This is a genomic window from Verminephrobacter eiseniae EF01-2, from assembly GCF_000015565.1.
Lineage (GTDB): Bacteria > Pseudomonadota > Gammaproteobacteria > Burkholderiales > Burkholderiaceae_C > Acidovorax > Acidovorax eiseniae.
In genome coordinates this window covers 1,756,708-1,982,140 of sequence record NC_008786.1, presented here as the reverse complement: position 1 = coordinate 1,982,140, position 225,433 = coordinate 1,756,708, and the positions used below count along the sequence as shown (strand labels likewise).

At 65.8% G+C, this 225,433-nt stretch carries 207 protein-coding genes, 2 tRNA genes, 1 rRNA gene and 9 pseudogenes (2 of these 219 running past the window's edge); 106 read left to right on the top strand and 113 right to left on the bottom strand.

What is annotated here, in order from left to right:
* Positions 1–1,467, bottom strand: a 16S ribosomal RNA gene (locus VEIS_RS08660); it reaches 67 nt to the left of the window's first position.
* 474 nt (positions 1,468–1,941) lie between these two features.
* Complete coding sequence (gene rpsT / locus VEIS_RS08655) at positions 1,942–2,241, bottom strand: 30S ribosomal protein S20 (RefSeq protein ID WP_011809538.1); 300 nt, start codon at positions 2,239–2,241, stop codon at positions 1,942–1,944.
* A gap of 95 nt (positions 2,242–2,336) precedes the next feature.
* Between rpsT and murJ the strand changes: the two genes are divergently transcribed.
* From murJ to ppk2, 3 genes are all read left to right on the top strand, one after another.
* Positions 2,337–3,902 (top strand): murein biosynthesis integral membrane protein MurJ, encoded by a 1,566-nt coding sequence (gene murJ, locus VEIS_RS08650; protein ID WP_011809537.1) that lies wholly within the window; start codon positions 2,337–2,339, stop codon positions 3,900–3,902.
* A gap of 75 nt (positions 3,903–3,977) precedes the next feature.
* Positions 3,978–4,829 carry a SirB1 family protein gene (locus tag VEIS_RS08645; RefSeq protein ID WP_011809536.1) on the top strand — a complete coding sequence of 284 codons (852 nt, stop codon included), beginning with the start codon at positions 3,978–3,980 and terminating at the stop codon, positions 4,827–4,829.
* 72 nt (positions 4,830–4,901) lie between these two features.
* The gene (ppk2, locus tag VEIS_RS08640; protein ID WP_011809535.1) at positions 4,902–5,831 is read left to right on the top strand and encodes a polyphosphate kinase 2; all 930 of its coding nucleotides are present in this window, start codon (positions 4,902–4,904) and stop codon (positions 5,829–5,831) included.
* A 24-nt stretch (positions 5,832–5,855) separates the two neighbouring features.
* Here ppk2 and VEIS_RS08635 read toward each other — a convergent pair whose 3' ends face one another.
* Positions 5,856–6,971, bottom strand: a complete 1,116-nt coding sequence (locus VEIS_RS08635) for an AI-2E family transporter (protein WP_083758594.1) — start codon at positions 6,969–6,971, stop codon at positions 5,856–5,858.
* Between the two features lie 73 nt (positions 6,972–7,044).
* The gene (purM, locus tag VEIS_RS08630) at positions 7,045–8,106 is read right to left on the bottom strand and encodes a phosphoribosylformylglycinamidine cyclo-ligase (protein ID WP_011809533.1); all 1,062 of its coding nucleotides are present in this window, start codon (positions 8,104–8,106) and stop codon (positions 7,045–7,047) included.
* Between the two features lie 279 nt (positions 8,107–8,385).
* On the opposite strand from purM, the gene hda reads away from it, so the two are divergent.
* Entirely contained in the window at positions 8,386–9,084 is a 699-nt protein-coding gene (hda, locus tag VEIS_RS08625; protein ID WP_041949905.1) for a DnaA regulatory inactivator Hda, read from the top strand.
* Between the two features lie 35 nt (positions 9,085–9,119).
* Here the strand turns inward: hda and VEIS_RS25865 are convergent, their stop codons facing one another.
* Positions 9,120–9,272 (bottom strand): hypothetical protein, encoded by a 153-nt coding sequence (locus VEIS_RS25865; RefSeq protein ID WP_157048448.1) that lies wholly within the window; start codon positions 9,270–9,272, stop codon positions 9,120–9,122.
* A 10-nt stretch (positions 9,273–9,282) separates the two neighbouring features.
* Here VEIS_RS25865 and VEIS_RS08620 point away from each other — a divergent pair, with 10 nt between their 5' ends.
* From VEIS_RS08620 to folK, 3 genes are read left to right on the top strand one after another with little or no spacing between them, the layout of a single operon-like run.
* Positions 9,283–9,987: an HAD family hydrolase gene (locus tag VEIS_RS08620; protein ID WP_011809531.1), complete on the top strand. Its 705-nt coding sequence runs from the start codon at positions 9,283–9,285 to the stop codon at positions 9,985–9,987.
* Entirely contained in the window at positions 9,984–11,591 is a 1,608-nt protein-coding gene (gene pcnB, locus VEIS_RS08615; RefSeq protein ID WP_011809530.1) for a polynucleotide adenylyltransferase PcnB, read from the top strand. The genes VEIS_RS08620 and pcnB overlap by 4 nt, the downstream gene beginning before the upstream one ends.
* Complete coding sequence (gene folK, locus VEIS_RS08610; protein ID WP_011809529.1) at positions 11,588–12,148, top strand: 2-amino-4-hydroxy-6-hydroxymethyldihydropteridine diphosphokinase; 561 nt, start codon at positions 11,588–11,590, stop codon at positions 12,146–12,148. Before pcnB ends, folK begins: the two co-directional genes overlap by 4 nt.
* A gap of 199 nt (positions 12,149–12,347) precedes the next feature.
* On the opposite strand, the gene VEIS_RS08605 is transcribed toward folK, so the two are convergent.
* Positions 12,348–13,343 carry a tripartite tricarboxylate transporter substrate binding protein gene (locus VEIS_RS08605; protein ID WP_041949904.1) on the bottom strand — a complete coding sequence of 332 codons (996 nt, stop codon included), beginning with the start codon at positions 13,341–13,343 and terminating at the stop codon, positions 12,348–12,350.
* A complete protein-coding gene (locus VEIS_RS08600; protein WP_011809527.1) occupies positions 13,333–14,385 on the bottom strand; it encodes a CDP-6-deoxy-delta-3,4-glucoseen reductase in 1,053 nt (350 codons plus the stop codon). Before VEIS_RS08600 ends, VEIS_RS08605 begins: the two co-directional genes overlap by 11 nt.
* A gap of 47 nt (positions 14,386–14,432) precedes the next feature.
* On the opposite strand from VEIS_RS08600, the gene VEIS_RS08595 reads away from it, so the two are divergent.
* Positions 14,433–15,509, top strand: coding sequence for an NAD-dependent epimerase/dehydratase family protein (locus VEIS_RS08595; RefSeq protein ID WP_011809526.1), 1,077 nt, complete (start codon positions 14,433–14,435; stop codon positions 15,507–15,509).
* Here the strand turns inward: VEIS_RS08595 and VEIS_RS08590 are convergent.
* Complete coding sequence (locus tag VEIS_RS08590; RefSeq protein WP_157048447.1) at positions 15,497–16,138, bottom strand: DUF4124 domain-containing protein; 642 nt, start codon at positions 16,136–16,138, stop codon at positions 15,497–15,499. The two genes, VEIS_RS08595 and VEIS_RS08590, sit on opposite strands and share 13 nt — an antisense overlap.
* On the bottom strand, positions 16,138–17,112 hold the full coding sequence (locus VEIS_RS08585; protein ID WP_041950671.1) for a chemotaxis protein: 975 nt from the start codon (positions 17,110–17,112) through the stop codon (positions 16,138–16,140). The genes VEIS_RS08590 and VEIS_RS08585 overlap by 1 nt, the downstream gene beginning before the upstream one ends.
* 159 nt (positions 17,113–17,271) lie before the next feature.
* Between VEIS_RS08585 and VEIS_RS08580 the strand changes: the two genes are divergently transcribed.
* Positions 17,272–18,462 carry an aminotransferase-like domain-containing protein gene (locus tag VEIS_RS08580; protein WP_011809523.1) on the top strand — a complete coding sequence of 397 codons (1,191 nt, stop codon included), beginning with the start codon at positions 17,272–17,274 and terminating at the stop codon, positions 18,460–18,462.
* A 90-nt stretch (positions 18,463–18,552) separates the two neighbouring features.
* Here the strand turns inward: VEIS_RS08580 and VEIS_RS08575 are convergent, their stop codons facing one another.
* The 4 genes from VEIS_RS08575 to VEIS_RS31090 form a co-directional block, all read right to left on the bottom strand.
* Complete coding sequence (locus VEIS_RS08575) at positions 18,553–19,911, bottom strand: replication-associated recombination protein A (protein WP_011809522.1); 1,359 nt, start codon at positions 19,909–19,911, stop codon at positions 18,553–18,555.
* A gap of 85 nt (positions 19,912–19,996) precedes the next feature.
* Positions 19,997–20,197 (bottom strand): hypothetical protein, encoded by a 201-nt coding sequence (locus VEIS_RS28455; protein ID WP_157048446.1) that lies wholly within the window; start codon positions 20,195–20,197, stop codon positions 19,997–19,999.
* A 146-nt stretch (positions 20,198–20,343) separates the two neighbouring features.
* The gene (gene lolA, locus VEIS_RS08570; RefSeq protein ID WP_011809521.1) at positions 20,344–20,994 is read right to left on the bottom strand and encodes an outer membrane lipoprotein chaperone LolA; all 651 of its coding nucleotides are present in this window, start codon (positions 20,992–20,994) and stop codon (positions 20,344–20,346) included.
* A 33-nt stretch (positions 20,995–21,027) separates the two neighbouring features.
* Positions 21,028–23,361, bottom strand: a complete 2,334-nt coding sequence (locus VEIS_RS31090) for a DNA translocase FtsK (protein ID WP_011809520.1) — start codon at positions 23,359–23,361, stop codon at positions 21,028–21,030.
* Between the two features lie 231 nt (positions 23,362–23,592).
* Here VEIS_RS31090 and trxB point away from each other — a divergent pair, with 231 nt between their 5' ends.
* The 4 genes from trxB to VEIS_RS08545 all read left to right on the top strand — a co-directional run bounded on the left by trxB (position 23,593) and on the right by VEIS_RS08545 (position 26,817).
* The gene (gene trxB, locus VEIS_RS08560) at positions 23,593–24,573 is read left to right on the top strand and encodes a thioredoxin-disulfide reductase (RefSeq protein ID WP_011809519.1); all 981 of its coding nucleotides are present in this window, start codon (positions 23,593–23,595) and stop codon (positions 24,571–24,573) included.
* A gap of 271 nt (positions 24,574–24,844) precedes the next feature.
* Positions 24,845–25,078, top strand: coding sequence for a 50S ribosomal protein L28 (rpmB, locus tag VEIS_RS08555; RefSeq protein ID WP_011809518.1), 234 nt, complete (start codon positions 24,845–24,847; stop codon positions 25,076–25,078).
* 20 nt (positions 25,079–25,098) lie between these two features.
* Positions 25,099–25,269, top strand: a complete 171-nt coding sequence (rpmG, locus tag VEIS_RS08550) for a 50S ribosomal protein L33 (RefSeq protein ID WP_011809517.1) — start codon at positions 25,099–25,101, stop codon at positions 25,267–25,269.
* 159 nt (positions 25,270–25,428) lie between these two features.
* A complete protein-coding gene (locus tag VEIS_RS08545; RefSeq protein WP_011809516.1) occupies positions 25,429–26,817 on the top strand; it encodes a GspE/PulE family protein in 1,389 nt (462 codons plus the stop codon).
* 319 nt (positions 26,818–27,136) lie between these two features.
* Here VEIS_RS08545 and VEIS_RS30375 read toward each other — a convergent pair whose 3' ends face one another.
* From VEIS_RS30375 to VEIS_RS08500, 10 genes are all read right to left on the bottom strand, one after another.
* Positions 27,137–27,382: a hypothetical protein gene (locus VEIS_RS30375; protein ID WP_232287883.1), complete on the bottom strand. Its 246-nt coding sequence runs from the start codon at positions 27,380–27,382 to the stop codon at positions 27,137–27,139.
* A gap of 17 nt (positions 27,383–27,399) precedes the next feature.
* The gene (gene pssA, locus VEIS_RS08540; RefSeq protein ID WP_011809514.1) at positions 27,400–28,236 is read right to left on the bottom strand and encodes a CDP-diacylglycerol--serine O-phosphatidyltransferase; all 837 of its coding nucleotides are present in this window, start codon (positions 28,234–28,236) and stop codon (positions 27,400–27,402) included.
* Positions 28,237–28,283: 47 nt separating this feature from the next.
* Positions 28,284–29,459 (bottom strand): GIY-YIG nuclease family protein, encoded by a 1,176-nt coding sequence (locus VEIS_RS08535; RefSeq protein WP_011809513.1) that lies wholly within the window; start codon positions 29,457–29,459, stop codon positions 28,284–28,286.
* Positions 29,452–31,560 carry a DEAD/DEAH box helicase gene (locus VEIS_RS08530; protein WP_011809512.1) on the bottom strand — a complete coding sequence of 703 codons (2,109 nt, stop codon included), beginning with the start codon at positions 31,558–31,560 and terminating at the stop codon, positions 29,452–29,454. The genes VEIS_RS08535 and VEIS_RS08530 overlap by 8 nt, the downstream gene beginning before the upstream one ends.
* A complete protein-coding gene (locus tag VEIS_RS08525; RefSeq protein WP_011809511.1) occupies positions 31,557–32,621 on the bottom strand; it encodes a PDDEXK nuclease domain-containing protein in 1,065 nt (354 codons plus the stop codon). Before VEIS_RS08525 ends, VEIS_RS08530 begins: the two co-directional genes overlap by 4 nt.
* A 37-nt stretch (positions 32,622–32,658) precedes the next feature.
* Positions 32,659–32,931, bottom strand: a complete 273-nt coding sequence (locus tag VEIS_RS08520) for a DNA-binding protein (protein WP_011809510.1) — start codon at positions 32,929–32,931, stop codon at positions 32,659–32,661.
* Positions 32,928–35,714 (bottom strand): class I SAM-dependent DNA methyltransferase, encoded by a 2,787-nt coding sequence (locus VEIS_RS08515; protein WP_011809509.1) that lies wholly within the window; start codon positions 35,712–35,714, stop codon positions 32,928–32,930. The genes VEIS_RS08520 and VEIS_RS08515 overlap by 4 nt, the downstream gene beginning before the upstream one ends.
* Positions 35,715–35,767: 53 nt before the next feature.
* Positions 35,768–36,784, bottom strand: a complete 1,017-nt coding sequence (ilvC, locus tag VEIS_RS08510) for a ketol-acid reductoisomerase (RefSeq protein WP_041949903.1) — start codon at positions 36,782–36,784, stop codon at positions 35,768–35,770.
* Positions 36,785–36,853: 69 nt separating this feature from the next.
* Complete coding sequence (ilvN, locus tag VEIS_RS08505) at positions 36,854–37,345, bottom strand: acetolactate synthase small subunit (protein WP_011809507.1); 492 nt, start codon at positions 37,343–37,345, stop codon at positions 36,854–36,856.
* A gap of 162 nt (positions 37,346–37,507) precedes the next feature.
* On the bottom strand, positions 37,508–39,289 hold the full coding sequence (locus VEIS_RS08500; protein ID WP_011809506.1) for an acetolactate synthase 3 catalytic subunit: 1,782 nt from the start codon (positions 39,287–39,289) through the stop codon (positions 37,508–37,510).
* Positions 39,290–39,584: 295 nt separating this feature from the next.
* Between VEIS_RS08500 and VEIS_RS08495 the strand changes: the two genes are divergently transcribed.
* From VEIS_RS08495 to VEIS_RS08470, 6 genes are read left to right on the top strand one after another with little or no spacing between them, the layout of a single operon-like run.
* Positions 39,585–40,154 (top strand): RNA polymerase sigma factor, encoded by a 570-nt coding sequence (locus VEIS_RS08495; RefSeq protein WP_011809505.1) that lies wholly within the window; start codon positions 39,585–39,587, stop codon positions 40,152–40,154.
* Positions 40,151–40,624 carry a DUF3619 family protein gene (locus VEIS_RS08490; protein WP_011809504.1) on the top strand — a complete coding sequence of 158 codons (474 nt, stop codon included), beginning with the start codon at positions 40,151–40,153 and terminating at the stop codon, positions 40,622–40,624. The genes VEIS_RS08495 and VEIS_RS08490 overlap by 4 nt, the downstream gene beginning before the upstream one ends.
* 38 nt (positions 40,625–40,662) lie before the next feature.
* Positions 40,663–41,559, top strand: a complete 897-nt coding sequence (locus VEIS_RS08485) for a DUF3106 domain-containing protein (protein ID WP_083758592.1) — start codon at positions 40,663–40,665, stop codon at positions 41,557–41,559.
* 27 nt (positions 41,560–41,586) lie between these two features.
* Positions 41,587–42,126 (top strand): RDD family protein, encoded by a 540-nt coding sequence (locus VEIS_RS08480; RefSeq protein WP_011809502.1) that lies wholly within the window; start codon positions 41,587–41,589, stop codon positions 42,124–42,126.
* Between the two features lie 4 nt (positions 42,127–42,130).
* Complete coding sequence (locus VEIS_RS08475; RefSeq protein WP_011809501.1) at positions 42,131–42,577, top strand: diacylglycerol kinase; 447 nt, start codon at positions 42,131–42,133, stop codon at positions 42,575–42,577.
* Positions 42,570–43,163: an LOG family protein gene (locus VEIS_RS08470; RefSeq protein ID WP_011809500.1), complete on the top strand. Its 594-nt coding sequence runs from the start codon at positions 42,570–42,572 to the stop codon at positions 43,161–43,163. The genes VEIS_RS08475 and VEIS_RS08470 overlap by 8 nt, the downstream gene beginning before the upstream one ends.
* Positions 43,164–43,194: 31 nt before the next feature.
* On the opposite strand, the gene VEIS_RS08465 is transcribed toward VEIS_RS08470, so the two are convergent.
* Both VEIS_RS08465 and VEIS_RS08460 read right to left on the bottom strand, forming a co-directional pair.
* Positions 43,195–43,533, bottom strand: coding sequence for a P-II family nitrogen regulator (locus VEIS_RS08465; protein ID WP_011809499.1), 339 nt, complete (start codon positions 43,531–43,533; stop codon positions 43,195–43,197).
* A 323-nt stretch (positions 43,534–43,856) separates the two neighbouring features.
* Positions 43,857–45,515: an NAD+ synthase gene (locus VEIS_RS08460; RefSeq protein WP_011809498.1), complete on the bottom strand. Its 1,659-nt coding sequence runs from the start codon at positions 45,513–45,515 to the stop codon at positions 43,857–43,859.
* 80 nt (positions 45,516–45,595) lie between these two features.
* Between VEIS_RS08460 and VEIS_RS08455 the strand changes: the two genes are divergently transcribed.
* On the top strand, positions 45,596–46,813 hold the full coding sequence (locus VEIS_RS08455) for a GNAT family N-acetyltransferase (RefSeq protein ID WP_041949902.1): 1,218 nt from the start codon (positions 45,596–45,598) through the stop codon (positions 46,811–46,813).
* Positions 46,814–46,998: 185 nt separating this feature from the next.
* Here VEIS_RS08455 and VEIS_RS08450 read toward each other — a convergent pair whose 3' ends face one another.
* From VEIS_RS08450 to VEIS_RS31550, 3 genes are all read right to left on the bottom strand, one after another.
* Entirely contained in the window at positions 46,999–48,285 is a 1,287-nt protein-coding gene (locus VEIS_RS08450; RefSeq protein WP_049773848.1) for a CaiB/BaiF CoA transferase family protein, read from the bottom strand.
* Between the two features lie 127 nt (positions 48,286–48,412).
* Entirely contained in the window at positions 48,413–49,609 is a 1,197-nt protein-coding gene (locus tag VEIS_RS08445) for an acyl-CoA dehydrogenase (protein ID WP_011809495.1), read from the bottom strand.
* Positions 49,610–49,958: 349 nt separating this feature from the next.
* A complete protein-coding gene (locus VEIS_RS31550; RefSeq protein WP_232287882.1) occupies positions 49,959–50,111 on the bottom strand; it encodes a hypothetical protein in 153 nt (50 codons plus the stop codon).
* Between the two features lie 65 nt (positions 50,112–50,176).
* Here VEIS_RS31550 and VEIS_RS08440 point away from each other — a divergent pair, with 65 nt between their 5' ends.
* A complete protein-coding gene (locus VEIS_RS08440; RefSeq protein ID WP_011809493.1) occupies positions 50,177–50,860 on the top strand; it encodes a DUF3334 family protein in 684 nt (227 codons plus the stop codon).
* Positions 50,861–50,901: 41 nt separating this feature from the next.
* Here VEIS_RS08440 and VEIS_RS08435 read toward each other — a convergent pair whose 3' ends face one another.
* Entirely contained in the window at positions 50,902–51,987 is a 1,086-nt protein-coding gene (locus tag VEIS_RS08435; RefSeq protein WP_011809492.1) for a response regulator, read from the bottom strand.
* Positions 51,984–55,571, bottom strand: coding sequence for a hybrid sensor histidine kinase/response regulator (locus tag VEIS_RS08430; protein WP_011809491.1), 3,588 nt, complete (start codon positions 55,569–55,571; stop codon positions 51,984–51,986). The genes VEIS_RS08435 and VEIS_RS08430 overlap by 4 nt, the downstream gene beginning before the upstream one ends.
* Positions 55,572–55,774: 203 nt before the next feature.
* Here VEIS_RS08430 and VEIS_RS08425 point away from each other — a divergent pair, with 203 nt between their 5' ends.
* The 10 genes and pseudogenes from VEIS_RS08425 (at position 55,775) to miaB (ending at position 63,556) form a co-directional block, all read left to right on the top strand.
* Positions 55,775–56,077 carry an urease subunit gamma gene (locus tag VEIS_RS08425; protein ID WP_011809490.1) on the top strand — a complete coding sequence of 101 codons (303 nt, stop codon included), beginning with the start codon at positions 55,775–55,777 and terminating at the stop codon, positions 56,075–56,077.
* A gap of 106 nt (positions 56,078–56,183) precedes the next feature.
* Positions 56,184–56,780 (top strand): HupE/UreJ family protein, encoded by a 597-nt coding sequence (locus tag VEIS_RS08420; protein ID WP_041949901.1) that lies wholly within the window; start codon positions 56,184–56,186, stop codon positions 56,778–56,780.
* Between the two features lie 21 nt (positions 56,781–56,801).
* On the top strand, positions 56,802–57,107 hold the full coding sequence (locus VEIS_RS08415; protein ID WP_011809488.1) for an urease subunit beta: 306 nt from the start codon (positions 56,802–56,804) through the stop codon (positions 57,105–57,107).
* Between the two features lie 116 nt (positions 57,108–57,223).
* Entirely contained in the window at positions 57,224–58,996 is a 1,773-nt protein-coding gene (ureC, locus tag VEIS_RS08410) for an urease subunit alpha (RefSeq protein WP_011809487.1), read from the top strand.
* Between the two features lie 8 nt (positions 58,997–59,004).
* Positions 59,005–59,508, top strand: a pseudogene (gene ureE / locus VEIS_RS08405) (urease accessory protein UreE); the annotation flags it as partial.
* Positions 59,509–59,526: 18 nt separating this feature from the next.
* Complete coding sequence (locus tag VEIS_RS08400) at positions 59,527–60,393, top strand: urease accessory protein UreF (protein WP_011809485.1); 867 nt, start codon at positions 59,527–59,529, stop codon at positions 60,391–60,393.
* The gene (gene ureG, locus VEIS_RS08395) at positions 60,390–61,067 is read left to right on the top strand and encodes an urease accessory protein UreG (RefSeq protein WP_011809484.1); all 678 of its coding nucleotides are present in this window, start codon (positions 60,390–60,392) and stop codon (positions 61,065–61,067) included. The genes VEIS_RS08400 and ureG overlap by 4 nt, the downstream gene beginning before the upstream one ends.
* 185 nt (positions 61,068–61,252) lie before the next feature.
* Positions 61,253–61,342: transfer RNA gene (locus VEIS_RS08390), tRNA-Ser, on the top strand.
* A 349-nt stretch (positions 61,343–61,691) separates the two neighbouring features.
* A complete protein-coding gene (locus tag VEIS_RS08385) occupies positions 61,692–62,132 on the top strand; it encodes a hypothetical protein (RefSeq protein ID WP_083758733.1) in 441 nt (146 codons plus the stop codon).
* Positions 62,133–62,203: 71 nt separating this feature from the next.
* Entirely contained in the window at positions 62,204–63,556 is a 1,353-nt protein-coding gene (gene miaB / locus VEIS_RS08380; protein WP_011809483.1) for a tRNA (N6-isopentenyl adenosine(37)-C2)-methylthiotransferase MiaB, read from the top strand.
* Positions 63,557–63,572: 16 nt separating this feature from the next.
* Here the strand turns inward: miaB and VEIS_RS08375 are convergent, their stop codons facing one another.
* On the bottom strand, positions 63,573–64,097 hold the full coding sequence (locus tag VEIS_RS08375) for a gamma carbonic anhydrase family protein (protein WP_011809482.1): 525 nt from the start codon (positions 64,095–64,097) through the stop codon (positions 63,573–63,575).
* Here VEIS_RS08375 and VEIS_RS27625 point away from each other — a divergent pair.
* Together VEIS_RS27625 and VEIS_RS08365 are read left to right on the top strand one after the other, a co-directional pair.
* The gene (locus VEIS_RS27625) at positions 64,096–64,320 is read left to right on the top strand and encodes a hypothetical protein (protein WP_232287881.1); all 225 of its coding nucleotides are present in this window, start codon (positions 64,096–64,098) and stop codon (positions 64,318–64,320) included. The two genes, VEIS_RS08375 and VEIS_RS27625, sit on opposite strands and share 2 nt — an antisense overlap.
* Before the next feature lie 204 nt (positions 64,321–64,524).
* Positions 64,525–65,805 (top strand): EAL and HDOD domain-containing protein, encoded by a 1,281-nt coding sequence (locus VEIS_RS08365; protein WP_041949899.1) that lies wholly within the window; start codon positions 64,525–64,527, stop codon positions 65,803–65,805.
* A gap of 47 nt (positions 65,806–65,852) precedes the next feature.
* On the opposite strand, the gene VEIS_RS08360 is transcribed toward VEIS_RS08365, so the two are convergent.
* Entirely contained in the window at positions 65,853–66,815 is a 963-nt protein-coding gene (locus VEIS_RS08360; RefSeq protein ID WP_011809480.1) for a Bug family tripartite tricarboxylate transporter substrate binding protein, read from the bottom strand.
* Between the two features lie 66 nt (positions 66,816–66,881).
* Here VEIS_RS08360 and VEIS_RS25850 point away from each other — a divergent pair, with 66 nt between their 5' ends.
* Complete coding sequence (locus VEIS_RS25850; RefSeq protein WP_157048445.1) at positions 66,882–67,226, top strand: hypothetical protein; 345 nt, start codon at positions 66,882–66,884, stop codon at positions 67,224–67,226.
* Here VEIS_RS25850 and xerD read toward each other — a convergent pair.
* Positions 67,171–68,082: a site-specific tyrosine recombinase XerD gene (xerD, locus tag VEIS_RS08355; RefSeq protein WP_011809478.1), complete on the bottom strand. Its 912-nt coding sequence runs from the start codon at positions 68,080–68,082 to the stop codon at positions 67,171–67,173. The genes VEIS_RS25850 and xerD overlap by 56 nt on opposite strands.
* A 72-nt stretch (positions 68,083–68,154) precedes the next feature.
* On the bottom strand, positions 68,155–69,117 hold the full coding sequence (locus VEIS_RS08350) for a tripartite tricarboxylate transporter substrate binding protein BugE (protein ID WP_011809477.1): 963 nt from the start codon (positions 69,115–69,117) through the stop codon (positions 68,155–68,157).
* A 202-nt stretch (positions 69,118–69,319) separates the two neighbouring features.
* On the opposite strand from VEIS_RS08350, the gene VEIS_RS08345 reads away from it, so the two are divergent.
* A complete protein-coding gene (locus VEIS_RS08345) occupies positions 69,320–70,225 on the top strand; it encodes an AEC family transporter (RefSeq protein WP_011809476.1) in 906 nt (301 codons plus the stop codon).
* Positions 70,226–70,323: 98 nt separating this feature from the next.
* Here the strand turns inward: VEIS_RS08345 and queG are convergent, their stop codons facing one another.
* On the bottom strand, positions 70,324–71,370 hold the full coding sequence (queG, locus tag VEIS_RS08340) for a tRNA epoxyqueuosine(34) reductase QueG (protein ID WP_011809475.1): 1,047 nt from the start codon (positions 71,368–71,370) through the stop codon (positions 70,324–70,326).
* 12 nt (positions 71,371–71,382) lie between these two features.
* On the opposite strand from queG, the gene tsaE reads away from it, so the two are divergent.
* The 3 genes from tsaE (at position 71,383) to apbC (ending at position 74,604) form a co-directional block, all read left to right on the top strand.
* Positions 71,383–71,904 carry a tRNA (adenosine(37)-N6)-threonylcarbamoyltransferase complex ATPase subunit type 1 TsaE gene (gene tsaE / locus VEIS_RS08335; protein ID WP_011809474.1) on the top strand — a complete coding sequence of 174 codons (522 nt, stop codon included), beginning with the start codon at positions 71,383–71,385 and terminating at the stop codon, positions 71,902–71,904.
* A gap of 4 nt (positions 71,905–71,908) precedes the next feature.
* On the top strand, positions 71,909–73,399 hold the full coding sequence (locus tag VEIS_RS08330) for an N-acetylmuramoyl-L-alanine amidase (RefSeq protein ID WP_041949897.1): 1,491 nt from the start codon (positions 71,909–71,911) through the stop codon (positions 73,397–73,399).
* A 113-nt stretch (positions 73,400–73,512) separates the two neighbouring features.
* Positions 73,513–74,604, top strand: a complete 1,092-nt coding sequence (apbC, locus tag VEIS_RS08325) for an iron-sulfur cluster carrier protein ApbC (protein ID WP_011809472.1) — start codon at positions 73,513–73,515, stop codon at positions 74,602–74,604.
* Positions 74,605–74,774: 170 nt separating this feature from the next.
* On the opposite strand, the gene VEIS_RS08320 is transcribed toward apbC, so the two are convergent.
* The 7 genes from VEIS_RS08320 to VEIS_RS08295 all read right to left on the bottom strand — a co-directional run bounded on the left by VEIS_RS08320 (position 74,775) and on the right by VEIS_RS08295 (position 80,902).
* Entirely contained in the window at positions 74,775–75,863 is a 1,089-nt protein-coding gene (locus tag VEIS_RS08320; protein ID WP_011809471.1) for a C45 family autoproteolytic acyltransferase/hydolase, read from the bottom strand.
* The gene (gene glnQ / locus VEIS_RS08315) at positions 75,860–76,588 is read right to left on the bottom strand and encodes a glutamine ABC transporter ATP-binding protein GlnQ (RefSeq protein ID WP_011809470.1); all 729 of its coding nucleotides are present in this window, start codon (positions 76,586–76,588) and stop codon (positions 75,860–75,862) included. The genes VEIS_RS08320 and glnQ overlap by 4 nt, the downstream gene beginning before the upstream one ends.
* A complete protein-coding gene (gene glnP / locus VEIS_RS08310; protein ID WP_041950664.1) occupies positions 76,585–77,241 on the bottom strand; it encodes a glutamine ABC transporter permease GlnP in 657 nt (218 codons plus the stop codon). Before glnP ends, glnQ begins: the two co-directional genes overlap by 4 nt.
* Before the next feature lie 126 nt (positions 77,242–77,367).
* A complete protein-coding gene (glnH, locus tag VEIS_RS08305) occupies positions 77,368–78,126 on the bottom strand; it encodes a glutamine ABC transporter substrate-binding protein GlnH (RefSeq protein ID WP_011809468.1) in 759 nt (252 codons plus the stop codon).
* A 204-nt stretch (positions 78,127–78,330) separates the two neighbouring features.
* Positions 78,331–79,674 carry an aspartate aminotransferase family protein gene (locus tag VEIS_RS08300; RefSeq protein WP_011809467.1) on the bottom strand — a complete coding sequence of 448 codons (1,344 nt, stop codon included), beginning with the start codon at positions 79,672–79,674 and terminating at the stop codon, positions 78,331–78,333.
* Between the two features lie 231 nt (positions 79,675–79,905).
* Positions 79,906–80,037 carry a hypothetical protein gene (locus VEIS_RS31085; protein WP_265259622.1) on the bottom strand — a complete coding sequence of 44 codons (132 nt, stop codon included), beginning with the start codon at positions 80,035–80,037 and terminating at the stop codon, positions 79,906–79,908.
* Positions 80,024–80,902 (bottom strand): NAD(P)-dependent oxidoreductase, encoded by an 879-nt coding sequence (locus VEIS_RS08295; RefSeq protein ID WP_041950663.1) that lies wholly within the window; start codon positions 80,900–80,902, stop codon positions 80,024–80,026. Before VEIS_RS08295 ends, VEIS_RS31085 begins: the two co-directional genes overlap by 14 nt.
* A 338-nt stretch (positions 80,903–81,240) precedes the next feature.
* Here VEIS_RS08295 and VEIS_RS08290 point away from each other — a divergent pair, with 338 nt between their 5' ends.
* The 6 genes from VEIS_RS08290 to VEIS_RS08275 all read left to right on the top strand — a co-directional run bounded on the left by VEIS_RS08290 (position 81,241) and on the right by VEIS_RS08275 (position 89,848).
* Positions 81,241–82,134 (top strand): PPK2 family polyphosphate kinase, encoded by an 894-nt coding sequence (locus tag VEIS_RS08290; RefSeq protein ID WP_011809465.1) that lies wholly within the window; start codon positions 81,241–81,243, stop codon positions 82,132–82,134.
* Between the two features lie 196 nt (positions 82,135–82,330).
* On the top strand, positions 82,331–83,632 hold the full coding sequence (locus VEIS_RS08285; RefSeq protein WP_011809464.1) for a Glu/Leu/Phe/Val family dehydrogenase: 1,302 nt from the start codon (positions 82,331–82,333) through the stop codon (positions 83,630–83,632).
* A gap of 174 nt (positions 83,633–83,806) precedes the next feature.
* Positions 83,807–83,959 carry a hypothetical protein gene (locus VEIS_RS28445; protein WP_157048444.1) on the top strand — a complete coding sequence of 51 codons (153 nt, stop codon included), beginning with the start codon at positions 83,807–83,809 and terminating at the stop codon, positions 83,957–83,959.
* 265 nt (positions 83,960–84,224) lie between these two features.
* The gene (locus tag VEIS_RS08280) at positions 84,225–88,220 is read left to right on the top strand and encodes a pilus assembly protein (RefSeq protein WP_232287880.1); all 3,996 of its coding nucleotides are present in this window, start codon (positions 84,225–84,227) and stop codon (positions 88,218–88,220) included.
* A gap of 78 nt (positions 88,221–88,298) precedes the next feature.
* Complete coding sequence (locus VEIS_RS25835; RefSeq protein WP_011809461.1) at positions 88,299–88,616, top strand: hypothetical protein; 318 nt, start codon at positions 88,299–88,301, stop codon at positions 88,614–88,616.
* A gap of 110 nt (positions 88,617–88,726) precedes the next feature.
* On the top strand, positions 88,727–89,848 hold the full coding sequence (locus tag VEIS_RS08275) for an extracellular solute-binding protein (protein ID WP_011809460.1): 1,122 nt from the start codon (positions 88,727–88,729) through the stop codon (positions 89,846–89,848).
* A 318-nt stretch (positions 89,849–90,166) separates the two neighbouring features.
* Here the strand turns inward: VEIS_RS08275 and VEIS_RS08270 are convergent, their stop codons facing one another.
* On the bottom strand, positions 90,167–92,548 hold the full coding sequence (locus tag VEIS_RS08270) for a UvrD-helicase domain-containing protein (protein ID WP_011809458.1): 2,382 nt from the start codon (positions 92,546–92,548) through the stop codon (positions 90,167–90,169).
* Positions 92,549–92,625: 77 nt separating this feature from the next.
* On the opposite strand from VEIS_RS08270, the gene VEIS_RS08265 reads away from it, so the two are divergent.
* Both VEIS_RS08265 and VEIS_RS08260 read left to right on the top strand, forming a co-directional pair.
* A complete protein-coding gene (locus VEIS_RS08265; protein WP_011809457.1) occupies positions 92,626–93,594 on the top strand; it encodes a GMP reductase in 969 nt (322 codons plus the stop codon).
* 371 nt (positions 93,595–93,965) lie between these two features.
* On the top strand, positions 93,966–94,475 hold the full coding sequence (locus VEIS_RS08260; RefSeq protein WP_011809456.1) for a PACE efflux transporter: 510 nt from the start codon (positions 93,966–93,968) through the stop codon (positions 94,473–94,475).
* Here the strand turns inward: VEIS_RS08260 and VEIS_RS31545 are convergent.
* From VEIS_RS31545 to VEIS_RS08235, 6 genes and pseudogenes are all read right to left on the bottom strand, one after another.
* Positions 94,451–94,555 (bottom strand): annotated as a pseudogene (locus tag VEIS_RS31545) (DNA-binding response regulator); the annotation flags it as partial. The gene VEIS_RS08260 and the pseudogene VEIS_RS31545 overlap by 25 nt on opposite strands.
* 83 nt (positions 94,556–94,638) lie before the next feature.
* A complete protein-coding gene (locus VEIS_RS08255; RefSeq protein ID WP_011809455.1) occupies positions 94,639–95,349 on the bottom strand; it encodes an NYN domain-containing protein in 711 nt (236 codons plus the stop codon).
* Positions 95,350–95,548: 199 nt separating this feature from the next.
* Positions 95,549–96,463, bottom strand: coding sequence for an NAD(P)-dependent oxidoreductase (locus VEIS_RS08250; RefSeq protein WP_011809454.1), 915 nt, complete (start codon positions 96,461–96,463; stop codon positions 95,549–95,551).
* Between the two features lie 3 nt (positions 96,464–96,466).
* Positions 96,467–97,603: a PilT/PilU family type 4a pilus ATPase gene (locus tag VEIS_RS08245; protein ID WP_011809453.1), complete on the bottom strand. Its 1,137-nt coding sequence runs from the start codon at positions 97,601–97,603 to the stop codon at positions 96,467–96,469.
* A 342-nt stretch (positions 97,604–97,945) separates the two neighbouring features.
* A complete protein-coding gene (locus tag VEIS_RS08240) occupies positions 97,946–98,584 on the bottom strand; it encodes a Crp/Fnr family transcriptional regulator (protein WP_011809451.1) in 639 nt (212 codons plus the stop codon).
* A gap of 88 nt (positions 98,585–98,672) precedes the next feature.
* Positions 98,673–99,716 carry a type IV pilus twitching motility protein PilT gene (locus tag VEIS_RS08235; protein ID WP_011809450.1) on the bottom strand — a complete coding sequence of 348 codons (1,044 nt, stop codon included), beginning with the start codon at positions 99,714–99,716 and terminating at the stop codon, positions 98,673–98,675.
* 67 nt (positions 99,717–99,783) lie between these two features.
* On the opposite strand from VEIS_RS08235, the gene VEIS_RS08230 reads away from it, so the two are divergent.
* Positions 99,784–100,503 carry a YggS family pyridoxal phosphate-dependent enzyme gene (locus VEIS_RS08230; protein ID WP_011809449.1) on the top strand — a complete coding sequence of 240 codons (720 nt, stop codon included), beginning with the start codon at positions 99,784–99,786 and terminating at the stop codon, positions 100,501–100,503.
* On the opposite strand, the gene ltaE is transcribed toward VEIS_RS08230, so the two are convergent.
* The 3 genes from ltaE to VEIS_RS08215 form a co-directional block, all read right to left on the bottom strand.
* Positions 100,504–101,574 carry a low-specificity L-threonine aldolase gene (ltaE, locus tag VEIS_RS08225; RefSeq protein ID WP_011809448.1) on the bottom strand — a complete coding sequence of 357 codons (1,071 nt, stop codon included), beginning with the start codon at positions 101,572–101,574 and terminating at the stop codon, positions 100,504–100,506.
* Positions 101,575–101,721: 147 nt separating this feature from the next.
* Positions 101,722–102,990 (bottom strand): branched-chain amino acid ABC transporter substrate-binding protein, encoded by a 1,269-nt coding sequence (locus VEIS_RS08220; RefSeq protein ID WP_011809447.1) that lies wholly within the window; start codon positions 102,988–102,990, stop codon positions 101,722–101,724.
* Positions 102,991–103,020: 30 nt separating this feature from the next.
* Positions 103,021–103,707: a TetR/AcrR family transcriptional regulator gene (locus VEIS_RS08215; protein ID WP_011809446.1), complete on the bottom strand. Its 687-nt coding sequence runs from the start codon at positions 103,705–103,707 to the stop codon at positions 103,021–103,023.
* Positions 103,708–103,818: 111 nt separating this feature from the next.
* Between VEIS_RS08215 and VEIS_RS08210 the strand changes: the two genes are divergently transcribed.
* Both VEIS_RS08210 and VEIS_RS08205 read left to right on the top strand, forming a co-directional pair.
* Positions 103,819–105,426, top strand: a complete 1,608-nt coding sequence (locus tag VEIS_RS08210; protein WP_011809445.1) for an AMP-binding protein — start codon at positions 103,819–103,821, stop codon at positions 105,424–105,426.
* A 97-nt stretch (positions 105,427–105,523) separates the two neighbouring features.
* Positions 105,524–108,817, top strand: a complete 3,294-nt coding sequence (locus tag VEIS_RS08205; protein WP_011809444.1) for an acetyl-CoA carboxylase family protein — start codon at positions 105,524–105,526, stop codon at positions 108,815–108,817.
* 189 nt (positions 108,818–109,006) lie between these two features.
* Here VEIS_RS08205 and VEIS_RS08200 read toward each other — a convergent pair whose 3' ends face one another.
* From VEIS_RS08200 to VEIS_RS08170, 7 genes are read right to left on the bottom strand one after another with little or no spacing between them, the layout of a single operon-like run.
* Entirely contained in the window at positions 109,007–109,882 is an 876-nt protein-coding gene (locus tag VEIS_RS08200; RefSeq protein ID WP_083758589.1) for a DeoR/GlpR family DNA-binding transcription regulator, read from the bottom strand.
* Between the two features lie 54 nt (positions 109,883–109,936).
* Entirely contained in the window at positions 109,937–111,391 is a 1,455-nt protein-coding gene (locus VEIS_RS08195; RefSeq protein WP_011809442.1) for a glycerol kinase, read from the bottom strand.
* Between the two features lie 39 nt (positions 111,392–111,430).
* On the bottom strand, positions 111,431–112,669 hold the full coding sequence (locus VEIS_RS08190) for an NAD(P)/FAD-dependent oxidoreductase (RefSeq protein WP_011809441.1): 1,239 nt from the start codon (positions 112,667–112,669) through the stop codon (positions 111,431–111,433).
* Positions 112,662–114,056 carry an NAD(P)/FAD-dependent oxidoreductase gene (locus tag VEIS_RS08185; RefSeq protein ID WP_011809440.1) on the bottom strand — a complete coding sequence of 465 codons (1,395 nt, stop codon included), beginning with the start codon at positions 114,054–114,056 and terminating at the stop codon, positions 112,662–112,664. The genes VEIS_RS08190 and VEIS_RS08185 overlap by 8 nt, the downstream gene beginning before the upstream one ends.
* Positions 114,049–115,017: an ABC transporter permease gene (locus tag VEIS_RS08180; protein WP_011809439.1), complete on the bottom strand. Its 969-nt coding sequence runs from the start codon at positions 115,015–115,017 to the stop codon at positions 114,049–114,051. Before VEIS_RS08180 ends, VEIS_RS08185 begins: the two co-directional genes overlap by 8 nt.
* The gene (locus tag VEIS_RS24705; protein WP_011809438.1) at positions 115,010–117,559 is read right to left on the bottom strand and encodes an ATP-binding cassette domain-containing protein; all 2,550 of its coding nucleotides are present in this window, start codon (positions 117,557–117,559) and stop codon (positions 115,010–115,012) included. The genes VEIS_RS08180 and VEIS_RS24705 overlap by 8 nt, the downstream gene beginning before the upstream one ends.
* Before the next feature lie 20 nt (positions 117,560–117,579).
* A complete protein-coding gene (locus VEIS_RS08170) occupies positions 117,580–118,623 on the bottom strand; it encodes a sugar ABC transporter substrate-binding protein (RefSeq protein WP_011809437.1) in 1,044 nt (347 codons plus the stop codon).
* Between the two features lie 250 nt (positions 118,624–118,873).
* On the opposite strand from VEIS_RS08170, the gene VEIS_RS08165 reads away from it, so the two are divergent.
* From VEIS_RS08165 to VEIS_RS08150, 4 genes are all read left to right on the top strand, one after another.
* Positions 118,874–119,194: a hypothetical protein gene (locus VEIS_RS08165; RefSeq protein ID WP_011809436.1), complete on the top strand. Its 321-nt coding sequence runs from the start codon at positions 118,874–118,876 to the stop codon at positions 119,192–119,194.
* 59 nt (positions 119,195–119,253) lie between these two features.
* A complete protein-coding gene (locus VEIS_RS08160; RefSeq protein ID WP_011809435.1) occupies positions 119,254–121,515 on the top strand; it encodes a N,N-dimethylformamidase beta subunit family domain-containing protein in 2,262 nt (753 codons plus the stop codon).
* Between the two features lie 106 nt (positions 121,516–121,621).
* Positions 121,622–122,446, top strand: coding sequence for a tRNA (guanosine(46)-N7)-methyltransferase TrmB (trmB, locus tag VEIS_RS08155; protein ID WP_011809434.1), 825 nt, complete (start codon positions 121,622–121,624; stop codon positions 122,444–122,446).
* A 29-nt stretch (positions 122,447–122,475) separates the two neighbouring features.
* Complete coding sequence (locus VEIS_RS08150; protein ID WP_041950658.1) at positions 122,476–123,525, top strand: GGDEF domain-containing protein; 1,050 nt, start codon at positions 122,476–122,478, stop codon at positions 123,523–123,525.
* Positions 123,526–123,639: 114 nt separating this feature from the next.
* On the opposite strand, the gene alaS is transcribed toward VEIS_RS08150, so the two are convergent.
* The 7 genes and pseudogenes from alaS to VEIS_RS08115 all read right to left on the bottom strand — a co-directional run bounded on the left by alaS (position 123,640) and on the right by VEIS_RS08115 (position 132,346).
* On the bottom strand, positions 123,640–126,258 hold the full coding sequence (alaS, locus tag VEIS_RS08145; protein WP_011809432.1) for an alanine--tRNA ligase: 2,619 nt from the start codon (positions 126,256–126,258) through the stop codon (positions 123,640–123,642).
* A gap of 247 nt (positions 126,259–126,505) precedes the next feature.
* Entirely contained in the window at positions 126,506–127,510 is a 1,005-nt protein-coding gene (locus VEIS_RS08140) for a P1 family peptidase (protein ID WP_011809431.1), read from the bottom strand.
* On the bottom strand, positions 127,507–128,031 hold the full coding sequence (locus VEIS_RS08135; RefSeq protein WP_011809430.1) for a DUF411 domain-containing protein: 525 nt from the start codon (positions 128,029–128,031) through the stop codon (positions 127,507–127,509). The genes VEIS_RS08140 and VEIS_RS08135 overlap by 4 nt, the downstream gene beginning before the upstream one ends.
* A 27-nt stretch (positions 128,032–128,058) precedes the next feature.
* Positions 128,059–128,553 carry a cupredoxin domain-containing protein gene (locus VEIS_RS08130; protein ID WP_011809429.1) on the bottom strand — a complete coding sequence of 165 codons (495 nt, stop codon included), beginning with the start codon at positions 128,551–128,553 and terminating at the stop codon, positions 128,059–128,061.
* Between the two features lie 193 nt (positions 128,554–128,746).
* Positions 128,747–129,406, bottom strand: a complete 660-nt coding sequence (locus VEIS_RS08125) for a cation transporter (protein ID WP_011809428.1) — start codon at positions 129,404–129,406, stop codon at positions 128,747–128,749.
* A 375-nt stretch (positions 129,407–129,781) separates the two neighbouring features.
* A pseudogene (locus tag VEIS_RS08120) lies at positions 129,782–130,345 on the bottom strand (lytic transglycosylase domain-containing protein); the annotation flags it as partial.
* Positions 130,346–130,360: 15 nt separating this feature from the next.
* A complete protein-coding gene (locus VEIS_RS08115; protein ID WP_011809427.1) occupies positions 130,361–132,346 on the bottom strand; it encodes a DNA topoisomerase IV subunit B in 1,986 nt (661 codons plus the stop codon).
* Between the two features lie 165 nt (positions 132,347–132,511).
* Between VEIS_RS08115 and VEIS_RS08110 the strand changes: the two genes are divergently transcribed.
* The 3 genes from VEIS_RS08110 to VEIS_RS08105 all read left to right on the top strand — a co-directional run bounded on the left by VEIS_RS08110 (position 132,512) and on the right by VEIS_RS08105 (position 134,770).
* Positions 132,512–133,729 (top strand): MFS transporter, encoded by a 1,218-nt coding sequence (locus tag VEIS_RS08110; protein ID WP_041950656.1) that lies wholly within the window; start codon positions 132,512–132,514, stop codon positions 133,727–133,729.
* A 123-nt stretch (positions 133,730–133,852) separates the two neighbouring features.
* The gene (locus VEIS_RS28440; protein ID WP_157048443.1) at positions 133,853–134,002 is read left to right on the top strand and encodes a hypothetical protein; all 150 of its coding nucleotides are present in this window, start codon (positions 133,853–133,855) and stop codon (positions 134,000–134,002) included.
* Positions 134,003–134,191: 189 nt separating this feature from the next.
* Complete coding sequence (locus VEIS_RS08105; RefSeq protein ID WP_011809424.1) at positions 134,192–134,770, top strand: class I SAM-dependent methyltransferase; 579 nt, start codon at positions 134,192–134,194, stop codon at positions 134,768–134,770.
* 29 nt (positions 134,771–134,799) lie between these two features.
* Here VEIS_RS08105 and VEIS_RS08100 read toward each other — a convergent pair whose 3' ends face one another.
* From VEIS_RS08100 to VEIS_RS08090, 3 genes are all read right to left on the bottom strand, one after another.
* A complete protein-coding gene (locus VEIS_RS08100; protein ID WP_011809423.1) occupies positions 134,800–135,564 on the bottom strand; it encodes an enoyl-CoA hydratase in 765 nt (254 codons plus the stop codon).
* 349 nt (positions 135,565–135,913) lie between these two features.
* Positions 135,914–137,848: an MFS transporter gene (locus tag VEIS_RS08095; protein WP_011809422.1), complete on the bottom strand. Its 1,935-nt coding sequence runs from the start codon at positions 137,846–137,848 to the stop codon at positions 135,914–135,916.
* Between the two features lie 176 nt (positions 137,849–138,024).
* Positions 138,025–138,888, bottom strand: coding sequence for a hypothetical protein (locus VEIS_RS08090; protein ID WP_011809421.1), 864 nt, complete (start codon positions 138,886–138,888; stop codon positions 138,025–138,027).
* A gap of 117 nt (positions 138,889–139,005) precedes the next feature.
* On the opposite strand from VEIS_RS08090, the pseudogene VEIS_RS31540 reads away from it, so the two are divergent.
* A pseudogene (locus tag VEIS_RS31540) lies at positions 139,006–139,778 on the top strand (helix-turn-helix domain-containing protein).
* A 24-nt stretch (positions 139,779–139,802) separates the two neighbouring features.
* Positions 139,803–139,982, top strand: a complete 180-nt coding sequence (locus VEIS_RS08075) for a hypothetical protein (RefSeq protein ID WP_041949895.1) — start codon at positions 139,803–139,805, stop codon at positions 139,980–139,982.
* Between the two features lie 120 nt (positions 139,983–140,102).
* On the opposite strand, the gene VEIS_RS08070 is transcribed toward VEIS_RS08075, so the two are convergent.
* Together VEIS_RS08070 and VEIS_RS28430 are read right to left on the bottom strand one after the other, a co-directional pair.
* Entirely contained in the window at positions 140,103–140,486 is a 384-nt protein-coding gene (locus tag VEIS_RS08070; RefSeq protein ID WP_041949894.1) for an Hsp20/alpha crystallin family protein, read from the bottom strand.
* A 122-nt stretch (positions 140,487–140,608) separates the two neighbouring features.
* Positions 140,609–140,815: a hypothetical protein gene (locus tag VEIS_RS28430; protein WP_157048442.1), complete on the bottom strand. Its 207-nt coding sequence runs from the start codon at positions 140,813–140,815 to the stop codon at positions 140,609–140,611.
* 74 nt (positions 140,816–140,889) lie between these two features.
* Between VEIS_RS28430 and VEIS_RS08065 the strand changes: the two genes are divergently transcribed.
* Positions 140,890–142,104 carry a DesA family fatty acid desaturase gene (locus VEIS_RS08065; RefSeq protein WP_011809419.1) on the top strand — a complete coding sequence of 405 codons (1,215 nt, stop codon included), beginning with the start codon at positions 140,890–140,892 and terminating at the stop codon, positions 142,102–142,104.
* Positions 142,105–142,170: 66 nt separating this feature from the next.
* Here VEIS_RS08065 and radC read toward each other — a convergent pair whose 3' ends face one another.
* Positions 142,171–142,884 carry a RadC family protein gene (radC, locus tag VEIS_RS08060; protein ID WP_011809418.1) on the bottom strand — a complete coding sequence of 238 codons (714 nt, stop codon included), beginning with the start codon at positions 142,882–142,884 and terminating at the stop codon, positions 142,171–142,173.
* A gap of 57 nt (positions 142,885–142,941) precedes the next feature.
* On the opposite strand from radC, the gene VEIS_RS08055 reads away from it, so the two are divergent.
* From VEIS_RS08055 to VEIS_RS08045, 3 genes are all read left to right on the top strand, one after another.
* Positions 142,942–143,406 (top strand): FKBP-type peptidyl-prolyl cis-trans isomerase, encoded by a 465-nt coding sequence (locus VEIS_RS08055; protein ID WP_011809417.1) that lies wholly within the window; start codon positions 142,942–142,944, stop codon positions 143,404–143,406.
* Entirely contained in the window at positions 143,406–144,401 is a 996-nt protein-coding gene (gene ispH / locus VEIS_RS08050) for a 4-hydroxy-3-methylbut-2-enyl diphosphate reductase (protein ID WP_011809416.1), read from the top strand. The genes VEIS_RS08055 and ispH overlap by 1 nt, the downstream gene beginning before the upstream one ends.
* A gap of 116 nt (positions 144,402–144,517) precedes the next feature.
* Entirely contained in the window at positions 144,518–144,727 is a 210-nt protein-coding gene (locus tag VEIS_RS08045) for a hypothetical protein (RefSeq protein ID WP_011809415.1), read from the top strand.
* An 8-nt stretch (positions 144,728–144,735) separates the two neighbouring features.
* Here VEIS_RS08045 and asd read toward each other — a convergent pair whose 3' ends face one another.
* Positions 144,736–145,596 carry an archaetidylserine decarboxylase gene (asd, locus tag VEIS_RS08040; protein ID WP_011809414.1) on the bottom strand — a complete coding sequence of 287 codons (861 nt, stop codon included), beginning with the start codon at positions 145,594–145,596 and terminating at the stop codon, positions 144,736–144,738.
* 256 nt (positions 145,597–145,852) lie between these two features.
* Between asd and VEIS_RS30360 the strand changes: the two genes are divergently transcribed.
* From VEIS_RS30360 to VEIS_RS08025, 3 genes are all read left to right on the top strand, one after another.
* Entirely contained in the window at positions 145,853–146,698 is an 846-nt protein-coding gene (locus VEIS_RS30360; RefSeq protein WP_011809413.1) for a cysteine hydrolase family protein, read from the top strand.
* Positions 146,695–147,072 carry an oxalurate catabolism protein HpxZ gene (hpxZ, locus tag VEIS_RS08030; RefSeq protein ID WP_011809412.1) on the top strand — a complete coding sequence of 126 codons (378 nt, stop codon included), beginning with the start codon at positions 146,695–146,697 and terminating at the stop codon, positions 147,070–147,072. The genes VEIS_RS30360 and hpxZ overlap by 4 nt, the downstream gene beginning before the upstream one ends.
* Positions 147,073–147,173: 101 nt before the next feature.
* Positions 147,174–148,472 carry a Y-family DNA polymerase gene (locus VEIS_RS08025; RefSeq protein WP_011809411.1) on the top strand — a complete coding sequence of 433 codons (1,299 nt, stop codon included), beginning with the start codon at positions 147,174–147,176 and terminating at the stop codon, positions 148,470–148,472.
* A 42-nt stretch (positions 148,473–148,514) separates the two neighbouring features.
* On the opposite strand, the gene VEIS_RS08020 is transcribed toward VEIS_RS08025, so the two are convergent.
* Positions 148,515–150,839, bottom strand: coding sequence for an NADP-dependent malic enzyme (locus VEIS_RS08020; protein ID WP_011809410.1), 2,325 nt, complete (start codon positions 150,837–150,839; stop codon positions 148,515–148,517).
* A 733-nt stretch (positions 150,840–151,572) separates the two neighbouring features.
* Between VEIS_RS08020 and VEIS_RS08010 the strand changes: the two genes are divergently transcribed.
* From VEIS_RS08010 to VEIS_RS07990, 5 genes are all read left to right on the top strand, one after another.
* The gene (locus tag VEIS_RS08010) at positions 151,573–153,306 is read left to right on the top strand and encodes a type I secretion system permease/ATPase (protein WP_232287879.1); all 1,734 of its coding nucleotides are present in this window, start codon (positions 151,573–151,575) and stop codon (positions 153,304–153,306) included.
* Positions 153,307–155,076, top strand: a complete 1,770-nt coding sequence (locus tag VEIS_RS08005; protein ID WP_011809408.1) for a type I secretion system permease/ATPase — start codon at positions 153,307–153,309, stop codon at positions 155,074–155,076.
* 64 nt (positions 155,077–155,140) lie between these two features.
* A complete protein-coding gene (locus VEIS_RS08000) occupies positions 155,141–156,502 on the top strand; it encodes an HlyD family type I secretion periplasmic adaptor subunit (protein WP_011809407.1) in 1,362 nt (453 codons plus the stop codon).
* 3 nt (positions 156,503–156,505) lie between these two features.
* Entirely contained in the window at positions 156,506–157,846 is a 1,341-nt protein-coding gene (locus tag VEIS_RS07995) for a TolC family outer membrane protein (protein ID WP_011809406.1), read from the top strand.
* Positions 157,847–157,938: 92 nt separating this feature from the next.
* Positions 157,939–158,577, top strand: a complete 639-nt coding sequence (locus tag VEIS_RS07990; protein ID WP_011809405.1) for a LysE family translocator — start codon at positions 157,939–157,941, stop codon at positions 158,575–158,577.
* Positions 158,578–158,736: 159 nt separating this feature from the next.
* On the opposite strand, the gene VEIS_RS07985 is transcribed toward VEIS_RS07990, so the two are convergent.
* The gene (locus tag VEIS_RS07985) at positions 158,737–158,925 is read right to left on the bottom strand and encodes a hypothetical protein (RefSeq protein WP_041949891.1); all 189 of its coding nucleotides are present in this window, start codon (positions 158,923–158,925) and stop codon (positions 158,737–158,739) included.
* A 93-nt stretch (positions 158,926–159,018) separates the two neighbouring features.
* Between VEIS_RS07985 and VEIS_RS31535 the strand changes: the two are divergent.
* Positions 159,019–159,510, top strand: a pseudogene (locus VEIS_RS31535) (Fic family protein); the annotation flags it as partial.
* Here the strand turns inward: VEIS_RS31535 and VEIS_RS07980 are convergent.
* From VEIS_RS07980 to minC, 7 genes and pseudogenes are all read right to left on the bottom strand, one after another.
* Positions 159,458–159,959: pseudogene (locus VEIS_RS07980) on the bottom strand ((2Fe-2S)-binding protein). The pseudogenes VEIS_RS31535 and VEIS_RS07980 sit on opposite strands and share 53 nt — an antisense overlap.
* A gap of 73 nt (positions 159,960–160,032) precedes the next feature.
* Positions 160,033–160,221 carry a 4-oxalocrotonate tautomerase gene (locus VEIS_RS07975; RefSeq protein ID WP_011809402.1) on the bottom strand — a complete coding sequence of 63 codons (189 nt, stop codon included), beginning with the start codon at positions 160,219–160,221 and terminating at the stop codon, positions 160,033–160,035.
* Between the two features lie 28 nt (positions 160,222–160,249).
* On the bottom strand, positions 160,250–160,456 hold the full coding sequence (locus tag VEIS_RS07970) for a cysteine-rich CWC family protein (protein WP_011809401.1): 207 nt from the start codon (positions 160,454–160,456) through the stop codon (positions 160,250–160,252).
* An 82-nt stretch (positions 160,457–160,538) separates the two neighbouring features.
* Positions 160,539–162,767 carry a malate synthase G gene (locus tag VEIS_RS07965; protein WP_011809400.1) on the bottom strand — a complete coding sequence of 743 codons (2,229 nt, stop codon included), beginning with the start codon at positions 162,765–162,767 and terminating at the stop codon, positions 160,539–160,541.
* Positions 162,768–163,022: 255 nt separating this feature from the next.
* A complete protein-coding gene (minE, locus tag VEIS_RS07960) occupies positions 163,023–163,289 on the bottom strand; it encodes a cell division topological specificity factor MinE (protein ID WP_011809399.1) in 267 nt (88 codons plus the stop codon).
* 3 nt (positions 163,290–163,292) lie between these two features.
* Complete coding sequence (gene minD, locus VEIS_RS07955; RefSeq protein ID WP_011809398.1) at positions 163,293–164,111, bottom strand: septum site-determining protein MinD; 819 nt, start codon at positions 164,109–164,111, stop codon at positions 163,293–163,295.
* 66 nt (positions 164,112–164,177) lie between these two features.
* A complete protein-coding gene (gene minC / locus VEIS_RS07950; protein ID WP_011809397.1) occupies positions 164,178–164,933 on the bottom strand; it encodes a septum site-determining protein MinC in 756 nt (251 codons plus the stop codon).
* Between the two features lie 246 nt (positions 164,934–165,179).
* Here minC and gspF point away from each other — a divergent pair, with 246 nt between their 5' ends.
* The 3 genes from gspF to VEIS_RS30355 all read left to right on the top strand — a co-directional run bounded on the left by gspF (position 165,180) and on the right by VEIS_RS30355 (position 167,868).
* The gene (gspF, locus tag VEIS_RS07945) at positions 165,180–166,418 is read left to right on the top strand and encodes a type II secretion system inner membrane protein GspF (RefSeq protein ID WP_011809396.1); all 1,239 of its coding nucleotides are present in this window, start codon (positions 165,180–165,182) and stop codon (positions 166,416–166,418) included.
* Between the two features lie 2 nt (positions 166,419–166,420).
* Positions 166,421–167,359: a 5'-nucleotidase gene (locus VEIS_RS07940; RefSeq protein WP_011809395.1), complete on the top strand. Its 939-nt coding sequence runs from the start codon at positions 166,421–166,423 to the stop codon at positions 167,357–167,359.
* 110 nt (positions 167,360–167,469) lie between these two features.
* The gene (locus tag VEIS_RS30355; protein WP_041950651.1) at positions 167,470–167,868 is read left to right on the top strand and encodes an EF-hand domain-containing protein; all 399 of its coding nucleotides are present in this window, start codon (positions 167,470–167,472) and stop codon (positions 167,866–167,868) included.
* A 4-nt stretch (positions 167,869–167,872) separates the two neighbouring features.
* On the opposite strand, the gene VEIS_RS07930 is transcribed toward VEIS_RS30355, so the two are convergent.
* Positions 167,873–168,316, bottom strand: a complete 444-nt coding sequence (locus tag VEIS_RS07930) for a hypothetical protein (RefSeq protein ID WP_011809393.1) — start codon at positions 168,314–168,316, stop codon at positions 167,873–167,875.
* 136 nt (positions 168,317–168,452) lie between these two features.
* On the opposite strand from VEIS_RS07930, the pseudogene VEIS_RS31530 reads away from it, so the two are divergent.
* The 6 genes and pseudogenes from VEIS_RS31530 to VEIS_RS07905 all read left to right on the top strand — a co-directional run.
* Positions 168,453–168,580: pseudogene (locus VEIS_RS31530) on the top strand (LysR family transcriptional regulator); the annotation flags it as partial.
* Between the two features lie 218 nt (positions 168,581–168,798).
* Positions 168,799–169,221 carry a universal stress protein gene (locus tag VEIS_RS07925; protein ID WP_011809392.1) on the top strand — a complete coding sequence of 141 codons (423 nt, stop codon included), beginning with the start codon at positions 168,799–168,801 and terminating at the stop codon, positions 169,219–169,221.
* Between the two features lie 58 nt (positions 169,222–169,279).
* Complete coding sequence (locus VEIS_RS07920) at positions 169,280–170,191, top strand: 3',5'-nucleoside bisphosphate phosphatase (RefSeq protein WP_011809391.1); 912 nt, start codon at positions 169,280–169,282, stop codon at positions 170,189–170,191.
* Positions 170,192–170,220: 29 nt separating this feature from the next.
* On the top strand, positions 170,221–170,856 hold the full coding sequence (locus VEIS_RS07915) for an L-threonylcarbamoyladenylate synthase (RefSeq protein WP_011809390.1): 636 nt from the start codon (positions 170,221–170,223) through the stop codon (positions 170,854–170,856).
* Positions 170,857–170,900: 44 nt separating this feature from the next.
* Complete coding sequence (locus tag VEIS_RS07910; RefSeq protein ID WP_011809389.1) at positions 170,901–171,584, top strand: site-2 protease family protein; 684 nt, start codon at positions 170,901–170,903, stop codon at positions 171,582–171,584.
* Positions 171,585–171,610: 26 nt separating this feature from the next.
* Complete coding sequence (locus VEIS_RS07905) at positions 171,611–172,969, top strand: tryptophan--tRNA ligase (protein ID WP_041949890.1); 1,359 nt, start codon at positions 171,611–171,613, stop codon at positions 172,967–172,969.
* Here the strand turns inward: VEIS_RS07905 and mnmH are convergent.
* The 4 genes from mnmH to VEIS_RS07885 are packed head-to-tail and all read right to left on the bottom strand — an operon-like array spanning position 172,945 to position 177,842.
* Positions 172,945–174,042 (bottom strand): tRNA 2-selenouridine(34) synthase MnmH, encoded by a 1,098-nt coding sequence (gene mnmH, locus VEIS_RS07900; protein ID WP_011809387.1) that lies wholly within the window; start codon positions 174,040–174,042, stop codon positions 172,945–172,947. The genes VEIS_RS07905 and mnmH overlap by 25 nt on opposite strands.
* Complete coding sequence (gene selD, locus VEIS_RS07895; protein ID WP_011809386.1) at positions 174,042–175,127, bottom strand: selenide, water dikinase SelD; 1,086 nt, start codon at positions 175,125–175,127, stop codon at positions 174,042–174,044. The genes mnmH and selD overlap by 1 nt, the downstream gene beginning before the upstream one ends.
* A 42-nt stretch (positions 175,128–175,169) precedes the next feature.
* The gene (locus VEIS_RS07890) at positions 175,170–177,020 is read right to left on the bottom strand and encodes a GspE/PulE family protein (protein WP_011809385.1); all 1,851 of its coding nucleotides are present in this window, start codon (positions 177,018–177,020) and stop codon (positions 175,170–175,172) included.
* Between the two features lie 21 nt (positions 177,021–177,041).
* The gene (locus VEIS_RS07885; RefSeq protein WP_011809384.1) at positions 177,042–177,842 is read right to left on the bottom strand and encodes an exodeoxyribonuclease III; all 801 of its coding nucleotides are present in this window, start codon (positions 177,840–177,842) and stop codon (positions 177,042–177,044) included.
* A gap of 10 nt (positions 177,843–177,852) precedes the next feature.
* On the opposite strand from VEIS_RS07885, the gene pyrE reads away from it, so the two are divergent.
* Both pyrE and VEIS_RS07875 read left to right on the top strand, forming a co-directional pair.
* On the top strand, positions 177,853–178,551 hold the full coding sequence (gene pyrE / locus VEIS_RS07880) for an orotate phosphoribosyltransferase (RefSeq protein ID WP_011809383.1): 699 nt from the start codon (positions 177,853–177,855) through the stop codon (positions 178,549–178,551).
* Positions 178,552–178,556: 5 nt separating this feature from the next.
* Positions 178,557–179,246, top strand: a complete 690-nt coding sequence (locus VEIS_RS07875; protein ID WP_011809382.1) for a phage tail tape measure protein — start codon at positions 178,557–178,559, stop codon at positions 179,244–179,246.
* Between the two features lie 52 nt (positions 179,247–179,298).
* Here the strand turns inward: VEIS_RS07875 and gatB are convergent, their stop codons facing one another.
* The 6 genes from gatB to gatC are packed head-to-tail and all read right to left on the bottom strand — an operon-like array spanning position 179,299 to position 185,891.
* Entirely contained in the window at positions 179,299–180,747 is a 1,449-nt protein-coding gene (gene gatB, locus VEIS_RS07870; protein ID WP_011809381.1) for an Asp-tRNA(Asn)/Glu-tRNA(Gln) amidotransferase subunit GatB, read from the bottom strand.
* Positions 180,744–182,264 carry a P-loop ATPase, Sll1717 family gene (locus VEIS_RS07865; protein WP_011809380.1) on the bottom strand — a complete coding sequence of 507 codons (1,521 nt, stop codon included), beginning with the start codon at positions 182,262–182,264 and terminating at the stop codon, positions 180,744–180,746. Before VEIS_RS07865 ends, gatB begins: the two co-directional genes overlap by 4 nt.
* A 2-nt stretch (positions 182,265–182,266) precedes the next feature.
* Positions 182,267–183,664, bottom strand: a complete 1,398-nt coding sequence (locus tag VEIS_RS07860) for a KGGVGR-motif variant AAA ATPase (protein ID WP_011809379.1) — start codon at positions 183,662–183,664, stop codon at positions 182,267–182,269.
* Positions 183,661–184,065 (bottom strand): hypothetical protein, encoded by a 405-nt coding sequence (locus tag VEIS_RS28415; protein ID WP_011809378.1) that lies wholly within the window; start codon positions 184,063–184,065, stop codon positions 183,661–183,663. Before VEIS_RS28415 ends, VEIS_RS07860 begins: the two co-directional genes overlap by 4 nt.
* 8 nt (positions 184,066–184,073) lie before the next feature.
* On the bottom strand, positions 184,074–185,576 hold the full coding sequence (gene gatA / locus VEIS_RS07850) for an Asp-tRNA(Asn)/Glu-tRNA(Gln) amidotransferase subunit GatA (RefSeq protein ID WP_011809377.1): 1,503 nt from the start codon (positions 185,574–185,576) through the stop codon (positions 184,074–184,076).
* Between the two features lie 15 nt (positions 185,577–185,591).
* Positions 185,592–185,891, bottom strand: a complete 300-nt coding sequence (gene gatC / locus VEIS_RS07845; RefSeq protein WP_011809376.1) for an Asp-tRNA(Asn)/Glu-tRNA(Gln) amidotransferase subunit GatC — start codon at positions 185,889–185,891, stop codon at positions 185,592–185,594.
* 230 nt (positions 185,892–186,121) lie between these two features.
* Here gatC and VEIS_RS07840 point away from each other — a divergent pair, with 230 nt between their 5' ends.
* Genes VEIS_RS07840 through mrdA form a run of 4 tightly spaced genes read left to right on the top strand, consistent with a single transcriptional unit; the run spans position 186,122 to position 190,647 of the window.
* Positions 186,122–187,165, top strand: coding sequence for a rod shape-determining protein (locus VEIS_RS07840; protein WP_011809375.1), 1,044 nt, complete (start codon positions 186,122–186,124; stop codon positions 187,163–187,165).
* Positions 187,166–187,187: 22 nt separating this feature from the next.
* Positions 187,188–188,123 carry a rod shape-determining protein MreC gene (mreC, locus tag VEIS_RS07835; RefSeq protein WP_011809374.1) on the top strand — a complete coding sequence of 312 codons (936 nt, stop codon included), beginning with the start codon at positions 187,188–187,190 and terminating at the stop codon, positions 188,121–188,123.
* 28 nt (positions 188,124–188,151) lie between these two features.
* Positions 188,152–188,670 (top strand): rod shape-determining protein MreD, encoded by a 519-nt coding sequence (gene mreD / locus VEIS_RS07830; protein WP_011809373.1) that lies wholly within the window; start codon positions 188,152–188,154, stop codon positions 188,668–188,670.
* 24 nt (positions 188,671–188,694) lie between these two features.
* Positions 188,695–190,647, top strand: a complete 1,953-nt coding sequence (mrdA, locus tag VEIS_RS07825; protein ID WP_011809372.1) for a penicillin-binding protein 2 — start codon at positions 188,695–188,697, stop codon at positions 190,645–190,647.
* Positions 190,648–190,656: 9 nt separating this feature from the next.
* Here mrdA and VEIS_RS07820 read toward each other — a convergent pair whose 3' ends face one another.
* The 10 genes from VEIS_RS07820 to VEIS_RS07775 all read right to left on the bottom strand — a co-directional run bounded on the left by VEIS_RS07820 (position 190,657) and on the right by VEIS_RS07775 (position 200,803).
* Positions 190,657–191,550: a DMT family transporter gene (locus VEIS_RS07820; protein ID WP_011809371.1), complete on the bottom strand. Its 894-nt coding sequence runs from the start codon at positions 191,548–191,550 to the stop codon at positions 190,657–190,659.
* A gap of 60 nt (positions 191,551–191,610) precedes the next feature.
* A complete protein-coding gene (locus VEIS_RS07815) occupies positions 191,611–192,912 on the bottom strand; it encodes a DcaP family trimeric outer membrane transporter (RefSeq protein WP_011809370.1) in 1,302 nt (433 codons plus the stop codon).
* A 64-nt stretch (positions 192,913–192,976) separates the two neighbouring features.
* The gene (locus VEIS_RS07810; protein ID WP_011809369.1) at positions 192,977–193,720 is read right to left on the bottom strand and encodes an amino acid ABC transporter ATP-binding protein; all 744 of its coding nucleotides are present in this window, start codon (positions 193,718–193,720) and stop codon (positions 192,977–192,979) included.
* Entirely contained in the window at positions 193,717–194,499 is a 783-nt protein-coding gene (locus tag VEIS_RS07805; RefSeq protein ID WP_011809368.1) for an amino acid ABC transporter permease, read from the bottom strand. Before VEIS_RS07805 ends, VEIS_RS07810 begins: the two co-directional genes overlap by 4 nt.
* A 21-nt stretch (positions 194,500–194,520) precedes the next feature.
* Positions 194,521–195,297, bottom strand: coding sequence for a substrate-binding periplasmic protein (locus VEIS_RS07800; protein ID WP_011809367.1), 777 nt, complete (start codon positions 195,295–195,297; stop codon positions 194,521–194,523).
* Positions 195,298–196,022: 725 nt separating this feature from the next.
* On the bottom strand, positions 196,023–196,400 hold the full coding sequence (locus VEIS_RS07795) for a c-type cytochrome (RefSeq protein ID WP_011809366.1): 378 nt from the start codon (positions 196,398–196,400) through the stop codon (positions 196,023–196,025).
* The gene (gene sorU, locus VEIS_RS07790; RefSeq protein WP_041950647.1) at positions 196,397–196,729 is read right to left on the bottom strand and encodes a SorU family sulfite dehydrogenase c-type cytochrome subunit; all 333 of its coding nucleotides are present in this window, start codon (positions 196,727–196,729) and stop codon (positions 196,397–196,399) included. The genes VEIS_RS07795 and sorU overlap by 4 nt, the downstream gene beginning before the upstream one ends.
* Before the next feature lie 244 nt (positions 196,730–196,973).
* Positions 196,974–198,203, bottom strand: a complete 1,230-nt coding sequence (sorT, locus tag VEIS_RS07785) for a SorT family sulfite dehydrogenase catalytic subunit (protein ID WP_011809365.1) — start codon at positions 198,201–198,203, stop codon at positions 196,974–196,976.
* Between the two features lie 102 nt (positions 198,204–198,305).
* Positions 198,306–200,066 carry a GMC family oxidoreductase gene (locus VEIS_RS07780; RefSeq protein WP_011809364.1) on the bottom strand — a complete coding sequence of 587 codons (1,761 nt, stop codon included), beginning with the start codon at positions 200,064–200,066 and terminating at the stop codon, positions 198,306–198,308.
* A gap of 8 nt (positions 200,067–200,074) precedes the next feature.
* Positions 200,075–200,803, bottom strand: a complete 729-nt coding sequence (locus VEIS_RS07775; RefSeq protein ID WP_011809363.1) for a gluconate 2-dehydrogenase subunit 3 family protein — start codon at positions 200,801–200,803, stop codon at positions 200,075–200,077.
* 358 nt (positions 200,804–201,161) lie between these two features.
* Between VEIS_RS07775 and VEIS_RS07770 the strand changes: the two genes are divergently transcribed.
* From VEIS_RS07770 to VEIS_RS25810, 9 genes and pseudogenes are all read left to right on the top strand, one after another.
* Positions 201,162–201,887 carry an IclR family transcriptional regulator gene (locus tag VEIS_RS07770; protein ID WP_011809362.1) on the top strand — a complete coding sequence of 242 codons (726 nt, stop codon included), beginning with the start codon at positions 201,162–201,164 and terminating at the stop codon, positions 201,885–201,887.
* Between the two features lie 57 nt (positions 201,888–201,944).
* Positions 201,945–202,043 (top strand): annotated as a pseudogene (locus tag VEIS_RS30350) (IS5/IS1182 family transposase); the annotation flags it as partial.
* A 340-nt stretch (positions 202,044–202,383) separates the two neighbouring features.
* Positions 202,384–202,827 (top strand): MauE/DoxX family redox-associated membrane protein, encoded by a 444-nt coding sequence (locus tag VEIS_RS07765; RefSeq protein WP_011809361.1) that lies wholly within the window; start codon positions 202,384–202,386, stop codon positions 202,825–202,827.
* 55 nt (positions 202,828–202,882) lie between these two features.
* Positions 202,883–203,317 carry a carboxymuconolactone decarboxylase family protein gene (locus VEIS_RS07760; RefSeq protein WP_011809360.1) on the top strand — a complete coding sequence of 145 codons (435 nt, stop codon included), beginning with the start codon at positions 202,883–202,885 and terminating at the stop codon, positions 203,315–203,317.
* Between the two features lie 54 nt (positions 203,318–203,371).
* Positions 203,372–204,139 carry an AMP-binding protein gene (locus VEIS_RS07755; RefSeq protein ID WP_011809359.1) on the top strand — a complete coding sequence of 256 codons (768 nt, stop codon included), beginning with the start codon at positions 203,372–203,374 and terminating at the stop codon, positions 204,137–204,139.
* A gap of 10 nt (positions 204,140–204,149) precedes the next feature.
* Positions 204,150–205,331, top strand: coding sequence for an MFS transporter (locus VEIS_RS07750; protein ID WP_041950644.1), 1,182 nt, complete (start codon positions 204,150–204,152; stop codon positions 205,329–205,331).
* Positions 205,328–205,885, top strand: coding sequence for an anthranilate synthase component II (locus VEIS_RS07745; protein ID WP_011809357.1), 558 nt, complete (start codon positions 205,328–205,330; stop codon positions 205,883–205,885). Before VEIS_RS07750 ends, VEIS_RS07745 begins: the two co-directional genes overlap by 4 nt.
* Before the next feature lie 37 nt (positions 205,886–205,922).
* Positions 205,923–206,357, top strand: a complete 435-nt coding sequence (locus VEIS_RS07740; protein ID WP_011809356.1) for an acyl-CoA thioesterase — start codon at positions 205,923–205,925, stop codon at positions 206,355–206,357.
* Positions 206,354–206,746, top strand: coding sequence for a RidA family protein (locus tag VEIS_RS25810; RefSeq protein WP_011809355.1), 393 nt, complete (start codon positions 206,354–206,356; stop codon positions 206,744–206,746). Before VEIS_RS07740 ends, VEIS_RS25810 begins: the two co-directional genes overlap by 4 nt.
* A gap of 27 nt (positions 206,747–206,773) precedes the next feature.
* Here VEIS_RS25810 and pdxR read toward each other — a convergent pair whose 3' ends face one another.
* The gene (gene pdxR, locus VEIS_RS25805; protein ID WP_011809354.1) at positions 206,774–208,231 is read right to left on the bottom strand and encodes a MocR-like pyridoxine biosynthesis transcription factor PdxR; all 1,458 of its coding nucleotides are present in this window, start codon (positions 208,229–208,231) and stop codon (positions 206,774–206,776) included.
* Positions 208,232–208,259: 28 nt separating this feature from the next.
* Positions 208,260–208,778 (bottom strand): helix-turn-helix domain-containing protein, encoded by a 519-nt coding sequence (locus VEIS_RS28405; RefSeq protein WP_157048441.1) that lies wholly within the window; start codon positions 208,776–208,778, stop codon positions 208,260–208,262.
* Positions 208,779–209,997: 1,219 nt separating this feature from the next.
* Between VEIS_RS28405 and VEIS_RS07730 the strand changes: the two genes are divergently transcribed.
* The 8 genes from VEIS_RS07730 to VEIS_RS07695 all read left to right on the top strand — a co-directional run bounded on the left by VEIS_RS07730 (position 209,998) and on the right by VEIS_RS07695 (position 218,108).
* Positions 209,998–211,365, top strand: a complete 1,368-nt coding sequence (locus tag VEIS_RS07730) for an MmgE/PrpD family protein (RefSeq protein WP_041949886.1) — start codon at positions 209,998–210,000, stop codon at positions 211,363–211,365.
* Complete coding sequence (locus VEIS_RS07725; RefSeq protein WP_011809350.1) at positions 211,362–211,862, top strand: MaoC family dehydratase; 501 nt, start codon at positions 211,362–211,364, stop codon at positions 211,860–211,862. The genes VEIS_RS07730 and VEIS_RS07725 overlap by 4 nt, the downstream gene beginning before the upstream one ends.
* 2 nt (positions 211,863–211,864) lie before the next feature.
* Positions 211,865–213,103, top strand: a complete 1,239-nt coding sequence (locus tag VEIS_RS07720; protein ID WP_011809349.1) for an acyl-CoA dehydrogenase family protein — start codon at positions 211,865–211,867, stop codon at positions 213,101–213,103.
* Complete coding sequence (locus tag VEIS_RS07715) at positions 213,100–213,588, top strand: MaoC family dehydratase (protein ID WP_011809348.1); 489 nt, start codon at positions 213,100–213,102, stop codon at positions 213,586–213,588. Before VEIS_RS07720 ends, VEIS_RS07715 begins: the two co-directional genes overlap by 4 nt.
* Entirely contained in the window at positions 213,585–214,826 is a 1,242-nt protein-coding gene (locus VEIS_RS07710) for a CaiB/BaiF CoA transferase family protein (RefSeq protein ID WP_011809347.1), read from the top strand. Before VEIS_RS07715 ends, VEIS_RS07710 begins: the two co-directional genes overlap by 4 nt.
* 39 nt (positions 214,827–214,865) lie before the next feature.
* A complete protein-coding gene (locus VEIS_RS07705) occupies positions 214,866–215,777 on the top strand; it encodes an HpcH/HpaI aldolase/citrate lyase family protein (RefSeq protein ID WP_011809346.1) in 912 nt (303 codons plus the stop codon).
* A gap of 121 nt (positions 215,778–215,898) precedes the next feature.
* On the top strand, positions 215,899–216,924 hold the full coding sequence (locus tag VEIS_RS07700) for a Bug family tripartite tricarboxylate transporter substrate binding protein (RefSeq protein WP_011809345.1): 1,026 nt from the start codon (positions 215,899–215,901) through the stop codon (positions 216,922–216,924).
* 164 nt (positions 216,925–217,088) lie between these two features.
* The gene (locus VEIS_RS07695; RefSeq protein ID WP_049774047.1) at positions 217,089–218,108 is read left to right on the top strand and encodes a Bug family tripartite tricarboxylate transporter substrate binding protein; all 1,020 of its coding nucleotides are present in this window, start codon (positions 217,089–217,091) and stop codon (positions 218,106–218,108) included.
* Between the two features lie 180 nt (positions 218,109–218,288).
* Here the strand turns inward: VEIS_RS07695 and VEIS_RS07690 are convergent, their stop codons facing one another.
* From VEIS_RS07690 to VEIS_RS07680, 3 genes are all read right to left on the bottom strand, one after another.
* Positions 218,289–218,501 carry a DUF2788 domain-containing protein gene (locus tag VEIS_RS07690; RefSeq protein WP_011809343.1) on the bottom strand — a complete coding sequence of 71 codons (213 nt, stop codon included), beginning with the start codon at positions 218,499–218,501 and terminating at the stop codon, positions 218,289–218,291.
* Positions 218,498–219,343, bottom strand: coding sequence for a DUF2189 domain-containing protein (locus VEIS_RS07685; RefSeq protein ID WP_011809342.1), 846 nt, complete (start codon positions 219,341–219,343; stop codon positions 218,498–218,500). Before VEIS_RS07685 ends, VEIS_RS07690 begins: the two co-directional genes overlap by 4 nt.
* 72 nt (positions 219,344–219,415) lie before the next feature.
* The gene (locus VEIS_RS07680) at positions 219,416–220,156 is read right to left on the bottom strand and encodes an HAD family hydrolase (RefSeq protein WP_049773845.1); all 741 of its coding nucleotides are present in this window, start codon (positions 220,154–220,156) and stop codon (positions 219,416–219,418) included.
* Between the two features lie 79 nt (positions 220,157–220,235).
* On the opposite strand from VEIS_RS07680, the gene hemH reads away from it, so the two are divergent.
* The 3 genes and pseudogenes from hemH to VEIS_RS30345 all read left to right on the top strand — a co-directional run.
* The gene (gene hemH, locus VEIS_RS07675) at positions 220,236–221,351 is read left to right on the top strand and encodes a ferrochelatase (RefSeq protein WP_041949885.1); all 1,116 of its coding nucleotides are present in this window, start codon (positions 220,236–220,238) and stop codon (positions 221,349–221,351) included.
* A gap of 131 nt (positions 221,352–221,482) precedes the next feature.
* Positions 221,483–221,558, top strand: a tRNA-Lys gene (locus VEIS_RS07670).
* Positions 221,559–221,826: 268 nt separating this feature from the next.
* Positions 221,827–222,038: pseudogene (locus VEIS_RS30345) on the top strand (DUF3489 domain-containing protein); the annotation flags it as partial.
* A gap of 17 nt (positions 222,039–222,055) precedes the next feature.
* Here VEIS_RS30345 and VEIS_RS07660 read toward each other — a convergent pair.
* The 5 genes in view from VEIS_RS07660 to VEIS_RS07640 are tightly spaced (at most 15 nt apart) and all read right to left on the bottom strand, a layout consistent with a single transcriptional unit that may run on beyond the window.
* Entirely contained in the window at positions 222,056–222,727 is a 672-nt protein-coding gene (locus VEIS_RS07660) for a hypothetical protein (RefSeq protein ID WP_011809338.1), read from the bottom strand.
* Positions 222,714–223,676 (bottom strand): ComEC/Rec2 family competence protein, encoded by a 963-nt coding sequence (locus VEIS_RS07655; protein WP_011809337.1) that lies wholly within the window; start codon positions 223,674–223,676, stop codon positions 222,714–222,716. Before VEIS_RS07655 ends, VEIS_RS07660 begins: the two co-directional genes overlap by 14 nt.
* A 12-nt stretch (positions 223,677–223,688) precedes the next feature.
* Positions 223,689–224,507 (bottom strand): ComEC/Rec2 family competence protein, encoded by an 819-nt coding sequence (locus tag VEIS_RS07650; protein ID WP_011809336.1) that lies wholly within the window; start codon positions 224,505–224,507, stop codon positions 223,689–223,691.
* A gap of 15 nt (positions 224,508–224,522) precedes the next feature.
* A complete protein-coding gene (locus VEIS_RS07645) occupies positions 224,523–224,834 on the bottom strand; it encodes a M48 metallopeptidase family protein (protein WP_011809335.1) in 312 nt (103 codons plus the stop codon).
* Positions 224,831–225,433 carry the end of a type I restriction endonuclease subunit R gene (locus tag VEIS_RS07640; RefSeq protein ID WP_011809334.1) on the bottom strand. Its footprint extends 2,346 nt past the window's final position, so the window shows 603 of its 2,949 coding nt (coding positions 2,347–2,949); its start codon lies off the right edge, out of view; it ends in the stop codon at positions 224,831–224,833. Before VEIS_RS07640 ends, VEIS_RS07645 begins: the two co-directional genes overlap by 4 nt.

Genomic DNA, 225,433 nt, shown 5'->3' with positions numbered 1-225,433 from the left:
CCTGCCGTGGTAGTCGCCCTCCTTGCGGTTAGGCTAACTACTTCTGGCAGAACCCGCTCCCATGGTGTGACGGGCGGTGTGTACAAGACCCGGGAACGTATTCACCGCGGCGTTCTGATCCGCGATTACTAGCGATTCCGACTTCACGCAGTCGAGTTGCAGACTGCGATCCGGACTACGACCGGCTTTTTGGGATTGGCTCCCCCTCGCGGGTTGGCTTGCCCTCTGTACCGGCCATTGTATGACGTGTGTAGCCCCACCTATAAGGGCCATGAGGACTTGACGTCATCCCCACCTTCCTCCGGTTTGTCACCGGCAGTCTCATCAGAGTGCCCAACTCAATGCGGCAACTGATGACAAGGGTTGCGCTCGTTGCGGGACTTAACCCAACATCTCACGACACGAGCTGACGACAGCCATGCAGCACCTGTGTTACGGTTCTCTTTCGAGCACTTCTGCATCTCTGCAGCTTTCCGTACATGTCAAAGGTGGGTAAGGTTTTTCGCGTTGCGTCGAATTAAACCACATCATCCACCGCTTGTGCGGGTCCCCGTCAATTCCTTTGAGTTTCAACCTTGCGGCCGTACTCCCCAGGCGGTCAACTTCACGCGTTGGCTTCGTTACTGAGTCAGTCAAGACCCAACAACCAGTTGACATCGTTTAGGGCGTGGACTACCAGGGTATCTAATCCTGTTTGCTCCCCACGCTTTCGTGCATGAGCGTCAGTACTGGCCCAGGGGATTGCCTTCGCCATCGGTGTTCCTCCGCATATCTACGCATTTCACTGCTACACGCGGAATTCCATCCCCCTCTGCCGTACTCCAGTCATGCAGTCACATATGCAGTTCCCAGGTTGAGCCCGGGGATTTCACATCTGTCTTGCATGTCCGCCTGCGCACGCTTTACGCCCAGTAATTCCGATTAACGCTCGCACCCTACGTATTACCGCGGCTGCTGGCACGTAGTTAGCCGGTGCTTATTCTTACGGTACCGTCAGCAACCCCGGTTGTTCACCAGGGCCTTTTCGTTCCGTACAAAAGCAGTTTACAACCCGAGGGCCTTCATCCTGCACGCGGCATGGCTGGATCAGGCTTGCGCCCATTGTCCAAAATTCCCCACTGCTGCCTCCCGTAGGAGTCTGGGCCGTGTCTCAGTCCCAGTGTGGCTGGTCGTCCTCTCAGACCAGCTACAGATCGTCGGCTTGGTAGGCTTTTATCCCACCAACTACCTAATCTGCCATCGGCCGCTCCGTCCGCGCAAGGCCTTTCGGTCCCCTGCTTTCATCCTCGGATCTTATGCGGTATTAGCAGAGCTTTCGCTCCGTTATCCCCCTCGATCGGGCACGTTCCGATGTCTTACTCACCCGTTCGCCACTCGTCAGCGCCCTAAGGCCTGCTACCGTTCGACTTGCATGTGTAAGGCATGCCGCCAGCGTTCAATCTGAGCCAGGATCAAACTCTTCAGTTCGATCTCTTTTGCTTGAGCTCGGCTCTATTGCCGAATTCCCCCAGGCTTGTTCCACCCAGGGCTTTCCGGCTCTTTCCGAGCGTTCGTCTGTCACAGCACTGCCCCAGGCTTGCTCCCGCCCAGGACTCAGCACTCGCCTTCGAACGCCCACGCTTATCGGCTGTGTTTTGTTAAAGATCGCTACTTCATCCCCGCTCGCCACCGGCTACGATCAGCCAAGCCCGCTACTTTAGCACAGCTTTCTTGCGAAAACCAGCCCACCTCCCACTTTTTTTCCAGACTCCCCCCTCCTCGTCCCCTTCCTGGCTCTCGATCACGCACCGGCCCGGTTTGCCCGGGCTTCTGCCAGGGGCGGTGACTGTAGCATGGTTGCAAACGAAAAGACCGCCCGAGGGCGGTCTTTTCGTTTGCTGGCAGCGCACCCGTTACAAACGGCGAACGGCGGCTGCCGTTCGGGCTGCGGCCTGATGCGGGTCAGGCGGCCAAAGCCAGGGCTTTGACCTTGGCGGACAGGCGGCTCTTGTCACGAGCGGCCTTGTTTTTGTGGAAGATGCCTTTGTCAGCCACGGTGTCGACCACGGCTTGCATCTTCGCGAACTGTTCGGTGGCCTTGGTCTTGTCGCCGGCCAAGACGGCTTTTTCGACGTTCTTGACGGCGGTGCGGTATTTGGAACGCAGGGAGGTGTTTGCCGCGTTGATCTTGATGTCCTGACGGACGCGCTTGCGGCCCGACGCCAGGCGCGGGTTTTTCTTCTTGGGTTTGGCAGATGCCATGGTTGATGTTCCTTCGGGTCTGTGGATGATGCCAGCAAAGCCGAAGATTGTAGCCCGAAGCACTGGCTGCAAGCGCATGCCATACACTTGCGCCGGTGTCATTGCTCAAAGCCGCCTCTACTGTCTCTTTGCTGACCCTGGCCTCGCGTGTGACGGGATTGGCACAAAATCTGCTCGTGGCGTCGATGTTCGGGGCCAACGCCCTGACCGATGCCTTCAATGTCGCTTTCCGGATTCCGAATCTGTTTCGCCGGTTGTTTGCCGAAGGGGCGTTCAGCCAGGCCTTTGTGCCAGTGCTGGGCGCCTGCAAGGCGCAGCAGGGCGAGGAGGCCACCCAGCGGTTGATCGCTGCGGTGGCCACCGCGCTGGCCTGGGTGCTGTTGCTCAGTTGCGTTCTGGGGGTGCTGGGGGCTCCGGTGCTGGTCTGGGCATTGGCCAGCGGTTTGCGCCAGAGTGGCCAGGCCTATGACGCGGCCGTGCTGATGACGCGCTGGATGTTTCCTTACATTGGCTTCATGTCGATGGTGGCGCTGTCGGCCGGCATTCTCAATACGTGGAAGCATTTCGCCGTGCCTGCGGTCTCGCCGGTGCTGCTGAATCTCAGCTTGATCGGCGCTGCTTGGTTGGGCGCGCCGCAATTGGCCGCGCGGGGCATGGAGCCGATTTTTGCGCTGGCCGGCGGGGTGATGTTGGGGGGGCTGTTGCAGTTGGCCGTGCAGGTGCCGGTGTTGGTGCGCCTGGGTCTGATGCCGCGCATCGGTGTGACCTGGGGCGCTGTGCGCGCGGCCTGGGCCGAGCCGGGTGTGCGCCGCGTGCTGGTGCTCATGGGGCCGATGGTGCTGGGCGTGGGGGTGGCGCAGATCTCGCTGATGATCAACACGCGGATTGCGTCTTACCTGACTCCCGGCAGCGTGACATGGCTGTTCTATGCGGATCGGCTGATGGAGTTTCCCACTGCGCTATTGGGCGTGGCCCTGGGGGTGGTGCTGACACCGCAACTGACGGCGGCCAAGGCGGCCGGCGATGGCCAAGCATATTCCGCCATGCTGGACTGGGGCCTGCGCATCGTCGTGCTGCTGACCGTGCCTTGCGCCGTGGCCTTGCTCACGTTTTCCACCCCGCTGGTGGCCACGCTGTTTCACCACGGCAAACTGGTTGGCAGTGATGTGGGGCAGATCGCGGTGGCGCTGTCGGGCTATGGCACGGGCTTGCTCGGGCTGGTGGCGATCAAGGTGCTGGCGCCCGGTTACTACGCCAGCCAGGATATGGGCACGCCGGTCAGGATCGCATTGGCGGTGCTGGTCATCACGCAACTGCTCAATCTGGCCCTGGTGCCCCTGCTGGCGCATGCGGGCCTGGCTTTGTCGATTGCTCTGGGGGCGCTGATCAACGCGCTGTGGCTGCTGGCGGGATTGCTGCGGCGCGGCAGCTATCGACCCGGGCCAGGCTGGGGCAGGTTTGCGCTGCAGGTGCTGGCCGCCAGTGCGCTGCTGGCCTTGCTGCTGGTGTGGGGGGCGCAGCATTTCGACTGGATCGGGATGCAAGGCCGGGTTCTGCAGCGTGTCGGGTGGCTGGCCGCGCTGCTGGCCGCCGCTGCCTTGCTGTACTTTGGCGCGCTATGGGCCGCTGGCCTGAATCTGCGCCAGATGTTGCGGCGCTGATGTGTTCTGGGGCCGGCCCCGAAGCGGTTTTTGCCGTTGCTTGACGCAACCGGGTGGGGCACTTACAAACCCGTGATGTCCTTGCGCTATCGCCTGCCCACTTCGCTGGAGTACTTTGCATCGCTGGTGCAAAGCGATGCGCATTTTCCGCTGCTGGAGGCTGCGGCCAGCCTGGCCCAGGATGAGTACCCGGAGTTGGACATGCAGCAGTTGCTGAGCGAGATGGACCAACTGCTGGCCCGCATCCAACGCCGACTGCCAACCGATGCGCCGGCATTGCAGCGCTTGCACATGCTCAACCAGTTCTTTTTTGGCGACCTGGGTTTTGCCGGCAATATCAACAACTACTACGACCCCGAGAACAGCTATCTGAATGCGGTGCTGCGCACCCGCCGGGGGATTCCGATTTCGCTCGCCGTGCTTTGGCTGGAACTGGCCCAGGGCTTGGACTTGCAGGCGCGGGGGGTTGCGTTTCCGGGGCATTTCATGGTCAAGGTGCGCTTGCCCAAGGGCCAGGTGGTGCTGGACCCGATTTCGGGCCAATCCCTGAGCCGCGAAGCCTTGACCGAGCGGCTGGAGCCGTACCAGCGGCGCATCGGTCTGGTCGATGACTACGACATGCCGCTGGGCCTTTACCTGCAGGCGGCCAGCCCGCGCGAGATCATTGCGCGCATGTTGCGCAACCTCAAGGAGGTGCACCGCATGCAGCGCGATTGGCAGGGTTTGATCGCGGTGCTCGATCGGTTGGTCGTGCTGCTGCCCGATGCCTGGGAGGAGCGCCGCGACCGGGGTCTGGCCCACGCCGAGCGCGGCAACCGGGCGCAGGCCGTGGCGGATCTGCAAACCTATCTGGCCCATGCCGAGGACGGGCCGGACGCAGCCCTGATGGCCGATCGGCTCCATGCCTTGCGCGGTGACAACGGTTGAGCCAAGTCACGGCATTTTCGTTGACGGGCGCTACCATGGCGCTTGCATTTTTTGCCTCTTCGGATCGCTCCCATGTCCCTGCACAACACCTCTGAGCACGACAGCATCGACACCCGGGCGCTGATGCAGCGCATCGCCAACGACCTGCTCGACAGCTATGACGAAGAACTGGAGTTGGAGATCGAAGACCGCCATGTCGATGGCGCTGGCGCCCCCATGCCCGCCGACAGAGCGGCGCGCCAGCAGTATTTCAGGGAACTGTTCCGGTTGCAGGGCGAGTTGGTCAAGTTGCAGGACTGGGTGCAGCACAACCGCCAGAAACTGGTGATTCTTTTCGAGGGGCGTGACGCTGCGGGCAAGGGCGGTGTGATCAAGCGCATCACCCAGCGCCTGAACCCGCGCGTGGCCCGGGTGGCCGCACTGCCGGCACCCAACGACCGTGAGCGGACCCAGTGGTACTTTCAGCGCTACGTGGCACATCTGCCGGCGGCCGGCGAGATGGTGCTGTTCGACCGCAGTTGGTACAACCGCGCAGGCGTCGAGCGGGTGATGGGCTTTTGCACCGACGAGGAGTACGAGGAGTTCTTTCGCAGCGTGCCCGAGTTCGAAAAGATGCTGGTGCGGTCGGGCATCAGGCTCGTCAAATACTGGTTTTCCATCACCGACGAAGAGCAGCATCTGCGCTTTCTGGGCCGCATCCACGACCCGCTCAAGCAATGGAAGCTCAGCCCCATGGACCTGGAAAGCCGCGTGCGCTGGGAGGCTTACACCAAGGCCAAGGAGATCATGCTCGACCGCACCCATATTCCCGAGGCGCCATGGTGGGTGGTGCAGGCGGTGGACAAGAAAAAAGCGCGGCTCAATTGCATTGCGCACCTGCTGTCACAACTGCCGTACCAGGAACTGCCGCGCCCGGCGGTGCTGCTGCCCGCGCGGGTGCGCCATCCGGAGTACCTGCGGCACCCGTTGCCGGCTGACATGTACGTGCCCGAGATCTATTGAGGTGCCGTCCGCTGGCGCCAGACGCTACACCAGCCGCGCCGCCAGCAGTTCTTTTTTCAGGTAGGCGTAAAACAGCGGCGCGGCCACCAGCCCGGCAGGCCCGAACACGGCCTCGGCGACAAACATCACGCTGAGCAGTTCCCAGACGCTCATTTGCGTGCGGCGACCGACCACCTTGGCGTTGATCACGTACTCGGCCTTGTGGATCAGGATCAGAAAGACCAGGCAGGCCGCCGCCGCCAACGGCGACACCGACAGCCCGACGATGGTGATGACCACGTTGCACACCAGATTGCCCACGATGGGCACCAGCGCGGCCACGAAAGTGAACGTGATCAGTACCGTGGTGTAGGGCAGGCGCAGGCCCCACAGGGGCAGCATGAACAGCAGGAACAGGGCCGTGAGCACGGTGTTGAACGATGCGATCCAGAACTGGGCCGCCACGATCTGGTCGAAGGACTCGCCAAACAGGGTGATGCGCAGTCTGAGTTGCCTGGTCAGCGGGCCATGCTCTTGCTGGTCCAGCGGAGCGCGCGCCAGCACCGGCGGGCGCACGGCGGCCAGCGCACCGATCAGCAGGCCGACGTAGGCAAACAGCACCCCGGCGAGCCAGGCCCGCCCCGCCATCGCCAGCGCTCCAGCCTTGGCGCCCAGGTAGCTGGCGATGATGCGCTGGATGTCGGCAACGCCTTCGGGCAGGTGTGCGGCCATGTCGGCGGGCAGCTTCAGACGCAGTTCCAGCACCGTGCGCGCCATGTAGTGCAGCAGTTCCTGGTACTGCTGCGGTGCGTTCACGATGTAGCCGCGCGAATGCGTCAGGCCCGCCGCCAACAGCGCCAGCGGCAGCAGCATCACCAGGCCCGCAGCGATCATCGGCGCCGCCCGCAGACCGGTGGGCGACGGGCGCTGGCGCTGCACGCGGCCCAGCGCCTGGACAAACCAGCGCGTGAGCATGCGCGTCAGCAGAAAGCCCAGGCACACGCACAGCAGGCCGGGCAGCAAACCGCGCCACATGACCAGCAGCAGCACCGCCGCCATCAGCAGATAGCTGGCCATCACGCTGCCTCGGGTTCGCGTGCACACTGCCGGTGTGGCAGGCTCGGGCTGCGTTGCAGCCGGGGGGGCGGGGTGCTGCACCATGGGCGAGGACAGGGAACGTGGAAAGGCGGTGCGCAGAATCTCAAACCATCATCGAATCAGCATCAGGCCGGCATCAGGTCACCACCACGGCAGCGCCGTCGCCGCGCGGCAGCACCTGGCCGATCTGATACACCTGCTCGCCCGCTGCGCGCAGCGTGGCCGCCGTGGCGCAGGCAGCGGCGGCGTCCACCAGCAGCACCATGCCGATGCCGTTGTTGAAAGTGCGGTTCATCTCGGTATCGTCGATGCCCGCAGTCTGTTGCAGCCAGGCAAACAGCTCGCTGCGGGGCCAACTGCCCCGGTTCAGGTGGACGGCGCAACCCTCGGGCAGCACGCGGGGGATGTTCTCCAGCAGGCCGCCGCCGGTGATATGGGCCAGGGCTTTGATGCCACCGGGCGCGGCCGTATCTGCCCCATGCGGGTGGGCCGCCAGCGCGGCCAGCAGGTTCTTGGCGTACAGGCGCGTGGGTTCCATGATCGCTTGCCGGAAGGGCTTGCCGTCGAGCGTGGCGGGGGCGTTGGCACCTGCGCGCGCTATGCATTGGCGCACCAGGCTGAAGCCGTTGGCGTGCAGACCGTGGCTGGCCAGGCCCAGCACCTTGTCGCCGGGCTGCACGTCCTGGCCGGTGAGGATGCGGGATTTTTCGACCACCCCCACGGCAAAGCCGGCCAGGTCATACTCGCCGGCGGGGTACATGCCGGGCATTTCAGCGGTTTCGCCGCCGATCAGCGCGCAGCCGCACAGCTCGCAGCCCCGGGCAATGCCGCCGATCACGGTCGCAGCCGTTGCCACGTCGAGCTTGCCGCAGGCGAAGTAGTCGAGGAAGAACAACGGCTCGGCGCCCTGCACCAGCACATCGTTCACGCTCATGGCCACCAGGTCGATGCCCACGCTGTCGTGCATGTTCCATTCAAATGCCAGCTTCAGCTTGGTGCCCACGCCGTCGGTGCCGGAGACCAGCACCGGCTGCCGGTAGCGCCGGGGCAGCTCGAACAGCGCGCCGAAGCCGCCGATGCCCGCCAGCACGCCTTCGCGCAGGGTTTTTTTGGCCAGGGGTTTGATGCGTTCGACCAAGGCGTCGCCGGCGGCGATGTCGACGCCGGCGTCTTTGTAGGAGAGGGGGGTGGCGCTCATGGAGGATGCTGATAGGCCCGCATTGCGGGCTGGAATCGGGTGATTTTAAGGGCCATGCGGCACCTTGCACGCCGGCCCGGAGCCAGAGCAGGCCCCAAGTGTTGCTGCGCGAGACTAAAATCGCTCCCCATTGCCGCCGATGTCTGCCGCCGATGCCTTGTCGTTGTTGCCGTGCCCTGCCACAGTCACCTGCGGCCAGACGCCTTCCCATTCGCCTGTGATGCTGCCGCTGATTCTTTTCCCGTTCCCCGCACCGCCCCTGTCGCCCGGATTTCACGCATGAAGCAACTGGTGCTGGATATCGGCTTGGCCACAGTGCCGACATTGGACCGTTTTTTTGCCGGACCGAACGGGGCCGCGCTGCAACACCTGCGCCTGGCGCTGGGCGCTGGGCGCCACGCGGCCACCCGCTCGCCGGTGCCCTCTTACCTGTGGGGCGAGCCGGGCAGCGGCAAGACGCATCTGCTGCAGGCGGTGTGCCAGAGCCTGCGCGAGCAGGGCGCGAGCGTGGGCTGGCTGGACCCGGCGCTGTCCGCGCCGCCGGATTTCGACGAAAACTGGACCGCCGTGGTGCTGGACGATGTGCAGTCGTATGACAGCGCCCGGCAGGCCCTGGCCTTCAACTGGTTTGTCAACGCCATCAGCCCCGCCAGCGGCGCGCAGCGCTGGGTGCTGGCCGCTGGCAGCCTGCCGCCGGCCGATCTGCCGCTACGCGAGGACCTGCGCAGCCGCCTGGGCTGGGGCCATGTGTTCCAACTGCAACTGCTCGGCGAGGCCGAGCGCCGCTCGGTGCTGCGCCAGGAGGCCGACGCGCGCGGCGTGTTTCTCGGCGATGAGGTGATGGACTACATGCTGCGCCGCTTCGCGCGCGATCTGGGCAGCCTGATGCAACTGCTCGAACGGCTCGATGCCTTTGCGCTGAGCACCCGGCGCGCCATCACCATCCCGCTGCTCAAGACCATGCTGGAGCAGCCCTGATGCGTCACCCCCGATGGCTGGTGTCGCGTCACCGATCAGATGTCAGATGTCGCAGGCTGCGCGCAGCCATCGGAGCGCAGCGCAAGGCGCATCACGCAGCCCATACCGAGCTGTATTGGCAAGCGATGCAACGCCGCGCTGCGCTTCGATGGCCAGCGCAGACCGACAGATGATCGGTGACGCGACACGAGGATTGGCATGACTGCGAATACCCCCTCCCCCCGCTTGCGGCTGACGCTGTTCGACCTCGACCACACGCTGCTGCCCATTGATTCGGACCACGCCTGGGGCGCGTTCACGACCCGCATCGGCTGGACCGACCCGGTGGAGTTCGAGCGCCGCAACGACGCTTTCTATGCCGATTACCAGGCCGGCACGCTCGACGTGCACGACTACGTGCGCTTTGCCACCGCAGCGCTGCGCCGGCACGGGCCCGAGGCGGCCGCGGCCGCCCAGGCGCAATTCATGCGCGAGGTCATCAGCCCGGCGCTCCGGCCCCAGGCGCTGGCGCTGGTGCAACGGCACCAGCGGGCGGGCGACGAGGTGCTGATCGTCACCGCCACCAACGACTTCGTGACCCGGCCCATTGCCTTGGCGCTGGGCGTGGGCGCCGACGGGCTGCTGGCCACACAGTTGGCGCGCGACGCCAGCGGCTGGTACAGCGGCGAGATCGACGGCTGGCCCTGCATGCGCGCGGGCAAACTGCGGCGCATGGAACAATGGCTGGCCGCCCGGCAACTGGCCTGGGAGGATGTCGAAAGCCGCTGCTACAGCGATTCGATGAACGACCTGCCCCTGCTGGAAAAGGTCGACCACCCCGTCGCCACCAACCCCGAGCCGCGCCTGCGGGCGCTGGCGCGCGCGCGGGGCTGGCGCATACTCGACCTGTTTGGCACACCATGATCAAGAAGTTCATCGACAAACTGCTGGGCAAAGCGATGCCTGGCAGCACCGGCGGCAAGCCGCATTTCGGCCGGCGCGAAGAGGTACCGGCATCGGTCCATGGCATCGATCCCGAACTGGTCGACCGCCGCGCCGCCGATGTGGTGGCCACGCTCAAGCAGGCCGGTTTTGCCGCCTATATCGTCGGCGGCGCCGTGCGCGACCTGCTGCTGGGCCTGCGCCCGAAGGACTTCGACGTGGCCACCGATGCCACGCCCGAGCAGGTCAAGAGCCTGTTTCGCCGCGCTTTCATCATCGGCCGGCGCTTTCGCATCGTGCATGTGGTGCATGGCCGGGGCCGCGAGCATGAGGTGATCGAGGTCTCCACCTTCCGCGCCTACCTGGACAACGCCGCCGCCGGCCAGGTCAGCGGCAACGAAAAGACCAGCAAGGCGCAACTGTCGGGCATGCAGCATGCGGTCGATGCCAGTGGCCGGGTGTTGCGCGACAACGTCTGGGGCCCGCAGGACGAAGACGCCACGCGCCGCGACTTCACCATCAACGCCATGTACTACGACCCGGTGAGCCAGATCGTGGTCGACTACCACAAGGGCCTGCAGGACGCCCGCAAGAAGACGCTGCGCATGATCGGCGAGCCGACGCTGCGCTACCGCGAAGACCCGGTGCGCATCATCCGCGCAGTGCGCTTTGCGGCCAAGCTCAGCGCGCTGGGCTTTGCCATCGACGCCAAGACAGCCGCCCCGCTGAGGCAGTCGCAGGCCCTGCTGGCCGATGTGCCGCAAAGCCGCATGTTCGATGAAATGCTCAAGCTGCTGCAAACCGGCCACGCCATCGCCACCATAGAGCAGTTGCGCAAGCTGGGCCTGACCCAGGGCATCTACCCGCTGCTGGACCTGATCGTGCAGCGCGCCGACACCGCCTTTGTCAAGGCCGCCCTGCTCGACACCGACCGCCGCGTGAGCCAGGACAAGCCCGTGGCGCCCAGCTTCTTGCTCGCCTGCGTGCTCTGGCAAGACGTGCGCGACGGCTGGACCGAGCGCCTGAACCAGCGCCAGTACCCGCTGCCCGCGCTGCAAGACGCGATCGACGAAGTGTTCGACCAGCGCATCGGCGATGTGTCCGGCCGTGGCAAGCTGGCCGCCGACATGCGCGAGATCTGGGTGATGCAGCCGCGTTTCGACAAGCGCCTGGGCCGCACGCCGTGCAGCATGGTGGCGCAGCCGCGCTTTCGGGCCGGCTTCGACTTTTTGCGCCTGCGTGCCGATGTGGGCGAGGTCGAGGAAGCCCTGGCCGAGTGGTGGCAGGACTTCCAGGCGGCCGACGACGAACGCCGCGAAGACCTGATGGACCAGGCCCGCGAAGAGCACAGGACACGCCAGAAAGCCCCGCCCGAGCGCACGCCCCGAGCGCGCGCCCCATCCGCCCCCGCCCCATCCGCCGCGCTGGCGCGCAAAGCGCCATCGGCCGAAACGACCGCAGACCCGGACGCCGCGCCCGGCGCGCCGGCGTCAGAAGGCGACGCCCCCAAAAAGCGCCGCCGCCGTCGCCGCAAGCCCGGTGCGGCCGGGGGTGACGATGGTGCGCCGCTCGCCATCGGGGCATGAGCCGCCCGCAGCGCTTCGCGCTGCCCACCGTGCCACGCGAAGCGCCGCCGGCAGAGCCGGTGTTCATCGGCCTGGGCGCCAACCTGGGCCAGCGGGCGGAGCATTTGCGCGCCGCGCTGGCGGCCATGGATGCGCTGCCCGGCACGCGCGTGCAGCGGGTCTCGCCGTTGTACGCCAGCGCACCGGTGGATGCAGACGGGCCCGATTACCTGAATGCCGTCGCCGAACTGGGCACCGCCCTTGCGCCTGAAGCGTTGCTGGCGGCGTTGCAGTCGATCGAGCAGGCCGCAGGCCGCCAGCGCCCCTACCGCCATGCGCCGCGCCCGCTGGATCTGGACATTCTGTGGTTTGGCGACCGGGTGATCGCCACGCCGGGCCTGGCCGTGCCCCACCCGCGCATGGCCGGGCGCGCCTTTGTGCTGCGGCCACTGGCCGATCTGGTGCCGCAGCGCATCGCCCCGGCCGCCCTGCAAGCCGTGGCCGGGCAGGCGATTGCGCGCGTGCAAGGCCCGGATTGGGCGGCCGGCAGTTTTTCGATCGAGCCATCGAAAATATAGCTTCCTGCGCCTGATCCGCCTGCACCATCGGTCTGTTGCATGATGATTTTCCAGGGCCGATGGAACGGGCACGGGCACGGGCAACGCCAGGGACGCGGCGCAACCGGCTTTGCCGGGCCGCTGGCGGCGCTTTCCCGAGGCGTTGCGCCGCAGGCGACGACACCGGGAGGTGTCAGCCCCCTTCGGCCCGGGCCAGCCATCAATCCACCTTGGCGCCCGAGTCCTGCACCAGTTGCCGGTACTTGGCGCGTTCGCTGGCCATGAAGCTGTCGAACTGCCGGGGTGTGGAGGCCACCGGCTCGGCCAGCAGGGCGGCAAAGCGGGCCCGGGTCTGCGGCGCGTCCAGCGCCGCCACAAAAGCCTGGTGGAGCCGGTCGATCACCGGCCGGGGCGTGGCGGCAGGCGCGACCAGACCCCACCAGGTGTCGATGGCAAAGCCGGCATAGGTGTCGGCCAGCGGCGGCACGCCCGGCAGTGCCGGGCTGGCCTCCAGCGAGGTCACGGCCAGGGCCTTGAGTTTGCCGGCGCGGATGTTCGGCGCTGCGGCGGCCAGGTTGTCGATGTTGAAGTCGACCTCGCCGGCCAGCAGGGCCAACTGGGCGGGGCTGGCGCCGCGATAGGGAATGTGCAGCGCAAAGATGCCGGCGCGCTGCTTGAACATCTCGCCGGCCAGATGGCCGGCGCTGCCATTGCCGCCGCTGCCGTAGTTGAGCCGGGCGGGGTGGGCTTTGGCGTAGGCCACCAGGTCGGCCAGGCGGTGGATGCCGAACTGCTCGGCGCGGGCCACGTTCATCACCAGCACATTGGGCACGCGCACCAGTTGCGTGATGCCCGCGAAGTCCTTGGCCGCGTCATAGGGCAGGCGGGCATACAGCCAGGGGTTCACGGCGTGGGTGGCCGTGGCGGCAATGCCTATCGTCAGGCCGTCGGGTGCGGCCCGGGCAATGGCGTCGGCGCCGATGTTGCCGCCCGCGCCGCCCTTGTTGTCGATGAGCACGGTTCCCAGCGTGTCGCGCACGCGCTCGGCCAGCACCCGCGCCGTCACGTCGATGGGGCCACCGGCTGCGTAGGGAACGATCAGGCGGATCGGCGGGCCAGGGTCTTGCGCCGGCACGCGCGCGGCCGCAGCCACGGCGGCGCCGGCGATCAGCAGATGTCGGCGTTGCCTGCTGCGCGGTGTGGATTCAGTCGCCATGTTTGTCGGCCTCGGAGGTGAAAGCGTCGGCATGAAACTCCTGCGGCGGCAGGCCGCGTTGCGCGCTGTAGGCGGCGCGGGCCGCATCGACCATGACGGGCGCGCCGCAGGCATAGACCTGGTGGCCCGAGAGGTCGGCAAAGTCGTCCAACACCGCCTGGTGCACAAAGCCGGTGCGGCCGCTCCAGCCGTCCTCGGGCAGGGCATCGGAGAGCACCGGCACGCAGCTCAGATGGGGCATCTCGGCCACGCGGGCCTGCACCCAGTCGTACAGGTACAGGTCGGACGGGCGGCGCCCGCCCCAGTACAGCACGGCGCGCCGGGTGCTGCCGGTGAATTGCAAATGCTCGATGATGGCCTTGATCGGGGCAAAGCCGGTGCCCGAGGCCAGCAGCACGATGGGTTTGTCGCAATCCTCGCGCAGGAAGAAGCTGCCGAACGGGCCTTCGACGCGCAGGATGTCCTTTTCCTTGAGCGCGCCGAAGACATGGTCCGTGAACTTGCCGCCGGCCATGTGGCGGATATGCAGTTCCACGCCGGGCGCATCGGTCTGCGTGTGCGGCGCGTTGGCCATCGAGTAGGCGCGGCGCGCGCCATCGCGCAAGATGAATTCCAGGTACTGGCCCGCGTGGTAGCGCAAGCTGTCGGCTGCCGGCAGTTGCAGGCGCAGCAGCATCACGTCGGGCGACTTCTTGTGCAGCGCGGCCACGCGCACCGGCATCTTCCTGACCGGGTAGGCGCTTTCGTCGGTGACCTGGCGCGCCAGGAGCACCACATCGGTCAGCGGCTGCGCGCAGCAGGTCAGCACCAGGCCGGCGGCTTCTTCATCGGCCGTCAGCGCCTTGGACTGGTGCGTGCCATGGTGCACGGTGCCGCTGAGTTTTTGGCATTTGCATGAACCGCAGGCCCCATCCTTGCAGCCATAGGGCAGGCCCACGCCGCTGCGGATGGCGGCGGCCAAAATGGCTTCGCCGGGGTTGGCGCCGAAGGCGCGGCCGCTGGGTTGCACGGTGATCTGCAATGCGGCGGCGGCGCTGGTCATGGGGTGGGTATCCTCGGGGCAGATGCCATTCCTGAAAAGTCCCGATTGTGCCTTCAAACCAACCCCCTCTCGGCGCCCTGCCGGCGCGCTTTCGCCGTCAACGCCTGCTGATCGTCGGCTGCGGCGACATCGGTCAACGGGTGCTGCGCCGGCTGCAAACCGGCCCGGGCGCCGGGCGCATGCAGGTCTTGGCGCTGACCTCCAGCGTGGCCCGGGTGGCGCGGCTGCGCGCGCTCGGCGCCCGGCCCCTGCTGGGCAACCTCGACGCTGCGGCCAGCTTGCGGCGGCTCGCGGGCCTGGCCACCAGGGTGCTGCATCTGGCACCGCCATCACCGCCATCGCCGCTGTCGGGGCAAGGGGCAGGGGGCGATCCGGGCAGCGGTGCCCACCGGCGCGACCCGCGCACAGAGGCCCACCGGTGCGACCGCACCGTGGCACTGGCCCGGGTGCTGCGCCAGCGCAGCCTGCCGCAGGCGCTGGTCTACGCATCGACCAGCGGCGTCTACGGCGACTGCCAGGGCGCGCTGGTGCCCGAGACGCGCCGCCTGGCGCCGGCCACGCCGCGCGCGCAGCGCCGGGCGAGCGCCGAACGGGTTTTGCGCGAACTCGGGCGTGCCGGCCTGCGCGTCAGCCTGCTGCGCATTCCGGGCATTTATGCCGCTGACCGCGCGGCGGACACGGTGCAGGACCGGTTGCGCCGTGCCATCCCGGTGCTGCGCCCCGAGGACGATGTGTTCACCAGCCATATCCACGCCGACGATCTGGCGCGCGCCTGCATCGCCGCCCTGTGGCGTAGCCGGCCGCAGCGCGCCTACAACGTGAGTGACCTGACCCCGATGAAGATGGGCGACTACTTCGACCTGGCCGCCGGCCTGTATGGCCTGCCGCGCCCCCCGCGCCTGCCGCGCAGCGCGGCGCAACAGCAGTTGTCGCCGCTGCGGCTGAGCTTCATGAGCGAATCACGCCGGCTGGACAACCAGCGCCTGCTGCGCGAACTGGGCCTGCGGCTGCTGTACCCCGGTGTCGCCGAGGGCCTGGCGGCGGGCCGACGCACGGACGGTATCGCCGATGCCAGCAACCGCCCCGGCGCCACCGGGGACCTGCGCGCGGGTCAATGCGGGTAGCTGCGGCCCTGGCGGTCGTAGCAGCGAAACACATTGCACTGCGTCATTTGCTTGCGCGGCGGGGCCGGGTCCACAGGGGTCGGGTTCTGCCGGGGCGACAGCACCACCGGCGGTATGAGCATGGGCCGGGCCGCGCGGGCCTTTTCCAGATCCGCATAAGCCTTGGGGCCCAGGCAGTCCAGATCCATCTGCCGCTGGGCGGCGCCGAGGCGCACGTTTTGCTCGTAGGTGTCGCCGCTGGTACCACTGCGCACCGTCTCCTCCAGATGGCGGCGCGAACGCGCGCATTCGGGCGAGCGGGCATGGTCGGGCGGTTCGACTGCCTTGGGCGGCCTGGACGCCAACTGCTCGCGCTCACCTTGCGTGTCACGCCGCGCCTGCTGGCGCGCCAGCGCCTCGGCCGCCTGCGCGCGCTCCTGTTGAATCTCCTCGGGCGTTCGGCGCGGCTGCACTTGGTGCACGCGGGCGTCGCTGGCGCAGGCGCCGTCGGTGTACGTCACCTTGCCGGTGCCCGCATCGGTGCAGCGCAACACCTGCGCCCGGGCGTCCGGGGTGAGCCAGATACCGGCGCAGATGCAGGCGCCAAACCATGCGCCGAAGCAGGCGCCGAGTGCTCGGGGCTGGATCATCATGGGTTGCCGGGCTGGGGCAAGACCCGCCGGATGGTTTCGGCCAAGTCTTCGGCCGCGAACTTGGCCACATAGCCATTGGCGCCGACGCTGCGCACATGGTCCTCATTGGCCGAGCCCGACAGCGACGAATGGATGACCACCGGCAGGCCATCGAAGCGGGCGTCCTGCTTGATGTTGCGCGTCAGCGTAAAGCCATCCATCTCGGGCATTTCCAGGTCGGTCAGCACCATCGCAACGCGGTCCAGAACGGTCTTGCCTTCGGCCTTTGCGCTCTGGGCGATGGCGTTGAGCCGGTCCCAGGCCGCCTGGCCGGATTTGAGTATTTCGTAAGGCGCCTGCAACACCTTGAGCTCCTGCTCGATCAGCGAGCGCGCGACGAACGAATCGTCTGCCGCCAAGATGATGGCGCCGGGCTTGAGCGCCAGTTTGGCGCCCACTTTTTCCGCAGTGACCTGATGGTCGTCCGAGGGCGAGACCATCTGCAAGATGGCCTCCACATCCAACACCTGGGCCAGGCGGGACTCATCGGTGTTGCCGTCCAGGCGGGCGATGCTGGTGACCAGTTTGCCGGCGGCGCCACTGGTCTGCGCGGACAGGACCTGCTTCCAGTCGAGCCGGGCGATGTCCTCCACCGACTCCACGGCGAACGCCTGCGTGGTGCGCGCGTACTCGGTCACCAGCATGATGTTCAGCCCGGTCTGTGGTTTGCAGCCCACGATGGCCGGCAGATCGAACACCGGAATCACCTGCCCGCGCAGGTTGACCACCCCCAGCGCATGCGCCGCCGTGCCGGCAATCGGCGTGATGCCGGGCATGGCCACGATCTCGCGGATCTTGAATACGTTGATGCCGAACAATTCAGACTTGCCCAAGGCATTGTCGATGCCCAGGCGAAACAGCAGCAGCTCGAACTGGTTGGTGCTGGTGAGGTGGGTGCGCGCGTCGATGTCCTGCTGCACTGCTGCTGTCATGGCCTGCTCCTGTGCGGTGCGCCGGCAGGCGCTTTCGGATTCTAGGAGCAACGCCCGGGCCGTGCGTGAATTTTCATGCGGCTCGTTCGCTACGAGCCGCCCGGGCGACAGGCCAATTGGTGACAATGGGCAATCCTTTGCCACCGCCTTGCCCGCACCATGCCATTTGCCCACCGCCTGAACAACGTAGAAACCTCCGCCATCCGCGAGCTTTTCAAACTGCTGGGCAAGCCCGGCATCATCAGCCTGGCCGGCGGCTTTCCGGACAGCGCCCTGTTCGACATCGAGGGCATCCGCGCGGCCAGCCAGCAGGCGCTGCAAGAGGACCCCGGCGCGGCCCTGCAGTACGGCGCCACCGAGGGCTACCAGCCGCTGCGCGAGCAACTGGCCGCCTTCATGGCCGGCAAGGCCGCCCTGGACATCCGCCCCGAGGACCTGATCGTCACCACCGGCAGCCAGCAGGCGCTGGACCTGCTGGGCAAGACGCTGATCGACCCCGGCGACAAAGTCATCGTCGAAGGCCCCACCTTCCTGGCCACCATCCAATGCTTTCGCCTGTACGGCGCCGATCTGATCGGCGCGCCGACAGACGCCAACGGCGTCGACACCGGGGCGCTGGAAAAGCTCATCGCCGAGCACCGGCCCAAGCTCGTGTACCTGATCCCCACCTTCGGCAACCCCAGCGGCGCCACGCTCAGCCTTGCGCGCCGCCGGCAGGTGCTGGAGATGGCCGTCCGGCACCAGACCCTGATCGTCGAAGACGACCCCTATGGCGAGCTGTATTTCAATGCCCCGCCACCGCCCAGCCTGCTGAGCCTGTCGGCCACCGTGCCCGGCAGCCGCGCGCTGCTGGTGCATTGCGGCAGCCTGAGCAAGGTGCTCGCGCCCGGCCTGCGCCTGGGCTGGATGCTGGCCATGCCCGAACTGCTGGCCAAAGCCACGATGTGCAAACAGTTCAGCGACGCGCACACCAGCACCTTCGCCCAGGCCACGGCGGCCCGCTACCTCGCGGCCGGCCGCATGCCTGCCACGCTGGCCCGGGTGCGCAAGGTCTACGCCGGGCGCGCCCAGGCCATGGTCGACGCGCTGCGCGGCGAGATCGGCGCGGCCATCGAATTCGTGCCCCCCCAGGGCGGCCTGTTCGTCTGGGCGCGCCTGACCGGGGCCGATGGCAGGCAGGCCGACGGCAACGCGCTGGCCCGGCGCGCGATTGAAAAAGGCGTGGCCTTCGTGCCCGGCGCGCCATTTTTTTGCGCCCACCCGGACCAGGCCACGCTGCGCTTGTCGTTCGCCACGGTGGACGAGCAGCAGATTCGCGCAGGCGTGGCCCGCTTGGCGCAGGCGCTCTGAGCGCATGGGCCCGGGCCTCGGCCCACCGGAGTACCTTCACCTTCGGCTGCGGCGCGAGCGCCTTCGGGCGGCCGGGCGGCGCCCACTGGACTACCCTCCTGCGAGCGCGCCGCCAGCGTCGAGGCCACCCGCGCCAGCGCCACCCGCCGCCGCATTGCGCGCGCGCAACTCGCGCAGTTTCTGCGCAATCCTGATCTCCAGACCGCGCTCGACCGGCAGGTAGAAACCGGGCTCGGGCATGTCCTCGGGCAGATAGCGCTCGCCCGCAGCAAAGCCATCTTGCTCATCGTGCGCGTAGCGATAGCCCCGGCCAGCCCCTAGCGTTTTCAGCAGCGCCGTCGGCGCATTGCGCAAATGCATCGGCACGGGGCGTGTGCCGTCTCGTTCGACCCAGGCGCGCGCGGCCTTGTAAGCCGTGTAGACCGCGTTCGACTTGGGCGCCACGGCCAGGTACAGCACGCATTCGGCCAGCGCCAACTCGCCCTCGGGGCTGCCCAGGCGCTCGTAGACCTCGCTGGCATCGAGCGCCAGGCGCAGCGCGCGCGGATCGGCCAGGCCCACATCCTCGGTGGCCATGCGCACCAGGCGCCGCGCCATGTAGCGCGGGTCGGCCCCGCCGTCGAGCATGCGCACCAGCCAGTACAGCGCAGCATCCGGGTCCGAGCCGCGCACCGACTTGTGCAGCGCGCTGATCGTGTCGTAGAACTGCTCGCCGCCCTTGTCGTAGCGGCGCAGGCGCTCGCCCAGCACCTTGAGCAGCCAGGCATCGGTGATCTCGGCCAGCCGCTGCCCGGCCGCTGCCATGGCCAGGGTCTCCAGCGTATTGAGCAGGCGCCGGGCATCGCCATCGGCGTAGGCCACCAAGCGCTCGACGGCCGCATCTTCAATGGCAGGCAGCGCATGCTGCGCCTGCGCCAGCGCCACGATCTGCTGCAAATCCTGCGCCGACAGCGGTTGCAGCACATACACCGTGGCGCGCGAAAGCAACGCCGAATTGACCTCGAACGACGGGTTCTCCGTGGTGGCGCCGATGAAGGTGAACAGCCCGCTTTCGACATGCGGCAGGAACGCATCCTGCTGGCTCTTGTTGAAGCGATGCACCTCGTCGACAAACACGATGGTGCGCTGCTGCATCAGTCCATCGCGCGCGGCCTCGGCGCGCTCGACCGCCGCGCGGATGTCCTTGACCCCGCCGAGCACGGCGCTGATGCTGATGAACTGCGCATCGAACGCATCGGCCATCAGGCGCGCAATGGTGGTTTTGCCGACACCCGGCGGCCCCCAGAGGATGCAGCTATGGGGGCGCCCCGACTCGAACGCCAGCCGCAGCGGCATGCCCGGGCCCAGCACATGCTGCTGGCCAACCACGGCGCCCAGGGTGTGCGGGCGCAGCCGCTCGGCCAACGGCTGGTGCTGGCCAGGGGAAGGGGTCGGTGTGGCGGTTGTCATCGAGGCTCCCGGGGGTACTCAAGCAAGTGCTGATGCCGATTGTTCACCACCGCCGGTGGCCGGGCGCGCGCGCCCTCCTGGCGGCTCAGGCAAGGCCCATCGAGCGCTTGTTCGCAGCACCGGTGACAGTGGCAAACAAGCGTAAAAGCGCTGGCAGAAAAAGGCCCGGCAGGTGCACATTCAATGGCATTGCACGAACGATTTTGCCACCCGGTGAGACCCCGGCGGCGGGCCGTTCGATGCCGATGGCAAGGCGGACGGCGCCATCACCGGGGCGCCGGCGCATAGGCCGCCGTCCATCGTCGGGCAAGCGCCCGATGCGGGGCCGGACGACGGGTTCTGGTTCTGAGCCGCCGATCCCGCCCTATCGCCCTATCGCCCTATCGCCCTATCGCCATACCGCCATGCCCCTTGCGGTCGCGCACGGCTCGCTCATTGCGCGATGACATCCGCCCCGGCGGGGGGGTTGAACTGGAAGGTATTGGCCGGCAGCGCCACATTCGTCTGCAGGCCCGTGAAGCGGATCACGGAGCGCTGGCCAAAGTTGTCCAGGATGTCGAGCACCGCCAGTTGCTCGCCGGCAAAGCCTACGCGCACGCTTTTGATCTGGCCGTCCCGGTTTTTCGGGCTGGCCTGCACCCATTGCAGGCCCTCTTGGTCGGGCAGGGCCTGGAGCGTGAACTCGGCCTGCAGCGCCGGCAGGTCGGGCGCCGAGGCCAGCAGGGCCGCCGGCGTGCTGCCCAGCGCCTGGGCCTGCGCCCGCCGGGTGACCTGGTTCAGGTCTGCGTCGTAGAGCCACAGGGTCTGGCCGTCGGCGACGATGGTTTGCTCAAAGGGTTTTTGGTAGACGAACTTGAAGCGCCCCGGGCGCTGGAACTCGAAGCGGCCGCCAGACAGCTTGGCGCGCGCCGTTTGTCCATCCTTGGGCGGCGCGGTCACGCTCTGGCTGAATTCGGCCCGGCCGGTCTGTGTGTGCTGCAGGAATGCCTCCAGGCTTTTCAGTCCGTCGGCGCTGGCGCCCATGGCGCTGCCGGCCATCACGATGGTGATGGCGCTGGCGATGATGGTGGCGATCTTTTTCACCGCAAACTCTCCTGGGGAGGGTGGATGGCCCGCTCACTCATTGTCATTGCGCGCGGGCACCAGCACTTCGCGCTGGCCGCCGCTGGCCAGGCTGCTGACCAACCCGGCTTTTTCCATGTCTTCGAGCAGGCGAGCCGAGCGGTTGTAGCCAATGCGCAGCTTGCGCTGCACATACGAGATGCTGGCCTTGCGGTCCTTGAGCACCACTTCGACGGCTTGGTCGTACATCGGGTCTTTTTCGCCGCCGCCCCCGCTTGCGCCGCCGTCCGCCGACAAATCCGCATCCGCGTCTGCGCTGCCACCTTCGAGCACGCCGTCGATGTAGTCCGGCGCCCCTTGCTCCTTGAGGTAGCTGACGACGCGGTGCACTTCTGCGTCCGACACGAAGGCGCCATGCGCCCGGATCGGCTGGCCCGTGCCGCTGGCCATGTAGAGCATGTCCCCCATGCCCAGCAAGGCTTCGGCGCCCATCTGGTCGAGGATGGTGCGGCTGTCGATCTTGCTGCTGACCTGAAAGGCGATGCGCGTGGGGATGTTGGCCTTGATCAGGCCGGTGATCACATCCACGCTCGGGCGCTGCGTGGCCAAGATCAGGTGGATGCCGGCAGCGCGCGCCTTTTGGGCCAGGCGCGCGATCAACTCCTCGATCTTTTTGCCCACGACCATCATCAAATCGGCCAGTTCGTCGATCACCACCACGATATGCGGCAGGCGTTGCAGCGGTTCGGGGTCTTCGGGCGTGAGGCTGAACGGGTTGTAGACGGACTGCGAGCGCGCCTTGGCCTCGTCGATCTTCAGGTTGTAGCCCGCCAGGTTGCGCACACCCAGCCGGCTCATGAGCTGGTAGCGGCGCTCCATCTCGGCCACGCACCAGTTCAGGCCGTGGGCCGCCTGTTTCATGTCGGTGACCACTGGCGCCAGCAGGTGCGGAATGCCTTCGTAGACCGACATTTCCAGCATCTTGGGGTCGATCATCAACAGCCGCACATCGCGCGCCTCGGCCTTGTACAGCAGCGACAGGATCATCGCGTTGATCCCCACCGACTTGCCCGAACCGGTGGTGCCGGCCACCAGCACATGGGGCATGCGGGCCAGGTCGGCCACCACCGGGTTGCCCACGATGTCCTTGCCCAGGCCCATGGTGAGCAGGCTCTTGGCCTCGTGGTAGGCCTGCGAGCCGAGAATCTCGGACAGGCGGATCGACTGGCGCTTGGCATTGGGCAATTCCAGCGCCATGTAGTTCTTGCCCGGGATGGTTTCCACCACGCGGATCGACACCAGACTCAGCGAGCGCGCCAGATCCTTGGCCAGGCCCACGATCTGCGCGCCCTTGACGCCGGTGGCCGGCTCGATCTCGTAGCGCGTGATCACCGGGCCGGGCATGGCCGCCACCACCCGCACCTCGACACCGAAGTCCTTGAGCTTTTTCTCGATCAGGCGGCTGGTCATCTCCAGCGTCTCCGGGGCCACGCTTTCTTGGCGCTGCAACGGGCCGTCGAGCAAATCCACCAAGGGCAGCCGGTTGTCGGGCATGTCGGTGAACAGGGGTTTTTGGCGCTCCTTGGCCACGCGCACGCTTTGCGGCACCGCCGCCGGCGCCAATTCGATGATCGGCACCGGCGGGGAATGCTGCTCCCCGATCCCGCTGCGCTCTTCGAGCACCACTTCGCGCTCGAGTGCCGCCTTGCGGCCCACGGCCTCATCCCTGGCCGCCTCGCGCCGGGCCAGGCGCGACAACACCAGGGCCTCGATGCGCTCGCCCAGACGCTGCGCCAGATGGCCCCAGGAGAAGCGAAACACCAAAGCGGCCCCCAGCACCATCAGCACGAGCGCCAGCAGCGCGGAGCCGGTGAACCCCAGCCATTGCACGCTGGCAGGCCCGATGTGGTAGCCCAGCACGCCGCCGGCATGGCCCCCTGGCAAAAAGCTCTCCCAGCGGTACAGGCGCGACCACTCCAGCGCGGTGCTGGCCGCCATCAGCAGCACCAGCCCGAGCCAGAAGATGGCCCGGCGGCGCCACGCCCGGGCCGCCACGGCGCCGTGCATCCAGCGCGCCAGCGACGCCAGCCAGGCGCTCAGGCCCGCCGCGACACACCACCACACCGAAAAGCCCAGTGCGAAGTAGCTGCCATCGGCCAGCCAGGCGCCCAGGCGCCCGACCCAGTTGGCCACGCCGAGGGTGGCGCTGGCGCCCGAGGTGGACCAGGCCGGGTCCTGCGCCGAGTAGCTGACCAGCGCCAGCAGCCAGACCACCAGGGCCAGCAGGCCCGACAACAGGCCGATCTCATGGCCAAAACGGGCCGCGCCCGTGCGCTGCGGCGACTTGGCCGCAGCCGATGCGTTCAAGGTATTGAGGCTATAGGTCATAAGCGTGGCGGGCGAGCTTACCCGATGCAGCCGTGGCGCTCGCCCGGGCGTCATCGGCAAAACCGCAGACAGCTTCTTACAATCGCCGGGATTGAAAAGGGCGCGGCCCGCAGCAATGTCCGCACCGAGACCCGGGATGCCCGCGATGCCCGCGCGACCCATGCCCGATCCCCGCCCTCCGCTCCCCCGGATTTTCCAACAGCGCCGCCGGCGCAAGACACAGGCCGATACATGTCCACCCCTACCGCCACCGCCGCAGCCACCACCCGACACGCGCAAGTCCTGATCCTCGGCTCAGGCCCGGCGGGCTACACGGCAGCGGTCTATGCCGCCCGCGCCAACCTGAACCCGGTGCTGATCACCGGCCTGGCCCAGGGCGGCCAGTTGATGACCACCACCGATGTGGACAACTGGCCCGCCGATGCCGATGGCGTGCAAGGCCCGGACCTGATGCAGCGCTTTTTGCAGCACGCCGAGCGCTTCAAAACGCAGGTCATCTTTGACCACATCCACCGGGCCGACCTCGGCCAGCGCCCATTCACCCTCAGCGGCGACAGCGGCACTTACACCTGCGACGCGCTGATCCTGGCCACCGGCGCATCGGCCAAGTACCTGGGCCTGCCTTCGGAGCAAGCCTTCATGGGCAAGGGCGTGTCCGGCTGCGCCACCTGCGACGGCTTTTTCTACCGCGGGCAGGATGTCTGCGTGGTCGGCGGCGGCAACACGGCCGTGCAAGAGGCACTGTATCTGTCGAACATCGCGCGCAAGGTCACGCTGGTGCACCGCCGCGACCGATTCAAGGCCGAGCCGATCCTGGTGGACCAGATCGGCCAGAAGGTCGCAGCGGGCAAGATCGAACTGCGGCTGCTGCACACGCTGGACGAAGTGCTGGGCGACCACAGCGGCGTGACCGGCGTGCGCATCAAAAGCACCCGGGACGGCAGCACGCAGAGCATTGCGCTGCAAGGCTGCTTCATCGCCATCGGGCACAGCCCGAACACCGACCTCTTCCAGGGCCAGTTGGCCATGGACAACGGCTACCTCATCACCCAGGGCGGCCTCAACGGCATGGCCACGCAAACCAGCGTGCCAGGCGTGTTTGCCGCCGGCGACGTGCAAGACCATGTGTACCGCCAGGCCATCACCAGCGCCGGCACCGGCTGCATGGCGGCACTGGACGCGCAGCGCTTTCTGGAGCAGGCCCGGAATTGATCGACCAGCGGGCCGCCCCGGCTACAATCTGCGGCTTTGCTGAATCGGGCCTGCCATTGCGAAAGCCGTGCAGCCCCCATTGCGGAGTCCGGAGTCCATCGGGGCCGTTGGGCAGATTTGGCAAATCGGGTTACCGCCACCCTTTTGGCGAGGTGAGGCCGCGCGCCGACCCATGCTTTGCCGGGAGTCTGTCCCGAAGGCATGAACAGGCGCCCGCAGGTGCCGACAGACACCCGCCAACGGCCGTTGAAAAAAGTATCGGAGTGTCCTCATGGCACGCGTGTGCGACGTTACGGGCAAGAAGCCCATGGTCGGGAACAATGTTTCCCACGCCAACAACAAAACCCGGCGCCGGTTCCTGCCGAACCTGCAATACCGCCGTTTCTGGGTCGAGACCGAAAACCGCTGGGTCCGGCTGCGCGTGTCCAGCGCCGCGCTGCGCCTGATCGACAAGAACGGCATCGACGCCGTGCTCGCAGACCTGCGCGCACGCGGCCAAGCCTGAAGCACCCAAGGAGAAGCACCATGGCAAGCAAAGGCGGACGCGACAAAATCAAGCTGGAATCGACGGCAGGAACCGGCCACTTCTACACCACGACCAAAAACAAGAAAACCATGCCCGAGAAAATGGCCATCACGCGCTTTGACCCCAAGGCGCGCAAGCATGTGCAATACAAGGAAATGAAGCTCAAGTGATGGGGCCTGACTGCCTTGCCCCGGCCGCCCGGCATCCCGCCCGGCGGCTTTTTTTGGGCGCCGGGCGCCGCCCATGCCGCCGGCAGGCCAACGCGCCGGGGGCGTCCTGACGCCGGGGCCAGACCCCGCATTCCAGCCCGACAGCGATTTTCAGCCCCCATGCGCCATCCCCTGCCCTACGCCTTCGCCCGCATGGCCCAGCTCCTGCTGGAGGACGACGGCCAGCAACTGGTGCTGTGGCATGGCCCCAGCCCGGATCCGGGCGCGCTCTCGGAAGTGCTGCGCAAACATGCGGTGCAGCAACTGCTGGCGCTGGACGCGCCGGCACTGGCCCAGCGCATCAGCGCCGCATATTCGCACAGCGAATCGAGCGCGGCCACGGTGGTCAGCGAGGTGCAAAGCGATGCCGACCTCTCGCGCATGATGCAGGAACTGCCGGCGGTGGCAGACCTGCTCGAATCGGCGGGCGACGCGCCCATCATCCGCATGCTCAACGCCCTGCTCACGCAGGCCGCGCGCGACGGCGCCAGCGACATCCATATCGAGCCTTATGAGCGGCATTCGAGCGTGCGCTTTCGCGTCGACGGCTCTTTGCGCGAAGTGGTGCAGCCCAACCGCGCGCTGCACGCGGCGCTGATCTCGCGGCTGAAGATCATGGCCGACTTGGACATTTCCGAAAAACGCCTGCCGCAGGACGGGCGCATCAGCCTGCGCCTGGGCACCAGGGCCATCGACGTGCGCGTATCGACCCTGCCCAGCGCCCATGGCGAACGCGCCGTGCTGCGCCTGCTCGACAAGAGCGAGAGCAAGCTCAGCCTGGAGGCCGTGGGCATGCAGGGCCAGACGCTGCGCCGCTTCGAAGGGCTGATCGGCCAGCCGCACGGCATCATCCTGGTGACCGGCCCGACGGGCTCGGGCAAAACCACCACGCTGTATGCGGCGCTCGGGCGGCTGGACGCGATGCGCAACAACATCATGACGGTGGAAGACCCGATCGAGTACGAACTGCCCGGCGTCGGCCAGACCCAGGTCAACAGCAAGATCGATCTCAGCTTCGCCAAGGCCCTGCGCGCCATCCTGCGCCAGGACCCGGACATCATCATGATCGGCGAGATCCGCGACTTCGAGACCGCGCAGATCGCCATCCAGGCATCGCTGACCGGCCATCTGGTGCTGGCCACGCTGCACACCAACGATGCGGCCAGCGCCGTCACGCGCCTGACCGACATGGGCGTGGAGCCGTTCCTGCTGTCCTCGTCGCTGCTGGGCGTGCTGGCCCAGCGGCTGGTGCGCAAGTATTGCAGCCACTGCCACGGCAACGGCTGCGGGCAGTGCGGCCAGACCGGCTACACGGGCCGCACCGGATTGTTCGAGCTGCTGGTGACGACCGACGCCATCCGGGCACAGATCCACAACCGAGCCGCCGAAGCCGACATCCGCGCAGCCGCCCTGCAAGCGGGCATGGCGCTGATGCGCGACGATGGCGAGCGCTTGATCGCCGCCGGCATCACCAGCCGCGAAGAAGTGCTGCGCGTGACGCGCGATTGAGGTGAGCGCAGGCCCGAGCGGCACAGCCGCAGCCGCGCCTCGACCTGCGCAGCGGGAGCGCCATGGCGCCTGCGCCGCGCATGGCCATCGGCACCGGGCTGACAGATCGATCCCGAGCGACCCGGCCGCTGCCGCCCGCGCTGCCGCGACGATCAGGCAACCCGGCGCCAGCACCCGGGCGCACGGCAGTGTCGCCGTGATGTCGATCGGGTTCGTGGTGCGCGCAAAGCCGGGCTCGCGCCCGCTACTGTCTGCGCTCCGCCTTCACGAACGATTTGGAAATGGAATCAGATCGACGCCCAGCCGCGCTAGTGTCGCGTCACGGATCAGATGTCGTAGGCTGCGCGCAGCCATCGGAGCGCAGCGCAAGGCGCATCGCGCAGCCCATACCGAGCTGTATTGGCAAGCGATGCAACGCCGCGATGCGCTTCGATGGCCAGCGCAGACCGACAGATGATCGGTGACGCGACACTAGCCACTCGGGCGGTGCACCGGCTGGCGCCGGCAGTCCGTTCCACGCAATGGTCTCGCGGCCCGGCAGACCGGATTGGGCCACGGTGGGCATGGGCAGACCGGGCGCCATCACTTGTGCAGCCCACGCTCGTCCGGCTCATCGGTCGAGATGCTGATCACGCTGCTGTGCTGGCCCTTGGCCTTGCGCCAGGCATACACGCCGTAGCCGCTCAGGCCATAGATCACGAACAAGCCGAACAGCACGATCGGCGGGTGGATATTGATCGCGGCAATGCCCAGCGCAATCAGCACGATGGCGGCAAACGGAACGCTCTTTTTCATCTGCACATCCTTGAAGCTATAGAACGGCACATTGGTCACCATGGTCAGCCCCGCATACAGCGTGAAGGCGAACATGATCCAGTTGATCTGCGCCCAGGTCAGCCAGATGTCCTGGCCCGGACGCACACCCAGTTCGGTCATGAGCCAAATGAAGCCCGCCACCAAGGCCGCCGCAGCGGGCGAGGGCAGGCCCTGGAAATAGCGCTTGTCGACCACCCCGGTATTCACGTTGAAGCGCGCCAGACGCAGCGCGGTGCAGGCACAGTAGACAAAAGCGGCAATCCAGCCCCAGCGGCCCAGGCCATGCAGCGACCATTCATAGGCAATCAGGGCCGGGGCAGCGCCGAAGGAGACCATGTCCGAGAGCGAATCCATTTGCTCGCCAAAAGCACTTTGCGTGTTGGTCAGGCGCGCCACGCGCCCATCGAGGCTGTCGAGCACCATGGCACAGAAAACGCCTATCGCCGCCATGTCGAAGCGCTCGTCCATGGCCATCACGATGGCATAAAAACCACCGAACAAGGCCGCCAGCGTGAACAGGTTGGGCAGGATGTAAATGCCCTTGCGGCGCTTGCGCACCAGCACTTCGCCAGGGCTTTCATGGAGTTCATTGCCGTCATGCATCAAACAGGTCTCCAGCGTTGGTTGTCATGCGCGAGTCGCCATTGAATTCATGGTCGTGCCAGGAATCGGGCGGATTGGGGGTCATAGACTACCTCTGTGATCGATTCATCCTGAATACGCCGAACAGCCTCGTCGATCACATGCAACGGCACCAAAAACCATTCCCTCGGCTTGACCGGATGCCCCAAGCGGTCTTCGATGGTCAAATCGAGTTGGGCTGCGCCAAACAAGCGGTGGAAAATGTTTTCCAGCCTGGTGCGGTTCAGGTTATGCAGTTTGTAGGTGGCGACGACTTCCACCTCGGCCGAAAGATAGGTGGCATCCTTTTCTGCCCCCGCAATGCGGGTTTCCATTTTGCCGCCCGTCACGCCGATTTTGTGAATCAGTTCGCGGTGTTCTGCAACGAATGGATGCCTGGACAGACTGCGCAGCACATAAACGAACCCGGATTCAATGTCGTCAGGCTCTGACATAGCGCCAAAAAGTGGCCCCGTATCCGGGTCGCTCAGGCGGCGGCCGGTGCTGTCCTTGTAGAGCGCCCGCTGTAGCGAACGGCGCAGCAAATTGCTTTCCGTGCCATTGGCGTAAATGAGGCGCAGGCGTGCGTCACTCGCGCCATTCGGGGCCTTGATGCTGCCGCCAACCTCGGCCACATAAGCGAGTTGCCCACCGATGATGAAGTAATTACCATCGGCAATGCTGGTATCGCGCCCGAAGCGCAGCGTTTTGCGAATGCCGGTTTTCAGTTCTCGCTCCGCCTGCTCGAACCCCGGTCGGAACCTCTCAAAATCTGCACATGGGGTGCGGTCGGCAATTTCCCCCGCCGCGCGCTTTGCAGTGCTGGAACGGACATGGCGCAGCATGGTGATGTCGTCCTGGTCGGCAGAGTCGTCAGCCACGCCCAACGCGGCCAGCAAGCTGTCTTCATCCATGCCAGCGGCAGGTGCGGCGCCAGACAACAGGCCATGGCTATCCAGTTCAGCCAGCAAGGTGCGCGCTTCAGGCAGCTTGCGTAACTGCTCCAGACGCACGGCATACAGGCGCTCAAAGATGTCGCGCCCCTGCCCATGCACCGGAGCGCGGCCATGCGCCTGATGAAATCGGAGAATGTCCTCAAAGCCCGCGATGATGCGTTCCTCGCGCGGGGTTCGGCTGGAGGCTTTGGGCGCGGGGATTTCTACCCCTAGCGCAGCCAGCAACTCGTCATCGTCCATATCAGCCATTGCCGGATTTTCCCTTCTCCTGAGCCGCCTTGGCCTGTGCACAGTAACGCGCCAGCGCAGCGACACCTTCGGCCATGCGCTTTTCCCACGCATCGGCTGCATGGATGTCTGGCCGGCGGCCACGCTCGTTCTTGAACTGCAAGGCGCGCTCTGCCAGTTCACGGGCTTCATTTTCGGGAATATTGATCTTCTTGGCGGCAATGCTGGCTTGTACCTGGCGCAGCAATTTTTCGTTCATCGTTTTCGCCAGCACCGCATAGGCGGCATCGAATGGATTGATGCGGTCGATCAGGTCAATATCCAGGTCGCGCACGTTGACGAACTTGCGCACCCCATCCAGCAACGCCGTGCTGCCTTGCGCGCTGCCGTTGGCATCGGCCTGGGCCAATAGCAACTTGGCCTGCTGCGTGACGTTCATGGCGGCGATGGCGTGTTGTCGAATGGCCTCCTGGTCAGGCGCGCTCAGTTCGGGATAACGCTCGCGCACGATTTTCCCCATGCGCAGTTGCGTGAGTTCTTCGGGCAGGGTGTTTTCCCTGTCGAACAGGCCGCGCTCCAGCACGGTTTTATCCTGCAAGAAACTGGTGACGACTTCGTTCAAGTCCTCCTTGCAGATGCGCGTGGCCTCCGGGCTTTGCGGTGTTGCCAGCCCATTGATTTCCACATGAATCTGGCCGGTATCCTGGTTCACGCCAAGATTATGACCACCGGCCTCGTAGCCTTCTTCGCCGTAATCGAAGCCCGTCTTGGGGCCGCTGTTCTTTGGTGCAAACTCATAGCGCGGGGCCAGCACCTGTTCCATCAGCAGGCTGGCAGAAATGGCCTTGATCATGTCGTTGACCGCCTCGGCCACAGAGGATTGTTCGGCCGCAGGTTCGGCAATCAGATTGGTAAAGCGGGCGCGCTCCTTGCCGACGGCATCACGGGTGGCGCGGCCAATGATTTGCACAATTTCGGTCAGGCTGCTGCGGTAGCCGATGGTCAGCGCGTGTTCGCACCAGATCCAATCGAAGCCCTCCTTCGCCATGCCAAGCGCAATGATGACATCCACATGGTCGCGCTTGTCCTTCTGGGCCGGGTCTTTCAGCGCCATCAGCACACGCGAGCGCTTCGCCTGATCGCTGTCATCCACCAAATCTGCAACCTTCAACATGCGCCCAGCGCTGGTTTGCACCCGATGGAAGCCGGTGGCAGGGTCCATACCCTTCCAATCGCCCAGCGCGGACATGATCTCATTGACTTCGCGCTCCTTGTCTTGCAAGCTCGCGCGCGAATTGACGTTGGGGATGTGGACGATGGTTTTCAATGCCGGGTCCAGCACCTTGGCAACGGCATCGACATACCGGCCCGCATAGAAGAAATAGCCAATATCCAGCGATTTGAGCCAGCTATAACCATTGAGTTGCTCGTAGTAGGTGTAAGTGATGGTTTCAAATCTGGCTTCATCAGTGGGGCCCAGCACAGCCGCGCTGTCGCCACGGAAATAGGAACCGGTCATGGCCACCAAATGCACCTTGTCGCGGGCGATGAACGCACCCAGTTGACTGCCCAGTTTGTTGTCCGGGTTGCTGGAGACATGGTGAAACTCATCGACGGCAATCAGGCGCTCGTCAAAAGCCTGAACGCCCAACTCCTCCACCGCAAACCGGAAGGTGGCATGGGTGCAAACCAACACCTGGTCAGCGCTTTCCAGAAAGCTGCGCACCGCGCCCACCTTGGACTTGGCCACACGCGGTTCGTCCACGCCAGGGATGTTGCACAGATTCCATTGCGGGGCTACCTGCCAGTCCCAGTAAAAGCCATGCTGACGCAGTGGCGCATCGGCAAAGCTGCCGCCAATGGAACGCTCAGGCACCACGATGATGGCTTGCCGCAAGCCCTGGTTGTTGAGCTTGTCCAGCGCAATGAACATCAACGCACGCGACTTGCCCGAGGCCGGCGGCGATTTGATCAGCAAATACTGCTCGCCGCGCTTGGCATAAGCACGCTCTTGCATGGGGCGCATTCCCAGCGCGTTGGCCTTGCTGGAAGCGCCCGTGCATGCCGTGGTGATGGACACCGACGGCACGGTGCAGGCGGGGTTGTCGACAGGGCTATTCATTCGGCTTCTTCCCCCGTGGATGTGTTTTCATCACCCGCCAGTTCGCGCTCGATTTGTTCTATGCTGGGCAAGCTGGTTTGCAACTCGGCAGGCAGGGACGCGAGCAGTTTGTATTCGGCAATCCCCATAGGCTGGGTCTTGTCGCCCAGGGCATATTCGGCGACCACCTTGTTTTTGCTCTTGCAGAGCAAGAGGCCGATGCTTGGATTGTCGTGTTCGCTTTTCACCTGGCGATCCACTGCCGTCAGATAAAAGCCAAGCTGCCCCAGATGCTCGGGCTTGAACTTGCCGCCCTTGATTTCGATCACCACATAGCAGCGCAGTTTGAGGTGGTAGAACAGCAGGTCGATAAAAAACTCGTCGCCGCCCACATCCAGCAGCACCTGCCGCCCGACGAACGCAAAGCCCGCGCCCAGTTCCAGCAAAAATTCGGTGACATGTTTCACCAAGGCGTGCTCGATCTCCCTCTCCTGCGCATCGTCGCTCAGGCCCAAAAAGTCGAAACGGTACGGGTCTTTCAGCGACTCGCGGGCCAGATCTGATTGCGGTTTGGGCAGACTGGCATCGAAGTTGGTGACCGCCGTGCCGTTGCGCTCCAGCAGACGGGTTTCGATCTGCATCACCAGAATATTGCGCGACCAGTTGTGCTGGATGGCTTTAGCTGTGTACCAGCGGCGCTCTGCCTGCGTGTTTAATCTGTCCAGCAAGACCAGATTGTGACCCCAAGGCAATTGTGCAGCAGCCTGTTGCACAAATTCCGCATCCGGCCACGCCTCGGCAAACGCGCGCATGTACTTGAGATTGCGCGGCGAAAACCCTTTCATATCGGGAAAGGCGGCGCGCAAATCCTGCGCCAACCGCTCGATCACCTTGGCACCCCAGCCCTGCGCAGCCTGCCGCGCCAGAATGTCGCGCCCGATTTGCCAGTACAACAACACCAGTTCACGGTTGACCGCCAGCGTGGCGCGCTGCTGGGCGGTGTGGATACGGCCTTTGAGATCGGCCAGCCAGTCGGCATAGCCTTCGGGCGGCTGGGTCAGGCTGATGGGGTTATCGCTCATGCGTGCCTTGTCGAATTCGTCATGGGCTTGGGATTGGTCATTTTGACATACGGATCAAACTGTGCAGATGGTAAACCTGCGTGCGGTAGTTCTTGCCATCGGCGGCAGTTGTCAAGGATTCCTTGACAACTGAATCCGGGTTCAGTTCTCCGTCTGCAAAGATGTTTTTTGCGTGGAGGTTGACATTTTGCTTGGTGGCCTGGATCAATTCAGCGATTTCCAGTTGGTTCAGCCAGATGCTATCGGCTTCCACCCTGAGGTTGATTCGGGTTCTGCCATCCTCGGAGGTGTACATGATCAAGCTGCTCATGCTTTATTTTCCTTTGCTGGCATCCTGGGTTTGGATTTTGCTGCGGTCATTTTGGTGTACAGATCAAACAACTTCTCCAATCGCTCGGAGTCGTTTTTGAAGCGACGCCCGATATAGATGCGCTCCAGCACCTCGTCGTTATGTTCGTGGGCGTGGCGCAGATTCTCTGGCATCTTGTCGGGGTCGTACAGATCGGCGATGGTGGCGGGGAAGTGCACCTCGCGTGCCAGCAGGATATCCTCGGCGCAACGGGTCAGGTCGGTCTTGTTCTGCTCGGTTAGCAACGGGACGGGGAAGGTGTTCCAGCCGAGGGTGTTGGAGTAGCGATATCGGGTCTCAAGCCTGCCGCAGACGGTCGCAATCCATATCAGGTGAAGGCGTGAGGCGATCAGCGCCATGTTCCAAAGGGGGGCGTCGTACATACCAAAACTTAGATTTGTAATAACTACCGACTCTCCCAATAAACCACAAGGCAAATACTTACGCTCCTCCGATGAAATACTTGGAACCACGATAGTGTGTTGCAAGCCTGTAGTCATTTCCCTGAATTGATGCGGTCGGGCTGCCATTTTGTTGGCGCCTTTGTCTCGACTCGCCAGTCGCACTGCTCGCACGCCTTCAATGCGTTGCCGAATCGACCTGATGCCTCTCGCCTCATCCAGGTCGCGGTCTTCAATCCACAAACAGTATCGTGCCAAGCCACGGATGAACTCTGCTGAACCATAGATACGGCGAATAAGACGAGCCTGTTGTTCTGATGTAAGCCCCAATGCCGTTACCTCATCGCCAGATAGCAACAGATGACCACCATCGACAGGCTTATTCCCATAGCTCATATCATGCAAATCAGCAAGGGCTTCTTGTTGACTGGTGACAGTGATGCTTTCTCCGGTTGTGAGGTAAGGCGTGATATTGCCCGCATCCCTTATTAGCGTCTCACCACTATCGCCCAAATCAAAAAGGTAGCGTTTCTTCGATTTCGCTTGGGAAAGCCCAATGATGGCAACGGTTACGCCGGCATTATGGCTGGCAAGATTGGTCCATTTGAATGAGGTGTGCGCAAAACGAATGACAGAACCTGTTGCGAGAATCGTTGGCCAAAGTATGGGTGCAATGCTGCCTTGGCATATTGAGTTGGTGCTCACGAATGCAGCATCTGCCGTTGTGTGCTGAGCATACTCGGCAGCTTTCATGAACCAGCCAGCAACGTAGTCGAGGGATTTCCAGTTTCGGGTGTAATGATCAAATATGGCTTTGAGATCGTTCTTTTGCTCCTTCGATTGCCATGTGCTTCCCAAGTACGGCGGATTGCCACAGATATACGTCTCCCCGCCTTCGTTCTTGAAATCGATTTCCGACTGATCGAGCGGCATACCAAACAGATCATCCGCCACCAGTTTGGCCCCTGTCCCTGTTGACGGGCAAACGCTCAACCAATCCAGCCGCAACGCATTGCCGCAGATAATCCAGTTCTGCGCATCCAGGGGCAAAAACTCCGCCAGTGCCTCCTTCTGACCACGATACAGCACATCGCACTGAAACTCGGCAATGATGAGCGCCAGGCGCGCAATCTCTGCCGGAAAGTCGCGCAACTCGATGCCCCGGAAGTTGGTCAGTGGAATCTCGCTGCCCCAATGCGGCTCGCCCCGGCGGCGGTTGATTTCCGCCTCGATTTCGCGCATTTTCTTGTAGGCGATGACCAGAAAATTTCCAGAGCCGCAGGCCGGGTCGAACACCCGGATGCGCGCCATGCGCTTGCGCAGGTTCAGCAGCTTGCGCTCGTTCTCTCCGGCCTCTGCCAACTGGGCACGCAAATCATCCAGAAACAATGGATTCAACACCTTCAGGATATTGGGCACACTGGTGTAGTGCATGCCCAATGCACCGCGCTCCTCGTCGTCGGCCACGGCCTGAATCATGCTGCCGAAAATGTCCGGATTGATTTGCCGCCAATTCAACCCGCCAGCGTGCAGCAAGTAAGTGCGCGCCATGCGCGTAAAGCGCGGCACGTCGGTGCTACCGGAGAACAGGCCGCCATTCACATAAGGGAAGCCATCTGCCCAGTGGGGCAAGCGGGGTCGGGCATTGGCGCGCTCGGCAGGCCCGATGTTCATGGCGCGAAAAATTGCCTCCAACACTTCATGGGTATTGGCGCCGTCGCACTCGCTCATCTGCTCCACAGTCTGGGTGAACAGGCCGTTGCCATTGAAGATGTCGGTGTCTTCGGCAAAAAAACAGAAAATCAGGCGCGCCATGAAATGGTTCATGCCGTGGCGGCGCTCGCTCGTGGCCCAGTCCGGGTTGTTATTCAGCAGTTCGACGTACAGCTTGTTCAGGCGCCCGGTGGCCTTCACGTCGATGGGGTTGTCCTTGATCTCCTCGATGGTGGAGATGCCGGCCAGCGGCAGGAAGAAGCCGAAATGCCCGGGAAAATCCGAATAAGCGCAGGCGATGGTTTCACCGCCAGCCAGATCTTCAGCCTCGAGCGTCTGGCCGTCGGTGGCGAGGATGAACCTGGCTTTGGCTTTCGTGGTGGCCGGGCTGTCACGCAGTGCCGCAAGGGTCGCGCCCACGGTGCCGGGCGCGCATACCGCCAGATGAATATGGTTGCGCTGGAGCACGCCACCGGGCACATCCGACGCATTGCTGTTGCCGGTGCGCAGGCGCTTGAGGGTCGTGTCTTTGTTGCCAAAGGCGGCCAGGAAGGCGAATGGAAACTCCTGCCTGTCAAAGGGCTGGGGCGCCAACTCCGAGATGGCGGCTTCGATTTCTACTGCATTCATGCCTTGTTGGAGGCGGGCGCCCCCGCGCAGGACGACCCGCCTCTTGCTTGCGATCAGTTGCGCGTCTGGTCGACCAGCTTGTTCTTGGCGATCCAGGGCATCATCGCGCGCAGTCGGGCGCCTACCACTTCGATGCTGTGCTCGGCGGTGTTGCGGCGGCGGGCGGTCATGCTCGGGTAGTTCAGGCGGCCTTCCTGGATGAACATCTTGGCGTAGTCGCCGTTCTGGATGCGCTTGAGGGCATTGCGCATCGCCGCGCGCGATTGCTCGTTGAGCACTTCGGGGCCGGTCACATATTCGCCGTATTCGGCGTTGTTCGAGATCGAGTAGTTCATGTTGGCAATGCCGCCTTCGTAGATCAGGTCGACGATCAGCTTGAGCTCGTGCAGGCATTCAAAGTACGCCATTTCAGGGGCGTAGCCGGCTTCGATCAGGGTTTCGTAACCCATTTTGATCAGTTCGACCGCGCCGCCGCACAGCACGGCCTGTTCGCCGAACAGGTCGGTCTCGGTCTCTTCCTTGAAGTTGGTCTCGATGATGCCGGCCTTGCCGCCGCCGTTGGCCATCGCGTATGACAGGGCCAGGTCGCGGGCCTTGCCGGATGGGTCTTGGTGCACGGCGACCAGGTGGGGTACGCCGCCGCCCTGGGTGTAGGTGCTGCGGACGGTGTGGCCGGGGGCTTTGGGGGCGACCATCCACACGTCGAGGTCGCTGCGCGGCACGACCTGGTTGTAGTGCACGTTGAAGCCGTGGGCAAAGGCCAGGGAGGCGCCTTGCCGGATATGGGGCGCTACGTTGCGCTGGTACACCTCGGCGATTTGCTCGTCGGGCAGCAAGACCATGACCACGTCGGCGCTCTTCACGGCGGTGTCGACTTCCAGCACGGTCAGGCCGGCCTTGCCCACCTTGTCCCAGGAGGCGCCGCCTTTGCGCAGGCCGACCACGACCTTGACGCCGCTGTCGTTCAGGTTTTGGGCATGGGCGTGGCCCTGCGAGCCATAGCCGATGATGGCCACGGTCTTGCCCTTGATCAGGCTCAGGTCACAGTCTTTGTCGTAGAAAACTTTCATGGGTCGCTCCGGTTGAAATGGGGTCAATGTGTTGCGGGTGATGTCGTGGATGAATCGAACGCGATTGTCTTACACGCGCAGGACGCGCTCGCCGCGACCTATGCCGCTGGCGCCGGTGCGCACGGTTTCCAGTATGGCGCTGCGGTCTATGGCCAGCAGGAAGGCGTCGTTTTTCGCCTGGTCGCCGGTGAGTTCGATGGTGTAGCTTTTTTCGGTCACGTCGATGATGCGGCCGCGAAAGATGTCGGCCATGCGCTTCATCTCCTCGCGCTCCTTGCCCACGGCACGCACTTTGACCATCATCAGTTCGCGTTCGGTGTAGGCGCCTTCGGTCAGGTCGACCACTTTGACCACTTCGATCAGCCGGTTCAGGTGCTTGGTGATTTGTTCGATCACGTCGTCGGAGCCGGTGGTCTGTATGGTCATGCGCGACAGCGATGCGTCTTCGGTGGGCGCGACGGTGAGCGATTCGATGTTGTAGCCCCGGGCCGAGAACAGGCCCACGACGCGCGACAGCGCGCCCGGTTCGTTTTCGAGCAGGACGGCAATGATGTGTTTCATGGTGTCAGATTCCTCTTTTCGCCGCCCTCCCCCGCGCACGGTAATGCGCGGGCTTGGCAGGCAATAGATTCGCCACTATCGGAATGCTATCTATTCGATAGCTTGTGGTGCATGCAGGGCTTGCGCTGCGCTACCGGGGCATCTGGATGGTTCTGGATGGTCTCAGAGGTCTTCGGAGCCCAGCAGCATTTCGGTAATGCCTTTGCCGGCCTGCACCATCGGGAATACGTTTTCGGTGGGGTCGGTTCTGAAGTCCATGAATACCGTGCGGTCTTTGAGCTTGCGCGCTTCGCGCAATGCCGGCTCGACATCCTTGGGGTGCTCGATCAGCAGGCCCACATGGCCGTAGGCCTGGGCCAGTTTGACGAAGTCGGGCAGCGCGTCCATGTAGCTGTGGCTGTAGCGGCCGGAGTATTCGATCTCCTGCCATTGGCGCACCATGCCCAGGTAGCGGTTGTTCAGCGCACAGATCTTGATCGGCGTGCGGTATTGCAGGCAGGTCGATAGTTCCTGGATGTTCATCTGCACCGAGCCTTCGCCGGTGATGCAGAACACTTCGGATTCGGGCTTGGCCAGCTTGATGCCCATCGCGTAGGGGATGCCCACGCCCATGGTGCCCAGTCCGCCGGAGTTGATCCAGCGGCGCGGCTCGTCGAAGCGGTAGTACTGCGCGGCCCACATCTGGTGCTGCCCGACGTCGGAGGTGATGTAGGCGTCCGCATCCCGGGTCATCTGCCACAGCGTTTCGACCACGTACTGGGGTTTGATCACGTCGGGGCTGCCCATGTCGTACTTGAGGCAGTCGCGCCGGCGCCAGTCTTCGATGGTGTTCCACCAGGCCGCGAGCGCGCCGGGGTCGGGGCGCAGGCTGCTTTCGCGGCCCATGGTGATGAGCTCGGTGAGCACGTCCTTGACATCGCCGACGATGGGGATGTCGACCTTCACGCGCTTGGAGATGCTCGACGGGTCGATGTCGATATGGATGATCTTGCGGTCGTTCTGTGCAAAGTGCTTGGGGTTGCCGATCACGCGGTCGTCAAACCGGGCGCCGACGGCCAGCAGCACGTCGCAGTGTTGCATCGCGTTGTTGGCCTCGATCGTGCCGTGCATGCCCAGCATGCCCAGGAATTTGCGGTCTGACGCGGGGTAGGCGCCCAGGCCCATCAGCGTGTGCGTGACCGGGTAGCCGAGCAGGTCGACCAGGGTGCGCAGTTCGCTGGAGGCATTGCTCAGCAGCACGCCGCCGCCGGTGTAGATGTAGGGGCGCCGGGCCGTGAGCAGCAGTTGCAGCGCTTTGCGGATCTGGCCGCCATGGCCTTTGCGCACCGGGTTGTACGAGCGCATTTCCACCGTTTGCGGGTAGCCGCCGTAGCTGGCTTTCTTGAACGAGACATCCTTGGGCAGGTCCACCACCACCGGGCCGGGGCGGCCGGTGCGCGCGATGTGGAAGGCTTTTTTCATCGTCAGCGCCAGATCGCGCGGGTCTTTGACCAGGAAGTTGTGCTTGACGATGGGGCGCGTGATGCCGACGGTGTCGCATTCCTGGAAGGCGTCGAGCCCGATGGCGGGCGTGGGCACCTGGCCGGAGATGATCACCATCGGGATGCTGTCCATGTACGCCGTGGCAATGCCGGTGACCGCATTGGTCAGCCCGGGGCCCGAGGTAACCAGCGCCACCCCGACCTGGCCGGTGGCGCGGGCGTAGCCATCGGCGGCATGCACGGCGGCCTGTTCATGGCGCACCAGCACATGCTCGATGGTGTCTTGCTGGTAGAGCGCGTCGTAGACGTACAGCACCGCGCCACCGGGGTAGCCCCAGATGTAGCGAACGCTTTCGGCCTGTAGCGCCTTGATGAGGATTTCAGCGCCCATCAGGTCTTGGGGGGCGGCGTGGTCGGGTGCGGCAGCGGCCGCCCGATGGAGCTCGGTCTTGGAGATTTCCATGATCAACCTTTGTGAATTTCTCTGACGAAAAACCTTGGGTGCTCCTCGCTCGCGCTCTTGTGGAGCCAGCTTGGAACTTGAGGCCAAGAGCATGGGCGCGAGGATGGCCGCGCCGGACCCAGGGCCCGTTTAGCTTCGGATTGCAGCGGCGATTATTGCATTGCGACTCCACGCAAAGCCCGGGGGCATCGAAAAAAACACCGGCGGATGCAATAATCGGCGCCACGCGCAGTGCCGGGTCGCCTTGGGTTTTTGGGGGGCGTCCCGGCAGCCATCCCTCCCGGGCTGACCCGTCTTGGCAACCGAACGAGAACTCTCCGACTTCCTCAAAAGTGTAGAAAAGCGCGCCTTCAAGCGCTCGTTCTACCATGTGCGCAATGAGGAAGCGGCGCTCGACATCGTGCAAGACAGCATGCTCAAGCTGGCCGAGCATTACGGGGACAAGCCGGCGGCGGAACTGCCCTTGCTCTACCAGCGTATCCTGTCGAACTGCACGCTGGACTGGTTTCGGCGCCAAAAGACCCGCAATGCGCTGTTTTCGAGCATGAGCGACTTTGAAGGCCCGGACGATGAGGGCGCCGATTTCGATCTGCTGCAAGCCTGGTCAGGGCCGGAAGATGGCGTCAAGGCAGAAAGTGCGGAAGACCTGGCCCGCCGGGCGCAGATATTCCACGCCATCGAGGCCGAAATAGCCGGACTGCCGCCGCGTCAACGCGAGGCGTTCCTGATGCGTTACTGGGAAGGCATGGATGTTGCCGAAACGGCAGCCGCCATGGGGTGCGCCGAAGGCAGTGTGAAAACGCATTGCTTTCGCGCCATACAAACCCTGAGCCAGGCACTGAAGGCCAAAGGAATCGAGCCATGAAGAACACTGCACAGACCCTGACACCCGCGCAAGCTGCCGCCGAGCGCTTTGCGCTGCGTGTCACGGCGCGCTTGTCCGGCGGCACCGGTGACTTGCCTCATGACCTGCCGTATGACGTGACCGAGCGCCTGCGCGCTGCGCGCATGCAGGCCCTGGCCCGGCGCAAGGTGGCGGCCCCGGTGCGCTACCGCGCCCCCGGGCTGGTTCATGCGGGCAGCGGCGCCGCCTGGGGTGGGGGTGGCGGCGAAGGTGGCGGCTGGGGCGGCGGCTGGTGGAATGCGCTGGTGTCGGCGCTGCCGCTGCTGGCCCTGGTGGTGGGCTTGGTGTTCATCAGCATTGCGCAGGACGAGCGCAGCGCCCACGATGTGGCCGAGGTCGATGCCGCATTGCTGACCGACGACCTGCCGCCGGCGGCCTATGCCGACCCGGGCTTCGTACAATTTCTCAAGACCTCGGCACTGGCAGACTGAACGGCCCGATCCCGCCCGACCCCCGGACTCCCGACTGCATGCATCCACGCCCTCCTGGCGCCAACCCCGCCCTGCCAGTCTCGTTGCTCCAGCCAGCCTTCGTGCTGGCTTTGGCGCTCTTGGGCCTGCTGACGGCGCTGGGCGCCCAGGTGGGGGAGCAGATGCACATGGCGCCCGGAACGCCGCTGCCTGCCGGCGCCGAAGCCGCCGTGGCCGGCCCGAACAAGGCCCGCACCCCGCCGGCCGGCGGCGCCGTGCCGCCGGCCCAGGCCCAGCCGGGCCCGGGCTGGGAAACGCTGGACACAGCGCAAAAATTGGCGCTGTATCCGCTGGCCGAGCGCTGGTCGCTGATCAGCCAGGCACAAAAGCGCCGCTGGCTGACGCTGGCGGCCAATTACCCGCATTTGTCGCAGGAGGAGCAGCGCAAGTTCCTCGAACGCATCACCGCCTGGGCCAACCTGAGCGCCCAGCAGCGCAGCCAGGCCCGGCTGAACTATGCCGTCACCACCGGCTTGGCGCGCGCGGACAAACGCGCGCAGTGGGAGGCCTACCAAGCCCTGTCCGATGAACAGCGGCGCGCACTGGCCGCCCGGGCCGATCCCAAGCCCCGGGGCGCCGCGACGGCCCTGCGCCCGGTCTCGCCCAAGAAACTGGCCCAGGTGCCGGCTGCGCTGCAAGCCCATCCCGGCCGGCCGAATGCGCCCAAGATTCCGCCCGTCATCGACCATTCGCCCCGTGTCGCTGCGCCGGTGACGCCAATGGCGCTGCCCGCCGCCGGCCATGCCGCGCAGTACCCGCTGCTGCCCGGCGCCGCGTCCACCGGGGTGGAGACGACGCCCGTGGCCGTTCCCGTGGCCGTGCCGACTGCGCTGCCACCGCTGGGTGGTTCGGCCTCGGCCGAAAACCCCGACCGCCCGGGGCGGTATCCCCAGTAGCTCCCCAGTCGCTCCCCAGTCGCCCGAATGTCTGCCGCTCCACCCGCCGCCCGCACCGCCCACCCCGCGCAGGCCGGCGCGCCCGGCGCCGCACCCGCCCTGTGGCGCCGCATGGCCTGCTGGCTGTATGAGGGTCTGCTGATGTTCGCCGTGGTCTTCATCGCGGGCTACCTGTTTGGCACCCTGAGCCAGACCCGCAATGCGCTGGACAACCGCCACGCATTGCAAGCCTTTGTCTGCCTCGTGGCCGGCATTTATTTCACCTGGTTCTGGGCCCGGGGCCAGACCCTGGCGCAAAAGACCTGGCATCTGCGCGTGGTGGACAAGACCGGGCGGGCCGTCACCGAGGCGCGCGCGCTGCTGCGCTATCTGCTTTGCTGGCTCTGGTTCCTGCCGCCGCTGGCCGCCATGGCGCCGTTTTCGCTGTCGGCGGGCGCGGCGGCCGTCATCGTCTCGGGATGGGTGGCGCTCTGGGCGCTGCTGAGCCGTTTTCATCCTCAGCGGCAGTTCTGGCATGACGCGCTGGCAGGCACCCGGCTGGTGCATGTCGACAGGCCCCCAAAATAGCGCCATGCCCAACCCATCTCCCCTCCCGGCGGCCCCGGCCAAGCGGCAAGACGATGCGCCGAACGATGCGCCGAACAACCCGCAAAAGGCCCGCACGGGCCTGCGCCGCATCTGGCATGCTGCGGGCTATTCGATCGACGGCCTGCGGGCCGGCTGGAACGAGCGGGCCTTTCGCCAGGAGGCCATCGCCGCCATCGTCATGCTGCCGTTGTCGCTCTGGCTCGGCCGCAACTGGGGCGAGGTGGCCCTGCTGGCGGGCGCGGTCGTGCTGGTGCTGATCGTGGAACTGCTCAACACCGGCATCGAGAGCGCCATCGACCGCATCGGGCCAGAGGCGCATGTGCTGTCCAAGCGCGCCAAAGACCTGGGCAGTGCGGCGGTGTTGCTGGCGCTGCTGCTGTGCATGGGCATTTGGGCGGCGGCGGCCTGGCAGAGGTTTTTCCATGGCTGAACCGGCTTTTTCTGTCTGCGTGTACTGCGGCTCGCGTCCCGGCGAGAACCCGGCCTTTGCGCTGGCCGCGCAGGCGGTGGGGCGCTGGATTGGCGCCCACGGCGGCCAACTGGTGTACGGCGGCGGGCGCGGCGGCTCGATGGGCGTGGTGGCCGAGGCCGCGCGGCTGGCCGGCGCGCGCGTGGTGGGCGTGATCCCGCAGGCGCTGGTGGACAAAGAGCAGGCCAACCGCCTGTGCGATGAACTGCACATCGTGCATACCATGCACGAGCGCAAGGCCATGATGGCCGAGCGCAGCGCTGCCTTTGTCGCCCTGCCCGGCGGCATTGGCACCTTGGAAGAACTGTTCGAGGCCTGGACCTGGCGCCAGCTTGGCTACCACGGCAAGCCGCTGGGCCTGCTGAATGTGGCCGGCTACTACGATGGCTTGCTGGGCTTTTTGCAAGCCAGCGTGGCCAGCGGCTTCATGGGGGCCTGGCAGATGGATTTGCTGCAGGTCGCCACCGATGCGCAGGAACTGCTGTGCCAACTGATGCAGCGGGCGGGCCCCGGCCAGGCCCCGATGCCACTGCGCAGCGTGATTTGACGCGCCGAGCGGCGCCCTGCCAGCGGCCCCCTCACACCGCTGCGTCGTCGAGATCGCCGGTGCGGATGCGCACCACGCGCTCGACAGCCGTCACGAAAATCTTGCCGTCGCCGATCTTGCCGGTGCGCGCCACGTTGACGATGGCATCGACGCAGCGCTCGACATCGTCGGCCTTGACGACCACTTCGACCTTCACCTTGGGCAGAAAGTCCACCACGTACTCGGCCCCCCGGTACAGCTCGGTGTGGCCCTTTTGGCGGCCAAAACCCTTGACCTCGGTCACCGTCAGGCCGGTCGCGCCGCATTCGGCCAGCGCGTGGCGGACTTCTTCGAGCTTGAACGGTTTGATGACGGCAGTGATCATTTTCATGCGGGGTCTCCTGGAGGGGCGGATTTCGATGTGCGCTGAGACTAACAGATGAGGGCAGCCTGGCATCAGGCGCTAACTGATTGATTTCGTTCGACTTTCAGCCTGGCCGGCGCGGTGACGGGAAGCAGCAAAACGGCAAGGCGCCGATTCCACCGCCGCGCCGCACCACGCTTGCACTGCCGGCGCCACGCCGTCGATCCCCCTGCGGCGCTCGCCCGGCCGTGGGGCTGCCAGCCACCATTCTTTCGGCCTGCCGTTCGGTGCTCGTCCGCATGGCGCAAAGCAGAAAAGCAAGAACGCCGAGCCGCCGGAGCAGGAAGCGCTCAGGCCCTGAACCGGCTGGTGATCGGGTAACGCCAGTCCTTGCCGAAGCTGCGGCGCGTGACGCGAATTCCCACCGGGGCCTGGCGGCGCTTGTATTCGTTGAACTTGATGAGCCGGGTCACGCGCTCCACATCGGCGCGGGCAAAGCCGCTGGCGATGATGGATTCGATGGGCTCGTCGTTTTCCATGTAGCGCGACATGATCGCGTCGAGCACCTCATAGGGCGGCAGGCTGTCCTGGTCTGTCTGGTCGGGGCGCAGTTCGGCGCTCGGGGGCCGGGCGATGATGCGCTGCGGGATCGGGTTGGCGCCGCTGCCATAGGGATCGTTGGCGTTGCGCCAGCGGGCCAGATCGAAGACCCGGGTCTTGGCCACATCCTTGATCACGGCAAAGCCGCCCGCCATGTCGCCATACAAGGTGCAGTAGCCGGTGGACATCTCGCTCTTGTTGCCCGTGGTCAGCACCAGGGCGCCGAACTTGTTGGACAGCGCCATCAGCAGCGTGCCCCGGATGCGCGCCTGCAGGTTTTCTTCGGTCGTGTCCTCGGGCAGGCCGGCAAAAGCCGGGGCCAGCGCGGCTTTGAAAGCCTCCCATTGCGGCGTGATCGAGATCTCGTCATGGCGCACGCCCAGCCGGCGGGCCAGCTCGCGGGCGTCGATCAGGCTGATATCGGCGGTGTAGGGCGAGGGCATCATCACCGTGCGCAGCTTGTCGGCGCCCAGCGCATCGACGGCAATGGCCAGCACCAGCGCAGAGTCGATGCCGCCCGACAGCCCGAGCAGCGCGCCGGCAAAGCCGTTCTTGCCCACATAGTCGCGCACGCCCAGCACCAGCGCGTCCCACAGGTCGGCCTCCAGGCTGCGCTCAGGGGCGATGTCTGCCTCTATTCTGATAGCGCTCGACGATGGATGGATGTGCGCATACACCAGTTTTTCCTCAAACCCCGGCGCCCGCCCGGCCACCGAGCCATCGGCATCGAGCGCAAACGAGCGGCCTTCGAACACCACCTCGTCCTGGCCGCCGACCAAGTGGGCATAGACCAGCGGCAGCCCGGTTTCGAGCACCCGCTCGCGCATGATCTGCTCGCGCTCGGCGCCCTTGCCCAGATGGAACGGCGACGCATTGATGACCGCCAGCAACTGGGCGCCCGCCAGCGCGCAATCGCGCGCCGGCGCAGCAAACCAGGCGTCTTCGCAGATCAGCAAGCCCACGCGCAGGCCGCCCATGTCGAACACGCAGGGCTTGTGGCCGGCCACGAAATAGCGGCGCTCGTCGAACACCTGGTAGTTGGGCAACTCGCGCTTGGCGTAGGTCTGCTCGATCTGCCCGGCGCGCAGCACGCTGGCGGCATTGATGCAGGCGCTGAAAGCCGCCGCTTCGGGCGCAAACCCCCGGGGATGCCCGAGCACGATGGCCAGGTCTTTGAGATCCGCCGTCTCGCGGGCCACGGTTTTCACGGCATCATCACAGGCCGCAATGAACGCCGGGCGCAGGAACAGGTCTTCGGCGGCATAGCCACAGATGGCCAGTTCCGGCGTCAGCAGCAGCCTGGCCCCCCGGGCATGGGCCTGGCGCGCCGCCGCAATGATCTTTTGCGCGTTGGCGGGCATGTCGCCCACGACGAAGTTGAGCTGCGCAGTGCAAATGGAGAGTGTCATGGAACTGAAATCGGAAGCGGAACCGGCCCCTGCGGCCCGGGGCCATGCCCTCAGTGGCAACCCGCAGCCAGCAGGCCCGCATGGCTGAGGCGGCCATTATCGTGCGCATCCTCGCCAGCGTGCTCGACGTGGACGCCAGCGCGTGGAACGCGCTGCTGGCGCAGCAAAGCCAGCCCACCCCCTTCATGCGCCACGAATACCTGGCGGCCTTGCAGGCCAGCGGCAGCGCCACGCCGCGCAGCGGCTGGGCACCGCGCTTCGTCACCTTGTGGCAAAACGCAGGGCAGGGCGACAGGCTGATTGCCGCCTGCCCGCTGTACCTCAAGAGCCACTCATACGGCGAATATGTGTTCGACCAAGCCTGGGCCAGCGCCTATGCGCAGCACGGCCTGCCCTACTACCCCAAGGCCGTGATCGCCGTGCCGTTCACCCCCGTGCCCGGCACCCGCCTGCTGGCACGCGACGCAGCCGCCCGCGCACTGCTGTTGCAGACGGTGTGCCAATGGTGCGACAAAGAGAACATCTCATCCGTGCATCTGCTGTTTGCCAGCGCTGACGACATGCAAAGCAGTGCGCAGCAAGACCTGATGCTGCGCCATACCGTGCAATTTCACTGGAAGAACGGGCCGTACCGGGACTTTGACGGCTTTCTCGCCGCGCTGACTCAGGACAAGCGCAAGAAGATTCGCCAAGAGCGCCGCCGCGTGGCGGATGCGGGGGTGACGTTCCGCTGGTCGCGCGGCGCCCAAATCAGCGCGATCGACTGGGACTTCTTCTACCGCTGCTACGAACGCACCTACCTCGAACACGGCAACCCGCCCTACCTGAAGCGCGACTTCTTCGCGCGCATGGCCGCGCATATGCCCGAAGCCTGGCTGCTGTTCATAGCGCAACGCAACGGCCAGCCCATGGCCAGCAGTTTGATAGCGCTGGGCGCCGATGAAACCGGCGCCGGCGCGCACGAGACTCCTGGCAATGCTCCTGGCAAGACCCCTGATCTGGTGGCTTATGGCCGTTACTGGGGCGCGCTCGAACGGGTCGATGGCCTGCATTTCGAGGCCTGCTACTACCAGCCCTTGCAGTGGTGCATAGCCCATGGCGTGGCGCGGTTTGAAGGCGGCGCCCAGGGCGAGCACAAGATGGCCCGCGCGCTGCTGCCCGTGCCGGCCCACAGCGCGCACTGGCTGGCGCACCCGGCATTTGCGCAGGCCGTGCAACGGTTTCTGGAGCGCGAAGGCGCCGGGGTGGAAAACTATCTCGACCACTTGCAGGCGCGCAGCCCGTTCAAGGCGCCCTGAAAGTCCGCGCCGGGCGGGGGGCGGCCCGATGTCTGCAAGTTGCGCATGGTCGGCCACCGGGGTGGGCCGATAAAGGGGCATCGAGAAGGCCATTGCACGGGCCGTGCTGCAACGGTCCTGCGCATGCTCGCGCACACAGGGCCCTGGCCAAAGCCCTCGCCCCGGTGGCTGGCGCTCATGCCGCGCTACACCACGCCGCGGGCGCGCAAGGCGGCGATGCGTGCGGCGTCCAGCCCGAGTTCGGCCAGCACTTCGTCGGTGTGCTGGCCGAGGGCCGGGGGCGCGTGGTGCAGCACCGGGGGATGGGCCGACAGGCGCAGCGGGCTGGCGACGCCGCCGATGTGCTCTATGCCGTCGCCGGCCGATCGGGGCAATTGCACGCGCAGGCCACGGGCCTTGACCTGGGCGTCGTCGAAGGCTTGGGCGATGGTGTTGATGGGGCCGCAGGGCACGGCCTTGTCTTGCAGCAGCTCGATCCAGTCGGCGGTGCTGCGGGTGCGCGTGACGGCTTGCATCGCGGGGATCAGGTCGGCGCGGTGCCGCACGCGCGCGGTGTTGCTGGCAAAGCGCGCGTCGCTGGCCCATTGGGGCTGGCCGGCGGCGGCGCAAAAACGCGCGAACTGGTCGTCGTTGCCAATGGCCAGCAGCATGGCGCCGTCTTGCGTCGGAAAGTCCTGGTACGGCACCACGCTGGGGTGGCTGTTGCCCTGGCGCGTGGGCGCCTGGCCGGTGGCCAGAAAGCCTGCGGCCTGGTTGGCCAGGATGGCCATGCCCACGTCGAGCAGCGACATGTCGATATGCTGGCCTTGGCCGCTGGTGTGGCGCCAGTTCAGCGCGGCCAGGATGGCGCTGCTGGCGTACACGCCGGTGAACAGGTCGGTGAGCGCCACGCCCACGCGCAACGGGCCGCCGCCGGGCTCGCCATCGGACCGGCCGGTGATGCTCATCATGCCGCTCATGGCCTGGATCATCAGGTCGTAGCCGGCGCGCTCGGCATACGGCCCGTCCTGCCCGAAGCCGGTGATCGAGCAGTAGATCAGGCGCGGGTTCAGCGCGCGCAGCGTTGCCTGGTCCAGGCCGTAATGCGCCAGGCCGCCGACCTTGAAGTTCTCCACCACGATGTCGGCCTGCTGCGCCATCTGCCGGATCAGCGCCTGGCCGTCGGCGCTGGCCAGGTCGATGGTCACCGAGCGCTTGTTGCGGTTGCAGGCGGTGAAGTAACTGGCCTGTGCGGTGTCGTTGCCTGCGGCATCCCGCAGGAAGGGCGGCCCCCAGTGGCGTGTGTCGTCGCCCGCGCCGGGGCGCTCGACCTTGACCACATCCGCCCCCAGGTCGGCCAGGATCTGCGTGCACCAGGGGCCGGCGAGCACGCGCGAGAGGTCCAGTACCTTGATGCCTGCCAGTGCGGCGCTGGTCGGTGCGGTGGTCGGTGCGCTGGTCGGTGCGGTGGTGCTGCGAGCGGAGGTAGTCATGGGTGCTGTCGACGATGGGGTTGATGGAAATCGATGGCCATGGGCGCCCGGGCAAGCCATGCGCCAGGGTGCAAAAGGATCGCCCAGGCGATCATCGCCCGGGCGGGTGGGCACCCTCAGTTCGCCTTCAGTTCGCAAAGGCGGCGATGCCGGTGATGGCGCGTCCCAGGATCAGCGCATGCACGTCATGCGTGCCTTCGTAGGTGTTGACCACTTCCAGGTTCACCAGGTGGCGCGCCACGCCGAATTCGTCGCTGATGCCGTTGCCGCCCATCATGTCGCGCGCCAGGCGGGCGATGTCCAGCGCCTTGCCGCAACTGTTGCGCTTGATGATGGAGGTGGCCTCGACGGCGGCCGTGCCCTCGTCCTTCATGCGGCCCAGGCGCAGGCAGGCTTGCAGGCCGATGGCGATCTCGGTCTGCATGTCGGCCAGCTTTTTCTGGACCAACTGGTTCGCCGCCAGAGGCCGGCCAAACTGCTTGCGTTCGAGCGTGTACTGGCGCGCGCGGTGCCAGCAGAACTCGGCCGCGCCCAGGGCGCCCCAGGCAATGCCGTAGCGCGCGCTGTTCAGGCAGGTGAAGGGGCCTTTGAGGCCCTGCACATCGGGGAATGCGTTTTCTTCGGGCACGAACACCGCGTCCATCACGATCTCGCCGGTGACCGAGGTGCGCAGGCCGACCTTGCCGTGGATGGCCGGGGCGCTCAGGCCGGGCATGCCTTTTTCGAGCACGAAACCGCGAATCGGGCCTACGGCGCCGGCCTCGGACACCTCCTTGGCCCAGACCACGAACAGGTCGGCCACGGGGCTGTTGGTGATCCACATCTTGCTGCCTTCGAGCCGGTAGCCGCCGGCCACCTTGTGCGCGCGCGTGGCCATGGCGCCGGGGTCGGAGCCGTGGTCAGGCTCGGTCAGGCCAAAGCAGCCGATGGCCGCGCCGCTGGCCAGCGGGGGCAGGTATTTTTGGCGCTGGGCCTCGGTGCCGAATTCATGGATCGGCACCATCACCAGCGAGCTTTGCACGCTGGCCATCGAGCGGTAGCCCGAATCGACGCGCTCGACCTCGCGGGCGATCAGGCCGTAGGCCACGTAACCGAGGCCCGGGCCGCCGTACTGCTCGGGGATGGTGGGGCCCAGCAGGCCCATGGCGCCCATTTCGCGGAAGATGCCGGTGTCCATTTTTTCATGGCGAAAAGCCTCCAGCACGCGCGGCGCGAGCCGTTCCTGGCAGTAGGCGGCGGCGGCATCACGCACCATGCGCTCGTCGTTGCTCAGTTGCTGCTCCAGCAAAAAAGGGTCATCCCAGTGGAATGCGGCATGGGCCATGGTCGGGGTCTCCGGGGTGGGGGTGAGGGGGGCGGAATGGGTCGGAAAGGGGGCGCTGAAGGGGCGGCGACAGGGCAACCTGCGCTGCCTGCGTCTGGCGCCGTTGCACGGGGCGCATCGTAGGGCCGCAGGGCATGGCCTGCAAGCGCGTTGTTTACGCACGCTTCATGCATTCTTTACGTCCGCAGCGCGGCGGGTGGCCGACTGTGGCGTGGCTGCGACGCAGTTCCACCGATGGTGCGCCCGCTGCGCCGCGCTGCCAGGGCTTGCGGGCCATGGCAGCGCGGGGCCGGGCCGTCCGGCACCCGGTCGGTTGGCACCACAGACGCCAACCGACGCTAGTGTCGTGTCACGGATCAGATGTCGTAGGCTGCGCGCAGCCATCGGAGCGCAGCGCAAGGCGCAGCGCGCAGCCCATACCGAGCTGTATTGGCAAGCGATGCAACGCCGCGATGCGCTTCGATGGCCAGCGCAGACAGACAGATGATCGGTGACGCGACACTAGTCTGGCGCAGCGCCTTGGCCTATGCTTTGCGCAGCGTTCATCCTGACCCCCTGCGAGACACCATGAACACCGCCGAAAAAGCCACTGTCTACGGCACCGAAGACCTGTTGATCAGCCTGTGCAGTTCGGTCACGCGGGTGTTGAATGTGGCCACCCACAGCCAGGTCCACTACTCCGGCATGGTCCAGCGCATCGGCAGGACCTGCCTGAAGCCGGACATCGGCTGCTTTGTGCTGTTCGACGGCGGTTTCTCGGGGCTGGTGATCCTGAACTTCTCGGCCCAGGCGGCGATGGAGCTGTATGCCAACTATCTGCTGAACATGGGCATGTCCAAGGATGACCTGGCCAGTTCCTACACCAGCGATGAGGTCAGCAACGTGATGGGCGAGTTGATGAACCAGGTGGTGGGCGACTTCACCGGCAAGGTGCGGCGCGAGATGCAGACCCATATCACCCAGAACCAGCCCAAGATGCTGGTGCTGAGCAAGCAGGTGATGCTGAGCGTGGACGCCAATCTGGACAAGCCCGAAGCCCGGCGCGTGACTTTCTACACCGGCAACAACCATCTCTTCTATCTGGAACTGGCGATAGACCGCACCGAGTTCATCAAGCTGTACGACTTCGAGGCCCAGGAAGTGCCCGATGCCGATGCGCTGATGGCCCAAGCGCAGCCATTGCCGCCAGCGCCCCCGCCGCCCGCCGGACGGGATGACACCGACGCGCTGCTCAAATCGCTCGGGATGTGAACCCGCCCCGAGGGGTCGCCTCCGGCGTCGAACTGCGCAGATCACCCATCGAACTGCTGATGCAGTTGGCGCATGCGGTTGAGCGCCATCGCGGCGGCGGCGGTGCGTGTTTCCACGCCCAGTTTCGCGAACACGCGCTCCAGGTGTTTTTTCACGGTGGCGGGGCTGGCGCCCAGGATGGCGCCAATGTCGCGGTTGATCTTGCCCTGGACGACCCAGTAGAGCACCTCGGCCTCGCGCGCGGTGAGCTTGAACGCCAGGCCCATGGATTCGATGAGCTTGGCGTTCGAGTCCTCGCGCATCACGATCAGCCAGTCGCCCCCGCCGGCGCTATCGCCGGCCTGCCGGTGCAGCCGCAGCGTCAGGCGGCGCGTGCCCTGTCCGATGCTCAGTTGCGGCGGCTCGGCCTGCGCATGGTCCAGCCGCTCGGCTGCGTCGCCGGCCAGCACATGGCCGCGCAGCCAGGCTTGCACCGGCGCGGGCACCCATTGCTCTGCCGGCGCGGGCGCCCGGTGCGCCAACGCCAGCGGGTCGGCAGCGCCCGGCGGGTTGCCGAAATGGGCTTGCAACAACGCGCGCGCCAGCGGCGTCTGCCAGATGATGCGGCCGTCGACGGCGCGCACGGTGATGCTGGCGTAGCCGAAGGCGTCGAGCGCATTGCGCGCCTGGCGCGCCTGGCTGGCGTCCTGCCGGGCCTGGCGCGCGGCGCCCAGGTGCACGCCCATGCGGGCCATCACCTCGCGCGGCTTGATGGGCTTGGTCACGTAGTCGATGCCGCCGGCCGCCAGTGCGGCCACCAGATGCTCGGTGTCGGTCAGGCCGGTCATGAAGATGATCGGGATATGCGCCGTGGCGGGCGAGGCTTTCAGGCGCCGCGCCACTTCAAAGCCGTCCATGCCGGGCATCATCGCGTCGAGCAGCACGATGTCGGGCAGGGCCTGCGCAGCGCGCTGCAACGCGGCGGCGCCCTGCGTGGCCAGCAGCACGGTGTAGCCGGATTCGTCGAGCGCATCGTGCAGCATGGCCAGGTTGTCGGGCATGTCGTCGACGAGCAGTACCAGGTCGCTGTGGCCGCGCTCGGGCGTGGCGGCATGGGCCGGGAAAACCGGCATGGCGCTGCCCATCATGCGGGCGCCTGCTCGAGAATCCGGCCCATGGCCTCGAACTGGAACTGCCGGGCCAACTGCCGCATGGTCTGCGCAAAGGCGCGGTGCGTGTCCTGGCGGCGTTCCATGTCGTCCAGGATGTTCAGGATGCCTCGGTAATGGCCCAGCGCCACCACCTGCGCCAGCGCAGCCAGGGTGGCGCCATCGGGGTAGGTCAGCGGCGCCGGGTGCGCTGCCGTGCCGGCCCCGGCCATCGGCAAGGCCGGCGCGGGCGGCGCAGGCAATGCGGGCAGCAGCGCATCGTCGTGCTGCCATTGCAGGCCCAGGCGGCGCTCGAGCCAATCGAGCAGTTCGCCGTGCCGCACGGGCTTGACGATGAAGTCCTCGGGGCGGATGCCCACGTCGTTGTCCAGGGTCTTGTCAAAGGCATTGGCCGAGACGATCGCGCATGGCATGTCGGGCATGCCGGGCAGTTGCATGCGGCGCACGCGGCGCAATGTCTCCCAGCCATCGATCCATGGCATCGCCAGGTCGAGCAAGAGCGCATGCGGCCGGTAGCCGCTGGCCAGCAGGTCCAGCGCGTCGAGGCCGCTGGCGGCCTGGCGCAGCGCAAAGCCCAGGGGTTCGAGCCATTGCACGAGCAACTCGCGGTCGGGCGCTTCGTTGTCGACCACCAGAATGCGGCGCCGCTGGCCGGCGTAGCCTGTGCGCGCGCGCTGGCTGCGGGCGGCGGCCGATGGCGCGGCACGGCCCGGCGCCGCGTCATGCACCTCGGGCAGGAACAGTTTGACCTGGAACACCGAGCCGACGCCGGGCTGGCTGCTCACCGTGAGCTCGCCGCCCATCAGCGCGGTCAGCATCTTGGCAATCGTCAGGCCCAGCCCTGCGCCCGGAGTATCTGCTGCGCCCGCCCTGGTGAAAGGCTCGAAGATGCGCTCGATGGCGCTGGCCGTCAGGCCCGGCCCGGTGTCCTGCACCTCGATACGCGCCATCTCGCGCGCGTGGCGCACGCGCAGCGTCACCTGGCCTTGCGTGGTGAACTTGATGGCGTTGCCCAGCAGGTTGATCAGGATCTGGCGCAGGCGTTTTTCATCGGCGCGCACCACCTCGGGGAGCGCCCCCTGCGGCTCGAACCGGAAGGCCAGCCCCTTGGCTGCGGCTTGCAACTCGAACAGGCTGGCCATCTCGCGCAGCCCATCGGCAAAGCGCATCGGCGCGACTTCGAGCGTCAGCTTGCCCGACTCGATGCGCGCGATGTCCAGCGTGCCCTCGATCAGCGACAGCAAATGCTCGCCCCCGCGCCGGATCACATGCACCGCCTGCTGGCGCTGCGGCGGCAGGCCCGGGTCTTCGCTCATCAACTGCGCATAGCCCAGGATGCTGTTGAGCGGCGTGCGCAGTTCATGGCTGATGGCGCTGATGTAGCGGCTCTTGGCCTGGTTGGCCTGGTCGGCGGCGCGCTGGGCCGCTTCGGCCACCTGGCGTGCCTGTTCAGCGGCCAGGCGCGCCTGCTCGGCCACCTGGCGGGCGGTTTGCAGGGCCTGGTCGGTCTGGCGGTGCAGTTCGATCTCGCGCAGCAGCAGGCCGGTCTGGCGGTTGGACTCCTCTTGCGCCACCTGCCGGCTCTTGTGCGCCAGCACCAGCCACCAGGCCACGATGCCCGAAATCACCAGCAGCGCCAGGTAGGCTTTGAGCATTCCCGAGCGCAGCGCCATTTCGGGCGCGGCCAGCGGCGCATCGATCAGCGCCTGGGCCAGGGTGTTGAGCTCCTGGTGGTACGGCAGCCCCAGCACCGCCGCCAGCAGCGGCGCAATCACCAGCATCAGCAGCAGAAAATGCCCCAGGCCCGTGTCCAGATAGCGCCAGACGACGCGCGGCAGCAGCCAGCGCAGCGCGGCCGACCATTGCGCGGCCAGGCTGGCCTTGGGCTTGCACAGGTCGCCGCAGCGCGCGTCGAGCGTGCAGCACAGCGAGCAGATCGCGCCCCGGTAGGCCGGGCATCGGGCCATGTCGGGGGCCTCGTACTCATGCTCGCAGACCACGCAGCGCTGCGTCCGGGCCGGCGCGCCGGCCACCGGTTCAGGCCGGCGCGCAATGTAATAGCGCCCCTGGGTGGCCCAGGCGATCAGCGGCGCGCTCACCAAGGCCACGGCCATCGCGATCAGCGCCGAGAAGGCTTGCGGCAGCGGGCCGAACAACCCCAGGTGCGCGCTGATCGACAGGCCGCCGGCCAGCGCCATCGCGCCCACGCCCACCGGGTTGATGTCGTACAGGTGCGCGCGCTTGAACTCTATGCCCTGGGGCGACAGGCCCAGCGGCTTGTTGATGACGAGATCGGCCACCACCGACATGATCCAGGCAATGGCGATGTTGGAGAACAGGCCCAGCACCTCGCCCAGCGCGCGAAACACGTTCATCTGCATCAACATGCAGGCGATCAGCGTGTTGAACACCATCCACACCACGCGCCCCGGGTGGCTGTGCGTCAGGCGCGAAAAGAAATTCGACCATGCCAGCGACCCCGCATAGGCATTGGTCACATTGATCTTCATCTGCGAGAGCACCACGAACAGCGCGGTGGCCGCCACGGCCCAGCCATGCTGCGGGAACACATAGCCGTAGGCCAGCAGATACATCTGATTGGGGTCTACCGCCCGGTTGGCCGGCAGGCTGTGCGCGAGCGCCAGCCAGGCCAGCAACGCGCCGCCGAGCATCTTGAGCACGCCCGGCAGCACCCAGCCCGGCCCACCCGCCAGCACCCCGAGCCACCAGCGCCCGCGCCGGCCCGGCGTGGCTGCGGGCATGAAGCGCAGGTAATCGGCCTGCTCCCCCATTTGGGTGATCAGCGCAATGCCCACCGTGAGCGCGGCACCAAACAGGTGCAGATCGAAGCCCGCGCCGCGCCCGGACTCACCGCCGTAGTGCAGCATCCCGACAAACGCACCGGGATCGCGCGTCAGCACATAGCCGAACGGCAGCACCAGCATCAGCAGCCACAGCGGCTGCGTCCACATCTGCAGGCGGCTGATGGTCGACACGCCATGCGTGACCAGTGGAATCACCACCAAGGCGCAGATCAGATAGCCCCAGTGGGGCGGGATGCCGAGCGCCAGTTCCAGCGCATAGGCCATCACCGCAGCCTCGAGCGCAAAAAAGACAAAGGTGAACGAGGCGTAGATCAGCGAGGTCAGCGTCGAGCCGATATAGCCAAAGCCCGCGCCGCGCGTGAGCAGGTCCATGTCCACCCCGTAGCGCGCCGCGTACACGCTGATTGGCAACCCGGCCAGAAAGATGATCAGCCCCGTGGCCACGATCGCCCAGAAGGCGTTGATGAACCCGTACTGCACCAGCAGCGTGGCGCCCACCGCCTCCAGAATCAGGAACGAGGCCGCGCCAAACGCCGTATTGGCCACGCGCCACTCGGACCAGCGGCGAAAACGCTGCGGCGTGTAGCGCAGCGCGTAGTCCTCCATGGTCTCGGTGGCCACCCAACTGTTGTAGTCGCGCCGAACCTTGACCACCACCTGCTGCGGCGCGGCATCCCCGCCGGGCCGGGGCTGCACGGCCAGCGCAGCAGGGGTGGTGAAGGCGCAAGGGGCGGGCATGGAGCAAGACGGCGATAGCCCCCTGGGCGGGTGCAGTTTCCATGCCACCAGCGCGCGCAAGTGCTCCTGCGCGCCCTGTGCGCCCTGTGCGCTCTATGCACGCCCTGTGCGCCGGCCGGGCACGGGGCTTGCTCGCCATACCGGGGGCGCAGATGCCCGCGACCCGACCCACACCCGCACCGACACCACCCCGGCGGCAGCCCATGGAACTCACCCCGCGCGAAAAAGACAAGTTGCTGATCTTCACCGCAGCCCTGCTGGCCGAGCGCCGCAAGGCCCGGGGACTGAAACTCAACCACCCCGAGGCCGTGGCCCTGATCAGCGCCGCCATCATGGAAGGCGCGCGCGACGGCAAAACCGTGGCCGAGCTGATGAGCGCAGGCCGCACCCTGCTCAGCCGCGCCGATGTGATGGAGGGCATCGCCGAGATGATTCCGGACATACAGGTCGAGGCCACCTTCCCCGACGGCAGCAAACTGGTCACGGTGCACCAGCCCATCGTTTGATTTTTTTGGCCCTTTTTATTTGGCCCTTTTTTTGACCCTTCACCCCTGCGATCGCCCCCCTGTGGAGACACCCGACATGCATCCCCTGCGCCTGTCCCATCCTGCAATGACACTCCCGACGGCGCTCCTGTTCAGCGCCATCGGCGCAATGGGCACCAGCGCCAGCGCCCATACCGGCATCCCGGTGCCCAGCCACAGCAGCTTTGTGGGCGGCTTGCTCCATCCGCTGCTGGGCCTCGACCATCTGGCCGCGATGCTGGCCGTGGGCCTGTGGAGCGCCCTGGCCGCGCGCCGCGCCGGGCCCGGACTGCTGTGGGGCCCGATGGGCTTTGCCGCGCTGCTGCTGGCCGGCGCCGCGCTCGGCCTGCGGGGCGCGGCCATCCCCGCCGTGGAGCCGATGGTCGCCGCATCGCTGCTGCCCATCGGCCTGCTGGTGGTCACGCGCCTGCGGCTGCCGGGCTGGGTGGCCGCGCTGGCCATGGGCGCCTTGGCCCTGTTCCACGGACTGGCCCACGGCAACGAACTGGCCGGCAGTGCCAGCGCCTGGCAGACCCTGGCCGGCCTGCTGCTGGCCACGGCGCTGCTGCACTGCGCAGGCTTGGCCGCCGGCTGGGCGCTGCGCGCGCGCACGCCGTGGCTGGCGCGGGCTGCGGGTGCTGGCGTGGCGCTCTGGGGCGGCGCACTGCTGGTGCAGATGGCCTGATCGATGCCAAAGGAACAGGCCATGATCCCCGGCGAACTCCTGATCGGCCCCGGCGAACACCCGCTCAACACCGGCCGGCGCACCAAAACCCTGCTGGTGCGCAACACCGGCGACCGCCCGATACAGGTCGGCTCGCACTACCACTTTGCCGAAACCAACCAGGCCCTGGACTTCGACCGCGCCGCCGCGCGCGGCATGCGGCTGAACATCGCCTCGGGCACCGCCGTACGCTTTGAACCCGGCCAGGAGCGCACGGTGGAACTGCTCGACTACGCCGGCGCCCGCCTGGTGTTCGGCTTTCAGGGCCGGGTGCAGGGCGCACCCTGAAGCACTTTCAAAATCATCCCGGCACACCGGCAGACCGCGCTCGGGATACCTGCGCCGGAGGCTGGCAAAAAGGGCTGGCAAAAAGCCGTCAACCGTTTTTTCGGAGCACCCCCCGCATGGCCACCATTGGACGACGCGCCTACGCCGAAATGTTCGGCCCCACCGTGGGCGACCGCCTGCGCCTGGCCGACACCGGGCTGATCCTGGAGGTCGAGGCCGACTACACGCTGCGCGCAGGCAGCTACGGCGAAGAGGTGAAATTCGGCGGCGGCAAAACCATCCGCGACGGCATGGCGCAGGCGCAGCACAGCCGGGCGCAGGGGGCGGTGGACACCGTGCTGACCAATGCGCTCATCATGGACGCTGCGGGCATCGTCAAGGCCGACATCGGTCTCAGGGACGGACGCATCGCCGCCATCGGCAAGGCCGGCAACCCCGACACCCAAGCGGGCGTGGACATCATCATCGGCCCCGGCACCGAAGTCATCAGCTGCGAAGGCCAGATCGTCACCGCCGGCGGCATCGACAGCCACATCCACTTCATCTGCCCGCAGCAGATCGAACATGCGCTGGCCTCGGGCGTGACCACCATGCTCGGCGGCGGCACCGGCCCGGCCACCGGCACGCTGGCCACCACCTGCACCCCGGGCCCCTGGAACATCGAGCGCATGTTGCAGGCAGCCGATGCCTTTGCGGTCAACCTGGGCTTTCTGGGCAAAGGCAACGCCAGCTTGCCCGGCGCGCTGCACGAGCAGATCGACGCCGGGGCCATCGGCCTGAAACTGCACGAAGACTGGGGCAGCACGCCAGCGGCCATCAGCAACTGCCTGGATGTGGCCGAAGCCACCGACACACAGGTGGCGCTCCACAGCGACACACTCAACGAATCCGGCTTTGTCGAGAACACCATCGCCGCCGTCGGCGGGCGCGGCATCTGCGCGTTCCACACCGAAGGCGCGGGCGGCGGCCATGCGCCGGACATACTGCGCGTGGTCGGCGAGGCCAACTTCCTGCCCTCCTCGACCAACCCCACCATGCCCTACACCCACAACACGCTCGACGAGCATGTGGACATGCTGATGGTCTGCCACCACCTGGACGCCAGCATCGCCGAAGACCTGGCCTTTGCCGAAAGCCGCATCCGCAAAGAAACCATCGCCGCCGAAGACATCCTGCACGACCTGGGCGCGATCAGCATGATGAGCAGCGACAGCCAGGCCATGGGCCGCGTCGGCGAAGTCATCCTGCGCACCTGGCAGACCGCACACAAGATGAAACAGCAACGCGGCTGGCTGTCCCCCCCCGCCGCTGGCCAAGGGGCGGGCCTGTCATCCGCCGCTGGCCAAGGGGTAGACCACGACACCCGCAACGACAACTTCCGCATCAAGCGCTACCTGGCCAAATACACCATCAACCCCGCCATCGCGCATGGCATCAGCCATGAAGTGGGCTCGATCGCCGTCGGCAAATGGGCCGACATCGTGCTCTGGAAGCCCGCATTCTTCGGCGTCAAACCCGCCCTGATCCTCAAGGGCGGCCAGATCGCGCTGGCAGCCATGGGCGACCCCAACGCCTCCATCCCGACACCGCAGCCCGTGCACTACCGGCCCATGTTCGGCGCCTTTGGCGGCGCCATCGCCAAAACCTCGCTGACCTTCGTGTCGCAGGCCGGACTCCAGGCCGGCATTGGCCAGCGTTATGGCCTGCGCAAAACGCTCAGCGCCGTGCGCGGCATCCGTGGCATCCGCAAGCGCGACATGGTGCACAACAGCTACCTGCCGCAGATGGAAATCGACGCCCAGACCTACATGGTGCGCGCCGACGGACAATGGCTCAGTTGCGAGCCCGCCACGGAACTGCCGCTGGCGCAGCGCTACTTCCTGTTCTGATCGCCTCCATGCTCACCGTCAGCCGACTCATCCCCCGGGGCCAGGGCCTTGCGCCCGTGCTGCGGCAACGCGCCAGCACCGTCGAACTCGACTGGGAACTGCGCCAGAAAAGCCGCTTGTCGGCCACCGACTCCGCCGGCCGTGCGCTGGGCATCTTCCTGCCCCGGGGCACACGACTGCGCGGCGGCGACATGCTGGTGGCCGAAGACGGCTCGCTGGTGCGCGTGCTGGCCACCCCCCAGCCGGTGCTCCTCATCAGCGCCTGCCCGAAGCACGGCAGCCCCTTCGACCTGACGCGCGCGGCCTACCACCTGGGCAACCGGCATGTGCCCATCGAACTGCAACCCGACCACCTGAAGATCGAACCCGACCCCGTGCTGGCCGACATGCTGCGCGCGCTGCACCTGATCGTGCAGGCCGACAACCTGCCCTTCGAGCCGGAAGGCGGCGCCTACGCCGCTGGCCAAGGCGGGGGCCATGGCCCGCATGGCCAGCACACGCACCCCCACCACTGACGGCCCCATGGTTCCATGAGCCCACGACCCCGCAGTCCCGCCACGCGCCGCGCGCACCGCCAACACCCCCGGGAACTGCCTGCGGCCAGCCTGCTGCGGCTGATCTGGCTGGCATCGCCAGCCTTGCCCGTGGGCGGTTTTTCCTATTCCGAGGGGCTGGAAAGCGCCATCGAAAACACCGGCCTGGCCAGCGAAGCCGCAGTGGCCGACTGGCTGCTCGACCAACTGCACCTGACCCAGGCCCGCAGCGACATGGCCGTGCTCGCCAAGGCCCTGGGCGCATGGCGGCGCGGGGATGCCGCGACAGTGCGCGCGCTCGACGACTGGGTGCTGCACACCCGCGAGACCAGCGAACAGCGCCTGCAAACCGAGCAAATGGGCCGCTCCCTGTGCGAATGGCTGCGCAATCAGAACCGACAGCACCAGGCCAGCGCCGAGGTCCCCACCGCAGAGCCGGACCCACCCGTTGCCCATGACACCATGCCGGCCCCGGCACGCATGCAACAGGCGCAGCCCGCCGCCAGGGCGGCTGCGGAACCGGCCTTGCCGGACCGCCGGTGCCAGCCCCTTGAGGGACAGGGGTATTTCACATACCCGGTGGCCTTTGCACAGGCCGCCGCCGCCACGCAGGCGCCGGTGCGGCAAGTGCTGCTGGCCTACGCCTTCGGCTGGGCCGAAAACATGGTGCAAGCCGCGCTCAAATCCATGCCGCTGGGCCAGAGCGCAGGCCAGCGCATCCTGGCCCGGCTGGCCGACGCCATCCCCGCCGCCGCAGACCAGGCCATCGCCCTGATGGACAGCGAACGCCAAGCCTTCGCCCCGATGCTGGCCATCCTGTCGGCCCGGCATGAAACCCAATACTCCCGCCTGTTCCGATCATGACGCACCACCTGCACCACATCCCGAACCGCACCAAACCCCTGCCCCCGCTGCGCGTAGGCATCGGCGGCCCCGTGGGCTGCGGCAAAACCACCTTGCTGGAAAAGCTGTGCAAAGCCATGCGCGAACGCTACGAACTGATCGCCATCACCAACGACATCTACACCAAGGAAGACCAGCGCCTGCTCACCCTCAGCGGCGCGCTGCCTGCAGAACGCATCCTGGGCGTGGAAACCGGCGGCTGCCCCCACACCGCCATCCGCGAAGACGCATCGATCAACCTCGAAGCCATAGACCGCATGCTCGCGCAGTTCCCCGACGCTGACCTGGTGTTTGTCGAAAGCGGCGGCGACAACCTGGCCGCCACCTTCAGCCCCGAACTCTCGGACCTGACCCTCTACGTGATCGACGTGGCCGCAGGCGAAAAAATCCCGCGCAAAGGCGGCCCCGGCATCACCAAAAGCGACCTGTTCATCATCAACAAAACCGACCTGGCCCCCCATGTCGGCGCCGATCTGAACGTGATGCGCACCGACACCGTGCGCATGCGCACCACGGCCCAGGGCCTCAAGCCCTTCGTGATGACCAACCTGAAAACCCAGGCCGGCCTGGCCGAGGTGGTGGCCTTCATCGAGGCCAGGGGCATGCTGCAAAAATCAGCGCCAGCAGGCGGGTAGAATGCGCAGCCTTGGCCCCTGCGGACTTCGGGGCCGGGGTTGAAAACCGTTGCCCAAAGCCGCAAAGGTGGCAAGCAGGTCGATGGCACCGATCTGAACACCGCTGCAAGGCCCCGCAAGGTATTGGCTTCATCGGGATGGCGTGGGCAATCGCCGCAACCCCACCGGCGTCGGCATGAAAATCTGGAAGCGTGGCAGAGTGGTTTAACGCTCGGGTCTTGAAAACCCGCGTGGGGGCAACCCCACCGTGAGTTCGAATCTCACCGCTTCCGCCAGAACCAATCCAGGCCAGCCCCCCCAAAGCCCCGCGCCGTATACGCACCGGGGTTTTTCGTCGGAGGCATCGTCCATAACCGTCCAAAACATGCCATGCCGATACCATGACATTGACCGTGCGCGTGGTGCGCCAGCAAATTTGGGCGCGTGCGCTGGGCATTCCCGATGGGGCGGGATGCTCGGATTCATGCCCTCAGGGCCAAAACCTGGCGCTCCTGCCTGGAGATCTGGCGCAGGTTCGATTCCAACATTCCATCACACGCAACAAAGCCCGCCGTGCACGGCGCCGTGGGGGCTTTCTTTCGGGCCGCGCCCTACAATCGGGCCTTCAGTTCCTGGATGTCGACGATGAACCGCTGCCCCACCACCCGATCCGCAGGCCCCATTGGGCTGGCAGCGCGCGCATGGCTTGCCGGGCTGGTCTTGACCTGGTGGGGGGCCGCACTGCCTGCCGCCGAACAGTTGCAGCCCGCACCGGGCGTGACGCGCCCTTTCCCGGCATCGGCATTGCGCGGCATATTGAGCTTCAGCAGCGCCGCGCAGGCCACGGTCAACGGGCAGTCGGTCCGCGTCGCTCCCGGCATGCGGCTGTTCAACCCACAGAACCAGTTGGTGATGGTGCATTCCGTGCTGGGCCAAAGCCTCAGGGTGAATTACCTGCTGGAGGCGGGCACAGGAATGCTGCACTCGGCCTGGATCCTGACCGAGAAGGAAGCCGCTCTGCCCCGCAAGGGCAGCAACGCGGTCATCACCAACATCACGTCTGGCTCAGACGCCGACTCAAAGTAACGCCAGCACCCGTCCCGCAGGCAGCGGTGGTTTGCCTGCCATTGACGACCTTGCGACAGCGCGACATTGCCATGGCCAAAAAAGTCTTCATCAAAACCTTCGGCTGCCAGATGAACGAGTACGACTCGGACAAGATGGCCGATGTGCTGCACGCCGCGCAGGGCTACGAGCCTACGCAGAATGTCGAGGAGGCCGATCTGATCCTGTTCAACACCTGTTCGGTGCGTGAAAAGGCGCAGGAAAAGGTGTTCAGCGACCTCGGTCGCGTCAAGCACCTGAAGGCCCGGGGCGTCAGGATCGGCGTGGGCGGCTGCGTGGCCAGCCAGGAAGGGGCCGAAATCATCCGGCGCGCGCCCTATGTGGATGTGGTGTTTGGCCCGCAGACCCTGCACCGCCTGCCCGAGTTGCTCCAGCAGCGCGAGCGCCTGGACCAGCCCCAGATCGATATCAGTTTCCCCGAGATCGAAAAGTTCGACCACCTGCCCGCCGCCTCGGTGCAAGGCGCCAGCGCCTTTGTCTCGATCATGGAAGGTTGCAGCAAATACTGCAGCTACTGCGTGGTGCCCTACACCCGTGGCGAGGAAGTGAGTCGTCCGCTCGACGATGTGCTGGTGGAAGTGGCGGGCCTGGCCGACCAGGGCGTCAAGGAAGTCACGCTGCTGGGCCAGAACGTGAACGCCTACCGGGGCCGGATGGGCAGCACGGCGCAGCGGGCCGACTTGGCGCTGCTGCTCGACTATGTGGCCGGCATTCCCGGCGTGGAACGCATCCGCTACACCACCAGCCACCCGAACGAGTTCACGCCCCGGCTGATCGAGGCCTACGCCCGGCTCCCCAAGCTGGCCAACCACCTGCACCTGCCGGTGCAGCATGGCAGCGACCGCATCCTGATGGCGATGAAGCGCGGCTATACGGCCATGGAATACAAGAGCACGGTGCGCAAGCTGCGCGCGATCCGCCCCGATCTGGCGCTCAGCAGCGACTTCATCGTCGGTTTTCCGGGCGAGACGCAGGACGACTTCGACAAGCTGATGCGGCTCATCGCCGAGGTTCACTTCGACAACAGCTTCAGCTTCGTCTTCAGCCCGCGCCCGGGCACGCCCGCAGCCGGGCTGCCGGACGACACGCCGCACGAGGTCAAACTGCGCCGCCTGCAACAGTTGCAGGGCGTCATCGATACCCATATCCGATCCATCAGCGCAAGCCGCGTCGGCACGGTGCAGCGCATTCTGGTCGAAGGCGCTTCCCGGCGCGATGCCGCCGAGCTGATGGGCCGCACCGAGTGCAACCGCGTCGTCAACTTTGCCGGCCCGCCGCACCTGGTGGGTCAGATGGTGGAACTGACGATCACCGAGGCCCGGGCTTACACATTGCGCGGCCAGTACTGCGCGCAAGAGTCCCCTCAGGCCACCATGGCCGCCTGAGGCACAGCGTCGGCGTTCAGCCGATCGCATGCAGGCTGCTCTGGAAACGGCGCGCGTTGTCGATGTAGTGCTGCGCGCTCTGGCGCAAGCCTTCGATCTGCTCGGGCGTGAGTGCGCGCACGGCCTGGGCCGGGCGGCCGATGATCATCGAGCCATCCGGAAATTCGCGGCCCTCGGTCACCAGCGCACCGGCGCCCACCAGGCAGTTCCTGCCGATCTTGGCGCCATTGAGCACCACGGCCCCGATGCCGATCAGCGACTCGTCGCCGATGGTGCAGCCGTGCAGCACCACCTGGTGGCCCACCGTCACGCGCTCGCCGACGAACAGGGGCTTGCCCCGGTCGGCATGCAGCACGCAGGCGTCCTGTATGTTCGAGCCTGCGCCCACCGTGATGCTCTCGGTATCCCCGCGAATCACGGCACCAAACCAGACGCTGGCATCTGCGCCGAGCAGCACGCGGCCCATCACCTGCGCGCTGGCCGCCACCCAGGCCGATGCCGCCAACTGCGGCGCCACACCATCGATTTCGTAAATCGCCATGCCCCGCTCCGAAAAAGGTACAAGGGCTGAAATTGTAAGGATCGCAGCCAGTGTCGCGTCATCGGTCATCGGTCATCGGTCATCGGTCGGTCTGCGCTGGCCATCGGAGCGCAGCGCGGCGTTGCAGCGCTTGCCAATACGCTCGGTATGGGCTGCGCGATGCGCCTTGCGCTGCGCTCCGATGGCTGCGCGCAGCCTGCGACATCTGACCGATGACCGATGACGCGACACTGGCCCGCAGTGCGCGTTGCAGCCCGAACAGAAAAACGACGACGGCGCCGGGTTCATACACACCAGCCGATACACCTGCGCTGGCAAACCGCGCTGCAACGCGGCCACAGACACCAGGGCCTGTGGCAAGATGGCGACACGGCTGCGCCGATCTGGAATTGGCGCAGCGCCCAGCCCTTGCACCACAGCGGACGCCATGTCGAGCACACCTGCACAAGACACCCCGGTAGCTGCATCCCCTGCGCCCGAACCGGTGGACGAGAACCTGGCCATCATCGCCCGCCAGGCCATCGTGAACGAAAACCGCGAGGTCTATGGCTATGAGCTGTTCGACCGGTCGACCGCCTCGGACTCGCGCACGGCCGCCAGCGATGCCGCCCTGCTGTTCAATGCCCTGTCTTACGCGGGCGCCGAAATTCTGGTCGGCAAGAAAACCGTCTTCATCAACTGCACCCATGACAGCCTCTCGGGCGCCCATCTGGAGTTGATTCATCCCGACAAGGTGGTGCTGGAGGTTCCCCCCCTGCCCTATAGCACCACGCCAGAAGACATCCAAGCCCGCATCCCGACGCTGCATGCGTTGCGCGAGCGCGGCTTTCGCCTGGCGTTCGACCAGCAGGTCTTGCGCCGCGCCTATACCCAGTGGCTGCCATTGGCGTCTTTCATCAAGCTGGACATGCAGGCGATCAAGCCCGAGTTCGCCGGGCCTTTGGTCCAATTCACCACACAGCACAGCCAGGCCACACCGATCGCCGAGAAAGTCGAAACCGCCGCGCAGTACGAGCTCATGCGCTCTCTGGGCGTCAAGCTGTACCAGGGCTACTGGTTCGCCAGCCCGTCGCTGGTCAAGGCCAGCACGATCCGCCCTACGCAGGCGGCCATCATCGAGCTGATCAACCTGGTGCGCAGACAGGCCAGCACGGGCGCGATCGAGAACCTGCTCAAGAAAGACCCGACCTTGTCTTTCAACCTGCTGCGCTTCATCAACTCCTCGGGCTTTGGCCTGTCATGCGAGATCACCTCGTTTCGCCATGCCGTCATGATCCTGGGCCTGCAAAGGCTGTTCCGCTGGGCGGCGCTACTGATGACTACCTCGCGCGCCGGCGGCGCGCCGCCCGCCGTGGGCCAGACCGCCGTGGTGCGCGGCCGCCTGATGGAGTTGCTGGCCGCCGAGTTGCTGCCGCCCGAAGAAGTCGACAACGCCTTCGTGGTCGGCGTGTTCTCGCTGCTCGACACCATGCTGGGTGTGCCGATGGACAAAGCCCTGGACTCCGTGGCCCTGCCCAAGTCCGTGGTCGATGCGCTGCTGCACGGCAGCGGCATTTTCGCCCCGTTCCTGGCGCTGACCATGGCCTGCGAAAGCGGTGACGAAGTGAGCTTTGCCCGATCCGCGAACGCGCTGCAACTGTCCAACCGCCAGGTGAACTGGGCCCATTTGCAGGCCCTGACATGGGCCGAGGGCCTGAGCGCAGGGTAACGGCCGCAAAGGAGCGCTTCGGCCCGGGTTCGGCCCGGGCCGGCCTGTCAGTTGCCCCGGACGATCCCGGCCGCGCGGATGATGCGCGCGTTGCTCTCGGACTCCTGCGCAATCTGGCGCGCAAATTCCGCGCTGCTGCCACCGGTCGGCTGGTTGCCGCCGGCGCGCAGCCCGCTGCGGATGTCGGGCAGCGCCAAGGCCTTGTTCACCTCGGTGTTGAAGCGCGCGATGATCGCCGGCGCGGTCCGGGCCGGGGCGTAGATGCCAAAGAGCGACCATCGGTTGGCGTCCGGCTGTTGCAGTTCGGCCAGCGTGGGCACATCGGGCAAGGCATCCAGCCGCGCCGGCGCCCCCACGGCCAGCGGCCGGAGCTTGCCCGCCTTGATGTGCTGCAGCACCGCCGCCGTGGCATTGACGGTCAGTACCTCGAACTGTCCGCCCAGGGCGTCGTTGATCTGCTGGCCTCCGCCCTTGTAAGGGATGTGCGTGATTTGCACCTGCGCCGCCGCCTGTATCTGTTCGAGCATCAGATGCCCCAGTGACCCCTGCCCGGCTGTCGCCAAGCGCAGCGCGCCAGGCTGTTGGCGCGCCATCCCGATCAATTCCTTGAAGTCCGTCGCCTTGCTGGCCGAGGTGCCCAGCAGCAGCACCGGCGAATACATCACGCTGACCACCGGGGCAACGCTCTGCGGATCGACGAGCGCAGAGCCCAGGTGCGGATCGAGCGACAGCGGGCTGATGGCGGCAAAACCCAGGGTGTAGCCGTCGGCCGCCGCCTTGGCCACGGCATCGACCCCCAGGCTGCCGCCGGCGCCGGCCTTGTTCTCGACCAGCACCGGCGTGCCCAGTTGCACGGTCAGTTTGTCGGCCAGCGCGCGGGCCATCTGGTCACTGACGCCACCGGCCGGGTAGGCCACGATGAGTCGGATCGGCTTGGCCACGGGCCAGTCCTGTGCCAGGGTCAGGCACGCAATGCCCAGCAGCAGTGCGCCGGTCAGCCATTTTTTCATGGAATCTCTCCTTGCGATCATAGGTTCATGGGTCGTGGTGCGGCCGGCCCGTGCGCCGGCCCGGAAATGGTGGCACGAAATGAAATCGATGCGTTTCCTGTCGAGGCGGGGCGCAAACCGCAGAGGCACCGGCTGGGTATCGCGGGGATTGGCAACGCCGCCCTAGTGTCGCGCCACCGATCATCTGTCGGTCTGCGCTGGCCATCGAAGCGCATCGCGGCGTTGCATCGCTTGCCAATACGCTCAGTATTGGCCGCGCGATGCGCCTTGCGCTGCGCTCCGATGGCGGCGCGCAGCCTGCGACATCTGATCCGTGACGCGACACTAGCACGAAATGCGCCATTTCCATCTGCAGTCATTTACCGGCCGGTGCACGGCTGCGCGGATGGTGCTCATCATGCAGTTGCTTGAGCCGCTGGCGTGCCACATGGGTGTAGATGGTGGTGGTTGAGATGTCGGCATGACCTAGCAACAGTTGTACCACGCGCAGATCGGCGCCATGGTTGAGCAGGTGGGTGGCAAACGCATGGCGCAGCGTATGCGGCGACAGCGGGACCGTGATGCCCGCCACCCGGGCCCATTGCTTGACGATGATCCAGAACATGACGCGCGTCATGCCGCAGCCGCGCCGGGTCACGAACAGGTCGTCCGTGCGCTGGCCGCCCAGGATCACGCCGCGCGCCTGTTGCAGGTAGCGCTCCAGCCATTGGCCGGCCTCGACACCAAACGGCAGCAGGCGCTCCTTGCCGCCCTTGCCGGTGACGCGCAGCAGGTTTTCATCGAGCGCCAGATGGAAGGTTTTCAACCCCACCAGTTCGGTCACCCGCAGGCCGCTGGCATACATCAGTTCCAGCATCGCGCGGTCGCGCAGGCCCAGCGGCGTGCCCGGATCGGGGGCCTGCAACAGGGCCTCGACCTGGGTCTCGGTCATGGTCTTGGGCACGCGCAGCGGCACGCGCGCGGCCGCCAGGCGCGCGGTCGGATCGGCGCTGATGCGCCGCTCGCGCAGCGCCCAATGAAAGTAGCGCCGCAGCACCGTCAGGCGCCGGTTGGCCGATGTGGCGCGGGTTTGCGCATGCCGCGCCGCAAAGTACGCCTGCAGATGGTGCTCTGCCGTGTCGTCGAGCGCCACGGCCGGCTGCTGCGCGTGCAGCCACTGCGCATACCGCGTCAGGTCGCTCCGGTATGCGGCCAGCGTGTTGCGCGCCAGCCCGTCCTCGAGCCAAAGGGCGTCCAGGAAAGCATCGATGGCGTCGGGATCGGGCATGCGCGGGCACCGATGGCCTCGTTCGGCAAGTCGAGCGGCCGATGCGGCGGCTTCCCACCGGGCCGGCAACGCTCATTCAAGCGTCAGTTTTTGCTTGGCCACCACCTCTTTGTAGACCGCGAACTCGGCCTTGATCTGCGCGCCGAACTGCTCGGGCGTATTGCCGATCACGATCGAGCCGGTGTCTTCGATGCGCCGCTTCACCGCCGGGTCTTCCAGGGCTTTGCGCACTCCGGCGTTGATCTTGTCGATGATGTCCGCAGGCAGCCCCTTGGGGCCCACGATGCCGTAATAGGCCATGCGGTTCACCGGCTCCAGGCCCAGTTCCTTGAACGTGGGCACGTTCGGCAAGGCCGCCACACGCTGGGAGGATGCCACCACGATAGGCACCAGGCGGTTTTCCTTGATGAACGGCAGGGCCGAGGGCAGGTTGTCGAAAACCATCGGCACCTGGCCGGCCACGGTGTCCGTCAGGGCCGGGCCGGCACCACGGTAAGGAATATGCGCCACAAAGGTACCCGTCAGGCTCTTGTACAGCTCCATCTGCAAGTGGCCGATGCCGCCGGTTCCCGACGAGGCATACGAGTACTTGCCCGGCACCTTCTTGATCTCGGCCGCGAAGGTCTTGTAATCCTTGGCCGGAAAGCCCGGATGCACCGCAATGATGTTGGGCGTGGCCGCTATGTTGATGACGGGCGAGAAATCCGTCAGCGGGTTGTACGGCGTCTTCGGATTGATGGCCGGGTTGGCCGCCGTGGTCGACACGGTGGCCACGCCAAGGGTATAGCCGTCCGGGTTTGCGCGGGTCAGTTCTGCCGCTCCCACGATGCCGCCGCCACCGGCCTTGTTGTCGACGATCACGCTCTGGCCCAGGGCCTTGCCCAGCGGGTCGGCGATCACACGCGCAATGATGTCGGTGGTGCCGCCGGGGGCAAAAGGCACGATCAACCGAATCACTTTGTGGGGGTAGCCCTGCGCAGCCACGGATCCGGCGGCGACCGCCAGCGTCAGCGCGAGCCATTGACGACGATGCATTGATTTCTCCTTCATGGGGATGACAAACAAGACAGACAAGACAGTGCCGATGGTATGCGCAATGGGCGCTGGCAATGGGCACTTTGTCAACCGGCGGAGTTCAGGCCATCCGGCTTCGGGGGCAGCGCCCGACGACAGGCATGGCCCATGCATGTCCGATGCGTGGCCGTTGGCGCCACCTTGGCCTTGGTATTCTCAGCCGATGAACTATGCCCAGCTCCTGCTCCCGGATTTTTCGCTCATCCTGTGCGGTTACCTGATCTGCCGCTACACCGCACTGAACCGGTCGGTGTGGCAGCCGGTCGAGAGCCTGGTGTACTACCTGCTTTTTCCGGTGCTGCTGTTCCAGTCCATCGTCCAAAGCCCGGCGGACATCGGCGCTGCGTCGGGGCTGATCGGCGCCGGCATACTCGCGGGGGCGATCAGTATCGCGCTGGCCTATAGCCTGCCGTACTGGCCCTGGGTCGGGCGGCGCCTGGACATGCGCGACCATGCCGCCAGTGCGCAGGTGGCGTTCCGCTTCAATTCCTTCATCGGCCTGGCCCTCGCCGAGCGGCTGGCAGGGCCCCAGGGGCTGCTGCTGATTGCGGTGCTGATCGGCGTGTGCGTGCCACTGTTCAACGTGGCGGCGGTATGGCCCATGGCGCGGCATGGCCAGCACAGTTTTCTGCGCGAGTTGCTGCGCAACCCGCTGATCATCGCCACGGCCTCGGGTCTGACGGCCAACCTGCTGCATCTGACGATTCCCGCATGGGCCATGCCCGCCGTGGGCCGCATCGGCGCGGCGTCGCTGGCGCTGGGGTTGATGGCCGCAGGCGCCGGCCTGCAACTGAGCCTGCTCACCAGGGGCAAGGTGCTGAGCGTGTCGGTGCTGCTGATCCGCCACCTGGTGCAGCCCCTGCTGGCGTTCGCGCTGGCACGGCTTTTCCGGCTCGATGCGCTGCAAACCACGGTCTTGCTCGCCTTCTGTGCGCTGCCTGCGGCGTCGACCTGCTACGTGCTGGCCGCCCGCATGGGCTACAACGGCCCCTATGTGGCGGGGCTGGTGACCTTGTCCACGCTGCTGGGCATCGCCAGCCTGCCCCTGGCCTTGGGCGTGTTGCGCTAAAGCCCCCTTGCCGGGGCCGCGCGCGCCGGCACCATCGAAATGCCCAGGCGTCGAGCGCTGCCAGCGCATGTGCCATGCGCGCCTCGATCGGCATGGCGTCAACCGCCGAGCGCCCAGGCGACATGCTCGCGCACCAGCGGGCTGGCATCCCGGGCGCGCAAGCGCAGCGCAGCGCGCAGGGCCTCGTCCCCGGTGGCGCGCAGCGCATTGCCCAGCGCCACGGCCACATTGCGCAGCCAGCGCTCGTGGCCTATGCGGCGGATCGGGCCGCCTTCGGTCAGGCGCGCAAAAGTGGCCTCGTCCCAGGCAAACAACTGCACCAGTTGCTGGCCCGACAGGCCCTGGCGCTCGTCGAAATCCGGCAGACGGCTGACCTGGGCGAACTTGTTCCAGGGGCAGACCAGTTGGCAATCGTCGCAGCCGTAGATGCGGTTGCCCAGCAACGGCCGCAGCGCGAGCGGAATCGGCCCGGCATGCTCGATGGTCAGGTACGAGATACAGCGCCGCGCATCGAGCCGGTGCGGCGCAATGATGGCCTGCGTCGGGCACAGGGCCATGCAGGCGTTGCAACTGCCGCAATGCGCCGCGACGGGCGCGCTGGCGGGCAGCGCCATGTCCACATAAATCTCGCCGAGAAAGAACATCGATCCGGCCGCGCGGTTGAGCACCAGCGTGTGCTTGCCGCGCCAGCCCAGCCCGCTGCGTGCGGCCAGTTCGGCCTCCAGCACGGGCGCAGAATCGGTGAACACACGGTGGCCAAAGGGGCCAACCGCCGCCGCGATGCGCGCGCTCAGCGTTTGCAGGCGCGTGCGCAACACCTTGTGGTAGTCGCGCCCGCGGGCATAGACGGAGACGATGCCCTCTTGCGGGCGCGCCAGGCGCCCGAGCTCGACCGCCTGCCAGCCCTGGGGCGCGCCCGCGCCGGTGTTGCGCGGCAAATAATCCATGCGCGCCGTGATCACGCTCACGGTGCCGGGCAGCAGTTCGGCCGGGCGCGCGCGCTTGAGGCCATGCACTGCCATGTAATGCATGTCACCATGCAAGCCTTGCGCAAGCCAGGCCAGCAAGCCGGGCTCTGCGGCAGACAGGTCCACCCCCGCAACGCCGAGTTGGGAAAACCCCAGCGCGCGGGCCCACTCCTGCATTTGAGGAACGAGTTGACTGTAGCTCCACATACCGGCCAGATTGTAGAAAGCAGCGCGGGCCAGACCTGCCGCCACTTCACCTGGCGCAGTGAAGACGACACCGCTGCCTTTGCGCGCCGGCTCGCTGCGCAGCCGCTGATCGGCAACGCCTACCTGACGCTGCACGGCGACCTGGGCGCGGGCAAGACCACCCTGGTGCGGCATCTGCTGCGCGCCCTGGGCGTGCAGGGGCGCATCAAAAGCCCCACCTACACCGTGGCGGAGCCGCACGAAGCCCCGCATCTCGCGCCCCACACCCTGGTGTGGCACTTCGACTTTTACCGCTTCGACGACCCGCGCGAATGGGAGGACGCCGGGTTCAGGGAACTGTTTGCCCAGCCGGGCCTGAAGTTGGCAGAATGGCCGGAAAAAGCCGCAGCGCTTGCGCCGCCTGCGGACCTCGCCATACACCTCCACGCCATCGATGACACCGCCAGACAGGTCACGCTGCACGCCCACAGCCGAACCGGACGCAGCCTGCTGCAAGGACTCTGAACGCATGGACCGCCGCCCCCCCGCCCGGCGCAGCCTGCTGCGGGCCGCCAGCTTGGCGCTGCTGCTGGGTCGCCTGCGGATGGCGCACGGCGCCGGCATCGTGGCGGTGCGCATCTGGCCCGCGCCCGAGTACTCGCGCGTGACCATCGAATCCGATGAAGCGCTGAGCGCCAAGCCGTTTTTCGTGGCCACGCCGCCACGCCTGGCGGTGGACATCGAAGGCGCAGACCTCAGCCCCGCGCTGCGCGAACTGGTGGCCAAAGTCCGCTTCGACGACCCGAATATTGCCGGCATCCGGGTCGGGCAAAACGCGCCCGGCGTGGTGCGGCTGGTGATAGACCTCAAGCAGGCCGCGCTGCCGCAGGTGTTCACGCTGCCCCCGGTGGCGGCGTACCGGCACCGGCTGGTGCTGGACCTGTACCCGGCCGCGCCGATGGACCCGCTGCAAGCACTGATTGCCGAGCGCCTGCGCGACGCGCCGCCGCCCCCGGCAACAGCCGCCCCGGCCCCGGCCCCGGCGACGACCGCCCAGACTCCGGCGCCACCGGCCGCGCCTGACCCGCTGGACGCACTGATCGCCCAACACAGCAATCACCGCAGCCCGCCCCCGGCAGAAACCGCGCCGCCCACGCTGGCCGCAGCGCCCATCAGCACCGCCCCTGCTGCACCGGCACCGCCGCTCCCCGCTGTCCCTGCCGCACCGGCGCCCCCCATCGTCCCCGCCGTACCGGCACGCCCCGGCAACCGCGCCACGGCCACACCAACCGATCGCCTCATCATCGTGGCGCTGGACCCCGGCCACGGCGGCGAAGACCCTGGCGCCATCGGCCCTGCGGGCACGCGCGAGAAAGACGTGGTGCTGCGCGTGGCGCAGTTGCTGCGCCAGCGCATCAACGCCACCACCGTGGCCGGCAACCCGATGCGCGCCTACCTGACGCGCGACGGCGATTACTTCGTCCCCCTGGGCACGCGCGTGCAAAAAGCCCGGGACGTGCAGGCCGACCTGTTCGTGAGCATCCATGCCGACGCATTCACCACCCCTGCGGCGCGGGGCGCCAGCGTGTTTGCGCTCAGCCAGAGCGGCGCATCCAGCGCGGCAGCGCGCTGGATGGCGAACAAGGAAAACCAATCCGATCTGGTGGGCGGCATCAATGCGCAGCGGCAAGCGCAAGACCGGTATGTGCAGTTCACCAAACTGGACATGAGCATCACCGCGCAGATCAAGGACAGCCTCCAACTCGGCCGCGTGCTGCTGGGCGAGATCGGCCAACTGGGCCAGTTGCACAAGCCGCAGGTGGAGCAGGCCGGCTTTGCCGTGCTCAAGGCCCCCGACATTCCCAGCGTGCTGGTCGAGACCGCCTTCATCAGCAACCCCGAGGAGGAAAAGCGCCTGCGCAGCAGCGCCTATCAAGAGCAACTGGCCAATGCGCTGATGCGCGGCATCACGCGCTACTTTGCCAAAAACCCGCCGCTGGCGCGCAGCCGCTCGATTTGACGTTCGACCAGCGTCGCTTTCTGCTGCGGCGCCAGCCCCCGGATACGCATCACCCCTCGATGGGCCGGGCTGCAAGGCTTCGATAAACTACCGGCCCCCACAGGAGTCATTGAATGGCAGTCAGCGAACAAAGCCTTTTGGCCGCACTCTCGTGCGTGCAGGACCCACATGCCGGCCATGATTTCGTCAGCACCCATGCGCTGCGCAACCTGCAAATCCAGGGCGGCGATGTGGCCTTCGATGTGGAACTGGGCTACCCCGCCAAGAGCCTGCTGCCCGAACTGCGCCGCCAACTGGTGGCCGCAGCCAAAGGCGTGGCAGGGGTCGGGAACGTGTCGGTCAACATCAGCACCCGGGTCATCGCCCATGCCGTGCAGCGCGGCGTGCCGCTCCTGCCCCAAGTGCGCAACATCGTTGCCGTGGCCTCGGGCAAGGGCGGCGTGGGCAAGAGCACCACGGCCGCCAACCTGGCCCTGGCCCTGGCCGCCGAAGGCGCCAGCGTGGGCGTGCTCGACGCCGACATCTACGGCCCGAGCCAGCCCATGATGCTGGGCATCGACCGCCGCCCCGACAGCGCAGACGGCAAGACCATGGAGCCGCTGGAAAACTACGGCCTGCAAGTGATGTCCATCGGCTTCCTGGTCGACCAGGACCAGGCCATGATCTGGCGCGGCCCGATGGCCACGCAGGCGCTCGAGCAACTGCTGCGCCAGACCCGATGGCGGGATCTGGACTACCTCATCGTCGACATGCCGCCCGGCACTGGCGACATACAGCTCACGCTGAGCCAGCGCGTGCCGATGACAGGCGCCGTGATCGTCACCACGCCGCAGGACATTGCGCTGCTCGATGCGAAAAAGGGCATCCGGATGTTCGAGAAGGTGGGCGTGCCCATCCTGGGCATCGTCGAGAACATGGCGGCCCATATCTGCAGCCACTGCGGCCATCTGGAGCATATCTTCGGCGCCGACGGCGGCAAGAAGATGGCCGCCGACTACGGCATCGACTACCTGGGCGCGCTGCCGCTGGACATCCGCATCCGCCTGCAGGCCGACAGCGGCCGGCCCACCGTGGTGGCCGACCCCGATGGCGAGGTGGCGCGGATCTACAAGAAAATGGCGCGCGACATGGCGCTCAAGATCGCCCGGCAGGCCAAGGATTTCTCGCACAAATTCCCGACCATCTCGATCAGCCAGGAAACCTGAAACAACCCCGGGTCGCCGGCGCCGCCGGACCCTTCGGGCGGGCAACGCCAGCGCTGCGGGCATGGCCGTTGCGCTGCGGCCACCGGCGGGCTGCCAGCACACCGCGCGTGAAGTTCGCCTGCACCGGCACTGCCCAGTTCCCTGCGCGCAGGCGCACTGCCAGCCCTGCGTCAGACCGGCTGGCCGCCCTGGTCTTTCTTGCAGATGAAATGACCGTCGCGCAGATGCCATTGCGGCGGCTGCGCCGGATGCGGATGGACCTGCCATTCGATATGGCCAGAACCCACATGGATGTCGGCCGTCGCCAGCGTGTTCTCTGCATCGCTGTCCAGCGGATCGGCGCGCAGGATCGGGAACCCGGCATCCTCGGCGTCGGCCAATACCCGCAGCGGATCGAGCGCCTTGCCCGCCGCTTCGGCCAGCAGGGCCTGGCCGCGTCGTTGCCGATGTTGCGAAGAGGCGGTGATGATTTGCGGCAACTGCCGCAGCGGCGCATGCAGCGCATGGTTCGCATGCAGGCCGCGCCCGGCGATCGTGACCACGGCGCAGGCTTCGGAGCTGAACTCCACGCTGAGCAGCCCGGGTTCATCCCGGTGGGCCAGCGTCAGGTGAAAGCCGCCTGCGCGCTCGGTGCCATGGATCAGCGCCAGCGCCTGGTCCAGGCGCGCGACATCGAGCAGCGCCCGCGCCAGCACCATGCGCGGGATGCCGGCCCGCACCCTGCGGCAGCGCAGGTTGTTGACCGTCATCGCCAGGCCGCCATCGGTGACGGCAAAGGTGTGGCCCGCTATCGATCCGGGATAGATGAAAGCGGCAAACGCTGCGCCCCCCGCCACCTCGAATGCGGCGATGGCGCAATGGCCGGCGAAGGCCGGGTCGCCGTCCTCGTTGTGCGTGATGCGCCTGACCGTTCCTGCCTGCTGCACGGTCGTGCAGCCATCTTCGTTCACGGCGATATCGCCATCCGGCGCCATGGCCCAGAGGTCGCCCCGGCAGTTCCACAGGAACACCTCTTCAAACGGCCGCTCCAGACCGATGGCCAGGCCCTGCAACTCATCCCATACCCGGGGAAAACGCAGGCGCACCAGGCGCGACATGCTGTCGGCCAGCAGCGTGCCACGGTAGCGCATGACGCTGGCCCAGGCCGCAGAGTGCCGCGCATACTCATGCAGCGCTGCGGCGCCGAATCGGCCCAAGGCCCGGCCCGCGTCAAAAGGGGCGCCTTCGATTTCGAGGTAGCTCAAGCGCGGGCATTTCATTGCACATGCCGCAGGAAGTCGTGCAAACGCTGGTTCGGCGGGTTGTCCAGCAGTTCGGCCGGCGGCCCGTCGACCGTGATGTGGCCGTTTTCCATGAAGATCAGCCGCGTGCCCACCTGGCGGGCGAACTGCATCTCATGGGTCACGACCACCATCGTCATGCCATCTTCGGCCAGCGCCTGCATCACGCGCAGGACCTCCTGGCGCAACTCCGGGTCCAGCGCCGAGGTCGGCTCATCGAACAGCATCAGCCGAGGCTTGATCGCCAGCGCGCGGGCGATCGCAACGCGCTGCTGCTGCCCGCCCGAAAGCTGGCTCGGGTAGTGGTTCATGTGCTGCGCCAGGCCGACCTTGGTCAGCAGTTCCCTGGCCTGCGCATGGGCCTGGGCCTTGGACGCGCCGCGCACCTGGCGCGGGCCGAAGGCGACATTCTCCAGCGCCGTCATCTGCGGGAACAAATTGAATTGCTGAAACACCATGCCCGCCTCCTGGCGGATCTCGCGCTTTATGGCATTGCCGGCGCGCACGCTCAGGCCGCCGACCAGCAAATCCCCGCCATCGATAGGCTCGAGCGCGTTGATGCACCGCAGCAGCGTCGATTTCCCGGAGCCGGACGGGCCGATCAGCACCACCACCTCGCCCTGGCAAATCTGCAGGTTCACCCGATCGAGCACGACATGGGCCGCAAAGCGCTTGTCGACATTCCTGAATTCGACGATGTTCACAGAATTCGCATCCTTTTTTCCAGCACCCGCAAACCCAGCGTCAGCACGCCGATCAGCAGCAGATAGATCACCGCGACCGCCGTCCAGATCTCGACGGCCCGAAAGTTGGTCGCCATGATTTCCTGGCCTTGGCGCGTCAGTTCGCCAACACCGATGACAATGAACAGCGAAGTGTCCTTGAGGCTGACGATGAACTGGTTGCCCAGTGCCGGTGTCATGCGCCGAAAAGCGACCGGACCGACAACGAATGCCAGCACCCGCCAGTGCGGCAAGCCCATGGCCAGCCCGGCCTCGGCAAGGCCCCGGGGCACCGACAAAAACGCGCCGCGCACGATCTCGGCAATGTAGGCGCCCGAGTTGATGATGATCGAGGCAATGGCGGCGCTCATCGGGTCCACGCGCAGGCCGATCAGCCCGGGCAGCGCAAAGTAGATGAACATCACCTGCACCACGATCGGCGTGCCGCGCACCAGCCCGACATAAGCCCAGCCCAGGCTGCTGAGCATGCGGCCGCCGTAAGCCCGCATCAGACCGAACGAGACGCCGAGCAGCGTCCCGCCGACCAGCCCGAACACGGTGATCAGCACCGTGAGCTGGGCGCCTTTGAACAGCGCCGGCAGTGCGCCGGCGATCACTGACCAGTCAAAATCCACGATGACTCCTTGCCAGGCCCGGTGTTCCATGGCGCGCTCCGCAAGCCGGGCACGCCGGGGAACTGGCCGCGCCGCTGGCGTCGCTCCCCATGAAGCGCTGCCGGCGGCACGGGGTCGTTCACCCCATCACTTCGGCGGCTCGGTCTTGAACCACTTTTTATAGATCTCGGTGTAGCGGCCATCGGCCTTGATCTTCGCCAGTGCAGCGTTGACCTGCGTGCGCAGCGGGCTGCCCTTTGGGAAACCGATGCCGTACTGATGCGCCATCATCTGCGTGCCCACGGCCCTGACCTTGCCGGCACCCGCCGTGGCGATGTAGTGCAGGATGTTCGGGGTGTCATGCATTGCGGCATCCACGCGCCCGGTCATCAGTTCCAGATAGGCGTTGTCGATGTTCGGGAACTGGCGCAGCGTGGTCCCGACAAAGTGGGCCTTCGCGTAGTCGACCGTAGCCGTGCCGGTCTTGAGCGCCAGCGTCTTGCCTTTGAGGTCGGCCACGCCGCCGATCTTGCTATCGCTGGCCACCATCAGGAGCAGGCCACTGTCGTAGTAGCCATCGGAGAAGTCGATGACCTTCTTGCGCTCGTCCTTGATGGCGATGCCGGCCAGTGCGACATCCACGTTTTTGGTTTGCAGCGCGGGCAAGATGCCATTGAAGTCCATCGGTTGCAGCTTGTACGGGAGCTTCAACTCCTTGGCCACGGCATCCCACAGATCGATGTCGAAGCCGACATAGCTGTCGCCCTGCTTGAACTCGAACGGAATGAAGGCGGTATCGATGGCAACCAGCAAAGGCTCGGCAGCAGCAGCGGGGGTGCAGATCGGTGCCGTGAGCGATACGGCAAGCGACGCGGCGGTCAACAGTTTCACCAGCAAGTGTTTCATGGCAGTCATACGGGTCAGTCTTCCATCACGGGGGTTGAGTGGATTGGCGCCATCAGATTTGCCCACAGGACCCACAAGGCGGCCCAGCAAATCCCGATGGCACAATGCCGGCGCTGTCCGGCCAGAGCGCAAGCCTGCGATTGTACGAGCGCATCTGCATCCCCCCCAAAGGTCCAAAAGGCCCAAAAGACCCTCAAGTCGGCATCAACCGCCGGCAGCCACAGATGCCCGGGTCACGGCGGTGATCGACGCGCCCAGCAAACGGGTGATCTCCTGCAGGTCAGCGCGGCTGGCGATAAAGGGCGGGGCCAGCAGCACATGGTCGCCGTGGACGCCATCGGCCGTGCCGCCGGACGGATAGCACAGCAGCCCACGGGCCAGCGCGTCCTGCTTGACCGCTGCGTGGACTTTCAGCGCTGCGGCAAAGGGCCGCTTGCTGCCCCGGTCGGCCACCAGTTCGATTCCCCAGAAGAAGCCACGGCCACGGATGTCGCCCACATGCGGATGCTCGCCCAGCGCCTGCCGCAGCATCGCGCCGAAGGCCAGTCCGTCGGCGCGCACCTTGGCCAGCAGACCGTCGCGCCGGATCACCGTCTGCACCGCCAAGGCCGCAGCACAAGCCACCGGATGGCCCAGGTACGTGTGGCCATGCTGGAAGAAGCCGCTGCCTTGCGACAGCGCATCGACGATCTTCTTTTGCGCCAGCACCGCGCCCACCGGCTGATAGCCACCGCCCAAGCCCTTGGCGATCGTCACCAGGTCGGGCACGACATCTTCCTGCTCGCTGGCATAAAGCGTTCCGGTGCGCCCCATGCCGCACATCACCTCGTCGAGGATCAGCAGCACCCCATGCCGGTCGCACACCGCGCGCACTGCGTTGAAGTAGCCCGGCACGGGCGTGAGCACGCCGGCCGTCGCGCCCCCCACGGTCTCGGCGACAAAGGCGATGACGCGGTCCGCGCCCTGCGCGACGATGGCCGCATCGAGCTCGTCCGCCAGCCTCAGCCCGTACTGCTCGGGCGTCTCGCCGGCGCGCTGCTCGCGGTACGGATAGCAAGGCGCCACATGGGTGGCCGGCACCAGCATCGGCGCAAACGGAGCGCGCCGCCACGCATTGCCGCCGACGGCCAATGCGCCCAGCGTATTGCCGTGGTAGCTCTGGCGCCGGGCGATGAAATGCGTGCGCTGCGGCTGGCCGATCTCGACGAAATACTGTCGCGCCATCTTCAACGCCGCCTCCACCGCCTCCGAGCCGCCACTGACCAGGTAGACATGGCCCATGCCCGCAGGGGCGGTGCGAACCAGTTCGTCAGCCAGCCGCTCGGCCACCTCGGTCGTGAAAAAGCTGGTGTGCGCATAGGCCAGGCGGTCGATCTGCGCATGCATGGCCGCCAGCACATCGGGGTGGCCATGACCGAGCGCGGACACTGCCGCACCACCCGAGGCGTCGAGATAACTGCGCCCGGCAGCGTCCTGAATGCGCATGCCGCTCGCGCAGGCGGCGACCGGCGGTGTGCTGTGCAGATGGCGATGGAAAACATGCGTCATTGGAAAGCCTTTGTCCGAAATGGGTGTGTGCAATGGGCGCGGGCCGGGTCGAAGCACCCGCCAAGTCAGCGCCGCTGCTGATCTGCTGATTTGCAAGCGTACCAAACCAATCTTGTGCGCATGGTTCTTGTCCAGGACGGTGTCGTCGAACACGATGTAGCCATTGGGATCGGTTTCCATCTCATCCTTGGTCTGCTCCCAGGCAATCGATTGTCAACACGCCTTGTCGCGTCACGGATCAGATGTCGTAGGCTGCGCGCAGCCCATACCGAGCGTATTGGCAAGCGATGCAACGCCGCGCTGCGCTTCGATGGCCAGCGCAGACCGACAGGTGATCGGTGACGCGACACTAGCGCATCGCATTGCGGTTGGCCAGTTCGACGAAGATGCCACTGTGGTCCAACTCGCCCAGGCCATGCGCTACGCCCTGTGCGTACAGGGTCTCGAACATGGTGGTGATCGGGGCATCGAAACCGGTTTCTTTGGCCGTGGCCAGGGCGTTGCGCAGGTCTTTGAGCTGTACCACCAGACGGCCATGCGGCGTGAAGTCGCGCTCGGCCATGCGCTGGCCATGCAGTTGCAGGATGCGGCTGTCGGCAAAACCACCCTGTATGGCTTGGCACACCAGGGCCATGTCGGCACCCCCTTTGGCGGCAAAGAGCAGGGCTTCTGCGACCGCGCCGATGGTGATGCCGACGATCATCTGGTTGGCGAGTTTGGCCAGTTGGCCGGCGCCATGCGGGCCCACATGCGTGGCCCGGCCCAGCGGGGCAAACACCGGCTGCGCGCGCCTGAAGTCTTCGGCGTTGCCGCCGACCATGATGGCCAGTTGGCCGGCCTCGGCCCCCACGGTACCGCCGGAGACCGGGGCATCGAGGTGGTCCAAACCCAGCCCTGCCAGACGCGCCGCGTGGTCGCGGGCCTCGCCGGGCTGTATCGACGCCATGTCGATGAACAGGGCCCCTTTGCGCATGGCGCTGGCGGTGCCCATGTCAAACAGCACCTGCCCGACCACCGGGCCGTTTTCCAACATGCTGATCACGATCTGGGCATCCTGAACGGCCTCTGCCGGGGTGGGGTGCACGGTGGCGCCAAGGGCGAGCAGGGGCTCGGCCTTGGCGCGGGTACGGTTCCATGCCTGCAGTGGGTGGCCGGCTGCGCGCAAGCGGCGTGCCATCGGCAACCCCATCAGGCCGGTGCCGAGAACGGCGATGCGCAACGGTGTCATGGTCATGGTGTCACTCTTTTCTTGAAGGAAATGCAAGGGAGGTCTCATTCCATTCCTCCATCATCCGTGCATGTGCACCGTCTGCGCTTCGCGTTCACGAACGATTTGGAAATTGGATCAGGCAGTCTGCCATCACGCTTTCTGCCGCGCGGCTTGGGGCAATGTTCTCCCGTTTTTCGCCTTGAGATTTTCTATCAGTTCCGCGGCGCCCCTGGCGCGGGCCACGCGCCCGCTACATGACCCATGGAACACTCAAGCGCTGGTGGCATGATGGAAAGTCGCGTGTGGCTTTCAGTTGGGGCCATCGCTCCTTCACACCGATTTGCCAGGAATCCCCGATGCCAGAAACCCCCGCGCTCGCTGCGCATTTTTCGCTCCATGACAAGGCCCTGGCACAGCGCTGGGCGCGCTGGCAGCCCGGCCCGGTGCGGTTGCCCGACCAGCCGACGCCAGAGCGGGCCTTCACGCTCGACAGCATGGACCCGGGCGAGAAACCGTTTTCCCTGGGCGAAAAAGCCCTGGACCAGGCGGCCATGGACCGTTTGGCCGTGGATATCGATGCGTTGCAAAACCTGTTCTACGTCGACAAGCGCTACAAGCTCCTGGTGGTGCTGCAAGGCACCGACACTGCGGGCAAAGACGGCACGATCCGCAGCGTGTTTGCCCGCACCAGCGCTTTGGGCGTACATGCCGTGGGCTGGAAGGCGCCCACCGAGGCCGAACTGGCGCATGACTGCCTCTGGCGCATCCACCAGCGGGTGCCGCAGGCAGGCGACATCACCGTGTTCAACCGCAGCCACTACGAAGATGTGCTGGTGCCTGTGGTCAACGGCTCGATCACGCCGCAGCAGCACCGGCAGCGGCTGGCCCATATCAACGACTTTGAGCGCATGCTCAGCGAGACGGGCACCATCGTGCTGAAGTTTTTGCTGCACATCGGATTTGACGAGCAGCGCGAGCGGCTGCAAAAGCGGCTGGACGATCCGGCCAAGCGCTGGAAGTTCAGCAACGACGACATCACCGCGCGCAAGCAATGGGCTGACTACCGCCGCGCCTACAACCGGTTGCTCGATGCCTGCCACACGCCCTGGGCGCCATGGACCATTGTGCCGGCCGACTCCAAGCTGCACCGCAACCTGATGGTTGCCACGGTGCTGCGCGCGGTGCTGCAAAACCTGGGGCTGCGCTACCCGGCCGGAGATCCGTCGCTGGCCGGGATCAAGGTGTCGTGAACGCTTGCCCAAGGGTTGGGGGCACAGGTGTCCGATGATGAATTCCCCGGTTCGGCAGCGCCGTATCAGGCGGTGCTTTCGGGGGCTGTCACTTGCAATGCGGCCACGCGGGTATGCCACACTTGCGCGTCGGGCATTCCGGGGCGGCCACGCATGGGTGGGGCGGCTCGAACGCCTGTCCACAAGGAACCACACAATGCTTTCATCCGCGCCCGCAAGTGCCGTCCACACCCTGCCCTCGTACCTGCAGGCCGACAAGCTCGGGCCCTGGGGCGTTTACCTGCAGCAGATCGATCGCGTCACGCCTTACCTGGGGCATCTGGCCCGTTGGGTCGAGACCCTCAAGCGCCCCAAGCGCGCGCTGATCGTGGATGTGCCGATCGAGCTGGACAACGGCACCATCGCCCACTTCGAGGGCTATCGCGTGCAGCACAACACCTCGCGCGGCCCGGGCAAGGGGGGCGTGCGCTTTCACCAGGATGTGACGCTGTCCGAGGTGATGGCCCTGGCCGCCTGGATGTCGATCAAGAACGCGGCAGTGAACGTTCCCTACGGCGGCGCCAAGGGCGGCATCCGCGTCGATCCCAGGCAGCTCTCGCGCAGCGAGCTGGAGCGGCTGACACGGCGCTACACCAGCGAGATCGGCATCATCATCGGCCCGACCAAGGACATCCCTGCGCCCGATGTGAACACCAATGGCCAGATCATGGCCTGGATGATGGACACCTACTCGATGAATGTGGGCGCCACCGCCACCGGAGTGGTCACGGGCAAGCCGGTGGACTTGGGCGGCTCCCTGGGCCGCGTGGAAGCGACCGGCCGCGGCGTGTTCACTGTGGGCGTGGAGGCCGCCAAGCGCATCGGCTTGCCGATCGAAGGCGCCCGGGTGGCAGTGCAGGGCCTGGGCAATGTCGGCGGCACCGCCGGCAAGCTGTTTGCGCAGGCCGGCGCCCGGGTGGTGGCAGTGCAGGACCATACCGGCACCATCGGCAACGACCAGGGCCTGGATATGTCGGCGCTGCTGGCCCATGTGCAGGCCCATGGCGGCGTCGACGGCTTTGCCGGCGCGGACCGCATGGCCCCGCAGGAGTTCTGGGGCGTGGCTTGCGAGATTCTGATCCCCGCCGCGCTGGAGAGCCAGATCACTCGGCTCAACGCCGGCCAGATCAAGGCCAGGCTGGTGATCGAGGGCGCCAACGGCCCCACCACCCCCGAGGCCGATGACATCCTGCACGACAAGGATGTGCTGGTACTGCCCGACGTGATTGCCAACGCCGGCGGCGTGACGGTGAGCTACTTCGAGTGGGTGCAGGACTTCTCCAGTTTCTTCTGGAGCGAGGACGAGATCAACGCGCGCCTGGTGCGCATCATGCAAGAGGCCTTTGCCGGCATCTGGCAGGTGGCCGCCGAGCATGGCGTGAGCCTGCGCACCGCCACCTTTATCGTGGCCTGCCAACGCATTTTGCGTGCGCGGGAGATGCGCGGACTGTATCCATGACGCCCTGATGGCCACGGCATGTGCCGGCCAAACAAAGAGGTCCTCGCCGGCGCGGTTCAAGCCTTCATGCGCCTACGCCTGCGGCAAGACCTGCCGTGGCGCATTTTTCCGCCCGAAACCACAGCATCGGTGCACTACGGGCCCACGCGCGCTTCGATCAACACCAAATGCCTAGTGTCGCGTCACCGATCATCTGTCGGTCTGCGCTGGCCATCGAAGCGCAGCGCGGCGTTGCATCGCTTGCCAATACAGATCGGTATGGGCTGCGCGATGCGCCTTGTGCTGCGCTCCGATGGCTGCGCGCAGCCTACGACATCTGATCCGTGACGCGACACTAGCGGCCACCGGGGAACTGACCTGACAGCCTGGCAACAGGACAGGACTGCGGACCGAATGGACCGACTGCTTACGGGATTTCATCTATTGGTCCCGGATACAGGCCGGAGTACGCTTGCCGGCACGAAGTTGCAGTTTGTCACCCATGGACCGCCGCATGATGAGCAAACCGTGCCGGGCAGGCGCACCCGGACAAAGCGGGCCAAGGCAGCGCAAACGCCCACCCCCAAGCCGCGCCACTTATCTGACCTCGATCTTGCTGCCCATCGCCCTGGGCAGCCACTGCATGGCCCTGGGCACCGAAGCCCTGCCCGCACCCAAAACAGTCGCTCTGGCCAACACCCCCTTGCATGCAGCGCCGCCGGCAGACAAACCCGCCTTGCTGCTTGCGCTATCGGTGGAGTTTCCGACAGTCGGAGCGCAATACACCTCGCAAAACGCCACCGACGACACATACAGCCCGGACAAAGAGTACCTGGGTTACTACGATGCACAAAGCTGCTACGCATACAACGACGCCCGCGCAAAAGCCGACAAACGATTCGAACGCACCGGGCCGGCAACCAAGCGCCGCTGCGCCAACGCATTCAGCGGCAACTTCCTGAACTGGGCCTCCGGCTCTGCCATCGACATGCTTCGCCTGGCACTCTCGGGCGGAGACCGCCATATCGACACCCCAGCACTGACCGTCTTGCAGCGCGCGATGCTGCCCGGCGACGGCAACCCCCAGTGCATGTGGAACCACCCAGACTACTTTCCGGCAAAACACCTGCGGGCGCATGGTGGCAGCTACCATGGCGCACTGCCCCTGCCCATGATCCATGCTGCCGGCTTGCGGGACATTCATGTGGCCAACATGCTCGATCGCATCTACTTCAGGGCCGCGCCAACCACCGCAGCCGGGCCCACCGGCTCCTGCGATGACACCTCGGCCTATGACCTGGTGGGCACTCCGGCGCTCAATTCCGACGGCTACTTCTACGCGCGCGTGCGCGTCTGCGATGCCGACGCCTCGGGCAAACTCCAGGACCACCGCGACTACCCACTGTGCCAGCAGTATCCCGGCGGCAACTACAAACCCACCGGCGTGATCCAGAAATACAGCGACCAACTGCGCCTGGCAGCATTTGGCTACCTGCTGGACAACGACGACGAGCATCGTCGCTATGGCGGCGTCATGCGCGCCCCGATGAAATACGTGGGCACGAAAACCTACGACATCAACGGCCAGATCTCCGGCAGCAACGCGCATGCCGAGTGGGACAAGGACACCGGCGTGTTCATCGCCAACCCGGGGCCTATACCGGGGTCTACACCGGGGTCCATGCCCGGCACGCCCGCCATCAGCGGGGTCATCAACTATCTGAACAAGTTTGGCCGCACCGGCGCTGTGCCTGGCCTGTACAAGGAATTGGACCCCGTCGGCGAACTGCATTACGAGGCGCTGCGGTATTTGCAGGGACTTGCGCCAGACCCCCGTGCCATCGCAGGCGTTCCTGCCAATGGCGCCCTGGCCGATGGCTATCCGGTCTACACGCAGTGGGACGACCCGTATGGCGCCGGGCGCACGAATGCCAGTGATTACTCGTGCGTCAAAAGCCACATCCTGCTGGTCGGGGACATACACACGCATGAACACCATGCCCTGCCCGGCCCCGACGCAGCGCGCAACATTCCCGACATCGATCACTGGCGCGAGGCCATCAAGCGCTTCGAGAGCGCCAGCGGCAACCCCCATACCGGGCACTGGACATTCACCAAACCGATCATCGGCCTGGCGTATTGGGCCAGAACGAACGACATTCGCGGCGCCGGCTGGAGCGCGCAACCGGACAAACAGCGCCCGGGCCTGCGGGTCAAGACCTGGGCTTTCGATGTCAATGAGGCAGGGCTGCAAAGCGATGCGGCCACCCGCCGCACCCGCAACCAGTTCTTCATGGCCGCCAAATATGGCGGCTTCGAGACCGCTCTGGCGCGTCCCGGCCCGCATGATGCCAACGTCCATCCGTTCAGGGACCGGCACGGCCAGTTCATCGATGATGTCTGGCAAAAACCCGAGCAGCCCGGCGAAGCCAGCGCCTACCATTTCCTCGACCCGGCAGGCCCGGCGCCCGCGCGCGGCCTGCTCAGCGCTTTCGACCGGATTTTCTACCGCGCATCGATGGGCATGCGCAGTGCGGCCGGTGCGCGCCTGAACACGGGCAGCCAGCTCAGCCAGGGCTCGGTCATGTATTCGGCCCGGTTCGACACCGGCGATTGGAGTGGCGATGTCGTGGCCGAGCCGATCGGCCACAATGCCAGCCAGGCGCTGGAGATTCTGCCGCCCCTTTGGCGGGCGGCGCAGCAACTCGACCGGATGCCGCCCGCGCGCCGCAATATCCATGTGGGCAGGCCAGGGCGCCACCCGGTCCCGGTGGCGAGCAGGTTCACCCGGGATGACATCGACCTCCGATCGCTGGCGCTGCACTTTGGCGGCGCGGCCGGCGCCGACCGGATCGCTTACCTGCGTGGCGATCGCAGCAAGGAGGGGGCGCCGTTTCGGCTGCGCAGTTCCCTGCTGGGGGATATCGTGAACTCCAATATTTCGTATTCCGGCCCGCCGTCGAACGTATTCCCCGGCGCCGGGTATGCGGACTTTCGCAGACAGTACGGCGCGCGCACGCCGGCCGTGTTCGTCGGCGCCAATGACGGCATGCTCCATGCGTTCAATGCGAACACGGGCGATGAGCTGTTTGCCTATATTCCCAGTTGGCTCGTGCCCAGACTGTCCGCGCTGACGGAGCCGGGCTTTCGCAACCATCACCAGAGCTATGTGGATGCCCCCTCGGTGGTGGCCCAGGCCTGGGTGGGCCCTGGCAATTCCAGTGCCCGCGATTGGAAAACGGTGCTGGTCTCGGGCACCGGCGCCGGTGGCGCCGGTGTGTTTGCGCTGGATGTGTCGGACCCGGCGCGTTTCGATTCCAGCCACGTGATGTGGGAATTCACGCGCGCCGATGACCCGGACATGGGTCAGGTGCTCGGTTCACCCCGGATCATGAAGATCAGGACCAACGCGCCGATGCGCAATGGCCGCCGCCAGGCTGCCGTGTATCGCTGGTTTGCCGTGGTGGGCAGCGGTGTGAACAACCATGTGCCCGATGACAACCAGCCGCAGCCCGGCTCGGGCCGCCCGGCGCTGTTTTTGTTGGCGCTGGACAAGCCTGCCGGTCAGGCCTGGCTCCCGGGGCACAATTACTTCAAGGTGTCCCTGCCCACCGATCCCGGTTTGGCGCGCACCGTTGCCCCGGGTTTGGCCAATTTCAGCGCCCTGTACGGTATCCAGGGCGAGGTGACGGATATCTATGTGGGCGACCTGCATGGCAAGCTCTGGCGGCTGCAGTTCGCGGGCAAGGGGACGGACAAGTGGAGCATGAATGGGTTGTCGTTTTTCGACCAGGGTACGGCGGCCAGTCCTGCGCCCTATCCGCTGTATAGCGCGCGCTCCGATGACGGGCAGGTGCAGCCGCTCTTTGCGGCGCCTGCCGTTTTTGTCGGCCCGGTCGTCGGGGGGGTGGAGACGTTCTACGTGGTGGTGGGCACCGGCAAGTATCTGGAGGTGCCCGACGGTGCGTCAACGTTCGGGCAGTCGGTGTATGTCATTTATGACAATGGCTCGACGCGCGCCGATGCGAGTCCGGCGGTCAGCGCCATTGCGGGCCGCGGGCGTCTTCAGCAGGGGGTTGTCGATACGGGCAATCGGTCCGTGTCGGTGCGCGCTTTCCGCTGGGGGCGTCCCCGTTCCGACGCGGATGTCGCCACGCGCGCCGGTTGGTTCTTTGATTTGCCTGTCTCCGGCGAGCGCATCGACCAGGCGGCGCTGGATTTGGGCGATCTGTCGGCGCTCGTGCAGTCGAAGATTCCTCCGGCCAGGGGCTCCGGCGCTTGCTCGAATGCCTTGGGCGGTGGTCATCGGTACTATCTGATCATTGGCAATGCCAAGGCAGGTTATGTCTCTTCCACCCAGGGTTTCCTCGGGCCGGCGGTTGTGGTGTCCAGTGACCAGGCCCGGGTGACGGCGGCCGATAGCACGGGCCGGCGCCAGCGTGAAGTCCTCAGGTTTGCGGTTCCACCAACGCACGGTGGTGCAGGCGCCGGCAGCGGCTCGGCTCTTGCGCCCGCTCGCGATACCGTTGGCCGGCTGAGCTGGCAGCGTATCTTCAACTATCAGGAGTTGAAGGGTAAGGTGGACAAGTCTTCCGCTGCTTCGCCGTAACTTCGCCGTAGAGCGATGGCCCCTTGCTCGCTGCTCGCTGCACGGGTTGCTTGGCGCTGACATGGCCCATCGTGACTAGTGTCGCGTCACCGATCATCTGTCGGTCTGCGCTGGCCATCGAAGCGCATCGCGGCGTTGCATCGCTTGCCAATACGCTCGGTATTGGCCGCGCTATGCGCCTTGCGCTGCGCTCCGATGGCTGCGTGCAGCCTACGACATCTGATCGGTGACGCGACACTAGCCGCAGTCGCCGTGAGCAGGCCCACGCCTGAAATTTTCATCATGCGCTTGGCTTCATTGCACCAGCCGCTGCCGACCTCTGAGCAGTCATTGCAGAACTTGGGATACCCGCTGTCTGGTGGCTATACAGCCCGCGCCAATGTTGCAACTGTGTAGCTGATGGCACGCCGTCGGTGGCAAATGCTCTGATATTATTTTCACCCTGCCGCTGGCGCAGACGCTCCCTCCATCCCCATCCCCATCTCCTTCCAAGAGGATTGATTGCAATGACCAAGAGCTTTAAACACTGGGGCGCCACGCTGGCGCTGCTGACCACTGCCCTGTGCATTGCCGTGGGCGCGCATGCTGCAGAATCCAAGGTGCTCAACATCTACAACTGGTCGGACTACATCGCCGACGACACCATCAAGAACTTCGAGAAAGAGTACGGCATCAAGGTCCGCTACGACAACTTCGACAACAACGAAATCCTGCACGCCAAACTGGTCGCCGGCAAGACCGGTTATGACATCGTCGTGCCCGGCTCCCACTTTGCCAAGACCCAGATCGAGGCCGGTCTGCTGCAAAAACTCGACAAGAGCAAGCTGAGCAACTGGGGCAATCTGGACAAAGGGCTGCTGGAGCAGTTGAACAAGCTCGACCCCGGCAACGAATACCTGGTGGACTGGCTGTGGGGCTATGTCACGGTGGGCATCAACGTGAACAAAGTCAAGAAGGCGCTGGGCGACATGCCGATGCCGGACAACGCCTGGGACCTGCTGTTTGACGTGAAGTACGTGAACAAGCTCAAGAGTTGCGGTGTCAGCGTGTTGGACTCGGCTTCCGAAGTGCTCCCGATCGCCTTGCTGTACGCCGGCAAGCCCCCCTACAGCAAGGACGCTGCCGATTACGAGGCTGCCGGCAAAGTGCTCAAGGCCATCCGCCCCTACGTCACACGCATCTCGTCGTCGGGCTATATCGAGGAAATGGCCAGTGGCGCCATTTGTCTGGTGATGGGTTACTCGGGCGACATCAACATCGCCCGCAGCCGCGCGGCCGCTGCCAAGACCAAAACGCCCGTCGTGATCGAGGCACTGGTGCCCAAGTCCGGCGCCACCCTGTTCTTTGACACCATGGCCATCCCCAAGGACGCCCAGAATGTGGAAAACGCCCATTTGTTCATCAACTACATCCTGCGTCCCGAAGTGCATGCGTCGCTGACCAACAAAGTGTTCTACGCCAATCCCAACGCAGCCTCGCTGAAGTTCGTGACAAAGGACGTGGCCGAGAACAAGTCCATCTTCCTGGACAACGAAGCCATCAAGACCATGGTGGCGCCTGATGCGCTGCCGCAAGCCATCCGCAAAGTCCAGACCAGCATATTCACCAACTTCAAGGCAAGACGCTGACCAGGCCCCCTGGCGTCCCGCGCCCCCGCTCGGGCCGGGACTCCACCCCGCAACATGGGCCGTTGCTTATTCCGCTCTCCTATGCCTGTTGCAGCCTTGCAATCTGGCGGGCTTGGGCGAGGTCAGGGTCTTCATCGAGCGCGAGAGGCTGTGCGGGTTGGGGTGTGGATTGGTGTGGTGGACATGTCGCTGCTGGCGCCCACCCTGATCACGCCAGGCGCCCGGTTGTGGACACTCGACAAGCGTCTTCCTCATTGGCCGAGCGCTTCGGCGTAGCCCACCGATGACGCTGTCCTGGCACGATGGCGCCCCCCGCGTTCAATCCACCACCGTCAGCTTGGCCACCGACAGCAGCAGCCATTTGCTGCCGTGGCGCGCAAAATGGACTTGGGCACGCTCATCGGTGCCGCTGCCTTCAAGGGCCAGCACCTTGCCTTCGCCGAACTTGGTGTGAAACACGGCAATGCCGGCGGCAAGACCATGCGCGGGCGCGCCCTTGCGCGGCGGCACCGGCAGATGGGCAAAGACCCCTGATTCAGCACCTGCGGATTTGAAACCGAATGACTGCCTGGCACTGGAAGAATATGCACTGCCTGCTCCTGAATGAGAAGCAAGCGCGGCAAAGGACTGGCGCTTGGGTGTGAGCCACTTGAGCGCCGCCTCAGGCAGTTCGTCGAAGAAACGGCTCCTGATGTTGTAGCGGGTCTGGCCATGCAACATGCGCGTTTGCGAATGGCTCAGATACAGGCGCCGGCGCGCGCGGGTGATGGCCACGTACATCAGGCGACGCTCTTCCTCCAGAGTGTCGCGCTCGCTGGCCGCGTTCTCGTGCGGGAACAGGCCCTCTTCCATGCCGCCGATGAACACACCATCAAACTCCAGCCCCTTGCTGGCGTGTACGGTCATCAGTTGCACGGCGTTCTGTCCGGCCTGGGCCTGGTTGTCGCCCGCCTCCAGTGCGGCATGGGTCAGGAAGGCGGCCAGCGGCGACAGGGTTTCGCCGGTGTCGGCGTCCACGATGCCGGGCATCGGTGGCTTGGGCGGTGCAGCGCCGCCATGCTCATCCAGCGGCAAGGCCACGGCATCGCGGCCAAAGCCCTCTTGCGTGACGAAGCTCTCCGCTGCATTGATCAGTTCCTGCAAGTTCTCGATGCGGTCGGCGCCTTCCTTTTCGGTGCAAAAGTGCGCCACCAGTCGCGTGGATTCGAGCATCTGCTCGATGATGCTGCGCAGATTCAGCCCCCGTGTCTGCGCGCGCAGGCCATCGACCAGCGCCACGAATGCGCCCAGGTTGATGCCCGCCTTGCCGGGCACGGCGCTCACGCCGTCGTACAGTGAGCAGCCGGCGGCGCGGGCTGCATCTTGCAGCACCTCGATGCTGCGCGCACCAATGCCGCGCGGCGGAAAGTTCACCACGCGCGCAAAGCTGGTGTCGTCCTGCGGGTTCTCCAGCAGGCGCAGATAGGCCAGCGCATGCTTGATTTCGGCACGCTCGAAAAAGCGCAGACCACCGTACACGCGGTAAGGCACGCCGGCATTGAACAGCGCCGATTCGATCACCCGGCTTTGCGCATTGCTGCGGTACAGCACGGCGATCTCCCGGTGCTCGAAGCCGTCGCTGCGCAGCAGTTGTTTGATCTCGTCGACCATCCACTGCGCCTCGGCCAGATCGGAGCTCGCCTCGTACACCCGCACCGGCTCGCCGGGGCCTTGCGTGGTGCGCAGGTTCTTGCCCAGGCGGCTGCTGTTGTGGCTGATCAGCGCGTTGGCCGAGTCCAGGATATGGCTGTAGCTGCGGTAGTTCTGTTCGAGCTTGATCTGCTGCTGCACGCCGAACTCGCGCACGAAGTCGGCCATGTTGCCCACGCGCGCACCGCGAAAGGCGTAGATGCTCTGGTCATCGTCGCCCACGGCCAGCACGCTGCCGTGCGCCTGGTAGCGCCCGTCCACGACATTGCCTGCCAACTGCTTGAGCCAGGCGTATTGCAGTTGGTTGGTGTCTTGGAACTCGTCGACCAGGATATGGGCAAAGCGGCGCTGGTAATGCGCACGCAGGTGATCGTTGTCACGCAACAGTTCGTAGCTGCGCAGCATCAGCTCGCCAAAATCGACAACGCCCTCGCGCTGGCATTGCTCTTCGTAGAGTTGGTAAATCTCGATCTTCTTGCGGGTGTTGCTGTCCTGGCCCTGCACATCGTTCGGGCGCAGGCCCTGCTCCTTGCAGTTGGCGATGAAGTGCGCCAAATCCTTGGGCGCAAAGCGCTCGTCATCAACGTTGTGTTGCTTGCACAGGCGCTTGACGGCGGCAAGCTGGTCTTGCGTGTCCAGAATCTGAAAGGTCTGCGGCAGGCCCGCAGCCTGATGGTGCGCACGCAGCAGGCGGTTGCACAGACCGTGGAAGGTGCCGATCCACATGCCGCGCACATGCACCGGCAGCATCGCCGACAGGCGCGCCACCATTTCCTTGGCGGCCTTGTTGGTAAAGGTCACGGCCAGGATACTGCCGGGCCTGGCATGGCCGTTTTGCAGCAGCCAGGCGATGCGCGTGGTGAGCACCCGCGTCTTGCCCGACCCCGCCCCCGCCAAGATCAGCGCATGGCCGGCCGGCAGCGTCACGGCGGCGAGTTGCTCGGGGTTCAGATGGACCAGAAGGGGGGATGCGGCCGATGGGGCATCCGGGAGCGGGTCTTGTGGGAACATGCAGCCATTGTAGAAAGCACCCGGCGCAACCGGGATCGTTTTGCAGCGCGCGCCCACTCGATGGAGCTTGGAATCCGATGGAAATCTTCGACTACGACAACGTCCTTTTGCTGCCGCGCAAATGCCGCGTGCGCAGCCGCTCGGAATGCGACACCAGCGTGCGGCTGGGCGAGCGCTCGTTTCGCATCCCCGTGGTGCCGGCCAACATGAAAACCGTGGTGGACGAAAAAATCTGCGCCTGGATGGCCCAGAACGGCTACTTCTACGTGATGCACCGGTTCGACCTGGACAATGTCCGGTTCGTCCGGGACATGCAGGCCCGGGGCTGCTACGCCTCGATATCGCTGGGCGTGCAACCACCCGACCATGACACCGTGGAGCAGTTGGCAGCACAGCGCATCACACCCGAATACATCACCATCGACATCGCCCACGGCCATGCCGACAGCGTGCAGGAGATGATCAACCGGATCAAGACCCGGCTCCCCCGGGCCTTCGTGATTGCCGGCAACGTGGCCACGCCCGAGGCCGTGATCGACCTGGAAAACTGGGGCGCCGACGCCACCAAGGTGGGCGTGGGCCCGGGCAAGGTCTGCATCACCCGGCTCAAGACCGGCTTTGGCACCGGCGGCTGGCAGTTGTCGGCGCTCAAATGGTGCGCCCGCGTGGCGACCCGGCCCATCATTGCCGACGGCGGCATCCGCAGCCATGGCGACATTGCCAAAAGCATCCGCTTCGGGGCCAGCATGGTGATGGTCGGCGCGCTGCTGGCCGGCCATGAAGAATCGCCCGGCCAAACCGTCGAAGAAGGCAGCGAGCGGTTCAAGGAATACTACGGCTCTGCCAGCCCTTTCAACAAAGGCGAGTACAAACATGTCGAGGGCCGGCGCATCCTGGAACCGATCAAAGGCCCGCTGGCCCATACGCTGGTGGAGATGGAGCAGGACCTGCAAAGCTCGATCAGCTATGCCGGTGGCAAGAAGCTGATGGACATCCGCAAGGTGAACTACGTGATCCTGGGCGGCGACAACGCGGTGTTGATGTGAGAAGCCGCCCCGAGTCGCCTGCAACGGCTCCCCCTCCGGGGCCTGCGGTTTACCCACAACTCCGCGCCGCAGGCCAGCTCAGGCTTGAAGGGGGTTGTAAGCGGTGTCGGACGATGTTGGCTTTGTATGGTGACAGTTCACGAGCGAGTTCAACCGATATTTTCCATTAGAAAATCTCAAGGCGAAAAACGGGAGAAAATCGCGCAGGCAAAGCAAAGGTTGTTGCCGCATCCCACAAGCAAATTTCATCTGTTCTCCGGCACTCAAATCGCGATTGCCTGGATTCAGTAAGGAATGCCCTGAATCTCAATGTTTTCAATGACTTGCGCTAATGGTTTTCATTGGGAATCGGGGCTAATGGGAAATCCCGGATGAAAGCGCCTATTCCAAACCCAGGCCCCGGGCTACAAGGTCTGTGGCGGCGGGTGATTTACGTCACGCTGTATGAACTGATCGCCATTGTGGTGGTCACGGTCGGGCTGGCTTGGCTGACGGGGCAGAGCGCGGGGCACTCGGGCGTGGTGGCAGTGGCGACTTCGGCGATTGCCGTGCTGTGGAACCTGTTGTTCAACTGGGCGTTCGAGTACTGGGAGTCGCGCCAGACCGTGCGCGGGCGCAATGTGCGACGGCGCATCGCACATGCCGTGGGTTTTGAGGGTGGCTTGGTGGTGCTTCTGGTGCCGCTACTGGCTTGGTGGTTTGGCATAAGCCTGTGGCAGGCGTTCGTGATGGACTTGGCGCTGGCCATCTTCTTTCTGGGCTACACCTTTGTTTTCAACTGGATGTTCGATCAGCTTTTCGGCCTGCCCGCATCGGCAGCGCGGACATCGGCAACACCAGTGTCTGCGGCCCGGCCTGGCAAGCCGGGCCGCAGACACTGACTGGCGACGGCGGCAGCAACCCTGTGGGTTTGCATCCCTTGCTTCTCGAAGCGATGCTCCAAGTGCTTGTTCACCGTGCGGTGGTGGTCCGCGCCCGGGATGCACGACATATGGCGCGCGGTGGCTCGTTCACCCCAGGCGATATGGAGCAGTCATGGCAATGTCATTCAGACTGCGCGGACATGCCGTCCTTGGCAGCCACTTTCGGGACCGGCCGCGCGCATGTAGAGCGAAGCCCGTCGATGTGCTCATTGAGGCTTGGATCGACGGAACGCCACATCGGATCCAGGATGAAATCAATGCCTTCGCGCCGCGCCAGCTTGGCCGCAGGAACGAAGTCGGCATCGCCGGCGACGAGAACGATCTGGTCAACCTGTCGCTTGAAGGCCAGTGACGCAATGTCGATCCCGATGCGCATGTCCACCCCTTTCTGGCGGACATTGGGCAGCAAGTCCCCTTCGGTCAGTTCCTCGAACTTGCGTTTCTTCTTGAGCAGGTCCTGGATGGCCGACGGCACCAGCGTCCACGGCGTATCCCCGGAAAGATGCCCCATGCGCAGGGCGAGCTTGCGCTTGCAACGCAGGCGTCCATGCAGTTCCGTGCGGAAGCGGGCCTCGTCGGTTTTCGAGAAATCGACGACCTTGCCGGTCAGGGGGTTGTGCAACTTCTTGAGCAGCGGGGGACAGTCGTAGAAAAAGATGCGATACAACTCGTGCTCCCGCCGTTTTCCTCGTGCGCTGCCTTCCCGCATGTGCAGCATGGCCCACCGCCAAGCCAAATCGGCCGCGCGCATCGCATCGTGCGCGCGCTCCGGGAAAATGGCACGAAAGCGTTTGACAAAGTAGCCGCCATCGATGAGTACAGCGGTGGGCACGATTCCTCCGGAAACGAAAACGCCCCAAGTTTTGGCACATCCAGGATGATTGGAGGCTTACTTCAAGGGGCGGGATACGCGCATTGTACTGCAAAATTCGCGGAGCCGAAATTCGGCACCAAATTCGGCACTGAATTTTGCCAAGCCGCTGGCTCCCACTTCAACGGGCAGGCGCCACAGGCGATTCTGGGGGTACACATCAACCCAAGCGCTTGACCAGGCTCGATGTATCCCAGCGGCGACCACCCATCTTCTGCACATCGGCATAGAACTGGTCGACCAGCGCCGTCACTGGCAAGCGCGAGCCGTTGCGCCGGGCTTCGTCGAACACCAGGCCCAGGTCTTTGCGCATCCAGTCGACCGCAAAGCCGAAGTCGAACTTGCCCTCCAGCATGGTCTGGCCGCGGTTGTCCAGTTGCCAGCTTTGTGCTGCGCCTTTGCCGATCACTGACAGCACCTGCTGCATGTCGAGACCGGCATTCTGGCCAAAGGCTATGGCCTCGGACAGGGCTTGCACCAGACCGGCGATGCAGATCTGGTTGACCATCTTGGCCAGTTGTCCTGAACCACTGGCACCCAGCAGCGTGCAGGCGCGCGCGAATGCCATGGCCACGGGCCGGGCCGCGTCGAAGGCTGCGGCATCGCCGCCGCACATCACGGTCAACAGGCCGTTTTGTGCGCCGGCCTGGCCACCGGAGACCGGGGCATCGACAAAGTGCAGGCCCAGGGCCAGGGCTGCGGCGTGCAGTTGCCGCGCCACTTGCGCCGATGCCGTGGTGTGGTCGACGAAGATGGCGCCAGGCGCCATGCCGGCAAAGGCGCCATCGGCACCGAGTGTGACGCTGCGCAGGTCGTCGTCGTTGCCCACGCAGCAGAACACCAACTCTGCGCCGGCTGCGGCTTCGCGCGGGCTGGCGGCATGTTTTGGACCATTGGTGCAGGCATATTCTTCGCACCATGCTGTCGATTTTGCGCTGGTGCGGTTGTAGACGGTGACCTGATGGCCGGCCAGCGCGAGGTGCGCGGCCATCGGATAGCCCATCACGCCCAGCCCCAGGAAGGCTGTCTTGCGCGCAGGGGCGGCGTCGTAGTGGCGCGGGTTGGTGCTTGGCATGGTTCAAACGATCCCTAAATGCTCGGTGCCAGCGGCCAGGTCGGGCGACTTGGCGCGTTGGCTGTTGAGTTTGATTTGCAGGCGCAGGTCATTGACCGAATCGGCGTTGCGCAGCGCGTCTTCGTAGCTGATCGCGTAGGCATCGTAGGCGTCGAACAGTGCCTGGTCGAAGGTCTGCATGCCCAGGTTGCGGCTCTTTTTCATGATTTCTTTGATCTCCGAGACTTCGCCCTTGAAGATCAGGTCGGAGATCAGCGGCGTGTTGAGCAGCACCTCGACCGCAGCGATGCGGCCCCTGCCGTCCTGTTTCGGGATCAGGCGCTGCGATATCAGGGCGCGCAGGTTCAGTGACAGGTCCATCAGCATCTGGATGCGGGAATCTTCGGGGAAGAAGTGGATGATCCGGTCGAGTGCCTGGTTGGCGCTGTTGGCGTGCAGCGTGGCCAGGCACAGATGGCCGGTTTCGGAGAAGGTGATCGCGTGCGCCATGGTTTCGCGGTCGCGGATCTCGCCCATCAGGACCACGTCGGGGGCTTGGCGCAGCGCGTTTTTGAGCGCAAGTTCCCAACTGTCGGTGTCCAGACCCACTTCGCGCTGCGTCACCACGCAGTTCTTGTGCGAGTGCACGAATTCGACCGGGTCTTCCACCGTGACGATGTGGCCGAACGAGTTTTCGTTGCGCCAGTCGACGAGCGCTGCCAGCGTAGTGGTCTTGCCCGAGCCGGTGGCGCCCACCAGGATGCACAGGCCGCGCTTGTGCATGGACACTTCCTTGAGCACCTGCGGCAGTTTCAGGCTGTCGATGGTCGGCGGCGTCAGCGGAATCGTGCGCAGCACCATGCCGACCTTGCCCTGCTGTATGAAGGTGTTGACCCGAAAGCGGCCGATGCCGGCGGGCGAGATGGCGAAGTTGCATTCTTTGGTGCGCTCGAAGTCGGACACCTGTTTGTCGCTCATGATGGCGCGGGCCAGCGTCTGCGTGTGGCTCGGGGACAGCGGCTGGGGCGAGACCTTGGTCACCTTGCCATCGACCTTGATGGCCGGCGGAAATTCTGCGGTGATGAACAAGTCGCTGCCGTTGCGGCTGACCATCAGCCGCAACAGGTCATTGATGAATTTGCTGGCCTGGTCGCGGTCCATCAGAGTTTCCTCCCGGGTGATCTGTCTATCGGGCGATTATGGGGCCTGTGCCAGGGGGCGGCGTGGCGCTGGAAGATGCGAATCCGGGGCACCATTTTTTCACGCATGGGCCGCGCGGCAACGCGCATGTCGTGCCCGGCTAGCAGGTTCAGCCAAGATCGCGGCTCGATGTGTCGAAAAACGGGCCAGGCCGCAGCGCCGCAGACGGACAAGCATCCCGGCAGCAAAGCAAGCGCGCCGCCCGTGCCGGCATTTTCTTTCAGCGCGGAACCTGTCAGGCAGCATGTTTGCAGCGGGATCTTTGTCCCGGCATGGTCCGGGTTGAAAAATACCCTGAGCGCATCACTCTTGGTTGTCGCTCAGGTTGGCACTGACCGCGCGCAGGCGCAGCGATAGCTTGCGGGCCAGCAGCGTGACCAGGCTGGCGGCCAACTGCGGCTCCTCGTTCATCATCTCGTCCATGCCCTCGGCGCTGAGCACGGCGACTTCGCAAGGGGTGAGTGTGGCGCAGGCCGAAAAACGGCTGCCGCTGTCGAGCAGCGACATTTCGCCGAGCATGTCCCCGGGCTGGGCCTCGGCCAAGCGCCGTTGCTTGCCCCAAGGCTGTATGCGGTCGATGGCCATGGTGCCGGTGAGCACCACCACCAGGAAGTTGCCGTATTCATCCTGCCGGATCACATCGCGGTGGGCGGCAATGGTGGCAAATTCAAAAAAGCGCTCTACGCGCGCCAAGGCGCCTTTGTCCAACTGCGCCATGTACTTGTCTTTGGCCCACAGGTGGCGTAGCAGCTTGCCGCCCCGGTGCGCGGACAGGCGCTGCGCGCCCACTTCGACGGCCCGCGCTTCCCAGGGCACCAGCATCTCGTCGTCCACGCCCTGGTGTGCGAACGCGGAGGCGAACAGCATGGAGTCAGTGTGGTGGGGGCTGGCCGGTTGGGTCTTGCGGGGCTTGGTTCTCAGAAGGCTCAAGATGCCTTTCATCGCTCGCTCCGGTATGCGGCGCATTGGAATGCCGCATGGTTTCTGGGGTCATGGGTGGGATGGGTTTGTACAAGGGCATGGTGTCGTGTCAGCCGGGGAAGTTTTCGGGAATCTTGGCTTTGCTGCGCGCTTCGGCTGGGGTGATGATTTTGCTCTTTACCAGGTCGGTCAGGTTCTGATCCAGGGTTTGCATGCCCACGCTGTTGCCGGTCTGTATCGCCGAGTACATCTGCGGCACCTTGGCCTCGCGGATCAGGTTGCGGATGGCGCTGGTGCCGAGCATGATTTCATGCGCCGCCACGCGGCCCGCGCCGTCGCGCGTCTTGCACAGGGTTTGCGAGATCACGGCCTGCAGCGATTCGGACAGCATGGCGCGGATCATTTCTTTTTCTTCGGACGGGAACACGTCGATGATCCGGTCTATGGTCTTGGCGGCGCTGGAGGTGTGCAGCGTGCCGAATACCAAGTGGCCGGTTTCAGCGGCCGTCATCGCCAGGCGGATGGTTTCCAGATCACGCATTTCGCCGACCAGGATGGCGTCGGGGTCTTCGCGCAAGGCCGATTTGAGCGCGGCGGAGAACGACAGCGTCATCGGGCCTACTTCGCGCTGGTTGATCAGGCATTTCTTGGACTCGTGCACGAATTCGATCGGGTCTTCCACCGTCAGGATATGGCCGTACTCGGTTTCGTTCAGGAAATTGACCATGGCCGCCAGCGTGGTCGACTTGCCCGAGCCGGTGGGGCCGGTCACCAGCACCAGCCCGCGCGGCTTGAGCGCCAGGTCGGCGAAGATCCTCGGGGCGTTGAGTTGCTCGAGCGTCAGGATTTTGCTCGGAATCGTGCGGAACACGGCGGCCACGCCGCGGTTCTGGGTGAAGGCGTTGACGCGAAAGCGCGCCAAGCCTTCGATTTCAAACGAGAAGTCGATCTCCAGAAATTCCTCATAGATTTTGCGTTGGGAGTCGCTCATGATGTCGTACACCATGGAATGCACCGCCTTGTGGTCGAGCGCATCGATGTTGATGCGCCGCACGTCGCCATGGACCCGGATCATCGGCGGCAGACCAGCAGAAAGGTGCAAATCCGACGCCTTGTTCTTGACGCCGAATGCGAGCAATTGGGTAATGTCCACGGAATCCCTCCATCGTTGCGGGTGATTGTGCTGACTGTCTGGTTTGGTACGCTCGGGACTGACCATTATGACAACGATTGCTACCAACCTCCAGCAGGTCGCGGACCGGATGACCCGAGCCTGCATGGCCGCCGGGCGCGCACCGGCCAGCGTCGGCCTGCTGGCCGTTGCCAAGACCTTCAACGCCGACGCGGTGGCGCAGGCGGTGGCGGCTGGCCAGCGCGCCTTTGGCGAAAACTACATCCAAGAGGGCGTGGACAAGATCCTCGCCCTGCGCGCGGCCTTGCCCGATGCAGCGCTGCAATGGCATTGCATCGGCCCGGTGCAGAGCAACAAGACGCGGCTCGTGGCCGAGCATTTCGACTGGGTGCACAGCGTCGATCGACTCAAGATCGCGCAGCGCCTGTCGGCCCAGCGCCCCGCGCATCTGCCGCCTCTGCAACTGTGCATTCAGGTGAACCTCGACGGGGGCGCCACCAAGTCGGGCGTGACAGCGGGGCAACTGCCGGGGTTGCTGCGCGCCATCGCGCAACTGCCACGGCTGCGGCTGCGCGGGCTGATGAGCATCCCCGACCCGGCTCCTGACTTTCAAGCGCAAAAGGCGATTCATGCCAGCGTCAAGCGGCTGTTTGACCAGATATGCGCCAGCGCGGTACCGGGTCTGGAGGACTTCGACACCCTGTCCCTGGGCATGACCGCCGATCTGGAGGCCGCGATCTGGGCCGGCAGCACCCTGGTGCGCGTGGGTAGTGGCATCTTCGGCGACCGGCCTGGCCCGCTGCGCTGATCAGCCCGGCAGCGCAAACCGCTCCACACAGTCCAGCGTCGCAGCCACATCGGATGGGCTCACGTCCAGATGCGTCACCCAGCGCAGCCGCGTCTGGCCGCCGTACAGGCTGCTGGTCACGCGCACTCCGTTGTCTGCCAGCCAGGCGCTGAAGGCTGGCGCCACATCGGGGTGCAGGTCGGTGAACAGGATGTTGGTCTGCCAGGGCTGCACGCTGATGCGGCCTTGCAGCACCGGGTGGCTGCGGCCCGCCGCGCTCAGGCCCCGGGCGAGTTGGTCCAGGTTGGCATGGTCTTCGGCCAGCCGCCGCACATGGTGCTGTAGCGCGTAGTGGCCGGCGGACGCCAATATGCCGGCCTGCCGCATGCCGCCGCCCAGAATCTTGCGGGTACGGCGCGCCTGGCGGATGAAGTCGCGCCGGCCCAGCACCAGCGAGCCTACCGGCGCCCCCAGGCCCTTGCTCAGGCACAGCGAGACCGAGTCGAAATGGCTGCACAGGCTGCGCGCCTGGGCATAGACATCGGTGCCGCTGCGCTGCGCATCGGCAATGGCGGCGTTGAACATGCGCGCGCCGTCCAGGTGCAGCGCCAGTCCGTGCTGGCGGGTCAGTCGGGCCACCTCGGCCAGGTAGGCCGGCGGCAGCACCTTGCCGCCGGTGGTGTTCTCCAGCACCACCAGGCGGGTGCGCGCAAAGTGCGCGTCGTCGGGTTTGATCGCGGCGGCGATGTCGGCGATGCGCAGCGTGCCGTCGGGCTGGTTTTCCAGCGGCTGGGGTTGTATCGAGCCCAGCACCGCCATGCCCCCGGCCTCCCAGCGGTAGGTGTGCCAGTTTTGCCCGACGATGGCTTCGTCGCCCCGCTGGCAGTGCCCCCATAGCGCGATCAGGTTGGTTTGCGTGCCCGAGGGTGCGAACAGCGCGGCCTCGAAGCCCAGCACCTCGGCCGCATGTTCTTGCAGCGCGTTCACCGAAGGGTCGTCGGCATAGGCATCGTCGCCCAGCGGGGCCTGGAACATGGCTGCGCGCATCGCCGGCGTGGGTTGGGTCACGGTGTCGCTGCGAAAGTCGGGCATGGGGCGCTCTCCTGGGTCAAGTCGTCAAAGTCGTCAATAGGCCGCTTATGGTAGCGGCGGCCACGCGCGATGCCGGCCATGGGGGAAAGCCAATGGGGGAGAAAGAACTGTGCCTGCCGGCGATCAGGCGCGCTCGGGGGCAATCGATCAGGGTCGGGCCATCTTGCACTGCGTGCCCTGCGCCAATTCGTTGCCGGTGTAGGCCATGTCGGTGCGAAAGCCGTAGTTCGTGCCCTCCCAGCCGGCTTTGACGGCCTTGCCGTCCACCGGCGCAATGGTGTTGACCACCTGGGGCAGCAGCAGTTGATGGTCTTCGCCGCGCATGCGCACCGGGCCGATGACGGAATCGAGCGTCAGGTCTTCCAGCGCCCGGGCGATCTTCAGCGGGTCGGTGGACTGGGCCTTGTCGATGGCGGCGGCCAGAAAGCGCGGCGTCATCTCGATGCGGGGCGCCAGAAAATCCTTGCCGGTCTTGGCTTTGTAGGCCCGGGCCAGCGCGTCGACCCGGGGCGTTTCGGCCTGGCCAGGGTGCCATTCTGCGACCCAGGTCAACTGCCCCAGCCGGGCCTGCGATACGGCCAGCACCGTGCCCGGCATGGCCCCGGCGCTGTGGTTGAAGTAGCGCAGATGGTAGCCCGCGTCGCCCGCCGCCTTGAGCAGCAGCACCAGGTCTTGGCCCCAGTTGCCGGTGATCACCGTGTCGGCTGCGCTGCTTTTGACCCTGGCCAGGTAGGGCGCGAAGTCCTTGACGCGGCCAAGCGGGTGCATGGTTTCGCCGACGAATTGGATGTCGGGCCGCGCCAGGCCCACCATCTCGCGCCCGTAATGCGCCCATTGCCGGCCATGCGCGTAGTCCTGGTTGAGCAGGTAGACGCGGCTGATGTCGGGCTGCTTTTTCATGTAGTTGGCGATGGCCTTCATCTTCATCGCCGTGTTGGCCTCGAACTGGAAATGCCAGAAGTTGCAGGTCTTGCCCGTCAGGTCGGGGTCGATCGAGGAGTGGTTGAGCACGATCACCTCTTTGCCCGGGTTGCGCTGGTTGTGGCGCGCCGCCGCCTGCACCAGCGCCGTGACCACCGACGAGCCCGAGCCGCCGGTGACGATGGCGCGCGCGCCTTGGTCGATGGCCGCTTGCAAGGCGCTTTGGCTCTCCTGGGCCGAGAGCCTGCTGTCGAACAGCAGCAGTTGCAGCCGCTGGCCCTTGAGCACGCCGCCTTTGGCGTTGATGTCTTCGACGGCGTACTGGGTGTGCGTGAGCATCAACTCGCCGACACTGGCAAACGGGCCGGTGAGCGGGTCGATATAGGCGATCTTGAATGGCTCCTGCGCGCCGGCGGGGGTACTGAACGATAAGGCGAACGACAAGGCGGCCGGGACGGCCAAGGCGGCCAGCCGGGCGAGCAAGGTGGTTTGCATGGTGCGCTCCTTTTATCTGTGGGGGCCTCGTCATTGCGTCGCGCGGCGGCGCTTGCGGCGCAGCCCGAGCACGCGCCAGGCCAGATGCGCCAGTTCCTGCACCAACGCCTCTGGCGCCAGGCGCCCATCGGGGCGGTACCAGTGGTAGAGAAAGCCCGGCAGGCTGCAGGCCGCCAGCGCAGTGACCTTGGTGTCGTTGAACTCGAACATGCCGTCGCGCCGCCCCTCATCGAGCAGGGCGCAGAGCCGGTCGTAGAAATGGTTGGCCAGCCGCTTTTGCATGGCGATGTATTCCGGGCGGTAGGCCTGCGGATCGCGGTACACGAAGAACGCGGCCGGGTGCTGCTCCAGCGTGGTGCGGATCAGGCGCTCCAGGCCCTCGGTCACCTTCAGATGCGCGGGGCGCAGGTCGTCGGCGGCGAAGTCCATGCTCGTGAAGCAGGCCACGGCAGGGGCCCAGGACAGGGTCTCGAAAATCTCCTGCTTGCTGCGAAAGTAATAGTAGACGAAGGGCTTGGTCACCCCCAACCGCCGCGCGATCTGCTCGATGGTGGTGCTGGCGTAGCCCTGTGCGTCGAACAGCGCCTCGGCGGCGCGCAATATGCGTTCGCGCTTGTCATCAGCGTCTGCGGCCCGGCGGCGGGCGGCAGGCGGTTGTCCTGCGTGCGACCCCTTGCCCTTGGGCGATCCTTTGTGTGACCGACGATTCATACCCATGGGTGGCCATGTTCTACCCGTCGGTATATATTGGCAAGTAGCTGGCGGGTGGATGCGCCTATCGCAAACCCTGACAGGCCACCGGGAACCAGCGGATCCAGGAGACAACCGATGCCCGAGACCACAGCGCAGCGACCGCTGCACGAACAGTTGCGCCGCAACGCGCGCCAGACGCCCGATCGCGTCGCCTGCCTCTGGTACGGCCAGCCCATCACCTGGGCTGAACTCGATGCCGCCAGCGACGCCTTTGCCGCACGCCTGCAGGCCCTGGGGGTGCAGCGCGGCGAGCCGGTGGCGCTGTTCATGAACAACTGCCCGCAGTACCTGATGGCGCATTACGGCATACAAAAGATCGGCGCCATCTGCTGCCCCTGCGGCCCGCTGAACAAGGAGCATGAACTGGCCTACCAACTGTCGGACCTGCAAGCCCGCGTGATCGTCGCTGCCGATCTGCTGCTGCCCGTGATCGACAAGGTGCGCGCGCAGACGGCGCTGGCGCATGTCTTTGTCGTGCGCTACGGCGATTGGCTGCCCGACATGCCCACCATCGATGTGCCCGACGAACTACAGGCCCTGCGTGCCGCCGCCGCGCCCGTGCCGGCGGGCTGCGAGGATTTTCTGGCCCTGGTGCGCGCTGGCGGCACACCGGCACCGGTGCGCATCGCCATGGACGACGTGGCCCTGATGACCTACACCTCGGGCAGCACCGGCCTGCCCAAGGGCGCGATGCTGACCTATGAAAACGCCCGCTTCAAGACCGCTGCCGCCGCCGACTGCAACGCTGCGCGCAGCGACGATGTGCTGCTGGCCGTGGCGCCGCTGTACCACATTGCCGGCATGGTGATGGGCGTGAACCTGCCGGTTCACACCGGCGCCACGGCAGTGCTGCTGTACCGCTTCGACCCGCTGGGCGTTGCGCAGGCGCTGGAGCGCTACCGCGTGAGCTGGTGGTACAGCATTGCGCCGATGAACAGCGCCCTGATGCGCCTGCCCGGCGCCCGCGCGATGGACTGGAGCGCGCTGCGCATCAACCCGGTGACCAGTTTCGGCATTACCTTCACCGAGCAGTTGGCGCAGCAATGGCAGCGCTTCGCCCCCCGCTGCGCAGCGTTCGAGGCCGGCTACGGCCTGTCTGAAACGCACACCATCGATGTCTGCATGCCGCCGGAGGCGATCCGCTGGGGCGCGCATGGCAAGCCGGTGGCGGGCAACCGCATCCGCATCATCGACCCCGACACCGGCGCACCACTGCCCGTGGGGGCCGCAGGCGAGATCACGATCCATGGGCCAGGCAACTTCAAGGGCTACTGGAACCGGCCCGAGGCCACGGCGCAGACGCTCAGGAACGGCTGGGTGCACACCGGCGACATGGGCCGGATCGACGCCGACGGCTACCTGACCTTCATCGGCCGCTTCAAGGAGATGATCAAGGTCTCGGGCTACAGCGTGTTCCCCGAGGAGGTCGAAACCCTGCTCATCCGCCACCCCGCCGTGGCGCAGGCCGCCGTGATCGGCGTGCCCGACGAGCACAAGGGCGAGGTCGTGCGCGCCTTCATCGTCCTGCGTGCCGGCCAAGCGCCGGACGCCGCCGAACTGCTGGCCTGGGCGCGCGACAACATGGCGCCGTACAAAGTCCCGCGCGAGCTGCGCTTCATCGACGCGCTGCCCAGCACCGGCGCCGGCAAGGTGCTGCGCCGCTTGCTGCGCGACCTGGCCTGAGCGCCCCCGGCGGTCGACATGCAACGGCCGCCGGCGCAGTAGCAACACAAGCGCTGACAGCCATTGAAAACATAGCAACCCGAAACCAAACCAAACCATGCCATCCCAACCCCTGTTCGCCCGGGTCCTGGTCGCCAACCGCGGCGAGATCGCGCTGCGCATCGTGCGCGCGCTGCACGACCTGGGCCTGGCCAGCGTTGCGGTGTACGCCGCCGACGATGCCGCCAGCCCGCATGTGGCTGCGGCCGACCAGGCCGTGGCGCTGGACGCCACCGGCGCGGCGGCCTACCTCGACGCGGCGCGCCTGATTGCCATCGCCAGGGCGCAGGGGTGCGACGGCCTGCACCCCGGCTACGGCTTTCTGAGCGAACGCGCCGACTTCGCCCGGGCCTGCGCCGCCGCCGGGTTGCGCTTCATCGGCCCGACACCGGAACAACTGGCCTTGCTCGGCGACAAGGGCCAGGCGCGGGCGCTGGCGCTGCGCTGCGGCGTGCCGCTGCTGCCCGGCACGCAAGCTGCGGTCACACTCGAACAGGCCCAGGCTTTCTGGCAAGCGCAGTGCGCAGACGGCAACGGCGGGGCCGGCATCGTGCTCAAGGCACTGGGCGGCGGCGGCGGGCGCGGCATGCGCGCGGTGCAGAGCGCCGACGAACTGCCGGCCGCATACGCGCGCTGCCGCAGCGAGGCGCTGGCGGCCTTCGGGGTCGATGGCCTGTATGTCGAACGGCTGATGGGCAACGCGCGCCACATCGAGGTGCAGGTGCTGGGCGACGGCCGCGAGGTGATGGCGCTGGGCGAGCGCGAATGCACCGTGCAGCGGCGCTTTCAGAAACTGGTGGAAATCGCGCCCAGCCCCACGCTGCCCGCTGCGCTGCGCGCGCGCATCAGCGCAGCGGCGCTGACCATGGCGCGCGAGTTGGCCTACGAGGGCCTGGGCACCTTTGAATTTCTGGTCGACCAGAGCCACGGCACCAGCCCCTATGTCTTCATCGAGGCCAACCCGCGCCTGCAGGTCGAGCACACCATCACCGAAGCCGTCACCGGTCTGGACCTGGTGCAAACACAATTGGCACTGGCGGCGGGCCAGAGCCTGCGCGCACTGGGCCTGAACCCCGAGGCGCCGCCAGCCGTGCAAGGCTATGCGATCCAATGGCGCATCAACGCCGAAACACTGGACGCGCAGGGCAGCGCCATGCCCGGCAGCGGCCGGCTCACGCGCTTCGACCTGCCCGCCGGCCCCGGCATCCGGGTGGACACGCATGGCGTGGCTGGCGCCGCGCCCTCGCCGCATTACGACACATTGCTGGCCAAGCTCATCGTGCACGGCCCCCACTTCGACACGGCACTGCGCCGCTCGCAGCGGGCGCTGGCCGAATGCCGCATCACCGGCCTGGCCAACAACCTGGCCCTGCTGCGGGCGCTGGCCGCCCGGCCCGAGATGCACAGCCAGCAACTGCATACGCGCTGGCTCGAATCGGTGCTGCCGCAACTGCTGGCCGCCACAGAAAATACCGCGCAGCAAGCAGATGAAACCAGCCCCGGCGACCCCGGCGGCCAGCGCAGCGCAGCCCCACCGGCCGGCAGCGTGCCGGCCCCGATGGCGGCCCGGCTGGTGCAGCGCAGCGTGGCCGAGGGCGACACCGTGGCCGCAGGCGCCGAACTGGCCGTGCTGGAAGCCATGAAAATGGAGCATCTGCTGCTGGCCCCACATGCCGGCCAGTTGCGCGCATGGCTGGCCGCGCCCGGCGACTACCTGGCGCAGGGCCAGCCGCTGCTGGTGCTCGACGCCGTCGAAGGCGCGGCGCCCACGCTGGCGCAAGCTGCTGCCGAGCAAGACCCCGACCAACTACGCCCCGACCTGCAACAGGTGCTCGAACGCCATGCACTCGCGCTCGACGCCGCCCGCCCCGAAGCCATGGCCCGGCGCCAGGCCCAAGGCGGGCGCAGCGCGCGCCAGAACATCGCCGACCTGTGCGACGCCGGCAGCTTCATCGAATACGGCGCACTGGCGATTGCCGCGCAGACCGGGCGCCGCAGCCTGGAGGACCTGATCGCCAACACCCCCGCCGACGGCATGGTCACCGGCATCGGCAGCATCAACGGCGCCAGCTTTGGCGCCGACCAGGCGCGCGCCGTGGTCATGGCCTATGACGCCACCGTGCTGGCGGGCACGCAGGGCGCGCGCAACCACGCCAAGACCGACCGCATGTTGGGCATAGCGCTGGCGCAGAAACTGCCCGTGGTGCTGTTTGCCGAAGGCGGCGGAGGCCGCCCGGGCGACACCGACATGCCCGTCGTGGCCGGCCTGCATGTGCGCACCTTCGCCAGCTACGCCGCGCTCTCGGGCCAGGTGCCGGTGATCGGCATCGCGGCCGGGCGCTGCTTTGCCGGCAATGCCGCGCTGCTCGGCTGCAGCGACGTGATCATCGCCACGCGCAGCAGCAACATCGGCATGGGCGGCCCGGCCATGGTCGAAGGCGGCGGACTGGGGCGCTTTCGGCCCGAGCAGATCGGCCCCAGCCATGTGCAGCACGCCAACGGCGTGATCGATGTGCTGGTGGACGACGAAGCCGAAGCCGTGCAAGCCGCGCGGCAATACCTGTCATTCTTTCAGGGCCGCCTGGCGCCATGGAGCGCGCCCGAGCAGCGCCTGCTGCGCGCCCTGGTGCCGGAAAACCGGCTGCGCGTCTACGACACCCGCAGCGCCATGAGCACATTGGCAGACCAAGGCAGCCTGCTGCCGCTGCGCACCGGCTTCGGCCCCGGCATCCACACCGCGCTGGCGCGCATCGAAGGCCGGCCCGTGGGCCTGCTGGCCAACAACCCGCTGCACCTGGGCGGCGCCATCGACGCCGACGCCGCCGACAAAGGCGCGCGCTTCATGCAACTGTGCAACGCCCATGGCCTGCCGCTGGTGGGCCTGGTGGACACCCCCGGCTTCATGGTCGGCCCGGACATCGAAGCCACAGCGCAGGTGCGCCATGTCAGCCGCCTGTTCGTCACCGCCGCCGGCCTGCGCGTGCCGTACTTCGGCGTGGTCCTGCGCAAAGGCTATGGCCTGGGCGCGATGGGCATGGCCGCCGGCGGCTTTCACGCCCCGGTATTCACCGTCGCCTGGCCCACCGGCGAGTTCGGCGCCATGGGCCTGGAAGGCGCAGTGCGCCTGGGTTTTCGCAAAGAGCTGCAAGCCCGCCCCGAAGGCCCCGAGCGCGACACCCTGTTCCAGCAACTGCTGGCGCGCCAGTACACCAACGGCGCCGCCATGCACATGGCCAGCACCCTGGAGATCGACGCCGTGATCGACCCCGCCGACACGCGCGCCTGGCTGGCGCGGGGCTTGGCATCGACGCAAGTGGCGCCGTGGGGGCATCGGTTTGTCGATACTTGGTAGGGTCTGAAATCCACCCCCTGGTCGATGCCCGGAAATATTGCCCTGCGTCAGGCAAGAAGGTCGCAAGACCCATGAACCCCCCGCGCTGCGACCCGGTTGCCGGGGGTGCTCAAAACGCATTGGACCAACCTGCACCAGAGACCGCAGGTGTGTCTTTGTTCATGCATTGCGCCTTTGCATTTCGCTGTTTCATTCATCGCAATCGATTCGATTTGCAAGTTTTCGTGACTTCCCGGCGCTTGCCCCGGTGCTTGTCCCGGTGCTTGCGGCCTGGCTGCGATCGGCGCTGCCGGACGGTGGCGCCGCTTCGGCCACGATGACCTCGACGCCAAGTTCAGCGAGTTTCGTTGCCAGCGGCCCTTCGGGTGCGGCGCTGACGACGAGGCAGGCGATCCGCTCCAGGCCGCAGACCGGAAACAGCGCGCAGCGCCCGAGCTTGGAGGCATCGGCGACGACGGTGACGCGCGTGGCGCGGGCGATCATCGCGCGGGCGATTTCTGCTTCCTCCAGCGCGTAGTCCTGCAGGCCGTTCAGGCCGATCGCGCCGACCGTGATCACCGCATGGTGGGCGTTGAACTGCGCCACCTGCGCGACCGCCAAGGGGCCCAGGTTTTCGGACGCTTCGGCACGGTATTCGCCGCCGATCAGAAAGACCCGGTTGCGGCCCGGCCCGCGCGCCAGGCGCTGGGTGATCGAGACCGAGTTGGTGATGATCGTCATGCCGCTGGTGCCGGCCAGTTCTTGCGCGAAGGCCAGCGTGGTGGTGCCGGTGTCGATGAACAAGCTGTCGCCCGCGCCGAACAGCGCTGCGGCCCGACGGCCGACGGCGCGTTTTTCGCGCGCGAACTCGTGGATGCGGGTGCTGAATGCGTCTTCGGTCAGCGCCCCGGCGCCGGTGGCGCCGCCGTGGTACTTGCGCAGGCGCCCGTCGCGCGCCAGCCGCGTCAGGTCGCGCCTGATGGTTTCGCGCGAGGCCCCGAAGCGCTGGGCGAGAAAGTCGACGGACACATGCCTGTGCTCGTCGACGATTTCGAGGATCGCGGCGTGTCTTTCGCTAGGGCGCATGGTGTCGATGGTTGGCGCTGCGCGCGCGGGGCCCTGCCGACGCCACGGCCGCATTCACGGCGGTCCGGGCGCCGGCCCGGACGGCTCGCGCTTCCAGCCCATTGTCTTTGAAACGGCGGCGTCAAAGCGCAGTTGCCAGTCCTGCGCCTGGCCCGGCGTGATGCGCGGCTCGAAGCTGTCGGCCATGTCGTCGGCCTGCGTTGGCAGCAGTTGCCCGGCGCCGCGCGCGGCCAGCGCCGCGCAGCCCAGGGCCGTGCGCTCGTCGAACCGGGACGTGACGATGGTCCGGCCCAGCATGTCGGCGAGAAACTGGCAGAAATAGGGGTTGCGGGCCAGGCCGCCGTCTATCGCCAGGCGGCTCGCCATGCCGACATGGCCGGCCATCGCCCGGATCACCTGCGCAGCGCGCATGGCCACGCCTTCGAGCAGGGCCTGGCACAGGTCCTGCCGGGTGGTGGCGGCGTTCATCCCGAGCCACAGCGCGGCAGCGCTGCGGTCCCAGTGCGGGCAGGCCAGGCCCGACAGGGCCGGCACGAAGACCAGCCCGCGCGCGATGGCCGGCGCCGCGCTGAACGCGGCCAGTTCCGCAAGCTCCTGGAACAGGCCCAGGCGGGCGGCCCATTCGACGGCTGCGCCGGCGTCATAGACCCCGCCGTCGAGCGCGTAGGTGATCTGCCCGCCGATCTGCCAGGCGAGCGTCGGCAGCAGCCCGAGCGCCGGCGCGCGCACGATCTGCGCGCCCGTCAGCGCCAGCGCGAAGGCCCCGGTGCCGAAGGTGATCTTGGCCTCGCCCGCTGCGCGGCAGCCATGCCCGTACAGGGCCGCCTGCTGGTCCACGATGGAGGCGGTCACGGCAGTGCCGCAGTAGCTGCCGAATTCGCCCACCGTGGGCACGATCCGGGGCAGGCATTCCATCGGCACGCCGAACAGCGCGCACAGCGCGGGGTCCCAGGCAGCGCTGGCCAGATTCATCAGCGAGGTGCGCGAGGCCGTGGTGGCATCGGTCACGAACTGCCCTGTCAGCCGCTCCAGCAGGAAGGCGTCCGTGGTGCCGAGCCGCAGGCGCCCGCGCCGGTGCGCCTGCGCGACGGCGGCGTCGTGCCGCAGCAGCCAGCCGAGCTTGGCGGCCGAGAAGTAGCTGTCCAGCGGCAGGCCGGCGCGTTCCAGCGTCAGCGCTTGCGCGCCTTCGGCGCGCAACTGCGCCAACTGTTGCTCCGTGCGGTTGTCCTGCCAGACGATCACCGGCGACAGCGGCGCGCCGCTGCGCGCATCCCAGGCCAGGCAGCTTTCGCCCTGGTTGGCGATGCCGATCGCCTGCACCTGGCCTGCGGCGTGCAGGCAAGCCTGCACATTGGCCCAGATCTCCAGCGGCGCATGCTCGACCCAGCCGGGGTGGGGGTAGTGCTGCCCGTGCCGCAGCGCCAGCAAGACCTGCGCTGCGGCGCCGGCACCGGCCAGCAAGACGCGGGTGCTGGTGGTTCCCTGGTCGATCGCGGCAAATGGTTTCATGGGGTCGGGTCCTGGTGTGCGTGGTGTGCGTGGTGCGCGTCACGGGTCACTGCTGTCCGACAGCGCGATGCGCAGCGTGCTGGCGCCGTCGGGCAGCGCCAATTGCCGCAGCGGCACGAGGATGCGCCGCTGCGGCAGGCTGCGCAGCCGCTGGCGCCAGATCTGCCGGCCCAGCGCGCTGACGGTCAGCAGGCCACGGGTCGCGCGGCCCACGCGCAGTTGCAGTTCGGGCAGCCCATAGGGGCCGAGCGGCAGGCTCAGAAGCTGCGGCATCACGTAGCGTATGCCTTGCGCGCATTCGATCGTCAGCGGCTGCTGCGCGCCGGGCAACCGGCCCCGCAGGTCGGCGGCGACGGCCTGGCCGATGCGCGCGCCTTCGCGAAAGGACCAGCCGGCCGTCTCCAGCGGGCGCAGCAGGTTGCCGGCGGCGAAAAAGCGCGGGTCCGAGCAGCGTCCGAACTGGTCCACCTGCGGCCCGCCGGTGCTGTCGGCCAGCACCAGATGACTGGCACGCACCAGCGCCGCTTCGGGCACGAAGCAGCCGGTGAACAGCACGCCGTCGCAGGCGATGTCCTGCTGGCTGCCATCGGCCCGTTGCAGCAGGACCGATTCGACCCGCTGCCGGCCCCGTATCTCCAGCAACTGCGTGCCGTAGTGCACGGCAATTCCCTGCAGGCGCGGCAGCAGCATGCAAGGCCAATAGGTGCTCGGGCGCGCGGCCGATTCGATCAACGCCACCGGCGCAATGCCCGCCGTGCGGCAGGTCAGCAGCGCCGACAGCGCCACCAGTTCCGTGCCGACGATCACCGGACGCCGGAATGGCACCAGGCCCTGCAAATAGACGAAAGCCTGCAAGGCGCCGGTGTTGATCACGCCCAGCGGGCGGTCGCCCGATACCAGGCGGGCCGAGCGCGGCGTCTCCCGCACGCCCGTGGCCAGGATGACGCGGCGCGCCTGGAGCCGGTCGCGCCCTGCGGGGGAGACGATGTCGAGCACCGCGTCGGGCAGCAGCGCCAGCACGGTGGTGCGCAGATGGAGCTCGACGCCCGCTTGCTGCGCCAGATCGAGCAGCCGCCGGGCGTATGCCGGCCCGGTGCAGACCCGGCCGAACTCGCGCATGCCGAAAGGCGGATGCCCGCAGTGGCGCGGCACGCCGCCGGCGCTGTCTTCGCGCTCCAGCAGCAGCACCCGCCGCAGCCCCTGGCGGCGCAGCGCCACGGCGGCCGCGATGCCTGCCGGGCCGCTGCCGACGACCACTGCGTCGATAGGCTCAGCCATGCCGATCCAGTGTGGCGAGCGCCAGCGGAGCGTGGAAATGCCCGGCGCTCAGTTCGGCCACGCGGGCCGCGCAATGAAAACCCTGGCACCGGCCCATGCAGACCCGGGTGCGGCGCTTGAGGCCGCCCAGGTCCAGGGCCGGCACCGGGCCTGTCAGCGCCGCCTCGATCTCGCGCCGGGTCACCCGCTCGCAATGGCAGACGATGTCGTTGTCCCCGGGCTTTTCCCAGTCCCGCTCGCGGTGCTCGGCCAGGTTCGGCACCGGCGAGCAAAGCACGCGGTCGGGCGGCGCCAGGTCCGGCAGGCAGGGCCTGAGCCGGTCGAACACATGGGCCGCGAGACCGAGCGCCGCTGTCAGTCCGGTCGAGCGAATCCCGCCCACCGCAAAGTAGCCGGCGTCCGCTTGCAGGTGCAGGCGGTATTCCTTTTTTTCGCTGGCCGGGCGCAGGCCGGCGTAGACGGCGGTCACCGGCATGGTGCGCAGCGCCGGCAGCAACTGCCCGGCTTTGTCGATCAGCCGTTGCAGCGCGGCGCGCTCGACCGTGGCGCGGCTGCGGTCTTCCTGCTCCTCGGCCGTCGGCCCGACCAGCAGGTTGCCGAAGACGGTGCGGGTCAGGACGATGCCCTTGCTGTGCTCGCCCGGCACCGGCAGCAAGATGCTGCGCAGCAAGGCCGACGCCGATTTGTCAAACACCACGAACTGCCCCTTGCGCGGTTTGATCTGAAAGCTGGCCTGCCCGAGCAGCATGGCCTCCACCCGGTCGCCCCAGAGTCCGGCGCAATTGACCACACAACGGGCGCGAAAGTGGCCGCGCGCGCTGTGCAGCCGCCACTGCGCGCCGACGCGCCGACCGGCCAGCAACGGCGCATCAAACACCGCCCGGCCGCCGTTTTCCACGGCCTGGCGCAGATAGGCCAGCGGCGCGCTCCAGGGGTCGATCACATGCTCGCCGGGCACGAGCAGGCCGCCGCGCACCGAGGGCGCGATATGCGGCTCGCGCGCCAGCATTTCGGCCCGGTCCAGCCGCTGCACGTCGTGCACGCCGTTGTCGCTGGCCTGCGCATGCAGTTGCGCCAGGCGCTCGAACTCTTGGTCGCTCCATGCCGCCACCAGCGCGCCGGTCTCCAGCACCGGAAGGTTCAGCGCCTGGGCAATCTGCATATATTCGGCGTAGCCGCGCTGCATGCAGGCCAGTTCCAGGCTGCCGCCAGGCGCATCGAAACCCGTGTGCAGGATGGCGCTGTTGGCCTTGCTGGCGCCCGACAGAAGGTCGGCCCCCTTTTCCAGCAGCAGCACGCGGGCGCCGCCGAGCACGAACCGGCGCGCGACGGCGCAACCGACCACGCCGGCCCCGATCACCGCGACATCGAACGCCGGCTCAGACATCGAAGCGCCCGTGCGCCAGCGCGCGCAGCGCATGAAGGCCGCGCTCGCCCAGCAAGATCAGCACGATGATCGAGCCTTTGCACAGGTCCAGGCTCGAAGGCTCGATGCCGAGCACGCGCAGCGCCGCCGTCAGCAGGCTGATCGTGATGGCGCCGCAGACCACGCCGCCGACCCGGCCCCGGCCGCCGAGCAAGCTGGTGCCGCCGATGACGGCAGCAGCGATGGCATCGAGCAGCAGGCTGACGCCGCCGACACCCGGATTGACCACCGGCACCCGGGCGATGATGATCACCGCAGTGAAAAAGACATACACCGAGGACAGCAGGAATACGCCGAATTTTTGCCGCCCCACCGACATGCCCGCCAGTTCGGCGCGCGCCGGGTGCGAGCCGACGGCAAAGGTCTTCAGGCCAAAGCGGGTCTGCCGGGACAGCCACCAGGAGACAACCGCGACGGCGCCGGTAAAGCCGATCGTCGGTTGCAGGCCGGCGCCGGCGCCGGCGCCAAAAGCACGCAATGCGGGGTCGAGTACCAGGATGGTGCCGGTGGTCGCCACGATCAGGGTGGCGCCCTGCACCATCAGCATGCTGGCCAGCGTCGCAATGAACGAGGGGATGCGCAGCCAGGCCACCAGCAGGCCGTTCAGGCAGCCGACCAGCAGGCAGCAGGCCAAGCCGGTGCCCAGCGCCGTCGTCAGCGCCATGCCGGCAGACAGCAGCGTCCCCATCGTGACGGCGCTGAGCGCGACGCAGTGGCCGGCAGACAGGTCGATGTCGCCGGTCAGCAAAATCCAGAACACCGCCATGCCCAGCATCGCGACCGGCGTGGCCTGCTGCAACAAGACCCACAGGTGCTCGCGCGCGACGATACGCGCGTCGGCCATGCCGAAGGCGGCCAGCAGCGCCAGCAGCACCAGCCAGGGGGCCTGATCCAGCGCCAGGTTCAGGAGTTTGCTACGCATGCTCGAATGCCAGGCGGGTGACCTGCTCCTCGGTGGCGCCGCGCGCCAGTTCGCCGGCCACGCGACCGCCGCTGAGCACCACGATGCGGTCGGCCACGCCCAAGACCTCGGGCAACTCGCTGGAGACCATCAGGATGGCCAGGCCCTGCTCTTTCAGATCGGCGATCAACTGGTGCAGCTCGAACTTGGCGCCCACATCGACGCCGTTGGTCGGCTCGTCGAGCAAGAGCAGCCGGGGCGCAGTGGCGAGCCATTTGCCCAGCACGACTTTTTGCTGGTTGCCGCCCGAGAGCTGGCCCGCCAGGCGCTCGGCATCGGGCGGGCGCACATCGAGCCGGGCGATCAGCCGTTCGGCCAGCCGGCCCAGCTTGCCCACCTGGACAAAGCCGGCGCGACTGTTCGCGCTGATCCAGCGCAGGCCCAGGTTGTCCTTGACGGACAGGCTGGCAACCAGGCCCTCCTTGTGCCGGTCTTCCGGCACATAGGCCACGCCCAGGCCGGCTGCATGCGCGGCGCTGCCGCTGCGCAGCGCCGCGCCGCCGATGGTGACGCGGCCCTCGGCAAAGCGCGCAAACCCGGCGATGCAGCGCAGCAGTTCGGTTCTGCCGCTGCCCATCAACCCGGTCAGCGCGACCAGCTCGCCGCTGCGCACCTGCAGGTCTATGCCCCTGAGCAGCGCCCGGTCGGACAGTTGCCTGACCTCCAGCACCGCGTTGCCCGCCTGCGCCGGGCGAAACGGAAACACCTCCTGTATCTGCCGGCCAACCATCATCCGTATCAGCGCGGGCGCGTCGGTGTGCCGCAGGTCGGCCTCGCCCACGACGCGGCCGTCGCGCAAGACCACGGCGCGTTGCGCCAGCCGGTAGATCTCCTGCATCTTGTGCGAGATGTAGAGCACCGCGCAGCCGCGCTGCTGCAACTGGCCGACCAGGCGGTAGAGCTGGTCGCGCTCGTGGTTCGTCAAGGCGCTGGTCGGCTCGTCCATCACGATGAGCCAGGCATCGGCCAGCGTGGCCTTGGCGATCTCGACCATCTGGCATTGCCCTATCGTCAGGCGCGCGACGACTTGCTCCGGGGCCACCGGCAGTTGCAGATCGGCCAGCACTTGCAGCGCGCGCCGGCGCATCGCCGCGCGGTCGAGCGTGAACCCCCAGCGCGTCGGCAATCGTCCAAGGGCCAGCGCCAGGTTTTCCGCCACCGTCAGGTCCGGGATCAGGCTGAAATGCTGGTGGATCACGGCGATGCCCGCAGCGCGGCTGTGCTGCGCGCTGGCCAGTTCGAGCACGCGGCCGTCGAGCAGCAGCGTCCCCTGCTCCGGCTGATGGATGCCCGAGAGCAGTTTGACCAGCGTCGACTTGCCGGCGCCGTTTTCGCCCACCAGCGCCAGCACCTCGCCCGCGCGCAACTGCATCGAGACCTGCGCCAGCGCCTGCACGGCGCCGAAACGCTTGCCGATGGCGCGCAGTTCCAGCCGGCGGGGCCGGGCCGGGCCGGCCACCGGAACCGGCTGCGGCACGCTCCTGTGGCGGCGCACGAAGCCCGGGCCCCGCCGCGCCAGCGCATCCCTTTGGCTCGCCGCCATGGCGGCGATCACGAAAGCGCCGGTCACGAAGTAATTGACCTGCTGCGACACCTGCAAGAACGACAGGCCGGTGTTGACCGCGCCCAGCAGCAGCGCGCCCAGGGCCGTGCCGATGATGGAGCCATGGCCGCCCGAGAGCCGGCTGCCGCCGACGATGGCCGCAGTGATGGCCGCGAACTCCAGCCCGGCGCCCGCCAGCGGCTGGGCCGAGCCGACCCGGCCCGTGGTCAGCAGCGCGCCGATGCCGGCGCTGGCCCCGGCGAGCACATAGGTCATCAGGCGCACGGCGCGCACCGGAATCAGCGAGGCCCGGGCCGCGTCTTCGTTGCCCCCGCTGGCATAGACCCAGCGCCCGAACACCGTGCGCTGCAACAGCACGCACCACAGCCCGGCCAGCAGGATGGCGATCAGGAAACTGACCGGAACGCCGGCCAGCGTCCCCCGGCCGAACCACAGATAGAGCGCGCTATCGACCGCCACCGATCGGGAGCCTGAAGCGCTCAAGGCCATGCCGCGCGCCAGCGCGCTGACCGCCAGCGTCGCCACCAGCGCACTGATGCCCGCGTAGCTGACCAGCACCCCGCCGAGCAGGCCGAACGCGGCCCCCACGGCGATCACCAGCACGATCCCGAGCCAGCCCGGCAGGCCGGCCGATTGCAGCGCCAGCGCAGCGATCACACTGCTGGCGGCCAGCGTGCTGCCGACGGAAATATCGACGCCTTTGCAGATGATGACCGCCGTCATCGCATAGGCCACGCAGGCAATCACCGCCGTCTGCTGCCCGATGTTCAGCAGGTTCGACAGCGACAGGTACTGCGGCGCGGTCGCGCCAAAGCCGGCGAGCACCAGCAGCACGAGGGCGAGCAGCGCAAGCTCGCGCTCCATCCCGCGCACCATCGGGCGCACCGTGGCGCGCCAAGGCCATGCCGTGGTGCCCGCATCGGTGCCCGCGTCGGCCATGGCGGCTGCGCGCGCGCTCTCTACTGGCCGCCCACGGACAGCGCCGAATCGGGCTGCCCGGGCCCCATCTGGGCGCGGTAGTTCAGCGCCTCGACCTTGGCTCTTTCCGGGGTGATGAAGGGCAGTTCCAGCCCCTTGGCCTTGAGCGCGCCGGCAGTCTTGTCGGACATCACGAAGTAGGTGGGCATGAACAGGTCGACGCCGTACTTGGCGCCGCGCACGATGCGCGCGGCCGCAGCGATGTTCCAGTAGCCCACCCGGTAGGCGCCGTTGAGCACGTCGATGACCGTCGAGCCATCGGCCACGCTGGGGAACATTTCCGGATCGCCCTCATAGCTGGCAAAGACCAGTTTGCGGCCGCTGGCATCGGCGATGGCCTTGGCCGCGATGCAGATCGAATCGGCAAAGCAGCCTACGCCCCTGAGCTGGGGGTAAGTCGACAGCCAGGTCTGCATCGCGTTGGCCGAGCGGGAACTGTCCCAGTTGGTCGGTTCGACGCCGACGAGCCGGATGCCGGGGAACTCCTTTTTCATCACGTCGCGAAACGCCTGCTCGCGCGTGTCGGACACATGGTTGCCCTTGCCGCCGATCAGCAGCGCCACCTCGCCCTTGCCGTCGAGCTGCTTGCCCAGCGCACGCGCGACCATGCTCATGTTCGGGTAATCGGGGTAGAGCGTGTTGTAGTTCCAGTGGCCATCGACCTTGTTGCCCATCGCGATGACCGGGATGCCCCGGGCCTTGGCCTTTTGCACGGCGCTGGCAATGGCCGCGCGATCGAGCGGGTCCACCAAGATGATGTCCACGCCCTGGTTGACGAAGTTCTCGATGTTCGAGACCTGCTTTTCCAGGCTGCCCTCCGAGCCTTGCCAGATCGTCTTGACCCCGTAGTCCTTGGCCGCCTCGTCGCCGGCCTGGCGCATGCGCACGAAGAACGAGTTTTGCAGGTCGATGGCCACGATGCCCAGCACCGGGGTCTTGTCTGCGGCAGCGGGCGCGGGCGCCGCGAGCATCGACAGCGTGGCCGCCAGCAGCGCTGACAGCGAGAGTTTGCGGCATCCGTACATGGCTTTCCTGTCAGCAAAGGGGTGGAGGGAGGTGCCCGATGGAGGATCGATGGTGATCGGCGAGTGACCGCGATGAGTGACCGAATGGTATTTTTCCATTGACCGAAAAGTCAATCAGAAAAACAGCAAGCCCCTCCGTGATTACCCTGGGAAAGGCCAAATCTGCGCCGAACGCACACATCTTTCAGCGGTTTTGATGGATCATCCAGAAAATGGCCGTTCGGTCAGAATGACGACGAGGTGACAGCGCATGAATCCCTATGTGCCCGCCGAGTGGCGGCAAGGCGAGCATCTGCAAGCCCTTTATCGCGAGTTCTGCGTCAAGACCACGGGGCAGCACAGCCCGGCCTTGCAGCGCCTGATCAACTGGCTGCGCAGCGACCCCATGCAGGGCAAGCTGGCGCTGCTGTGCACCGTGCCCCACAAGGAGTGGCAGTTGGTCCGGATGAACGGCCGCGGCCTGCCGATGTCGCGCCTGGAGGAGACTTACCACGACATCGACGACGCCGAGCGCGCAATCTTCCGGCACCGCGTCCGGGCCCGGCTCGGCTACGCGCTGCCTGCCGGGTAGCCGGCGCGCGCAGCGCCTGCCGCGTCCCGGTCCCTCCCGTTTCGTGCAGAAAGACCGCCATGCTCCACATCACTGCCTACGTCGATCAAGTCAGCGTCTGCCCGGGCCAGACGGTGCAACTGATGGTCCATTGCGAGTACCCCAGCTACCAGGTGGAGGTCGTCAAGGTGGTGCATGGCGACACCAGTCCGGCCGCGCCGCAACTGAAGATATTGCCGACCGACGGCATCCGGCGCGAACTGCCGGGCCGGCCGCAGCGCATTCTGGCGGGCTCGTTCGGCCTCGTCGAGCGCATGCCGGCATGGTCGCCGGGCCGGTCGCTGACCTTTCAGGCATTCATCTGCCCGACCACGCCCGGCAAGGGTCGGCAGGCGATCATTTCCAGGTTCGATCCGCACACCGGGCACGGCGTGCTGCTGGGCATCGACGCCGCCGGCCGCACGCTGTTCGAGGTCCGCACTGCCGAACAGACGCACAGCGTGGCCAGCCGCCGGCCCCTGCTTGCCGGGCAGTGGTACTTCGTTGCCGGCAGTTGCGACGCCAGCAATGGCCTGCTGTCGGTCTGGCAGATACCGCTGGCGCCGACTCCGACGCTGGCCGACCAGGATGTGCGCCAACGGCCCTGCCCTCGGCCCTTCGCGGGCACGCCGGGGCTGGCGGCGGGCATCCCGCTGAGCCTGGCGGCGACATGGCGCGGACAGGACGCCGGACGCCCCTGCGCCAGCGACCACTTCAACGGCAAGATCGACCGCCCGCGCGCGCTCGATGCCGCCCTCGATCTGGCCGCGCTGCGGGGCCTGCAAAGCGATGCCTGGAGCGATGCGCAAAAAGCCTGCCTGATCGGCGCCTGGGACTTTTCCATCGGCATGCAAACCGATCGTTTCTACGACACCAGCGGGGCCGGCCTCGATGGCCGCTTCGTCAACATGCCGACACGCGCCGTCACCGGCCACAACTTCAGCGGCGAGCAGCATTGCTGGCGCGAGCAGCCGGCGCAGTGGAGCGCCGTTCATTTTCACGACGACGACCTGCACGATGCCGGGTGGCTGGTCGATCTGGCCTATGTCGTGCCGCAAGCGCTCAAAAGCGGCATCTACGCCTTTCGGCTGTGCTCCCATGGGCAAGAGCAGTTCGTGGTCTTCGTCGTCAAGCCGGCGCCGGGCGCCCGGCGCGCCAAGCTGCTCTACCTGTTCCCGCTGGCCACCTACATGGCCTACGCCAACGAGCATTTCGGCACCAACGACGGGCTTGTCGAACTGCATCTGAACCGCGCGCTGGTGCTCCATCCGCACCAGGTTTTCCTCAACGAGCACCGCGAGTACGGCCACTCGCTGTACGACCTGCATTCGGACGGCAGCGGCGTCTATTACTCGTCGCGCCTGCGCCCGATGCTCAATCTGCGTCCGAAGCTGGAATCGAACCACGGCGCGCGGCCCTCGAACCTCTGGCAATTCAACGCCGACACGCATATCACCGACTGGCTCGAACACCTGGGCCTGGACTACGACGTGGTCACCGACGAAGACCTGCACCAGCAAGGCAACGCGCTGCTGGCGCAATACCAGGTGGTGATGACGGCCACCCATCCGGAGTACTACTCGACGGCCATGTGGCAGGCGGTCTTCGACTTCACGCGCAGCGGTGGCCGCCTGATGTACATGGGGGGCAACGGCTTTTACTGGCGCATCGCCTTCAACGACACCGTCGCCGGAATCATCGAGACGCGCCGCGCCGAAGGCGGCAGCCGCGCCTGGGAACCGCCGACGGGCGAGTATTACCACGCCTTCACCGGCGAGTACGGGGGGCTGTGGCGCAGGCAGGGCCAGCGCGCGCCGAACCATCTGGTGGGCGTCGGTTTCGCGGCCCAGGGCTTCGATGAATCCTCGCCGTACCGCCGCTCGCAGGCCTCCCGCAGCGATCCGCGCGTGGCCTTTGCCTTTGCCGGCATCGACGACGAGATTCTGGGCGATTTCGGCCTGATCGGCGGGGGCGCTGCGGGGATGGAGGTCGATCGCCATGATGTCGCCCGGGGTTCGCCGCGCCATGCAGTGGTGCTGGCCAGTTCCGGCCCGCACACCGAGGCCCATGTGCTGGTGGTCGAGGACATGCTGTTCAACTTCATGGGAACCACCGGCAACCTGTGCCCCCTGGTGCGCAGCGACATCGTGTTCTTCGAGAGCGGCCAGGGCGGCGCGGTCTTCAGCGTGGGGTCGATCGCCTATGCGGGCGCGCTGTCGCACAACGGCTATGCCAACAACATCTCCCGACTGACCGAGAACGTCTTGCGCCGCTTTCTCGACGCGCGCCCTTTTCCCGATTGATCCTGATTGATCCTGGCGCACCCTGGCCGCCCTCCGCCCGATCCGCGCCATTTGCAGATCCACACAACATTTGCGTCGCTGACGCACACGGCCGGTGCGTTGCCGTATGGCGCCGAAATTACAATGGCCCATCGTGACCGAACTGACCACTGCCAGTGCATCCCGGGGCGCGGCCACCGGTTCCCGGGGAGTTGCCCCGGCCGTCCCTCGGGGCGGCGCCCCGGCCGATGTCGCCCATCCCCAAACCATCAAGAGCTTCGTGCGCCGCGCAGGCCGCACCACGGCCGCCCAGGCCAGGGCCTTTGAAGACCTGGGGCCGCGTTTCGTCGTGCCTTATGCACCTATTGCACCTATTGCACCTATTGCGCCTGCTGCACCCGCTGCCGGCGCCTGGTTTGGCCGCGACGCCCCGCTGGTGCTGGAAATCGGCTTTGGCATGGGCGAGGCCACGGCCCATATCGCCCGGGTGCGGCCGCAGGACGACTTCCTGTGCTGCGAGGTGCACAGGCCCGGTGTCGGCGCTCTGCTCAAGCGCATCGCAGAGCACGGCCTGACCAACATCCGCATCCTCGAACATGACGCGGTCGAGGTCATCGACCACATGCTGCCCGAGTCCTGTCTGGCTGGCGTGCATATCTTCTTTCCCGACCCCTGGCACAAAAGCCGGCACCACAAGCGCCGCCTGATACAGCCGCCCCTGGTGGCCCGGCTGGCCGCCCGCCTGCAAGCCGGCGGCTACCTGCATTGCGCCACCGACTGGCAGCCCTATGCCGAGCAGATGCTGCAAGTGCTCGGCGCCGAACCTTTGCTGCGCAACACCGCCCCCGGCTTTGCTCCGAAGCCCGGCTACCGGCCGCTGACCAAGTTCGAGAACCGGGGTCTGCGGCTGGGGCATGGCGTGCGCGATCTGGTGTTCGAGCGACGCCATTGACGGCCTGCGGCCTGCCCCGCATGACGACCATGAAGCCCATTCTTCAGAACCTGGTCGAGATGACCGGCCACCGCGACCATCTGCGGCTGGAGTTGTCGGTGCTGTCGACGCTGCAAAAGCTCAACCACGTCATCGAAGTGCGGGCGCTGGAGCTGTTTACCGACGCCGGCGTTGCCCATATGCGCCCGCGCACCTGGGTGGAGGACGGCCAATGGGCGTTTACCGACTCCGAAGCCGCCGCAGACCCCCGGCGCGAAACCCTGGAGCATTACCCGTACCTGCGCGAATGCGTGGCGCACCATGGCGACAGCGCCCTGGCAACGGTGCACAAGGGCCGCTACCGGTTGTGGCTGCCGATGTGGGTGCACGACAAGGTCAGCACCTGCCTGGAGATCACGCAATCGCGCCCCTTTTCGGCACACAAGCTCGATGTCCTCAAGGGCGTGTTTCAGGTCTATCAGAACTACCAGAGCCTGCTCGACTACAGCGAACGCGACGCGCTCACCGGCCTGTTCAACCGCAAGACCTTCGATGAGCAGTTCTCGCGCCACGCGCTGCATGGCCTGGTCAGCCGCCCGGATGCGGCCCCGCCGGTGTTCGCCTGCAACGCGCATGTGCTGCCCGGCGAACCCGTGCAGCAGTGGCTGGCCGTGGTCGACATCGACCACTTCAAGCAGGTCAACGACCGCTTCGGCCATCTGTACGGCGATGAGGTGCTGATCCTGATTGCCAACATCCTGCGCAACTCGTTCCGCAGCCACGACCGCGTGTTCCGCTTCGGCGGCGAGGAGTTCGTGGTGCTGCTGCGCTCGACCACACTGGGCACGGCCCACAAGGTGTTCAACCGTTTCCGCATGGCGGTGCAGGAGTACCCGTTCCCGCAGGTCGGCCAGGTCACCGTGAGCCTGGGCTTTGTCAGCACGGCCCGGGGGGCGCCAGTGGAAATCCTGGGCCAGGCCGACCAGGCCCTGTACTACGCCAAGGAGCATGGCCGCAACCAGGTCTGCTTCTACGACGACCTGGTGGCCGGCGGCCATCTGGCCACCAAGGTGGCCAATGACGATGTCGAGTTGTTCTGACTCCATTGCCGAATCAGCCGTGCACTTCGTCGGCGTCGCTTGCCGTGCATTTGCACTGTCCGCGCTCCGCCTTCGCCTTCGCGAACGATTCGGAAATGGAATGACCTGCGCCGATCAGAGCCGCCCGCTCACCCAGCCCGCCACCGAGGCCAATGCCGCCGGCAGCCCGGCCGCGTCCGTGCCGCCGGCCATTGCCATGTCGGGCTTGCCGCCGCCCTTTCCGCCCACCTGCCGGGCGACGAAGTTCACCAAATCGCCGGCCTGTATCCGGCCCACGCTGTCGGCCGTGACGCCTGCGGCCAACTGCACCTTGTCGCCGTCCACGGCCGCGAGCACGATGGCGGCGGTTTTGAGCTGGTCCTTGAGCTGGTCCATGGTCGCGCGCAGGGTCTTGGCGTCGGCGCCGGGCAGGGTCGCGGCCAGCACCGCCAGGCCCTTGATCTGCACGGCCCGGGCCAGCAGTTCCTGGCCCTGGCTGGCAGCGAGCCGGCTCTTGAGGGCGGCCACTTCCTTTTCCAGCGCGCGCGCGTTGTCCAGCGCCTGGCTGATACGGCCATTGAGTTCGGCCACCGGCGCCCGGAGGGTGTCGGCGGCCTGGTTCACGGTGTCTTCGAGCTGCTGCAACCAGGCCAGCGCATGGCTGCCGGTCACGGCCTCGATGCGGCGCACGCCAGCGGCCACGCCGCCTTCGGCCACCACCTTGAACAGCCCTATGTCGCCGGTGCGCTGCACATGCGTGCCGGCGCACAGTTCGCGGCTGCTGCCGATGTCGAGCACGCGCACGGCGGCGCCGTACTTCTCGTCGAACAGCATCATGGCGCCGCTGCTGCGCGCCGCTTCGATGTCCATCACACGCGCCTGCGTGGGCTGGTTGGCCAGGATTTCTTCGTTCACGCGGCGCTCGATCTCGCGCAGTTCGGCGCTGCTCACGGCGGCGTTGTGCGCGAAGTCGAACCGGGTGCGCTCGGCGTTCACCAGGCTGCCCTTTTGCTGCACATGGCTGCCGAGCACGGCGCGCAGCGCCTGGTGCATGAGGTGCGTCGCCGAGTGGTTGCGCATGGTGGCGGCGCGCAGCGCCGTATTCACCCGGGCCTGCACGGTGTCGCCCACATTCAGCGTGCCGTCTTCGAGCCGGCCATGGTGGCCATGCACATCGGCCTTGATCTTGAGCGTGTCGTCCACGGCAAAGCGCGCCGAGCCGCTGCTGATCAGGCCCTGGTCGCCCACCTGGCCGCCGCTTTCGGCGTAAAACGGGGTGCGGTCGAGCACCAGCACGCCATGCTGGCCCGTCTTCAGCGCCGCGACGCTGGTGCCGGCGGCATAGATGGCCGTTATTTTTGCCGTCCCGGCCAAATCCTCGTAGCCGGTGAAGCGGCTGGCGCCGCCGGTGTATTCCAGCGCCCGCTCCATCTTGAACTTGCCGGCGGCACGGGCCTGGGTCTTTTGCCTTTCCATCGCCAGATGAAAGCCCGCCTCATCGACCGCCACACCGCGCTCGCGGCACATGTCGGCCGACAGGTCGAGCGGGAAGCCGTAGGTGTCGTGCAGCTTGAAGGCCACATCGCCCGGCAGCAGCTTGGCGCCACCGTCCAGCGCTGCGTCCAGTATCTCCATGCCATGGGCCAGGGTTTCGAAAAAGCGCTCCTCCTCGGCCTTGAGGATGTCGGCGATGCGCTGCTGCTGCGCGCGCAGCGACGGATAGGCAGCGCCCATCAGGCGCACCAGGTCGGCCACGAGCCGATGCAAAAAAGGCGCCCTCTGGCCCAACTGGTAGCCATGGCGAATGGCGCGGCGCATGATGCGGCGCTGCACATAGCCGCGGCCCTCGCTGCCGGGGAGCACGCCGTCGCTGACCAAAAAAGCGCTGGCGCGGATATGGTCGGCGATCACGCGCAGGCTTTTGTGGCCCAGGTCCTTCTCGCCCGTCTCGCGCGAGGCGGCCGCGATCAACTGCTCGAACAGGTCGATCTCGTAATTGCTGTGCACCTGCTGCAAGACGGCGGCCAAGCGCTCCAGGCCCATGCCGGTGTCCACGCAGGGCGCGGGCAGCGGCGTGACCGAGCCGTCTGCGGCCATGTTGAACTGCATGAACACGTTGTTCCAGATCTCGATGAAGCGGTCGCCATCTTCATCCGGGCTGCCCGGCGGGCCGCCCGGGATCCCGGGGCCATGGTCGTAGAAGATTTCCGAGCAGGGGCCGCAGGGGCCGGTGTCGGCCATCATCCAGAAGTTGTCCGACTTGTAGCGCCCGCCCTTGTTGTCGCCAATGCGGATCACGCGCTCGGGCGGCAGGCCGATCTCCCGGGTCCAGATGTCGTAGGCCTCGTCGTCGTCTTGGTACACCGTGGCCAGCAGGCGCTCGGCCGGCAGCCGGTAGACCTCGGTGAGCAGTTCCCAGGCCCACTGGAGCGACTCGCGCTTGAAGTAGTCGCCAAAGCTCCAGTTGCCCAGCATTTCAAAAAAGGTGTGGTGGCGCGCGGTATAGCCCACGTTTTCCAGGTCGTTGTGCTTGCCGCCGGCGCGCAGGCAGGCTTGCACCGACACCGCCCGGCTATAGGGGCGTTTGTCGGTGCCCAGGAACACATCCTTGAACTGCACCATGCCCGAGTTGGTGAACATCAGCGTCGGATCGTTGCCAGGCACCAGCGGGCTGGAGGCCACGATGGTGTGGCCCTTGGCGACGAAGAAGTCGAGAAAGCTCTTGCGGATGTCTGCAACCGAAATCGAGGGCATGGTGTTGGTGCTGGGCGATGCAAACCGGCGATTCTATCGAGGCAGCAGCCAGACGGGCCCGCACGGCCGCCCGGGCCGCAGACTCCCGCAGGGCATTCTTTCGGACCTAGTGTCGCGGCGATGGTTTGTCAGCGGCGCCACACGGGCGCGGCCCTCGGGTTGAACTTTCTCCCGGGCTTTGCCAGCGCCGCGCACCACCCGGCAAACATGGGCGAGGTCGGCACAGGCCATCCGGAAATGCCTGGACTCAACCCCAATCAGCCGCCCCGGGCAAATACAGGCCTTGCGCCGTCGTGATGGAGTGGGCTGCCCGTGCGGCGCGTGCCGTTGCAATCGCCGTGACCTCGGCGGCCAGCGTGGCCAGCAGCAACATGCCCGGACGCCGGTCTGTGCGGCCGGTGCCCAGCGCAAAGAGGGTGTCGCCGTCGGACATGGTGTGCACGGGGTTGATGCTGCGGGCCAGGCCGTCATGCGCGGCCACGGCCAGGCGGTGGGCCTGCGCCTTGGTGAGGATGGCGTCGGTGGCCACCACGCCGATGGTGGTGTTGCTGCCTGCCAGCAGGGGTTGGGGCGGGTCGCCGTGCAGTAGCGCGCGGCGGGTTTCGCGCAGGCGCAGGCCGTCGGCGCTGCGGGCGCCGGCAATCACCCGGGCGGTGTCGGGGTCGATCACGTCGCCCAGCGCGTTGCAGGCAATCAGCGCGCCCACGGTCACGCCATCGATCGTGATCGATGCGCTGCCTATGCCGCCCTTCATCGCGTACTGCATGCCAAAGACCTTGCCGATGGTGGCGCCGGTGCCGGCGCCCACATTGCCTTCCGGCAGGTCCTCCGAGGATGCGTCTGCGCAGGCGGCATGGCCTGCGGCGGCGCCGGGGCGTATGCGCATGTCGCCCACTTGCAGGTCGAACAGCACGGCCGCAGGCACGAGGGGCAGGCGGCCTACGCCGACATCCAGGCCCATGCCCTGCTCTTCCAGCCAGTTCATGACGCCGGTGGCGGCATCCAGCCCCCAGGCGCTGCCGCCGGCCAGCATGATGGCGTGCACCTTGTCCACCAGGTGGGTGGGGGCGAGCAGGTCCGTCTCGCGTGTGCCGGGGGCTGCGCCGCGCACATCCACGCCCGCCACCGCGCCCTCGCTGGCGATGACCACGGTGCAGCCGGTCGGGCGGCGGGTTTCGGTGAAGTGGCCCGCCTCGATGCCGGGCACGCGGGTGATGCTGCCGGCGCGGCCGGCATCGAAACAGGGTTTCATGGCTGTCGATGGTGCTGCCCCGGGGCGGGGTGGCTGTTGAAGACGCGGGCGCTGCCGTCGTGGGCGATCAGCAGCACGTCGTAGGGGGTGTGGCGGCGGCCGTATTCGGGGCCGTCCATGCCGGGCGAGCCTATCGGCATGCCCGGCACGGCCAGACCCAGGGCCTTGGGTCGTTGGCGCAGCAGGGTGCGCACGTCGCTGGCGGGCACATGGCCTTCCACCAGGTAGCCGTCGATCAGGGCGGTGTGGCATGAGCCCCATTTTTGCGGCAGGCCAAGGCGGGCGCGCACGGCGTTGTTGCCGCTGTCGTGCACGGCCAGTTCAAAGCCATTGGCCTGCATGTGCTGCACCCAGTGTTGGCAGCAACCGCAGTCGGGGGCTTTCCATACGTCCATCGCGCTGGCAGCCCGTGCCATGCCCGCCCCTGACGCGACGAGGCCGCCCGCGCCCAGCAGGGGCAGGGCGGCGGCAAGCCATTGGCGGCGGCTGGTCCGGCGTGGTGCTGTGCGGGTGTCGCGCATGGTGTTTTCTTTCGGGGGGCGGGCGCATCACTGCTTGCGCGGCAGGACGGTGATGGTGCCGGTCATGCCGGATTGGTAATGGCCCGCCACCAGGCAGGCAAAGTCAAACTGGCCGGGGCGGTTGAAGGTCCATACGATGTCGCGTTGCTGGCCGGCTTTCACATGGGCCATTGACGGCCCGTCATGCTGCATGCCGGGGTGCTGGCTCATCAGCGCGGCATGCGCGTCGAGATCGGCCTTGGTGCCGAGCACGATTTCATGCAGCGCCTGGCCCTCGTTGCGGGCGCGCAGGCGTACCGTTTCACCCTCGCGCACTTCGATATGGCGCGGGGTAAAGCGCATGTCGTCGGTCATGCGCAGCGTGATGGTGCGGGCCACGGCCCGGGTGTCGCCCGCGATGCCCCAGGCTTTTTGCTGCTGCGCCAAGGGGGCACTGGTGTGGCCGTCGTGCGCGACCTTGTCATCGGCACGGCATGCGCCGGCGCACAGGGCAAGGGTGAGGGCGACAAGGGTCTTGTTCATGGTCGTTGGGTGCAAGCGGGGGTGGATGCTGGACGCCGGGCGCCCACGGTGCGGGGGTATGACGGCCACGCCCGCGAACTGTACCCGCAGTTGCCGGGCGCGTGGAATGCCGGGTGCCGGCGCACCCGCATGTGGAATGCGGGGTGCTGGCGCACCGGCATGTGGAATGCGGGTGCTGGCGCACCCGCGTGGCTCACGGCCCCGGTCGCGCCACGGTGGTGCCATTGGCCAGTTCGGCCAGTTCTTGCGTTGCAAGGCGGATCACATTCCGGCCGCCGCTGATGGCCAATCCGGCCATGATGGCGGCCACCGCCAGGTCGGGCCAGATGGTGCCGGTGCCGAGCACGCCCAGGGCGGCGCCCATCACGGCCAGGTTGCCCAATGCGTCGTTGCGCGTGCACAGCCAGACGCCGCGCATGTTGGCGTCGCCGTCGCGCCAGGCATACAGCAGCGCAGCCACGCCCAGGTTGGCGGCCAGCGCAAGCAGGCCGACGCTGCCCATGGTCCAAGGCTCGGGCGGGATGCCCTGCCACGCGCCCCAGGCCACGCGCCCGATCACGAAAACGCCAAACCCCAGCATGCTCAGCCCCTTGACCAGGGCCGCGCGGGCGCGCCAGGCCAGGGCCATGGCCAGCACCCACAGCGACAGGCCGTAGTTGGCGGCGTCGCCCAGAAAGTCGATGGCGTCACCGAGCAACGCTGCCGAGCCCGAGCGCAGGCCCGCGCCCAACTCCAGCGCGAACATGGCGGCATTGACGATGAGCGCAACCCACAGGATGCGCCGGTAACGCGGGTCGGCGCTGGCGCCGTGGTGATCGGGGCGATGTTGGTGGTGATGGCATTGGGCCGACATGGTGTTCTTCTCCAGACAGGGTTTGCAAAGCGCTGACGCGATTTGAAACCCTGGAGTCGATCGATGGTCAAGCCTTCCGTCGTCCCGGTCGATCAGATCACCCACCGGGTTTGCAAGCCTCTGCATCGAACGACCCGTCCAGCCACCGGCGGGTTCGCGCCTGCGCGCGTTGCGGCGGCCAGCGGGCACTTCTGGCATGTCCGCGCAACCCCACGGCCTGCCGCAAGAAACGACGCCACATTGCCGGCGTGACGCGGCAACCGACGCCACCTCTGCCAGGGCATTGCAAGGATGGCGCTGCCCTGTGGGCTGTGGGCTGCGGGTTCGGCTACGGGTTCAATCGGGTTGCGGGAAACCGCCCTGCTGGCCGGCGGCCTGGAGCAGCGCGTACAGATCCAGCACCGTGCGCACATGGTTGCGGGTTTCCCTGAAGTCCGGGACCTGGTTGCCGGCCTTTTGCACCGCCCCCTCGCCCGCGTTGTAGGCCGCCACGGCCAGATCGATGCGGCCGGCAAACAGATCGAGCAGATAGCGCAGGTAGCGGGCGCCGGTGGACACATTCACTGCCGGGTCGGCCAGCTTTTGCTCCACCGTGCGCTGCGCATCGGCGCGCACGCCAAAGCGCTGGGCCGTGGCCGGCATCAGTTGCATCAGGCCCACCGCGCCCTTGGGCGATACGGCCGTGGCATTGAAATCGGACTCGGCGGCGATCAGCGCCTGCAGCAGTGCGTAATCCACGCCCTGCATCTTGGCGGCGGCCCGCAGGTGGTGCTTGACGCTCTTGTAGGCCGGCGCGATATCGAAAAAGACCAGCAGGCGCTCGCCCGCAGTCGGCAGCGCGTGGGGCCTGGGGGGCGCCTGGTCGGCATGGGCCGGTTGCTGCATGAAAAGCAGCAGCACACCCGGCAGGCAAAGGCGCAGCAGGTTCTTTTGGGGCATGGCGCTGCGGTCCGGTCAGATGTCGATCTCCACCGCGTCGCCGTGCAGTTCCATCAGCTCGCGCCGGGCGGCGGCCTCGCCTTTGCCCATGAGTTTGGTGATCAGCCCTTCGGTGGCGGAAAAATCCAGCGCGCCCAGTTGCACCGGCAACAGGCGCCGGGTGTCGGGGTTCAAGGTGGTCTCCCACAGTTGCTCGGCATTCATCTCGCCCAGGCCCTTGAAGCGGCTGATCTGGCATTTCTCGCGCGCCAAGCCTTCTTTGGCGCATTTGTCGAGGATGGCGGCCAACTCGCCCGCGTCGAGCGCGTACATCTTGGCCGCAGGCTTTTTGCCGCGCGCGGGCACATCGACGCGAAACAGCGGGGGCCGGGCCACATAGATGTGGCCGGTCGCGATCAACTGCGGGAAGTGGCGAAAGAACAGGGTCAGCAGCAGCACCTGTATGTGCGCGCCGTCGACATCCGCATCGCTCAGGATGCAGACCTTGCCATAGCGCAGGCCGGTCAGGTCGGGCCTGTCATCCGGGCCATGCGGATCGACGCCGATGGCCACCGAGATGTCGTGGATTTCGTTGTTCGCAAACAGCCGGTCGCGCTCCACCTCCCAGGTGTTGAGCACCTTGCCGCGCAGCGGCAAGATGGCCTGGCTTTCCTTGTCGCGGCCCATTTTGGCGCTGCCCCCGGCCGAGTCGCCCTCGACCAGGAAGACCTCGTTGTGCGCCGTGTCGCGGCTCTCGCAGTCGGTGAGCTTGCCCGGCAGCACGGCCACGCCCGAGCCTTTGCGTTTTTCCACCTTCTGGCCGGCCTTCTGGCGCGTCTGCGCGGCCTTGATGGCCAGTTCGGCCAGTTTCTTGCCGTACTCGACATGCTGGTTCAGCCAAAGCTCCAGCGCCGGGCGCACGAAGCCCGAGACCAGGCGCACGGCGTCGCGCGAGTTCAGGCGCTCCTTGATCTGGCCCTGGAACTGCGGGTCCAGCACTTTGGCCGACAGCACGTAGCTGGCACGCGCAAACATGTCTTCGGGCAGCAATTTCACGCCCTTGGGCAGCAGGCTGTGCAACTCGATGAAGCTCTTGACGGCGTTGAACAGGCCATCGCGCAGGCCGCTTTCGTGCGTGCCGCCGGCGCTGGTGGGAATCAGGTTGACGTAGCTCTCGCGTATCGGCGGGCCGTCTTCGGTAAAGGCCAGGCACCAGGCGGCGCCCTCGCCTTCGGCAAAGCTCTCATGGCTGCCGTCGGCAAAAGCGGCGCCCTCGAACAGCGGGATCACCGGGTCGGCGCTCAGGTTCTGCGCCAGGTAGTCGCGCAGGCCGCCCTGGTACTGCCAGGTTTGCGTGTCGCGCGTTTTCTCGTTGAGCAGCGAGACGCACAGGCCCGGCATCAGCACCGCCTTGCTGCGCAGTAGCTGGCACAGCGGGCCCATGGGCAGGGCGCAGGATTCAAAGTATTGGGCATCGGGCCACAGGCGCACCGTGGTGCCCTGCCGGCGCTCGCCGGATGCCAGCGGCCGGGTGCGCAGGGGCTCGATGACTGCGCCCCCCGAGAACACCAGGCGCGCGAGCTGGCCCTCGCGGTGGCTGGTGGCTTCCAGGCGCGTGGTCAGCGCATTGGTCACGCTCACCCCCACGCCATGCAGGCCGCCCGAGAAGCTGTAGGCGCCGCCCTGGCCCTTGTCGAATTTGCCTCCCGCGTGCAGCCGGGTGAAGACCAACTCGATCACCGGCGCCTTTTCTTCGGGGTGCATGCCAAACGGAATGCCGCGCCCGTCGTCCTCGACGCTCACCGAGCCATCGATGTGCAGCGTGACCTTGATCTTTTTGCCGTAGCCGGCCAGTGCCTCGTCGGCCGCGTTGTCCAGCACCTCCTGGGTGATATGCAGCGGGTTGTCGGTGCGGGTGTACATGCCCGGGCGCTGCCGGACAGGCTCCAGGCCCTTGAGGACGCGGATCGAGCCTTCGGAGTAGACGCCGCTCGTGGGCAGGCGGGAGGGTTTGGCAGACATGGGGGCCGATTGTAATGTGGCAGTGCAGCAAAAGCTGGATAAAAAAACAGTTTCACAGTTGGAACAGTTGGAAACCTGGCCCGGCCTGCCATGCAGCGGCAGCGGCGCTGGCATGGCAGCCGCGGTGCGCCAGCGGAGCAGATGCAATCGCGCTATATTGCTGCGATGCCTACCCATCCTCCCAAACTGTCCATGCTCCAGGTCTTGATCTGCGGGGCGTCCGTCGTGACCCTGTCGATGGGCATACGCCATGGCTTCGGGCTATGGCTGCTGCCGATCACGCAAGAGATGGGCTGGACCCGCCAGTCGTTTGCGCTGGCGATTGCGATCCAGAACCTCTCCTGGGGGATCGTCGGCATTTTCGTCGGCATGATCGCAGACCGGTTTGGCGCTTTTCGTGTGCTCATCGGTGGCGCACTGCTCTACGGCCTGGGGTTGGTGGGCATGGCGCTGGCGCCCACGCCGACCTGGTTTGCACTGAGCGCCGGGATACTGATTGGCGCGGCGCAGGCCGGCACCACCTACGCCGTGATCTACGGCGTGCTGGGCCGGCAACTGGCCCCTGAGCGCCGCTCCTGGGCCATGGGCGTGGCGGCAGCGGCCGGCTCGTTCGGCCAGTTCCTGATGGTGCCCGTGGAAGGCTGGCTGATCGCCGGCTTGGGCTGGCAGCAGGCGCTGCTGGCGCTGGCGCTGATGGTGCTGCTGATCGTGCCGCTGGCTTTTGGCCTGCGCGAGCCCGGGTTCGGGGGCGCTACCCCGGTCAAACGCGACCAGACCATCGTGCAGGCGCTGGGCGAGGCGCTGCGCTACCCGAGCTTTACACTGCTGATGATGGGCTACTTCGTGTGCGGCTTTCAGGTGGTGTTCATTGGCGTGCACATGCCCAGCTACCTCAAAGACCATGGCCTGTCGCCCCAGGTGGCCAGCTATTCGCTGGCGCTGATCGGACTGTTCAACGTATTTGGCACCTACATCGCCGGCGTGCTGGGCCAGCACCTGCCCAAGCGCTATCTGCTGGCCTTCATCTACTCGGCGCGGGCCGTGTCGATCACCATCTTCTTGCTGGTGCCGCTGTCGCCGGCATCGGTGTACATCTTCTCGTCCGTGATGGGCGCGCTGTGGTTGTCGACCATCCCGCTGACCAATGCCACCATCGCCCAGATCTTCGGCATACAGCACCTGTCGATGCTGGGCGGCTTTGTGTTTTTCGGCCACCAGATCGGCAGTTTCATCGGCGTATGGCTCGGCGGCTATCTGTATGACGTCACCGGCAGCTACGACATCGTCTGGTTCATCTCCATCGGCCTGGGCCTGTTTGCGGCGCTGGTGAACCTTCCGATCAAGGAAAGGCCCATAGCGCGCAACGTCGCGCTATCGGCTTGACGCGCAACGTCGTGCCATCGGCTTGACCACGCAACATCGCGCCATCGGCTTGACCACGCAACGCCGGCCATCACTATCCAGTTCGACGCGCAACGCAGTGCAGCCAACCCGGACATGTGCACGATGAACGATAGCCCCCCTCCGACAAAACCCGTGGCGCGGCGCTGGCTGGCCCAGGCGGTGGCGCTGCTGCTGTGCCTGCTGGTGTTTGCCCTGTACACCATGCCCGAATTCATGCTGCTGCTGGCCGGGCAGGTATGGGCCTGCTTCTGATTCCATTCCTGCATCATCCGTGCACTTTGTCGGCCTCGCTTGCCGTACAGCCGCACTGTCTGCGCTCCGCCTTCGCGTTCACGAACGATTCAGGAATGGAATGGGTACCGCCGGGCGCTCTCCCCGCTCTCCCCTTTCGGGCCGCAGATGCATACCACCGAGCGCCGATAGCCATTTTTTCATGGCCGCATGCACGCAACCGATGCCCCCTCCGACTGGGTTTGCCGCTGGGCCGGGCTGATCGCGCCCGGCAGCACGGTGCTGGATGTGGCCTGCGGCACGGGACGCCATTTGCGCTGGCTGCGCAGCCGGGGCCATTGCGTCGTCGGGCTGGACCGCTCGGCCCAGGCGCTGGCGGCCTGCGCCGATCTGGGCGAGATGATCTGTGCCGACATCGAGGCCGGCCCCTGGCCCTTTGCCGAAAGGCAATCCGAGCAGCCAGGCGGTGCTTTCCCCGGGCGGCGATTCGATGCGGTGGTGGTCACCAACTATCTGTGGCGCCCCTTGTTGCCGGTCATCGTGGCCAGCGTCGCGCCCGGCGGACTGCTGATCTACGAAACCTTTGCGCAAGGCCAGGAAACCGTGGGCCGGCCCACCCGGGCGGAATTTCTGCTGCGCCCCGGCGAACTGCTCGGCGCCTGCGCCGCTTTGCGCGTGCTGGGCTACGAGGACGGTTTCGTGCCGCAGCCTGCGCGCTTCGTGCAACGCATTGCAGCGCTGCGGGAGCACCCGCAGTCCGGGCGCCCCGCGCGGTATCCCTTGCGTTGACCCGCGCCCCGGCGCGGCGGCTGTTGGCGCTATTTCCGGGCCAATGCGGCCATGTAGCGCTGCGGCTCGCCGGTATCGAAGGCGTTGGCAAACTCCTGAACGCCATCGGCGATGGCCTGGGGCAGCGGCGCATCCATCCACTCGCGGATGAGCCGCTTTTGCTGGCGCATGACCATCGGGCCGTAGCCGGCGATGCTGCCCGCCAGATGCGCTATTTCGGCATCGAGGCGATCCAAAGGAAGGCTGGCGTCGATCAGCCCCCAGGACAGCGCCTGGGCGGCGGCTATGCTCTCGCCGGTCAGCAGCAGCCAGTTGGCGCGGGCGTTGCCGATCAGGCGGGGCAGCAAGGCGGCGTGGATGATCGATGGAATGCCGATCTTGACCTCCGGCATCCCGAGCTGCGCCCGGTTGCTGGCATAGCGCAGGTCGCAGGCAGCGGCAAGCTCCAGCCCCCCGCCCAAGGCCCAGCCAGCGACGCGGGCGATCACCGGGACGGGCAAGCAGCGCACCGCATCGCACAAGCGCCGCAGCCGGTCGATGAAGGCCGGCGCCGTTTCTGGCGCCAGCGCCCCCATCTCCTTGATGTCGGCACCGGCCACGAAGGCCCTGTCGCCGGTGCCCCGCAAGATGGCAACCCTGAGCACCGGTTCTTGCGCCAGCGCCTCGAACGCCGCGATCAGGTCCAGCAGCACGGGCGAGGAAAGAATGTTCAGCGCTCCGGCATTGCGGATCGTGACGGTGGCGATGCCCCGTTCGTCCAGGGCGACTGCGGCGTGATGGAGGTGGGTGGTCATGGGTGGTTGCCGGGCGCAGGGTTTTTCACACCCGGGCCAGCATACCTGTTTGCGTTGGGCGGGCAGGGTGCGCCGCACACAGGCAGCAGATGCAGCACAGACGCAGCACCGGCGGCGCCGGGGCGCCAGCCCGATGATCCGGCAGGCAGCAGACAAGGACGGCACACTGGCGCAGCGCGCGCACAGCCCGCTGCCGTGGCCGATCACGCCCGCGCCGGCCTCCACCGGGTCGGCGTCGGAGGCCCTCGTTTCTGGTACGGAGCGGATGGCGCTGCGGCTTGCCCGCAGGCGCCCGGCTGCCCGCGCTCGAACGCCTTGCCGTGCCGGATGAAGTGCGCGCCGACCCGGCTCAGGCCCGGAGCAGGTCAGCCACCCGCGTGCGCAGCAACGCAGGCTGCACGCCCGATGGCGCCACGGGCGGCCCCACGTTCAGCCCCACGCGGCTGTAAAAGCCCCGGCGCCAGGGCCGCACCATGGCGCCGCCAGGCTCGATGCGGCTGAAATAAGAGCCCCACAGGTTGGTCAGCGCCATCGGGATCACCGGCGCCTGCACCCCGTCGGCCCGGGCGCGTTCCAGGATCTTCATGATCCCGCCCTTGAACTCCTGCAACTGCCCGTCGCGGGTGACCCCGCCTTCGGGAAAGATGGCCAGCAGACCGCCCGCGCGCAGCACCTGCGCGGCACGCTCGAACGCTGCGTGGTAGGTGGCGGGGTCTTCCTGTTGGGGCGCCACCGGAATCGCCTTGGCCAAGCGGAACAGCCCGCCGAGCACCGGCACGCGAAAGATGCGGTGGTCCATCAAAAAGCTGATCGGCCGGGGGCTGGCCGCCATCAGCAGCACGGCATCGACAAAGCTCACATGGTTGCAGGCCAGGATGGCGGCGCCCGTGGCCGGCAGGTTCTCATCGCCCTGCACCTCGAAGCGGTACACCAAGCGCGACACCACCCAGGCCACGCAGCGCAGCAGGTACTCGGGCACCAGCATGAAGATGTAGGACGCCACCACCGCGTTGGCAATGCCGGTGAACAGGAAAATCTGCGGCACGGTGCAGCCGGCTGCCAGCAGCGCGCCGGCAATCAGCGCGCTGGCGATCATGAACAGCGCATTCAGGATGTTGTTCGCGGCAATGATGCGCGCGCGGTGCGTGGGCTGGCAGCGCATCTGTATCAGCGCGTACATCGGCACGCTGTACAGGCCGGCAAACAGGCTCAGCAGCGCCAGATCGAGCAGCACGCGCCAATGCGCGCCCTGGGCCAGAAAGGCCGCCAGGCCCATGGCCTGCGCCGGCGGCAGGCTGCGCGCGGCAAAGTACAGGTCGATCGCGAACCCACTCATGCCTATCGCCCCCAGCGGCACCAGACCGATCTCCAGATGGCGGCGCGAGAGCCGCTCGCACAGCAGCGCGCCGATGCCGATGCCGACGGAAAACACCACCAGCAGCAGCGAGGCCACCTGCTCGTCGCCATGCAGCACCTCTTTGGCCAGGCTCGGAAACTGCGACAGAAACATCGCGCCAAAGAACCACATCCAGCTAATGCCCAGCAGCGAGCGGAACACCACCACACTCTGCTGCGCCAGTTGGAGGTTGCGCCAGGTTTCCGTGAAAGGGTTCCAGTTGATCCTGAGCCCCGGGTCGGTGGCTGGCACCGGGGGGACGAACTGCGCCACCGCACGCCCGAGCAGCGCGACCAGCACGCAGCCCGCCGCCACGCTGGCATGGCCCACGCCGGGCAGGGCCGCCAGCAGGCCGCCGGCCACATTGCCCAGCAAGATGGCGACGAACGTGCCCATCTCGACCATGCCGTTGCCCCCGGTGAGCTCACGCTCGCTGAGCACCTGGGGCAGATAGGCGTACTTCACCGGGCCGAACAGCGTGGAATGAAGGCCCATCAAAAAGGTGCACAGCAGCAGCACCGGCACCTGGCCGGCGATGAACCCGCCCGCCGCCACCAGCATGATGGCAATCTCCAGGCTCTTCACCCAGCGGATCATGCGGGTCTTGTCGTACTTGTCGGCGAACTGCCCCGAGGTGGCTGAAAACAACAGGAACGGCAGGATGAACAGCGCACCGATCACCAGCCCCGCCATCGCCGGCGGCAGCCACGACACACTGAGTTGGTAAGTCACCATCACCGTGAACGCAAACTTGAACAGATTGTCGTTCGCAGCGCCCAGGAACTGCGTCCAGAAGAACGGCGCAAAACGCCGCTGCTGCAACAGGGCGAACTGGTTCGGGTCTGCATGCGGCTGCGCCACGCCGGCCAAGGAAGTTTCGGGGTTCACTGGAGCACCTTCGCCTTCGGCTACGGTATGAGCGCCTTCGGGCGGCCGGGCGGCGAAGGATGGGGCACCTTCGCCTCCGGCTACGGTATGAGCGCCTTCGGGCGGCCGGGCGGCGAAGGATGGAGTACCTTCGCCTTCGGCTGCGGTTCGAGCGCCTTCGGGCGGCCGGGCGGCGCTCACGCGCCGGCCCCGGTCTGCGGTTGGCTGGTGCTTTCCTGCGCCCACGGGGAGCGCATGGTGGTGTGCGACACGCCGGGCCTGTCGCTGTGCAACGCCGCCAATGCCGACAACACCGGCCAGGCCGCGCCTGCCGCCAGCACATGCTTGAGGCTGTGGCCCGACACCCACTGCGCGGTGGCCCCGAACACCGCATGGTCCGCCGCCTCGAACAGCTTGGCCAGCGCATACAGCGCAATCACCGCCCCCGGATACAGCGCCAGCGCGCCCGCGCGGCGCGGCACGAAGGCCAGCACCAACACCACCGACATGCCACCGAACTGCACCACGGCCCAGGGCAACAAATTGCCCCGGTACGACCACCACAGCAGGGCCAGCGGCCCGGCCAGCAGCACGGCGGCGGCGACGGCCCAGCCCGATCGCTCACTCACACGGTTGGCCGCAGTCAGCCCCAGCAAACCGGCAAAAGGCAGGACCATGCCCAGCCGGTCCCACAGCAAACCCGCATCCTGCGGCTGCCAGTGGTACACCGCAGAGCCCGCCGCCGTGCACAGCAGGCCGGCAAAGAACAGCGTGGCCGAGGCACGCGATGCGGCATCGGGCATGGCCGGTCCCACGCGGCGCAGCACGACCAGGCCATACAGGCCGGCGAACGCAAACGGCAGATTGCTCAGCACATCCATCGCGCAGGGAATGCCCCAGAGCGTGCGCAGGTCGGCAAAGTCGTGCTGCTGCACGCTGGCCGGCAGCGCCGGCCCGAACCAGGCCACCGCCAGCAGCGCCACCGCGCCCAGCAGCAGCCCGGTTTCAGCGCGTGACCAGGCCGGGGGGCGCCGGCAGTGGTGGAGAAAAAGGAAATGCATGCTCATCGTCTCCGTGAACGAGGGGTGGGGAATCAATGCCGCACAGTATGTTCGGCAAGCCCGGCGCCGTAGCAAAAAATAGCACAAAGGTCCTGCCAAGCCACCAGCGTCAAGCGCATGCTGGCCAGGGGCGACATGCCGCTGTCGCGCATCGACGCGATCTGCCGCGCGCTGACGCTGGACTTTGCCGACCTGGCGCGCCGCGTGGCCGACGCGCCATCGCAGCTCAAGCAACGAGTGTCGCGTCACGGATCATCTGTCGGTCTGCGCTGGCCATCGAAGCGCATCGCGGCGTTGCATCGCTTGCCAATACAGCTCGGTATGGGCTGCGCGCTGCGCCTTGCGCTGCGCTCCGATGGCTGCGCGCAGCCTACGACATCTGATCCGTGACGCGACACTAGCAGGAACAGGCCGTGGTCGGCGACAAGAAATTGCTGCTGATGGCCCTCTGCGTGCTCAGCCAGTGGACGCTGGAGCAGGTCTGCAGCAGCTACCGCCTGACCGAGGCCGAGGGCATCGAGTACCTGGCGCAGCTCGACCGCATCGGCGTCATCGCACTGCGCCCCCTGAACCGCTACCGCCTGCAACGGGCCAAGACCTTCCGCTGGCGCCCCGACGGGCCGGTGATGAACTACTTTCGCGCGCACGCCCTGCTCGACTACTTCGGCGGCGGCTTTGACGGACCAGGCGAATGCATGCTGCTGGTGCACGGCGCAATCGGCCGCAGCCTGACGCCCGCATTCATGGAGCGCATGCAGCGCGTGGCCCGGGACTTCGCGCAACAACACCTTGCCGACCAGAAAATGCCCGAGCGCGAACGCAGCGGCTACACCTTGCTGCTGGCCATGCGCAACTGGGAGTTCCAGGTATTTGCCGACATGCGGCGATAAATGGCTGGGTGTGCCGCCACGCAAATGACTGCCCATGAAGCCGCGCCCGCGCGCAGCACGCAAGCCCCGCGCAAGCGCCCACGCGGCGACCGCGCCCGCGCTCGCACCCACGACCGGCAGACAGCAGGCCCGATGGGCACGCAGACCACCGTCAAGAGCGCCCGCATCCCGCCTGCATGGGCCTGGCGCACCCGGTGCTCCTGATGCACCGCATGACCGGGCTGCCAGCAGAGCTTGCAGCGTTCGGGCGCGGCAAGCGAAGGTGCCCCCGCGCCTGCAGGGGCAGTGGCCCGCCGGCTGGCCCCGGCCGGGACACGCGCCGGTTCAATGGATGCTCAACGTCGTGGCTTTGCTGGCCGGTTCCACCCGGGCCAGGGTCAGCGTCAGCACACCGTTTTCCAGCTTGGCGCTGCTGGCAGCGGCGTCCACCTCGCCGGCCAATTCCCAGGTGCGTTGCACTTGGCGTGGCGCGTCGGGCACGCTTTGCAGGCGCACCATGTTGCTTTCAATGCTGATCTGCAATTGCTCGCGGCTCAGCCCGGGCACATCCAGTTGCAAGGTGATGCTTTTGTCGTCCTGGGTGACGGTGCAGCCTGCAGCGTGCGCGGCCACCGGCTGGGCCAGCGTTCCGAGCAGAAAACGCTGCAACGCCAGGTCGGCAGAACGGGGGGTGTAGGTGGCGCGGCCAATCATGGGGGCGAAGATCATGGTGAACTCCTGTGCATTGGGCGGCTCCCGACATGGTCGCCGCATGCCCGGCAAATGTGTATGGTCGTGCGGCATTTCAAGGACGCAGCCGCATCGATGAATTGCGCTCCATGGGCTTGAAATCAGGCGCGGCGGACCCCACCGGCCCCGCCGGTGCGCGCCGGGCCTGGTGTCGCGTCACCGATCAGATGTCGTAGGCTGCGCGCAGCCATCGGAGCGCAGCGCAAGGCGCAGCGCGCGGCCGATACCGAGCGTATTGGCAAGCGATGCAACGCCGCGCTGCGCTTCGATGGCCAGCGCAGACCGACAGATGGTCGGTGACGTGACACTAGAATCGAAGCGCCGCTGGCGCGGGCAGAACAGGCGCAGCGGACCTTTTGTCGTGTCGTGAGGCTTGTCGAATATGCTGTTACCCGATTGGGCTGTGTTGAACGCTGCCATTGACTGGCTGGGCCATGGGTCGTGGCGCCTGGCCTGGTGGCAGATCGTGCTGTACACCTTGGCGACGACCCATGTCACCATTGCTGCGGTCACGATCTTCCTGCACCGCGCCCAGGCGCACCGGGCGCTCGATTTGCATGCCATTGCCGCGCATGGCCTGCGCTTTTGGCTCTGGCTCGGCACCGGCATGGTGACCCGGGAATGGGTGGCCATCCACCGCAAGCACCACGCCAAGTGCGAAACGGCGGCCGATCCGCACAGCCCCCAGGTGCGCGGCCTGAACGCCGTGCTGTGGCGCGGCGCCGAGTTGTACCGCGCCGAGGCCGGGAACCTGGAAACGCTGCGCAAGTTCGGCCATGGCACGCCCGATGACTGGATCGAGCGCAATGTCTACAGCCGCTACAGCGGGCTTGGCATCGGCCTGATGCTGATCCTGGACCTGGCCCTGTTCGGCGCTTTGGGCGCCGCCGTGTGGGCCGTGCAAATGCTCTGGATTCCTTTTTGGGCCGCAGGTGTGGTCAACGGGCTGGGCCATTACTGGGGCTATCGCAATTTCGAGGTGCCCGACGCCAGCACCAATCTGTCGCCCTGGGGCCTGATCATCGGTGGCGAAGAATTGCACAACAACCACCACACCTATCCGACCTCGGCCAAGTTCTCGGTCAAGCCGTATGAGTTCGACATGGGCTGGGTTTACATCCGCCTGCTGCAAAAGATCGGCTGGGCCACGGTCAGGAAACTGCCGCCCAAGTTGCAACTCGGTGACCTGCGGCCCATGGCCGATGAAAAGACCCTGGAGGCTTTGATCGCCCATCGCTACGAGGTGATGGCAAGCTACGCCCGTGGTGTGCGCCAGGCCTGCAAGGCCGAGATGGCGGCATTGCAAGCGCATCATGGCGACCTGTCCATGCTCAAGGCCGCCAGGCGCTGGCTGCACCGCGATGCGCAGCGGGTGCCGGCCCGGGCCGTGCCCCAGTTGGCCTTGGTGCGCGCAGCCCACCCCGCGCTCGACAAGATGCTGACCATGCGCGAGGAACTGCGCCAACTGTGGCTCAACACCTCGCAGTCGCGCGAGCAGTTGACGGCGGGTCTGCAAGCCTGGTGCAGGCGGGCCGAGAGCAGCGGGATTGCCGCGCTGCGCGATTTCTCGATCGGCTTGCGTGCCGTGCGGGTGTGATCCGCGCCAGCGGCATCGGCTGGCGTTCACTGGTGGGAGGCCCCGTCGCAGGGGGCGGCCACCGCATCACAGCAAGCCCATTTCTGCCATCGACAGCGCCTGGCCCGGCGCCACGATCACATGGTCGAGCACGCGCACATCCACCAGCGCCAGCGTGCTCTTGAGGGTCTGCGTGAGCGCTTCGTCGGCGCGGCTCGGCTGTACGCTGCCGCTGGGGTGGTTGTGCGCCAGCACCACGGCGGCGGCCCGGTGGTGCAGCGCGTGCAGCACCACTTCGCGCGGGTACACGCTGGTCTGCGTGAGCGTGCCGCGAAACAATTCTTCCATCGCCAGCAGGCGGTTCTGGTTGTCCAGGAACAGCACGGCAAACACCTCGTGGCCCTTGGCTGCCAGTTGTAGCTGCAGGTAGTGCTTGACGGCATCGGGAGTGTCGAAAACCGCGCATTCGCGCAGTTGCTGGGCCAGCGCGCGGCGGGCCAGTTCCAGCACCGCCACCAGTTCGGCGCGCTTGGCCGGGCCCAGGCCCTTGATGCGCTCCAGATCGGCGGCGCTGGCGTGCAGCAACCCGGCAATGCCGCCAAAGCCGCCGGTGGGTTGTCCGGTGGCGGCGTCTACCCCGGGGGGATCCAACAATTCCTGCGCCATCTGCAACACGCCTTTGCCCATGATGCCGGTGCGCAGCAAGATGGCCAGCAGTTCGGCATCGGCCAGTGTGGCGGGGCCGCGCGCCAGCAGTTTCTCACGCGGCTGGGCATCGGCGGGCAGGTCTTTGAGGGCCATGGCGCAACAGGGTTTGCTTCGGTTTTCTACAATGCAGGCCAGTTTATCGGGACTTTCATGACTGCCATCGACATCCCCCCGAGCACCGTCCAGCCGGGCTCCTTTCTGACGCTGCATTACCGCCTGGCAGGCCCGGCGGGGGATGTGATCAACACCTTTGCCGACAAGCCTGCCACCTTGTCGCTGGGCCAGGGGCAATTGGCTCCTGCCGTGGAGCAGCGCCTGCTGGGCCTGGCCGAGGGCACGCGCGCCACGTTCGAGTTGGCCGCTGGCGAGGCCTTTGGCGCGCGCAATGGCGCCATGCAGCAGTGGGTGAGCAGGAAACTGCTCGATGAACTGGGCGCGCCTGGCGCGCATTACGGCGTGGGCGACATGGTGCAGTTTCCGACGCCCGACGGGCAGGGCCACTACGCCGGCGCCGTGCTGCAGGTGCGCGACGACGGGGCGGTGCGGTTCGACTTCAACCACCCGCTGGCGGGCCAGCCGGTGACGTTTGAAGTGCATCTGATCGGAGTCCTGTGATGGCGCCCCCTCAGCATATTTTGTTGGCCGAGCCGCGCGGCTTTTGCGCCGGAGTCGACCGGGCGATCGAAATCGTCGAGCGCGCAATACAGAAGTTCGGCGCGCCGATCTACGTGCGCCATGAGATCGTGCACAACACCTACGTGGTCAACGACCTCCGGGCCAAGGGCGCGGTCTTCATCGAAATGCTCGCCGATGTGCCGCCCGGCGCCACCCTGGTCTTCAGCGCCCATGGCGTGAGCCGGGCCGTGCAGCAGGAGGCGCAGGCCCGGGGATTTAGCATTTTCGACGCCACCTGCCCGCTGGTGAGCAAGGTGCATGTCGAAGTGGCCAAGCTCGCCAAGCAGGGCTATGAGTTCATCATGATCGGCCACAAGGGCCACCCCGAAGTGGAAGGCACCATGGGCCAGCTCGAACACGGCATTCACCTGGTGCAAGACGTGCCGGACGTGGCCCGGGTGCGGCCCGCGCAAACGCACAAGCTGGCGCTGGTCACGCAGACCACGTTGAGCGTGGACGATGCCGCCGAGATCGCAGCGGCCGTGCGCACGCGCTTTCCCGGTGTGCGCGAGCCCAAGCAGCAGGACATCTGCTACGCCACCCAGAACCGGCAGGACGCCGTGAAACTGCTCAGCCCGCAGGTGGACGTGGTGATCGTGGTCGGCAGCCCCACCAGTTCCAACAGCACCCGCCTGCGCGAATTGGCCACCAAGCTGGGCACCACGGCGTACATGGTCGACAGCGCCGACGAGCTTCAGGCCGAGTGGTTTGACGGCCTGGCGCGCGTGGGGCTGACCGCCGGGGCCTCGGCCCCGGAAATCCTGGTCCGGCAGGTGATCGACCGCATCAAGGCATTGGGCGCCGTGTCGGTGCGCAGCATGGCCGGCATCGAGGAGACCACCAAATTCCCGCTGCCCAAGGGGCTTCGGATGGCCGCCGCCACCGACCTGTCGACCATGGCGCGCATGACGCAGTCCGGGCCGGCGCAGGAATGAGGGGCCGGGGGGCCGAAGACCCTGGCGCTTGGCAGGCCGTCTTGCCGGTGGATGGGCAAATGCCTACCATGGCCTGCCCATCTTCTGCGGCCATTGCGTAATGGAGCCACACCCTCATGGACCCGGCGGCCTACTTTTACATGCGCCTTTTCAAGCCCGGCGCCCCGGTGCAGTGGGGCGCGCAGCATGAGACCATCAGCCATGTGCTGATCCGCCGCAATGCGCTGATGGTGTATCTGGTCGGGCATGACACACCGGTGCACCCCGACGCGCTGCAACTGGCGCCGACGGCCTTTCATCGCCGGCGCGTTCCCGACCGGCCGTGACATGCCCCTCAGTCCGCACAGCGCTGCGCCATGGCTTGGCCGAGCATGATCGGCCGGGCCGGCGCCCACTGCGGGTTGAACTGCAAGGGCCCCCGAGGCAGCAGCAGCACCACCGTCGAGCCCAGCAGGAAGCGCCCCATCTCCTGGCCCTGCTGCAGGCGCACCTGTCCTTTGGCGTAGTCCCACTGCCGCAGCGTGCCGGGGCGGGGCGGATTCACCTGGCCATGCCACACGGTGGCCATGCTGCCCACGATGGCGGCGCCGATCAGCACCAGCGCAAACGGACCTCCGGGGCCCGGGGCGGACTCGAAAACGCACACCACCCGCTCGTTGCGGGCAAACAGGCCCGGCACCACACATGCCGTCGCCGGGTTCACCGAAAACAGCTCGCCCGGCACATGCACCATGCGCGTCAACTCCCCCGCGCAGGGCATGTGGACGCGGTGGTAGTCGCGCGGGCTCAGGTACAGCGTGGCGAAATGGCCATCGTCGAAGCGCGCCGCCATCGCCGCATCGCCGCCCAGTAGTGCCGTGGTGGAGTAGGCATGGCCCTTGGCCTGAAAAATCCGGTCTTTCCCGATGCGGCCGAACTGGCTGATGGCGCCGTCCACCGGGCAGATCAGGTCCGCCCGGGCCAGCGGGCGGGCGCCGGGCTGGAGCGCGCGCGTGAAGAAGTCGTTAAACGAGGCGTAGCCTGCCATGTCGGGGTTGGCCGCCTCGGCCATGTTCACGTCGTAGCGCGCAACGAAGCGGCGGATCAGCGCCGTGGTCAGTCCACCGAGCCGGGCCGAGGCCCACTTGCCGGCCCAGGTGGTCAGTGCGCGCTTGGGAAGAGCGTATTGGGCCAGTACGGCAAGGCGGTCGGGCAAGGCGGTCTTCCTGCGTCGGTGGAGCGGCAAAGCGGCGGATTCTACCGAGCGGGCTGGCATGGTTGCCGTGGGGGAGCGGGCCGGCGTCCCGGAGGCAAAATCCGGGCATCGGAAAAATTCGTCGTGCATTGCGTGCTGCGGATATCGGCCCTGGGCGCAGGGCAGGTGACGCCACGCTGTCCGTGGTGGCGCATACTGGCAGGGCATGTGGGCACCGCACGACATCGGCAATGCACAATGTCCAACGGGAGGCCGCATGATTACCGTCGACGCCGTACCTTATCCCTATCAGTTCGACCGCCACCACACCGCGCTGATGGTGATCGACATGCAGCGCGATTTCATCGAAGCAGGCGGCTTCGGCAGCATGCTCGGCAATGACGTGCGGCCACTGGCGCGCATCGTGCCGACCGTCGCCCAACTGCTGACGCTGGCGCGCGCGCAACGCATGTGGGTGGTGCACACGCGCGAGTCGCATCTGCCCGACTTGTCCGATTGCCCGCCCGCCAAGCGCAGGCGCGGCAACCCGGCGCTGGCCATCGGTGATGCAGGCCCCATGGGACGCATTCTGGTGCGCGGCGCGCCTGGCAATCAGATTTTGCCGTTGCTGGCGCCGCTGGACGGCGAACTAGTGTCGCGTCACGGATCAGATGTCGTAGGCTGCGCGCAGCCATCGGAGCGCAGCGCAAGGCGCATCGCGCAGCCCATACCGAGCGTATTGGCAAGCGATGCAACGCCGCGATGCGCTTCGATGGCCAGCGCAGACCGACAGATGATCGGTGACGCGACACTAGTCATCGACAAACCCGGCAAGGGTGCGTTCCATGCCACCGACCTGCACGCGCAGTTGCAGGCGCGCGGCATCACCCATTTATTGTTTGCCGGCGTCACCACGGAAGTCTGCGTGCAGACCTCGATGCGCGAGGCCAATGATCGCGGTTACGAATCCCTGATCGTCGAGGACGCCTGCGCCAGTTACTTCCGCGCATTCCACCTGGCCACCTTGGCGATGCTGACCGCGCAAGGCGGCATCATCGGCTGGAAGGCGCCGCTTGCGCTACTGCAAGCCGCCTTCAAGGAAACCGCCGGAGAATCCGCATGATGCCAGTCAATCTGCCGCAGGTCGTGGCGCAAGTCGAACAAGCCTTTGCCGACTATGAGCACGCCTTGCTCATCCACGATGTGCCGGCGCTCGATCGCTGGTTCTGGTACGCCCCGCAGGCAGTGCGCTACGGCGTGGCGGAAATCCTGCTCGGCGGTGAAGCGATACGCCAATACCGCCAGACCTGCGCGCCGGTGCATCCCTCGCGCCGTTTGCAGCACACGGTCGTCACCACCTTCGGCCGCGACTATGCCACGGTCAGCACCGAGTTCACCGCCGACGATTCCGATGGGATCGGCCGCCAGATGCAAGCCTGGGTGCGCACGGACGCTGGTTGGCGCATCGTCGCCGCGCATGTCAGTCGGATGCCATAAAGAGATGAGGCAGAGATAAGGCAAAGATGAGGCCCGCCCGTCAGGCCCCATGGAGCGCAAGACTTCATCCGGCCCGGCATCGCCCCGATACGGCAACATGAATGGCTGTGACTGCGCCAGACACCCCGATCGACCCCGTCCCCGCCGCCCCCGGCGGGCGGATGCGCCGCATTGCGCATCTGGACATGGATGCGTTTTTCGCCTCGGTGGAACTGCTGCGCTACCCGCAGCTCGAGGGCCTGCCCGTGGTGATTGGCGGCGGGCGGCGCAAGGCGGACGAGCAGCGGCTGCAAAGCCCGGATGGCTCGGGCCTGCGCGCGCCGCGCTTCATCCCGGTGGCGGAGTTTGCGCGGCTCAGGGACTATGTGGGCCGTGGCGTAATCACCACCGCCACCTATGCCGCCCGGCAGTTTGGCGTGGGCTCGGCAATGGGCATGATGAAGGCGGCCAAGCTGTGCCCGCAGGCCATCGTGCTGCCGGTGGATTTTGACGAGGTGCGCAAGTATTCACGCCTGTTCAAGAGCGTCATCACCGAAATCGCCCCGGTGATGCAGGACCGGGGTGTCGACGAGGTGTACATCGACTTCACCGATGTGCCCGGTGGCCAGCGCGAGGGGGGGCGCGTGCTGGCGCGGCTGATCCAGAAAAGCATTGCCGACGCGACCGGTCTGACCTGCTCCATCGGCGTGGCGCCCAACCGGCTGCTGGCCAAGATGGCCAGCGAGTTCAACAAGCCCAATGGCATCACCATCATCTACGAGCAAGACCTGCAGACCAAAATCTGGCCACTCGACGTGCGCAAGATCAACGGCATCGGCCCCAAGGCGGGCCAGAAACTGGCGGCGCTGGGCGTGCAGCGCATCGGTGAACTGGCGGCGCAAGACCCGCAGTGGCTGATGGCCCGTTTCGGCAAGTCGATCGGGGCCTGGATGCACCGCGCGGCCTGGGGCCAGGACGACAGCCCCGTGGTGACCGAGAGCGAGCCCGTGAGCATGAGCCGCGAGACCACGTTCGAGCGCGATCTGCACGCCGTGCACGACAAGGCCGAACTCGGCCGCATCTTCACCGACCTGTGCATGCGCCTGGCCGAGGATTTGCAGCGCAAGGGCTATGTCGCCCGCACCATCGGCATCAAGCTGCGCTACGCCGACTTCAGGATCGCCACGCGCGACCAGACCGCCGCCAGCTACACCGCCGACGGCGCCACCATCCGCCAACTGGCCGGGCAGTGCCTCAAGCGGGTGCCGCTGCAGCAGCGCCTGCGTTTGCTGGGTGTACGCGCCGGCACCCTGGTGCGCTGCGACCAGCAGCCGGCGCCGCACGCAGCGGTCGCTGCGCCGGCGCCCCGGCGCAGGCCGGGCGCGCAAGAGGCGCCGGGGCGCACGGGCCAGTTGTTCTGATGCCCGGGCAGAACGCCAACGCGCCTGGGGGCCGGGGGTGTCTCATTGCCGCGCGGCGTTGGCATCGGCCACCGTGAGCGCCGTCATGTTCACGATCCGCCGCACCGTGGTGCTGGCGGTCAGGATATGCACGGGCCGGGCCGCTCCGAGCAGCACCGGGCCGATGGCGATATTGCCGCCGGCGGCGGTCTTGAGCAGGTTGTAGGAGATATTCGCGGCGTCGATGTTCGGCAGCACCAGCAGGTTGGCATCGCCCAGCAGTTCGCTGTGGGGCATGGTGGCCGCGCGCGCCTTGCCGTCGAGCGCCACATCGCCGTGCATTTCGCCGTCCACTTCCAGCCACGGCGCCTGCGCGCGCAGCAGTTCCAGCGCCTGGCGCATCTTCACGGCGCTGGGCTGGTTGCTGCTGCCAAAGTTGGAATGCGACAGCAGCGCGGCCTTGGGGCGGATGCCAAAGCGCATCATTTCCTCGGCCGCCAGCACGGTGATCTCGGCCAGTTGCCCGGCGCTGGGGTCGTAGTTCACATGCGTGTCCACCAGGAACACCTGCCGCTCGGGCAACAACAGGCCGTTCATGCAGGCAAAGTTGTTCACGCCGGCGCGCTTGCCTATCACCGGCTCGATGTAGTTCAGGTGGTGCGCGGTATGGCCCCAGGTGCCGACGATCAGGCCATCGACCTCGCCCTGGTGCAGCAGCATCGCGCCGATCAACGTCAGGCGGCGGCGCATCTCGATCTTGGCAATCGACACCGTCACGCCCTTGCGCTCGGTCATGCGGTGGTAGGTCTGCCAGAACAAGCGGTAGCGGTGGTCGTTTTCGACGTTGACCACGTCATAGTCGCGCCCTTCCTGCAGGCGCAGGCCGAACTTCTCTATGCGCCGGGCAATGATGGCCGGGCGGCCGATCAGCGTCGGGCGCGCAATGCGCTCGTCGACCACGATCTGCGCGGCGCGCAGCACCCGCTCTTCTTCGCCCTCGGCGTAGGCGACCCGCTTCTTGGCCGCGCTCTTGGCCGCCATGAAGATCGGCTTCATCATCGTGCCCGAGGCGTAGACAAAGGTCTGCAAGTGATCGCGGTATGCGTCCATGTCGGCGATCGGGCGCAGCGCCACGCCGCTGTCGGCCGCTGCCCGGGCCACGGCCGGCGCGATCATCATCATCAGCCGCGGGTCGAAGGGCTTGGGGATCAGGTACTCGGGGCCGAACGCCAGCGCCTCGCCGGCATAGGCGGCCGCCACGACCTCGCTTTGCTCGGCCTGGGCCAGTTCGGCAATCGCGTGCACGGCGGCGATTTCCATCTCCGGCGTGATGGTGGTCGCGCCGCTGTCCAGCGCCCCACGGAAGATGTACGGAAAGCACAGCACATTGTTGACCTGGTTCGGATAGTCCGAGCGGCCGGTGGCCATGATGGCGTCGTCGCGCACGGCCTTCACCGCCTCGGGCTGGATCTCCGGGTTCGGGTTGGCCAAGGCAAAGATCAGCGGGCGCGCCGCCATCTTGCGCACCATGTCCGGCTGGAGCACGCCGCCGGCAGACAGCCCCAGAAACACATCGGCCCCCTCGATCACCTCGTCGAGCGTGCGGGCGCTGGTCTTTTGGGCAAAGACGATCTTGTCATCGTCCATCAACTCGCTGCGGCCCTGATAGACCACACCCGCCAGGTCGGTCACCCAGATGTTCTGGCGCGCAATGCCCAGCTTGACCAGCAGGCCCAGACAGGCCAGCGCCGCAGCGCCGGCGCCCGAGGTCACCAGTTTGACCCGGGCCGGGTCCTTGCCCGCCACCTTCAGGCCATTGAGGATGGCCGCGCCCACGGTGATGGCCGTGCCATGCTGGTCGTCATGGAAGACCGGTATCCGCATGCGCTCGCGCAGCTTGCGCTCGATGTAGAAGCAATCCGGGGCCTTGATGTCTTCCAGGTTGATGCCGCCGAAGGTGGGCTCCAGGCTGGCAATGATCTCCACCAGTTTCTCGGGGTCTTTTTCGTTGATTTCGATGTCGAACACATCGATGCCCGAGAACTTCTTGAACAAAACCGCCTTGCCTTCCATCACCGGCTTGCTGGCCAGCGGGCCAATGTCGCCCAGGCCCAGCACCGCCGTCCCGTTGGTCACCACGCCCACCAGATTGCCCCGGCTGGTGTACCTGAAGGCCGCGTTCGGGTCCTTGGCGATCTCTTCGCAGGGCGCGGCCACGCCGGGCGTATAGGCCAGCGCCAGATCATGCTGGTTCAGCATCTGCTTGGTGGCAGCGATGGCGAGCTTGCCCGGCTTGGGAAACTCGTGGTATTCGAGGGCGGAGCGGCGCAGCTGGGCGCGCCTGTCCGGGTGCGGGGTTTGGTCATGGGCCATGGTGTTCTCGGGCATTTGATGTCTCCAACTCGGGGGGTGCGAAAACCATGCCGTCGGGCCGCGCCTGCCGCCGGCCTTGCAAGGGACTGCCCCCGCTGTGCAAGCGGTCTGCGCGATTGTAGGGGCCGGCTCGCTGGAGCACCTTCGCCTTCGGCTGCGGTATGAGCGCCTTCGGGCGGCCGTGCGGCAATCGCTGGAGCACCTTCGCCTTCGGCTGCGGTATGAGTGCCTTCGGGCGGCCGTGCGGCAATCGCTGGAGCACCTTCGCCTTCGGCTGCGGTATGAGTGCCTTCGGGCGGCCGTGCGGCAATCGCTGGAGCACCTTCGCCTTCGGCTGCGGTATGAGTGCCTTCGGGCGGCCGTGCGGCAATCGCTGGAGCACCTTCGCCTTCGGCTGCGGTATGAGTGCCTTCGGGCGGCCGTGCGGCACTCATGTCCCTTCCCCTTGCGCGGCATGGCCGGGCTGCTGCAAGTGCAAGTGTGTGGTGGCCCGTTGCGAAAAACACACGAAAAACGCGGAAGAAAGCACACCCGTGGCGGGCAGCCCATGTCATTGCCGCGTATCTTTCGTGTCCATCCATTGCCGCTTTTTTCCGCCCGTTGCCAGCGCCAAACCGCTTGGCAAAACCCGCGCCGCCCCGGTGCCCGCGACACACACCCATGGTCTTTGGCATGGCGGCCCCGGGCGGCTGTGCATAATGACCAACCTTTTCACTTACCCACCCACCTTTGCATGCCAGTACCCGCAGTGCCATCCGAACTCCGACAGGCTCTGGCAAAGCTCACTCCTTTTTTCTGGCGGGCCTTCGTATTTGCCACCATTGGCGGCCTCCTGGTTCTGGGGCCGACGGTCTATATGTTCGAGGTCTACGACCGTGTGGTGAACAGCCGCAACGAGCTGACCCTGGCCATGCTGACCCTGATCGTGCTGCTGGCCATCGTCGTGATGGAGCTGCTGGAATGGGCGCGGGCCGAAACCCTGCGGGAAGCCGGCGCCGCGCTGGACCAGGCGCTGGCCCCCCGGATTTTCAACGCCATCCATGTGGCCCACCTGAAGCAGGGCGCCGCCCTGGGGGTGCAGCCGATGGTCGATCTGCGGGTCGTGCGCGACTTCTTCCATGGCCCGGCGCTCGGGGCGGCGATGGAAACGCCAGTGGCGCTGATTTTGCTGATCCTGCTGTTCGTGATCCATCCGCTGCTGGGCTGGGTGGCGCTGGCCGGGGCGGTGTTGCAAACCGGCGTTTCGTGGTTGAACGAGCGCAGCACCAGCCCCGTGATGCTGGAGGCCAACCGGTCCGACATGGGCGCGAGGACCTACGTGGACGGCACCTTGCGCCACAGTGATGTGGTTGCGGCCCTGGGCATGGAACAAGACATGCGCCGGCGCTGGCTCAGGCTGTACGACGAGGGCCTGGGGCTACAGTCCCGGGCCTCGGACAGGGCGGCGGTCTTTCAGTCCATTGGCAAGTTTTTCCAGACCACGCTGGCTTCGGCGCTGCTGGGCCTGGGCGCCTGGCTGCTGCTGCGCAACCAGTTGCCCGGCGGGCCGGGCATGATGATCGTGGGGTCGGTGCTGGGCGGGCGTGTGCTCGCGCCCTTGGTGCAAGTGGTCTCGCAATGGCGCGCCGTGATTCAGTTGCGCGGGGCCTGGGAGCGGCTCGAGCAGATTCTGGAACGCCAGCCGGCGCCCACGCCCAACATGCCCTTGCCCCGGCCGCAGGCGCGGGTGGCGGTGGAAAATCTGGTCGCCGGAGCCAGCGCCGGCGCAGCGCCGTTCATCAAGGGCCTGTCGTTCCGGCTCACCCCGGGCGAGGTGCTCGGGGTGCTGGGCTCATCGGCCTGCGGCAAGACCACGCTGGCGCGCATCCTGATGGGGCTGTGGCCGCCGCTGGGCGGCAGCGTGCGGCTCGATGGCGTCGATGTCAGCATCTGGGACAAGGCCGAGCTAGGCCCCCATGTGGGCTATGTGCCGCAGGAGGTCGATCTGATCGATGGCACGCTGGGCGAGAACATCGTCCGTTTTGGCGAGATCGACGGGCAGGCGATGTACGACGCGGCCCAGGTCGTGGGCCTGCACGCATGGATCACCTCGCTGCCCCTGGGCTACGACACCCCGGTGGGCGAAGCCGGGGTGATGCTCTCCGGCGGTCAACGCCAGCGCGTGGCCCTGGCACGGGCCTTTTACGGCTCGCCGGTGTTCGTGGTGCTCGATGAGCCCAATGCCAGCCTGGATGAAGCCGGCAACCTCGCCCTGGCCGAGGCCCTGCGCACCTTCAAGGCGCGCGGCACCACCATCGTGGTGATGACCCATCTGCAGAGCGTGCTGGCCGTGACGGACAAACTGCTGGTGCTGCACGCGGGCATGCAGCAGGCTTTCGGGCCGCGCGATGAAGTGCTGGCCATGCTTCAGGGCCGTTCTGCGGCGGTGGCATCTGCGGCCTCCACGGGTTCCGTAGTGACCGTCGAGGCACAGGCTTCCTGAATGAATCAACCTCTCCTGCGAACCGACCCCATGTCCACCAGTGGCTCCCCCGCGCGCAGCGAAATCGCCCAAGCCATCACCAGCCTGCGCCATGCCTGGATCACGCTGGTCATCTTCAGCATGGTCGCCAATGTGATGATGCTGGCGCCCACGCTGTACATGCTGCAGATTTATGACCGGGTGCTGGCCAGCCAAAACATGCTGACTTTGCTGGTGGTATCGCTGATCACGCTGTTTTTCTTTGCCGTGATGGCATTCGCCGAATGGGCGCGCTCCTGGTTGCTGGTGCGCACCGGCGTGCGGCTGGACCGAATGCTGCGGCAGCGGGTGTTTACGGCCAGTTTCGTGCGCGGGGTCGCCGGCGCCAGCGCCCAGCGCGCGCAGCCGTTTGCCGACCTGACGGAGTTGCGCACGTTCCTGACGGGGCCGAGCATCTTTGCCTTCTTCGATCTGCCATGGGCCCCGGTCTACATCGCGGCGCTGTTCATGCTGCACCCCTTGCTCGGTGGTGTGGCGCTGGGCTTTGCGCTGATTCAGGCGGCGCTGGCCTGGTTCGGCCACCACCGCACGGTCGCTCCGCTGGAGGCGCTCGCCGCAACCCAGACCAAGGAATATGCCTACCTGCATGGCAAGCTGCGCAATGCGGAGGCCATCGAAGCCATGGGAATGCTGCAGTACCTGCGCCACCGCTGGCAGTCATTGCATGCCCGCCATGTCGGGCAGCACGCGGTGACGCAGGGGATGACGCACCGCGTCATGGCCTGGAGCAAATCGGTGCGCTATGCGCAGCAGTCGCTGGCACTGGCGATCGGAGCCTTGCTGGTGATCGATGGCCAGTTGACGGTGGGCGCGATGATCGCGACCAATGTGCTGATGGCCCGGGCACTGGCGCCGATCGACCAGTTGGTCGGCACCTGGCGCGGCTTTGTCGGGGCCCGCGCCGCGTATCGTCGGCTCCGGCAATTGCTGGCCGAGCATCCGCCCTTGCCGGCCGCGTCCAAACCGGCGCGTCTGCAAGGAAATGTGCAACTGCGTGGTCTGCAGGCCACCGCGCCGGGCCGGACGGTGCCGATTCTCCAGCACATCGACATGCGCGCCAGCCCGGGCACATTGACGGTGGTATTGGGCCCTTCCGGTTCGGGCAAATCGACGCTGGCGCGGGTGCTGGTCGCCGCCTGGCCGACTTGCGGCGGGGAGTTGCTGCTCGATGGCCGGCCGATCACGGACTGGAACCAGCAGACCCTGGGCCCGCAGGTGGGTTATCTGCCGCAGGACACGGCCCTGTTCGGCGGCTCCATCGCCGAGAACATCGCCCGCTTTGCCCAGGTCGACCCCGCGAAAGTCATCGCCGCCGCCCGGCACGCCGGCCTGCATGAGTTGGTGCTGGGCTTTCCCAAAGGCTATGACACCTTGATCGGCGAGGGGGGGCGCTTGCTCTCGGGCGGCCAGCGCCAGCGCATCGGGCTGGCGCGTGCGCTGTACGGCGACCCGGCGTTGCTGGTGTTCGATGAGCCCAATGCGCACCTGGACGAAATCGGCGAAGCCGCGCTGCTGACAGCCATCAGCGGGCTCAAGGCGCGCGGCAAAACCATCCTGATGGTGACCCACCGGGCCGGGGTGCTGGCGCAGGCCGACCAGGTACTGGTCATGCGCGCCGGCCGCATCCATTTCCAGGGGCCGCGTGATCAGGTTTTTGCACAGATGAACGCCGAGCGCGAGGACGACCCGCCGCCGGCTGCGAACGGCCTGCCCGCTCTGCTGCCAGCCTGAAGCCTGTCGTGAACACCGTGGGCAGCCTGCATTTTCAATCCGCACCTTTTTGAACCCTCCATCCATGGCCAGCACCGACCCTTTCGCACAAGCATTCCCGGTATCTTCCGTGCCCGGGATTCGCAACGTCCCCGAGCCGCCACCGTCCGACACCGGGCGCGCGGCGCGCATCGGGCTGTGTGTGCTGGGCCTGGGGCTGGGCGGCTTCCTGCTGTGGGCCACGCTGGCCCCGCTCGACGAAGGCGTGCCCAGCCAGGGCGTGGTGACGCTCGATACCAAGCGCAAGCTGGTGCAGCACCTGACCGGGGGCATCGTCAAACAGGTCTTCGTGCGCGAGGGGGATATGGTTCAGGCCGGCCAGCCCTTGATCGAGCTCGACGATGCGGTGGCCAAGGCCAACTATGAGGCGGTGCGCCAGCGCTATCTCGGCCTGCGCACCGTGCAGAGCCGACTGCTGGCCGAGCAGACCGGGGCCGCCAAGATCAGTTTCCACCCGGACCTGCAGGCCGCCGCCGACGACCCGCTGATACGCCAGCAGATGCAGTACCAGGAGCAGCTGATCTTGTCGCGGCGCGCGGCCTTGCGCGCCGACCTGCAAGCCATCGAAGAAAGCATACAGGGCCAAAAAGCCTTGCTGCAATCGTATGCCGGCATGTTGACCAGCCGGCGCGGACAACTGGGCCTGCTCGAAGATGAACTGCGCCACACGCGCGAACTGGTCAAGGAAGGCTACACGCCGCGCAACCGGCAACTGGAGCTCGAGCGCATGGTCGCCGAGTCCAACCTGTCGATCACCGACCTGCTGGGCAATACCATGCGCACCCAGCGCTCCATTGGCGAGATGCGCCAAAAAGCCTTGGCGCGCGAGCAGGAATACCGCAAGGAAGTCGAATCCATGCTCGGCGACGTCACCCGCGACGTTCAGTCGGACACCGACAAATACCTGGCACTCAAGGCCGACCTGGAGCGCATCGAGATCCGCTCGCCGGTCTCCGGCCAGGTGGTGGGCCTGGCGGTTCAGACCGTCGGGGCCGTGATCCAGCCCGGGCAGCAATTGATGGGCATCGTGCCGCCGGACGCACCGCTGCTGCTGGAAGCGCACATTGCCCCGCACCTGATCGACAAGCTGCGCCCCGGCCTGCATGCGGACGTGCGTTTCTCGGCCTTCGCGCATTCCCCGCATCTGGTGGTGCAAGGCGAGCTCGCGTCGGTATCGGGCGACCTGCTGACGGATGCGCAATCCGGCGTGTCGTACTACCTGGCGCGCATCAAGGTCACGTCCGAAGGCATGAAAACCCTGGGCCAGCGCCACCTGCAGCCCGGCATGCCCGCCGAAGTAGTCATCAAAACCGGCGAGCGCACCATGCTGACCTACCTGCTCGGGCCCTTGCTCACCAGACTGTCGCACTCGTTGAAGGAGGAATAATTCATGGCCATCCTCGGCAGCACAGCGCAGAACAAATCGTCTTGGCGGGCTGGCATGGCGGCCCTTGGTCTCTTGCTGGCCGGACCGGCCTCGGCCATAGACCTGCTGCAAGCCTACCAGGGCGCATTGGAACAAGACGCCACCATCCGCGCCGTCCGGGCGGGGGTGCAGGCCAGCGGTGAGCGGCTCGTGCAGGCCCGGGCCGCGCGCTACCCCTATATCGCGTTCAGCGCCGGCTACAACCGCAACGAACTGAGCAAAGCGGCGGTGGATGACCAGCATTACCCGAGCAGCAACACCACACTGAGCTTGCGCCAGCCCATTTACCGCAAAGGCCTGGCGGTCGACCTGGAGCAGGCGCAGCAGATACGGGCCGAGGCCGACGCACAGCTCGACCGTGAACTGCAAAACCTGAGCGTGCGCGTGACCGACGCCTATTTGCAACTGCTGTACGCCCATGAGTACCTGACCCTGATGCAGGCGCAGAAAACCGCCACCACCACCGGGCTCGATGCCGCGCGCAAGCTGCTGGCGGCCGGCAACGGCACGCGCACCGATGTCGACGAAGCCCAGGCCAGACTGGACATGGTGACCGCCCAGGAGCTCGAAACCCGGCAACAAGAGGAGTACGCGCGCCGTCAGTTGCAGACGCTGATCAACCAGCCGGTCGACACCCTCAGCCCGCTCGATGAAGCCAAGTTCCTGGCCTGGTCGCCGGCGCAGCGCAGCGTGCAGGAATGGCTGCAGCAGGCCGAAGACAACAGCCCGGAAATCCGGCAGATGAAAGCACGCCTGGAGGCCGCCCGGCTGGAGATCGACAAGGCACGCAGCGGGCATCTGCCCACACTGGACGCGCTGGCCCAATGGACCAACAGCGGCAGCGAAAACGTCTACAACCCCGGCACCCGTTACATACAACGCTCGATCGGTCTGCAATTGAACGTGCCGCTGTACTCCGGCGGCTCGGTCAGCTCGACGGTGCGCCAGGCCGTGGCCGAACAAATGCGCACCAGCGAATTGCTGGAGGCCACGCGCCGCGATCTCAGCCTGCGCATCCACACCGAGTTCCGTGGCGTCAGCGAAGGGCCGTTGCGCATCCATGCGCTGGATCAGGCCGCACGCTCGGCAGCCCAACTGGTGCTATCGGCCCGCCGCTCGCTGGCCGGCGGCTCCAGAACCCTGATGGACGTGCTCAATGCCGAGCAGCAAAAGGAAATGGCATTGCGCGACCTGGCCCGGGCGCGCTACCTCTTCCTGATATCCTACGTGCGCCTGCAGGCCCTGTCCGGCGGCGACAGTGCTGCCAGCATTGCGGACGTGAATGCGCTGCTGCAGACACCCTGACAGAACCTGCCGAATTCATGCAGACCTGGCATTTCCAGCTTTATCGGGGGACAGGGGCGCGCATATTCCATTAACTTTTTGGAGTTGAGCAAATGGCCTCTTACGCTCCAGAATTTCTTTCCTTGGCATTGATTCATTTTCTGGCGGTAGTGGCTCCAGGCCCGGACTTTGCCATCACCATCAGTCAGAGTGTGCGGCACGGCAGAAGCGCCGGAATTTATACGGCATTGGGCATAGGCGCAGGCATATCGGTTCATGTGATATATACGATCCTCGGTATTGGTGCATTGATGCATGCCAGCACCGTTTTGATGAATGCTGCGAGAATCATCGGCGCGCTTTATATCTGTTATCTGGCAGTCAATTTGCTGCGCGCCCAACCTGCCGTTGCAGATGATTCATCAGACATTCAAGGCAAGGCTGAAAATCAAACCAATGGCAAATCCTTTTCCATTGGCTTTTTCACCAACGCCACCAACCCGAAGGCAACACTTTTCTTTTTGGCTGTGTTCACTACCATGGTAAGCGCCACCACCCCCTTGTCCATTCAGGCCGGATACGGGGTGTGGATGTGCGCAGTCAATGCTTCCTGGTTTGTGATCGTTGCGTTGTTTTTCTCAAATCCAAAGGTAAGGCAATCATTTCTCAAAACCGGGTACTGGTTTGAAAGATGCATGGGCGGATTGCTGTTGGCATTTGCAATGAAACTGCTGTGGGGCATGACATCTTGAGCCGTCGGGCGACTGGCGCCAGCCAGGGCAGGCCGCGCAACGCCATCGCGACCGGCCCGCCGGACGACACCCTCCGTCTGGTATTCAGGCCCGAGCAGCAGGATATGCCCCGGCTCTTTTGGGGCGCACACAATGCAATGGCATGGGCTTTCGAGGTGATCAAATCACCAGCAGGCCATCCATTTCGTCCAGGACTTGGCGGGAAAGTCTGCGGACATCGACGGGTGGAACCTGCGCCACATGCACCCGCTCGTGCTCAGGAACATCGACCCGGACGAAGCCGGCCGCCATCGCCGCGAGAATGTCGTCATCAGCGGCGCGGGTACGACGCCACCGGATCATGTCCATCTGCCGGAAGTCATTGCAGAACCCATGGCGTGGTACGGCGCCGAGGCCCCATCGCTGCACCCGATGGGACGCGCCTGCCGGTGACACACGAGGTTCGCCGAAATTCATCCATTCCTCGACGGGAACGGGCGCACGGGCAGGCGGCTGATGAACTTTGAGTTGATACGCGAGGGTTTTTCCCCTCCGGCCATCGTCGAGACAGCGGATCGGCTGGCCTGCTACGACGCGCTGGACAAGGCGTGTGTGACGCGGGACTGCGAAGACATCACGCGGATGGTGGCCGAAGGGGTTGCGCGGTCATTGGACATTTGCCTCGATGCCGTGACGGGACACCAGCCGGAACCCCTGCCGGGTGAGCGCGCTGGCGGCGATCACGGCGGTTCACCTCGAACGGATGCACATGCCGAAGAAGGCGCTGATCGCCGTGGCCGGGCTGCCAGACTCCCGGCGCAGGCCGCCCGGAGATATCGGGCAGATGGATCACTGGGGCACCCGCGCCTTCGGCTGCGGTATGAGCGCCTTCGGGCGGCGTTCATGCCGACGCCTGGCGCAACGACACCGCAGCGCGCTGCACGGCGCGGATGATCGCGACATGCGTGCCGCAGCGGCACAGATTGCCGGCAAGCTCCCGGCGGATGGCCGCCTCATCGGGGTCGGGATTGCGCTCCAGCAAGGCCACCGCCATCATCACCATGCCGTTGAGGCAATAGCCGCATTGCGCGGCCTGCGCGTCGACGAAGGCTTGCTGCACCGGGTGCAGCGCGCCGCCGTTGCCACCGCCCGGGCAGTCCTTCGAGCGTGGTGATGGCGCGGCCGGCAACCCCCCGGGCCGCAATGACACAGGCGCGCGCGGCCACGCCATCGACCAGCACCGTGCACGCGCCGCATTGCCCCAGAGCGCAGCCGTACTTCGGGCCGTTGAGTGCCAGATCGTTGCGCAACACCTGTAGCAGCGTGGCGCCGGCACCCGGCGCGGGCATGGCGTAGCGCTGGCCGTTGACGCAAAGGTCGACGCTGTGATCGGCGTCGTGCATGGCAGATCGGTTCAGATCGGAACGGGCGCAGCCGCCAGCGCCTGGCGGCACAGCGGCGCCTGCGCCGCCCGGTTCAGTGGCGTTCCGACCAGAGCTTGCCGCCGGTGGCCCAGTTTTCGCGCTTGATGTCGGTGATCAGGATGTCCACCGCCTCGGGCGATCCGCCCAGCACCTGCACGCTCACGCGGGTGATTTCTTCCACCAGTTTCTTCTTTTGCTCGACCGTGCGGCCTTCCATCATCTCGATGTGGTATGTGGGCATGGCGGACTCCTGAGGACAAAAGCGCAAATCATATCGGCGCCGGCGCGGGCCGATCGGCCCAGGCGCCGCAGGCAGCACAGATGCAGACCTGGCCGCGCAGCCCTTCGGGCAACGCGGCCAGGGCGCAGGGGGCCATGCACCAGCAGCTTCGGGCCGGCTGGCCGGACGCCAGCGCGCACTGGTTCGGCTGGCCGCACAGGGGGCAGCGCAGCGGGTGCGGTGCTGCGGGCTTCATCCCGGAAGATGCATCGAAAACGGGCGCTGGCGCATGGCTCATGAGCGCCTTTGGCCATCTTTTTGGTAGCTACTGGGCATGCTCAGGCGGCTGGCGCTGCCGGGGCCGCCTTGCGCTGCTGGCGCCAGGCATGCAGCAGCGGTTCGGTATAGCCGCTGGGCTGGGCCAGGCCCTTGAAGACCAGATCGCAGGCCGCCTGGTAGGCCAGGCTGGTCTCGAAGTGACCGGCCATCGGCTGGTACAGCGGGTCGCCGGCGTTTTGCCGGTCCACCACCGCCGCCATGCGCTCGAAGGTGGCGCGCACCTGGGCTGGCGTGACCACGCCATGGAGCAGCCAATTGGCAATGTGCTGGCTGCTGATGCGCAGCGTGGCGCGGTCTTCCATCAGGCCCACGTTGTGGATGTCGGGCACCTTGGAGCAGCCCACGCCCTGGTCCACCCAGCGCACCACATAGCCCAGAATGCCCTGGACGTTGTTGTCCAGTTCCTGCTGCTTTTCGGCCTCGCTCCAGTTCGCTTGGGCGGCCACCGGCACCGTGAGCAGGCCGGCCAGCAGATTGTCGTGCTCGGCGTTGGCGTCGATCTTCTCCAGCGCGATCTGCACCTCGCTGACCTTCACCTGGTGGTAGTGCAGCGCGTGCAGCGTGGCGCCGGTCGGGCTGGGCACCCAGGCGGTGTTGGCGCCGGCCTGGGGATGGGCGATTTTCTGCCGGAGCATGTCGGCCATCAGGTCGGGCATGGCCCACATGCCCTTGCCGATCTGCGCCTTGCCGCGCAGGCCGCAGGCCAGGCCCACCAGCACATTGTTCTTTTCGTAGGCCTGGATCCAGGCGCTGGCCTTCATGTCGCCCTTGCGCACCATCGCGCCCGCGTGCATCGCGGTGTGTATCTCGTCGCCGGTGCGGTCCAGAAAACCGGTGTTGATGAAGGCCACGCGCGCGCTGGCCGCAGCAATGCAGGCTTTGAGGTTCACGCTGGTGCGGCGCTCTTCGTCCATGATGCCCAGCTTGACGGTGTGCGCCGGCAGCCCCAGCAATTGCTCGACGCGGCCGAACAGCTCGTTGGCAAAGCCCACCTCGACCGGGCCGTGCATCTTGGGCTTGACGATGTAGACGCTGCCCTGGCGTGAATTGCGGATCTGCGCAGCGCCTGCGCCATGGACTTTGCGCAGGTCATGCAAGGCGATGGCGGTGGTGACCACGGCGTCCATGATGCCTTCGGGAATCTCGCGCTGCCGGCCCTGGGCGTCGGTGTACCGGATGGCCGGGTTGGTCATCAGATGGCCCACATTGCGCAGGAACATCAGCGAGCGCCCATGCAGCCGCACTGTGCCGCCCCGGGGGCCGGTGTAGATGCGGTCGGGGTTCAGGCCGCGGGTGAAGCTGCGGCCATCCTTGGTCAACTGCTCGGTCAACGTGCCCTGGATGATGCCCAGCCAGTTGCTGTAGCCCAGCAGCTTGTCCCGGGCATCGACGGCGGCCACGGAGTCTTCCAGGTCCAGGATGGTCGACAGGGCCGCTTCGAGCACCAGGTCGCTCACGCCCGCCGCATCGGTCTGGCCGATCGGGGTGCTGCGGTCGATCCGGATGTCCAGGTGCAGGCCGTTGTGCTGCAGCAGCACCGACGACGGGCTGGCGGCGTTGCCCTGGTAGCCTTTGAACTGGCCGGGGTGTGCCAGGCCGGTGCTGGCGCCGCCCGGCAGCGCCACCAGCAACTGCCCGTCGGCCACGCGGTAGCCGGTCGCATCCCGGTGCGCGCCGCTGGCCAGCGGCACATGCTCATCGAGCACCTGGCGCGCAAAGGCAATCACCTTGGCGCCGCGCACGGGGTTGTAGCCCCGGCCCTTGGCGGTGGCGCCGGTGTCGGGGATGACATCGGTGCCGTACAGCGCGTCATACAGGCTGCCCCAGCGCGCATTGGCGGCATTGAGCGCATAGCGCGCGTTCAGTATCGGCACCACCAACTGCGGCCCGGCCTGCGTGGCCAGTTCGTCGTCGACACCGGTGGTGCTGGCCTGCACCTGGGCGATGGGGGGCAGCAGGTAGCCGATCTTTTCGAGGAAACTGCGGTAAGCCGCCATGTCTCCGATCGGCCCGGGGTTGGCCTGGTGCCAAGCGTCCAGCGCAGTCTGCAAGCGCTCGCGCTCGGCCAGCAGCGCCAGGTTGCGCGGTGCCAGGTCGACCACGATGGCCGCAAAGCCCTGCCAGAACGCAGCGCTGTCGACGCCCGTGCCGGGCAGCACCCGGTCTTCGATAAAGCGCAGCAGGGGTGTGGCCACTTGCAGGCCGCAAACGGTGGTGTGGTCGGTCATGGGAGTGCTTGGCAGGATGGTGGATGGATGGGGATGAAAAGTGATGCAAGTGACGGTGCCGCCCGATGGGCAACGGCGCAGCCTGGTGTCGCACCATCGGACAGATGTCGCAGGCTGCGCGCAGTCATCGGAGCGCAGCGCAAGGCGTAGCGCGCAGCCAAGACCCGGCCCTCTGCGCGGGCGCTGTCGGCCGGCGGGGCTGCCCGATCGCGGTCGCTCATTGCATTTTCCCGGCAGGCGCCAGCCCTGGCGCTTTCAGCGCACCGAGTCCGGCAGTTCGATCTTGACCTCCAGCACTTCCAGGTCGTCCTGGCGCTCCAGATGCACCGTCAGGTGTTCGGGGTTGATCTTCACGTACTTGGAGATCACGGCCACCAGTTCGCGCTGCAGCGCGGGCAGGTAGTCCGGCTCGCAGGCGTTGCGGCCGTTGCGTTCGTGCGCCAGGATGATTTGCAGGCGCTCCTTGGCGATGCTGGCGGTCTTTTTCTTTTCGCCGAGCAGGAAGGACAGGAAAGAAGCCATGGCTCATCTGCTCCCGAACAGGCGTTTGAAGAAACCGGGCTTGTCGGCATCGATGAAACGCAGCGGCTTGTCGGTCGCGCCCAGAAAGCGCTCGATCACGTCCTTGTAGGCTTCGGACACATCGGTACCCTGGGCATGGATGGCCGGCAGGCCCTGGTTGGACGATTGCAGCACCACTTCGGACTCGGGGATCACGCCGATCAGCGGGATGCGCAGGATGTCCTGTATGTCTTGCAAGCTGAGCATCTGCCCGTCTTGCACGCGGCCGGGGTTGTAGCGCGTGATCAGCAGATGTTCCCTGATCGGCTCGTCGCCTTCGATGGCGCGCCGGGTCTTGCTGCCCAGCATGCCCAGGATGCGGTCCGAGTCGCGCACCGAGGACACTTCGGGGTTCGTCACCAGCAGCGCCTCGTCGGCGAAATGCATGGCCATCAGCGCACCGCTTTCGATGCCGGCCGGCGAGTCGCAGACGATGTAGGCAAAGCCCATCTCGGCCAGGTTCTTGAGCACCTTTTCGACGCCGTCCTGCGTCAGCGCGTCCTTGTCCCGGGTCTGGCTCGCGGCCAGCACGAACAGCTTGTCGCACTGCTTGTCCTTGATCAGCGCCTGGTTCAGGTTGGCCTCGCCGTGGATCACGTTGATCAGGTCATACACCACGCGGCGTTCGCAGCCCATGATCAGATCCAGGTTGCGCAGACCGACATCGAAGTCGATCACGGCAGTCTTGTGGCCGCGCAGGGCCAGGCCGGTGGCAAAGCTGGCGCTGGTGGTGGTCTTGCCAACGCCCCCCTTGCCGGAGGTCACGACGACGATTCTGGTCATGTGTTGCTGGTTCTTCAGTGGGTTGATCGGAGCAGGACGAAAGGAAGCGAAGGGGGATGCAGGGGATCAGGCCAGGGGCTCGATGATCAGCTTCTCGCCTTCGAGCCGCACCTGGGCCGGCTTGCCGCGCACAGCGCCGGGCAGATCGGTCTCGATGGTGCGGTAGATGCCGGCGATGGACAGCAGTTGCGGCTCCAGGCAGGTGCAGAAGATGCGCGCTTCGGTGTTGCCGCGCGCGCCGGCGATGGCGCGGCCGCGCAGCGGGGCATAGACATGGATGTGGCCGTCGGCAATCACTTCCGCGCCAAAGCTGACTGCGGCCAGCACCACCAGGTCGGCGCCGCGCGCATACGCCTGCTGGCCCGAGCGCAGCGGCCTGTCCAGCACCATGGTGCCGGGGCCGGCCACGGGCACTTCGCGCACCACTTCGCCTGCGCGGGTGCCTTGGCGGCCTGCGCCGGCCTGCGCGGATGCTTCGGCGCGCGCCGGCGCCGCATCCGGTGCCGCGGCCAGACCGGCAGCGCAGGCGGCCTGCATCTGGGCGGGCGTGCCGCCGCGCACGGCCACCGGCAAGGTGCCATGGCGGCGCAGCAGGGCCATGATGGCGGCGAAATCTATCGGTTCTTCGGCTGCGCGCACGCAGGCCAGGTCGATCAGCACCGGGTCGTTGTCGAAAAAGCCGGGCGCATCGGCCACACAGCCGGCCAGTTCGCTCGCCAACAATGCGGCGTCAGTGGTCTTGAGCACCACGGCCAGCACGGGCAGCGAGGCGCTTTTCAGATCAAAGCGGGTGCGGGCCTGGGCCGGCGGGGTGGGGGCCATGAATGGGTGCGGTGCGAAGGACGCCGGGGAACCGGTTGCAGGAAGGCGCAAAGTGTACCTTGGGCCGGGCCGGCTCCAATGACCAATGGCGCTGACCAATGTCCCCCCTGTGCCGCCGCCGGACGGATGCGCGCCGACCACGGCGGCCCGGCGCCGCCCTGTGCCAATGCCCGGCCCGATAGCGGCTACCATCCCGGGGCAGCGGGCTTTTTCGCCCGCCCCCGTCCGATCGCCACCCACGCCTGCATGCCCGCTTTTTCCTTTGAAGCCCTGGACGCCCAGGGCCAGACCTGCAAGGGCCTCATGGAGGCCGACACGGCCAAGGCTGCGCGCAGTCTGCTCAGGGCGCAGGCCCTGGTGCCGCTGGCGGTCGAGCCGGTGCAGACCGGCCAGTCGCTCGACGGCCGCTCGGCCAGCCTGGGCCAACGCTTGTTCACCCGGCCGGTGTTCAGCGCCACCACGCTGACCATCTGGACGCGCCAGATCGCCGGACTCGTGTCCTCGGGGCTGCCGCTCGAACGCGCGCTCACCTGCCTGTCGCAAGAGGCCGACGACGAACGCCAGCGCCATCTGGTGGCCGCGCTGCGCGCCGAGGTCAACGCCGGCTCGATGTTTGCGCGCGCGCTGGCGCAACACCCGCGCGAGTTCTCCGACATCTACTGCGCCGTGATCAGCGCCGGCGAGCACAGCGGCAACCTGGCGCTGGTGCTCGAACGCCTGGCCGACGACCTCGAAGAACGCCAGGCGCTCAAGGCCCAACTGATCGGCGCCGCGCTCTACCCCGCCATCGTGACCCTGGTGGCCGGCGCGATCGTGCTGTTCCTGGTCGGCTATGTGGTGCCGCAGGTGGCCAGCGTGTTCGTCGGCACCAAGCGCGCGCTGCCGCTTCTCACGCAGGCCATGATGGGCCTGAGCGCCTTTGTCCGCAGCCATGGCGTTGTCATGCTGCTGGCGGCGATCGTGTTGGCGCTCGGCGCGCGCTGGGCGCTGACCAGGGCGCAGATCCGTGAGCAATTCGATGCCGCCTGGCTGAACCTGCCGGTGCTCGGCAAGCTCGCCCGTGGCTACAACGCAGCCCGGTTTGCCGCCACCTTGGCGATGCTCGCGGGCGCCGGTGTGCCGATACTCAAAGCCCTGCAGGCCGCCGCCGACACGCTGAACAACCGCGCGCTGCGCGCCGACGCGCTCGAGGCCCTGGTGCTGGTGCGCGAAGGCGCGCCGCTGGCCTCGGCGCTGGCGCAAAACAAGCGCTTTCCGGGCCTGCTGTCGATGTTTGCACGCCTGGGCGAGCAGACCGGCCAACTGCCCGTGATGCTGCAACGCGCGGCCCGGCAACTGGCCACCGAAGTGCAGCGCCGCGCGCTGAAACTGGCCACCATCCTGGAGCCGCTGCTGATCGTCAGCATGGGCCTGATCGTGCTGCTGATCGTGCTGGCCGTGCTGCTGCCGATCATCGAACTGAACCAGTTCGTGAATGTGAAGTAACCATGGCCGTGACTTTGACCGACAAACTGGTGGTCGCGATCTCCTCGCGCGCGCTGTTCGACTTTGAAGCAGAGAACCGCGTTTTCGAGCGTGGCAACGACCGCGCTTATGTCGCGCTGCAACGCCAACGCATCGACGAGCCGGCAGCGCCGGGCGTGGCCTTCTCGCTGGTGCGCAAACTGCTCGCGTTCAACAGCGCCGGGTGCCAGCGTGTCGAGGTGGTGCTGCTGTCACGCAACGACCCGGTCAGCGGCCTGCGCGTATTTCGCTCATGCAACGCCCACGGCTTGCCCGCCGTGCAGCGCGGCGTGTTCACGCAGGGGCGCGACCCGTTTCGCTACCTGCGCCCGCTCGGAGCGCACCTGTTCCTGTCGGCCAACGAAGCCGATGTGCGCCAGGCCCTGCACCTGGGCTACCCGGCTGCGCGGGTGGTCACGGAGTCGGTGCAGGCGGGCGACGCCAACCCGCTGGAAGTGCGTATCGCCTTCGACGGCGACGCCGTGCTGTTCTCCGACGAGGCCGAGCGCGTCTACCAGGACCTGGGGCTGGCCGCCTTTCAGCAGCACGAGACCGACAAGGCCACGCTGCCGCTGCCCGACGGCCCCTTCAAACCCCTGCTGGCTGCGCTGCACCGCTTGCAGTCGGCGGGCAAGATGGGCCAAGGGGGCCACGAAAGCGGCGCGGGCCAGGCGGGCGGCATGCGCATCCGCACCGCCTTGGTCACCGCCCGCAGCGCCCCCGCGCACGAGCGCGCCATCCGCACGCTGATGGACTGGAACATCGCGGTCGACGAAGCCATGTTTCTGGGCGGCCTGCCCAAGGGCGAGTTTCTGCGCGAGTTCGAGGCCGACTTTTTCTTCGACGACCAGACCGGCCATGTCACATCCGCCGCCCGCCATGTGCCCGCAGGCCATGTGAGCAGCGGGATCGCCAATCCTTGAAAACCGGGCCGGGCAGTGATGAAACAGCCGGCGGCCCAAGCCCCGGCGGCCATCTGGCGCCATGCGCTGCGATGTGCAACCATCACCGCCCGGTACCGAAGGAGCATGTCGTGCGCAAGACCTTTTCATCTGTGTGGCTGGCGGGGCTGGTGTTGTCGGCTCCCTGGTTTTGCAGCGCCGCTCCGGCCCAGACCACCCAGACGGCCCCACCCCCCCAGGCGACCCAAGCCCCGGGCGCCAGCCCCGGGTCACCGGCTGCGCCGACCCGGGGCGAGATCAAGGCCATGCGCGAATTCAAAATGCTGGATTTCAATGGCGACGGCAAGCTCAGCCGCGCGGAGGTCAGGCTCTTTCCACGCCTGGCGGCCGCTTTTGACGAGGCGGATACGGACCACGACGGCTATGTGTCGTATGCAGAAGTCCGGGCATTTGCCGCCAAGTACCGCGCCCGGCAGGAGCGCGAGCGGGCCGCCGCCGGGCCCGCAGCGTTGCCGAAGGCCCCGCCCTGAATTTTCAGCCGTGCCGGCTGTGCGTGTGCTCCGCGCCGCAACGGTCCAGCGCGCGCTCGATCTCGGCCATGATGCGCGGGTCCCGCAGCGCGGCTTGCCAGGTGCGTTCGTCTTCGGCGGCGCGGCGACGGCGCTCGGCCCAGGAGCGGGCCGCACCGCGCAACGCCAGCCCGGCGCGGCGGGTAGGGGCGGCCAGCAATGCCAGCGCGGCAAAGGCCAGCAGCCACAGCGCCAGCCATGCCGCCCACTGATGGTGTTCGGCCCAGGAGTCGATCACCTGCTGAGCGAACACCAGCAGCGCCGACACCATGGCGGCCAGCAGCAAGGCGGCCATGCCACGGGCGCCGTCAAAGCCGGCTGCGGCCTGCTTCAAAGCCGCCAGCGCGTTTTCGGCGCGCACCACGCCGAGGTGCTCGCTCGGGTATTGAACGTTGACAAAGCTGGTCATTTCGGTTTCCCCTTCCTGACGCTGGCGGCGAAATTGCCGGGCAGTGGAAGGAGAAGGATACTAGGGTTTACCCTAGTTCGATTCAAATTTATATTTTGAACCCGCGTCATTCATGGGGCTAATGATGGATAAAGCCATGGCCTCTTTGAACTCCCGCTGCCTGGATCCGCCCTGCTGCGCGTGTTCGACGAGGTGATGGCCGGGCGCAGCCCGACCCGTGCCGCACGCCCGCTTTCGCGCACCCGGCCGGCGCTGAGCGGCGCGACGCCGGCGTCAGGCATTGGGCGATGCCGACGATGCCGACGGTGCCGACGGTGCCTGTGGATGCGCTGGCGGCGCCGGCGCGGCCCTCGGCAAGCGGCGCCGGACGGGCGCTTGCAAGCCTGCACGCGCTTGGGCACGCCCGACGTTTGCGCGGCAGCCGCCCGGCGCGCCGTCGTAGACTGCGCGCTTTTGTCCCCCTTCTTTGCGGAAAGAGCACCATGAACATCCTGCTTGCTGTCGATGGCAGCCCCTACACCAAGAAAATGCTGGCCTACCTGGCCACCCATGAAGAACTGCTGGGCAGCCAGCATACGTACACCGTGCTGACCGTGCAGGCCCCGCTGCCGGCGCGCGCCCGCGCCGCACTGGGCAAGGAAGCCGTGGACAGCTACCACAGCGAAGAAGCCGACAAGATTCTGGCGCCGGTGTGCAAGTTTCTCGCGCGCCATGCGCTGCAAACCAAACGCATCGCCAAGGTGGGCCCGGTGGGCGAGAGCATCGCCAAGCTGGCCGACAGCGGCGGGTTCGACCTGCTCGTGATGGGCTCGCATGGCCATGGCGCCCTGACCACGCTGGTGACGGGCTCGGTGACCGCCCAGGTGCTGGCCCACAGCAAACTGCCGGTGCTGCTGGTGCGCTGACCCCGGGCAAAATCCGGGCCGCAGGACGGGTCATCGGTTCCGGCCCTAGAATGGCCCGGTGCCCATCCCTGCCACCATCCCCCTGAACGCCGACCTGCATTGCCATTCCGTGGTCTCCGACGGAACCCTGAGCCCTGAAGACCTGGCCGCCCGGGCCCGTGCCAACGGGGTTCAGTTGTGGGCCTTGACCGATCATGACGAAACCGGCGGCCTGCGCCGCGCTGGCGCTGCCGCCCAGGCGCAGGGCATGGCCTACCTGACCGGGGTCGAGATCTCGGTCACGTTCGCCGACACCACCGTGCATATCGTGGGCCTGGGCTTCGACCCCGACAATGCCCAGTTGGCGCAGGGCCTGGCGGCCACCCGCGACGGGCGCGGCGAACGCGCCAAGGAGATGGGCGCGCAACTGGCCCGGGCGGGCATTGGGGGCGCTTACGAAGGCGCATTGCAGTTCGTCGGCAACCCGGCGCTGATCTCGCGCATGCATTTCGCGCGCTTTCTGGTCGAAAGCGGCCGCTGCCAGGATACCGGCGAGGTGTTTCGCAAATACCTCACCGAGGGCCGGCCCGGCTATGTGCCGCACCGCTGGGCCCGGCTGGGCGACGCGGTGCGCTGGATCACCGAGGCGGAGGGCGTGGCCGTGATCGCTCACCCGGCGCGCTACAAGTTCAGTGCCAACGAGGAATTTGCGCTGTTTTCCGAATTCAAGGCCCATGGCGGCCAGGCCGTGGAGGTCGTCACCGGCAGCCACAGCGCCGCCGAATACCTGAGCTATGCCGCGCTGGCGCAAGAGTTCGGCCTGGCCGCTTCGCGCGGCAGCGACTTCCACAGCCCCGCTGAATCGCACACCGATCTGGGCAGCCTGCCGCCGCTGCCCGATGCCTTGACGCCGGTGTGGACGCTGCTGGCCGACCGCATCCGCCATCCGGCCCGGCATTTGGTCCCGCATTGGGCCCCCGATCGGGCCTGAAACCGGCTCCGGCGCGCCGGTGTTCTGCGATGGCCCAGTATTTCGAGATCCACCCCGACAACCCGCAGCCGCGCTTGCTCCGGCAGGCTGCCGCGTTGCTGCGCCAGGGCGGCATCGTGGCCGTGCCCACCGATTCCAGCTATGCGCTGGCCTGCCATCTGGACGACAAGGACGCGGCCGAGCGCCTGCGCCGCATCCGCCAGGTCGATGACAAGCACCACCTGACGCTGCTGTGCCGCGACCTGTCCGAACTGGCCAGTTGCGCGCGCGTCGACAACCGGCAATACCGGCTGCTCCGGCTGGGCACACCCGGGCCCTACACCTTCATCCTGGAAGCCACGCGGGAGGTGCCGCGCCGCGTCAGCCATCCGGCGCGCAAGACCCTGGGCCTGCGCGTGCCCGACCACAAGGGCCTGCAACTGCTGCTGCAATTGCATGGCGCGCCGCTGCTGGCCACCACGCTGATTCCGGCCGGGGCCAGCGAACCGTTGAACGACCCGCAGGAAATCCGCCGGCACTATGCCGGGCAGCTCGCTGCCATCGTCGACGCCGGCGCCTGCCCGCGCGAGCCGACCACGGTGCTGGACCTGACGCCGATGGGCGTCGGCGGCGCCCCCGAAGTGGTGCGCGCAGGCCGTGGCAGTTTGCCGGCACTGGGGCTGTAACGCGCGGGCGGCAGGCCGGGCCGGCGCTCTGAGACAATCCGGGGGTGGACACCAACCCCAACCATCTGATCCAGACCGTTCTGATCAACGCCCTGCCGGCGCTGCTCGCCATCACGCTGCATGCGGCCGCCCATGGCTACGCTGCGCGCTACTTCGGCGACGACTCGGCGGCGCTGCAGCAGCGCATCAGCTTGAACCCCTTCAAGCACATCGACCCGGTGGGCACCATCCTGATGCCGCTGTTGCTGTACTTCGTCACTGCGGGCGCGTTCCTGCTCGGCTACGCCCGGCCGATGCCGGTCGATTTCAGCCGGCTGCGCAATCCGAAAACGCAGATGATCTGGGTGTCCCTGGCCGGGCCTGCGGCCAACCTCGTTCAGGCCGTTGGTTGGGCGCTGCTGCTGATCGTGCTCAAGGGTTTTGGCGTCGACGAGTTCTTCTTTCTGTCGATGGCGGGCGCCGGTGTGGGGATCAATCTGGCGCTGTGGGCCTTCAACCTGTTTCCGCTGCCGCCGCTGCCTGGCGGGCGCATCCTGATCGGCCTGCTGCCGGTCAAGCAAGCCCGGATGCTCGCGCGCCTGGAGCCTTGGGGCCTGCTGATCGTGATGGGCCTGACCCTTGCCGGGGTGGTGGGCCCGCTGTGGCTGCGCCCGCTGATGGTGCTGAGCTACGCCGCCGTCCGCCTGCTGCTGACACCGCTGGAGGCGCTGGCAGCGCTGGCGGGCTGATTTTTCTGTTTGCCGACATGCACTCCATGAGCACCACGCGCTTTCTCACCGGCATCACCACCACCGGCACACCCCACCTGGGCAACTTTGTCGGCTCCATCCGTCCCTCGGTGGCGGCCAGCCGGCAGCCGGGCGTGCAGAGCTTTTACTTTCTGGCCGACTACCACGCGCTGATCAAGTGCGAAGACCCGCAGCGCGTGCAGCGCTCGACGCTGGAGATCGCGGCCAGTTGGCTGGCTGCCGGGCTCGACCCCGAGCAGGTCACGTTCTACCGCCAGTCCGACATCCCCGAAATCCCCGAACTGACCTGGCTGCTGACCTGCGTGACCGGCAAGGGCCTGCTCAACCGGGCGCATGCCTACAAGGCCGCCAACGACAAGAACAGCGCCGCAGGCCGCGAGGCCGACGCTGGCGTGACGGCCGGCCTGTTCATGTACCCGCTGCTGATGGGGGCCGACATCTTGCTGTTCAACGCGCACCAGGTGCCCGTGGGCCGCGACCAGAGCCAGCATATAGAGATGGCGCGCGCCATGGCGAGCAGTTTCAACCACCTGTACGGCGCGCATTTCGTGCTGCCCGAGGCGGCCATCGACGAGCATGTGGCCATCCTGCCCGGGCTCGACGGCCGCAAGATGAGCAAGAGCTATGACAACACGATACCGCTGTTCAGCACGCGCGAGCAGCTCGGCCGGCTGATCGCCGGCATCCTGACCGACTCGCGCGCGCCCGGCGCGCCCAAGCAGGTCGAGGGCTCAGCGCTGTTTCAGATCTACCAGGCCTTTGCCACGCCCACGGAAACCGCAGCGCTGCGCCAGCACTATGCCGACGGCATCGCCTGGGGCGAGGTCAAGCAGTTGCTGCTCGACTGCGTCGACCAAACCATTGCCCCGATGCGCGCGCAGTACCAGGCGCTGCTCGATGACCCGGCCCGCATCGAACAGACCCTGCTGGCCGGCGCCGAGCGCGCCCGCGCACTGGCCAGGCCGTTCATGCGCGAGCTGCGCGGCGCCGTCGGTCTGCGCAGTCTGGTGCCGGCTGCGCAGGCCACGGCGGGGGCCGAGGTGGTCGAGGCGGTGAAAGCGGTGAAATCGACCAAAGCGGCAAAAACGGCCAAAACGGGACAGCCCGCATTCAAGCAGTACCGCGAGGCCGATGGCAAGTTCTACTTCAAGCTCGTCGCCGCCGATGGTCGTCTGCTATTGCAAAGCCAGGGCTTCGCTGCGCCCAGGCAGGCCGGTCAGGCCATTGCCGAACTGCACACCGGTGCCGGCGCGCTGCCAGCGCTGGCGTCCCGGTTGGTGCCGGTGGATGGCGTGGACGCGGCCGAGGTCATGGCGGCGTTGCAGGCGTTGGCCCCGGGTCAGCCGCAGCCGGCACGCAAATAAGCCAGCACCGCAGGCAGATCCCCCTCGAACACGATGCGCCCGGGCCGGCTTTGGCGCTGGAAGGCGTACATGGGGTCGTAATAGTCGCGCACCAGCGCCGCGATCCAGTGGCGGTGCAGATCGATGTCGCCGCTGGCCTGCTGCCGCGCCAGCGCGGCCTGCATGTCCGCGTGCAGTTGCTGGTAGCGCGCGCCGCCGAGCCGCCGGGCCAGTTTGCCCAGACTGTCCAGCAGCCGGGTGGAGAACCGTTCAAAGCCCAAGGCCGGACCATGGGCCGCGACAAAGTCGGCGCATTGCCCGATCACGTAGTCACCCACGATGCGCTCGACCCGGGCGCCGAAGCTGTCTTGCAGGCACACGATCGGAGCGCGCTCCAGGCGCTGGCGCAGCGCCAGCGGCACCGAGCACCGGCCCACATGCCGGCCCTCGTCTTCGAGCACGAAAGCCCGGTGCCCCCGGGCCTGCTTTTTCAGGATGTCGATGGCCAGGCGATGCTCGAAATCGACCTGGCTGGGCTGGCCGTCCAGGCGCTGGCCGAAGCTGGAGCCGCGGTGATTGGCATGACCCTCCAGGTCCAGGCCCTGCGCCAACTGCGCAATCAGCGCGGTCTTGCCGGTGCCCGTCAAGCCGCTGAGCAGCACGAAATCGCATTCCTGCGCCGCCGCCTGCGTGGTGTCGATCAGGAACATGCGCAGCGCCTTGTAGCCACCGGGCACGCGGGGATAGGCGATGCCGGCCTCGCTGTGCAGCCATTGCAGGGCGATTTGCGAGCGCAGTCCGCCGCGCAGGCAATACAGCAGGCCATCCGGGTGGGCCTGGGCAAACGCCGCCCAGGCCGCGATGCGCTCGCGCCTGGTGTGGCCGGACACGAGTTGCTGCCCCAACGCAATCGCTGCCGGCTGGCCCTGCTGCCGGTAGCACAGGCCGACCTGGTGCCGCTCGGCGTCGTCCATCAAAGGATGGTTCACCGCCCCGGGGAAGGCGCCCTGCGCAAACTCGACCGGCGCGCGCACATCCAGCAGCGGCACATCGTGCAGGAAGATATGCCGCAACTGGGCATCGTCCTGCCGCATCAGCGCAGCACCACGGCAAGGGCTTGCCGCGCCGTCAAGTGGCCGATGGGATCGAGGGCCAGCCCCTGCTGCGCGGCCACGGCCAGAAACTCCCGCTCGCCGTCAGGGGCCACGGCAACCAGCAGGCCACCGCTGGTCTGGGGGTCGCACAGCAAATGCTTTTGTGCCGCGCTCAGGGGGCTGACCTTGGCGCCATAGCTGTCGAAGTTGCGCTGCGTTCCGCCGGGCACGCAGCCCTGGTCCAGGTAATGCCCGATCCCCGCCAGGCGGGGCACGGCGGCGGCGTCGAGCACGGCGGTCAGGCCACTGCCTTCGGCCATTTCGAGCAGGTGGCCGAGCAGACCGAAGCCCGTGACATCGGTCATGGCCTGCACGCCGGCCAGTCTGCCAAAGCGGCTGCCCGGTCGGTTCAGTGTGCACATCAGGTCGCGTGCCAGGCCAGCGTCCTGCGGGCGCAGCCGGGATTGTTTCTCGGCCGTGGTCAGGATGCCGATCCCGAGCGGCTTGGTCAGGTACAAACGGCAGCCGGCCGTGGCCGTGTCGTTGCGTTTGAGGTGGCGTTTTTCGACGACTCCCGTCACGGCCAGGCCAAAGAACGGCTCCGGCGCGTCGATGGAATGCCCGCCGGCCAGTGCAATCCCCGCCGCAGCGCAAGCCGCCCGCCCGCCGTCCACCACCGTGCGCGCCACCTCGGCGGGCAGCATGTTCACGGGCCAGCCCAGGATGGCGATCGCCATCAGCGGGTCGGCGCCCATTGCATAGATGTCGCTGATGGCGTTGGTGGCGGCGATGCGGCCGAAGTCGTAGGGGTCGTCGACGATGGGCATGAAGAAGTCGGTCGTCGACACCACGGCGCGCTCGTCGTCGAGCGCATGGACCGCCGCATCATCGCGCGAGGCATTGCCCACCCACAGCCCGGGGAACAGGCCGTGCGCCCCGCTGCTGCCCGCGAGAATCACCTCCAGCACCTGGGGGCTGAGCTTGCAACCACAGCCGGCGCCATGGCTGTAGCGGGTCAGGCGAACGGGGTCGCGGGCGCTCGTGGCGGTGGCGGTGGCGGTAGTGATGATGGTGTCTGCGGCCATGCCGGCGAGTTTCGCATGTGCAGCGGCCCGGCGGCCGACAACCTACAGGTCGGTCGCTGCCAGCACTTGCGCCATGTCGGTCAAGCCCTGCAACACCTTCTCGATACCGTCTTGCCGCAAGGTGAGCCAGTTCGCCGGCTCATCGCGCACCATCAGCCCATGGATGCCCAGCCGGCCCTGGTAGCCGAAGCCTTGGCATTCGGCGCAGCCCTTGTGGCGCCACAGGCGCAACGCACCCTGCGCGTCGCCGTGCTGCAAGCGCCAACGCTCGACCTGCGCAGTGCGCGCCTCCAGCGTATTGCTGCCGCTGCCGCTTTCCAGGTACTGCGAGGCCAGGTCCATCAGCCGGTCCTGGTCGATCACCTGGGACTCGCGGCAGGCCACGCACAGGCGCAGCACCAGACGCTGGGCCAGAATCGCCAGCGGCAGGGCGGAAAAATCGAGCGGATTCAGTTTGATGTCCAACTGCCCCAACTGGCGTGCAACGGCATCAGGCGCGGCGGTGGTCAGCAGCGTGGTCAGCACCAGATGGCCGGTGAACGCGGCCTCCAGGGCGATGCGCGCTATCTCCTCGTCGCGCATTTCATCGACCATGATCACGTCCGGGTCGGCCCGCAGGAAGGCGCGCATCGCGGCCGCAACGGTCCAGCCCAGGCGCGGGTTCACCTGCACCTGGCGCAGACCATCCTGGGTGATCTCGATCGGGTCCTCGGCAGTCCAGATCTTGCGGCCTGTGCCGTTGATGTCGCGCAACACTGAATGCAATGTGGTCGTCTTGCCGCAGCCTGTGGGCCCGCACACCAGCACCAGGCCGTAGCGCTTTTGCGCCACCGATTGCAGTGCCAGCAGGTTGGCGCGGCTCAGGTCGATGCGATCGAGCGCCAAAACACCGGTGAGCAGCCGCAGCACCACATCTTCCAGCCCCTGCGAGGTGGGGATGGAGGTCACGCGCAACTCGACCGGCGGGCCACCAAAGCGGGCAAAGTCGATCTTGCCCTCCTGGGGCTTGCGGCGCTCGGAGATATCCATGCCCGCCATGACCTTGATGCGCGCCACCACGGCGACGCGGTAGCGCGCCGGTAGTTCCAGGTGGGTCGCGAGGTCGCCGTCGATGCGCAGGCGGATGCGCAGGCTCTTCGGGGCCAGTTCGGTCTCGATGTGGATGTCGGATGCGTTGCGGCCGATGGCCTCGTCGATCACCGCGTTGATGATCTGTGCCAGGGTGTCCGACTCGTTGAGCGCATCGGCCTCGTTCGCATCGCCGGGTTCGGTGCTGTCCAGGGTGCTGAGCAGTTCTTGCAATGTGCTGCGCACGACCGGCGCCGGTTCCTCCTCGGTTCCGGTGCCGGGGGGCTGGTAGGCCTTGCGGATGGCGGGCCCGAGCGTGTCCGGCGCGGCCTGCAGCGCAATCAGCCGGCGCTGGGTCAAAAAGCGCAATTCGTCGAGCAGCGAGCGCTTGCCGGGATCGATCATCAGCAGCACCAGCGTGTCTTCGCGTATCAGCAGCGGCAGCACCGATTCGCGCTCGGCCATGGCGCGGGGCACCAGGGCCAGGGCCGCCGCTTCGGGCTTGAGGTCGCCAGGGTGCACTTGGTACTCGCCCAGCCAACTGGCAATGACCGCGCGCAGTTGCTCCTGCGTCAGCGCACCCAGTTCCACCAGGATCTGGCCGATGGGCCGGTGCTGGCCCTTTTCGCGCTCTTGTTGCTGCACTTGCAGGCCATGCCAGAGCCCGGGCGCGGTCAACAGTCCGGCATGCACCAGTGCCTCGCCCAGGCGCCGCGCCTTGCCCGCCGTGGGGCGCGGTGTGGATATCTGCTGCCACAGGGCTTCGGCGCTGGCAGGGCGAAAACTGTAGTGTGCTGGCGAAACAGAATCGGCGGCGTCGGTCATCAGGGCACCTGAAGGAGAGGTTTATAGGCGCAATTCGTAGTCCACCGTGATCGGAGCATGGTCAGAGAATTTCTCGCCTTTGTAGATGGATTGGGCACGCGCCAGAGCCGCCAATGCAGGGGTGGCCAAGTGGTAGTCCAGCCGCCAACCCACGTTGTTGGCATAGGCCCGACCACGGTTGCTCCACCAAGTGTAGGCTGTGTCGGTGGCACAGGGCTGTAACCGACGGTAAACGTCTATGACGCCGTTTTTGTCATTTACGTCCAGCAAATTTGTCATCCAGAGCCGCTCCTCGGGCAGGAATCCGCTGTTCTTTTGGTTACTACGCCAGTTTTTCAGATCGATGGTCTGGTGGGCAATATTGATGTCGCCGCACAGGATGAATTCGCGTTCAGCCCTGAGGCGCATCAGATGGGGATGGAACTCGGCCAGAAAACGGAACTTGGCCTGCTGGCGCAGCGGCCCCGAGGAGCCGCTGGGAAAATAGGCGCTGATGATCGACAGCTTGCGCGCCGGCGTGTCGAAGCGCAGTTCCAGATAGCGGCCCTCGGCATCGAACTCGGGCGAGCCATAGCCGGCCACCCGGTCCGACGGCTCGTGGCGGGTGTAGACCCCCACGCCCGAATAGCCCTTTTTTTCGGCCAGATGAAAGTACCCCTGCAGGTCTGCCAGGCGCTCGAACCGGTCGGCCAAATCGGCGGCCTGGGCCTTGACTTCCTGCACGCAAATACAATCGGGTCGTGTGGCGGCGAGCCAACTTTCCAGGCCCCGGCTGGTGGCCGAGCGGATGCCATTGAGATTGAGGCTGGTCAATTTGAACAAGGAATTCCCCATGGTGGATGTTGGTGCGCAGACCGCCGGACAAGGCCGGCTGGCGCAGGATTTCGTGCGGTTTGCCGTCGCATCGGGCGCGTTGCAGTTCGGCCGGTTCAAAACCAAGGCCGGGCGCCTGAGCCCTTATTTCTTCAACGCCGGCCGGTTTGATGACGGCTGCAAGATCGGTCGGCTGGCGCAATTTTATGCCCAAGCCCTGCTGGCCAGCGGCATTGAATTCGACATGGTGTTTGGCCCGGCATACAAGGGCATACCCTTGGCCGCCACCGTGGCCGTGGAACTGGCGCGGCAGGGGCGCAACGTCGCATTTGCTTACAATCGCAAGGAGGTCAAGGACCATGGCGAAGGCGGCACGCTGGTGGGCGCCCCGCTCGAGGGTCGGGTGCTGATCATCGACGACGTGATGTCCGCAGGGACCGCCGTGCGCGAGTCGATGGCCATCATCCGCGCCGCAGGGGCCAGGCCCGAGGCGATCGCGATGGCACTGGACCGGCAGGAAAAAGCCACCGAAGACGGTTGCGATGCAGACTACAGCGCCGTGCAGTATGCACGCCGGCAACTGGGGCTTGGGGTCTGTGCCATCGCCCGGTTGGCAGACTTATTGCAGTATTTGACCGACAACGAGTCCGAAGGCATGCGGTTGCACCGCGACGAAGTGCTGGCCTATCGCCAGCGGTATGGCGTCAATGAAGGGTAGACGGTTTGAGCAAATCAGCGTGGATCATCGCAGCGGCCTGCTGCACCCTCCTCATCGCCGCGCCTGGCGCCAATGGCGCGCGGGCGCAGAGCGGCGCCAACATCTACACCTGCGTGGATAGCAGCGGGCGCCCGCAGGGCGCAGACCGGTTGATTGCCGAATGCCTCGACCGTGAGCACCGCGAACTCGCGCCCTCCGGCTTCGTGCGCCGGCAGATTGGCCCGGCGCTGTCGGAACAGGAGCGTGCCGCGCAGGCCGCCGAGCGCCGCAAGGAGATCGAAGCGCGCAGCCTCGTGCAGGAGGACAGACGCCGTGGGCGCGCGATGACGCTGCGCTACCCCCACCAGGCCAGCCATGATGCGGCGCGTGCCAAGGCCATCGAAATGGTCGATAGCATCACTGCCGCGATCGAGCAGCGCATCGACGAACTGAAAAAGCAGCGCAAGGAGCTCGATGCGCAAATGGATCTGTACAAGAAGAACCCCGACAAGATACCGACGGCTTTGCGCCACGAACTCGCCGCATACGAAGAAAACATGGACGAGCAACGGCGCTTCATGGCCGATCAGCTCCAGGAAAAACAGCGCGTGCACCAGCGCTTCGATACCGAACTGGCCCTGTTGCGCAAGATCTGGGAGGCACAGCCGCAGCCGCAGCCGCAGTTGCCTACGCTCGGCACGGCATCGCCCAAGTAAAGCATTTGCGCCATTTGCGCTGCGCACAGCGCAAGCGCCTGCGGCGCAGGTTTCACTGCAACTTCACGCGCAGCAGGTCACGGGCTTGCTGCGGATTGGCCTGGCCCTTGCTGGCCTTCATGACCTGGCCGACCAGCGCGTGAAAAGCCTTGTCCTTGCCGGCACGCAACTGCGCCACATGGTCGGCGTTGGCGGCCAGCACCGCGTCGATGATCTGCTCGAGCGCGCTGCTGTCGTTCATCTGTCGCAGCCCCTTGGCGTCGATGATGGCGTCCACCTCGCCGGCCGGGTCGGCCCACAGCGCGTCGAACACCTGCCGGGCGGCGTTGTTGGAGATCGTTGCGTCGCAGATGCGCGCGATCAGCGCTGCCAACTGCGCTGGCGCGACCGGGGCCTGCGCCACGCCGATCCCGTCCGCATTCAGGCGCCGCGAAAACTCGCCCATGATCCAGTTGCTGGCCAGCTTGGGCTGGCCGCAACCCCCGGCGACGGCCTCGAAGTAAGCGGCCATGGCCTGGCTCTGCGTGAGGGTCGCGGCATCGTATTCGGGCAGCCCGTATTGCGCCACGAAACGCGCCGCCATGCTGCGCGGCAATTCGACCATCAGCGCGCGTTGTTCCTGCACCATTTGATCTGAAATGTATAGCGGCGGCAGGTCCGGGTCGGGAAAGTAGCGGTAGTCCGCCGCATCTTCCTTGGTGCGCATGGCACGGGTTTCGCCGCTGTCCGGGTCGAACAGCACGGTGGCCTGCCGGATCGGGTGGCCGTCCTCGATCTGCGCGATTTGCCAGCGGATCTCGTAGTCGATGGCCTGCTGCATGAACTTGAAACTGTTCAGGTTCTTGATCTCGCGGCGCGTGCCCAGGGCCTGGCCGGGTTGGCGCACCGAGACGTTGGCATCGCAGCGGAACGAGCCCTCCTGCATATTACCGTCGCAGATGCCGATCCAGGTCACGATCTTGTGCAACTCCCGGGCGTAGGCCACGGCCTCCTCGGACGAGCGCATGTCGGGCTCGGTCACGATCTCCAGCAACGGCGTGCCGGCGCGGTTCAGGTCTATGCCGGACTGGCCGAAGAAGTCCTCGTGCAGCGACTTGCCCGCGTCCTCTTCGAGATGGGCGCGCACCAGGCGCACGGATTTTTTTTCATTGCCGAGAAAAAATTCGACCACACCGCCCTGCACCACCGGAAGCTCGAACTGGCTGATCTGATAGCCCTTGGGCAGGTCGGGGTAGAAGTAGTTCTTGCGCGCAAAAACGCTGACCGGCGCAATCCGCGCGCCCAGTGCCAGTCCCAACCGGATCGCACAGACGACGGCCTGGTGGTTCATCACCGGCAGCGTGCCGGGCAGCGCCAGGTCGACCGCGCAAGCCTGGGTGTTGGGCGCAGCGCCAAAGGCCGTCGAAGCGCGGGAAAAAATCTTGGACCGGGTGCAGAGTTGGGCATGGGTCTCAAAGCCGATGACGACTTCGTAGCCCTGTACCAGGGGGGTGGTGTTCATGGTTTTTGCGTGGAAATGCCGCCGTGACGGCCAATCTTGTAGGCCAGCCGATAGATGTCTGGCAACTCCACGCGTTCGCCCCCATCCTTCTGCCGTGATTTGACAATGCCGATCTGCTCCAGTGTTGCCCGCAACTGTTCCACTTTTTCTGGATTTGATGCGCCATTTCGCCATGGAACGAGTGCCTTATCCCGCAGGTTCTCAATCATCTGCAAAACGCTGGCATTATCCTTTAGCCAGAGTTCTTCCAGGTCACGTTTGCTGATGGGTACGGTTTTCTGTTGATCCTTGATGCATTGCAAGGCCGGATCGATCCATTGGTACTCCTCACGCAACTCCGCGACACGCGCCGTGCTGGCCCCGCGCACGCCGTCCTTGATGGCTTCATGATGAATGACATGCGGCCTCTCGGCATATTGCCTGGATGCCGAATTCAGCGCTGCACGCAAAGCGGTCAAAAAAGTCCTGGGTGCGACCCTGCCAAGACCGTCGCTCAGGTGGTTGTAGATGTAGGGGTAGCTGTGTCCCTTGGTCGCGGACTTTCCCATGTAACGGCCAACGAGTGCGCGCCATAGCTCCTCCTGCACCTTGGGCTCATCGGCGGCATTACATTGGAAGCGCCCATTGATGTCTTGCCATGAATGCCCGACGATGTCTTTGAATCGATCTCTGAACAGGGATGAGTGCTGCGCGATCCGATAAAAGGCCAAGCCGTACAGATCCGATTGAGTCCATTGCAAAGTCACTTTGTTGTTGAGCAGCTTGGAGCCATCCACCACTGATGCTCCTGCCTGTGCCAAAATATCTTCGCGGATAAAAGCCTTCAAGCGCAATCCCTTGGCGAACCTGAGGTCAAGCATGACACGCAGAAGTCCTGCTGTCATTTTGGACACGTCCGATAGTTCGTTGGATGCGCGATCCAGCGCATCAAAAATCACCAGTGCTTTTTCATTGGCTGAAATAAAGCGCTCATCCAGAAAATCCAGTGCGCGCGCAATCCGGCCGGGATTTTTTCCTGCCCAAGCGATGGGCGCTTGCCAAAGATCATGTGCATCCGTCGACCGAGGCATACCCAGCGATGGATCAGGCTCGAAAAGCAAAAGGATGGCTACGCTCCAAATCGTCTCTGGCGTAACATCGGGCAAACCAAGCAATTGAGCCAGTTCGTTGGGATTGGGGAAATTTTTTTTTGCGGTTTTGGCGTCAAGCGCAATGGTGCGACTGGCCTTGATACTCCTCAGCGCCGATTGAAGGTCGATTTCCAAAGGGTGGCGGCCAAGCGCGCGAAGCAAATCAGGATTGGCGAAGACGCCCGTCCAGAAGGATTTGCCCGCCCCCCGCATACCTTCGACAACCATGCGATCAGGGTTCAACGCCTGTTGATGGGACATGGGAACATAGACATCGTTCCAACTGTTGGTAGAGCCATCGGTCGGAATTTTCTCAAGCGCATCGAGCAACTCCGCGCGCAAGTCGATTCGTTGCTGAACGTTCAATGTGGGTGTTTCAGCGGCCATCCTCATCGCACCTCTAAAAGCGCCTTGGCGCAGTCCAGGAAATCGGCAAAAGCGGCTTGGTTGAGTGGGTCCGTCAATTGAACTGGTTCGATCAGAGGGTTGAACGCGCGCATGGCCTCCACCCACTGTATGCGCAAAGCCGCATGAGGGGCATCGGTATCGCCAGGGGCTGGTGCGAATGCGTCCCGATTTTCGCCAGAATCTTCGTCATAGATCTCGCAGAAGCAGTCATAGGCGTTTTGCTGCAAGATTTCAGAATAGCCAACGTAGGGCCCGTGCTCTTGCGGGGTGAGAGCGGACACCAGACGCAAGCTGCGGCGCAACTCCCACGGCGCGTCATCTGCCTTTGAAGTTTCGAACAAAACGGGATTGCGTCGCAGATGCTTGAACAGCAGGCGGTAGGAATCCCAGGTTTGATGGGTATCGATGGCGAACAAGAATGATATGTCCGCTTGCAATTGTGTGATTGCGGCGGCTGCCGTATCGTCGATTCCTGCCCGACAGTCAAAAAGCGTGATGTCGGCCTCGTGCTGCATTTCTGTTGTCAACAGAAAATCGTTGAGTCGCTGTGCATACGCTTTGCCGCCCTGGCTTTGTCTGTAAATGCGTGCCAGTTTGGCGACATAGGCTTGGGTTTGCTTGCCGTAAGCTGGCGCTACCAATATCTGGCCCGGCAACGCGAGTCGTGCGTTGAGCGGACACGGTGCGACCACATGTTCCAGCGCCATACGCTCCAGTGATGTACGGTCGGCACCAAGGGCCTGCGCGGTCAGCCAGTCGATGACGCCGTATGCAGTTTGCCCGTCGCCACTGGGCAACAAACTGGACGAAAGACCGGGTGATTCAAAATCACTATCAACCACCAGCACGCGCTTGCCACGTTGCGCGCAGGCAATGGCCAGCATGGTGAGCGCAGAACTGCGGCCCACCCCGCCCTTGACGCTGAAAAATATGCAGCGTTTCGTTGCGCCGGTTTCGATGTGTTCAGGACGCGTCAGCCAATCCCGGTCCTTGTCTTGACGTTCGAGCAGCAATAACGTCAAGACTTTCCCTGCTGCATCTTTCTCATTGAAGAGTTGCAAGAGGGATCGATCAGTCCAATAGGACGCCGCATCCGACAATTCATCCCGGCACAGTGTCCAAGGTGACAGGGCAAGAGAGCCGACCGTCTTTTTCAATTCATCCATGAGCAAAGCACATGGAGAACGCTCCAGTTCGTCCCTGCTGCATGGCAGCAGCAGCACGAGCTGTCCGTACCAATTGCGAACGAGAATGAGCGCCTCACCGGCCAACAGGACTCCCAGATGCCTGCTTTGCGGGTTTTGCCTGAGCACGCCAACCAAATTGCGTTCCACGGACTCCCAATCCAGCAACCCCTGCAACCTCTGCATCGAACTCATGCCAGTCCTCCCAAGCAGTTGGTCATCAGCCGATAGGCGTCATGGGCACCAGTACACTCTTGCGTGGTCTTGGCGGTCGTGAACCTGTCCTGTGGGGTGTAACGCTGGTTCACGTTCCAGTGGGCGAACTGCGGTTCGAGTGCCACAATCTTCTCGGCCAGCGCTGCATTGCCTGCCATGGCTGGAGAGACATTCTTTAATTCTGAAAAAAGCCCTGGAATATGTCCATTGCGTCCGCCAAAGTGCGCAGTGTGGGTGAGGTATTTGGCGATGGCCTTCAGTGAGCATTCGGCCGACAAACCAAACAGATGGCTTGCGTTTGCCAACCGCTGAGGAGTGTGGGTGAATAGCAATTGCGCGTCGTCCAGATGGCGTTTTGCCGCGTCCCGGAAATCATCCATGGCTGGCCTCAGGCCGCGCCCGGTTGGCGCAAGTGGAAATCGGTGGCTTGCTGCAGGCGGTGGGCCGCGTTGAGCAGGCCGGCTTCGCCGAAGTAGTTGCCGATCAGTTGCAGGCCCACCGGCATGCCGGCTGCGCCAAAGCCGGCGGGCAGGCTCATGCAGGGCAGTCCGGCCAGCGATGCGGGCAGCGTGAAAATGTCGGCCAGATAGTTGGCCAGCGGGTCGTTGCCATGCTCGCCCAGTTTCCAGGCCACGCTGGGGGCCACCGGGCCGGCGATCAGATCGCAATGCCTGAAGGCGTTCTGGAAGTCGTCGACGATCATGCGGCGGATCTTTTGCGCTTGCAGGTAGTAGGCGTCGTAATAGCCATGCGAGAGCACATAGGTGCCGATCATGATGCGGCGCTTGACCTCGGCGCCAAAGCCTTCGGCGCGGGTCTTGCAGTACATGTCGGCCAGGTCGGTGTAGTCCCGGGCGCGGTGGCCGAACTTCACACCGTCGAAGCGGCTCAGGTTCGAGGAGGCTTCGGCCGGGGCAATGATGTAGTACACCGGAATCGATAGCTCGGTGCGCGGCAGGCTGATGGGCACCAGTCTGGCGCCGAGCTTTTCGTATTCGCCGAGCGCGGCATCGACGGCGGCGCGCACGTCGGCGGCCAGGCCCGCGCCAAAGAACTCGGCCGGCAGGCCGATGCGCAGGCCGGCGATCGGCTCGTTCAGCGCGCGGCTGAAGTCTTCGGCAGGCCGGTCGAGCGAGGTCGAGTCGCGGTCGGGGTCCGGGCCGCACATGGCCGACAGCAGCAGCGCGCAGTCCTGGGCCGAGCGTGCCATCGGGCCGGCCTGGTCGAGGCTGGAGGCAAAGGCGATCATGCCGTAGCGCGATGCGCGGCCGTAGGTGGGCTTGATGCCGGTGATGCCGCAAAACGATGCCGGCTGGCGGATCGAACCGCCGGTGTCGGTGCCCGTCGCGGCCGGCGCCAGGCGCGCGGCCACGGCCACGGCGCTGCCGCCGGAGGAGCCGCCGGGAATGCGGCTGCGGTCCCAGGGGTTGCGCACCGGGGCCGGGCCGGGGTGGCCCCAGGGGGCCACGGCAGAATTTTCATTGGATGAGCCCATCGCGAACTCGTCGCAGTTGAGCTTGCCCAGCGTCACGGCGCCGGCCTGCGCGAGTTGGCGCACGACGGTGGCGTCGAACGGCGACTGGTAGCCGGCCAGCATCTTCGAGCCGGCGCTGCTGGGCAGGCCGCGCGTGACGAAGATGTCTTTGTGCGCCAATGGCACCCCTTCCAGCGGGGCGGCGCTGCCGGCGGCGATGCGCGCGTCGGCCGCCCGGGCCTGGGCCAGCGTCAGTTCTTCGTTCAGCGCCACATAAGCGCCCAGGTCGTGGCGGGCCTTGGCGCGGGCCAGAAAATGCCGGGCGACCTCGACGGCGCAGACGCGGCGCTGGCGCAGCGCCGTGGCCAGTTCGGCAACGCCCAGGTCATGCAGGGCGGCGGTGTGGATGGTGTTCATGCGCGCCTTGCCTGATCATTCGATCACTTTGGGAACGAGGTACAGCCCGCCCTCGACCGCCGGCGCGCTTTGCTGGTTGGCCTGGCGCTGGTCGGGCTCGCTGACCAAGTCGGCGCGCAGCCGCAGCGCCTGGCTCTCGATCGCGGCCACCGGGTGCGCCAACGGCGTCAGGCCCGAGGTGTCCACTGCGCGCATTTTTTCCACGATGGCAAAAAAGCCGTTGAGCTGGGTCAGCATGCCAGCGCTTTCGGCGGGCGTGAGCGCCAGCCGCGCCAGCCGGGCGATGCGCTCTATGTCCTGGGGGATCAGTGCCATAACGAAAAGAATCGGAAAAAAAAGTGGAAAACGAAGCCGCCGCAGCGGTGGCGCCGGCCCGGGCCGCAGCGAGTGATGCACAGGCGATGGGGTATTATCCCGGCTTTGCTGCAATACCCTCCCGCCGACCGCTGCCGCCTGCCGGTCATTGCGCGAAAACGATTCATTTGACCCCCGTCAACCCGGCGATGGCAGGCCGACGAGCAAGCCATGCCCGAGAGGATTCCTGAATGTTCGGAGCTTTCCGTCGGTATTTCTCTACTGATCTTGCGATTGACCTTGGCACTGCCAATACCCTGATCTTCGCCCGCGACAAAGGCATTGTGCTCGATGAACCTTCGGTGGTCGCGATCCGCCACGAGGGCGGCCCCCATGGCAAGAAGGTGATACAGGCCGTGGGCCGCGAGGCCAAGGCGATGCTGGGCAAGGTGCCCGGCAATATCGAGGCCATCCGGCCGATGAAGGACGGCGTGATCGCCGACTTCATCATCACCGAGCAGATGATCAAGCAGTTCATCAAGATGGTGCACCCGCGCACGCTGTTCGCCCCCAGCCCGCGCATCATCATCTGCGTGCCCTGCGGCTCCACCCAGGTCGAGCGCCGCGCGATCAAGGACGCCGCCGTGGCCGCAGGCGCCACGGCCGTGTACCTGATCGAGGAGCCGATGGCGGCCGGCATCGGCGCCGGCCTGCCGGTATCGGAAGCCTGCGGCTCGATGGTGGTCGACATTGGCGGCGGCACCACCGAGGTGGGCGTGATCTCGCTGGGCGGCATGGTCTACAAGGGCAGCGTCCGCGTGGGCGGCGACAAGTTCGACGAGGCCATCATCGGCTACATCCGGCGCAACTACGGCATGTTGATCGGCGAGCCGACGGCCGAACTCATCAAGAAGCGCATCGGCTCGGCATTCCCGGGCTCGGAAGTGCGCGAGATGGAGGTCAAGGGCCGCAACCTCAGCGAAGGCGTGCCGCGCAGCTTCACCATCTCCAGCAACGAGGTGCTCGAAGCGCTGACCGACCCGCTCAACCAGGTCGTCTCGTCGGTGAAGAACGCGCTGGAGCAGACCCCGCCCGAACTCGGCGCCGATATTGCCGAGCGCGGCATGATGCTGACCGGCGGCGGCGCGCTGCTGCGGGACCTGGACCGCCTGCTGGCCGAAGAAACCGGCCTGCCGGTGCTGGTGGCCGAGGAGCCGCTGACCTGCGTGGTGCGCGGCTGCGGTATTGCGCTGGAGCGCATGGACCGGCTGGGCAGCATTTTCATGAGCGAGTGACGGTCTGTGGGCGCTGCGCACCATGCCACAGGGTACTTTGGAGCGCGGCGCTCCCCCCCTCTTCAAACAGGGCCCTTCGGCCCTGTCGCGTTTGGCCTTGTTCAGCGCGCTGGCGCTGTTCCTGATGGTGGCGGATGCGCGCTTCGGGCTGACCGAGCCGTTGCGCCAGGCCGTGGCCGCCGCGCTCTACCCGTTGCAGTGGCTGATGTTCAAGCCGATGGAGTTCGCCAGCCAGGGCAGCGCTTATTTCCGGTCGCTGCAGACGGCGCAGCAAGCGCTCGACGCCGAGCGCAGAAAGATGGCGCTGCTGGGCCAGAGCGCCCAGCAGGCCGCGCAACTGGCACTGGAAAACCGGCGGCTGCGCCAGTTGCTCGCGTTGCGCGCGCGCCTGCAAATTCCGGCGCTGGCCGCCGAGGTGCTCCACGACACGGCCGACCTCCATACGCGCCGCGTGGTGATCGACCGGGGGCGGATCGACGGCGTGCAGACCGGGGCGGCGGTGATCGACCAGGCCGGTGTGCTCGGGCAGGTCACGCGCGTTTTTGCGCTCGACAGTGAAGTCACGCTGTTGATCGATCGCGACCAGGCCATTCCGGTGCTGAACATCCGCACCGGTGTGCGCGGTGTGGCCTATGGCGACCCCTACGGCGACCCGGTGACCCGGCGCGGCGCCGGCATGGAACTGCGTTTCATGCCGGCCAACGCCGATGTCCGCGAAGACGACCTGCTGACCACCAGCGGCGTCGATGGCCTGTACCCGCCGGGCCTGCCGGTGGCGCGTGTGGTGCGCGTCGAGCGCGGGGCGGACTCGGCGTTCGCGCGCATCTACTGTCTGCCGCTGGCCCAGGTGCAGGGGTCCGGCCATGTGCTGGTGCTCCAGCGGCTGACCGATCAGCGGCTGTCGCAGCCGGCGCCTGAACGCCCGGAGTCTGCGGACAAACCCGGGGCGCGCCGATGATGGCCGGCACCCTGAAAGAAGGCCCGCCATGATCATGCCGCGCGGTGAACCTTTGCTGCTGCCGGTGAACCCGGTGTTCATCGGCGCCAGTCTGGCGGTGGGCCTGGCGCTGAACATGCTGCCGCTCGGGCGCATCGCCTGGATGCCCGATCTGCTGATGGTGCTGCTGGTCTTTTGGGGCGCGCACCAGCCGCTGCGCATGGGCATGGGGACGGCCTTCGTGCTCGGGCTGTGCATGGATGTGGGCCAGTCGACCCTGCTCGGCCAGCATGCGCTGTCGTACACGGTGCTGTCCTTTGCGGCCGTGGCCATCCACCGCCGCCTGCTGTGGTTTGGCGTGCCTTCGCAGGCGCTGCAGGTCTTGCCGCTGTTCGCGTTGGCCCATGCGCTGGAGCTTTTGCCGCGGCTGGCCAGCGGGGGCATATTTCCGGGGCCTGGCCTGTTGGCGGCCCCGCTGCTGGAAGCGCTGCTCTGGCCCCTGGCCTGCGGGGTGCTGTTGGCCCCGCAGCGCCGCCCGCCCGATAGCGATCAAAACCGTCCTTTGTGAGCATGTCCTGTGTGGGTGATGCCGATGACCGAGCTGCGCGATAGCCAAACCGAGGTTTGGCACTTCCGGCTGCGCGCGCTGGCGGTCGGCGCCCTGGTGCTGGTGGCGTTTTGCCTGGTGCTGGCCCGGCTGGTCTTTTTGCAGGTGCTGCGCCACGAGGATTTGGCCGCCCAGGCCGAAAGCAACCGCACGGCGGTGCTGCCCATCGTGCCCGGTCGCGGGCTGATCCTGGACCGCAATGGCGTGGTGCTGGCCACCAACTACTCGGCCTATACGCTGGAGATCACGCCCGCGCGTGTCGCAGCGCTCGACGAGACCATCGATGAACTGGCCAAGGTGGTGGAGATCCAGGCCCGCGATCGCCGGCGCTTCAAGCGCTTGCTCGAAGAGTCGCGCAATTTCGAGTCGCTGCCGATCCGCACGCGCCTGACGGACCAGGAGGTGGCGCGCTTTGCGGCGCAGCGCTACCGCTTTCCCGGTGTGGATATCCGGGCGCGGCTGTTTCGCAGCTACCCGCTGGGCGATGTGGCCAGCCATGCCATCGGATACATCGGCCGCATCAACCAGAGCGAGAAGGCCCGCATCCAGGATTCGGATGACGAGGCCAACTACCGGGGCACGGAATACATCGGCAAGCTGGGCATAGAGCAGAGCTTCGAGTCTGCGCTGCACGGCGCCACCGGGGTCGAGCGGATGGAGACCTCCGCCGGCGGCCGGGCCGTGCGCAAGCTGGCCAGCCATGCCGCCACGCCCGGCGACACGGTGGTGCTGGCGCTCGACATCCGGCTGCAAAAGATGATCGAGGATCTGTTTGGCGAGCGCCGCGGCGCGCTGGTCGCGCTCGACCCGCGCTCGGGCGAAGTGCTGGCCTTGGTCAGCAAGCCCACCTTCGACCCGAACCTGTTCGTCGAAGGCATCGACGCCGACAACTGGGCCGCGCTCAACGAATCCATCGACAAGCCCTTGCTCAATCGCGCATTGCGCGGCACCTACCCGCCGGGCTCGACGTACAAGCCCTTCATGGCGCTGGCAGCGCTGCAACTGGGCAAGCGCTCGCCGAGCCTGGTGGTGAACGACCCGGGCTCCTACACCTTCGGCGGCCACACCTTCCGCAGCCACGAAGGGGGCCTGGGCGGGGTGGACATGCAGCGCGCGCTACAACTGTCGAGCAACACCTATTTTTATTCGCTGGCCGTGGAGATGGGGGTCGACAACATCCATGACTTCATGCGGCCGCTGGGCTTTGGCCAGGCCACCGGCATCGATCTGCAAGGCGAGGTGCCCGGAACGCTGCCCAGCACCGACTGGAAGCGCAAAACCTACCGGCGCGCCGACATGCAGCGCTGGTTCCCGGGTGAGACCGTGTCGCTGGGCATCGGCCAGGGCTACAACAGCTTTACCATGCTGCAACTGGCCGTGGCGCAGGCCACGCTGGCCAATGGGGGAACGCGCTACCGTCCGCATTTGGCCAAGGCGGTGAAGAATGCGCTCACCGGCGCGGTGACCGAGGTGGCTCAGCCGCCCGGCGCGAACCTGGGCTATCTGCCCCGGAATGTCGACATCGTGCGCAATGCACTGGTCGCCGTGAACAAGGACGGCACGGGTGCGCGCGTCTTCGCCGGCGCCGCCTACACCTCGGCCGGCAAGACCGGCACCGCCCAGGCCGTGAGCCTGGGGCCGAACGTGAAATACAACGCCAAGGCCCTGGCAGAGCATCTGCGCGACCACGCCCTGTTTACCGCCTTTGCCCCGGCCGAAGCCCCGAGCATTGCGCTGGCGCTGATCGTGGAGAACGCCGGCTTTGGCTCCGCCCATGCGGCACCGATCGCGCGCCGGGTGTTCGACTACTGGCTGATGGGAGAGTACCCGAGCGAAGAGGACATCGCGGCCGTGCAAAAGGGGCTGGCCGGGGCGCCGATAGGCAAGCCCCGCAAAGTGGACGAGGTGCCCCTGGTGCGCGCCACGGCGGCGCCTTGATCTGCCGGGTCAGGGCTGCGCCGCCACGGCCCGGGCCGGCGGCGTGATCTGGCTGAAAACCAGCGCCCCGACGATCAGCGCAGCGCCACTGCAACCGGCCCAGCCCAACTGCTCGCCGAGCAAGACCCAGGCCGTCAGCGCTGCGAACACCGGCTCCAGGCCGAACACGATGGCGCTGCGCATCGCGTCGACGCGCTGTTGGCCCCATGCCTGCAGCGTCACGACCAGCACACTGGCCAGCAGGCCCAGGTACGACAGGGCGATCCAGGCATCGGGCGGCAGGCGGGCCACCGACGCGAGCCAGCCCATGCCGCCACCGCGCGCCAGCAACAGCAGCGTGGCCGCCAGCGCGATCACCGTGGCCTGCGCCGCCGCCATGCGGCTGGCCCGCGCAGGCTGCGCCCCGTTCCGGCTTGCGCATTCTTCCAGGGCCAGGATGTAGAGGGCGTAAAACACCGTGCTGGCCAGGGTCAGCGTATCGCCCAGGTTCCAAGGCTCGTTCTCGTGGAACATCAGCGCCATGCCCGCGCAGGCCACGGCGCAGGCAGCCCACAGCCGCCAGCCATAGCGGCGCCCCCACAGCGCCATCGCGATCAGCGGCACCACCAGCACATTCAGCCCGGTGACGAAGGCATTGCGGTTGCTGCTGGTGCGCGCCAGGCCCTCGATCTGCAGCCAGAACGCCAGAAACAGCAGCAGGCCCAGCGCGCAGCCCCAGCGCCGCTCATGGCGCAACATGCCCCGCCACAGCGGGGCCAGCACCGCCAGTGCAATGGCGAACCGCAACCAGATGATCTGCAGCGCATCGAGCCACTGCGACAGCAGTTTCATCGCGGGAAAGGTGGTGCCCCAGACCACGGTCACCAACAACAGGGCCAGCAGGCCAAAACGTTCCGGGCGCATAAAGAAAAACCAGGCTGGCCGGTTACCCGGTCAGCCTGATCGAGCGGGAAAGACAAAGGGTCAGTTGAACAGGTAACGGGCCTGCAGGTTCAGCCGCAGCAAGTCGCCCTTGGAGCCATCGAACGTGGTGCGGCGGCCCCCGAGCAGTTCACTGCCCAGTTCCACGTTCTTGATCGGCAGGTAGTACATGCCGACATGCCATTGCAGCAACTGCCGGTTGCCTTGGGCGCCATAGGTGTTGACGTAAGCATCGCCGAGCCGCTGGCGCGAGCGCACCACGCCCAACGACGCCATGCCGCGCAGTTTGTCGCTGAACACGTTGCCCAGGCCGAGCAAAAAGCCCTGCGAGCGGTCCATGCGCAGGGTTTTGCCGTCGAGCACCGGGTAGTTGGCGCCCGTCAGGTAGTTGGCATCCGCATCACCGTCGACGAGCGAGTACTGCGCCATCAGCGTGCTGGTGCTGCCGATCTTCACGCCGGCGCCCAAGCCCAGGCCCAGGCCGCGCTTGCTGACGCCATCGATGTGCTGCTCGTGCGACAGCAGGCGGATGTTGGTGCTGCCCCAGTCGAAGGCCTTGTCGACCCGGGCAACGAAGTTCGGGAATTTGATGCCGTCGTTCAGACCCTCCAGCGCGAACTGGAATTTGGCCACTGCGGGAACGTTGTAGGTGTAGCGCACCTGCATCATCCGTCCGCCCGGGAAGCCGGGCGGGCCGTTGAAGTCCACGGTTTCCGGCGAATTGTCCGCATCCACGAAGGTCGACCAGGTCTGGCCGACCAGCCAGCCGGCGTACTCGCCATAGGCATGGCGCAGGCGCAGGCGGTTGCGCAGGCAGGTGGAATCGGCGTCGCAGTAAGCGTAGAAGTCGGCCTCGACCTTGGTGTTGAAGGTGCCGTTCGAGGTCGGTGTCGAGGTTTCCAGGCCCAGGCGCGAAGTCTGTGCGGTCAGCGCCATCTTGCCACTGCGGGACGCGCCCAGCGGCTGCTCCATCACATTCGAGAAGATATCGCCGGGCGCCGTGCCCTTGAAGTCCTTGACCAGGTTGGCCTCGGCCTGGCCATAGATGCGGATCGAGGTCTCGCTGTCGGGCAAGCGGAAACTGCCCGGGATGTCGCCCAGCACCACGGCATCTTTTTGCCGCAGTTCCACGGCGTCGATGCGCTCGCTCCAGGCCGATGCCGATGCCGCCGGGGCAGACGATGGCGCCGGCTGCCGGGCCTTGATCTGGTCGAGTTCGGCACGCAGCGCCTTGAGCTCATTGCGCAGCGCCTCAAAGTCCTGGGCCGACTGCGCCTGCGCCGCCAAGGGCAGGCCGCACAGGCCGGTGGCCAGCAGGGAGAGCAAGAGAGGGTTGGGTTTCATGGTTACTCCGGTCAGAGGTTGGTGGTGGAAATCTTCAGAACATACGACTTTAGACCATGCGACTTTAGGCCATGCGACCGATGAAGGCGCGGATGCGGTCGTTGGCCGGGTGGTTGAAAAACTCATCGGGGGGTGCGTCGTGGGCAATGCAGCCTTGGTCGAAGAACAGGACGCGGTCGGCCACCTCACGGGCAAAGCCCATTTCATGGGTCACCACGACCATGGTCATGCCGCCATGCGCCAGTTCGCGCATCACGTCGAGCACCTCCTGCACCATTTCGGGGTCGAGTGCCGAGGTGGGCTCGTCAAACAGCATCACCTTGGGCTGCATGGCCAGCGCCCGGGCGATCGCCACCCGCTGCTGCTGGCCGCCCGAGAGCTGCCACGGGTATTTGTGCGCATGCTCGTGCATGCCCACGCGGCGCAGCAGGGCGATGGCCTGCTCGTTGGCCGCGCGGCGCGGGGTGCGGCGGATGCGGCGCGGCGCCAATGTCACGTTGTCCAGCACGCACATGTGGCCGAACAGGTTGAACTGCTGGAACACCATGCCGACCTCGCTGCGCTGCTTTTGCAGCGTGGGCAGGTCGTCGCCCACCTCCACCCCGTCGATGGTGATGCGCCCGCTGTCGTGCGGCTCCAGGCGGTTGATGGCGCGCAGCAGCGTGCTCTTGCCGGAGCCCGAGGCGCCGATGATCACGGTGACCTCGCCGGTGTTGAACACGGTCGACACCGCGCGCAGCACCTGGTGGGCGCCAAACGATTTGCAGACGCGCTCGGCGACGATGAACGGCATCGGCTGCCCGGTCATGGGTTGCGCCCTTCGACATCGAAGCGGTACTCGACGCTGTTCGAGATCTGGGTCAGCAAGGTGGTCAGCAGCAGGTAGGTGACGGCCACGGTCGACAGCGTGGCAACCGACTGGAAGGTGACCGATTGGATGCGATAGCCCACATTGGTCAGTTCCACCACGCCGATCGCATAGGCCAGCGATGAATCCTTGAGCAGCGCGACGAAGTTGTTGACCAGCGGCGGCAGCGCGATTCTGAACGCCTGCGGAAAAACCACATCGGCGATGACATGCAGCCGGCCCAGGCCGAGCGCCTTGGCGGCTTCGGTCTGACCGCGTGGCACGGCCAGCAGGCCGGCCCGGACGGCTTCGGCGTTGTAGGCGCCCACGTTCAGGCCGAGCGCCAAGACGGCAGCGGCAAAGTCCGGCAGATTCAGGCCGGGCACCAAAATGGGCAGCGCAAAGTAGACAAACAGAATCTGCACCAGCAGCGGCGTGCCACGGATGACCCAGATGTAAAACCCCGCCACCCAGCGCAACACCATCCAGCGCGAGGTGCGCGCCAGGGCGGTGCCGGTGCCCAGCACCAAGCCCAGGCTGCCGCTGACCAGCGTAAGCCACAAGGTGATGCGGGCGCCGGCAGAAAAAGCCTGGGCGTTGGAACCTATCGGCTCGGGCAGGAAGGACAGCAGTTGGCCCAGCAACACCAGCGTCAGCACCATCAGCACGACAGCCAGCACCAGCGTGACGTTGCTACGCCGCTGGCGGCTCCAGCACCGGGGCCAAAAGGCGATGCGCATGGGCACGCTGGTCGCGGCAGATCAGTGGCAGCGGATGTCTTCGTGGAAGTACTTTTTGGACACGGCGGCGTAGCTGCCATCGGCCATCACTTCGGCCAGGGCCTTGTTCCAGGCAGCGGCGAGCGAGCCATTGCCCTTGGACACGGCAGCGGCGATTTGTTCGATGAACAGCATGTCGCCGAGCTGAAAGCCCGCGCCGGGGTTCTTCTCGGCCACGGCCTTGGCGACGAAACGGTCGGTCACCCAGGCATCGACGCGGCGCGAGTTCAGCGCGCTGCGCGCATCGTTGTCGGTGGGGAAGTTCTTGACTTCCTTGATGGCCGCGACCTTCTGCACATTCTCCAGATAGCTGGTGCCCGTCTGTACCGCAACCACCTTGCCCGCCAGGTCCTTGGCGCTCTTGATGGCCGGGTCCAGCGCGATGATCATGCCGCCCGAGCAATAGTGGGGCGCGGTGAAAGTGACAGCCTTGGCGCGTTCTTCGGAAATGCCATGGGAGGCGATCACCAAGTCCCAGCGGCCCTGGCGCAGGCCGGTGAGCAGCGCATCGAAGCCCAGCGCCTTCCACTCGATGGTCAGCCCCATCTTCTTGACCACCAACTCGGCCACGTCCATCTCGAAACCGGTCAGCGTGCTGCCATTGAAGAAATTGAACGGCGCGAACTGGCCCTCGGTCGCGATCACGATCTTGCCGTCTTGCCGGATCTCGTCCAATGTCCGGGCCAAGGCGGCGGAGGTGGCACAAAGCGTGAGCGCGGTCACGGTCGCAATGGCGGCTACAGCCTTGAACAATTTCATGGAATGGATCCTGTCAGGGTCGTTCAGGTGGAAACAATCCGGGGCCTGCGGGCCAACAGGCCGGAGGCGGCGGAATGCGGCGGGAGGCACCGGCAAGCCACGAATCCATGGCACGGTCTGTCATCATCGAACGGTCACGATTATAGGGTTGCGGACTTTTTACAAACCACGGATCAGAGGGTCGTTCAGGTGCCAATTCGCCGCAGGCGACCCATGCCATGCCGCAGGCGATCCACATCCGGCAGCAGGCTGCCCGCGCCCACAGACGCAACTGCTGGCGCGGGGCAACGCGGCGCCCCGATCTTCTCGCAGCCAGAGCATGAACCGCGCCAGTGGACAGGCAATAAAAAGGCGCCGGGAGCGCCGGCGCCTGGAAAGGTACGCACCTCACAGGGTGCTTGGGGGTCTTCTTTATTGTTGGCAGGAAAGACTGTCTCCTCTGGCTCCTCGTTTGGCACGCTCGGGTGCACTCATCGAGTGCTGCCAATGTAACGGCCGCACCCGCCTGGTGCACTGGGGCTTTCCCGCAGTACCTTGCGCCCGGGGCGGCCTCGAGTGCCGCAAGCCGGACGCGCCGGACGCACGTTGCGGCGGCCATCCTGTCGCGCATTGGCCATCTTCGGTGCCGGCCCGCAACAGGCGCGATGGCATGCAAGGCCCGCCTGCACCGGTTTGTTGCCCCGAAGAACCGGACGCCACCCCTGCCTGCCTGCCTGCCGGGCGGGCTACGGTGACTTGATCGTTTTCAGGTATGCAATCAGATCGGCGCGTTGCTGTGCATCGGCAATGCCCGAAAATGGCATCAGCGTTCCCGGCAGCGCTTTCTGCGGGTCGGCGATATAGGCATCCAGATTCTTTTCATCCCAGATCAGATGGGCGCGCTTGATCGCCGCGCCATAACGAAAGCCCGGCACCGACGCCGACTTGCTGCCGACAATGCCCCACAGGCCGGGACCGACGCCGTTGGCAGTGGTGACGGCATGGCAAGCGGCGCATTGCGCGAAGACCTGCCGGCCTGCGTTGACATCTTGCGCCGCTGCCGGCAGGCCCGGCACGATGACGGCGGCAACCAACGCCGCCCGACGAACATGTTCCATTTTCATTGCGCTGCTCCACTGACCCTGGACACATACAACGCCAATGCCGCAATCTGCTCATCGGTGAGCCGGCCATCGTAAGACGGCATCTGCCCCAGGCCGTTGCGCAGTGCCTTGGCTACTCGCCTGGCGTCAGGCTTGATCTCATCCAGACTGGGGCCTACGGCGCCTTCTGCCCCGGCGTCCCGCAGCGTGTGGCACAGCGCGCAGGCGGGAACGCTGCCCTGGGCGAACAGGGCCTTGCCCTGCGCAAACCGGGCGGTTTCATCGGCAGCCGCTGACGGGCAACCGATGCCGGCCAAGGCGACACCGGCAAGCGCCAAAACAGGCCACACCGCCCGGGCGCAACCGCCGCGCCTCACCGGAGCACCTTCGGGCGGCCGGGCGGCGATAGATGGGATACCTTCGCCTTTGGCTGCGGTATGAGCGCCTTCGGGCGGCCGGGCGGCGATGGATGGGATACCTTCGCCTTCGGCTGCGGTATGAGCGCCTTCGGGCGGCCGGGCGGCGATGGATGGGATACCTTCGCCTTCGGCTGCGGTATGAGCGCCTTCGGGCGGCCGGGCGGCCGGGCGGCGCTCATGCCACACTCACTTTCACGGCGTGGTCGGCCCAACTGGTGTTGTTGTAGCCGCCGGCGTTTTCCATGCGCTGCTCGGGCTGCACATTGCCGACGGCATCCGTGGCACGGCTGGCCAGGGTGAACTGGCCGGCGGGCAGGCGCGCGGCGAACACGAACTGGCGCCAGGCAAAGCGGCCGAGGTCGGGGCCTGCCAGACGGGCCAATTGCCAAGTCTTGCCAGCGTCCAGCGACACCTCGACCTTGGCAACGGCATGCATTCCGCCAAAGGCCACCCCATGGATTTGCACGTCTGCGGCCTTCAGGCGGGTGCCGTCCGTGCCCGGGCCGTTGATCCAGGACTTGACCGACATTTCCTGCACCGATGGCTGCGAGGGGTCGCCTTTGCCGCCGGGCGGGGAGAGCCGGTAGCCGTGCGTCATGATGCGGGCGTCGCTCTCCCGGGCCGTGAAGGCCAGGCGCTTGACGTACTTGACACTGTTGACGCCGGTGTAGCCCGGCACGACCAGGCGCAACGGGCCGCCGTGGGCCAGCGGGATCGGCACGCCGTTCATTTCCCAAGCGAGCATGGCGTCGGCCATGGCACTGGCCGGCACCGAGCGCTCGACGATGACGCTCTTGGGGTCGATGCCATCGGGCAGCTTCTCGCCGCCGGTGCCGGTGAGGTAGGCCATGCCGGGGTCCACCCCGCCAAGCGCATCGACCACCCAACGCACGGGCACACCGCTCCAGAGCACGCAGCCCGCTGCCCCCACCTGCCAAGGCGTGCCACCGGGTTTGTCCGGAAAGTAGCTGCGGCCATTGCCTGAGCACTGCAACACCATGGCCGTGGTCTCGATGCCCATGCGTTTGAGCTCGCCCAGCGTGAGCTGGCGCGGATTTTTCACGCCTTCGATGCTGATCTGCCACGCATCGCGTTCGGCCAGGATGGAGGCGTCCGGCGCGGGCAGGTTGTTGCGCACGTAGAGTTGCCCGAAAGGCGTAATGACGCCGGTGCCGAATGCGCTGCGCCTGGTCTCGATGGTGTTGCTGCTGTGCACGATGAGGCTCGACGGGTCTTTCCAGGCCGCATAGGCGGGCAGCGGCTTGGTCGCACCGGCGGCCCCCGGCGCTGGCGTTTCGCCCGCTGCCGCCGCAGGGCCGGTGCGGGCCAGCGCAGCTGCAGCCAGTGCGGCGCCACTGCCTGCCAGCCAATGGCGCCGGGGCAGCAAAACAGGTTGCGGGCTCATGGCGAAGTCTCCTGATCGTGGTGCATCGTGATGCGCAGCGTGCCGGCGGCGGGTATTGCAAAACGGCAAAACGGGGCAAAACGGCAAAACGCCGCACTTCGATCACAACATGCGCGGACGCTGAACGTAGCGCACCAGATCATCGCCCAGCCGCAGCGCCAACGCCGCCAACGGGCCGGTCGGGTTGTAGCCGGAGTTGTGCTGAAACACCGAAGCGCCGACCACGAACAGATTTTGCGCATCCCAATGCTGCAGGTGCGGCGTGACGACGCTGGTTGCCGGGTCCGTGCCCATCGGCGTGCCGCCGGTGACATGCGTGCTTTGATAAATGCGCGTGTCGAACGGGCTCTTGCGCGGTATTGCCGGGGAGACGATGTCGGCCCCGATGGACTTGGCGATTTCGTCCATCTTCTTCGTCACGTAGGCCGACATCTTCATCTCGTTGTCGCGCCAGTCGAAAGTCATGCGCACCAGCGGCTGGCCGTAGGCGTCTTTGTATACCGGATCGAGATCGAGGAAGTTCCCGGTGTCGGGGTAGCAACTGCCCTGAATCGACAAACCGAACGAGTGCGCATACCAATCGGCATTGGCCTGCTTCCACCGGGTGCCCCAGCGCGCAGTGCCGGGCGGCAGACGGCGCGCGGTAATGGGGCGGCCGTTGAATACGCTGGCGCTGATCATGCCGCCGCCCAGGAAGCCGAGTCCGGTGTGGTCGAAGTTGTCGTTGTTGAAGTCGTCGATCACCATGCCGGTGCTGCCGCTGGCCAGGAAAGGATTGATCCAGCGGTCTTTCATGAAGATGCCGACCCCTGAATTGGTCTGGTAGCAGAAGTTCCTGCCGACCACGCCTTTGCCGGTGAGCGGATCATACGCAACGCCGATCTCGTCGAGCATCAGCAACTTGTTGTTGGTCATCGTGAACGCGCCGAGCACGACGACATCGGCCGGCTGCTCGTATTCTTTGCCGCTGCGCCCATCGACATAGCGCACGCCGGTCACGCGCTGGGCCTGGCGCTCGTAATTCACGCCCAGCACATGGCTGTGCAGGCGCAACTCAAATCCCTTGCGCTGCCTGAGCATCGGGTACAGCAAAACGTCCGCAGACGCCTTGGCCTGCGCTTCGCAGATGAACCGTTCGCAATGGCCGCAATACTGGCACTGGCCGAGTTTCTGACCGTCGGGGTTGGTGTACACCCCGGAGGAATTGGCTGCCGGTATCGGGAACGGGTGATAGCCCATCTTTTCGGCGGCCTGCTTGAAAATCAATCCTGCCTCGGTAATTTCCAGCGCTTTTTGCGGGTACTCACCCCGGCGCGGCGCCTCGAAGGGATTGCCCCCGGGCCGCGTTTCGCCGTGCACGTTACCTGCCGTGCCCGACAAGCCGAACAGCTTTTCAAACAAATCGTGGTAAGGCTCCATCTCCTCGTAGGTGACGCCCCAGTCCTGCAGCGGCATGGTCGACGCAATCGCCTTGCTGCCGTAGCGCTGCGCATAGCGCGTGCGCAGGGTCGGGTCGTACCCGGCCCAGCGCCATGTGTGTCCGTTCCAATGGCTCGCCGCGCCGCCCATACCCTCGCCGGGCAGAAAGGCTTCCATCCAGCGCACGGGCAGCGAAGCGTCGCTGCGCGAATGGCGCAAGCTGTAGGTCTGCACATTCCATTTCTGCATCAGGCCCTGGCGCACGCCCCAGCGCAGTTCGTCGCGCTGGCTCGGCAGCCGGGCTGCTGCGCCATGGGTGTGGTCGCCACCGCGTTCGAGCACCAGAACATCGATGGCCTGCGCCGTCAATTGGCGTGCCATCAGCCCGGCAGTCAGGCCGCCACCGACGATCACGACGGTCCGTCTTTCGAGTTTTTTGATCATCGCGGCCCTCAGCCGAAATCGAGAATGGACTTGGGATCCTGCGCGCCCGGATAGGGCTTGCCGCGATAGTCGACCATGTCGAGCGTGTGCGTCGCCGGCAATCCCGGATAGCCGATCATCTTCCAGAACACCTTGTCGCCATTGCCGCCATAGAGCGGGTCTGCATAACAGGCTTGCGTAAACAAGGGGTACACCAAATCGTTGAACCAGGATGCCAGCGGAATGTCGTCATCGCCGATCTTGCCGCCGGCGATTTCATTCAGGAAAGCGTCGGCATCGGCCGATGGCAACTGATCGAATGTCTTGCCGAATTTCTTTTGCGCCTGGTGATTGGCTGCCTGCACGCCGGCTTTGTAGAACTGTTCGGGCGTCAAAGGCAGTTGCAGCCCCAACTCCGGTTTTCCTTCGCGCCACGGACCGCTCATATAGCGGCCTGCGCCCTGTCCGAATGCGCCGCTCAATTGGCGGTCGATGAAGATCGCCAAGCCGCAATCCACCCCGTTGGGCGTGAACTGGTCGGCAGGGCACATGACGTTCACCATGGTTTCCGTGAACGCAGCCTCATCCGCGCTGAAGCATTGGTAGCCGACCGGCGCCGGCATGGCCGCAGGCGTGTTGGCGGCATTAGTGGCATTAGCGGCATTGGCGCCCGTCGCAACGAGCGCCGCGCCTGCAACGCTGATGGCTTGTCGCAGAAAATGCCGCCGTGGCGGGGGATGATGCATGTCGTCGCCCATCTTTGCCTCTCATGCGCTCGCCAAATGTTGCAACGGTAACGAGCGCAGCGCCGCAGCGCACTGGTGGTTTCCCGCGGACACCTTGGCGCCCGGGTGCGCCAAGGCGCCAGCGCCTGGCACCGGTGCATGGCACGCAAGCCGCTGCCCGCGCTGTCCTCATGCCATTGCAATGGGACACTGACGAACGCAAACGGCCCTTCAGGTTCCTTCAGCCCACCCCGATCGGTCGCAAGTGTGCCGAGGCCGGGTGGTGCTTGCATCAGGTTGTGGATTACAGTCTGCGGCGACGGGTTGGCTCGGCAAGTTACCTTGCCTGAACCACATGGGTGGCAGCGCGAGCATCGGTTGGAAAGCGGCAATGGTGAAGTCGGCGGTGCGCGTATTCGAATTGCTCGAAATGTTCGAGGCCGAACGGCGGCCGCTGCGGGTCGCGGACATCGTCGAGAGGCTTGGCGCGCCCCAGTCGAGTGTCTCGATGCTGCTCAAGTCGCTGGTGGCCCGGGGCTACATGGAATTCGATGCCGCCAAGCGCGAGTATTGCCCGTCGATACGGATTTCCTTTCTCGGCGACTGGACGACGCGCATGCCGGATCGGCCGGAAGCCATTCAGGATGCGATGCGCCGACTGGCCGCCGAGACCGGCGAAACCGTCCTGCTCGGGCGTCAAAGTGGCTTGCAACTGCAATATCTGTCGGTCATCGAATCGCAGCATGCGCTGCGCTTTTCGCCGTCGCCAGGGACGATGCGCCCCATACACCGATCCGCCATCGGCATTTTGCTGATGAGCCAATTGGAGGACGAGCAGATCGGTCTGCTCCTGCGCCGCTACAACGCCGAGGTCGGCAGGGCCGGACATCCGGCGAAGATTGCCGAGACCCTCCGCGCCGTCGCGCTGGCGCGCGACCAAGGACACTATGAATCGGCGAATCTCGCGACCACGGGCGCGGGCGTGATCGCCGCGCTGGTGCAAACCTTGATCCGTGGCCAGCGGCTTGGTCTTGGCATCGGAGCGCCGATCGAGCGGCTCCACAGGCGGCGCAAGCAACTGCTGACCGCCGTGCTGGCGGCCGCCAGGAAATGCTGAGGCCCGTTGCGGTTGCGAACCGGCGTCAGGTGACTGCGGCGTTCATCGCCATCAGTGGCGACGGGGGTGTATGCCACCAAGGGCTGCCATGAAGCGATTGCCGCCCGTGGTGCGAGCGCGATCATTCCGACGTGCAAGAATGGGCAAGCGTGGAAAAGCACGACGGCAGAGGCCACCCGCAGCCGGATTTCGGTGATGCCGTCGGCGCTCCACAGGTCGCCGCCTGCCCGCTTCCCCACTTGTTGGTAGCCCCGGTATCCACCGACCAGCGCCCCTCGCATTCAACCGGCATTGTGCGAAATTCCAACAATTCTCCAGCGCTTCCCTGTATTCCTCTGTTCGGCCGGCTCATCGCTTGTCATGGTCGAAATAGCAATTCTTGCCCCTTAGTAAAAACTGCCAGATACCGTATCTTCTCGTTTCGTTGGCATGGGAAATATTCCAAGCCGTATGAAATCTGATCGTGCCTATCCCGTACGAGAAAGAAGAGGCTGTCATGCAGAAAGAAAACTCTTTGAGATTTGTGCTGCTCGTCGCCCGCATCGCGCTGGCGACAGCGTTCTTATCCGCCGTAGCAGATCGTTTTGGTTTGTGGGGCAAGATCGGGGACTTGGGGGTCTCCTGGGGCAGCATGGACTACTTTTACCGCCATGTTGCCAAGCTCACGCCTTGGGCTCTCGCGCCCCTGATTCCAGTTCTAGCCTGGTTGGTGAACGTATTGGAAGCCGTTCTGGGTTTGTTCCTATTGTTTGGCATCCAGTTGCGCATGACCGCTTGGCTGAGTGCCATTTTGTTGCTGATCTTCGCCATCAGCATGGCGGCTTTTCAAAGCTTGAAGTTGGCGCTCAATTTCAGCGTTCTGACTTGCGCCGCCTGCGCCTATTTGGTCTATTTGACCTGCATTACGGAAACGCCCCAAGGCACTCGGCAGACGCCTTGAGGCATATCGCACACCACGCTCACTTCCCGTCATCGTCAACATAGGAGCTTCCACCATGAAAAGCAGTTTACGCCTTCCGTACTACGAACTTTCACCACAGCTATTGCAAGGGTTGCGTCAAATCAAGGTCGATCTGGAGGCCAGTCCCCTGGGTTTGCCATTGATCGAACTTGTCTATCTGCGCGTCGCGCAGATCAACGGTTGCTCGTATTGCCTGAATATGCACACCAAAACCTTGCGTGAGCGCAATGAGACGGATCGTCGTCTGGCCGAACTGGCCGGCTGGCGCGTCAGCTCCCAGTTCAGCCAGCGCGAGAAGTCGGCATTGGAGTGGGCCGAATCGCTGACCCATGTGGCCGATACCCACGCCCCGGACGAAGCCTTCTTCCCGCTGAAGGAGCATTTCAGCGATCAGGAAATTTCCGATCTGACCTTCGCCATCGCGCTGATGAATGCAATGACCCGCCTTGCCATTGGCATGCGCCAGTAAACACTGAGCCTGCCCGCATCGGGCTTCGACGGCACGACAAAAAACGAGATTGAAATGAGCGAATTTGCCAAATTACAAGCCAGGAACAAACTGTTCAATGACCCCAAACTTGGGGCCGGCAATTTTCTGTTCAAAGCGCATGCTGCTTATGGCGGAGGCGATGAGGACTTTCTTTTTCTTGAAAAACCCTATGTCGGGCCTTCGGGCGCAGCCTATCAAGCCTTCTCGTTGAGTAGCCTATTCCTGGCGGTCCGTGATCTGGCGGCCTGGTATCAACATCAGGGCATTCGTGCCGGCCGTCGCGTCTGCCTGTACTTGGGCGATGGTATTCCATCATTTCTGCACTTCTTGGCACTGGGCAGTCTCGGTTGCATCCCGGTGCTGATCAATGGTCACTTGCGCGCTGATCTTGCCAACTCATACGCTCAACGCAATGGATTTGATGTCTTTATCTATGATCAAGAAACCAATGCCCGCTGGAACCTTGCCGATATATTGAAGAGCTTATCCGTTTTTAATGCCGGCTTTGTCCAAGGGGCAGCGGTGCCATTGGGCACACCAGTGATACAGGACTGGCCGGTCACCGTCAGTGACCCGGATATCGTGATGATCTGCCATAGCTCGGGCACTACCGGTATCCCCAAGGCGGTGTTGTTTGGTCATGCCCAATTTTTCAATGGTAAACGCGAGCGCCTGCTCGGATTCATTGAGCAAGCGGAAGACAAACTGGCCCCAGTAAACAACCTTTTGGACGCGCTACTGCATGCCGGCATTGATGCTGACGTTCGACTGAATGCGGCATATCCCGATCCTCTACCTTAAGAGTTACGCCATGAAACCTGAACTCTCTCTGCCACGCTGGACGCTCGCATTATATTGCCTGGCAACCGGTTTTTCCGTTGCGGCCGTGGTTTACCACCAATCGATGACGCAATTGATTGCCGCCACCTTCCAAATGCCCGTCGACACCTTATGGAGACTGTCAGTGGCCACTCAGTTTGGTTATGGAGTCGGGCTCATCCTCGGACTGCCGCTTGGTGACATGCTGCCACCGCGCCGACTGATTCCCGTCTCCATCATCTCGCTGGGGGCGGTGCTGCTGCTGGTGTCATGGGCGCCGTCACCCGTGCTCATGACCATTTTGTTTTGTTTGACCGGTGTTCTCTCTATCGGTGGGCAATTACTGATCGCACACTGCGCTAAAACGGTAGCGCCTGAGCAACGTCCAGTCGTGGTTGGTCATCTACTTTCTTCGCTGTTTGCCGGCTTGTTGCTTGCAAGAGTGCTTTCGGGCTGGGGCGCCGAACATCTCGGCTGGCGTGCCGTCTACCAACTCGTTGGTATATTGACCTTGCTGTTGGGAATCGCCCTCTTGCGCAATATTCGCCAAAACGCAATCAATACTCAGCTACATTATTTGCCGATGCTGCGCCAACAAGGCCAGTTGTGGCTCAATCAACCCGAGTTGCGCCGGCTGGCGCTCGTTGCTGCCTGCTTCTTTGCCGCGCTTAATGGCATCTGGGCCAATCTCGCGTCGCTGGCGCACGCGACCTTGCACTGGAGCTCGGGCCAGACGGGTCTGCTCGCCTTTACCGCCATCGTCGCTTTGGGGGCCCCGGCCATGGTGCGCTGGCTGCAAAATCACTGGCACTGGAGCGGCGTCATCGTGTTGCTAGGCACCGGCGTGGTCGCCGTGTCACTTGCCGGTTGCTGGCTGGGTAGTCAACTGCCGATGATCATTGCCTTTCTAATTATGTCCGACGTCAGTGTGCGCTCAATACAAGTGATCACGCAGGGCCGCGTATTGAGCCTCGATCCCTTTGCTGCCTCGCGCCTCAACAGTCTGTTCATGACCGTGTTCTTTCTTGGCGCAGCACTTGGCTCTTGGCTCGGTGGCATTGCAGTACATCACTTTGGCTGGACTGGCATGTACCTGTTCCCGCTGGTCTGCACTTTGTTCGGCCTGGCGTTGCTGGGCTGGCGTAATAAAGAGTTGTGCTTTGTCCGCGTATGAAGTATCTGGGTATGCTTGGTGCGGAGATCATGATACGGCGCAACGATGAAATCACGCTTGCCGAAATCGAGGAGATAAATCCACTCTCACTTATCTTGTCCCCTGGCCCTTGTTCGCCAAACGAAGCAGGCATATCGCTTGCCGCCATCCGGCATTTTGCAGGTCATCTTCCCCTGCTTGGCATCTGTCTTGGGCATCAATGCATTGGTGCCGCCTTCGGGGCTCAGATTCGGAGGGCAGAAGAAGTGCTGCATGGCAAGGTCTCGCGCCTCCATCACGATGGGAGCAGCCTGTTCGCGGGTCTGGATAACGGGCTGAAGGTCGCCCGCTATCATTCGCTGGCGGTTGATGCGCTACCGGATGAATTGGTGGCAACTGCATGGGCAGTGCGCACTGACGGCAGTCTCGGGGAAATCATGGCCTTGCGCCATCGTACCTTACCAATTTATGGACTGCAATTTCATCCCGAGTCTGTGCTGACCGAGCAGGGATTAAGCATGCTGGCCAACTATCTGCAACTGGTTGAAATCGGAGCGACGAAGCTTCCTGCTTGAGGAAGCCATCGACCTTCTTTACAAAGGAAAATCCCCAATGCACGACATGCATTTCACTAAACAGTATCCAATCCGTTTCTCCTTCTGTGACCCGGCCGGCATTGTGTACTTCCCCCAATACCTCGTGCTGAGTAATTGGCTGATAGAAGACTGGTTCAATGAAGGATTGGGAATAGACTTCGCATCTTTCATCGGTCACCGTCGCCTGGGTCTTCCCATTGTCAAATTGAATTGTGAATTTATCAGTCCATCACACCACGGCGACACACTCACATTGCAGTTACGTGTTGCCAAGTTGGGGCAGCGCTCCATCACTCTGGATCTTGAAGGGCATGTCGATATGATTATGCGTCTGCGCTGCCAACAAGTGCTGGTATTCACCTCTCTGGACACAGAAAAATCGACTCCCATGCCGGACGATGTGGGCGATGCATTGCGGGCATTGCTATCGCAGCAGGAGGACATAGCATGATGCAGATACTCCAGCCACCAGGGTGGGTTCGTCCGCGTGGATATGCCAACGGCATATCCACGCGTGGCACACTGGTTTTCACTTCAGGGCAACTGGGCTGGGACAGCCAAGAGCAATTTCACAGTTCACGATACGCCGATCAGGCTATTCAGGCGTTAAAAAACATTGTTGCCGTGCTGGCAGAAACTGGAGCTCGTCCAGAGCACCTGGTGCGCCTGACTTGGTATGTGACCGATCATGATGCATATATTGAACAGGCGCGCGAAGTCGGACGAGCATACCGGGAATTGATTGGCCACTATCCGCCGATGAGCGCCTTCCAGGTTACAGCATTGATGGTCGATGGAGCCAAGGTTGAAATTGAAGCTACCGCTGTAATACCGGATTGATTGCACCCCATCCGGAGATGAGATCGTTCACCCTAGGCACTGATGTAATCCATGGGCTTGCAGCAGTGCCTGTTCACGAGAGCTCACATTGGCAAAACCCAATAGTAACCCCTTGCCACACTCAGCCTCTATGTTGCGCACCGACAGCGCTGCCACGCCAAATTGCTGACGCTTGGCACGCTGAGCCAATTGCAAATCATCTTCAGCGTGATCCAGACGAGCTAGAAGATGAAGTCCACAAGCTGGCGCGTCAAAACGCAAGCGGTCACCAAATACCATGTGCAGACTCTCAATAACCATCTCCCGTCGTTCGGAATACAGTGTGCGCATTTTCTTCAGATGCCTGGCGAAATAACCTTCGTTGATAAAATCGGCGATCACACCCTGAATCAGCAACGGACAGCCATCATTCACGATGGGACAAGATTTATTGAACTGCTGTATCAAAGGTTTCGGTACAACCAAATAAGCAATGCGCAAAGCCGGACTGAGCACCTTGCTAAATGTACCGAGGTAAAGAACGTTGTCGTTAACTCCCAAACTGGCCAGTACTGGTAATGGCCACCCATCATAGCGGTATTCACTATCATAATCGTCTTCAATGATAAAAGAATTGTTCTGCTCCGCCCAAGCCAACAACTCCAGTCGTCGCACCAATGATAACGAAACACCAAGTGGACTTTGGTGCGCCGGTGTCACCAGCGCAAATCGGGCATGTGGTGCCCGCGCTCTGCCTTCCGCGACACAAAGCCCATGTTCATCTACAGGCACCGGCATCAGCTGTGCGCCCATTTCGGACATCAAGTGAAAGCCGGGCGGAAAGCACGGATCTTCCAGCCAGACCTGATCAAGCGGACGAAGTAATGTGCGTCCTATCAACCCGATGGAGCCCCGATAGCCTGAGGTAATGAAGACCTGCTCCGGCGTACAGTCCAATCCACGCGAGATGTGCAAATAAGCAGCAATTGCTTCGCGTAGTTGTGAATGCCCCGCCGAATGAGGATAAGCGTGGCATCGACTTTGCTTGCGTATTTGCTGCGCGATCAAACTCGACCACAATTTGTGCGGAAACATGTCCAGCGCAGGCAAGCCAAGTTGATACGGTAGCGGCTGAAGTTCTGATGCCGTATCGTACAGTGAATCGTTTCCTGTCCTCGCAAGGGTTTTATGATCATTTATTTCTCGTCCCGGAGTTCTATGATTCATTGCAGCTCGCAAGTACGGAGACACAGGAGATACGATAGTCCCTGCCTGTCCTTGCGCCTCCAGATGCCCCTCGCCAATCAACAAGTTATATGCCACCTCGACCGTATTGCGTGATATCCGTAGTTCACTGGCAAGTGCCCGTATCGAGGGAACACGCTGCCCGGATGAAAAAATGTCCTGCTTAATCGCACAGATGAACCGCTGATACACCTGGCGATAGAGCGGCATGCTTTTGTCGCAGTCCAAAGCAGTAAGTGTATGCAATGAAGATTTTTTCATTTTATCTCTCCATCTACTTTCTTTGTAACTACTCATCATACGTGAGAATCAGGCTATCGATCTCACCCGTACAGACATCCACTGCGCCATAGGTGCAGGTATATTCTTGCGTCAACATGCCTTGGCATCCAGCCGTGGCGGTGCAGCAGTTTATACACTGATACCAATGCCACTGTCCGCCCCAGGTACTGATCCAACGCTGCTTTGATCCGACCGACAACGGGTAGGCCGCCTTCGGCTGCCGACGCAAAAAAGGTGCTAAAAACTTTCGTTCCTCTTGCAGACGCATGTTCTGGCGCCTGCACCCGCCGGCAGTGGGGGCACCGGGCGCCCCTGCCATCTGGTCATGCGTGAAACGACGGCGCAATTGGCAAGCCCAGCCTGGTGATACGCCAATAATCCGCGCCGTGTCAGTCAAACTCAAACCATGATTCAGCGGCAAAACGACAGCCTGCGCCTGGCGTAGCTGCTCGATCGTTTGCGCTGACGTTATCGCCTCGCGGGCATATCTCGACACTTCGTCGTTTCCACTGGTAGGACATGGCATGATTTTCTCCAAAATGATTCATGAATGGAATCAGCCTGCCAAGCCCACACCCCAGCCCGCCAACAAAAGCGCGGCTGAAGCGCTAAACCCCGAAAGGCTTGGGTGAACGCATCAAAAAGATTGACACAGTGTTTGTGCATTGGTCGCTAAAAGTATCTTATGATACGACATGTGTCCTATATTTTGCTCACCGAAAGAAAAAAACATCTCTAAATTTCCTGCCTGACATTGGGCAGCAGTGTGCGGCGGGGTGTCCGGCCGTCATGCACCAGCGTGCCGATGAACTGTGGCAGAAATCAGCAAACGACTGCGCGCCGCGTTTGGTATGGTGCGCCGCCCAAGTCAGTCCCTCGGGAACCAGCGTATGCAGCCAGTGCAGTGACTTGTTCACACGCAGGCCCGCTTCGTCGGCTGGTTCAGAAACGCCTGGGAGCCAGCAGTTCGGTGGCCTGAACGATGGCACCCATGATCGGCGCTTCGGACTGGCGGTATTCCGCGACATGCCGCAGAACCTGGGCTGCCACTTCCTGCGGCGACCATCCAGTCGCTCTATCGCGCCGGTCTTGCGTCATCGCCGTGAATATCTCGACAGTAAGGCTCCCACGCAGGCCGGGGTTTTGATCAGCCGAAAGGCGTAAACATCAGCTGTCGCCACGCGCCCATCGGCCTCTAACTCCCGGTCCACTGCCGCGCGCTACTCTGCCCGCGCTTCATTCAATGAAGCGCAGCGCGGTCTTTGGTCTCCCGAACGCTCGACGTCAGCTCGTCTGCGTCGATCGGTGGCTGCTGGCTACTCCACGGAGGAAGTGGCCCGCTGCGCAAACACCATTGCCCATCGACCTCAACAACCTGCTGCACCAAGTCGTCTGCGGCTTGATGCTGGAATCGCGTGGAGCCGAGTTCTTGCGCCTTAGCCAAGGCCGCCGACCTTGGCCAGGGCGCGCAGATGGGTGGCGGGGACGTACATCGCGGAGCGACGCAGCTTGTGTGATGGCTGGGTGTTCATGGGTCAGCAGAGTGTGGAAACGAGCGACGGCCGAAGCGGGCGGCTGCCAGATGCCGATGGAGTTTGGCGACTGGCGATCGGCACGGCCATCATGGATGTGATGAATGACGGGGCGCCGCATCCATCACATCCATGATGCCTTTGCGCGCAGGACCGTTCAATACTCATTGCGATCAACGAACAAAAGCCGGGTCGATTCCGGCAACGAACGCAGTGAAAACACGCAACCAGGCCGGCGACGGCCAAGTCGCGGCAACGCGGCTGCTCGCCCGATGGATCAGCGGGACCGGCGCTGCTGCCATCAGCCCCGGCGCATTCGAATGGGCCAGGCATGTGATGCTCGACTGGCTTGCCGTCGGCATTGCCGGCGCATCGGAGCCATTGGTCCGTATGCTGGCCGAAGAATACGGCGGATCGGCCGACCTGCCTTGCACCTTGCTCGCCAGCGGCGGCGCCCGTGCCCGGCCGCACGATGCGGCGTTGATCAACGGCGCGGCGGGCCACGCGCTGGACTTCGACGATGTGTCATCGAACATGATCGGCCACCCGAGCGCGCCGGTGGTTCCGGCCGCGCTGGCCAGCGCCCAGATCGGAAACGCCTGCGGCCGGCAATTGCTGCGCGCACTGGTGGTCGGGCACGAGGTGGAGGCGCGCATCGGCGAGATGCTCGGGCCGAGCCACTATCTGCACGGCTTCCACGCCACCGGCACCGTCGGCACCTTCGGCGCTGCTGCCGCCTGCGCCAGCCTGCGCCGGCTCAGCGAAGATCAGACGGCCCACGCGCTCGGGCTCGCAGCGACACAGGCTGCGGGCCTCAAGAGCATGTTCGGCACCATGGCCAAGCCCCTGCATGCGGGCAAGGCGGCGATGAATGGCCTGATGGCAACGCAACTGGCGCTGCGCGGGTTCAGCGCCAACGACTGCGGCATCGAGTGTCCCCAGGGCTTTGCGCTGACGATGGCGCCCGAACGCCATCCGTTCGTTGCGCCGATCGATACCGCTGCCGGCTTTGCCATCGAGAGCACGCTCTTCAAATACCACGCGGCCTGCTACCTCACGCATTCGACGATCGAAGCCATTCGCCAGTTGCGCCAGCAACACGCCGTCGGCCTGGATGCGCTGGAGGGGATGACGATCACGGTCGCGGGCAACCAGCGCGGCGTCTGCGACATCGAGGACCCGAAGACCGGGCTCGGCGTGAAGTTCTCCATCAAGCACCTGGCCGCGCTGGCGCTGGACGGCGCCGACACCGCCGACCTGGGCCTCTATGCCGATGCAACGGCGCTCGATGCGCGCTACATCGAGGCGCGCCAGCGCATCGCACTGGTCATCACGGCCACCGGCGATGGCAACGCTGCGCAGGTGTCCATGCGCACCCGGCAGGGGCAGTCGTTCACGCAGACGGCCAACGTCGCCATTCCTGCCACCGATCTCTGCGCCCAATGGACGCGGCTGCTGGCAAAGGCGCGCTCGATCGCCGAGCCGGTGATCGGCCCCGAGCGCTTCGGCCGCCTGGTCGAGGCCATCGTGGCGCTGGACCGCGCGCCCACCCTCCAACCACTGCTGGACGCCATTCGATGACTCCCGATGAACTCACGGTCGCACGGTTGCAGGCCGACGCGACGCTGCGGGCCCGCGGCCATCGCTACGAAGACTTTGCGCTCGGGCGGAAATTCGTCCACCACTGGGGCCGCACGGTGACGCAGGCCGACAACACCCTGTTCTCGGCGCTGACCCTGCACTACAACCCGCACTACACCAACGCGGCCTTCGCCAACGCGCACGGGCATCCGGCGACTGTGGTCAATCCGCTGCTGGTGTTCAACACGGTGTTCGGCCTGTCGGTCGAGGATTTGTCCGAGGGCGGTGGCCCTTTTCTGGGCGTCGACGAGTTGGTCTACCTGCGCCGCGTCTATCCGGGCGACACGCTCCATGCGTGCTCCGAGGTGCTTGCCAGGCGGCTGGCGCGCAACCGCCCGGGCTACGGCATCGTGACCTGGCACACGCGCGGCACGAATCAACGGGGCGACGAGGTCATCGCCTTCAAGCGCTCGAATCTGGTCAAAACGAGGAACTGAAGATGTCGGAAGATGGACTGGGCTACATGACCGAAGAGCGTCGCATGATCCGCGATGCCGCCCGCGATTTCACGATCCGGCAGGTGCTGCCGGTGGCCAACCAGCTCGACGGCCCTGATGCCGAGATCCCGATGGCGCTGCGCCAGAAGATGGCCGGCATGGGCTACTTCGGGATCATGATTCCCGAGCAGTACGGCGGCATGGGCCTGGGCTATTTCGAGTACTGCCTGATCTGCGAGCAGCTCGCGCGCGGATGGATGTCGGTGGCGTCCATCGTGGCGCGCGGGCAAGGCGGCTGGATCAAATCGGCCATGTCCGAGGAGATGAAGGCGAAGTACTTGCCGCGCGTGGCGCGCGGCGAATTCCTCAATGCGAGCGCGCTCTCGGAGCCCGACACCGGCTCGGACCTGGCATCGATCTCCTGCCGCGCGGTGCGCGAGGGCGACGAATGGGTGCTGACCGGCAACAAGTACTGGTGCACCTTCGCCGACGGCGCGGACTACCTGTCGCTGTTCGCGCGCACCAGCGCACCCGCCAGCGCGGGCCAGCGCGGGGAGGGCATCTCCTGCTTCCTGATCGAGAAGGAGCGCGGCAGCTTTCCGAAGGGCATGACGGGCGCGCCGATTCCCAAGATCGGCTACTTCGGCTGGAAAACCTTCGAGCTGGCGCTCGACGGAGTGCGGGTGCCGGCCGACTGCCTGATCGGCGCGCAAGGCAAAGCCTTCCTGCTGATGGCCAAGGGCCTCGAAGGCGCGCGCGCCCACACTGCGGCGCGGGCCATCGGCCTGGCGCAAGGCGCGCTCGAAGACGCCATCGCCTATGCCGGCGAGCGCAAGCAGTTCGGCATGCCGATTGCCGAATACCAGGCCATCCGGTTCAAGATCGCCACCATGGCCACCGAGATCGAGGCCGCGCGGCAGTTGCTGTACTACGTCTGCGGCGAGATCGATCGCGGCCGCCGCTGTGACCGCGAGGCGTCGATGGCGAAGTACTTCGCTTCCGAAATGGCCGAGCGCGTGACCTCGCAGGCGCTGCAGATCTTCGGCGGCGCGGGCTACACCAAGCTGTTTGCGGTCGAACGCTACTGGCGCGACGCGCGGCTGACGAAGATTTTCGAGGGCACGTCCGAAATCCAGCAGCGCATCATCGCCACCAGCCTGCTCGGCAAGTCCGAGGTCGAGGCCATGATCGCGGCGCGGGCGTTCGACACCCAGGCCGCGCGGCGCGGAGCCTTGGCATGAAGACGGCAGCCCTGACCAGCCAAGACAACTACTTCGAGGACTTCGAAGTCGGGCGCCTGCTGCGGCACGCCCGCGGCAAGACGGTGACCGAGATGGACAACGTGCTGATCACCCAGATGGTGATGAACACCGCCGAGGGCCACTTCAACGAGCACGCGATGAGCCAGGGCGGCCACGGCATCTTCGCGCAGCGCGTGGTGTTCGGCGGCATCAACCTGGCGCTGGTGCTCGGCCTGGCGGCGCAGGACACCGCCGAGCAGTGCCTGTGCGAGCTGAGGCTGGACAAGATCCGCCTGTCGCACCCCGTCTTTCACGGTGACACCCTCTATGCCTACAGCGAGGTGCTGGAGCGCAGCGATTCGGACCAGCCCGACGCCGGCATCGTCCGGTTCAAGCACTATGGCCTGAACCAGGACGGCAAGCTCTGCGTCGAAGCCGAGCGCAGCGTGCTGCTCAAGCGCAAGAGCCACTGGGGGCACAGGTGACGCCGGCAGCGGTCGTTCCGGGCGCGCTCGACGGCCTGGTGGTGCTCGACCTGACGCGCATGCTCGCAGGCCCCTACGCCACCATGATGCTGGCCGACCAGGGCGCCCATGTGATCAAGATCGAGCCGCCGGGCGGTGACCTGACGCGCCGCAACGGACCGCATCCCGATGGAGCGCTGAAGATCGGGGAGCGCGGCTTCGGCGGCTACTTCGCGTCCATCAATCGCAACAAGGACTCGATCACGCTCGACCTCAAGAAGCCGGCGGGCAAGGCCACGCTGCTGCGGCTGGTGCACAAGGCCGACGTGTTGGTCGAGAACTACCGCGCCGGCGTGATGGAGCGGCTGGGCCTCGGCTACGAGGTGCTGATCGCGGAGAACCCGCGACTGGTCTATGCCGCCTTGCGCGGCTTCGGCGATCCACGCAGCGGCGCCAGTCCCTATGCGAACTGGCCGGCCTACGACCCGGTGGCGCAGGCGATGGGCGGCATCATGGGCATCACCGGCGCCGCGCCGGGCGGCCCCCCGACCAAGATCGGCCCGGGCGTCGGCGATCTCGTTCCCGCCACCTTTCTCGCCTATGGCGTGGCGGCCGCCTGCTGGCGCGCGCAGCGCAGCGGCCAGGGCCAGTTCGTCGATGTCTCGATGGTCGACGCGGTGCTGGCGCTCTGCGAGCGGCTGGTGTTTCAGTACAGCGTCTCGGGTGTCGCGCCAGGCCCCGAGGGCAACGGGCACCCGCTGCTGTGCCCGTTCGGTTTGTTTGCCGCCAAAGACGGCTTCGTCAGCCTGGGCGTGCCGAACGACCGTTTCTGGGTGCCGCTGGCGCACCGCATGGGTCGCCCGGCGCTGGCCATCGACCCGCGCTATGCGAGCAACGACGCGCGCGTGCAGCACCGCGCCGAGGTCGAGGCGATCGTCGGCGGCTGGACTGCGCGCCATACCAAGGCGGAGCTCGCGCAGATGCTCGGCGGCGACATTCCGTTCGGCCCGGTCTTCAGCGCGGCGGACATCTTCGAAGACCCGCATTTCCGGATTCGCGAAATGCTCGTCGAGACCGAACAACCGGGCGCGGCGCGTCCGCTGACCGTTGCCGGCACGCCGGTGCGCATGAGCCAGACACCTGGCGGCGTTCGCCGCCGGGCGCCGCTGACCGGCGAGCACACCGACAGCACGCTGGCCGCGTTCGGCTTTGCGCCCGCTGAAATCGCGGCACTGCGCGCCGACCAGGTGATCCAGTGAGCGTGCCGAACCCCGCATCGAATCCAGGAGATCGATCTCATGCAAAACCGAACCAGAAGACTTCGCCGCTGCCAGCTTTCCGTTCCGGGCTCCAGCGAAAAGATGATGCGCAAGGCCTCTGAAACCGGGGTCGACTTCGTCTTCCTGGACCTGGAAGACGCCGTCGCGCCATCGGAAAAGCGCGCGGCCCGGGCCAAGATCGTGAGCGCGCTGAACACGCTCGACTGGGGCAAGACCACGCGCTGCGTGCGCATCAACGACCTGACGACGCAGTACGCCTACGAGGACATCATCGAGGTCGTCGAAGGCGCGCGCGAGAACCTCGACATGCTCATGCTGCCGAAGGCGATGAGCGCCGCCGACGTGCAGTTCGTCGACAAGCTGCTCTCGATGATGGAAAAGAAGCTCGGCCTGAAAAAGCGCATCGGCATCGACGTGCTGATCGAGGAGGTCGAGGCGATGATGCGTGTGGAAGAGATCGCCGCGTCCACGCCGCGCCTGGAATGCCTGATCTTCGGCATGGGCGACTATTCGGCCAGCCAGGGCGTTTCCATCGGCGACATCGGCGGCCCGGGCGGCTATCCGGGCGACATCTGGAGCTACCAGCGCCACAAGCTGACGATCGCGGCGCGCGCCAACCGCATCGATGCGGTGGACGGCCCCTACGCCGACTTCAAAAACCCGGACGCATTCCGCGAAGAATGCCGGCGCGCAATGATCCTCGGCATGGTCGGCAAATGGGCCATCCACCCGTCGCAGGTGGCCATTGCGCAAGAGGTCTTCTCGCCGCCTGCGCAAGAGGTCGCGCGGGCACGCGAAATGATCGAGGCCTACGACGCGGCGCTGGCGCAAGGACTGGGCGCCGTCCAGTACGGCGGAAAGATGATCGACATCGCCTCCGTGCGCATCGTCAGGAACCTCGTCGACAGGGCCGACCAGATCGGCATCTGAGATCGCACCGCCCGGTGCGTGCCCGCCCGGCCTCTGCACGACTCCCGAACGAAAAACGCCCGCGTGCAGCGCCGGGCGGCCACCGGGTGCTGGCTTTTTGCGCACCCATGAAGGAGACAGTATGAACACCAGACTCGAACCCACATGGTCGAACCCACACCGCCGCCACCTGCTGCTGCTGGCCGGTCTCGGCGCCGTGGGCCTCGGATGGCTGCCCGGCATGGCGCGCGCGCAGGGATGGCCATCCAAGCCCATCCGGCTGATTGCGGCGCAGGCCCCGGGATCGTCCAACGATGCAACGGCCCGGGCGCTTGCCGAGTACCTGACGATGAGCATGGGGGGCGCGCCTGTCGTCGTCGAGAACAAGCCCGGCGCCATCGGAATGATCGCGGCGGAATACGTGGCCCGCTCTGCGGCCGACGGCCACACGCTGCTCATCACACTGCACAGCCAACTCGCACAGGCACCGGTGCTGCTCAAGAAGGTGCCGCTGGACACGTCGATCGACCTGGTACCGATCGCGGCCTTCAGCACCGGCGTAGCGCCGATGGTGGTCAGAAAAGATCTGCCGGTGAAGAATCTGAAGGAGCTGATCGCGCTCTCCCGCACGCGACCGATTTCGGTGGGCAACTATGGCATCGGGTCCGGCTGGCACCTCATGATCAGCGCCCTGGCGCAGCAGACAGGCGGAAAATTCGACATCATCAACTACAAGGGCACAGGGCCGATGGTGCTGGACTTGATGGCGGGCCATATCGACATGGGCGCAGGCTCGATGGCAGGCATGGGTGGCGCCATTGCGCAAGGAGCGGCGAGGCCGATTCTGTCGATCTCTGGCACGCGCTCCGACACGCTGCTGCCGGGCGTGCCCACCTGGGCCGACGAAGGTTTCGTCGGCCCGGCGTTCCAGTACCTCATCGAATGCAACATGGTGTTGGCCCCGAAAGGAACGCCCAAGGCGATCGTCGATCGCGTGGCCGGGCTGGCCCATGCCTCGTTCTTCAAGTCGGACCGCATCAAGACCGTCATGGCGCAATTGGGCGTGACGGAACCGCCGTGGACCGGGGATGAACTGGGCAAGCTGATCAAACGCACCTGGCCCCAGTACCAGGCGATGACGCGCGAACTGGGTCTGACGATGGAGTGAGCCTTCGGCGCCTGCGCCACGGCCATGGCGCGCCTCCGGGACTGGACGAACGCGCTTGGCGGCGCGGGCCGGGACGCCGGGCGACCAACCCGGGGCGCGCATTCCGCACCCGCTACCATGGCGCCGCGCACATGCCGGATGCGCACTTTCACGAAAACCAACCCATGCTTTCAGACCAGCCCACGCCCTTGCTGCATATCACCCGCCGGAAATGGCTTGACACCAGTGGCGCGCTGCTTGGCGCCGCGTTCGGCGGCCTGCTGCCCGCCACCGCCTCGGCGCAGGCCGCATGGCCCGCCAAATCGCTGCGTTTCGTCGTGCCCTTTGCGCCGGGCGGCAGCTCGGAAATCGTGGCCCGTTCCACCGCCGCCGAACTGGGCAAGACCCTGGGCCAGAGCGTGTTCGTCGAGAACAAGCCGGGCGCCGCCGGCAATATCGCGATGCAGGAAGTGGCCCGCTCGGACGACCAGCACACAGTGATCCTGGGTCATATCGGCACGCTGGCGGTCAACCCCTTCATCTTCGACAAACTGCCCTACGACGCGAACCAGGACTTCCAGCCGGTGAGCCTGCTGGCCAAGGTGCCCAGCCTGTATGTCGTGCATCCCGATGTGCCGGTGCGCAACCTGCGCGAGTTCGTGGCCCATGCGCGCAAGCAGCCGGGCCAACTCAGCTATGGCTCGGCGGGCAATGGCAGCGCCGGGCATCTGGCGTTCGAGTACCTGAAGATGGCGGCCGGGCTGTTCATCCTGCATGTGCCCTACCGTGGCACGGGCCCGATGATGACCGACCTGCTCGCGGGGCGCCTGGATGCATCGGCCGTGGGCGCGGCGGCGATGCTGCCCTTCATCAAGGCGGGCAAGGTGCGCTGCATTGCCACCGGCTCGGCCCAGCGCCTGGCGCAACTGCCCGAGGTGGCCACCGTGGCCGAGCAGGGCTTTCCGGGCTTTGAGATGACCCAGTGGTACGGCATGCTGGCCCCCGCCAGCCTGGCCCCGGCCCACCTGAACAAACTGGCCGCGCACACGATGAAGGCCGTGCAGGCGCCAGCCGCGCTCGAGCGCCTCAACGGCGACGCCGCGCAGGCGATTGGCAGCACGCCGGCACAGTTTGCGCAGTTCATTGCCGCCGAGCAGCAGCGCTGGAAGGCGGTGCTGCTGCGCGCCAAGGTCAGGCCCGATTGAATCGAGCGCAATCGGCCCCAGCCGGGGACACCATGCACAGGGCCGCGCCCGGCCGCAGGCGATGCGAGCGGCCCGGGCGGGCGATGCAAACGATTCAGGCGGGCGACGCCAGGCGGCTCGGGCATGCGCCGCCAGGCGATTCAGGCAAGCGACGCCAAGCGTCGCGGGGCGGAATTCCTTTCAACGCTCCATCCACCACTGGATCACGATCTTGGCAAGAAACCCCACGAAGCCCACGCCCAGCCCCAGGAACAGCACAAAGGTGCCGAACCGCCCGGCCTTGGACTCCCAGGCCAGTTGGCCGATGATGAACAGCATGTACAGGATGAACGCGCCGACGCCGTAGGTCAGGAAAAAGCCCGAGATCTGCGCCTCGGTGAAGCCGAAAATCACGCTGCCACCCCGCTGTCGTCATGGCTGCTGCCTGGCTCGCGCTGCGGCAGGCCCGAGGCGTCGATCAGGTCGCGATAGGCGTGCCAACTGGCATGGCCGAGCATCGGCATCACGGCGATCAGCCCGAGCAGCAGCGAGCCCAAACCCAGCAGCGTGAACCCCAGGATCAGCGCCGCCCAGAACGCCATCGGCAGCGGGTTGACCAGCACCGCCTGCCAACTGGTGAGCACGGCCTGCCGCAGGCTGGCGCGGCGTTCGAGCAGCAGCGGCATGGCCACCACGCTGGAGGCAAAGATCGGCGCGGCCATGAAGCTGCCCAGCGCCAGCCATAGCTCGAACAGCCAGCCGTCCCGGGCCAGCACCACATGGCGCAGGAAATCCAGCGGGGTCAGCACCGGCACCGGCGCCAGCAGCGTGATCAGTGCCGCCGAGGTCAGCACCCAGCCGGTGGCCGCCAGCGCCAGCAAAGCGCCAAACTGCAACATGCACCAGTAGTCGTGCCCCCATTTGTTGACATGGCTGCCCTGCCAGTTCAGCCAGGTCTTGAGCACCAGCGCGAAGTTCGCCGGCTCACCGCGTTCGAGCGCGCGGCTGAGCGCATACAGGCTGGTGGCGAGCACCGGCGCCACCACCAGAAAGCCCGACAGCGCCCCCGCCAGCAGCCAGAAGCGGTTGTGCGCAACGGCCAAAATGGCCGCGCCAAAGAGCGTCAGCGCCAGGCCATGGGCAAAGCTGATCCAGCCCGCGCGGGCCATGTCGTGCCAGGCAAGGGCCAGCCAGTCCATGGGCTGCAGCAGACCTATGGTGCGCACGGCGGGCAAGGGGGGAAGGTGACGGGGCATGGTGTGCGGGTCGCAAAGTAATCGAAGGGGCAAGAACGCCGGGTGGTGTTTCAATGGTGCTTCAATGGTGCTTCAGGCCAGCAGCCGGCACAGCGCCGTGAGACTGCCGACCGTGGCCTGGGGCGGCCTGTCATGCGGCCAGGGGTGGCCTGCGGCATTCAGCCAGACCGCCTGCATGCCCGCGTCGATGGCGCCCAAGGCGTCCATCGTGGCGTCGTCGCCCACATGCAGCAGCGCCTGCGGCGGCAATCGCAGCGCCTGGGCCGCAGCATGGAAGATGCGTGCATCGGGCTTGGCAACGCCACACACCGAGGCGCTGATGCTGGCCCGAAAATAATGGCCGATGCCGATGCGCTGCACATCCGCATTGCCATTGGACAAGGCCACCACCGGGTAGCGCGCCGACAAAAACGCCAATGCGTCATGCGCATCGCCAAACAGCACCACGCGCTGGCGTTCGGCAAGGAACCGATCGAACGCCGGCTCGGCCAGCGCGGGCGACTCGCCGGCCTGGGTCAGCGCCAGGCGGATCGCCTCGCGCCGCAACCCGCTCAGGTCCGCTTGCAGCCCGGGCCGCAGCGCCAGCACTTGGCGACCCAGCGCGCGCAGCGCCTGGCCATCGGCCAACGCTGCCGCCGTGGCCGGAGCATGCTGCCCGAGCCAGTCGAGCAGCGCCGCTTCGGCGCGTGCAATGGTGGGCCGGATGGGCCACAGGGTATCGTCCAGGTCGATGCTGATGGCACGGATGCGCGCCATGTCCAACGGCGGCGCGCATACCGGGTCGAGGGGCAGGTCAGGGACAGGGGCGGGCATGGTGCGGCCAGAATACCCTACCCGCCGTGCTCTTGGCCGGCGTGCCGGCCTGCGCGGGGCATTTGCCACAATCGCGCCCATGTTTTCCCCCTTTGCCCCAGAACCCCCCTACACCCATGGCCAGGCCGAACGCACTGCGGTACTGCTGTGCAACCTGGGCACGCCCGATGCCCCCACGGCCCCTGCGGTGCGCCGCTATCTGGCGCAGTTCCTGAGCGACCGGCGCGTGGTCGAAATCCCGAAACTGCTGTGGTTGCCGCTGCTGCACGGCCTCATCTTGCGCACGCGCCCGGCCCGATCGGCCGCCCAATACGCCAGCATATGGAGCGCCGCCGGCTCGCCGCTGGCGCTGTGGACGGCCAGGCAGGCCGGGCTGCTGCGCGACGATCTGGATGCCGCCGGCCACCGGGTGCTGGTGCGCCATGCGATGCGCTACGGCAACCCGTCGATTGCCAGCCAGCTCGACGCGCTCAAGGCCGAAGGCGCCACACGCATCCTGATCCTGCCGCTGTACCCGCAGTACTCGGCCACCACCACCGCCAGCGTGTTCGATGCCGTCTACCGCTGGGCCGCCCGTATCCGCCGCCTGCCCGAGTTGCGCTTTGTCAACCGCTACCACGACCACCCGGACTACATCGCCGCGCTGGCGCACAGCGTCCAGACGCACTGGCAGCAGCATGGCCGGCCCGAGCAGTTGGTGCTGAGCTTTCACGGCCTGCCCGAACGCAGCCGGCAACTGGGCGACCCCTACCACTGCGAAGTCCGCAAGACCGCCCGCCTGCTGGCCGAGCGCCTGGGCCTGGGCCAGGAGCGCTACCGCGTCAGCTTCCAGTCGCGCTTTGGCAACGCTCGATGGCTGCAACCCTACACCCGGCCCACCGTCGAGGCGCTGGGCCAGGCCGGCCTGCGCCGGGTGGACCTGGTCTGCCCGGGCTTTACCAGCGACTGCCGGGAGACGCTGGAAGAAATCGACATCGAAGTGCGCGCGGCATTCCTGCAGGCCGGCGGCAAGGAGTTTCACTACATCCGCTGCCTGAACGACAGCCCCCAATGGATCACCGCCCTGGCCTGCGTGGCACGGCAGCACCTGGCAGGCTGGCCCACCCAGCCTGCCGCCGCAGCGGCGCTGGCCGAGGCCCGCAACCACGCGCTGGCCGGCGGCGCGCCGGCGGGAAGTCGAGCCACCGGGCCGTAGCGGACTTTGCCAGCGCAGGCCCAGCGGCCTGATTTTTTTGCTGCCGCTTGCAAGTGGCAGCAAAAAAACCGGTGCATAATCTCCACCGCTTGCGGCGCCACAGACGAGAGAATGTCTCGCACGCAAGATGTGGGTTCTTAGCTCAGTTGGTAGAGCAGCGGACTCTTAATCCGTAGGTCGAGTGTTCGAGCCACTCAGGACCCACCACTCTCAAAAGGCCAACTCTGCCGGGTTGGCCCTTTTCTTTGCGGAATCGCCAGTGTTCACGGGGTTGCGGCACGGGATGCGGTGGTCAGGGGAGTCCAGAGCCACCCCGTTTTTCGGCGTTTTCAATCCAGATCCTGCTATCTTGCTCAAAAATGCGGTGGGTAGGCGTGCCACTTCCAACCTTGACCAGATCATCGCCAACGCCGAAGGCGCGCCGCCCACGCCGAACGACGCGGAACTGAAGTCCGCCGCCGAAGCATCGTGAGCCAAGCCGCGCACGTGGACGAACAGCAAGCAGGCCGAAGTCGTGCGGATGCTCCAGCGTCCCGAAGACACGACCGTCCGGCAGATTTGCGCCACCACCGGCTGGCAGGCGCACACGGTGCGCGGCGCGTTCGCCGGGCATTCAAGAAAAAGCTGGGTCTGACGCTGGTTTCGGACAAACAGCCCGTCGGCGAGCGCGTGTACCGCATGGCCTGATTGATGATGCATCATTGCTACGGAGCGGGGGTGTCCGGCTTTTTCGCCTTGTCGCTCCCCCTCTCCGGCAATTGCAGGAATTGGACGAATAGCTCGCGCGCGTAGTGACGCGCAAAGCGATGCATCCGGTACAGGGCCAAACCAGTGCCGACCACCAAGCAAACGACCAAACGCCAGTCCGCCGATGCTTGCGTGGGCAAGAGGGCGAGCGCTACTAGCAGCCCGGCGGCCAGACCCCGGTTCAACCCATAGTTACCGTTGAAGGTGTCAACGCGACTGGTTCGTCCTGCGCCCGCAACTGCGGCGTAGATCTGGTGCGTGATCGCGTGCCAATCGCTCGCGCTGGATGATGCGATTTCGAAATTGGCCAGTCCTGGCTGCTTGCGAAGACGTTCTTCTACCTGCGAAATCTGCTGCGCAGCCAATAGCCGGGCGGGCTTGATGCGAAGCCAGTACGTGGGCATTCCGCCCCAGCACTTCCACCATACGGCCTCGATGAGGTTGCCGACGGCCTGCACGATGTGCCCGGCGGCATAGGCCAGCACAATGAAAATGCCCAGCCCGCCCACGCTTACATCCTTGACGAGCGTGGGGAGACCCCAGCCCGGGAACAGCAGCACCAGCGCCGCCATTGCAATTGCACCGGGTAGCAGGATGCCCGTGAATTCGTAGAATTCAAGCTGACGCATTGGTGTTCTTCAGTTGGTATTTCTCATTCAAATTACCGGAACCATCCGGATTCACTGTCAATGTGATGTTGCCGCACCACCGCGTTGACAAAACTCCATTACTAGAATACTGCCGATATTTGTTGCTGGCGTCGGTTTCAGGCTTTTTGCCAACGGAAACGATGGTGTATTGCGGAGCCATCGCCTTGACCGAGGGTCGGTGATAACCGCTGTCACGACCATGATGGCTGGCCTTAAGGACGTGACACTTCAAGTCATACTCATAGTGCGCGTAGATATCCTCCCATACTGCCTCGTCGGCGTCACCGCCGAGGATGATCTTGATGCCAGCGTAAGTCAGTCGCAGGACGTAGCTCATGCAGTTGGAATTGTCACCAGCATCACGGAGCAGTTGCGGTGTCGGAGCCAGAATTTCGATGCCATCCCCAATATCCATCGGCGAATCTCCTTCGCACCAGTATTTCCCGGTATGGCCGCGCATCAGGTTCATGACTTTCGTGCCGTTCTGCCCCGAGCGCAGCCGCTGGTACGCCGCCCAATCATCGCGGTCGGAATCGCGAAAGAAATCCGTGATGCATTTCGAGTGTTCGACATCCCAAATGTTGTTGATGCTGAACTGCCGATCCAGTACCGAGATGCCGCGCATGTGATCCATGTCCGGGTGCGTCTGGACATAGCGCCAGATCGATTTCCCGTGAAACCGCATCGTCAGAAAATCGATGGGATTGGTAAGTTCGATGCCGTACCCTGCCTGCTCCAGAAGCTGCCCGACGCTGTGATAGATGGCAGCCTGTCTCCCATCAACGCGATAACGCGACAACAGCTCTGCTTCCGTGAACGGGTCAAGCTCACTGCCGTTGTTGATGTCGATGACGGTGATGCGCCCAGAGGGATGCTCGATGACCGTGCAGTCACCGTGCCCCACGTTGAGAAAATGAACTTTCAGCATTGCCAGATCTCGCTATCTTTTGTTTATACAAACGTGCCCCCCGCCCCATCCCGTCTGGCGAAAGCGAATCCCACCGTGACGGCGTGTGGTAAGCACATGGCGTGTCACCCCATCGAAGAATGCGATGCCTTTCGCATGCTGCCGATACAAGTTCGCCGTTTTCTGTGTCTCATGAATAACTGCGCCATCGGAGAACACGACGACTTCAGGACTGCACCAATTGAAAACGTCGGCGCAGTAGCCATTTTCGCGCCCGTGATGTGACGCCACGAAGATGTTGACGCCAGCCAGCGCGGTGCGGAAGTTTGGCAACCGGAGCAGATTGAGCCAGCCAGCCTTCTCGATGTCGCCCGGGAAAATGATCCCTAAATCGTGATAACGCAGAATCGTGACCAAGCTCAGGTTGTTTTCATCGGTGAATTCCGGGTAGACGTTCCAAAAATACGAAATCTGGAGAGCACCGAAATCCTGCGGAGCGGGCAGGTCTTGCGTGTAATAGGTGCCTGCCATGTACGCCAAAGTGCGGATGCCCGGATCTATCCCGTTCTCTGCTTTCATGGCATACAACAGGTTCGGCCAAACGGATGGGTTGCGGCTGAGAACAGATACACCAATGTTGGTGAGCACGCCGGGCAAATCGCTGACGTGGTCGCGGTCGTAGTTGCTGACGATCAGGCGGTCGATGTACTGAATGCCACGCGCAGGCAGAGCCTGCGAGGGACGCCAGTTCGTCGACGTGTTGTGCCCGCAATCAACCAGAATCCTGCGATTGTTGTCCGCAGTGACCAAAGAGCATCCACCATGCTCAACGTCGAAGATTTCAATATCCATCGCCCGTCCTCCCGTTCAAGTCGCTTGCATCCGCCGCGCTTCCATTGTCTGCCACCCCGGCACATGCGCGCTCATCAGCGCCTTGAACACGCGCCCGTGGGTGGTGTAGCGCAGGTGCAGCAGTTCGTGGACGATCACGTAATCCTGAAAGCACGATTCCTGATCGAGCAGGTCGCTGGCCAGCGTGACTGTACCTGCCAAGGAACACGAACCCCATTTGCGGCGCATCGTCTGCACGCGCACCACGCGCGGGTTGACCTTGAGCTTCAGCGCCCAGGCCAGCGTGCGGCGGCGCAGGTCTTGCGCGGGATAGAGGGAGGATTTCATTCATCCGCCTCCACCAGAAGCATCTTGAACACCAGATCGACGGCGCGGGTGCGTTCTTCTGGCGGCAGGCCGAGCAAGGGCTTGTAGATGGCCGCGCGCAGTCGCCGTCGTTCGTCGGGGTTGACCGCGGCATTGGGGAAGCGGCCCAGCAGTTCCTCGATGTCCTTCGCCAGCGCCATTGCATCGAGGCTTGCGGCCTTCACCGCTGCATCCTCGCGCAGCACCCAGAACACGCCGAACGCGCGTGCCGACAGGCCGCTGTCGCGTGCCGCCTTCATCGCGGCTTCTTTCTCCGCCGCCAGCGCCGCCAATTGATCCATCGCGGCCAGGCCCGTGGTCTTGCGTTCCTCCAAATCCTTCAGGATGCGCTCGGCCCGGTCTTTCAGTGGCTGCAACACGGGCGCGGCGGCGGCGTCCTGGTCGATCTCCTGCTGCAAGCCGCGCACGAGGTTGAACACCTTGCCTTCGTCCGAACCCTTGTCGCCGCGCAACGATTGCAGGGTCGCCACGTCGAATGTCACGCTCTTGGTCAACCGTCCCAAGCCTTGCTGCTCGGCGCTTTCCTCGATCAGCCGCCGGGTCTTGTAGGCCAGATCGGC

Coding starts and splice junctions, on each gene's coding strand:
- VEIS_RS08460 (WP_011809498.1), bottom strand. CDS start 45,515: ATGACACTCTCCATTTGCACTGCGCAGCTCAACTTCGTCGTGGGCGAC.
- rpmB (WP_011809518.1), top strand. CDS start 24,845: ATGGCACGCGTGTGCGACGTTACGGGCAAGAAGCCCATGGTCGGGAAC.
- VEIS_RS07765 (WP_011809361.1), top strand. CDS start 202,384: ATGCAGAAAGAAAACTCTTTGAGATTTGTGCTGCTCGTCGCCCGCATC.
- trxB (WP_011809519.1), top strand. CDS start 23,593: ATGTCCACCCCTACCGCCACCGCCGCAGCCACCACCCGACACGCGCAA.
- VEIS_RS08530 (WP_011809512.1), bottom strand. CDS start 31,560: ATGAATAGCCCTGTCGACAACCCCGCCTGCACCGTGCCGTCGGTGTCC.
- mrdA (WP_011809372.1), top strand. CDS start 188,695: ATGACCGAGCTGCGCGATAGCCAAACCGAGGTTTGGCACTTCCGGCTG.
- folK (WP_011809529.1), top strand. CDS start 11,588: ATGAGCCGCCCGCAGCGCTTCGCGCTGCCCACCGTGCCACGCGAAGCG.
- VEIS_RS07930 (WP_011809393.1), bottom strand. CDS start 168,316: ATGACCAGCTTTGTCAACGTTCAATACCCGAGCGAGCACCTCGGCGTG.
- VEIS_RS08150 (WP_041950658.1), top strand. CDS start 122,476: ATGAAGCCCATTCTTCAGAACCTGGTCGAGATGACCGGCCACCGCGAC.
- VEIS_RS07780 (WP_011809364.1), bottom strand. CDS start 200,066: ATGATCAAAAAACTCGAAAGACGGACCGTCGTGATCGTCGGTGGCGGC.
- VEIS_RS08365 (WP_041949899.1), top strand. CDS start 64,525: ATGTCGAGCACACCTGCACAAGACACCCCGGTAGCTGCATCCCCTGCG.
- VEIS_RS08445 (WP_011809495.1), bottom strand. CDS start 49,609: ATGGCCCATGCCGCATTCCACTGGGATGACCCTTTTTTGCTGGAGCAG.
- VEIS_RS08620 (WP_011809531.1), top strand. CDS start 9,283: ATGACTGCGAATACCCCCTCCCCCCGCTTGCGGCTGACGCTGTTCGAC.
- VEIS_RS07715 (WP_011809348.1), top strand. CDS start 213,100: ATGAAGACGGCAGCCCTGACCAGCCAAGACAACTACTTCGAGGACTTC.
- VEIS_RS08090 (WP_011809421.1), bottom strand. CDS start 138,888: ATGCATTTCCTTTTTCTCCACCACTGCCGGCGCCCCCCGGCCTGGTCA.
- VEIS_RS07740 (WP_011809356.1), top strand. CDS start 205,923: ATGCACGACATGCATTTCACTAAACAGTATCCAATCCGTTTCTCCTTC.
- ppk2 (WP_011809535.1), top strand. CDS start 4,902: ATGTCCCTGCACAACACCTCTGAGCACGACAGCATCGACACCCGGGCG.
- VEIS_RS07680 (WP_049773845.1), bottom strand. CDS start 220,156: ATGCCCGCCCCTGTCCCTGACCTGCCCCTCGACCCGGTATGCGCGCCG.
- VEIS_RS08190 (WP_011809441.1), bottom strand. CDS start 112,669: ATGGCTGAGCCTATCGACGCAGTGGTCGTCGGCAGCGGCCCGGCAGGC.
- VEIS_RS08275 (WP_011809460.1), top strand. CDS start 88,727: ATGACCAAGAGCTTTAAACACTGGGGCGCCACGCTGGCGCTGCTGACC.
- VEIS_RS08210 (WP_011809445.1), top strand. CDS start 103,819: ATGCCCGAGACCACAGCGCAGCGACCGCTGCACGAACAGTTGCGCCGC.
- VEIS_RS08295 (WP_041950663.1), bottom strand. CDS start 80,902: ATGACACCGTTGCGCATCGCCGTTCTCGGCACCGGCCTGATGGGGTTG.
- VEIS_RS08230 (WP_011809449.1), top strand. CDS start 99,784: ATGACAACGATTGCTACCAACCTCCAGCAGGTCGCGGACCGGATGACC.
- rpsT (WP_011809538.1), bottom strand. CDS start 2,241: ATGGCATCTGCCAAACCCAAGAAGAAAAACCCGCGCCTGGCGTCGGGC.
- VEIS_RS07995 (WP_011809406.1), top strand. CDS start 156,506: ATGGCCATCCTCGGCAGCACAGCGCAGAACAAATCGTCTTGGCGGGCT.
- radC (WP_011809418.1), bottom strand. CDS start 142,884: ATGGCCCTCAAAGACCTGCCCGCCGATGCCCAGCCGCGTGAGAAACTG.
- minC (WP_011809397.1), bottom strand. CDS start 164,933: ATGGCCCCCACCCCGCCGGCCCAGGCCCGCACCCGCTTTGATCTGAAA.
- VEIS_RS08525 (WP_011809511.1), bottom strand. CDS start 32,621: ATGAGCGATAACCCCATCAGCCTGACCCAGCCGCCCGAAGGCTATGCC.
- VEIS_RS08535 (WP_011809513.1), bottom strand. CDS start 29,459: ATGGCTGATATGGACGATGACGAGTTGCTGGCTGCGCTAGGGGTAGAA.
- VEIS_RS25810 (WP_011809355.1), top strand. CDS start 206,354: ATGATGCAGATACTCCAGCCACCAGGGTGGGTTCGTCCGCGTGGATAT.
- VEIS_RS07770 (WP_011809362.1), top strand. CDS start 201,162: ATGGTGAAGTCGGCGGTGCGCGTATTCGAATTGCTCGAAATGTTCGAG.
- queG (WP_011809475.1), bottom strand. CDS start 71,370: ATGCAGGAGTGGGCCCGCGCGCTGGGGTTTTCCCAACTCGGCGTTGCG.
- VEIS_RS08300 (WP_011809467.1), bottom strand. CDS start 79,674: ATGACGCATGTTTTCCATCGCCATCTGCACAGCACACCGCCGGTCGCC.
- VEIS_RS07940 (WP_011809395.1), top strand. CDS start 166,421: ATGGCCGTGACTTTGACCGACAAACTGGTGGTCGCGATCTCCTCGCGC.
- VEIS_RS07865 (WP_011809380.1), bottom strand. CDS start 182,264: ATGGCCGCTGAAACACCCACATTGAACGTTCAGCAACGAATCGACTTG.
- VEIS_RS08260 (WP_011809456.1), top strand. CDS start 93,966: ATGAAAGCGCCTATTCCAAACCCAGGCCCCGGGCTACAAGGTCTGTGG.
- VEIS_RS08360 (WP_011809480.1), bottom strand. CDS start 66,815: ATGAAAAAATGGCTGACCGGCGCACTGCTGCTGGGCATTGCGTGCCTG.
- VEIS_RS31090 (WP_011809520.1), bottom strand. CDS start 23,361: ATGACCTATAGCCTCAATACCTTGAACGCATCGGCTGCGGCCAAGTCG.
- VEIS_RS08590 (WP_157048447.1), bottom strand. CDS start 16,138: ATGATCCAGCCCCGAGCACTCGGCGCCTGCTTCGGCGCATGGTTTGGC.
- VEIS_RS08245 (WP_011809453.1), bottom strand. CDS start 97,603: ATGGACCGCGACCAGGCCAGCAAATTCATCAATGACCTGTTGCGGCTG.
- VEIS_RS08100 (WP_011809423.1), bottom strand. CDS start 135,564: ATGACCACCCACCTCCATCACGCCGCAGTCGCCCTGGACGAACGGGGC.
- VEIS_RS08605 (WP_041949904.1), bottom strand. CDS start 13,343: ATGGCGACTGAATCCACACCGCGCAGCAGGCAACGCCGACATCTGCTG.
- mnmH (WP_011809387.1), bottom strand. CDS start 174,042: ATGCGGCAGGACGATGCCCAGTTGCGGCATATCTTCCTGCACGATGTG.
- VEIS_RS08500 (WP_011809506.1), bottom strand. CDS start 39,289: ATGGAAATCTCCAAGACCGAGCTCCATCGGGCGGCCGCTGCCGCACCC.
- VEIS_RS07655 (WP_011809337.1), bottom strand. CDS start 223,676: ATGCTGAAAGTTCATTTTCTCAACGTGGGGCACGGTGACTGCACGGTC.
- VEIS_RS08065 (WP_011809419.1), top strand. CDS start 140,890: ATGCTGTTACCCGATTGGGCTGTGTTGAACGCTGCCATTGACTGGCTG.
- VEIS_RS08055 (WP_011809417.1), top strand. CDS start 142,942: ATGACTGCCATCGACATCCCCCCGAGCACCGTCCAGCCGGGCTCCTTT.
- VEIS_RS08440 (WP_011809493.1), top strand. CDS start 50,177: ATGAACACCGCCGAAAAAGCCACTGTCTACGGCACCGAAGACCTGTTG.
- glnH (WP_011809468.1), bottom strand. CDS start 78,126: ATGAAACACTTGCTGGTGAAACTGTTGACCGCCGCGTCGCTTGCCGTA.
- VEIS_RS08185 (WP_011809440.1), bottom strand. CDS start 114,056: ATGTCTGAGCCGGCGTTCGATGTCGCGGTGATCGGGGCCGGCGTGGTC.
- VEIS_RS08135 (WP_011809430.1), bottom strand. CDS start 128,031: ATGCGCGACACCCGCACAGCACCACGCCGGACCAGCCGCCGCCAATGG.
- VEIS_RS07820 (WP_011809371.1), bottom strand. CDS start 191,550: ATGCGCCCGGAACGTTTTGGCCTGCTGGCCCTGTTGTTGGTGACCGTG.
- VEIS_RS07925 (WP_011809392.1), top strand. CDS start 168,799: ATGAACATCCTGCTTGCTGTCGATGGCAGCCCCTACACCAAGAAAATG.
- VEIS_RS08075 (WP_041949895.1), top strand. CDS start 139,803: ATGACTGCCCATGAAGCCGCGCCCGCGCGCAGCACGCAAGCCCCGCGC.
- VEIS_RS08215 (WP_011809446.1), bottom strand. CDS start 103,707: ATGGGTATGAATCGTCGGTCACACAAAGGATCGCCCAAGGGCAAGGGG.
- VEIS_RS08290 (WP_011809465.1), top strand. CDS start 81,241: ATGCCAGAAACCCCCGCGCTCGCTGCGCATTTTTCGCTCCATGACAAG.
- VEIS_RS08105 (WP_011809424.1), top strand. CDS start 134,192: ATGCACGCAACCGATGCCCCCTCCGACTGGGTTTGCCGCTGGGCCGGG.
- miaB (WP_011809483.1), top strand. CDS start 62,204: ATGGCCAAAAAAGTCTTCATCAAAACCTTCGGCTGCCAGATGAACGAG.
- VEIS_RS08240 (WP_011809451.1), bottom strand. CDS start 98,584: ATGAAAGGCATCTTGAGCCTTCTGAGAACCAAGCCCCGCAAGACCCAA.
- VEIS_RS28455 (WP_157048446.1), bottom strand. CDS start 20,197: ATGCGCCGGCGCCCCGGTGATGGCGCCGTCCGCCTTGCCATCGGCATC.
- VEIS_RS07990 (WP_011809405.1), top strand. CDS start 157,939: ATGGCCTCTTACGCTCCAGAATTTCTTTCCTTGGCATTGATTCATTTT.
- VEIS_RS08480 (WP_011809502.1), top strand. CDS start 41,587: ATGTCTGCCGCTCCACCCGCCGCCCGCACCGCCCACCCCGCGCAGGCC.
- VEIS_RS07725 (WP_011809350.1), top strand. CDS start 211,362: ATGACTCCCGATGAACTCACGGTCGCACGGTTGCAGGCCGACGCGACG.
- VEIS_RS24705 (WP_011809438.1), bottom strand. CDS start 117,559: ATGGCCGACGCGGGCACCGATGCGGGCACCACGGCATGGCCTTGGCGC.
- ispH (WP_011809416.1), top strand. CDS start 143,406: ATGGCGCCCCCTCAGCATATTTTGTTGGCCGAGCCGCGCGGCTTTTGC.
- VEIS_RS08580 (WP_011809523.1), top strand. CDS start 17,272: ATGCCATTTGCCCACCGCCTGAACAACGTAGAAACCTCCGCCATCCGC.
- purM (WP_011809533.1), bottom strand. CDS start 8,106: ATGAGCGCCACCCCCCTCTCCTACAAAGACGCCGGCGTCGACATCGCC.
- VEIS_RS08320 (WP_011809471.1), bottom strand. CDS start 75,863: ATGAAATGCCCGCGCTTGAGCTACCTCGAAATCGAAGGCGCCCCTTTT.
- VEIS_RS08200 (WP_083758589.1), bottom strand. CDS start 109,882: ATGCGCCCTAGCGAAAGACACGCCGCGATCCTCGAAATCGTCGACGAG.
- mreC (WP_011809374.1), top strand. CDS start 187,188: ATGCCACAGGGTACTTTGGAGCGCGGCGCTCCCCCCCTCTTCAAACAG.
- VEIS_RS30375 (WP_232287883.1), bottom strand. CDS start 27,382: ATGCCCACCGTGGCCCAATCCGGTCTGCCGGGCCGCGAGACCATTGCG.
- VEIS_RS08020 (WP_011809410.1), bottom strand. CDS start 150,839: ATGCCCGAGAACACCATGGCCCATGACCAAACCCCGCACCCGGACAGG.
- VEIS_RS07975 (WP_011809402.1), bottom strand. CDS start 160,221: ATGCCCACATACCACATCGAGATGATGGAAGGCCGCACGGTCGAGCAA.
- VEIS_RS08385 (WP_083758733.1), top strand. CDS start 61,692: ATGAACCGCTGCCCCACCACCCGATCCGCAGGCCCCATTGGGCTGGCA.
- VEIS_RS08600 (WP_011809527.1), bottom strand. CDS start 14,385: ATGACCAGCGCCGCCGCCGCATTGCAGATCACCGTGCAACCCAGCGGC.
- selD (WP_011809386.1), bottom strand. CDS start 175,127: ATGGCCGCAGACACCATCATCACTACCGCCACCGCCACCGCCACGAGC.
- gatC (WP_011809376.1), bottom strand. CDS start 185,891: ATGGCACTGATCCCCCAGGACATAGAGCGCATCGCCCGGCTGGCGCGG.
- VEIS_RS08575 (WP_011809522.1), bottom strand. CDS start 19,911: ATGACAACCGCCACACCGACCCCTTCCCCTGGCCAGCACCAGCCGTTG.
- VEIS_RS30360 (WP_011809413.1), top strand. CDS start 145,853: ATGATTACCGTCGACGCCGTACCTTATCCCTATCAGTTCGACCGCCAC.
- minE (WP_011809399.1), bottom strand. CDS start 163,289: ATGGCTTCTTTCCTGTCCTTCCTGCTCGGCGAAAAGAAAAAGACCGCC.
- mreD (WP_011809373.1), top strand. CDS start 188,152: ATGATCATGCCGCGCGGTGAACCTTTGCTGCTGCCGGTGAACCCGGTG.
- VEIS_RS08455 (WP_041949902.1), top strand. CDS start 45,596: ATGGCTGAGGCGGCCATTATCGTGCGCATCCTCGCCAGCGTGCTCGAC.
- VEIS_RS07760 (WP_011809360.1), top strand. CDS start 202,883: ATGAAAAGCAGTTTACGCCTTCCGTACTACGAACTTTCACCACAGCTA.
- VEIS_RS07810 (WP_011809369.1), bottom strand. CDS start 193,720: ATGACCGGGCAGCCGATGCCGTTCATCGTCGCCGAGCGCGTCTGCAAA.
- VEIS_RS08000 (WP_011809407.1), top strand. CDS start 155,141: ATGGCCAGCACCGACCCTTTCGCACAAGCATTCCCGGTATCTTCCGTG.
- VEIS_RS07650 (WP_011809336.1), bottom strand. CDS start 224,507: ATGGATATTGAAATCTTCGACGTTGAGCATGGTGGATGCTCTTTGGTC.
- sorT (WP_011809365.1), bottom strand. CDS start 198,203: ATGAGCCCGCAACCTGTTTTGCTGCCCCGGCGCCATTGGCTGGCAGGC.
- VEIS_RS08170 (WP_011809437.1), bottom strand. CDS start 118,623: ATGTACGGATGCCGCAAACTCTCGCTGTCAGCGCTGCTGGCGGCCACG.
- VEIS_RS08435 (WP_011809492.1), bottom strand. CDS start 51,987: ATGATGGGCAGCGCCATGCCGGTTTTCCCGGCCCATGCCGCCACGCCC.
- VEIS_RS08520 (WP_011809510.1), bottom strand. CDS start 32,931: ATGAGCAGCTTGATCATGTACACCTCCGAGGATGGCAGAACCCGAATC.
- VEIS_RS08005 (WP_011809408.1), top strand. CDS start 153,307: ATGAATCAACCTCTCCTGCGAACCGACCCCATGTCCACCAGTGGCTCC.
- pssA (WP_011809514.1), bottom strand. CDS start 28,236: ATGCATGACGGCAATGAACTCCATGAAAGCCCTGGCGAAGTGCTGGTG.
- VEIS_RS08475 (WP_011809501.1), top strand. CDS start 42,131: ATGCCCAACCCATCTCCCCTCCCGGCGGCCCCGGCCAAGCGGCAAGAC.
- VEIS_RS27625 (WP_232287881.1), top strand. CDS start 64,096: ATGCCCCGCTCCGAAAAAGGTACAAGGGCTGAAATTGTAAGGATCGCA.
- VEIS_RS07795 (WP_011809366.1), bottom strand. CDS start 196,400: ATGAAAATGGAACATGTTCGTCGGGCGGCGTTGGTTGCCGCCGTCATC.
- VEIS_RS07860 (WP_011809379.1), bottom strand. CDS start 183,664: ATGAGTTCGATGCAGAGGTTGCAGGGGTTGCTGGATTGGGAGTCCGTG.
- gatB (WP_011809381.1), bottom strand. CDS start 180,747: ATGAACACCACCCCCCTGGTACAGGGCTACGAAGTCGTCATCGGCTTT.
- VEIS_RS07695 (WP_049774047.1), top strand. CDS start 217,089: ATGCTTTCAGACCAGCCCACGCCCTTGCTGCATATCACCCGCCGGAAA.
- pcnB (WP_011809530.1), top strand. CDS start 9,984: ATGATCAAGAAGTTCATCGACAAACTGCTGGGCAAAGCGATGCCTGGC.
- VEIS_RS08250 (WP_011809454.1), bottom strand. CDS start 96,463: ATGCCAAGCACCAACCCGCGCCACTACGACGCCGCCCCTGCGCGCAAG.
- VEIS_RS07915 (WP_011809390.1), top strand. CDS start 170,221: ATGGCCCAGTATTTCGAGATCCACCCCGACAACCCGCAGCCGCGCTTG.
- VEIS_RS08330 (WP_041949897.1), top strand. CDS start 71,909: ATGGACCGCCGCCCCCCCGCCCGGCGCAGCCTGCTGCGGGCCGCCAGC.
- xerD (WP_011809478.1), bottom strand. CDS start 68,082: ATGCCCGATCCCGACGCCATCGATGCTTTCCTGGACGCCCTTTGGCTC.
- VEIS_RS08270 (WP_011809458.1), bottom strand. CDS start 92,548: ATGTTCCCACAAGACCCGCTCCCGGATGCCCCATCGGCCGCATCCCCC.
- VEIS_RS08285 (WP_011809464.1), top strand. CDS start 82,331: ATGCTTTCATCCGCGCCCGCAAGTGCCGTCCACACCCTGCCCTCGTAC.
- VEIS_RS08195 (WP_011809442.1), bottom strand. CDS start 111,391: ATGAAACCATTTGCCGCGATCGACCAGGGAACCACCAGCACCCGCGTC.
- VEIS_RS07700 (WP_011809345.1), top strand. CDS start 215,899: ATGAACACCAGACTCGAACCCACATGGTCGAACCCACACCGCCGCCAC.
- VEIS_RS07890 (WP_011809385.1), bottom strand. CDS start 177,020: ATGACCGACGCCGCCGATTCTGTTTCGCCAGCACACTACAGTTTTCGC.
- VEIS_RS08420 (WP_041949901.1), top strand. CDS start 56,184: ATGACACTCCCGACGGCGCTCCTGTTCAGCGCCATCGGCGCAATGGGC.
- VEIS_RS08400 (WP_011809485.1), top strand. CDS start 59,527: ATGAGCCCACGACCCCGCAGTCCCGCCACGCGCCGCGCGCACCGCCAA.
- VEIS_RS07805 (WP_011809368.1), bottom strand. CDS start 194,499: ATGCGCATCGCCTTTTGGCCCCGGTGCTGGAGCCGCCAGCGGCGTAGC.
- VEIS_RS07905 (WP_041949890.1), top strand. CDS start 171,611: ATGAGCACCACGCGCTTTCTCACCGGCATCACCACCACCGGCACACCC.
- VEIS_RS07685 (WP_011809342.1), bottom strand. CDS start 219,343: ATGCCCCGTCACCTTCCCCCCTTGCCCGCCGTGCGCACCATAGGTCTG.
- ilvC (WP_041949903.1), bottom strand. CDS start 36,784: ATGAAAGTTTTCTACGACAAAGACTGTGACCTGAGCCTGATCAAGGGC.
- VEIS_RS08165 (WP_011809436.1), top strand. CDS start 118,874: ATGAATCCCTATGTGCCCGCCGAGTGGCGGCAAGGCGAGCATCTGCAA.
- VEIS_RS08180 (WP_011809439.1), bottom strand. CDS start 115,017: ATGCGTAGCAAACTCCTGAACCTGGCGCTGGATCAGGCCCCCTGGCTG.
- VEIS_RS08265 (WP_011809457.1), top strand. CDS start 92,626: ATGGAAATCTTCGACTACGACAACGTCCTTTTGCTGCCGCGCAAATGC.
- VEIS_RS08125 (WP_011809428.1), bottom strand. CDS start 129,406: ATGTCGGCCCAATGCCATCACCACCAACATCGCCCCGATCACCACGGC.
- VEIS_RS08425 (WP_011809490.1), top strand. CDS start 55,775: ATGGAACTCACCCCGCGCGAAAAAGACAAGTTGCTGATCTTCACCGCA.
- rpmG (WP_011809517.1), top strand. CDS start 25,099: ATGGCAAGCAAAGGCGGACGCGACAAAATCAAGCTGGAATCGACGGCA.
- VEIS_RS07660 (WP_011809338.1), bottom strand. CDS start 222,727: ATGCGTCAGCTTGAATTCTACGAATTCACGGGCATCCTGCTACCCGGT.
- gatA (WP_011809377.1), bottom strand. CDS start 185,576: ATGAACACCATCCACACCGCCGCCCTGCATGACCTGGGCGTTGCCGAA.
- VEIS_RS08205 (WP_011809444.1), top strand. CDS start 105,524: ATGCCATCCCAACCCCTGTTCGCCCGGGTCCTGGTCGCCAACCGCGGC.
- VEIS_RS07775 (WP_011809363.1), bottom strand. CDS start 200,803: ATGGGCGACGACATGCATCATCCCCCGCCACGGCGGCATTTTCTGCGA.
- VEIS_RS08025 (WP_011809411.1), top strand. CDS start 147,174: ATGGCTGTGACTGCGCCAGACACCCCGATCGACCCCGTCCCCGCCGCC.
- VEIS_RS08490 (WP_011809504.1), top strand. CDS start 40,151: ATGAAGAACACTGCACAGACCCTGACACCCGCGCAAGCTGCCGCCGAG.
- VEIS_RS08070 (WP_041949894.1), bottom strand. CDS start 140,486: ATGATCTTCGCCCCCATGATTGGCCGCGCCACCTACACCCCCCGTTCT.
- VEIS_RS07970 (WP_011809401.1), bottom strand. CDS start 160,456: ATGAAGCCCGCAGCACCGCACCCGCTGCGCTGCCCCCTGTGCGGCCAG.
- VEIS_RS08465 (WP_011809499.1), bottom strand. CDS start 43,533: ATGAAAATGATCACTGCCGTCATCAAACCGTTCAAGCTCGAAGAAGTC.
- VEIS_RS08635 (WP_083758594.1), bottom strand. CDS start 6,971: ATGGTGCAGCACCCCGCCCCCCCGGCTGCAACGCAGCCCGAGCCTGCC.
- VEIS_RS07815 (WP_011809370.1), bottom strand. CDS start 192,912: ATGAAACCCAACCCTCTCTTGCTCTCCCTGCTGGCCACCGGCCTGTGC.
- VEIS_RS07965 (WP_011809400.1), bottom strand. CDS start 162,767: ATGACCGACCACACCACCGTTTGCGGCCTGCAAGTGGCCACACCCCTG.
- VEIS_RS07720 (WP_011809349.1), top strand. CDS start 211,865: ATGTCGGAAGATGGACTGGGCTACATGACCGAAGAGCGTCGCATGATC.
- VEIS_RS31085 (WP_265259622.1), bottom strand. CDS start 80,037: ATGCGATGCGCTAGTGTCGCGTCACCGATCACCTGTCGGTCTGCGCTG.
- ltaE (WP_011809448.1), bottom strand. CDS start 101,574: ATGCCCGACTTTCGCAGCGACACCGTGACCCAACCCACGCCGGCGATG.
- VEIS_RS08045 (WP_011809415.1), top strand. CDS start 144,518: ATGGACCCGGCGGCCTACTTTTACATGCGCCTTTTCAAGCCCGGCGCC.
- VEIS_RS07645 (WP_011809335.1), bottom strand. CDS start 224,834: ATGAAATCCTCCCTCTATCCCGCGCAAGACCTGCGCCGCCGCACGCTG.
- VEIS_RS25850 (WP_157048445.1), top strand. CDS start 66,882: ATGGTGGCACGAAATGAAATCGATGCGTTTCCTGTCGAGGCGGGGCGC.
- VEIS_RS08585 (WP_041950671.1), bottom strand. CDS start 17,112: ATGACAGCAGCAGTGCAGCAGGACATCGACGCGCGCACCCACCTCACC.
- VEIS_RS08115 (WP_011809427.1), bottom strand. CDS start 132,346: ATGTCTGCCAAACCCTCCCGCCTGCCCACGAGCGGCGTCTACTCCGAA.
- VEIS_RS28415 (WP_011809378.1), bottom strand. CDS start 184,065: ATGGATGATTTCCGGGACGCGGCAAAACGCCATCTGGACGACGCGCAA.
- hpxZ (WP_011809412.1), top strand. CDS start 146,695: ATGATGCCAGTCAATCTGCCGCAGGTCGTGGCGCAAGTCGAACAAGCC.
- VEIS_RS07745 (WP_011809357.1), top strand. CDS start 205,328: ATGAAGTATCTGGGTATGCTTGGTGCGGAGATCATGATACGGCGCAAC.
- ureC (WP_011809487.1), top strand. CDS start 57,224: ATGGCCACCATTGGACGACGCGCCTACGCCGAAATGTTCGGCCCCACC.
- VEIS_RS08375 (WP_011809482.1), bottom strand. CDS start 64,097: ATGGCGATTTACGAAATCGATGGTGTGGCGCCGCAGTTGGCGGCATCG.
- minD (WP_011809398.1), bottom strand. CDS start 164,111: ATGACCAGAATCGTCGTCGTGACCTCCGGCAAGGGGGGCGTTGGCAAG.
- gspF (WP_011809396.1), top strand. CDS start 165,180: ATGCCCGCTTTTTCCTTTGAAGCCCTGGACGCCCAGGGCCAGACCTGC.
- VEIS_RS08470 (WP_011809500.1), top strand. CDS start 42,570: ATGGCTGAACCGGCTTTTTCTGTCTGCGTGTACTGCGGCTCGCGTCCC.
- VEIS_RS07755 (WP_011809359.1), top strand. CDS start 203,372: ATGAGCGAATTTGCCAAATTACAAGCCAGGAACAAACTGTTCAATGAC.
- pdxR (WP_011809354.1), bottom strand. CDS start 208,231: ATGAAAAAATCTTCATTGCATACACTTACTGCTTTGGACTGCGACAAA.
- trmB (WP_011809434.1), top strand. CDS start 121,622: ATGGCGCCGAAATTACAATGGCCCATCGTGACCGAACTGACCACTGCC.
- VEIS_RS08415 (WP_011809488.1), top strand. CDS start 56,802: ATGATCCCCGGCGAACTCCTGATCGGCCCCGGCGAACACCCGCTCAAC.
- VEIS_RS08140 (WP_011809431.1), bottom strand. CDS start 127,510: ATGAAACCCTGTTTCGATGCCGGCCGCGCCGGCAGCATCACCCGCGTG.
- hemH (WP_041949885.1), top strand. CDS start 220,236: ATGTTTTCCCCCTTTGCCCCAGAACCCCCCTACACCCATGGCCAGGCC.
- VEIS_RS08220 (WP_011809447.1), bottom strand. CDS start 102,990: ATGCAAACCACCTTGCTCGCCCGGCTGGCCGCCTTGGCCGTCCCGGCC.
- VEIS_RS08645 (WP_011809536.1), top strand. CDS start 3,978: ATGTCCTTGCGCTATCGCCTGCCCACTTCGCTGGAGTACTTTGCATCG.
- VEIS_RS28440 (WP_157048443.1), top strand. CDS start 133,853: ATGAACGATAGCCCCCCTCCGACAAAACCCGTGGCGCGGCGCTGGCTG.
- VEIS_RS07750 (WP_041950644.1), top strand. CDS start 204,150: ATGAAACCTGAACTCTCTCTGCCACGCTGGACGCTCGCATTATATTGC.
- VEIS_RS07800 (WP_011809367.1), bottom strand. CDS start 195,297: ATGAAATTGTTCAAGGCTGTAGCCGCCATTGCGACCGTGACCGCGCTC.
- VEIS_RS08430 (WP_011809491.1), bottom strand. CDS start 55,571: ATGCCCGCCCCTTGCGCCTTCACCACCCCTGCTGCGCTGGCCGTGCAG.
- VEIS_RS08160 (WP_011809435.1), top strand. CDS start 119,254: ATGCTCCACATCACTGCCTACGTCGATCAAGTCAGCGTCTGCCCGGGC.
- hda (WP_041949905.1), top strand. CDS start 8,386: ATGAAGCAACTGGTGCTGGATATCGGCTTGGCCACAGTGCCGACATTG.
- VEIS_RS08485 (WP_083758592.1), top strand. CDS start 40,663: ATGCATCCACGCCCTCCTGGCGCCAACCCCGCCCTGCCAGTCTCGTTG.
- alaS (WP_011809432.1), bottom strand. CDS start 126,258: ATGCCCTCGATTTCGGTTGCAGACATCCGCAAGAGCTTTCTCGACTTC.
- VEIS_RS07705 (WP_011809346.1), top strand. CDS start 214,866: ATGCAAAACCGAACCAGAAGACTTCGCCGCTGCCAGCTTTCCGTTCCG.
- pyrE (WP_011809383.1), top strand. CDS start 177,853: ATGGTGGATGTTGGTGCGCAGACCGCCGGACAAGGCCGGCTGGCGCAG.
- VEIS_RS08350 (WP_011809477.1), bottom strand. CDS start 69,117: ATGCATCGTCGTCAATGGCTCGCGCTGACGCTGGCGGTCGCCGCCGGA.
- VEIS_RS08545 (WP_011809516.1), top strand. CDS start 25,429: ATGCGCCATCCCCTGCCCTACGCCTTCGCCCGCATGGCCCAGCTCCTG.
- ilvN (WP_011809507.1), bottom strand. CDS start 37,345: ATGAAACACATCATTGCCGTCCTGCTCGAAAACGAACCGGGCGCGCTG.
- apbC (WP_011809472.1), top strand. CDS start 73,513: ATGGCAGTCAGCGAACAAAGCCTTTTGGCCGCACTCTCGTGCGTGCAG.
- VEIS_RS08130 (WP_011809429.1), bottom strand. CDS start 128,553: ATGAACAAGACCCTTGTCGCCCTCACCCTTGCCCTGTGCGCCGGCGCA.
- VEIS_RS07840 (WP_011809375.1), top strand. CDS start 186,122: ATGTTCGGAGCTTTCCGTCGGTATTTCTCTACTGATCTTGCGATTGAC.
- ureG (WP_011809484.1), top strand. CDS start 60,390: ATGACGCACCACCTGCACCACATCCCGAACCGCACCAAACCCCTGCCC.
- VEIS_RS08515 (WP_011809509.1), bottom strand. CDS start 35,714: ATGAATGCAGTAGAAATCGAAGCCGCCATCTCGGAGTTGGCGCCCCAG.
- VEIS_RS08450 (WP_049773848.1), bottom strand. CDS start 48,285: ATGACTACCTCCGCTCGCAGCACCACCGCACCGACCAGCGCACCGACC.
- VEIS_RS28405 (WP_157048441.1), bottom strand. CDS start 208,778: ATGCCATGTCCTACCAGTGGAAACGACGAAGTGTCGAGATATGCCCGC.
- VEIS_RS07985 (WP_041949891.1), bottom strand. CDS start 158,925: ATGGACATGATCCGGTGGCGTCGTACCCGCGCCGCTGATGACGACATT.
- VEIS_RS08110 (WP_041950656.1), top strand. CDS start 132,512: ATGCCTACCCATCCTCCCAAACTGTCCATGCTCCAGGTCTTGATCTGC.
- VEIS_RS08345 (WP_011809476.1), top strand. CDS start 69,320: ATGAACTATGCCCAGCTCCTGCTCCCGGATTTTTCGCTCATCCTGTGC.